194 protein-coding genes (1 of these 194 only partly in view) are annotated in these 230,686 nt (G+C 48.0%); 110 read left to right on the top strand and 84 right to left on the bottom strand.

Translation table 11 applies throughout. The features are described 5' to 3' along the window. From ICL55_RS12335 to ICL55_RS12345, 3 genes are all read left to right on the top strand, one after another. Positions 1 to 169 carry the 3' portion of a hypothetical protein gene (locus ICL55_RS12335; RefSeq protein ID WP_188097447.1) on the top strand. 959 nt of this gene lie to the left of the window's left edge, so the window shows 169 of its 1,128 coding nt (coding positions 960-1,128); its start codon lies beyond the left edge, outside the window; its stop codon occupies positions 167 to 169. 41 nt (positions 170 to 210) lie between these two features. Then, positions 211 to 1,458, top strand: coding sequence for a serine hydrolase (locus tag ICL55_RS12340; RefSeq protein WP_188097449.1), 1,248 nt, complete (start codon positions 211 to 213; stop codon positions 1,456 to 1,458). Between the two features lie 179 nt (positions 1,459 to 1,637). Then, a complete protein-coding gene (locus ICL55_RS12345) occupies positions 1,638 to 2,294 on the top strand; it encodes a sterol desaturase family protein (RefSeq protein WP_188097451.1) in 657 nt (218 codons plus the stop codon). A gap of 178 nt (positions 2,295 to 2,472) precedes the next feature. On the opposite strand, the gene ICL55_RS12350 is transcribed toward ICL55_RS12345, so the two are convergent. The 6 genes from ICL55_RS12350 to ICL55_RS12375 all read right to left on the bottom strand — a co-directional run bounded on the left by ICL55_RS12350 (position 2,473) and on the right by ICL55_RS12375 (position 7,528). Then, on the bottom strand, positions 2,473 to 2,820 hold the full coding sequence (locus ICL55_RS12350; RefSeq protein ID WP_188097453.1) for a hypothetical protein: 348 nt from the start codon (positions 2,818 to 2,820) through the stop codon (positions 2,473 to 2,475). Further along, entirely contained in the window at positions 2,820 to 3,761 is a 942-nt protein-coding gene (locus ICL55_RS12355; RefSeq protein ID WP_188097455.1) for a DUF6263 family protein, read from the bottom strand. Before ICL55_RS12355 ends, ICL55_RS12350 begins: the two co-directional genes overlap by 1 nt. An 18-nt stretch (positions 3,762 to 3,779) precedes the next feature. Further along, positions 3,780 to 4,553, bottom strand: coding sequence for a TIGR02757 family protein (locus tag ICL55_RS12360; protein ID WP_188097457.1), 774 nt, complete (start codon positions 4,551 to 4,553; stop codon positions 3,780 to 3,782). A gap of 194 nt (positions 4,554 to 4,747) precedes the next feature. Continuing rightward, positions 4,748 to 5,887, bottom strand: a complete 1,140-nt coding sequence (locus tag ICL55_RS12365) for a cystathionine gamma-synthase (RefSeq protein WP_188097460.1) — start codon at positions 5,885 to 5,887, stop codon at positions 4,748 to 4,750. Positions 5,888 to 6,244: 357 nt separating this feature from the next. After that, positions 6,245 to 6,835, bottom strand: coding sequence for a DUF2911 domain-containing protein (locus ICL55_RS12370; protein ID WP_188097461.1), 591 nt, complete (start codon positions 6,833 to 6,835; stop codon positions 6,245 to 6,247). Between the two features lie 96 nt (positions 6,836 to 6,931). After that, positions 6,932 to 7,528: an acyl carrier protein phosphodiesterase gene (locus ICL55_RS12375; RefSeq protein ID WP_188097463.1), complete on the bottom strand. Its 597-nt coding sequence runs from the start codon at positions 7,526 to 7,528 to the stop codon at positions 6,932 to 6,934. A 356-nt stretch (positions 7,529 to 7,884) separates the two neighbouring features. On the opposite strand from ICL55_RS12375, the gene ICL55_RS12380 reads away from it, so the two are divergent. Both ICL55_RS12380 and ICL55_RS12385 read left to right on the top strand, forming a co-directional pair. Further along, positions 7,885 to 8,337, top strand: a complete 453-nt coding sequence (locus ICL55_RS12380) for a hypothetical protein (RefSeq protein ID WP_188097466.1) — start codon at positions 7,885 to 7,887, stop codon at positions 8,335 to 8,337. Positions 8,338 to 8,503: 166 nt separating this feature from the next. Further along, complete coding sequence (locus tag ICL55_RS12385) at positions 8,504 to 9,478, top strand: deoxyhypusine synthase family protein (protein ID WP_168870603.1); 975 nt, start codon at positions 8,504 to 8,506, stop codon at positions 9,476 to 9,478. Between the two features lie 154 nt (positions 9,479 to 9,632). On the opposite strand, the gene hemW is transcribed toward ICL55_RS12385, so the two are convergent. Continuing rightward, positions 9,633 to 10,757, bottom strand: a complete 1,125-nt coding sequence (gene hemW, locus ICL55_RS12390) for a radical SAM family heme chaperone HemW (RefSeq protein WP_188097469.1) — start codon at positions 10,755 to 10,757, stop codon at positions 9,633 to 9,635. Positions 10,758 to 11,004: 247 nt separating this feature from the next. Here hemW and ICL55_RS12395 point away from each other — a divergent pair, with 247 nt between their 5' ends. From ICL55_RS12395 to ICL55_RS12435, 9 genes are all read left to right on the top strand, one after another. Next, positions 11,005 to 12,021 carry a DUF4271 domain-containing protein gene (locus tag ICL55_RS12395; protein WP_188097472.1) on the top strand — a complete coding sequence of 339 codons (1,017 nt, stop codon included), beginning with the start codon at positions 11,005 to 11,007 and terminating at the stop codon, positions 12,019 to 12,021. Positions 12,022 to 12,057: 36 nt separating this feature from the next. Continuing rightward, positions 12,058 to 12,849: a uroporphyrinogen-III synthase gene (locus ICL55_RS12400; protein WP_188097475.1), complete on the top strand. Its 792-nt coding sequence runs from the start codon at positions 12,058 to 12,060 to the stop codon at positions 12,847 to 12,849. A 219-nt stretch (positions 12,850 to 13,068) separates the two neighbouring features. Then, positions 13,069 to 15,114 carry a thioredoxin domain-containing protein gene (locus ICL55_RS12405; RefSeq protein WP_188097477.1) on the top strand — a complete coding sequence of 682 codons (2,046 nt, stop codon included), beginning with the start codon at positions 13,069 to 13,071 and terminating at the stop codon, positions 15,112 to 15,114. Between the two features lie 266 nt (positions 15,115 to 15,380). Further along, on the top strand, positions 15,381 to 16,664 hold the full coding sequence (gene porK, locus ICL55_RS12410) for a T9SS ring complex lipoprotein PorK/GldK (RefSeq protein WP_240975088.1): 1,284 nt from the start codon (positions 15,381 to 15,383) through the stop codon (positions 16,662 to 16,664). Between the two features lie 127 nt (positions 16,665 to 16,791). Further along, positions 16,792 to 17,529, top strand: a complete 738-nt coding sequence (gene porL / locus ICL55_RS12415) for a type IX secretion system motor protein PorL/GldL (RefSeq protein WP_246496233.1) — start codon at positions 16,792 to 16,794, stop codon at positions 17,527 to 17,529. A 49-nt stretch (positions 17,530 to 17,578) separates the two neighbouring features. Continuing rightward, a complete protein-coding gene (gene porM / locus ICL55_RS12420) occupies positions 17,579 to 19,120 on the top strand; it encodes a type IX secretion system motor protein PorM/GldM (RefSeq protein ID WP_188097481.1) in 1,542 nt (513 codons plus the stop codon). 21 nt (positions 19,121 to 19,141) lie between these two features. Beyond that, positions 19,142 to 20,173, top strand: a complete 1,032-nt coding sequence (porN, locus tag ICL55_RS12425; RefSeq protein WP_188097483.1) for a type IX secretion system ring subunit PorN/GldN — start codon at positions 19,142 to 19,144, stop codon at positions 20,171 to 20,173. 93 nt (positions 20,174 to 20,266) lie between these two features. After that, positions 20,267 to 20,836 carry a Crp/Fnr family transcriptional regulator gene (locus ICL55_RS12430; RefSeq protein WP_188097486.1) on the top strand — a complete coding sequence of 190 codons (570 nt, stop codon included), beginning with the start codon at positions 20,267 to 20,269 and terminating at the stop codon, positions 20,834 to 20,836. Between the two features lie 65 nt (positions 20,837 to 20,901). Then, positions 20,902 to 21,498 carry a DinB family protein gene (locus tag ICL55_RS12435; RefSeq protein WP_188097489.1) on the top strand — a complete coding sequence of 199 codons (597 nt, stop codon included), beginning with the start codon at positions 20,902 to 20,904 and terminating at the stop codon, positions 21,496 to 21,498. Between the two features lie 2 nt (positions 21,499 to 21,500). On the opposite strand, the gene uvrC is transcribed toward ICL55_RS12435, so the two are convergent. The 3 genes from uvrC to gpmI form a co-directional block, all read right to left on the bottom strand. Further along, on the bottom strand, positions 21,501 to 23,306 hold the full coding sequence (uvrC, locus tag ICL55_RS12440) for an excinuclease ABC subunit UvrC (RefSeq protein WP_188097491.1): 1,806 nt from the start codon (positions 23,304 to 23,306) through the stop codon (positions 21,501 to 21,503). A gap of 3 nt (positions 23,307 to 23,309) precedes the next feature. Further along, positions 23,310 to 23,897, bottom strand: coding sequence for a hypothetical protein (locus ICL55_RS12445; RefSeq protein ID WP_188097494.1), 588 nt, complete (start codon positions 23,895 to 23,897; stop codon positions 23,310 to 23,312). A gap of 322 nt (positions 23,898 to 24,219) precedes the next feature. Then, positions 24,220 to 25,743, bottom strand: a complete 1,524-nt coding sequence (gene gpmI / locus ICL55_RS12450) for a 2,3-bisphosphoglycerate-independent phosphoglycerate mutase (protein WP_188097496.1) — start codon at positions 25,741 to 25,743, stop codon at positions 24,220 to 24,222. Positions 25,744 to 26,050: 307 nt separating this feature from the next. Between gpmI and ICL55_RS12455 the strand changes: the two genes are divergently transcribed. The 4 genes from ICL55_RS12455 (at position 26,051) to ICL55_RS12470 (ending at position 28,782) form a co-directional block, all read left to right on the top strand. Further along, positions 26,051 to 26,461: a DUF4783 domain-containing protein gene (locus tag ICL55_RS12455; RefSeq protein ID WP_188097499.1), complete on the top strand. Its 411-nt coding sequence runs from the start codon at positions 26,051 to 26,053 to the stop codon at positions 26,459 to 26,461. A 220-nt stretch (positions 26,462 to 26,681) separates the two neighbouring features. Then, positions 26,682 to 27,533 carry a carboxylating nicotinate-nucleotide diphosphorylase gene (nadC, locus tag ICL55_RS12460; protein ID WP_188097501.1) on the top strand — a complete coding sequence of 284 codons (852 nt, stop codon included), beginning with the start codon at positions 26,682 to 26,684 and terminating at the stop codon, positions 27,531 to 27,533. Positions 27,534 to 27,543: 10 nt separating this feature from the next. Next, positions 27,544 to 28,425 (top strand): diacylglycerol/lipid kinase family protein, encoded by an 882-nt coding sequence (locus ICL55_RS12465; RefSeq protein WP_188097503.1) that lies wholly within the window; start codon positions 27,544 to 27,546, stop codon positions 28,423 to 28,425. A gap of 18 nt (positions 28,426 to 28,443) precedes the next feature. After that, entirely contained in the window at positions 28,444 to 28,782 is a 339-nt protein-coding gene (locus ICL55_RS12470; protein ID WP_188097504.1) for a translation initiation factor, read from the top strand. A 113-nt stretch (positions 28,783 to 28,895) separates the two neighbouring features. Here the strand turns inward: ICL55_RS12470 and ICL55_RS12475 are convergent, their stop codons facing one another. Then, complete coding sequence (locus tag ICL55_RS12475) at positions 28,896 to 29,876, bottom strand: aldo/keto reductase (RefSeq protein WP_188097507.1); 981 nt, start codon at positions 29,874 to 29,876, stop codon at positions 28,896 to 28,898. Between the two features lie 89 nt (positions 29,877 to 29,965). Next, positions 29,966 to 30,895 (bottom strand): helix-turn-helix transcriptional regulator, encoded by a 930-nt coding sequence (locus ICL55_RS12480; RefSeq protein WP_188097509.1) that lies wholly within the window; start codon positions 30,893 to 30,895, stop codon positions 29,966 to 29,968. A gap of 374 nt (positions 30,896 to 31,269) precedes the next feature. Here ICL55_RS12480 and ICL55_RS12485 point away from each other — a divergent pair, with 374 nt between their 5' ends. Beyond that, on the top strand, positions 31,270 to 32,823 hold the full coding sequence (locus ICL55_RS12485) for a glycosyltransferase family 39 protein (RefSeq protein WP_188097511.1): 1,554 nt from the start codon (positions 31,270 to 31,272) through the stop codon (positions 32,821 to 32,823). Positions 32,824 to 32,960: 137 nt separating this feature from the next. Here ICL55_RS12485 and ICL55_RS12490 read toward each other — a convergent pair whose 3' ends face one another. Next, entirely contained in the window at positions 32,961 to 33,704 is a 744-nt protein-coding gene (locus ICL55_RS12490) for a biotin--[acetyl-CoA-carboxylase] ligase (RefSeq protein ID WP_188097513.1), read from the bottom strand. 158 nt (positions 33,705 to 33,862) lie between these two features. On the opposite strand from ICL55_RS12490, the gene rsfS reads away from it, so the two are divergent. The 4 genes from rsfS (at position 33,863) to ICL55_RS12510 (ending at position 37,945) form a co-directional block, all read left to right on the top strand. Next, positions 33,863 to 34,267, top strand: coding sequence for a ribosome silencing factor (gene rsfS / locus ICL55_RS12495; RefSeq protein WP_168870582.1), 405 nt, complete (start codon positions 33,863 to 33,865; stop codon positions 34,265 to 34,267). A gap of 77 nt (positions 34,268 to 34,344) precedes the next feature. Continuing rightward, positions 34,345 to 36,378 carry an ATP-dependent zinc metalloprotease FtsH gene (ftsH, locus tag ICL55_RS12500; RefSeq protein WP_188097515.1) on the top strand — a complete coding sequence of 678 codons (2,034 nt, stop codon included), beginning with the start codon at positions 34,345 to 34,347 and terminating at the stop codon, positions 36,376 to 36,378. A gap of 8 nt (positions 36,379 to 36,386) precedes the next feature. Further along, a complete protein-coding gene (locus ICL55_RS12505) occupies positions 36,387 to 37,022 on the top strand; it encodes a LutC/YkgG family protein (RefSeq protein WP_188097517.1) in 636 nt (211 codons plus the stop codon). 104 nt (positions 37,023 to 37,126) lie between these two features. Beyond that, positions 37,127 to 37,945 carry a UDP-2,3-diacylglucosamine diphosphatase gene (locus tag ICL55_RS12510; RefSeq protein ID WP_188097518.1) on the top strand — a complete coding sequence of 273 codons (819 nt, stop codon included), beginning with the start codon at positions 37,127 to 37,129 and terminating at the stop codon, positions 37,943 to 37,945. On the opposite strand, the gene recO is transcribed toward ICL55_RS12510, so the two are convergent. Next, on the bottom strand, positions 37,910 to 38,647 hold the full coding sequence (gene recO, locus ICL55_RS12515) for a DNA repair protein RecO (protein WP_188097520.1): 738 nt from the start codon (positions 38,645 to 38,647) through the stop codon (positions 37,910 to 37,912). The two genes, ICL55_RS12510 and recO, sit on opposite strands and share 36 nt — an antisense overlap. A gap of 135 nt (positions 38,648 to 38,782) precedes the next feature. Between recO and ICL55_RS12520 the strand changes: the two genes are divergently transcribed. From ICL55_RS12520 to ICL55_RS12560, 9 genes are all read left to right on the top strand, one after another. Beyond that, a complete protein-coding gene (locus ICL55_RS12520; RefSeq protein ID WP_188097522.1) occupies positions 38,783 to 41,197 on the top strand; it encodes an efflux RND transporter permease subunit in 2,415 nt (804 codons plus the stop codon). Between the two features lie 245 nt (positions 41,198 to 41,442). Further along, the gene (locus tag ICL55_RS12525) at positions 41,443 to 42,147 is read left to right on the top strand and encodes a LuxR C-terminal-related transcriptional regulator (protein WP_188097524.1); all 705 of its coding nucleotides are present in this window, start codon (positions 41,443 to 41,445) and stop codon (positions 42,145 to 42,147) included. A 470-nt stretch (positions 42,148 to 42,617) separates the two neighbouring features. Further along, positions 42,618 to 45,719, top strand: coding sequence for a SusC/RagA family TonB-linked outer membrane protein (locus tag ICL55_RS12530; protein WP_188097526.1), 3,102 nt, complete (start codon positions 42,618 to 42,620; stop codon positions 45,717 to 45,719). Positions 45,720 to 45,755: 36 nt separating this feature from the next. Next, complete coding sequence (locus ICL55_RS12535) at positions 45,756 to 47,201, top strand: RagB/SusD family nutrient uptake outer membrane protein (RefSeq protein WP_188097528.1); 1,446 nt, start codon at positions 45,756 to 45,758, stop codon at positions 47,199 to 47,201. Between the two features lie 358 nt (positions 47,202 to 47,559). Beyond that, on the top strand, positions 47,560 to 50,727 hold the full coding sequence (locus ICL55_RS12540; protein ID WP_188097530.1) for a SusC/RagA family TonB-linked outer membrane protein: 3,168 nt from the start codon (positions 47,560 to 47,562) through the stop codon (positions 50,725 to 50,727). Positions 50,728 to 50,749: 22 nt separating this feature from the next. Continuing rightward, positions 50,750 to 52,468 (top strand): SusD/RagB family nutrient-binding outer membrane lipoprotein, encoded by a 1,719-nt coding sequence (locus tag ICL55_RS12545; RefSeq protein WP_188097532.1) that lies wholly within the window; start codon positions 50,750 to 50,752, stop codon positions 52,466 to 52,468. A gap of 31 nt (positions 52,469 to 52,499) precedes the next feature. Next, entirely contained in the window at positions 52,500 to 53,396 is an 897-nt protein-coding gene (locus ICL55_RS12550) for a hypothetical protein (RefSeq protein WP_188097534.1), read from the top strand. A gap of 473 nt (positions 53,397 to 53,869) precedes the next feature. Then, complete coding sequence (locus ICL55_RS12555) at positions 53,870 to 56,956, top strand: SusC/RagA family TonB-linked outer membrane protein (RefSeq protein ID WP_188097536.1); 3,087 nt, start codon at positions 53,870 to 53,872, stop codon at positions 56,954 to 56,956. A gap of 50 nt (positions 56,957 to 57,006) precedes the next feature. Beyond that, positions 57,007 to 58,386 carry a SusD/RagB family nutrient-binding outer membrane lipoprotein gene (locus ICL55_RS12560; protein WP_188097538.1) on the top strand — a complete coding sequence of 460 codons (1,380 nt, stop codon included), beginning with the start codon at positions 57,007 to 57,009 and terminating at the stop codon, positions 58,384 to 58,386. 174 nt (positions 58,387 to 58,560) lie between these two features. Here ICL55_RS12560 and ICL55_RS12565 read toward each other — a convergent pair whose 3' ends face one another. Beyond that, positions 58,561 to 59,724, bottom strand: coding sequence for a TlpA disulfide reductase family protein (locus tag ICL55_RS12565; protein ID WP_188097540.1), 1,164 nt, complete (start codon positions 59,722 to 59,724; stop codon positions 58,561 to 58,563). A 68-nt stretch (positions 59,725 to 59,792) separates the two neighbouring features. Then, positions 59,793 to 61,244: an Asp-tRNA(Asn)/Glu-tRNA(Gln) amidotransferase subunit GatB gene (gatB, locus tag ICL55_RS12570; protein WP_188097542.1), complete on the bottom strand. Its 1,452-nt coding sequence runs from the start codon at positions 61,242 to 61,244 to the stop codon at positions 59,793 to 59,795. Between the two features lie 107 nt (positions 61,245 to 61,351). On the opposite strand from gatB, the gene ICL55_RS12575 reads away from it, so the two are divergent. Then, positions 61,352 to 62,734, top strand: a complete 1,383-nt coding sequence (locus ICL55_RS12575) for an aldehyde dehydrogenase (protein WP_188097545.1) — start codon at positions 61,352 to 61,354, stop codon at positions 62,732 to 62,734. A gap of 105 nt (positions 62,735 to 62,839) precedes the next feature. Here ICL55_RS12575 and ICL55_RS12580 read toward each other — a convergent pair whose 3' ends face one another. Both ICL55_RS12580 and alaS read right to left on the bottom strand, forming a co-directional pair. After that, positions 62,840 to 63,847, bottom strand: a complete 1,008-nt coding sequence (locus ICL55_RS12580; protein WP_188097547.1) for a PDZ domain-containing protein — start codon at positions 63,845 to 63,847, stop codon at positions 62,840 to 62,842. Between the two features lie 189 nt (positions 63,848 to 64,036). Continuing rightward, complete coding sequence (gene alaS / locus ICL55_RS12585) at positions 64,037 to 66,658, bottom strand: alanine--tRNA ligase (RefSeq protein WP_188097550.1); 2,622 nt, start codon at positions 66,656 to 66,658, stop codon at positions 64,037 to 64,039. A 351-nt stretch (positions 66,659 to 67,009) separates the two neighbouring features. Between alaS and ICL55_RS12590 the strand changes: the two genes are divergently transcribed. The 3 genes from ICL55_RS12590 to ICL55_RS12600 all read left to right on the top strand — a co-directional run bounded on the left by ICL55_RS12590 (position 67,010) and on the right by ICL55_RS12600 (position 69,140). Then, complete coding sequence (locus tag ICL55_RS12590; RefSeq protein ID WP_188097552.1) at positions 67,010 to 67,981, top strand: peptidoglycan DD-metalloendopeptidase family protein; 972 nt, start codon at positions 67,010 to 67,012, stop codon at positions 67,979 to 67,981. 141 nt (positions 67,982 to 68,122) lie between these two features. Then, positions 68,123 to 68,629, top strand: coding sequence for a MerR family transcriptional regulator (locus ICL55_RS12595; protein ID WP_246496235.1), 507 nt, complete (start codon positions 68,123 to 68,125; stop codon positions 68,627 to 68,629). A 16-nt stretch (positions 68,630 to 68,645) separates the two neighbouring features. Continuing rightward, positions 68,646 to 69,140, top strand: a complete 495-nt coding sequence (locus ICL55_RS12600) for a thioredoxin family protein (RefSeq protein WP_188097554.1) — start codon at positions 68,646 to 68,648, stop codon at positions 69,138 to 69,140. A gap of 178 nt (positions 69,141 to 69,318) precedes the next feature. Here ICL55_RS12600 and ICL55_RS12605 read toward each other — a convergent pair whose 3' ends face one another. Together ICL55_RS12605 and ICL55_RS12610 are read right to left on the bottom strand one after the other, a co-directional pair. Continuing rightward, the gene (locus ICL55_RS12605; RefSeq protein WP_188097556.1) at positions 69,319 to 70,422 is read right to left on the bottom strand and encodes a mechanosensitive ion channel family protein; all 1,104 of its coding nucleotides are present in this window, start codon (positions 70,420 to 70,422) and stop codon (positions 69,319 to 69,321) included. A gap of 10 nt (positions 70,423 to 70,432) precedes the next feature. Further along, the gene (locus tag ICL55_RS12610; RefSeq protein WP_188097557.1) at positions 70,433 to 71,569 is read right to left on the bottom strand and encodes an amidohydrolase family protein; all 1,137 of its coding nucleotides are present in this window, start codon (positions 71,567 to 71,569) and stop codon (positions 70,433 to 70,435) included. A 102-nt stretch (positions 71,570 to 71,671) separates the two neighbouring features. Between ICL55_RS12610 and prfA the strand changes: the two genes are divergently transcribed. The 3 genes from prfA (at position 71,672) to ICL55_RS12625 (ending at position 74,602) form a co-directional block, all read left to right on the top strand. Beyond that, positions 71,672 to 72,736 (top strand): peptide chain release factor 1, encoded by a 1,065-nt coding sequence (gene prfA, locus ICL55_RS12615; protein WP_168870559.1) that lies wholly within the window; start codon positions 71,672 to 71,674, stop codon positions 72,734 to 72,736. 359 nt (positions 72,737 to 73,095) lie between these two features. After that, positions 73,096 to 73,689, top strand: a complete 594-nt coding sequence (locus ICL55_RS12620; protein ID WP_188097559.1) for a hypothetical protein — start codon at positions 73,096 to 73,098, stop codon at positions 73,687 to 73,689. A 232-nt stretch (positions 73,690 to 73,921) separates the two neighbouring features. Next, positions 73,922 to 74,602 (top strand): YiaD family glycine zipper/OmpA-like lipoprotein, encoded by a 681-nt coding sequence (locus tag ICL55_RS12625; RefSeq protein ID WP_188097561.1) that lies wholly within the window; start codon positions 73,922 to 73,924, stop codon positions 74,600 to 74,602. Between the two features lie 67 nt (positions 74,603 to 74,669). Here the strand turns inward: ICL55_RS12625 and ICL55_RS12630 are convergent, their stop codons facing one another. From ICL55_RS12630 to ICL55_RS12645, 4 genes are all read right to left on the bottom strand, one after another. After that, positions 74,670 to 75,059, bottom strand: a complete 390-nt coding sequence (locus ICL55_RS12630) for a VanZ family protein (RefSeq protein WP_188097563.1) — start codon at positions 75,057 to 75,059, stop codon at positions 74,670 to 74,672. 98 nt (positions 75,060 to 75,157) lie between these two features. Further along, positions 75,158 to 75,538 carry a glycine cleavage system protein GcvH gene (gene gcvH, locus ICL55_RS12635; RefSeq protein WP_188097565.1) on the bottom strand — a complete coding sequence of 127 codons (381 nt, stop codon included), beginning with the start codon at positions 75,536 to 75,538 and terminating at the stop codon, positions 75,158 to 75,160. Between the two features lie 84 nt (positions 75,539 to 75,622). Continuing rightward, on the bottom strand, positions 75,623 to 76,285 hold the full coding sequence (locus ICL55_RS12640; RefSeq protein ID WP_188097567.1) for a peptidylprolyl isomerase: 663 nt from the start codon (positions 76,283 to 76,285) through the stop codon (positions 75,623 to 75,625). Between the two features lie 9 nt (positions 76,286 to 76,294). Next, a complete protein-coding gene (locus tag ICL55_RS12645; protein ID WP_188097569.1) occupies positions 76,295 to 76,633 on the bottom strand; it encodes a hypothetical protein in 339 nt (112 codons plus the stop codon). A gap of 249 nt (positions 76,634 to 76,882) precedes the next feature. Here ICL55_RS12645 and ICL55_RS12650 point away from each other — a divergent pair, with 249 nt between their 5' ends. The 5 genes from ICL55_RS12650 (at position 76,883) to rsgA (ending at position 81,930) form a co-directional block, all read left to right on the top strand. Continuing rightward, a complete protein-coding gene (locus tag ICL55_RS12650) occupies positions 76,883 to 77,884 on the top strand; it encodes an AAA family ATPase (RefSeq protein WP_188097571.1) in 1,002 nt (333 codons plus the stop codon). A gap of 9 nt (positions 77,885 to 77,893) precedes the next feature. Next, entirely contained in the window at positions 77,894 to 78,763 is an 870-nt protein-coding gene (locus ICL55_RS12655) for a DUF58 domain-containing protein (protein WP_188097573.1), read from the top strand. Between the two features lie 25 nt (positions 78,764 to 78,788). Continuing rightward, the gene (locus ICL55_RS12660) at positions 78,789 to 79,796 is read left to right on the top strand and encodes a hypothetical protein (protein WP_188097575.1); all 1,008 of its coding nucleotides are present in this window, start codon (positions 78,789 to 78,791) and stop codon (positions 79,794 to 79,796) included. A gap of 25 nt (positions 79,797 to 79,821) precedes the next feature. Beyond that, entirely contained in the window at positions 79,822 to 80,832 is a 1,011-nt protein-coding gene (locus tag ICL55_RS12665; protein ID WP_188097577.1) for a vWA domain-containing protein, read from the top strand. A 162-nt stretch (positions 80,833 to 80,994) separates the two neighbouring features. Next, positions 80,995 to 81,930: a ribosome small subunit-dependent GTPase A gene (gene rsgA, locus ICL55_RS12670; RefSeq protein WP_188097579.1), complete on the top strand. Its 936-nt coding sequence runs from the start codon at positions 80,995 to 80,997 to the stop codon at positions 81,928 to 81,930. On the opposite strand, the gene ICL55_RS12675 is transcribed toward rsgA, so the two are convergent. From ICL55_RS12675 to ICL55_RS12680, 3 genes are read right to left on the bottom strand one after another with little or no spacing between them, the layout of a single operon-like run. Next, positions 81,931 to 82,071: a hypothetical protein gene (locus ICL55_RS12675; RefSeq protein ID WP_188097581.1), complete on the bottom strand. Its 141-nt coding sequence runs from the start codon at positions 82,069 to 82,071 to the stop codon at positions 81,931 to 81,933. 12 nt (positions 82,072 to 82,083) lie between these two features. Further along, on the bottom strand, positions 82,084 to 82,233 hold the full coding sequence (locus ICL55_RS35075) for a hypothetical protein (protein ID WP_223151420.1): 150 nt from the start codon (positions 82,231 to 82,233) through the stop codon (positions 82,084 to 82,086). 42 nt (positions 82,234 to 82,275) lie between these two features. Beyond that, positions 82,276 to 82,806, bottom strand: coding sequence for a gamma carbonic anhydrase family protein (locus ICL55_RS12680; RefSeq protein ID WP_188097583.1), 531 nt, complete (start codon positions 82,804 to 82,806; stop codon positions 82,276 to 82,278). Between the two features lie 85 nt (positions 82,807 to 82,891). On the opposite strand from ICL55_RS12680, the gene ICL55_RS12685 reads away from it, so the two are divergent. Further along, on the top strand, positions 82,892 to 84,073 hold the full coding sequence (locus tag ICL55_RS12685; protein WP_188097585.1) for an aspartate aminotransferase family protein: 1,182 nt from the start codon (positions 82,892 to 82,894) through the stop codon (positions 84,071 to 84,073). Positions 84,074 to 84,216: 143 nt separating this feature from the next. Here ICL55_RS12685 and ICL55_RS12690 read toward each other — a convergent pair whose 3' ends face one another. The 8 genes from ICL55_RS12690 to ICL55_RS12725 all read right to left on the bottom strand — a co-directional run bounded on the left by ICL55_RS12690 (position 84,217) and on the right by ICL55_RS12725 (position 90,134). Beyond that, entirely contained in the window at positions 84,217 to 84,501 is a 285-nt protein-coding gene (locus ICL55_RS12690) for a hypothetical protein (RefSeq protein ID WP_188097587.1), read from the bottom strand. A gap of 535 nt (positions 84,502 to 85,036) precedes the next feature. Then, entirely contained in the window at positions 85,037 to 85,330 is a 294-nt protein-coding gene (locus ICL55_RS12695) for a hypothetical protein (protein WP_188097590.1), read from the bottom strand. A gap of 92 nt (positions 85,331 to 85,422) precedes the next feature. Next, positions 85,423 to 85,905, bottom strand: a complete 483-nt coding sequence (locus ICL55_RS12700; RefSeq protein WP_188097591.1) for a hypothetical protein — start codon at positions 85,903 to 85,905, stop codon at positions 85,423 to 85,425. Beyond that, on the bottom strand, positions 85,905 to 86,339 hold the full coding sequence (locus ICL55_RS12705) for a hypothetical protein (RefSeq protein ID WP_188097594.1): 435 nt from the start codon (positions 86,337 to 86,339) through the stop codon (positions 85,905 to 85,907). Before ICL55_RS12705 ends, ICL55_RS12700 begins: the two co-directional genes overlap by 1 nt. 16 nt (positions 86,340 to 86,355) lie before the next feature. Beyond that, a complete protein-coding gene (locus ICL55_RS12710; protein WP_188097596.1) occupies positions 86,356 to 86,877 on the bottom strand; it encodes a hypothetical protein in 522 nt (173 codons plus the stop codon). A 10-nt stretch (positions 86,878 to 86,887) separates the two neighbouring features. After that, positions 86,888 to 87,289 carry a hypothetical protein gene (locus tag ICL55_RS12715; protein ID WP_188097598.1) on the bottom strand — a complete coding sequence of 134 codons (402 nt, stop codon included), beginning with the start codon at positions 87,287 to 87,289 and terminating at the stop codon, positions 86,888 to 86,890. Positions 87,290 to 87,330: 41 nt separating this feature from the next. Next, entirely contained in the window at positions 87,331 to 87,720 is a 390-nt protein-coding gene (locus ICL55_RS12720) for a hypothetical protein (RefSeq protein WP_188097600.1), read from the bottom strand. Beyond that, positions 87,720 to 90,134, bottom strand: a complete 2,415-nt coding sequence (locus tag ICL55_RS12725) for a DUF5686 family protein (RefSeq protein WP_188097602.1) — start codon at positions 90,132 to 90,134, stop codon at positions 87,720 to 87,722. Before ICL55_RS12725 ends, ICL55_RS12720 begins: the two co-directional genes overlap by 1 nt. A 229-nt stretch (positions 90,135 to 90,363) precedes the next feature. Between ICL55_RS12725 and ICL55_RS12730 the strand changes: the two genes are divergently transcribed. Genes ICL55_RS12730 through ICL55_RS12750 form a run of 5 tightly spaced genes read left to right on the top strand, consistent with a single transcriptional unit; the run spans position 90,364 to position 93,764 of the window. Continuing rightward, the gene (locus ICL55_RS12730; RefSeq protein WP_188097604.1) at positions 90,364 to 91,008 is read left to right on the top strand and encodes a hypothetical protein; all 645 of its coding nucleotides are present in this window, start codon (positions 90,364 to 90,366) and stop codon (positions 91,006 to 91,008) included. Positions 91,009 to 91,013: 5 nt separating this feature from the next. Continuing rightward, a complete protein-coding gene (locus tag ICL55_RS12735) occupies positions 91,014 to 91,310 on the top strand; it encodes a winged helix-turn-helix domain-containing protein (RefSeq protein ID WP_188097606.1) in 297 nt (98 codons plus the stop codon). A 53-nt stretch (positions 91,311 to 91,363) separates the two neighbouring features. Beyond that, on the top strand, positions 91,364 to 92,689 hold the full coding sequence (gene creD / locus ICL55_RS12740; RefSeq protein WP_188097608.1) for a cell envelope integrity protein CreD: 1,326 nt from the start codon (positions 91,364 to 91,366) through the stop codon (positions 92,687 to 92,689). A 3-nt stretch (positions 92,690 to 92,692) separates the two neighbouring features. Continuing rightward, a complete protein-coding gene (locus ICL55_RS12745; RefSeq protein WP_188097610.1) occupies positions 92,693 to 93,058 on the top strand; it encodes a diacylglycerol kinase family protein in 366 nt (121 codons plus the stop codon). A 34-nt stretch (positions 93,059 to 93,092) separates the two neighbouring features. Then, entirely contained in the window at positions 93,093 to 93,764 is a 672-nt protein-coding gene (locus ICL55_RS12750) for a DUF1361 domain-containing protein (RefSeq protein ID WP_188097612.1), read from the top strand. 162 nt (positions 93,765 to 93,926) lie between these two features. Here the strand turns inward: ICL55_RS12750 and ICL55_RS12755 are convergent, their stop codons facing one another. Further along, positions 93,927 to 97,352, bottom strand: a complete 3,426-nt coding sequence (locus tag ICL55_RS12755) for a TolB-like translocation protein (protein WP_223151421.1) — start codon at positions 97,350 to 97,352, stop codon at positions 93,927 to 93,929. 58 nt (positions 97,353 to 97,410) lie between these two features. On the opposite strand from ICL55_RS12755, the gene ICL55_RS12760 reads away from it, so the two are divergent. Further along, a complete protein-coding gene (locus tag ICL55_RS12760; protein WP_188097614.1) occupies positions 97,411 to 98,049 on the top strand; it encodes an MBL fold metallo-hydrolase in 639 nt (212 codons plus the stop codon). An 88-nt stretch (positions 98,050 to 98,137) separates the two neighbouring features. Here the strand turns inward: ICL55_RS12760 and ICL55_RS12765 are convergent, their stop codons facing one another. The 3 genes from ICL55_RS12765 to ICL55_RS12775 all read right to left on the bottom strand — a co-directional run bounded on the left by ICL55_RS12765 (position 98,138) and on the right by ICL55_RS12775 (position 100,725). Then, on the bottom strand, positions 98,138 to 99,670 hold the full coding sequence (locus tag ICL55_RS12765; RefSeq protein ID WP_188097616.1) for a lipopolysaccharide biosynthesis protein: 1,533 nt from the start codon (positions 99,668 to 99,670) through the stop codon (positions 98,138 to 98,140). A 33-nt stretch (positions 99,671 to 99,703) separates the two neighbouring features. After that, entirely contained in the window at positions 99,704 to 100,102 is a 399-nt protein-coding gene (gene arfB / locus ICL55_RS12770) for an alternative ribosome rescue aminoacyl-tRNA hydrolase ArfB (RefSeq protein WP_188097618.1), read from the bottom strand. Positions 100,103 to 100,251: 149 nt separating this feature from the next. Continuing rightward, positions 100,252 to 100,725: a hypothetical protein gene (locus ICL55_RS12775; RefSeq protein WP_188097621.1), complete on the bottom strand. Its 474-nt coding sequence runs from the start codon at positions 100,723 to 100,725 to the stop codon at positions 100,252 to 100,254. Between the two features lie 96 nt (positions 100,726 to 100,821). On the opposite strand from ICL55_RS12775, the gene dtd reads away from it, so the two are divergent. The 5 genes from dtd (at position 100,822) to ICL55_RS12800 (ending at position 104,872) form a co-directional block, all read left to right on the top strand. Beyond that, positions 100,822 to 101,274: a D-aminoacyl-tRNA deacylase gene (gene dtd / locus ICL55_RS12780; protein WP_188097623.1), complete on the top strand. Its 453-nt coding sequence runs from the start codon at positions 100,822 to 100,824 to the stop codon at positions 101,272 to 101,274. Between the two features lie 55 nt (positions 101,275 to 101,329). Next, complete coding sequence (locus ICL55_RS12785) at positions 101,330 to 101,656, top strand: nucleotide pyrophosphohydrolase (protein WP_168870531.1); 327 nt, start codon at positions 101,330 to 101,332, stop codon at positions 101,654 to 101,656. An 81-nt stretch (positions 101,657 to 101,737) separates the two neighbouring features. After that, the gene (locus ICL55_RS12790; protein ID WP_246496237.1) at positions 101,738 to 102,694 is read left to right on the top strand and encodes a YihY/virulence factor BrkB family protein; all 957 of its coding nucleotides are present in this window, start codon (positions 101,738 to 101,740) and stop codon (positions 102,692 to 102,694) included. Positions 102,695 to 102,774: 80 nt separating this feature from the next. Beyond that, positions 102,775 to 104,202: a glycine--tRNA ligase gene (locus ICL55_RS12795; protein ID WP_188097625.1), complete on the top strand. Its 1,428-nt coding sequence runs from the start codon at positions 102,775 to 102,777 to the stop codon at positions 104,200 to 104,202. A 46-nt stretch (positions 104,203 to 104,248) separates the two neighbouring features. Further along, positions 104,249 to 104,872 carry a hypothetical protein gene (locus ICL55_RS12800; protein WP_188097627.1) on the top strand — a complete coding sequence of 208 codons (624 nt, stop codon included), beginning with the start codon at positions 104,249 to 104,251 and terminating at the stop codon, positions 104,870 to 104,872. Positions 104,873 to 104,876: 4 nt separating this feature from the next. Here ICL55_RS12800 and ICL55_RS12805 read toward each other — a convergent pair whose 3' ends face one another. After that, entirely contained in the window at positions 104,877 to 105,599 is a 723-nt protein-coding gene (locus tag ICL55_RS12805; RefSeq protein WP_188097630.1) for a ferredoxin--NADP reductase, read from the bottom strand. A gap of 290 nt (positions 105,600 to 105,889) precedes the next feature. Here ICL55_RS12805 and mfd point away from each other — a divergent pair, with 290 nt between their 5' ends. Next, on the top strand, positions 105,890 to 109,132 hold the full coding sequence (gene mfd, locus ICL55_RS12810) for a transcription-repair coupling factor (protein ID WP_343067788.1): 3,243 nt from the start codon (positions 105,890 to 105,892) through the stop codon (positions 109,130 to 109,132). 185 nt (positions 109,133 to 109,317) lie between these two features. Continuing rightward, entirely contained in the window at positions 109,318 to 110,031 is a 714-nt protein-coding gene (locus tag ICL55_RS12815; protein ID WP_188097634.1) for an SIMPL domain-containing protein, read from the top strand. Between the two features lie 172 nt (positions 110,032 to 110,203). Here the strand turns inward: ICL55_RS12815 and ICL55_RS12820 are convergent, their stop codons facing one another. After that, positions 110,204 to 113,428, bottom strand: coding sequence for a TonB-dependent receptor (locus tag ICL55_RS12820; RefSeq protein WP_188097636.1), 3,225 nt, complete (start codon positions 113,426 to 113,428; stop codon positions 110,204 to 110,206). 410 nt (positions 113,429 to 113,838) lie between these two features. Beyond that, a complete protein-coding gene (locus ICL55_RS12825; RefSeq protein WP_188097638.1) occupies positions 113,839 to 114,300 on the bottom strand; it encodes a hypothetical protein in 462 nt (153 codons plus the stop codon). Between the two features lie 299 nt (positions 114,301 to 114,599). Between ICL55_RS12825 and ICL55_RS12830 the strand changes: the two genes are divergently transcribed. Both ICL55_RS12830 and ICL55_RS12835 read left to right on the top strand, forming a co-directional pair. Further along, positions 114,600 to 115,928 (top strand): ATP-binding protein, encoded by a 1,329-nt coding sequence (locus ICL55_RS12830; RefSeq protein ID WP_188097640.1) that lies wholly within the window; start codon positions 114,600 to 114,602, stop codon positions 115,926 to 115,928. Between the two features lie 2 nt (positions 115,929 to 115,930). Then, positions 115,931 to 117,148: a tetratricopeptide repeat protein gene (locus ICL55_RS12835; RefSeq protein WP_188097642.1), complete on the top strand. Its 1,218-nt coding sequence runs from the start codon at positions 115,931 to 115,933 to the stop codon at positions 117,146 to 117,148. Positions 117,149 to 117,249: 101 nt separating this feature from the next. On the opposite strand, the gene gyrB is transcribed toward ICL55_RS12835, so the two are convergent. Together gyrB and ICL55_RS12845 are read right to left on the bottom strand one after the other, a co-directional pair. Beyond that, complete coding sequence (gyrB, locus tag ICL55_RS12840) at positions 117,250 to 119,229, bottom strand: DNA topoisomerase (ATP-hydrolyzing) subunit B (protein ID WP_188097644.1); 1,980 nt, start codon at positions 119,227 to 119,229, stop codon at positions 117,250 to 117,252. A gap of 124 nt (positions 119,230 to 119,353) precedes the next feature. Further along, entirely contained in the window at positions 119,354 to 120,892 is a 1,539-nt protein-coding gene (locus ICL55_RS12845; protein WP_188097645.1) for a hypothetical protein, read from the bottom strand. A gap of 309 nt (positions 120,893 to 121,201) precedes the next feature. Between ICL55_RS12845 and ICL55_RS35570 the strand changes: the two genes are divergently transcribed. Beyond that, positions 121,202 to 122,125: a helix-turn-helix domain-containing protein gene (locus tag ICL55_RS35570; RefSeq protein WP_188097647.1), complete on the top strand. Its 924-nt coding sequence runs from the start codon at positions 121,202 to 121,204 to the stop codon at positions 122,123 to 122,125. A 1,238-nt stretch (positions 122,126 to 123,363) separates the two neighbouring features. Here the strand turns inward: ICL55_RS35570 and ICL55_RS12855 are convergent. Beyond that, entirely contained in the window at positions 123,364 to 123,828 is a 465-nt protein-coding gene (locus ICL55_RS12855) for a PepSY-like domain-containing protein (RefSeq protein ID WP_188097651.1), read from the bottom strand. Positions 123,829 to 124,089: 261 nt separating this feature from the next. Here ICL55_RS12855 and ileS point away from each other — a divergent pair, with 261 nt between their 5' ends. Next, complete coding sequence (gene ileS, locus ICL55_RS12860) at positions 124,090 to 127,416, top strand: isoleucine--tRNA ligase (RefSeq protein ID WP_188097653.1); 3,327 nt, start codon at positions 124,090 to 124,092, stop codon at positions 127,414 to 127,416. Between the two features lie 6 nt (positions 127,417 to 127,422). Continuing rightward, complete coding sequence (locus ICL55_RS12865) at positions 127,423 to 128,484, top strand: TraR/DksA C4-type zinc finger protein (protein ID WP_188097655.1); 1,062 nt, start codon at positions 127,423 to 127,425, stop codon at positions 128,482 to 128,484. Between the two features lie 76 nt (positions 128,485 to 128,560). On the opposite strand, the gene ICL55_RS12870 is transcribed toward ICL55_RS12865, so the two are convergent. Together ICL55_RS12870 and ICL55_RS12875 are read right to left on the bottom strand one after the other, a co-directional pair. Continuing rightward, on the bottom strand, positions 128,561 to 130,069 hold the full coding sequence (locus ICL55_RS12870; RefSeq protein ID WP_188097657.1) for an HAD-IB family phosphatase: 1,509 nt from the start codon (positions 130,067 to 130,069) through the stop codon (positions 128,561 to 128,563). Positions 130,070 to 130,286: 217 nt separating this feature from the next. Beyond that, a complete protein-coding gene (locus ICL55_RS12875; protein ID WP_188097659.1) occupies positions 130,287 to 132,119 on the bottom strand; it encodes an ABC transporter ATP-binding protein in 1,833 nt (610 codons plus the stop codon). 205 nt (positions 132,120 to 132,324) lie between these two features. On the opposite strand from ICL55_RS12875, the gene rbfA reads away from it, so the two are divergent. Both rbfA and ICL55_RS12885 read left to right on the top strand, forming a co-directional pair. Continuing rightward, positions 132,325 to 132,705 carry a 30S ribosome-binding factor RbfA gene (rbfA, locus tag ICL55_RS12880; RefSeq protein ID WP_169223663.1) on the top strand — a complete coding sequence of 127 codons (381 nt, stop codon included), beginning with the start codon at positions 132,325 to 132,327 and terminating at the stop codon, positions 132,703 to 132,705. A 112-nt stretch (positions 132,706 to 132,817) separates the two neighbouring features. After that, complete coding sequence (locus tag ICL55_RS12885; RefSeq protein WP_188097661.1) at positions 132,818 to 134,041, top strand: FtsX-like permease family protein; 1,224 nt, start codon at positions 132,818 to 132,820, stop codon at positions 134,039 to 134,041. Positions 134,042 to 134,174: 133 nt separating this feature from the next. On the opposite strand, the gene ICL55_RS12890 is transcribed toward ICL55_RS12885, so the two are convergent. Then, positions 134,175 to 135,011 (bottom strand): transketolase, encoded by an 837-nt coding sequence (locus ICL55_RS12890; RefSeq protein WP_188088316.1) that lies wholly within the window; start codon positions 135,009 to 135,011, stop codon positions 134,175 to 134,177. Between the two features lie 164 nt (positions 135,012 to 135,175). Between ICL55_RS12890 and ICL55_RS12895 the strand changes: the two genes are divergently transcribed. Together ICL55_RS12895 and frr are read left to right on the top strand one after the other, a co-directional pair. Then, entirely contained in the window at positions 135,176 to 136,315 is a 1,140-nt protein-coding gene (locus tag ICL55_RS12895) for a glycosyltransferase family 4 protein (RefSeq protein ID WP_188097663.1), read from the top strand. 102 nt (positions 136,316 to 136,417) lie between these two features. Further along, the gene (gene frr, locus ICL55_RS12900; RefSeq protein WP_188097665.1) at positions 136,418 to 136,981 is read left to right on the top strand and encodes a ribosome recycling factor; all 564 of its coding nucleotides are present in this window, start codon (positions 136,418 to 136,420) and stop codon (positions 136,979 to 136,981) included. A gap of 116 nt (positions 136,982 to 137,097) precedes the next feature. Here the strand turns inward: frr and ICL55_RS12905 are convergent, their stop codons facing one another. Continuing rightward, a complete protein-coding gene (locus ICL55_RS12905; RefSeq protein ID WP_188097667.1) occupies positions 137,098 to 137,976 on the bottom strand; it encodes a DMT family transporter in 879 nt (292 codons plus the stop codon). Positions 137,977 to 138,095: 119 nt separating this feature from the next. Here ICL55_RS12905 and ICL55_RS12910 point away from each other — a divergent pair, with 119 nt between their 5' ends. The 12 genes from ICL55_RS12910 (at position 138,096) to ICL55_RS12965 (ending at position 147,255) form a co-directional block, all read left to right on the top strand. Beyond that, a complete protein-coding gene (locus tag ICL55_RS12910) occupies positions 138,096 to 138,842 on the top strand; it encodes a PPK2 family polyphosphate kinase (protein ID WP_188097669.1) in 747 nt (248 codons plus the stop codon). 78 nt (positions 138,843 to 138,920) lie between these two features. Further along, positions 138,921 to 139,343 (top strand): large conductance mechanosensitive channel protein MscL, encoded by a 423-nt coding sequence (gene mscL / locus ICL55_RS12915; protein ID WP_188097671.1) that lies wholly within the window; start codon positions 138,921 to 138,923, stop codon positions 139,341 to 139,343. Between the two features lie 95 nt (positions 139,344 to 139,438). Next, positions 139,439 to 140,383 carry a DUF3078 domain-containing protein gene (locus ICL55_RS12920; protein WP_188097673.1) on the top strand — a complete coding sequence of 315 codons (945 nt, stop codon included), beginning with the start codon at positions 139,439 to 139,441 and terminating at the stop codon, positions 140,381 to 140,383. A 103-nt stretch (positions 140,384 to 140,486) separates the two neighbouring features. Further along, positions 140,487 to 141,278, top strand: a complete 792-nt coding sequence (locus ICL55_RS12925; protein ID WP_169223672.1) for a segregation and condensation protein A — start codon at positions 140,487 to 140,489, stop codon at positions 141,276 to 141,278. Between the two features lie 3 nt (positions 141,279 to 141,281). Further along, positions 141,282 to 142,187, top strand: coding sequence for a helix-turn-helix domain-containing protein (locus ICL55_RS12930; RefSeq protein ID WP_188097674.1), 906 nt, complete (start codon positions 141,282 to 141,284; stop codon positions 142,185 to 142,187). A gap of 103 nt (positions 142,188 to 142,290) precedes the next feature. Then, positions 142,291 to 143,163 (top strand): pirin family protein, encoded by an 873-nt coding sequence (locus ICL55_RS12935; RefSeq protein ID WP_188097676.1) that lies wholly within the window; start codon positions 142,291 to 142,293, stop codon positions 143,161 to 143,163. 53 nt (positions 143,164 to 143,216) lie between these two features. Further along, on the top strand, positions 143,217 to 143,744 hold the full coding sequence (locus ICL55_RS12940; RefSeq protein ID WP_188097678.1) for a YceI family protein: 528 nt from the start codon (positions 143,217 to 143,219) through the stop codon (positions 143,742 to 143,744). Positions 143,745 to 143,755: 11 nt separating this feature from the next. After that, the gene (locus ICL55_RS12945; protein WP_188097681.1) at positions 143,756 to 144,385 is read left to right on the top strand and encodes an NAD(P)H-dependent oxidoreductase; all 630 of its coding nucleotides are present in this window, start codon (positions 143,756 to 143,758) and stop codon (positions 144,383 to 144,385) included. A gap of 191 nt (positions 144,386 to 144,576) precedes the next feature. Continuing rightward, on the top strand, positions 144,577 to 144,987 hold the full coding sequence (locus ICL55_RS12950; protein WP_168870494.1) for an OsmC family protein: 411 nt from the start codon (positions 144,577 to 144,579) through the stop codon (positions 144,985 to 144,987). A 143-nt stretch (positions 144,988 to 145,130) separates the two neighbouring features. Then, entirely contained in the window at positions 145,131 to 145,844 is a 714-nt protein-coding gene (locus tag ICL55_RS12955) for a pirin family protein (protein WP_188097683.1), read from the top strand. Positions 145,845 to 145,992: 148 nt separating this feature from the next. Next, positions 145,993 to 146,706 carry an HAD-IIB family hydrolase gene (locus ICL55_RS12960; protein WP_188097684.1) on the top strand — a complete coding sequence of 238 codons (714 nt, stop codon included), beginning with the start codon at positions 145,993 to 145,995 and terminating at the stop codon, positions 146,704 to 146,706. A gap of 168 nt (positions 146,707 to 146,874) precedes the next feature. Further along, positions 146,875 to 147,255 (top strand): hypothetical protein, encoded by a 381-nt coding sequence (locus tag ICL55_RS12965; RefSeq protein ID WP_188097687.1) that lies wholly within the window; start codon positions 146,875 to 146,877, stop codon positions 147,253 to 147,255. Between the two features lie 6 nt (positions 147,256 to 147,261). Here ICL55_RS12965 and ICL55_RS12970 read toward each other — a convergent pair whose 3' ends face one another. The 3 genes from ICL55_RS12970 to dxs all read right to left on the bottom strand — a co-directional run bounded on the left by ICL55_RS12970 (position 147,262) and on the right by dxs (position 151,569). Beyond that, a complete protein-coding gene (locus ICL55_RS12970) occupies positions 147,262 to 148,404 on the bottom strand; it encodes a PAS domain-containing protein (RefSeq protein ID WP_188097689.1) in 1,143 nt (380 codons plus the stop codon). A 94-nt stretch (positions 148,405 to 148,498) separates the two neighbouring features. Further along, complete coding sequence (locus tag ICL55_RS12975; RefSeq protein ID WP_188097692.1) at positions 148,499 to 149,539, bottom strand: ferredoxin--NADP reductase; 1,041 nt, start codon at positions 149,537 to 149,539, stop codon at positions 148,499 to 148,501. A gap of 104 nt (positions 149,540 to 149,643) precedes the next feature. Continuing rightward, positions 149,644 to 151,569, bottom strand: coding sequence for a 1-deoxy-D-xylulose-5-phosphate synthase (gene dxs / locus ICL55_RS12980; RefSeq protein WP_188097694.1), 1,926 nt, complete (start codon positions 151,567 to 151,569; stop codon positions 149,644 to 149,646). A gap of 225 nt (positions 151,570 to 151,794) precedes the next feature. Here dxs and ICL55_RS12985 point away from each other — a divergent pair, with 225 nt between their 5' ends. Together ICL55_RS12985 and ICL55_RS12990 are read left to right on the top strand one after the other, a co-directional pair. Further along, positions 151,795 to 152,844, top strand: a complete 1,050-nt coding sequence (locus ICL55_RS12985) for a sensor histidine kinase (protein ID WP_188097696.1) — start codon at positions 151,795 to 151,797, stop codon at positions 152,842 to 152,844. A gap of 100 nt (positions 152,845 to 152,944) precedes the next feature. Next, a complete protein-coding gene (locus ICL55_RS12990; protein WP_168870486.1) occupies positions 152,945 to 153,673 on the top strand; it encodes a LytR/AlgR family response regulator transcription factor in 729 nt (242 codons plus the stop codon). A gap of 105 nt (positions 153,674 to 153,778) precedes the next feature. Here the strand turns inward: ICL55_RS12990 and ICL55_RS12995 are convergent, their stop codons facing one another. Beyond that, complete coding sequence (locus tag ICL55_RS12995; RefSeq protein ID WP_188097699.1) at positions 153,779 to 154,537, bottom strand: phosphoglycerol geranylgeranyltransferase; 759 nt, start codon at positions 154,535 to 154,537, stop codon at positions 153,779 to 153,781. Positions 154,538 to 154,872: 335 nt separating this feature from the next. On the opposite strand from ICL55_RS12995, the gene ICL55_RS13000 reads away from it, so the two are divergent. The 3 genes from ICL55_RS13000 (at position 154,873) to ICL55_RS13010 (ending at position 159,805) form a co-directional block, all read left to right on the top strand. Further along, complete coding sequence (locus tag ICL55_RS13000) at positions 154,873 to 158,202, top strand: vitamin B12-dependent ribonucleotide reductase (protein WP_188097701.1); 3,330 nt, start codon at positions 154,873 to 154,875, stop codon at positions 158,200 to 158,202. A 558-nt stretch (positions 158,203 to 158,760) separates the two neighbouring features. Further along, positions 158,761 to 159,303: a hypothetical protein gene (locus ICL55_RS13005; RefSeq protein ID WP_188097705.1), complete on the top strand. Its 543-nt coding sequence runs from the start codon at positions 158,761 to 158,763 to the stop codon at positions 159,301 to 159,303. 22 nt (positions 159,304 to 159,325) lie between these two features. Next, a complete protein-coding gene (locus ICL55_RS13010; RefSeq protein ID WP_188097709.1) occupies positions 159,326 to 159,805 on the top strand; it encodes a YcxB family protein in 480 nt (159 codons plus the stop codon). A 141-nt stretch (positions 159,806 to 159,946) separates the two neighbouring features. Here the strand turns inward: ICL55_RS13010 and ICL55_RS13015 are convergent, their stop codons facing one another. The 5 genes from ICL55_RS13015 to prs all read right to left on the bottom strand — a co-directional run bounded on the left by ICL55_RS13015 (position 159,947) and on the right by prs (position 167,535). Continuing rightward, positions 159,947 to 160,657: a DUF2490 domain-containing protein gene (locus ICL55_RS13015; protein ID WP_188097712.1), complete on the bottom strand. Its 711-nt coding sequence runs from the start codon at positions 160,655 to 160,657 to the stop codon at positions 159,947 to 159,949. Positions 160,658 to 160,854: 197 nt separating this feature from the next. Beyond that, positions 160,855 to 162,345: a SusD/RagB family nutrient-binding outer membrane lipoprotein gene (locus ICL55_RS13020; RefSeq protein ID WP_188097714.1), complete on the bottom strand. Its 1,491-nt coding sequence runs from the start codon at positions 162,343 to 162,345 to the stop codon at positions 160,855 to 160,857. 11 nt (positions 162,346 to 162,356) lie between these two features. Beyond that, a complete protein-coding gene (locus ICL55_RS13025; protein ID WP_188097716.1) occupies positions 162,357 to 165,893 on the bottom strand; it encodes a SusC/RagA family TonB-linked outer membrane protein in 3,537 nt (1,178 codons plus the stop codon). A 115-nt stretch (positions 165,894 to 166,008) separates the two neighbouring features. Then, positions 166,009 to 166,464, bottom strand: a complete 456-nt coding sequence (locus ICL55_RS13030; RefSeq protein WP_188097718.1) for a GNAT family N-acetyltransferase — start codon at positions 166,462 to 166,464, stop codon at positions 166,009 to 166,011. Between the two features lie 141 nt (positions 166,465 to 166,605). Further along, on the bottom strand, positions 166,606 to 167,535 hold the full coding sequence (gene prs, locus ICL55_RS13035) for a ribose-phosphate diphosphokinase (protein WP_188097719.1): 930 nt from the start codon (positions 167,533 to 167,535) through the stop codon (positions 166,606 to 166,608). Between the two features lie 230 nt (positions 167,536 to 167,765). Here prs and ICL55_RS13040 point away from each other — a divergent pair, with 230 nt between their 5' ends. From ICL55_RS13040 to ICL55_RS13070, 7 genes are all read left to right on the top strand, one after another. Beyond that, positions 167,766 to 168,401, top strand: a complete 636-nt coding sequence (locus ICL55_RS13040; RefSeq protein WP_246496359.1) for a carboxypeptidase-like regulatory domain-containing protein — start codon at positions 167,766 to 167,768, stop codon at positions 168,399 to 168,401. Positions 168,402 to 168,561: 160 nt separating this feature from the next. Continuing rightward, the gene (locus ICL55_RS13045) at positions 168,562 to 169,476 is read left to right on the top strand and encodes a FecR family protein (RefSeq protein WP_188097723.1); all 915 of its coding nucleotides are present in this window, start codon (positions 168,562 to 168,564) and stop codon (positions 169,474 to 169,476) included. Positions 169,477 to 169,599: 123 nt separating this feature from the next. Next, positions 169,600 to 172,743, top strand: coding sequence for a TonB-dependent receptor domain-containing protein (locus ICL55_RS13050; RefSeq protein ID WP_246496247.1), 3,144 nt, complete (start codon positions 169,600 to 169,602; stop codon positions 172,741 to 172,743). A gap of 76 nt (positions 172,744 to 172,819) precedes the next feature. After that, positions 172,820 to 174,178 carry a hypothetical protein gene (locus ICL55_RS13055; protein WP_188097727.1) on the top strand — a complete coding sequence of 453 codons (1,359 nt, stop codon included), beginning with the start codon at positions 172,820 to 172,822 and terminating at the stop codon, positions 174,176 to 174,178. A gap of 125 nt (positions 174,179 to 174,303) precedes the next feature. Beyond that, positions 174,304 to 175,719, top strand: a complete 1,416-nt coding sequence (locus tag ICL55_RS13060) for a hypothetical protein (protein ID WP_188097729.1) — start codon at positions 174,304 to 174,306, stop codon at positions 175,717 to 175,719. A 78-nt stretch (positions 175,720 to 175,797) separates the two neighbouring features. Beyond that, positions 175,798 to 176,547 carry a hypothetical protein gene (locus tag ICL55_RS13065; protein WP_188097731.1) on the top strand — a complete coding sequence of 250 codons (750 nt, stop codon included), beginning with the start codon at positions 175,798 to 175,800 and terminating at the stop codon, positions 176,545 to 176,547. A 104-nt stretch (positions 176,548 to 176,651) separates the two neighbouring features. Next, entirely contained in the window at positions 176,652 to 177,236 is a 585-nt protein-coding gene (locus ICL55_RS13070) for a hypothetical protein (RefSeq protein WP_188097733.1), read from the top strand. An 86-nt stretch (positions 177,237 to 177,322) separates the two neighbouring features. Here the strand turns inward: ICL55_RS13070 and ICL55_RS13075 are convergent, their stop codons facing one another. The 5 genes from ICL55_RS13075 to ICL55_RS13095 form a co-directional block, all read right to left on the bottom strand. Next, complete coding sequence (locus ICL55_RS13075; RefSeq protein WP_188097735.1) at positions 177,323 to 178,696, bottom strand: S41 family peptidase; 1,374 nt, start codon at positions 178,694 to 178,696, stop codon at positions 177,323 to 177,325. 30 nt (positions 178,697 to 178,726) lie between these two features. Continuing rightward, complete coding sequence (locus ICL55_RS13080; RefSeq protein ID WP_188097737.1) at positions 178,727 to 179,257, bottom strand: RNA polymerase sigma-70 factor; 531 nt, start codon at positions 179,255 to 179,257, stop codon at positions 178,727 to 178,729. A 262-nt stretch (positions 179,258 to 179,519) separates the two neighbouring features. Beyond that, positions 179,520 to 180,854, bottom strand: a complete 1,335-nt coding sequence (locus ICL55_RS13085; RefSeq protein WP_188097739.1) for a TolC family protein — start codon at positions 180,852 to 180,854, stop codon at positions 179,520 to 179,522. Positions 180,855 to 180,873: 19 nt separating this feature from the next. Continuing rightward, on the bottom strand, positions 180,874 to 184,005 hold the full coding sequence (locus ICL55_RS13090) for an efflux RND transporter permease subunit (RefSeq protein ID WP_188097741.1): 3,132 nt from the start codon (positions 184,003 to 184,005) through the stop codon (positions 180,874 to 180,876). 61 nt (positions 184,006 to 184,066) lie between these two features. Next, the gene (locus ICL55_RS13095; RefSeq protein ID WP_188097743.1) at positions 184,067 to 185,152 is read right to left on the bottom strand and encodes an efflux RND transporter periplasmic adaptor subunit; all 1,086 of its coding nucleotides are present in this window, start codon (positions 185,150 to 185,152) and stop codon (positions 184,067 to 184,069) included. 565 nt (positions 185,153 to 185,717) lie between these two features. On the opposite strand from ICL55_RS13095, the gene ICL55_RS13100 reads away from it, so the two are divergent. The 3 genes from ICL55_RS13100 (at position 185,718) to rnc (ending at position 187,961) form a co-directional block, all read left to right on the top strand. Next, entirely contained in the window at positions 185,718 to 185,954 is a 237-nt protein-coding gene (locus tag ICL55_RS13100) for an acyl carrier protein (protein ID WP_012788038.1), read from the top strand. 23 nt (positions 185,955 to 185,977) lie between these two features. After that, positions 185,978 to 187,231, top strand: coding sequence for a beta-ketoacyl-ACP synthase II (gene fabF, locus ICL55_RS13105; protein WP_188097745.1), 1,254 nt, complete (start codon positions 185,978 to 185,980; stop codon positions 187,229 to 187,231). A 61-nt stretch (positions 187,232 to 187,292) separates the two neighbouring features. Next, positions 187,293 to 187,961, top strand: coding sequence for a ribonuclease III (gene rnc, locus ICL55_RS13110; RefSeq protein WP_246496249.1), 669 nt, complete (start codon positions 187,293 to 187,295; stop codon positions 187,959 to 187,961). Between the two features lie 13 nt (positions 187,962 to 187,974). On the opposite strand, the gene ICL55_RS13115 is transcribed toward rnc, so the two are convergent. The 12 genes from ICL55_RS13115 to ICL55_RS13170 all read right to left on the bottom strand — a co-directional run bounded on the left by ICL55_RS13115 (position 187,975) and on the right by ICL55_RS13170 (position 203,236). Continuing rightward, positions 187,975 to 188,658 (bottom strand): GyrI-like domain-containing protein, encoded by a 684-nt coding sequence (locus ICL55_RS13115; RefSeq protein ID WP_246496252.1) that lies wholly within the window; start codon positions 188,656 to 188,658, stop codon positions 187,975 to 187,977. A 4-nt stretch (positions 188,659 to 188,662) separates the two neighbouring features. After that, on the bottom strand, positions 188,663 to 189,703 hold the full coding sequence (locus ICL55_RS13120) for a DJ-1/PfpI family protein (RefSeq protein WP_188097749.1): 1,041 nt from the start codon (positions 189,701 to 189,703) through the stop codon (positions 188,663 to 188,665). 124 nt (positions 189,704 to 189,827) lie between these two features. Next, the gene (locus ICL55_RS13125; RefSeq protein WP_188097750.1) at positions 189,828 to 190,790 is read right to left on the bottom strand and encodes a helix-turn-helix transcriptional regulator; all 963 of its coding nucleotides are present in this window, start codon (positions 190,788 to 190,790) and stop codon (positions 189,828 to 189,830) included. A gap of 371 nt (positions 190,791 to 191,161) precedes the next feature. Further along, positions 191,162 to 192,196, bottom strand: a complete 1,035-nt coding sequence (gene cydB, locus ICL55_RS13130; RefSeq protein WP_188097752.1) for a cytochrome d ubiquinol oxidase subunit II — start codon at positions 192,194 to 192,196, stop codon at positions 191,162 to 191,164. A gap of 11 nt (positions 192,197 to 192,207) precedes the next feature. Next, the gene (locus tag ICL55_RS13135) at positions 192,208 to 193,596 is read right to left on the bottom strand and encodes a cytochrome ubiquinol oxidase subunit I (protein ID WP_188097754.1); all 1,389 of its coding nucleotides are present in this window, start codon (positions 193,594 to 193,596) and stop codon (positions 192,208 to 192,210) included. 265 nt (positions 193,597 to 193,861) lie between these two features. Then, the gene (locus ICL55_RS13140; RefSeq protein WP_188097756.1) at positions 193,862 to 197,245 is read right to left on the bottom strand and encodes an ATP-binding protein; all 3,384 of its coding nucleotides are present in this window, start codon (positions 197,243 to 197,245) and stop codon (positions 193,862 to 193,864) included. Further along, positions 197,223 to 197,819: a DUF4194 domain-containing protein gene (locus tag ICL55_RS13145; RefSeq protein ID WP_188097758.1), complete on the bottom strand. Its 597-nt coding sequence runs from the start codon at positions 197,817 to 197,819 to the stop codon at positions 197,223 to 197,225. The genes ICL55_RS13140 and ICL55_RS13145 overlap by 23 nt, the downstream gene beginning before the upstream one ends. An 8-nt stretch (positions 197,820 to 197,827) precedes the next feature. Further along, entirely contained in the window at positions 197,828 to 199,291 is a 1,464-nt protein-coding gene (locus ICL55_RS13150; RefSeq protein WP_188097761.1) for a DUF3375 domain-containing protein, read from the bottom strand. Between the two features lie 122 nt (positions 199,292 to 199,413). Beyond that, the gene (locus tag ICL55_RS13155) at positions 199,414 to 200,322 is read right to left on the bottom strand and encodes a bestrophin family protein (protein WP_188097763.1); all 909 of its coding nucleotides are present in this window, start codon (positions 200,320 to 200,322) and stop codon (positions 199,414 to 199,416) included. A 61-nt stretch (positions 200,323 to 200,383) separates the two neighbouring features. After that, positions 200,384 to 201,091 carry a LytR/AlgR family response regulator transcription factor gene (locus ICL55_RS13160; RefSeq protein ID WP_188097765.1) on the bottom strand — a complete coding sequence of 236 codons (708 nt, stop codon included), beginning with the start codon at positions 201,089 to 201,091 and terminating at the stop codon, positions 200,384 to 200,386. Then, the gene (locus ICL55_RS13165; protein ID WP_188097767.1) at positions 201,088 to 202,101 is read right to left on the bottom strand and encodes a sensor histidine kinase; all 1,014 of its coding nucleotides are present in this window, start codon (positions 202,099 to 202,101) and stop codon (positions 201,088 to 201,090) included. Before ICL55_RS13165 ends, ICL55_RS13160 begins: the two co-directional genes overlap by 4 nt. A gap of 10 nt (positions 202,102 to 202,111) precedes the next feature. Further along, positions 202,112 to 203,236, bottom strand: a complete 1,125-nt coding sequence (locus ICL55_RS13170; RefSeq protein ID WP_188097769.1) for an acyltransferase family protein — start codon at positions 203,234 to 203,236, stop codon at positions 202,112 to 202,114. Positions 203,237 to 203,667: 431 nt separating this feature from the next. Between ICL55_RS13170 and ICL55_RS13175 the strand changes: the two genes are divergently transcribed. Further along, positions 203,668 to 204,285: a redoxin domain-containing protein gene (locus tag ICL55_RS13175; protein WP_188097771.1), complete on the top strand. Its 618-nt coding sequence runs from the start codon at positions 203,668 to 203,670 to the stop codon at positions 204,283 to 204,285. A 29-nt stretch (positions 204,286 to 204,314) separates the two neighbouring features. Here the strand turns inward: ICL55_RS13175 and ICL55_RS13180 are convergent, their stop codons facing one another. The 3 genes from ICL55_RS13180 to ICL55_RS13190 all read right to left on the bottom strand — a co-directional run bounded on the left by ICL55_RS13180 (position 204,315) and on the right by ICL55_RS13190 (position 206,739). Beyond that, positions 204,315 to 205,199 (bottom strand): helix-turn-helix transcriptional regulator, encoded by an 885-nt coding sequence (locus ICL55_RS13180; protein ID WP_188097772.1) that lies wholly within the window; start codon positions 205,197 to 205,199, stop codon positions 204,315 to 204,317. Positions 205,200 to 205,651: 452 nt separating this feature from the next. After that, positions 205,652 to 206,167: an ester cyclase gene (locus ICL55_RS13185; RefSeq protein WP_188097774.1), complete on the bottom strand. Its 516-nt coding sequence runs from the start codon at positions 206,165 to 206,167 to the stop codon at positions 205,652 to 205,654. Continuing rightward, positions 206,164 to 206,739 carry a Crp/Fnr family transcriptional regulator gene (locus ICL55_RS13190; protein ID WP_188097776.1) on the bottom strand — a complete coding sequence of 192 codons (576 nt, stop codon included), beginning with the start codon at positions 206,737 to 206,739 and terminating at the stop codon, positions 206,164 to 206,166. The genes ICL55_RS13185 and ICL55_RS13190 overlap by 4 nt, the downstream gene beginning before the upstream one ends. A gap of 288 nt (positions 206,740 to 207,027) precedes the next feature. Here ICL55_RS13190 and ICL55_RS13195 point away from each other — a divergent pair, with 288 nt between their 5' ends. The 6 genes from ICL55_RS13195 to ICL55_RS13220 all read left to right on the top strand — a co-directional run bounded on the left by ICL55_RS13195 (position 207,028) and on the right by ICL55_RS13220 (position 212,250). Then, positions 207,028 to 207,717, top strand: coding sequence for a helix-turn-helix transcriptional regulator (locus tag ICL55_RS13195; RefSeq protein ID WP_188097778.1), 690 nt, complete (start codon positions 207,028 to 207,030; stop codon positions 207,715 to 207,717). A gap of 143 nt (positions 207,718 to 207,860) precedes the next feature. Next, positions 207,861 to 208,250, top strand: a complete 390-nt coding sequence (gene tssD / locus ICL55_RS13200; protein ID WP_188097780.1) for a type VI secretion system tube protein TssD — start codon at positions 207,861 to 207,863, stop codon at positions 208,248 to 208,250. Between the two features lie 206 nt (positions 208,251 to 208,456). Then, on the top strand, positions 208,457 to 209,359 hold the full coding sequence (locus ICL55_RS13205) for a helix-turn-helix domain-containing protein (RefSeq protein WP_188097782.1): 903 nt from the start codon (positions 208,457 to 208,459) through the stop codon (positions 209,357 to 209,359). 85 nt (positions 209,360 to 209,444) lie between these two features. Further along, positions 209,445 to 209,897, top strand: coding sequence for an SRPBCC family protein (locus tag ICL55_RS13210; protein ID WP_188097784.1), 453 nt, complete (start codon positions 209,445 to 209,447; stop codon positions 209,895 to 209,897). A 105-nt stretch (positions 209,898 to 210,002) separates the two neighbouring features. Then, on the top strand, positions 210,003 to 211,220 hold the full coding sequence (locus tag ICL55_RS13215; RefSeq protein WP_188097785.1) for an FAD-dependent oxidoreductase: 1,218 nt from the start codon (positions 210,003 to 210,005) through the stop codon (positions 211,218 to 211,220). Positions 211,221 to 211,260: 40 nt separating this feature from the next. Continuing rightward, complete coding sequence (locus ICL55_RS13220) at positions 211,261 to 212,250, top strand: APC family permease (RefSeq protein ID WP_188097788.1); 990 nt, start codon at positions 211,261 to 211,263, stop codon at positions 212,248 to 212,250. On the opposite strand, the gene ICL55_RS13225 is transcribed toward ICL55_RS13220, so the two are convergent. Next, positions 212,230 to 213,861 carry a sodium/sugar symporter gene (locus ICL55_RS13225; RefSeq protein ID WP_188097790.1) on the bottom strand — a complete coding sequence of 544 codons (1,632 nt, stop codon included), beginning with the start codon at positions 213,859 to 213,861 and terminating at the stop codon, positions 212,230 to 212,232. The two genes, ICL55_RS13220 and ICL55_RS13225, sit on opposite strands and share 21 nt — an antisense overlap. A gap of 115 nt (positions 213,862 to 213,976) precedes the next feature. Next, positions 213,977 to 214,867 carry an inositol oxygenase family protein gene (locus ICL55_RS13230; RefSeq protein WP_188097792.1) on the bottom strand — a complete coding sequence of 297 codons (891 nt, stop codon included), beginning with the start codon at positions 214,865 to 214,867 and terminating at the stop codon, positions 213,977 to 213,979. 104 nt (positions 214,868 to 214,971) lie between these two features. On the opposite strand from ICL55_RS13230, the gene ICL55_RS13235 reads away from it, so the two are divergent. After that, the gene (locus ICL55_RS13235) at positions 214,972 to 215,982 is read left to right on the top strand and encodes a LacI family DNA-binding transcriptional regulator (protein ID WP_188097794.1); all 1,011 of its coding nucleotides are present in this window, start codon (positions 214,972 to 214,974) and stop codon (positions 215,980 to 215,982) included. 92 nt (positions 215,983 to 216,074) lie between these two features. On the opposite strand, the gene maoP is transcribed toward ICL55_RS13235, so the two are convergent. Beyond that, on the bottom strand, positions 216,075 to 216,467 hold the full coding sequence (maoP, locus tag ICL55_RS13240; RefSeq protein ID WP_188097796.1) for a DUF413 domain-containing protein: 393 nt from the start codon (positions 216,465 to 216,467) through the stop codon (positions 216,075 to 216,077). Positions 216,468 to 216,817: 350 nt separating this feature from the next. Here maoP and ICL55_RS13245 point away from each other — a divergent pair, with 350 nt between their 5' ends. From ICL55_RS13245 to ICL55_RS13275, 7 genes are all read left to right on the top strand, one after another. Continuing rightward, positions 216,818 to 217,144 (top strand): nuclear transport factor 2 family protein, encoded by a 327-nt coding sequence (locus ICL55_RS13245; protein WP_188097798.1) that lies wholly within the window; start codon positions 216,818 to 216,820, stop codon positions 217,142 to 217,144. A 139-nt stretch (positions 217,145 to 217,283) separates the two neighbouring features. Beyond that, complete coding sequence (locus ICL55_RS13250; protein ID WP_188097800.1) at positions 217,284 to 218,408, top strand: FecR family protein; 1,125 nt, start codon at positions 217,284 to 217,286, stop codon at positions 218,406 to 218,408. A gap of 225 nt (positions 218,409 to 218,633) precedes the next feature. Further along, positions 218,634 to 222,095, top strand: a complete 3,462-nt coding sequence (locus ICL55_RS13255; RefSeq protein WP_188097802.1) for a SusC/RagA family TonB-linked outer membrane protein — start codon at positions 218,634 to 218,636, stop codon at positions 222,093 to 222,095. 11 nt (positions 222,096 to 222,106) lie between these two features. Then, positions 222,107 to 223,555 carry a RagB/SusD family nutrient uptake outer membrane protein gene (locus tag ICL55_RS13260; protein WP_188097805.1) on the top strand — a complete coding sequence of 483 codons (1,449 nt, stop codon included), beginning with the start codon at positions 222,107 to 222,109 and terminating at the stop codon, positions 223,553 to 223,555. 49 nt (positions 223,556 to 223,604) lie between these two features. After that, a complete protein-coding gene (locus tag ICL55_RS13265) occupies positions 223,605 to 224,795 on the top strand; it encodes a thioredoxin family protein (RefSeq protein ID WP_188097807.1) in 1,191 nt (396 codons plus the stop codon). Positions 224,796 to 224,973: 178 nt separating this feature from the next. Beyond that, positions 224,974 to 225,564 (top strand): RNA polymerase sigma-70 factor, encoded by a 591-nt coding sequence (locus ICL55_RS13270; protein WP_188097809.1) that lies wholly within the window; start codon positions 224,974 to 224,976, stop codon positions 225,562 to 225,564. 79 nt (positions 225,565 to 225,643) lie between these two features. Continuing rightward, positions 225,644 to 226,273: a TMEM175 family protein gene (locus ICL55_RS13275; RefSeq protein ID WP_188097811.1), complete on the top strand. Its 630-nt coding sequence runs from the start codon at positions 225,644 to 225,646 to the stop codon at positions 226,271 to 226,273. A 51-nt stretch (positions 226,274 to 226,324) separates the two neighbouring features. Here ICL55_RS13275 and ICL55_RS13280 read toward each other — a convergent pair whose 3' ends face one another. After that, on the bottom strand, positions 226,325 to 227,158 hold the full coding sequence (locus ICL55_RS13280; protein ID WP_188097813.1) for an ester cyclase: 834 nt from the start codon (positions 227,156 to 227,158) through the stop codon (positions 226,325 to 226,327). A 68-nt stretch (positions 227,159 to 227,226) separates the two neighbouring features. Next, positions 227,227 to 227,994 carry a helix-turn-helix transcriptional regulator gene (locus ICL55_RS13285; protein WP_188097815.1) on the bottom strand — a complete coding sequence of 256 codons (768 nt, stop codon included), beginning with the start codon at positions 227,992 to 227,994 and terminating at the stop codon, positions 227,227 to 227,229. A 115-nt stretch (positions 227,995 to 228,109) separates the two neighbouring features. Here ICL55_RS13285 and ICL55_RS13290 point away from each other — a divergent pair, with 115 nt between their 5' ends. After that, positions 228,110 to 228,694, top strand: coding sequence for a pentapeptide repeat-containing protein (locus tag ICL55_RS13290; RefSeq protein ID WP_188097817.1), 585 nt, complete (start codon positions 228,110 to 228,112; stop codon positions 228,692 to 228,694). 50 nt (positions 228,695 to 228,744) lie between these two features. On the opposite strand, the gene ICL55_RS13295 is transcribed toward ICL55_RS13290, so the two are convergent. Next, positions 228,745 to 230,484, bottom strand: coding sequence for a hypothetical protein (locus ICL55_RS13295; RefSeq protein ID WP_188097819.1), 1,740 nt, complete (start codon positions 230,482 to 230,484; stop codon positions 228,745 to 228,747). Positions 230,485 to 230,686 lie beyond the last annotated feature (202 nt).

The raw sequence follows: 230,686 nt of genomic DNA on the forward strand, positions 1-230,686 counted from the left end.
TGCTTTGTTGTTACAGGACGTGATACGCCGGCAGGGATTCCCGAAGGCATTGGAAGTGTTGAAGGCAGAGAATAATGACGCCGGACTGGAGCAGTCGCTTCATACCCATTTCGGGCTTACCCCGACTAATTTTAACGAAAACATCAGGAAGCGCTTAGGCGCCAGCTGATAATTTTATATTTTGGCAACCAGAACCACTATTGCTGCGCTATGATCCGTCACTGCTTGTTGTTGCTGCTTTGCGGCTGCCTGTCCCTCGCGCAGGCACAGCCCCGTACAGATACGCTCCTCAAAAACATGTTCAACCGCGAGGCTACGCCGCTGTTACGGCATATGCTGCAACATCCGGACTCGTTCCGGTATCAGTTGATTTACACACAGATTGACCGGGATGCCAATAACCAGCCACATTTCAGGCATTATTACCTCAACGTGGACGCGGACCAGTATTTTAACCCGGCCAGCACCGTGAAGTTGCCTATTGCCTTGCTGGCATTGGAAAAGATGCGGGAGCTGAAAGTACCCGGACTGGACGGCAACACCACCATGCTCACCGATAGCAGCGGAAGCGGACAGCTAACTGTGCATACCGACAGTACGGCAAAAAGCGGGCTCCCGTCCATCAATCATTATATCAAACGGATATTCCTGATCAGCGACAACGATGCTTATAACCGTTTGTATGAATTTGTGGGTCAGCAGTCTATCCATGAGCGGCTATGGAAAAAGGGGTATAAAGATGTTCGTATTGTACGACGATTTATGCCTTTGTCTGAAGAAGAAAACAGGCACACCAATGCTATCCGGTTTGTAAAAAACGGTAAAACCCTGTATCAGCAGGCGCCTGCGGTGAGCAGACTGCAATATGATTACAGCAGAAACATCCGGATAGGTGCAGGGTATATGGATAAAAATGATCATCTGGTATCTGAGCCGATGGATTTTACCAGGCATAATAATCTGCCGTTGCAGGACCTGCAGCAAATGTTGCAATCGGTGATCTTCCCGCAGTCGGTGCCGGTGTCGCAGCGTTTCCGGATTGCTCCGCAGGATTATCGGTTCTTGTACCGGTATATGTCGGAGTACCCTTCCGAAAGTACGGACCCGGTTTATGATACCACAGCGTACTTCGACAGCTATACGAAGTTTTTCCTTTTTAAGGGGGCAGGGCATCATATCCCATCTACCATGCGGGTGTTCAATAAAACGGGCTGGTCATATGGTTTCCTTACGGATGTGGCTTATATCGTTGATTTTGAGCATCATGTGGAGTTTATGCTCACCGGAACGGTGTATGTGAACCGTGACGGTATTTTAAATGACGATAAATATGAATATGAGGAAGAAGGGTATCCGTTTTTCCGGGATGCGGGGAATATTCTTTATCAATATGAACTACAACGGAAACGGGCCTACCAGCCGGATTTGAAGGAGTTTCGTATCCATTACAAACAGTAGCGAACAGCAATTGTTATAAATATTTGATGGATAAATGAGGATTAAAAATATCCCAATTAAGGTGAAGGTTGTATTTTTGTGCCTGAAAATCGGCAGACGGGGCTTAGCTACCTGCCGGGGTAAAATAAGAGGGGTTTTATTCATTTTCCCGTAACTGTTGCGCGTTAAAATTGGGATTCATGAAATTTGAAAAGATTAAGAACAAAGGACAGGCAAGATTATTTGAAAGCCAGTACCTCGAGATGCTCACCAAAACGCATCCCCTGGTGATCTGGGGAATGTATTTGCCCATCATTGGCTATATGCTTTATTATAGCCATGACACATTAGGTTTTGAAGTAGGGACGGTGGGGCTGATATTCGTTGGCGCGATGTTATTCTGGTCGTTCTTCGAGTATATCATGCACCGCTTTATCTTTCACTTTGCCAGTGAGAGCCCTCGTGTGCAACGTTTTATTTACGTGATGCACGGTAACCACCACGAATATCCGAGAGACAAGCAGCGTTTGTTCATGCCGCCGGTACCGAGCCTGATCCTGGCTTCAGCGATCTTTGGCAGCCAGTACATTTTCCTGCGGCAGTACACCTTTATGTTCTTCCCGGGTTTCCTGCTGGGGTATCTCATTTATGGCAGTATGCACTATGCTATCCATGCCTGGAACCCTCCTTTTAGGTTTATGAAGCCGCTGTGGCGTAATCACCACCTGCATCACTACAAAAGCGAGGAAAGGGGTTTTGGTGTAAGCTCTGCATTCTGGGACCGGGTATTCGGTACTTTCTTCGACCTGGACAAGGAGAAGGAAGACAAAGAGAAAGTAAAAGAGCTGATGTTCTGATTTTGGTATTTTGAAATTTTGATATTTAGACATTTAAGGCTAGTCTGATCTGGTCCAATAAAAAAGCAGCGGTTTTTGCAATGCCGCTGCTTTTTTATTGGACCAGACTGATCTTATTGGACTTAACCAGACTAGCCTTAAATGTCTAAATATCAAAATTTCAAAATCCCAAAATGCTTTACCATCTTTCTTCATCGTCCGGCAGGTTATCCTGCCGGAAAGCTTCCCGGGAAGCTATTTTCTGCAACTGCCTTTCTATGATCAGGGCCGCAATCGGCCGGTAAGGGTCAGTGCCCTGCTGGGCCGCATAGGCGAGTATCTGTTTTACTTTTTTCTCCGCCACGTCTATACGATAGAGAAGAAAGATGAACTGCTGTAAATCGTTGCTGATCAGATATTCCAGTCTCCTGCCCAGTATTTCCTCCAGTTGGTTGTAGCTGATATTGCCCGGAGGCACGCTCACCTCAAAGGTCTGTTGTGCCCAGGTGGCTGTCTCCTGAAGGTATGGTGCAGGAAAGCTGTTCATTATTTCATCTGTTTTATTTTGTAGGAGGCGTTAGTGATCACTTTCACCGGCACTTTCAGGTCGTGCTTAATGCCTTTGGCTTTGTTCACTTTGTAGGTGTAGTTACCATTCATTTCGGTATTCTGCACACAGATGCTGGGCATGCCGCTGTTGCGCATGACCAGGTAGTTGGATGAAGTAGTGCCGCTGATCTCGGCAGTCGCCTTGATATCGTCGTCAAGGGTCAGGGTCTGCACCTTATCCGTATTTATTTTGGAAGTGCCACCGATCTTAGCGGTCTGGGAATCCCATGTCTGAAGGTTCCAGTAAAGATCTATTCTGCCGATAAGGCCACCACGGAGGGGCACACTTTCTTCCCATTGGGTGCCGGTTTTGATGCCGTGTGCCGGATACATGATGAGCAGCTGTTCCAGCCAGGCGCGGAAAGCGTCGGTGCCAAACTGGTCTTTCATCAGTTTTTTATAAGCTTCCTGTTCATCTTTTTTCAGTGAGCTGAAGGCCGCTTCCGCGTTGCTGAGCAGGTTATCGAGGCCGTCAATCTTTGTGATCACACCAGTGCTTTGCAGTTCCACGGTAAACGGTTGGTCGATCAGCTTTTTCAGGCCGGCCTGAAAAGGTTCTTCCGCTTTGTTCACTTTGGCGTCCACAAAGATGTTTTGGTTTTTGGCGTTGAAATTGAATCGCAGCTCTTTATAGCGGAATGTGAGTATCGCTTTGCCGGGTATTACATCGGTGACATCGATGGTGATGATATTGTTGTAGTCGCGGGTCACCCGTTGCTGGGCCTCATTGATAGTGGTGTAGGTTTCCGTACGGCTCTTCTGTTCCAGTTCAAACTGTTCTCCCTTGTTGAAGTTGTAGTTAATAGACATATAGTCCTGAGCCTGAGTGGTAAAGGACAATGTCAGCAAGGTTGCAATGGCGCCCAATAATTTTTTCATTACCGTAATTTATTTTAATCAAACATACTTTTCGATCACACCTAATCCAAACAGGGCGAAGTCGTATTTGGCCGGGTCTTCCGGGTCCAGTTTTTTGAGCTCGTGGGTAAGCGCCACGGCTGTTTTCCAGTCAGACTTCGCGTCTGATATCAGCCCCAGCCTGGTCGCCACGCGGCTTACGTGAACATCCATCGGGCATATCAGTTGTGATGGTGAAATATGTTGCCACAGCCCAAAATCCACGCCATTTTCATCTTTTCGCACCATCCAGCGTAAATACATGTTCAATCGTTTGCATGCAGAATGTTTGGCGGGTGAAGAGATGTGTTTTTCAGTACGGGTGGGATGTTCGAGTGAGAAAAACATTTTATGGAAGCCGACAAGGGCTTTTTCCACGTTTTCATCTTCCGGGTTGAGATGTCCGCTGAAAGCGAATTCAAGGGAAGTGATGTTGGTATAGTAATGCTGCAGGAATTCCACGAAATAGAGGAGGTCTACGCCATTAAAGGTGCGGTGACAGAAGGTCATCAGCTTCATCCGGTCGCGCGGATCATGATTGCGGATGTAGTCATAGGGCGCGTTGTCCATATGCCGCATCAGTTCCGTGCATTTGTTGATAATGCTGGTACGGTTGCCCCAGGCCAGTATCGCGGCAAAGAGGCCGGCAATTTCAATGTCCTGAAGTTCGCTGAAGCGGTGGGGGATGCAAATGGGGTCATTTGCAATAAAATCCGGATGATTATAGGATGCCGCTTTCGCATTCAGGAAGTCCTTCAGTTGTTGGATCTTCATAGTGTGTCACATGTAGCATCTGCAGCCTGGCTATACGCGTCAACCACCTGAACGGCTGCCCTCCGGCAGCAGCGCAGGTGGTTTATTTCGTCAGCACTGATAAAATAGGCTGTGGATATGGTCCAGGTAAAAATGATATACCTAGTAAAGATAATTTTTAACCGGTAAGAATTAAAATCAGATTGATGAGCGTGTTATCCGATGGCCTGGTTCAGATCGGCGATCAGGTCGTCCACGTCTTCGATGCCCACACTCAGGCGAATAAGTGAATCGGCCAGTCCGTTTTTGATTCTCTCTTCACGGGGGATAGATGCGTGCGTCATGCTGGCGGGATGCCCGATCAGCGACTCCACACCGCCCAGGGACTCTGCCAGGGAGAACAGGTGTGTATGGCTCAACACCCGGTTGGCGGCTGCTATATTATCGTCTTTCAGCGTGAAGGACATCATGCCGCCATAGCCCCGCATCTGACGTTTGGCGATATCGTGATTGGGATGGTCGGTAAAGCCTGGCCAGTATACTTTGTCCACCTTATCGTGGTTGCGCAGGAAATGAGCGATTTTTTCTCCGTTTTCGCAGTGTCGCTGCATGCGTACGTGCAGGGTTTTGATGCCACGGAGCACCAGAAAACAATCCTGCGGGCCGGGTACGGCGCCACAGCTGTTTTGTATGAAATACAGTTGTTTGGCCAGTTCTTCGTTTTTAACGATGATGGCGCCATGCACCACGTCACTGTGCCCGCCCAGGTATTTGGTGGCGGAGTGCAGTACGATGTCTGCGCCCAGGTCCAGCGGATTTTGCAGGTACGGAGAGGCGAAGGTATTGTCTACGCACAGCAGTATGCCGTTCTTCTGCGCCACCTGCGCCACGGCTGCAATGTCAATGATGTTCAACAGTGGGTTGGTGGGCGTCTCCAGCCAGATCATTTTGGTTTTGGGCGTGATGTGTGCTGCCACACCGGCGGCATCACGCATGCCCACAAAAGAGAACTTAATACCGTAACGCTCAAATACTTTGGTGAAGATGCGGTAGGTGCCGCCATATAAGTCGTTGGTAGCCACAACTTCATCGCCGGGCGACAGCAATTTCATCACGGCGTCGGTAGCGGCCAGGCCACTGCCGAAATTAATACCATGGGTACCGTTCTCAATGGCAGCCAATGCGTTTTGAAGCGCGTCACGGGTGGGGTTCTGGGTGCGGGCATATTCGTACCCCTTATGCTCTCCCGGAGCAGTCTGTACATAGGTGGAGGTTTGAAAGATAGGCGTCATAATGGCCCCTGTGGAGGGATCGGGCGCTACACCTGCGTGTATGAGTTTAGTTCCCAGCTTCATGTCTTAAATATTTTATAATGAACAATTTCTGGTGGTTTTTCAAATATACTCCCTTTTGTGATGGGAAACATTTTAGCGGACCCGGCAATTATTGTCCAATTTAGCGCTTCAAAAATTGTTGATGGAATGATTTAGCACGCTTACGAACATTTTTATATCGTTCACCAAATGAACCCTAACGGGTACGGATATTCGATATACATTCGTTCAGGTTTTTCATAGGATATGGTTAAAATTCTTAGGGCGGTAGTCTTACCGCCCTTTCCTTTTTAAAACAACGTACCCCGTTATATAAAATACGATGGCCCAACGATTTCAATATCGTTGGGCCATCGTATTTTTATCTTGTAGAGGGTACTATTTTTTCACGCCACCATCTGTCCACCTGATCGGCAGGCTTACGCTTACCTTATCCCAGGCGATAATCAGATTAGCACCGGGATCTCCTTTTTCAAATACCATGGTGAAGGCGTCCAACGGTGTTTCCAGCGGTGTTACCGGGAGGGCTGTCCTCACCACATCTTTACGTGGATCATATTTGAAAGCGCCCCAGATATCTGTTTCCCTGTTGATGATAATAGTCCATGTTTTTTCGGTGGGAATGGCATACATGGTGTACCGTCCTTTAGGAACATTTTTACCAGCGATCACTACAGGTCTGAAAAATTCTATCTCTGTGGCTTCGTTGGCGCCCAGTCGCCATATTTTTCCATACTCTTCCAGGTTACCAAAGATCTCTCTGCCTTTTGTCTGTGGGCGGCTGTAGATAACCCTGGCTACCAGGGTACCGGGTTCTCCCTTCACTTTTACCACATAAGGGTACATGGGTGGGTAGTAGGCCATGTCCATGGGGCTGGCATCGAGTGGTGGTAATTTTTTATCCTGAGCTCCTGCGTTGGCGGTGAATACTCCGAGTGCAAAGGCTAAAATGATGGCTTTTTTAAACATCCTGTGAGCTTTATTTTCTTTTAAAACAATTTGCGGCCCCAAACCTAGAAATTTTTAGTGAATCGGGAAAGTAACCTCCGTGTCTTTAACAGGCCCTTAGTGGTTTTCGTTTTGTAACAAACTTTCCACATATGTCTGGAGTGCCGGGAAAAAGGCCTGATAACAGTCTTTTAATGCCTCGTAATGTTCAAGGAAGATAGCAAAAATAACGGCAGGACTGCTTGCTAATCCTTTGGCCCGTGCGCTGATACCCCGGAACGCCCGCTCCATGCCATCGTTACCGCGGTAATTATACAGCCAGTTGTATTGCCGCATGTATTCAAACATCTCCAGAAATCTTGCCGGCAGGGCTTCTTCCTGATGGGTAATCACATCATATACTTCTTTGGAGAAATCATACAGGCTCTCTTCCGGGAAACGGGTACTGTCTGTCGCCAGAAAATGATCATATACCAGATCGGTAAATACACCACTGTAAAGGCCGCATGCCGGACGGAAAAAGGATTTGGCCTCACCAGTAACGGCATGTTGATCGGTAAAAGTATCAATAGCCCGGTGCAGCCGGATACCCCGTTGCACGTCGGCGCTGTAAAGTGCCAGCTGTTGCCGGCCTTTGACATAATCCGCGATCAGGTTGCCGGTGATGAGTGCCGGCTGGTGAAAGGAAAGGTAAGCGTGTGCCAGATAGTTCATAATAAAGCCTTTCTGATGTTTTAACCAGACAAATGTAACAATCGTTTTGCCATTGATAGTCAGTGCTTACCGGTTTTCACGTTGGACCACATTTCTTATCCACTTTAACACAACCTTAACACACGCCCATGCAACATTGGCAAGGTGGCACCAACAAACAGGCCATGGCTGCGGGAGATGCGCAGTTGTCCGCCACCGGCCAGCCGGACGTCCGATAGCGGATACGCCAAGTTATCAAGTGCCTCCACCAGTAAAGTATGCCTTGACCAACCATCCATTCCCGTCGTAGTTTTGAGTCATCAAAGCAAAAAACCAACACAAAAAAACTTTTAAAAACCTCTTAAATTTTTTCCGCCATGAAAAAATTAATCCTTTTGATGAGTGCAGCATTACTGCTTACTGCAGGCGCCCTCTTTGCAAATCCGTACGAAACTAAAGTCAATAGCAAAATAGAACACTCTTTCAGTGAAACTTTTGCCGGAGCCAGCGAAGTGAAATGGTATACCGATGATAACAAAACCTTCACGGCCAAATTCAACATGCGCAGCAGCAAAGTAACTGCCTTCTTCGACGATGCAGGCACCCTGCTGGCCACTTCCCGCTACCTGGAGCCTGAACAACTCCCATTGGCACTGACTTCCAGGATCAATAAAAGATATGCGAAAGACAGCATCTATTGTATCGTGGAATATGCTGCCAACGGTAATATTGTATACTTTATCACCCTCGAAGGAAAAGATACCTGGACCGTATTAAAAGCAGATGGATCTGGTAGCACCAGCGTTCAGAGCCGTCTCAAAAAAGCCTAGTTTTAGTTGTGCTTTCCGTTTGATTGAAATGAACAGGTCTGTGGGCGCCGCCACGGACCTTTCTCTTTTATAGCCCCCTCTCCTTTTGCCTTGGAAAATTATCTTAACTTTGCCAGCTGTTAAGGCTTTATGAGCCAGGCTGTTAATGTATAAATGATTAAATGACATGAATAAGGGACCCATTTCTCAATTTATCCAGCACCATTACCGCCACTTTAATGCTGCTGCATTGGTGGATGCTGCCAAAGGATACGAAACACATTTACTGGAAGGCGGTAAAATGATGGTAACATTGGCCGGTGCTATGAGTACGGCCGAGCTGGGCATTTCTTTCGCTGAAATGATCCGTCAGGGCAAAGTAGACATCATCTCCTGTACCGGCGCTAACCTGGAAGAGGATATCATGAACCTGGTAGCACACACCCACTACAAAAGAGTGCCTAACTACCGTGACCTGAGCCCGCAGGAAGAATGGGACCTCCTGGAACAAGGCTTTAACCGCGTTACCGATACCTGTATTCCTGAAGAAGAGGCTTTCCGCCGTATCCAGAAACATATCCACAAAATCTGGAAAGACGCAGAAGATGCCGGTGAACGTTATTTCCCGCATGAGTTCATGTACAAACTGCTGCTGAGCGGTGTCATGAAAGAAAACTATGAAATCGATCCTAAAAACAGCTGGATGCTGGCTGCTGCGGAGAAAAATATTCCTATCATCGTTCCGGGATGGGAAGATAGCACCATGGGTAACATCTTCGCTTCTTACTGCATCAAAGGTGAACTGAAAGCTTCTACCATGAAGAGCGGTATTGAATACATGATATTCCTGTCTGACTGGTACCGTAAAAACTCCGGTGGTAAAGGCGTTGGCTTCTTCCAGATCGGTGGTGGTATCGCAGGTGACTTCCCGATCTGTGTGGTGCCGATGATGTACCAGGACCTGGAATGGACAGACGTTCCTTTCTGGAGCTATTTCTGCCAGATCTCCGACTCTACTACTTCTTACGGTTCCTATTCCGGCGCTGTTCCCAACGAGAAAATCACCTGGGGCAAACTGGATATACATACGCCTAAGTTCATCGTGGAATCAGATGCTACTATCGTAGCACCGCTGATCTTCTCTTACGTACTGGGCTGGTAATAAAAGCATTTAGGGATTTTTTGATTTAGGGATTTAGTTATTTGGAGTTCTTCCGGATAATTGAATCCCTAAATTTTTTCTTCCCCAAAAACTATTTGCTGATCAGTTTAGATACCTGAATAACAGTGTAACCCAGGGCTTCAGCCCTGGGGACTTAAATGAACAAATCTGCTGCGATGCCGTCTGCAAACAGCCGCCCGGCCTTAGTGAGCCGCAGTGTTTCGCCCTGATATTCCATCCATCCTTTTGCGATCAATGCCTTGCTTTCCCGCTGTAGCCGAAGGCTTTGATCTGCGCCGAATTTTTCCGCCACCCATTCCAGGTTACAGCCAGCGGAAGTGCGCAGGGAAGTCATAATGTATTCATTGAACTGCATCGCTGTGGTGAGACTTTCTATTTCTGCTGGTACTTCTCCAGCGGTGATACGTTTGATATATGCAGCGTTGTTGGCAACGTTCCACTGGCGCGAGTGGCCATTGAAAGAGTGAGCGGAAGGGCCGATGCCGAGATAGGACCTGCCCTGCCAGTAGCTGCTGTTATGCCGCGAATGCCAGCCGGGCAGCGAGAAATTGGAGATTTCGTAATGCTCGTAGCCGGCAGCCTCCAGCCATTGCATCAGCTGCTCAAAATGACGGGCAGCTTTGTCCGGATCGGTAGCTTCCATTTTCTTCCTACGGATGAAATGGTCCAGCGCGGTGCCGGGTTCCACGGTGAGCGCGTAGCAGGACAGATGCGGGACACCCAGGGCAATGGCCTGCTCCACATTTTGCCGCCATCCTTCGTCGGTGAGCGTGGGGCCGCCATAGATGAGGTCTATCGTGATGTTGCGAAATCCGAGTTGTTGCGCCTGGACGATACAGTCCAGCGCCTGCCGGCTGTTATGCGCACGGTTCATCCATTGGAGGTCGGCCTCATGGAACGACTGTATCCCGATGCTGAGCCGGTTGATACCGGCATCGCGGAGCGATTGTAGTTTGGCCATGTCCAGATCGTCGGGATTGGCTTCCAGCGTGATTTCCGCGTCAGGCGCCACCTCGAAGGTGCTGTGCAGGCGGGAAAGCAGCAGCTGCAGTTCCGCGGTACTAAGTAAACTGGGCGTGCCGCCGCCAAAGTAGATGGTCTCTATCCGTTCGCCACCGAGGTAGTCCTTTTGCAGGTCGATTTCCTGCAGGAGGCATTGCACCATCTCCGCTTTGCGGGCCAGCGAGGTGGAAAAATGGAAATTGCAGTAGTAACAAGCCTGCTTACAAAAGGGAATATGTAAATAAATTCCGGCCATGAACGTTTTTTATAATAGCCTGCTGTTGCCGTTTTGCGGGTCAACTATGGACTATTTTAATATCTTTGCAAACAGCAAAATTACGTTTCAGTTTTGTTATGTGAACAGGACGGTGTTAATTGCCCCCTGGTTAGTGTGGTGAGGGGCACACGTTGAAATTGGAAAACCGATTAAAAAGTCATTGCAAAATATTTTCCTGGTGCGCAACTGGTTATTGTTTCTATTTATTTTCAGCTACTTACCGATCATGGCACAAACAGCGGACAGTACTGCTGTGCCTGCCCCTGTAAAAAAGAAACCTGCGGCTACCCGTGTGGTGCCTGATTCGCTTCGTCCGAAGCCGCGGCCGGCTGCCGTGGCGGTGAAAAAGGACACGGTGCGTACCATCAGGAAAGACACTGTCAGAACAGCTGCGGTACCAGCTACCGCCGCAGTGCCGGTGGACACGAGCGCGCATAAAACCGACAGCGCCGCGCTGGCGGCTGCCTCCAGGCCCAAGCCGATATCCGAATATGACCTGTACATGAAGAAGCTGGCGCAGGAAAATATATTCCTGAAGCCAGGCAGGCCTGTTTTCAGGGATACGAATACCATCCGGCCTTTTCGTGATATGGACTGGCTGGTATATCTGGTAGGCGGTATATTGCTGCTGCTGAGCATTATCCGGCTGTCTTATACCAAGTATTTTGTGGACCTGTTCCGGGCTTTCTTTAATCCCACGCTGAGCCAGCGCCAGCTGAAAGACCAGCTGTCACAGGCGCCTTTCCCGAATATGTTGCTTAATACCTTTTTTGCGGTGTCGCTGGGGGTATATCTTTACCTGGTATTGTACCGGCAGCAGGTGTTTCCTCAGGCGGAGCCATGGTTGCTGATCCCAGGTCTGATTGTTCTGGTGGCGGCTGTTTATGGGATCAAATATGTGATGCTCCGTTTCTGTGGCTGGTTGTTTGGCAACAGCGAGCTGGCCGATGCCTATATCTTTATTCTGTACCTGATCAATAAAATTCTGGGGGTGCTTTTAGTGCCGTTCCTGGTGGTGTTGGCGTTTTGTGACGTGGAAATTGCCCGGACTTTCCTCTATATTTCGATATTTTTTATAGTATTACTGGTTGTCTACCGATATATTAGATCTTATTCTTTGGTTAGGCAGTACCTATCCTTCAGTAAATTGCATTTTTTTCTTTACCTTTGCGCATTCGAAGTAGCGCCGGTGCTAATATTAACAAAGGTGCTGCTGAATATCTGGTTAACTGGTAATCCTTGATTATCGCCTATTGTTAACACAAGAGCATAAAAAAGTATGATTAAAGGCGGGCCAAAAAAAGATTTGCAAGGTAAACAAATTCAGTCAATCCTAATTTCTCAACCTAAGCCTGAAACAGAAAAGTCTCCCTATTTTGATCTGGCAAAGAAGTTCAACGTAAAACTGGACTTTTATCCATTCATCAGGGTGGAAGGCTTACCCGCTAAGGAGTTTCGGAAACAGAAAATTGACATCCTGGCTTTCACGGCAGTAATTTTTACCAGTCGTAATGCGGTGGATCACTTTTTCCGGATCTGTGAAGAAATGAAGGTTAAAGTATCGCAGGACTGCAAGTACTTTTGTATCACGGAAGCAGTTGCACTATACCTGCAGAAATTCATTCTCTATCGTAAGCGGAAGGTGTTTTACGGAGCTGACGGTTCTACCAAAGGTGTACTGGAAGTAATGAACAAACACCGGGACAATGAGAAGTTCCTCTTCCCCAGTTCAGACAGTCAGAAAAAGGACATTGAGGAATGGTTGAAAACAAACAAATGTGAGTATGCCACAGCGACCCTTTATAAAACCGTTTCCAACGATGTAAAGGAGATCCTGGGCAAAACGAACTACGACATGATCGTGTTTTTCAGTCCTTCCGGCGTGAAGTCATTATTTGAAAACATGCCTTCTTTTGAGCAAAACGGAACACGTATCGGAGCTTTCGGGCCTACTACGTCGGCAGCGGTGGAAGAAGCAGGATTAAGACTGGATGTGAAAGCGCCGGCTCCGCAAGCACCGTCTATGGCGGCTGCACTGGACCAGTACCTCGCAGGTCTCAACAAAAAATAAGCGAAAATGTGTGTCGCATAAATAGTTTACCAGGGATGGCAATAGCCATCCCTGATTTTTTACTGCGAAGCGGCCGCAGCAGCTACTCTCCTCCCCTTATGCTGCGCTCCTCAAAAAATATTTTACGGAACTGGTAATTCTGTCAAAATCTTTTTATTCTTGTAGCCTGTATCGTTATCAGTCAACACTATTCCAGTTTCAACCAATTAAGCGGAATCCATGAATAAACTCGCGGGCGAAACCAGTCCTTATTTATTGCAGCACGCGCATAACCCGGTGGAATGGTATCCCTGGGGAGAAGAGGCACTGGAGCGGGCCAGAAGGGAAGATAAACCGATTCTGGTCAGCATAGGATATGCCGCTTGTCACTGGTGTCATGTGATGGAGCGGGAAAGCTTTGAAGATGCTGCTACCGCTGGCATCATGAATGAGCATTTTATCAATATTAAGATAGACCGGGAAGAAAGACCGGACCTGGACCATATTTATATGGACGCGGTGCAGGCGATGACCGGCGCCGGCGGATGGCCGTTGAATGTATTTCTTACCCCCGATAAAAAGCCGTTCTACGGCGGTACCTATTTCCCGCCGGTAAAGGCCTATAACAGGCCCTCGTGGAAAGATGTGCTCCTGTCGCTGGCAGATGCTTTTGCCAACAAGCGGGAGGATATTGAAACACAGGCGGATAATCTGACCCAACATATCGACCAGTCGAGCCAGTTCGGGATGGACCCGGGGGTTAATTTCAATATACCGCGGGAAGAACTGTTTACCCGTCAGCAATGCGACACTATCTGTGAAAACATGCTACGGCAGGGAGATAAGACATGGGGCGGTTTCGGCCGGGCGCCCAAGTTCCCGCAAACCTTTACCATCGCGTATTTGCTGCGGCATCATCATGCTTTTAAACATCCCGAAGCACTGCAACAAGCTTTGTTATCACTCGACAAAATGTTGCAGGGTGGCCTGTATGACCAGCTGGGTGGCGGTTTTGCCCGCTATTCCACTGATGAGAAATGGCTGGCCCCGCACTTTGAGAAGATGTTGTATGACAATGCCTTGCTGATAGATGTGTTGTGTGATGCCTGGCAATTGACCAGGCATAACGTATATGCACAAACTATAAAAGACACCCTGACTTTTATTACCCGGGAGATGACAGCGCCGGAAGGTGGTTTCTATGCCGCACTGGATGCCGACTCTGAAGGGGTGGAAGGGAAGTTTTACACCTGGAGCAAGGCGGAGATACATCATGTGCTGGGAGAACAGGCGGGCCCTTTCTGTGAGTTTTATGATGTGTCCGAGCATGGCAACTGGGAAGAGCAGAACATACTATGGATACAACAGCCGCTGGAGCAATTTGCCGCGGAGAAAGGGTACGATCCGGCGGTGCTGGGCGCTATGCTGAAAGGCTGCCGCGAGAAGCTGCTGGCTGTGCGGGCCAACCGTATCCGTCCGGGGCTGGATGACAAAATACTGTTGGGCTGGAATGCCCTGATGGTGCATGCCTGCTGCCGTGCTTTTGCCGTCCTGGGCGATGATAGCTACCGGCAGATGGCGGTGCGCAACATGGATTTCCTGTTGGCCAATTTCCGGCAAAACGACGGTACACAGGCGTTCTATCATACCTGGAAAAACGGGCAGGCCAAGTACCCTGCTTTCCTGGATGATTATGCCTGTCTGATACGGGCGCTGATAGCCTTGCAGGAAATTACCGGCGATACCCGTTACCTGTACCAGGCGCATGATATTACGGCTTTTGTGAACGATCATTTTGGTGACGGTGGTCATCTTTTCTATTATACCATAGACGGGCAGAATGATGTGATTGTGCGTAAGAAAGAAGTGTACGACGGAGCGGTGCCCAGTGGTAATGCGATCATGGTGCAGAACCTTTGGTATCTTTCCGTTGTTTTCGATAATAAAGATTGGGGAAACAAGGCGGTGGCAGCCTTATCAGGTATTGCCCAGACGGTGACGCGGTACCCAACTTCTTTCGGCGTGTGGGCGAGCCAGTTATTACAGTTTGTAAAAGGGACCCCGGAGATAGCGGTGGTGGGCAAGGATTTCCGCGAGCGGATGCAGGAGGCGGGCAACTGGTTTATCCCTTTCCGGATTTTAATCGGGTCAGAAAAAAATCAGCCAGAAATCCCCCTTTTGTTGGATAGATACCGGGAAAATAACACATTAGTTTATTTGTGTAAGGATTATCATTGTATTAAGCCGGTGTTTTATATACAAGAAATTATTAATTTAATAGAATAATTATGTAACTTGCCCGTTATAAGGGTAGTTTAGGTAAAATAAATGTTGGACCGGTGATATAATAAAATGTTAAAAAATACGTTTAAATTAGTTACCGAACCGACGTGTGTAGAATTGAAAAAGTTGTGTAAAAGTTGACTACAAATTAAATTTTATTATTACATTTGCTATCTTTCATATAAACAAAGCGGGTGATAAATATGAGAAATGTGTTCCCTAGCATTCAGGCAAAAAACACCAGGCTGGTTATAGAAAAACATATTCTGATGAAAGCTACCCTTATGAAGCTTAATTATTTAAGAGGTCTGTTGGCACTTTTGCTGGTTTCCCTGCTGGCCAGCTGTGGCGGTAGTAAAGGCCCCAAAAACGCACAAGGGCAACTGATCGGCGTAAGCCCCAGACCGAAGTACACCCCCCCTGTACCCTATGGGATGGTTTATGTTCCTGCGGGAACATTTCACATGGGCCCCAGCGATGAGGACGTGAACTATGCCTACACTGCGCGTAACAAGTCGATCTCTATCTCCGGCTTCTATATGGATGCCACGGAGATCACGAACAACGAGTACCGCCAGTTTGTGCAATGGGTTCAGGACTCTATTGCCCACATTCTGTTAGGCCATGTTAAACAGGATGATGGCCATGACATCATCGACTGGAAGCAGAAAATCAACTGGAAAGACAAAGCGACAGTGGAAAAGCTGGACGCGATGATATACACAGAAGCAGACCGTCTGTACGGCCGCAAGGACGTTGACGTTGGGAAACTGGTTTATCACCAGGAAACGTTCAACTGGGACAAAGCCAAGCTGAGGGAAAACTTCGGCAAGCCTCGTTCTACGTTCATCGTTAAGAAAGACGTGCCTATCTATCCGGACACACTGTGCTGGATCAGGGACTTCTCCTATGCGTATAACGAGCCGATGACCCGTATGTACTTCTGGCATCCGGCATTCGATAACTACCCGGTAGTAGGCGTTAACTGGCACCAGGCCACTGCTTTCTGCGAATGGAGAAGTAAGTTCTGGGAAGATTACCGCAACTCTAAAAAATTATTCACGGAAGACAAATTCCAGCTGCCTTCTGAGGCGCAGTGGGAATATGCTGCCCGTGGCGGCAGAGAGCAAACACCTTATCCCTGGGGTGGTTACTATATCCGCAACAAAAAAGGCTGTCTGCTGGCAAACTTCAAACCAGGCCGCGGTAACTATCCGGAAGACGGTGGTTTCTACACCGTACGTGCTGACGCTTACTGGCCTAACGACTACGGTCTGTATTGCATGGCCGGTAACGTAGCAGAATGGACTGCTGACATCTTCTATGAAAACGCCTATTCGTTTACTTCCGATATGAACCCTTATCTCAGAATGGACGTTCCGGATGATGCGCCGTTGAAAATGAAACGTAAAGCCATCAGAGGCGGTTCCTGGAAAGATGTGGGTTACTTCCTGCAAACAGGTACCAGAACTTATGAATATCAGGATAGTGCCAAATCGTATGTAGGTTTCAGATGTACGATCGCATTGAGCAGAAGAGCTAAACACAGATAATTGCTGATCCGTTAAACCAGAAAAGCCTTTGTTTATGCACACACTAAGCAAATCAGTGAGAAATAACTATTCCATACAGAGAACTTTAACACTTATCACTTTAACCAGTAAATTTTAACCTATGGCTATGAATCCTAACAAAGCTAAATGGCTGAACTTTTTCGTATGTATTGCCGCTTCTGTTGTAATTATCGGAGCGTTATTTAAACTGCAACACTGGCGGGGAGCGGATATCGCTTTGATTTTAGGTCTGAGCACTGAAGCGCTCATCTTCTTTGTATATGCTTTCGTTCCCGATTCCGGCGCCTCCCATGCTGAAGGCCAGGTAGTAGCCGTTGCCGGCAGCCCTGCTGTTGCTGGTCTCGACAAAATGCTGCAGGAAGCAGACATCACACCTGCTAATCTGCAACGCCTGAGCGAAAACTTCCAGAAACTGGGCACTACCGTTGATAAAATGAGAGATATCAGCGACGTGGTAGCTGCTACCGGTGACTACACCCAGAAAACAAGAGAAGCTGCCGCTGCTATCGGTAATGTAGCTAATGCCTACACTACTGCTGCTTCTGCAGTATCTTCCTTCAATAGCGCCTCTGAGTCTACCAGAAGCTTCCACGAACAGATGCAGGGCATGACCAAAAACCTGGCTTCCCTTAATGCTATCTACGAACTGGAACTGCAAGACACCAACAACCACCTGAAAGCGATGAACAACTTCTACAGCAACCTGAACAAAGCTGCTTCCGCTATGAGTGGTAGTGTTGACGACGCTAAGAAAACACAAGAGCAGATCAGCATGCTGGCCAAAAACCTCAGCAACCTCAATACAGTTTATGGCAACATGTTGACTGCCATGAGCGGAAGATAAAGTATTGCTTATAGTTTAATAAACCATTCATTAAATCTGCTAAAGAACTATGGCACTACCTAAAGATCCCAGGCAGAAGATGATCAACATTATGTACCTGGTCCTAACGGCCATGCTCGCGTTGAACGTCTCTGCCGAAATATTGAACGCATTCAGTATTGTAAATAACTCTATCATTACTTCCAACGGCGCCCTCACGGATAAAAACAATATCATCTATGGGCAGTTCATGGAACAAATGAAAGAAAATGCCGAAAAAGTTGGTCCGCTGAAAGCGAAAGCTGAACAGGTAAAAAAACTCTCCGCCGAAGCATATGACTATGTGGAGAGCTTAAAAAATCTCATCATCACCGAAAGCGGTGGTAAAGACGAAACAGGCGAACTTAAATCCAAGTCTGACCTGGACGCTCCTACCCGCGTGATGGAGAATATGAAAAAAGGCCCTGAACTGGAAGCTAAACTGGTAGCCCTGCGCAAACAGTTGCTTACTTTCGTTGAACCTAAAGACCAGGCTAAATTTGCAAAAACTTTACCCCTGAAAATCGAAGTGGGAAAATCCACCGGCGATGATCATGGTACAGGTCCTAAAACATGGACTACCTACCATTTCAACATGGTTCCTACTATCGCAGCAGTAACCATTCTGGGTAAATTCCAGAACGATATCAAAAACTCCGAGTCTGCCATCATCGACGACCTGTATCGTCAGATCAATGCGAAAGACTTTAAGTTTGATAAAATCAGACCGTTCATCTCCCTGAACTCTAAAAACCTGATGTCAGGTCAAACGCTGACTGCACAAATCGCAGTAGGCGCCTATAGCACTACCGTAAACCCAACTATCACAGTTAACGGGCAAACGATTACTGCTGCTGACGGTCTGGCTACCTACTCCCTGCCAGTGAGCGGCCTCGGTGAAAAAACCATCTCTGGTACTATCACCCTGCCTAACCCTGCGGGCGGCGCACCTATCACAGAATCTTTCACTGAAAGCTATAACGTAGGCGCTTCTACTACTTCTATCTCTGCCGACAAAATGAACGTACTGTACATTGGCCTGCAGAACCCGATCTCCATCTCTGCTGCCGGTGTGCCTGCTGAAGCGGTATCCGCTTCCATCAACGGTGGTACTATTACCAAACGCGGCTCCGGTGAATACACTGTAACTGTAAGCCAGCCTGGTAAAGCGGTGATCAACGTAGTAGCCAACATCGACGGTAAAGTAAAACAACTGGGCCAGAAAGAATTCCGTGTAAAACGTGTTCCGGATCCGGTCCTGAAAGTAGGATTTAACAAAGGTGGCAGCATGAAAGCCGCTGACTTTAAAGTTCAGCTGGGCCTCGCTGCAGCGCTGGAAGATTTCGAATTCGAAGGCGTGAAATATGATGTAGTAGGTTACCGTATCGGTGTATCTGCCAAAGGCAAAGAATACCAGGAAGGTGAAGCTAACTCCGCTTATTTCCCGAACAACGTAGCAGCATCTATCCGTGCACTCCGCCCGGGTGATGAAGTATACTTCGAAAACGTAAAAGTAAAAGGCCCTGATGGTATTGTACGTACAATGCCCAGCACAATATTCAAATTAAATTAACAGGTCATAAATTACTGAAATATGCGAGCAGTAATATTTAACAGAATTGGTTGGTGTACGATGTTGCTGGTGATGCTGGCAACAGCTGCGGAAGCACAAAGACGTGGTGGTACTACCCGCCGCAGAACAGCTACCGAAGCACCGCAGACAGACCCGAACGCGCCGGTGGTAAACCCCGCTACCGGGAATGCTGTAACACCGCCTCCTCCTGCTCCTAATGCCGCGTCCCAACGCCCCGACGGTATCACCGCCCCGGTATCGGACACGCCGCGCAAATCACTGCGCGTAGATGGTGTGGTAGAGAGAAACCTCGCAAGAGAACGCGTTCCCATCGTATACGACTACATCCGTGAGGATGACCGTTTCTGGGAAAAACGTGTCTGGCAGGTAATCGATGTACGGGAGAAAATCAACCTCCCCTTCCAATACAACGTGGAAGACGAAAGTGGCATTAACCAACTGTTTATCAATATTCTGCTGAACGCTATCAAGAATAAGGAAGTTGAAGCTTTCAACCCTATCGATGACCGCTTCACCACGGTAATCCCTTACTCCGAAATCCAAAACAAGATTTCCGGTGAAGAAAGAACCGTACGCAGTATTGACCCGGTAACCGGCGAAGAGAAAATGGTGACCACCCGCGATGACTTCGATCCCCGTACTATCAGACAGTACAAAGTGAAAGAAGTATGGGTGTTCGACAAAGAAGCTTCTGCCCTTAAAGTCCGTATCCTCGGTATCGCGCCCATGGTGTCCCGTATGAACGAAGATGGTAGCGTACGCGCTTCTATCCCCCTGTTCTGGGTGTATTATCCTGACCTGCGTCCTACACTGGCTAAGTACGATGTGTACAACCAGAACAACGACGCATCCACTATCAGCTGGGAAGACCTCTTCGAGATGCGTTTCTTCGGCAGCTATATCGTGAAGGAAAACAATACCTATAACCGCGAAATCAAGGACTACATTAAAGACGGTGTGATGCGCCTCCTCGAAGGCCAGTCTATCAAAGACCGTATCTTTAACAAAGAACAGGACCTCTGGCAATACTAAACAATCTGTATTACGTTCTACGTATAAAAAGCAAAGACCCGGCATCGTCCGGGTCTTTGCTTTTTATACGTAGTTATTTGTATTTTGCTCTCCATGGAACTTCTGCGTAAAACAGCCTTCAGTATCATGCCGCTGCCGGATAAAGAATGGGCGGAACTTTCCGCCTGCTGGACACCGGTGACTTTCAAAAGAAAGGACATGATCACCGCCGCCGGCGAAGTGGAGAAATACATCTACTTCGTGGAAGAAGGCGTGCAACGGCTGTTTAGCCTGGAAGACGACCGGGAAGTGACCATCCTGTTTTCCTATACAGGCTCTTTCTCAGGAGTAATGGACTCCTTTCAGTTACAACGCCCCTCCCCCTGGTACCTGGAAGCACTGACGCCCAGTCGGATGTTGCGCCTGTCATGGACAGATTTTGATGGCCTTACCCGACAATATCCGCTGCTCGACCGGTGGGTGCGTCTGGGCTCTGTGGCCGCGCTGGGCGGTATTCTGGAACGGCACAAGGAAATACTCTCCTATAGCGCGGAACAGAAATTCAGGACATTGCTTACCCGCAGCCCGCATGTGCTGCAGCTGATACCACAGAAATACCTCGCCTCCTACCTCGGTATAGACCCGGCCACATTCAGCAAACTCCTGAAATCTGTAAAGTTGTAAAATCTTGATCTGCGCCAACTTTTTCCGTTGCCGCCTACCGTAGCTTTGTCGTAAATCTTTTAAATATGGCACCCGTTAATACCAGCGTGCTTTTGAAGCAACTTTGCAGACAGGTCCTGGCAGCACAATATAAAGCGGAAGACCGCTTTGGCGGCCAGTCAGCAGAGGTATTGTCCTACACGTCCCAACCCGGCCAATGGAGCGCGCTCCAATGCCTGGAACACCTGAATACCTATGGCCGGTTTTATCTGCCGGCATTAGACAAAGCCATTACAGCTGCCGAACAAAACAACAGCCGCCCGTTGGATACCTTTAAGAGCAGTTGGCTGGGCGCCTGGTTTACCAAACAGATGCAACCTACACCGGAAGGGAAACTCCGCTCCCGCATGAAATCGCCCAAAGGACACCTGCCCTCCGTACAACCCGATGCAGCCATGGTATTGCATGAATTTATCCAACAACAGGAAATGATGGAAGCCCTGATGGACAGAGCGGCAAAAATCAATATACAAAAAGCAAAAGTGGCCACCTCTCTTTCCAGTCTGATCAAACTGTCAGTAGGTGATACTTTTGGCTTCATGACAACGCATATCAACCGGCATGTGCTGCAGGCAGAAAATGTTATCCTCAGTTGTCCCAAAAAGGTGGGAAAGGCGGTATAGTCTTAGCTTTTATGGAAATGGTCCCACACCAGTTTGGCCTTGGCGCTGCCGATTTCCTGCGCCAGGTCTTCTTCGGTGAGCTGTTTGATTTTGGCTACAGAACGGAAGGTTTTCAGTAGCTGTGTGGCGGTTTGTTCACCGATGCCCTTAATCGTTTCCAGCTCATTTTTAAACGTGCCCTTGCTGCGTTTCTGACGGTGGAAAGTGATACCAAAACGGTGTACCTCGTCACGGACACGGCGTATCAGTTTCAGGCTTTCACTGTTGAACGGCAGCTTGATACTTTCCGAATCACCGGGGAAGAAGATCTCCTCTTCATTTTTAGCCAAACCAACAACGGTCATGCTGCCAATGAGGTCCAGCTCACGAATGCTTTCCATGGCCGATCCCAGCTGTCCTTTGCCACCATCAATGATAACGAGTTGGGGCAGCGGTTGCTGCTCTGCCAGCAGGCGGGAATAACGGCGGTATACGACTTCCTTCATGGAGGCAAAGTCATTGATGCCCTGTACCGTTTTGATGTTAAAATGCCGGTAGTCTTTTTTGGATGCCACACCGTCTTTGAACACCACGCAGGCTGACACAGGATAGGCACCCTGGAAGTTGGAGTTATCGAAACATTCAATATGCTCCGGCAGTACGGGTAATTCAAGATCGGCCTGTAACTGATAGAGCACCTGTTTGCGCTCCATATCGCTTTTGCCCTCGAGATGAAGTATTTTTTTACGGTATAATTCCTCTTTGAAGTAATTCACATTTTTCTCCGACAGTTCCAGTAGCTTCTTCTTGTCGCCACCTTTGGGAACGGTGATGGTGACGCTGCTTTCGGGGTACTCTAACGGAAAAGGCACAACGATTTCCGTCGTGATGCTTTTAAATACATCACGCAGGTAGGCGATGGCATAGCTAAGCACTTCCTCGTCTCCTTCTTCCAGTTGTTTCTCCAGTGTAACCGTCTTGGTATCGGAGATGGTGCCATTGAGAATACGGAGGTAATTGACGTAGGCATGATTACCATCGCTGATAATAGAGAATACGTCTACGTTGCCCATGCGTGTATTAACAACAGTGGATTTGGCGGAATAATCTTCCAGGCTGGTGATCTTTTTACGCATAATCTCCGCCTTTTCAAACTCCATTGCTGCGGCGTATTGCTGCATTTGCTCCTTGAAGAGGTTCACCACCGGCGACAGATTACCTTTCAGGACGTTTTTAACCTGCGCTAAACCTTCACGGTAGTCTTCTTCCGTTTGCAAGCCTTCACAGGGGCCTTTGCAGTTGCCCAGGTGATATTCAAGGCATACCTTAAATTTTCCTTTTTTGATGTTTTGATCGCTCAGGTTGAGATTACAGGTACGTAAGGGAATGTTATACCGGATCACTTCCAGTATTTCGCGGACGCGGCCAACGGAAGTAAACGGGCCGAGGTAATCCGAACCGTCTTTGATCACGTTGCGGGTGAAGAACACCCGTGGAAATGGCTCATGTTTGATGACGATGTAAGGATAGGTCTTATCGTCCTTCAGATTGATGTTGTACCGGGGTTGAAACTGTTTGATCAGGGAATTTTCCAGCAGGAAAGCGTCCTGCTCGGAGTCCACGATGGTAAACTCAATGTGGTGGATATGTTCCACCAGTTTACGGGTCTTAAAGTTATCGTGATATTTAACGAAATAGGAGCCTACTCTTTTGCGCAGGCTTTTGGCTTTACCTACATATAGCAGGGCGCCGTCCTTATCGTAATATTTGTAGATACCGGCATTGAGCGGTATGGTATGTGATATTTGCTGGAACTCTGCTGCTGTCATGTGTTACATCCTGTTTTTGGGCGTGACTGCTACATTCACTTCAATTTCCTTCGGTGCCAGAAAAGCTATTTTCTGGTAGGTAGCGATACGGATATTTTTATTCCGCTGGTATAAGAGGTCCTGCCTGAACTCGTATACCATGTTGACGGTATAGCTGTGAACGTTAATCTGTTGTATCGTACCGTTTTTATCCAGTTCCATGGTGATTTCAGAAGGGAAGGTTTGTTTTCCTTTCGACTTGTAGATAACGGATTTCCGGCCGGAGAAAGGATCATACAGGCTGGAAGTATCATATTCGTCCCGCAGGGAAGGTTTATTCAGGTCCATATCGGCGAAAGGTTTGAGCAGGTCCTTTACGGCAGTACTGTCGGCGCCATCGAGCGTGGCGGTATCGCTTACGCCGTTTAGGGTGACTGTTTTATGCAGACTGAAACTGCCGGTGCGGATGTGTTCCCGTTCTCCGTTGAAATAGGCCGGTAATGGCTCAAATTTGGCTGCGGCCGTTGTTTTTCCTGTTGTATTGTTGTCCTGATGGCAGGCTATAAAACCGAATATGGTTAATAGTACCGTCATGTAGCGGTAATGTCTCATAAGGCAAAATTAGTACTTAATGAGGGTCAGAAAAAATGCGCCGTAAAAACGGCGCATCGATGCATGAGCAAATCTGTCGAGAGCACTAAAAATATGAATATCAGTCAGTCTGACTGAGAAGAAATCAGAATGGTGATAGTTAAACGGGAAGGATAAAAGAAAAGTTACACGTCGTGTAAATATTTTTTTCACGCAAAGAAGCAAAGCGAGCAAAGAAAACAAAAGGAGCGAAGATCAAATTTCGATCTTCGCTCCTTTTGTTTTCTTTGCTCGCTTGTGCATAAACTTCGCGCTCTTGGCTCCCTTTGCTCCTCTGCGTGAACTAAACCAGCAGCGTGCCGGTCATTTCCTTTGGAGCGGTCAGGCCCATGAAGTGCAGAATGGTAGGGGCGATATCGCCGAGTTTACCATCTTTCACTTTACCCTGGAAGTCGTTGCTGATGATGAAGAAAGGAACGAGGTTCAGGGTGTGCGCTGTATTGGGAGTACCGTCATCGTTGATCATATAGTCGGCATTGCCATGGTCTGCGGTCAGGAATAGGGTGTAGTTGCTGGCCAGTGCGGCGGCCACTACCCTGCTCACGCAGTGGTCTACGGTTTCCACGGCTTTTACGGCAGCGGAGAATACGCCGGTATGGCCCACCATGTCCGCGTTGGCGAAGTTGAGGGCAATAAAATCGGCGGATTTTTCCTGAAGTACGGGAACGATGGCGTCGGTTACTTCGTTGGCGCTCATTTCCGGTTTCAGGTCGTAGGTGGCCACTTTGGGAGACTGTATCATGATCCTGCGTTCGCCTTCAAATTCTTTCTCACGTCCACCGGAGAAGAAGAAGGAAACGTGTGGATATTTTTCTGTTTCTGCGATACGTACCTGCGTATAGCCGTCTTTCGCCAATACCTCGCCGAGTGTCATGTTGAGGTTATCGTTTTCGAAGATGACATGTACGTTTTTATAGGTTTTATCGTATTCGGTCATGGTGGTGTAGTATACATCCAGTGGTTGCATACCGAAATCAGGGAAGGCTTCCTGTGTCAGCACCTGCGTGATTTCGCGGCAGCGGTCAGTACGGAAGTTGAAGCAGAGCACCGCGTCGCCGTTCTGGATAGTCGCTACCGGCTGGCCGGCTTCGTCCTGTACGATAATCGGTTTGATGAACTCGTCGGTCACGCCTTCCGCGTAGGAAGCTTTAATGGCGGTGAACACGTCGTGGGTGCCGGTGCCGGTACCGTTTACCAGCGCATCATAGGCGAGTTTCACGCGTTCCCAGCGTTTGTCCCTGTCCATAGCGTAATAGCGGCCGGTAACGGAGGCTATTTTACCGGTAGACTTTTGCAGGTGTGCCTGCAGGTCTTCCAGGAAGCCCAAGCCGCTTTTCGGGTCGGTATCACGGCCGTCAGTGAAGGCATGGATATATACTTTTTCCAGTCCATGTTCTTTGGCGATGGAAGTAAGTGCTTTGAGGTGTTCGATATGCGAGTGTACGCCACCGTTACTCACCAGACCGATCAGGTGCAGCGCTTTGTTGTTGTTTTTGGCGTGTGCCAGTGTGTCCAGCAGAACAGCGTTGCCGGCCAGTTCTCCGTCGCGCGCAGCCACATTGATTCTTTGCAGTTCCTGATATACGATTCTGCCGGCGCCGATGTTGAGGTGGCCCACTTCAGAGTTGCCCATCTGGCCGTCTGGTAAGCCTACGGCTTCTCCGCAGGTAACGAGATGGCTGTGGGGATATTTGTTATATAGGCTGCTGACAAAGGGAGTCTGTGCTTGTGCAATGGCGTCGGAAGTCGGTACTTTGCCTTCGCCCCATCCATCCATAATTACGAGAATGGCTCTTTTCTTTTCCATATCCTGTCTGGTTAAGGTTAATAGTTTATTGATTTCAACTCGGGAGGTGAAAGTACTTATAATGCAGTTGAATACTTTCTAAATATTTTACAAAAATAAGGCTAATCCAAAAATATACATGCCAGTGCTGGTCATCTCGCATCCTGATATTCAATTATTCAAATTAATTTGCATATTATTTTTGCCTTATTATTTACGCGTTCATTGCTACCACGATGGTGTGATTTTGTTGAAACACAGCGTGTTTGGCATAGTTTTCGCATTTAATTTGTGTTGATTAAGTTACTTTCTAATAAAAAAACTGACAATGAAGAAGCTATTGATTGTGCTGATGGTGTTGTTGGGAGGAATTATTTCAGCATTTGCGCTATCGGCGAGCTCGGATGAAGGATTGGTGGCCGGACCGTTTGAAGATGTGGTAGGTGCTATTAAGCAAGGCGATGTAAGCAGCTTATCCCGTTACCTGGACAACAATGTCGAAATTAATATCAGCGGTAAAGCGAATTCTTATAGTAAAGCACAGGCAGAAATCATCCTGAAGGATTTTTTCTCCAAAAACCAGGTTAAATCTTTTGAATTGGTACACCAGGGAGGGGAAGTCTCCAGGTTTGGTATCGGTAATCTGAGCACCAGCGGAGGTAATTACCGCCTTTCCTTTTTCCTGCAGAAAAAGGGAGGATCAATGGTCCTCAACGAATTAAGATTTGAGAATAAGTAAAATTGACCACATAAATTCATTGAAAAGGCCTGGTGCTCCGCGATTAATTGCGGAGCACTTTTTATTTTTGTCACGCAAAGAAAACAAAGGGAGCAAAGAAACAAAGAAAGCGAAGAAACAAAGAGCAAAGTAAACAGGCTTTGGGTCTTTATGCTTTGCATACTTTTTCTTTGCGTGCTTTGCTCACTTATGTAGCTTTGCGAGATTAAATTATGCACCTATGTTAGATGAAGCAGCACTGAACGCGTTTATCAGAAGCGCCCTGGCAGAAGATATCGGAAACGGGGACCATTCCACCCTGGCCTGTATTCCGCCTACTGCCAAAGGAAAGGCCGTACTGAAAATAAAGGAAAACGGTATCCTGGCCGGTATGGAAGTGGCTGCCGCTATCTTTAAGTGGCTCGACATGTACGCGGTGTTCACGCCGTTCAAAAAAGACGGCGACGCCATGGTAGCCGGTGAAACAGCCTTTGAAATTGAAGCAGCCGTACATACCCTGCTGATGGGGGAAAGACTGGTGCTCAACTGCATGCAGCGCATGAGTGGTATCGCTACGCTTACCCATCAATATGTGGAACTGCTGAAAGGCTATCATACCCGTATCCTCGATACCCGTAAAACCACGCCCAATTTCCGTATGCTGGAAAAGGACGCCGTTCGTATAGGCGGCGGCGTTAATCATCGCATGGGCCTGTATGATATGGTGATGCTGAAAGACAACCACATCGATTTTGCGGGTGGTATCACAGCAGCCGTTAGTAAAACAGTGGCTTATCTGGCAGAACGCAAACTGCCCCTGAAAATAGAAGTGGAAACCCGCAACCTCGAAGATGTAAAGGAAGTGCTGGCCGTAGGACAGGTAGACAGGATCATGCTGGACAATTTCACGCCCGAACAAATTACCGCCGCCCTGGCGTTAATTAATGGGAAGGTGGAAACAGAAGCCTCCGGCGGTATCAACCTCGATACTATTCAGGCATATGCCGCAACCGGGGTAGACTTTATCTCCGTAGGGGCCATCATCCATCATGCTGTAAGTCTGGACCTGAGTCTGAAAGCGATTATATCTTAAAACAGTTTTTTTGAAGAAGATCCTTTTTATCATTAACCGCAAAGCGGGCACAGATCGTGAAAAACGACTGGAGGGTGCTATCAGCAGACATTTCCCGGCCAGTCAGTTTGAGGTGAGCATCACCCATCTCGCTTATCTGGGACATGGCGCTGACCTGGCCAGGGAAGCTGTGAAAAATGGCGTGGATACGGTAGTGGCTGTTGGCGGCGACGGGTCTATCAACGAAATAGCCCAGGGCCTCGTAGACAGCAATACTGCTATGGCCATCCTGCCACTGGGAAGCGGCAACGGACTGGCACGTGCACTGAAAATACCACTTGATGTAGATAAAGCGTTGCGGTTAATTGTAAACAATAAACAACGTCCCATTGACGTGGGATATGCCAATGAACACCTGTTCCTCAGTAATGCAGGCGTAGGTTTCGATGCACTGATAGCAGAGCAGTTTAAAACAACCAAAAAGCGGGGCCTGATAGGGTACGCTAAACTGGTGCTTAAAAGCTTCAGCAGCTATAACCCTGAAGCTTACCACATCAGCATCGATGGCCGTCAGCTGGATGAAAAGGCGTTTCTGCTTACGGTGGCCAATGGGAACCAGTTTGGCTACGAGTTTAAGCTGGCGCCGGGCGCCAGCGTTTTCGACGGACAGCTGGACCTCTGTATCATGCCGCCTGTACGCTTTTATCACCTGCTTCCGGTAAGTTTTCATTCCCTGATGGGTAACATCGATAAAACGCGGTATCTTAAACATCTCACCGGAAAGGACATCACGATCCGCAGTACTTCCCTGCAATACCTGCAGGTAGATGGGGATGCAGTGCCGATCAACGGTGACGGCACGGTGCGGTTGTCTGTAAAGCCTGCCGCTATCAAAGTGATCGTGAATGAATAACCTCTAAACTTTTGTGCCATGAGCAAGAAAAAAAATACCCCCGGCAACGGGATTGTTTACTCTACCGATCCTAATTTTTCTTTTGAGCCTGAACATACTGAAGAACAGGAAACCCTCTCCCCTGCTGAACAACAGCTGAGAGTGAAGCTGGATACCAAACAACGCGCAGGTAAAGTGGTAACGCTGGTAGATGGTTTTGTGGGTAAAGATGAAGACGTGGAGAAGTTGGGGAAAGACCTGAAAACAAAGTGTGGCACCGGCGGCAGCGTAAAAGATGGCCAGATCCTGATTCAGGGCGATTATAAAGAGAAAGTGATTAAATGGCTGCAGGATTGGGGCTATAAAAAAACCAAATAAAACTATTTAGCTATTTAGATATTTGAATATTGAAAAAAGCCTTGCCCGTAAGTCACCTTCAATAATCAAATATCTAAATAACTAAATAACTAAATAACTAAATGATCAAATGCTTACCGGTTCACCAGTTTCAGTGCACCTTCACTGTATCTGGAACCAGCGATGCCGTCTTTCAGGATGGCATTTATTTTTTCCAGATCAGCGGCGCTCAGTTGAACGTCAGCAGCAGCTGCATTTTCCTGTAAATATTTCCTGCGTTTAGTGCCGGGGATGGGTATGATATCTTCTCCCTGAGCGAGCAGCCACGCGAGTGAGAGCTGTGCAGAGGTAATCCCCTTCTCTTTCGCGAAACTTTCCAACGCAGTAACGGTTTGCAGGTTCTGTTCGAAATTGCCGTCCTGGAACCGTGGCAGCGTTTTGCGGAAGTCGTTGTCACTCAGTGTAGTCGTGTCCGTAATAGCGCCGGTGGTCATGCCCCTTCCCAGCGGGCTGTAGGCGACTAAAGAAATACCCAGTTCGCGGGTGGTTTGCAGGATTTCTCCTTCCACATCTCTGGTAAAGAGCGAATATTCACTTTGTAATGCGGCAATCGGATGTACGGCCTGTGCTTTCCGGATAGAAGCTGCGCTGGCTTCTGAGAGGCCGAGGTAACGTACTTTACCGGCTTTTACCAAATCAGCCATAGCACCTACGGTTTCTTCGATAGGCACATTTTCATCTACACGGTGGGTGTAATACAGATCGATCACATCTACTTTCAGTCTCTTCAGGCTGTCTTCAACGGCTTGTTTCATGTGTTTGGGAGAGCCGTCAAAATAATAGGAGCCATCTTCCCGGAATCTGAAGCCGAATTTAGTGGCGATGAATATTTTGTCTCTTTTGGTAGCCAGTATTTTGGAGAGCAGGATCTCATTGGCGCCCTGCCCGTACATATCTGCGGTGTCCAGGAAGTTGATGCCCAGTTCCAGCGCTAATTCCAGTGTTTTGAGCGATTCTTCTTCGTTAGTGTCGCCGTAAGCAAAGGACATACCCATGCAACCCAGTCCTATCGCGGATAATGATTCACCTGTTTTTCCAAGTTTTCTGTACTGCATATAGTTAAATTTTTATGATGTCAAAATTAACCAGGGGTCAGGGGATAACAATTGTAGCAGGCAAAGTATTAATTGTAAAAATCAAAGTATTACTGTATCCGGTAGATGTGTGGAGACTGCCCGCTGTGGTTTTTGAAGAAATGCGTGAAGTTTCCGGGCTCTTCAAAGCCAAGACACCAGGCTATTTCAGCAATTTGCCAGTCAGTGTGGATCAATAGCAGTCGCGCTTCCAGTAGCAGTCGCATGCGGATATGCTCGCTCACGGTGCGGCCGGTAGCCTGTTTTACGCAGGCGTTCAGATGGTTGGGATGCGTATTCAGGTTTACGGCGAACTCTTTCGCGGATTTCAGTTTCACCTGATGGTGATTGTATTCAATGGGAAACTGTTTTTCCAGCATATCGGTAAAGCGGTGGGCCAGTGCCTGTGCAGCGGTCTGTGGCCGTTGAGGCGCCTGCGCTTCTGTGGCCAGCCGTTTACCTTCCAGCATCAGTAACCGCAGGTAAATGAGAATGGCTTCCTGTTTAAAGGCCGCATTTTCGTGGTACTCCTTTAGTAACTGCCGGAAGATGGATTGCAGGTAATCACTTTGCTGCTGATTAAGTTTAAATACCGCCCTGGCCCCCAATTGTAATAATGGATGATGAAGCAGGTCTTCATGCGGTGCATGTACGGTGTCGAACAGCAGGTCCGTAAAAAGGCAGAAGTAGCCCTCCTGATCGTCTGAGGTAGCTCTCCAGGTTTTTACCTCATGTGGATTAAGAAACAACAGGGTAGGCCCTTCTATATCAAAATGGTCCTCGCCCATGGTGAATATTCCTGTGCCTTTGCTGATGAAGCTGATCTTGTAATAATCGCGTCTGCTGGCCGTTACTTCATCCACACAAGGGTGATCTGCCCGGTCATGCACGGCAAAGCTGCCTTTCAGCGGCGCTTTGGGTGTCATGTGCGGGGAGTACAGTTTTTCGGTGAAGTCCTCCATTCTTTGGAGCAGAATAGCGGGGGTTTTTCGAATTGACATAATCAAATGTAATGGTTTCCCGATAAATTTTTTACTGTAAAATAGAGTCAGTGTGTTAAGTTTTCAAAGGGGCAGATACCTTCAAATCCTTTGCAGTATTGACTATTTATTATAAACGCAACTACGTTGCAAATTCATTTTTGATTTATTTCCGAAAATTTCACAATTTGTTAACGCCTTTATCAACCAAAATCTTGTTATCATCGATGCCCTTGATGATCCCTTGCAGAGAGCGTCCTGCCTTGCATAGCGGATAAGCAAGATACTAAAGTTACCTGCGGAATGACTGTGCTTTCTAAGACAGTTTTCCGCTTTTTTATTTTGCTGACAATTATATTCCTGTCCCTGCATTTGATCAATCAAAATTGTATTCCATGGAGCTGAACCAGCGTCGTACTTCCCTGTTATTGCTCTTACTGTTTCTGGTGTTTAAAATAGTGTTTCAGTTTACGGTGGTGAATCCGGCGTATGACCTGCACCGCGATGAATATCTACATCTGGATATGGGATATCATCTGGCGGCGGGGTATTTATCGGTACCACCTTTTGCTGCATTTAACTCCCTCCTGATCCGTTGGCTGGGTGGCGGTGAATGTTGGGTCCGGTTTTTCCCGGCATTGTACGGTGCGCTGACCATGGTCATTATCTGGAGAATGGTGCGTTTTCTGGGTGGTGGGTTGTATGCACAGGCACTGGCGCTGTCAGTATTTGTTTGTTCTGCTTTTTCCCGGTTAAACGTACTCTATCAGCCCAACTCTTTTGACGTGCTGGTATGGGCGCTGATATGCTGGCTGATGATGCGTTACCTGCAAAGTCTGCAGGGTAAATGGCTCTTGTGGCTTGGTGTGGTGACGGGCATCGGGCTGCTCAATAAATATACGGTGGCCGTATTGGTGGCCGGGTGGCTGGTGGCATTGCTGCTGTCATCGCACCGGCGCATATTCCGGGAGAAGGAACTGTATCTGGGAGGATTGATCGCACTGGTATTGGTAACGCCCAACCTGGTATGGCAGATACAACAGGGTTTTCCGGTGTTGCATCATATGAATGAACTCACTTCCACGCAGCTGGTGCATGTGAACAGGATGGATTTTGCAGCGGACCAGTTTATTTATTTTCTGGGAGGCGCTTTTCTGATTGTAGCCGCATTTGTGGGATTACTGTTTTACTGGCCCTACCGGTTGTACCGGGTCATTTTGTTAATGTATGTGCTGGTAATATTGTTGTTGATTTATATGCGGGCAAAGAGTTACTATGCCCTGGGGTTGTATCCGGTGCTGATCGCCTTCGGTTGTGCTTACTGGGAGCGTGTTTTCCGCAGTGGCTGGAGCCGTTACCTGCGAATAGTATGGTTGGCTGTGGTGGTGTTGCCTTTTGTATATCTGTTGAATGTGATGTTCCCGGTGTTAAGCCCGGAAAAAGCGCAGGAAAAAGGGCACAAGTTTGCAGCCCTGGGGATGCTGCGCTGGGAAGACGGAAAAACACATGCATTGCCGCAGGACTTTGCGGATATGCTTGGTTGGAAGGAAGCGGCTCAACTGGTGATGCAGGCATGGCAGCGTATACCGCAGCATGCACGAAAAAATGCGCTGGTGATCTGTGATAACTATGGGCAGGCCGGAGCCGTCAACTACTATAATCGTGGCCAGATGCCGGCTGCGGTATCCTTCAATGCAGACTATGTGTATTGGTTTCCCATGCCGGATACGCTGCAATACATTGTGCTGCTGGGCGACGCGCCTCCTGCCGCTTATCGCCCGCTGATCGGGCAGATGGATGTGGTGGGTGCGGTGCAGGATACTATGGCGCGGGAATATGGCAGCAGTGTGTATTTGTTGTCTGCGCTGTCGCCGCAGGTACCGGTATTGCTGGAGAAAGGCATCCGGGAAAAACAACAAAGCTATCACTGGAAGCAGGGCGGCCGCTGACTGGCCGGAATTGCTGTCACCGGAAATAACTTGTCAGCGCCACACAATAGCACAGACTGAGCTATGTTGTTATTTGCCCAGTGCAAATACCGGAAATAACTTGTCAGCGCCACAATAGCACAGACTGAGCTATGTTGTTATTTGCCCAGTACAAATTCCACTTCTCCGAAGCCCAGTTGAATGATTTCTCCGTCGAGTTCCAGGCAAAGGTGCCCGTCGGGCAATACGTCCCGGATGATGCCCTGAAAAACGACACCGTCTTTCCGGTACAGGCTGGGTTGTTGCCAACGAAAGAGTTTGGAGGTGTATTCTGCCAGCAGTGTATCGAGAGCGGACACTTGCAGTGTCCGGATGCGGGCGTCCAGGCAGCGGCAGAGTTCCTGCGCCATGGTGGCAGCGTCCCATTCTTTGCCGGTGATTTGTTTGAGTGAAACGGCATGCGGAAGTTCCTCCGGAAATTTTCCCTGGTTCAGATTAATTCCGACGCCGATAATGGCATAATGCCACATATTGCCCCTTAATACGTTCTCTATCAGAATGCCCACTGCCTTTCTGTCACGCCAATAAATATCATTGGGCCATTTGATAATGGTTTCATCGCCGGCATAGGCAGAGAGGAAATCATGTGTGCCCAGCGCTACCGCCATACTCAGCATGAATTGACGGGAAAGCGGTAACATGGCTGGTTGCAGCGCTATGGAGAGGGCGAGGATATCGCCGGGGCGGGCTATCCATTGTTTACCACGGGTCCCTTTTCCGGCTGTCTGGTTGCTGGTAAACCAGGCTGTGCCGGATGTCACCTGGCCCGAATTTACCTGCTCCATGGCATAGTTATTGGTGCTGTCAATTTCGTCTAATATATAAAACGGGTGTCCTACCACATGAACCTTTTTTAGTCTGAAAACAGCCGGAAAAGTAATTCATTTTATTATTTTCTTAACATTTGTGGGCCCCGAAGCATGATATTTCTGCATGTTATATTAGTGCTTGTTTAGTAACTTTGACAATTAAAGTTTATTTTTAACAAAAACGAGATTTATTGGCACCCTTAACCGTTCTGAGCACGAGAAAAAAGGCCCAAACGCGCCTGACCAGAGAAAGTGAAATTTTTACCACCATCATAAAAGCCATACAGGAAAAGAAGGGGGAAAATATCGTATCCCTGGATCTACGCCAGATTCCTGAAGCTGTGGCCGATTTCTTTGTAATATGTGAAGCCAATTCCAATACCCAGGTACGAGCTATCGCCGATTTTGTAGCACATGAAGTAGAACTGAAGCTGGGTGAAGCCCCTTATAAACATGAGGGTTTTACAGCTCAACAGTGGATACTGGTGGACTACGTGAATATTGTCGTGCATATTTTCCAGCCGGAAACAAGGAAGTTCTATAATCTCGAAGAAATGTGGAGTGACGCCGACAGGATGGACCACAACGATGACTGAACAAAACAGTCGTGAAAGTATTAATTATTATATAAATATTCTGATTGTAATAAACATCCGTAAAGGAGCGTAAGATTATGGAAAAAGGAGGCAATAACTTCAACAAGGGTTCAGAGAAATCTCCAAAGAAAGGACCGAAGTTCAATATATACTGGGTATATGCTTTTATTGGCATCGCCCTGCTCGCAATGAACTTCTTCCCCGATTTCAGACCCTCTACCAAAGAGATCAGCTTCCAGGAATTTCAGGTAAGTTATTTGAAACCTGGGGACGTCGATAAATTGGTCGTTGTAAACAAGAAATATGTAGAGGTCTACATAAAACAAGACAGTCTTAAACTGCCTAAATTCACGGAAGTGGCCAGAAGCCGTTTTGGCGGCGGCCTGAATCCGGGCCCTCACTACCGCTTCTCTATTGGTAGTGAAGAGAGTTTCAAAAAGGATATCGACAAAGCCCAGGAAGGGGTACCAATGGAAAGTCAGGTCAAAATCTCCTATGACGAACGTCAAAGCTGGTTTGAACCCATCTTCCAGTTACTGTTGCCTATCATCCTGATCATTGGCCTGTGGGTGTTGCTGATGCGTAAAATGGGCGGCCCTGCCGGCGGTAGCGGTGGCCCGGGCGGTATCTTCAATATCGGCAAGTCTAAAGCTACTTTGTTTGATAAAGGTACCCGCGTCAACATCACGTTCAACGATGTGGCCGGCCTCGATGAAGCGAAAGTGGAAGTGATGGAGATCGTTGATTTCCTCAAGAATCCGAAAAAATACACCTCTCTGGGTGGTAAAATACCGAAAGGAGCCCTGCTGGTAGGTCCTCCGGGTACCGGTAAAACCCTGCTGGCGAAAGCGATGGCAGGCGAAGCGCAGGTACCTTTCTTCTCCATGTCCGGTTCTGATTTTGTGGAACTGTTTGTGGGGGTAGGTGCCAGCCGTGTACGTGACCTGTTCAAACAAGCCCGCGAAAAAGCGCCTTGTATCATCTTCATCGATGAAATTGATGCGATCGGACGCGCCAGAGGTAAAAATGTGATGATGAGCAATGATGAAAGGGAAAACACCCTGAACCAGTTGCTCGTGGAAATGGACGGTTTCGGTACCGACAGCGGTATTATCATCCTCGCGGCCACAAACCGCCCGGACGTACTGGACAGCGCCCTGCTGCGCCCAGGCCGTTTCGACCGTCAGATCTCTATCGACAAACCAGATCTGGCCGGCAGAGAAACCATCTTTGAAGTGCACCTGAAGCCTATCAAAACATCCCCTAACCTGGATGTGAAGAAACTGGCCTCCATGACGCCTGGTTTCGCAGGCGCCGATATCGCCAACGTATGTAACGAAGCGGCCCTGATTGCTGCCCGTAAAGGCAAAACCCAGGTGGAAATGGAAGACTTCAACGACGCCATCGATCGTGTGATCGGCGGTCTCGAGAAGAAAAACAAAATCATCTCCCCGGAAGAAAAAGAAGTAATCGCTTATCACGAAGCAGGACACGCTATCTGCGGATGGTACCTCGAACACGCTAACCCGCTGGTAAAGGTGACCATCGTTCCCCGCGGTGTGGCTGCGCTCGGATATGCTCAATACCTGCCGAAAGAGCAATACCTGTACAATACTGAACAACTGCTGGATGATATCTGCATGACCCTCGGCGGCCGTGCTGTGGAAGAGCTGGTATTCGGTAAAATATCCACCGGCGCACAAAACGACCTGCAGGTAATTACCCGTATGGCCTACGCAATGGTGACCGTGTACGGTATGAACGATAAAATAGGTAATGTGTCTTTCTATGATCCGAACAGCGATCAGTCTTTCACTAAACCTTACTCCGAAGAAACATCCCGGATGATCGACGAAGAGGTGAGAAAACTGATTGATGCGGCTTATGTAAGGACTAAAAACCTGCTGACAGAAAGAATGGAACAGGTGAAAACCCTCGCCAAGGAACTGCTGGAAAAAGAAGTTTTATACCAGTCCGACCTGGAAAGACTGATCGGCAAACGTCCTTATGATGTGCCGAGAGAACATCACCTGGGTAAAGAAGGCATGACCACTGACGGTGTACATCCGACAGACATCATCAACCCTTCTCCTTCACCTGCTAATGCATAATTTTTGATATGAAGATTTCTCCTGCCAAGGAAAATATTCTGAAGAGAGTACGGAATGCGTTAAGCCAGCCGGTACAGTTGCCCTTCCCAAATTCGGAGGGCAACTCCTCTGTTTTTAAAACAGAGAACGAAGGCCTGGAACTGAGGTTTGCAGAAGAATTTGCCAGGCTACAGGGGAAATTTGTTTTCTGTACCAGCAAAGCGGAACTCCTGGAGAATCTGCGCCTGCTGTCAGATAATAAGGACTGGCGGAACGTGTACTGCCAGACGCCTGCCCTGCTGAAAGTGATAGGTAAGAATGACCTGCCTACCTTAAACCAGGGTAACATACACGAAGCGGATGCAGCCATCACAGATTGTGAATATCTGGTGGCCCGCACCGGCACCGTAGTACTCAGCGCCGCTCAACCCAGCGGAAGAGTAGTGCCGGTATATGCACCTGTTCACATTATGGTGGCTTATACCCACCAGCTGGTGTTTGACCTGAAAGATGCTTTCAACCGACTGAAAGATAAATACGGTAACGACCTGCCCTCAGCAGTATCCTTTGCTACCGGGCCAAGCCGTACGGCAGACATCGAAAAAACACTGGTAGTGGGCATCCACGGACCAAAAGAAGTATACGTATTTTTAGTAGACGAATAAATCATCACCAGTAGCCTTCCGCTTACAGGTTTTAATAGAACATCCCGTTCTCTGAAAACCATATGCGGAAGGCTATATGTTTGAGGGGTAACGCAAATTGTCACATGGAAATTCCTTTACCAGCCCATAAGAAAATATACTTTGCTTCCGATTTTCACCTCGGAGCGCCCAACATGACCGTTAGCCGGGAGCGGGAAAAACTCATCGTGCAATGGCTGGAAATGGTGGAAAAAGATGCTGCGCACATCTTTTTGGTAGGAGACCTTTTCGATTTCTGGTTTGAATATAAACATGTGATCCCCAAAGGATATACCCGACTGCTGGGCAAACTGGCAGATCTGACCGACAAAGGCATCGGAATATCCGTATTTATCGGCAACCATGATATGTGGATGGACGGCTACTTTGAAGACGAGCTGAATATCCCTGTTTATTATGAGCCTCAGGTATATACCATAGCAGGTAGGAAATTTTATATCGGTCATGGTGACGGGCTCGGTCCCGGTGACCATGGATACAAATTCCTCAAAAAGATTTTCCGTAATCCGGTATGCCGCTGGTTGTTTTCCTGTATTCATCCGGTAATGGGCATCTCACTGGCCAACTACTTCAGCCGTAAAAGCCGGGCCGCTACCGGTCAGGAACTGGAACACTTTCTGGGAGAAGATCAGGAGTGGCTGGCGATCTACAGCCGGGAAGTATTGCAACGGGAGCATTTCGATTATTTTATTTTCGGTCACCGGCATCTGCCATTGGACCTGAAAGTGGGGGCTGACAGCCGTTACATCAACCTCGGTGAGTGGCTGAACTATACCTCCTATGCCGTTTTTGACGGTACCACCACTACGTTGGAGTTCTTTACCGAAGCGGGTGCGAAGCTGGGACGATCAGGCGTCAAGGATCTCGTGCAGGATAGGCGGTGAGTGTAGCTCCGTAAAGTCCGGCATATGCAGCCGGAGAAAATCCAGGTAAGCGTATAATAACTTTCTTCTCTTTTCTTTTGTCATGCTGATGGCCGCCAGCTGCTGCACTTCGCTGCACTGAATCAGCCGGTCGGTGAGTTCGCTGTATTCCGGGTCGAGGTGGTCTGTATGGTGCGGCGGCAGATAGGTAAATGTACCCTCTTGCAAATCCAGATAGGGCGTGTATTCCGAGAAATGGCCGTTGAGCCGGAAGCCCAGAAATTCCGCCAGTTTCAGGGTATAAAATAGCGGCAGGTTGGCAATGACAGCTGTCGGTGACCCGTCCAGCAGTTGCAGGGTATTTTCCGTGAAATAATATAGCTCCAGGTGTTGCTCCGGTTGTTTCAGGCTTTTCTGCAGCAGCTCGATGAGATACAGCGCAATCGTGTTTTTGACCACATTGTAATGCAGGGCGGTGTAGATGTAGCCCAGTTTAAATTCAGCAATACGATGAAGGTTTTTGACCTCATGGTGATACACCACCATTTCCAGGATGTTGCCGGGTTGGAGCAGGTTGCCTTTAGCTGCTTTCGGTTTGGAAGAGCGGACACCGTTAACGATATACGACTGAAGCCCGAAGAGCTCTGTGAAAATACCCACGATCACGCTCGTGTCGCCATATTTCACCGTACGTAATACTATGCCGCGTGTTTTGTGAAGCAACTGTCTCTGTTTTTATGATGCCGCTGGAATAAAGTTGCAATTTAGGGCAAACAAATGTAATTCATCTGCCGGCGGCGGGTTAGCTAATGGGTATTTTAACTACCTTTACGCCATTTAACAAATTGAAAAATCCTTATGTGGCAACGTTTAGCCAGCTTTGTGCTAAAATTCCGTCTAGCGCTCCTACTCCTCTTACTGGTCGCCACCGGCGTCATGGCATTTTATGCCTCCAAGGTGCAGATGTCTTACGACTATGTGGCCACCATACCGCATGATAACCCCAAATTCCTGGAATACCAGGAGTTTAAGAAGAAGTTTGGCGGAGATGGTAATATGCTGGTACTGGGTGTACAGACCGATAAATTTTTTCAGGCAGACTTTTTCCGCGATTACCTGCAGCTGAATCATGATCTGAAGAAGATCAGCGCCGTGGAAAATATCCTGAGTGTGCCGCTGGCCATCAATCTGGTAAAGAACGACAGTACGCAGAAACTGGAAGCGGGCCTGCTGTTTAAGGACAGTAGTTATACACAGGCGCAGATTGACAGTTTAGCGGGTGTTTTCAGGACGCTGCTCTTCTATAAGGGATTGCTTTATAATCCTGATACAAAGGCCTATATGATGGCCATTTATGTTAACAAAGACGTTTTTAATTCTCCCAGGCGTACGGCTGTTGTTGCAGAGATCACCAAACTGGCGAAAGCCTTTCAGGACAAGCATCATACAGAAGTACATTTAAGCGGTCTGCCACTGATTCGTACAGTCATGGCCGTTAAGGTGGCGGATGAACTGAAACTCTTCCTGAAGATTTCGTTCCTGCTGACCGGGCTGATCCTGTTTTTATTTTTCCGTTCATTTGGCGCGGTGCTGATGTCGATGGTGGTGGTAGCTATTGGGGTGGTATGGTCAGTGGCCACTATCGTGCTGATGGGGTACAAAATCACGTTGTTAACAGGATTGATCCCTTCCCTGATTGTTGTGATCGGCATTCCCAATTGCGTGTATTTCCTTAGTAAGTATCACACTGAATATGCGAAGCATGGTAATAAGACGAAAGCATTGGTGCGCATGATACAGCGGATGGGGATTGTAACGCTGTTTACCAATCTTACTGCTGCTATTGGTTTTGGGGTGTTCTGTTTCACCAACAGCGCCATCCTGAAGGAGTTTGGTGTAGTAGCGGGACTGAACATTATGTTCATCTTCCTGATCTCTTTTATTTTCCTGCCATCGGTATTGAGTTTCCTGCCTCCTCCGAAGACCAAACACACCAATTACCTGGAGAATGGTTTCCTGGGTTCGGTGTTGGACTTTCTCACGACGTTGGTGTTTAAATACCGGAAGTCGGTATATTTTGTCACGGGCGCGCTGGTAATTGCTGCGTTGGTGGGCATGGGCCGTCTGAAGTCTGTGGGATATATGCTGGATGATATCCCGAAGACGGATAAGCTGTATACTGATCTGAAGTTTTTTGAGAATAATTTCAAGGGGGTGATGCCGTTGGAGATTGCAGTAGACACCAAACGTAAAAACGGTGTGGTGAATCTGCAAACGCTCAACAAGCTGGATGAACTGACCCAGTTGATCACCGCGCAGCCTGACTTTGCGCGGCCTTTGTCGGTGGTGGAAGGCATCAAGTTTGCGAAGCAGGCTTATTACAATGGCGACAGTTCCAACTATGCAGTGCCTAATACGTTTGATCTGGGCTTTCTGGCGCCTTATCTGCGGATGAAATCGGCGAACACGGGGGCCAATGGTTCAGCGTCTACTTTTTCAAAGCTGGTGGCGTCTTTTATGGACAGCACCAGGCAGGTGGCGCGGGTGAGTGTGAATATGAAAGACGTAGGGTCGCAACGGTTACCACAGCTGATGGATTCATTGGAGCCGAAAGTGACCGCTATTTTTGATACGGCGCATTACAAGGTCACCTTCACCGGTACCAGTGTAATTTTCCAGGAAGGCACACGGTTCATTATCAATGGGTTGACAGAAAGTATTCTGTTGGCTTTTGTGTTGATCATGGTATGTATGCTTTACCTGTTCCGTTCCTGGCGGATGTTGTTGATTTCATTGATCCCGAATATCATTCCGCTGGTGGTAACTGCTGGTGTGATGGGATGGGTAGGGGTGGCCTTAAAACCTTCCACGGTGTTGGTGTTCAGTGTGGCATTGGGTATAGCCATTGACGTTACCATCCGTTTCCTGGTGAATTTCAAGCAGGAGCTGCCGCATCATGATCTGGATATATCGGCTACGGTGAAGCAGACTATTCATGAAACGGGCATGAGTATTATTTATACTTCGATGATTCTGTTTGCCGGGTTTATGATTTTCAGTTTCTCTGAATTCGGGGGTACGAAGGCGTTAGGATGGCTGACATCCCTGACGTTGGTAGTGGCGATGATCACGAATCTGACGATCCTGCCTGCTTTGTTGCTGTGGATGGAGAAAGCGTTGTTAAAGAAAGCGCGGAAAAAAGAGTTATGGAAGCCGCTTGATGAAGAGGAAGATATCGAGATGTCTAAACTCGGTGTAAACGACACCGAGTAAATTTTAAATAGGAAAGCGTAAAGCAGCAAGGATGCCGAAGTATTTTAAAAGCGGCGCCCTTGCTGCTTTGCGCTTTTTAGGTACTATGCTAAACAAATTTATTTTTTTAGCTAAAATGGACAAAAAAAGGCCTTAAAATAATCTAGTGGGCAGCATTCAAATACCCTTATCGCCGCTTGTATAAAAGCTGCGCGTATACCGGATAAAAAATAAGAGGTTTATAATGCCATTCTAACCACTAGTTCATGAAAAACAAGTACTTAAAAGGTGCTCATTTATCTGAGCGCAAGTTTAAGGAGATCCTGCGGCTGTTCGCCGACGATCTCACTGCGACGCAGATTGCGGATATCAGCGGAGTAAGCAGAGTAACCATCAACAGTTACCTGAAAAAGCTTAGAAACCAGATAGCCCGTTTTTGTGAGGCGCAGCATCCAGCGCCGGTTCCGGTCGTAGCCTACGACAACCGGCTGGTTGAAACCCAGACAGACCACGACGGCGACACGCTGGTGGCTGTTAAAACCGAAGTTGACCGCATTGTAAAGCCGGTCATTTTTGGTATCTGCAGAATTGCTGACCGGTTACACACCGAAATTTTACCTGACGTAAGCAGACCTATGATCCATGCCGCCACCCGCGGCCGTTCCGTGTTGGAAACACTGGATACGACGGAGCGTTTGCGTCGGTTCAACGGGGTGGTGGACCTGGGCCAGTACCGTTTGTACAGGTTGGGTAGTTCAACAACAGACACCGTTAACGGAGGTCCGTTAATGGACGAAGTAGATGCATTCTGGGGGCTTACCAAGCACCGCCTGGCTAAGTTCAAAGGATTGAACCGTAACACGGCTTATCTGCATCTGAAAGAATGTGAATACAGGTTTAATCATCGTAATGAAGACCTGTATAGCGTGCTGCTGGAGTTGTTAAAAAACTTCCCGCTCACCCTTTCCTAATAACTTATTTGTCCCACCAACCGGTGGGACAACATTTATTTCGATTTAGATTTTATTGATAAGTGCGAGTGGTAATCTTGCCGCTTGTTTATTTACATAAATATATACATTGGTTAATAATATAATAAGTTAACATTCTGTTAAAAAGATGTTATCTGAATGTTATAGCCAATTTTTCCAGCTTAATTTTTTGTTAATAAAAACTATATTTACAGCTGGTTGAAAATTTGTTAAGGAAACTGCTTATGGGAAAGAAGTTCACTACTTCTTAGTGCGATTTATTGAATAGATCGCAACGGAAGTGGTCGGTTTTGCGATTTTTGTACTGTTTTGTACCTGCCGGCTTTAGTTCTCCACAATTACAATCAACTTTTATTTACGACAAGGAAACCAAAAGAAATTGGGGCGAGAGGCCTCGATATAGATTAGTATTTATTGAAGGTTAAAAACTAGGAAACAAAATCATGCTTATGAGGAAAGTATTATTTCTCCTCCTGGCCGTGCTCTGCGTGGCCGGACAGGCTTTTGCGCAAAGTCGCAACCTAACGGGGAAAGTTACCGACGGGAAAGACGGATCTCCTATACCTGGCGCAACCATCCAGGTAAAAGGTACCACCAGAGGTACAGCCACCACTCCAGACGGCTCATTCAGCCTGCAGGTAACTGCGAACGATGTATTAGTAGTATCATTTATTGGCTATGAAAGCAAGCAAGTGCCTGTTGGAGCAGCCACCACACTCACAATCGCCCTCTCTACAGACTCCAAGAGCCTGGACGAGGTGGTAGTAACCGGTTATACCCTGGAGAAAAAAGTTAACTCCACGATCGCCGCTTCTACCATTACCGGTGCAAAGGTGAACAACATCTCCCTGCCCGACGTAAACCAGATGCTGCAAGGTAACGCTTCCGGTATTTCCGTATCCACCAACTCCGGCCAGCCTGGCTCTAAAACGGAAGTAAGGGTACGCGGTATCGGTTCTGTGTCTGCCAGCAACAGCCCACTGTACGTATTGGACGGTATCATTATGTCTTCCGGTGATTTCACGCAGAATACACCTTCCCAGGACATTCTCTCCAATCTGAACCCTGCCGACATCGAAAACATTACCATCCTGAAAGACGCGTCTGCTACAGCGCTCTACGGTTCCCGTGGTTCTAACGGTGTAGTCGTTATCACGACCAAAACCGGTAAAAAAGGCCAGAGCAGAATCAACTTCAACGGTAAATTCGGTTTCCAGAACCTGGCGAAAAGCATCCCGATGATGAACGCCACTGAGCTGCTGCAGTATCAGCGCGATGGATTGGCCAATGTTTTAAATGCAGATGGCTCCAGAAAATACTCTGATGCCGACATTAAAAAATTCCGCCCTGATCACCTGGCTGATTATAACACAGACTGGATGGACCTGGCTTTCCGTACTGGTAAAACCCAGTCCTACGGCGTCAATGCCAGCGGTGGTAATGAAAAGACTACTTTCTATGCTTCCGGCGACTATTTCAAACAGGATGGTATCCTGATTGGTAGCAACTTTAGCCGCTATGCCGGTCGTTTGAACGTAGACCACAAATTCAACGACAAATTTGATCTGAGCGTGAAAATGAGCGGTACCTATACCGATCAAAACAGCGCAGGTCCTGGTAACTCCTACTCTTCTCCGCTGATGGGTGCCATCACACAGGTTCCCTGGATCCCTGCGAAAGACGAGAACGGCAACCCTTATATCGGTTATGTTAGCGGTCAGCCTGGTTCTCCTACCTGGGCCGGTGTTGCTGATATCCCTGATGCATGGCGCCCAACCCTGCAGGGTGGTAACTTCCTGCACACCGTTGCCAACAACTACCGCAAGAACAACAATACACAAACGATTTTCAATGCAGCCCTGGGCTACAACATCATTGAAGGTCTGCGCTTCGTGGTAAAAGGTAATGCAGAACTCACCAACATTCGTGAGAAACAATGGACAGCGCCGAACTCCTACGATGGCCGTAACTATAGCGGCTACCTGTATAACGGTAACTCCAGCATCGGTTTGTATACCACTCAGCAGTTGCTGACTTACAATTTCAGCATCAACAAAGATCACAACTTCCGCCTGTTGGCCGGTAACGAATATTCTTACCAGAACTGGACTTACACCCTGTATGCGAAAAACGGTTTCCCCGGTAACCAACTGCAGGTGCCTGATGTGGGAGCTAACCTGTTTGACGGCGCTGGTAGCGAAAGGGCTTATGCCTTCCAGGGCCTGATCGGTAAAGCTGACTACGACTATAAATCCAAATACTTCCTGAGCGCCAGCTATAGAAGAGACGGTTCTTCCCGTTTCCCTAAAGATGCCCGCTATGGTAACTTCTACTCTGTAGGTGCTGCATGGCGTATCACAGAAGAAGAGTTTGCCAAAAACATTTCCTGGCTGAATGATCTGAAACTGCGCTCCAGCTATGGTATCATGGGTAACGCAGAAGGGCTGGGCAAATATCCCGACTTTCCTTTCCGCGGCCTGTACAGCCTTTCCGGTGCTTACCTCGGTGAAACAGCTGCATTCGCCAACCAGCCTGGTAATCCTAACCTGAGCTGGGAAAAACAAAACCTGTTCGACATTGGACTGGATTTCAGCGTGCTGAATCGTCGTGTATACGGTAGCATTGGTTTCTATGACAAACGTTCCTCTGCCCTGCTGATGGAACTGCCGCTGTCTATGACCACTGGTTTTGAAGCGATCAACATGAACGTTGGTAAAATGATGAACCAGGGCTTCGAAGTAACCATCGGTGGTATTCCGGTAGCTACTAAAAACTTTACCTGGACTTCCGACCTGAACTTCGCTACCCTGCGTAACAAAGTATTGGACCTGGGCGGCCAGCAGGCTATTCCTGCCGGTTCCAGACAACGTATTGAAGTGGGCAGACCCTTCGGTTCCTGGTATATGCCGGTATGGTATGGGGTAGATCCGCAAACTGGTAGCCCGCTGTGGGTTGGCAATGACGGTAAACCTACTGCCAGCTACACAGAAGCACAGAACAACAGACAGTTTGTAGGTCAGGCATTGCCTAAGATCACTGGTGGCTGGACGAACAAAATCAACTACAAAGAGTTTGACCTGTCTGTGTTGATCACCTTCAGCGCTGGTAACAAAGCATACAACTCTAACCGCGCTAATCTGGAAAGTGACGGTTCCAACACCCGTAACCAGGCAAAAGACGCATTGGACCACTGGCAGAAGCCTGGTGATATCTCCGACAGACCTAAAGTGGTTTTCGGTAGCATTACTGGTAATCAGATTTCTTCCCGTTATCTGGAAGATGTTTCTTACGCCAGAATCAGAAACCTCACCCTGGGTTACACACTGCCTAAACGTCTGCTGAGTAACATGAAGCTGCAGTCTCTGCGTGTTTATGCACAGGCTGAGAACCTGTACACCCTGACAAGCTACAAAGGATGGGACCCGGACATCAACACCAACCCGCTGCCTCCAACCAGCACTGCTTCCGTTGCTACCACCAACGCTGGTGTTGATTTCTATCGTTATCCTACTTCCCGCGTGTTCACATTTGGTATCAGTGTAGGATTGTAATTGAAGAAGTTGATTAACAAAAACCTTGGTTAAATTATGAAATATCCAAAACTTTCTATACTCGCGCTGACGGCTGCTACTGCGTTTTCCGCATGTAACTCCAAGCTGGACATCGCACCTTCCAATGCGTTGGATAATGAATCAGCTGTCACCGAAGCAAATGCCCGTATTCTGGCCAACGGTCTGTATGAGCGTGCCCAGGAGCTGGAATATTATGGTCGTGATTTCAACGTGGTAACTGACGTTACCGGTAACGACATGAAGATCACCGCTGCTAACTCCAACCGTTTCCTTTACGAGTTTCAGTATATTTTCACACCGCTGACTGCTTCTCAAAGCAAAACATGGCTGAACGCCTATCGCGTAGCCAATCAGGCGAGCGTGATCATTGATAAACTGCCAGAAACAGCTACCACGAAAGAGTACAAAGGTGAAGCATATTTTATGCGTGCACTGGCGCACTTCGACCTGGCGAGAAGATATACCCGTCCTTATTCACAGATGAAGAATGACGCGACGAAACCCAATACAGGAGTGCCGCTGGCGATGAAAGCTGTAGACAATCCTGCTACTTTTAAGCCTACCCGTGCTACGCTGAAAGAAACGTATGATGCCATCATCAGCGACCTGAAAGCAGCAAAAAACCTGGCGCCTGATGGAGCTACCAAAACAGAAAAAGTTTTCCGTGGCTCTAAAGCTGCTGCCAGCGCATTGCTGACACGTGCTTACCTCTACGTCGGTGATACTGCCCTGGCGAATGATCCTAACTGGCAGGCCGTAATTGATGAAGCGACACCGCTCATTAATGCTTTCCCGCTGTGGAGCGACGCTAATTACCTGGCAAACTATACCACCAACAATCCTACCTCAGAAGATATCTTCTCCCTGCGTTTCCTGACACCGGAAAACAGAGGCGCTGATAACTTCGGTAATATCTACCTGCCCAATGATGGTACATCCACCAGCGGTTATGGTGATGTGCGCCTGAATCAGAACTTCATGTCCCTGCTGGAGGCTGCCGATTACCGTAACACAGTGGTAAAAACATTCTCCGGTAATAACTATATGATGAAGTGGGTTGGTAACGGTCTTGGTTTGACTGGTATGTCCAACGTGAAAGTGTTGAGAGTGAGTGAAGTGTTACTGAATCGTGCCGAAGCGTATATGCGCCAGGGCAACCTGCAGCTGGCTGTCAATGACATCAGTAACCTGCGTCAACACCGTGGATTATCAGCGTTTACTGCTGCTGACTTCAATAGCGTAAGAGCAGAGCTGATCAAACAGCGCAGGCTGGAACTGGTTGGTGAAGGCTTTGGTGCTACTGATCTGTTCAGGTTCATGGGTAAGCGCTCTATTACTGATGCAGATGCATTACGTCAGAGTGAGATCCTGCCGACTAGTCAATATGTGGCATTCCCAATTCCTCAGACAGAAATCGACGCTAACCCGAACATCGTACAGAATCCGGGTTACAACAAATAATCTCAGCAATCGCTGTAATAAGAGGGGCGCCATTTGGTGCCCCTTTTTATTTTAGGCCATGTTTGGTATCCTGACAACCCTATTGTTAACACCGATCCCATTTGTAAAAAAATTCTTTTATACAGATTTCTTCTTATTCGCATAAAAAAAATGTATCCCCGGGGCTGTATTTTTCTCAACATTTCCAAATGTCTTCCTGTTATCTAGATGTTATTTAACGAATATTTATATCCACTCATATAGCAAAATATCTGAAATCATCTGATATTATTTTAACCAATCTTGATAATATATCAGCTTTTTTTGTCGTAATTTAACTGAGTTAACTTCTATTTATCAATCAAAACCAAAGTTGCTTATGAAAAGAGAGCTACTACTATGGCTGTTCGTGTGCAGCAGCGTCCTCAACGCAGTAGCCCAGACACGAACGATTAGCGGAAAAGTTACGGATGCGAAAGATGGTTCTGCTCTTCCCGGCGTTACAGTAGTAATAAAAGGCACGACCAAAGGGGTTTTTACATCCGGTGACGGTACCTACAAGGTGAATAACGTAGCCAGTGGTACCACGCTCGTATTTTCCTTTGTCGGATATCTCACCAAAGAAGTCCCGGTAGGTCCAGGCAATGAAGTTGACGTAGCCATGGACGCCGATAAAAAACAATTGGGAGAAGTGGTGGTTACCGCCGTGGGCCTGAAACGGAACGAAACCTCATTAGGCTACTCGGTATCCACGGTGAAGCCGGACCAACTGGTGCAAAAATCTGAACCGGACATGTTGAAAGGATTGCAGGGCAAGGTGGCCGGTGTAGACATCAGAACATCACAAGGTACACCGGGAGCCGCCACCCGTATCAATATCCGCGGTAATACCTCCTTTTTTGGCAGTAACGAGCCTTTGATCGTAGTAGATGGGATTCCTTACAATAATGACCAGGTAACTACCTCCAGCCAAACATCCGGTGGCGGTGCCTACTCCAGCGGTCTTTCATCCCTCGACCCCAATGATATTGCTTCCATGACGGTGCTGAAAGGCGCCGCCGCCGCAGCGCTCTACGGCTCAAGGGCATCCAATGGCGCGATCATCATCACTACTAAATCAGGCAGTGCAAATACCGGTAAACGGAAAACAGAAGTGACCTACTCCTCTTCCCTGTCAATGGAAAGAGTCGCCAATCTGCCCAAATACCAGAATGAATTCGGTCCCGGCGCCAGCGGTAACTATCAGAACGCCAACGGATCATGGGGGCCTAAATTTGGTACCCTGGATTCAATACCGGTATGGCCCGACTATCTGAAGGCTTTCCCGCAACTGTTCCCCGCTTCCGGCAAAATTCCTTACGTCGCTGTCCCCGATAACGTAAAAGACCTGTTCCGCACCGGCTGGATCACAGAAAATTCTGTCGGTGTGAACGGTGGTAACGATAAATCGGCCCTTAGCGCCACTGCTTCCTATCTGAGCCAGGATGGTTATGTTCCCCACTCCTTCTTCAACAGAGGGAATATGTCCATCGGTGGCGTGACCCGGCTCACGAACGGATTAACGGTAAATGCCAATTTCAGCTACAGCACCAGTAATCAGGGTGGTAGTATCTTCGGCGAAAACCAGGTGCCGGGCGCCAGTTCTTCCTTTGCCCGTAACCTGTTCCTGGGAAGGAACTGGAATATCGCGGGACTACCTTTTGAAAATGCTGCAGGAAGACCGGTGTCCACCAATAACTCACAATATGATAACCCGCTCTGGGCTTTCAAACATAACACGATCTCTACTTCGACAGACCGCTATGTGGCGGGGCTCAAACTCAATTATGAAGTATTGCCCTGGTTTAACCTCAGTTACCAGTTTGGTGTGAACCAAAACTCCTTCCTCCGTAAGGAAGTAACGGATATCGGTTCCAGAGGGGCAGAAGGTAACGGACAAATCGTACAACAGAACTATCGTTTTACAGAAATAGAATCCAACCTCATTGGTACGTTTACCCCTAAACTGAAAAATGAGGATTTTGGTCTGAAAGTACTGGTAGGGCATAACGTCAACCAACGTACGACCAAGTCACAGATCAATACCGGTAAAACAATTGTGGTGCCGGGCGTATTTACCCTGCTCAACACCAAAACGGTTATTCCGACGGAAGATATCTTCATGCAACGCAGGTTGTGGGGTATTTTCGCGGAAGTGGACCTCGACTACAAGAAGTGGTTGTTCCTGACCCTGACAGGCAGAAATGACTGGTCGTCTACCCTGCCGTCCAGCAATCGCAGCTACTTCTATCCCAGTGTGGCGGCATCCTTTGTATTCACCGATGCGCTTAAACTGGACAGCAAGGTGCTGACCTTCGGTAAACTGCGTGCCAGCTGGGCGAAAGTGGGCCGCGATGCAGATCCCTATCAGCTGTTCAATATCTTCAGGGTGAACCCTGCGTTCCTCGGGCAGTCAGGCGTGATGCAGGACTTCGCTGCGGGCAACCCCAATTTGAAGCCTGAGTTTACCCAGGATTTTGAAGTGGGAACCAACCTGGAATTTTTCGAAAGAAGGATCACGTTGGACTTTGCCTGGTATACAAGGGTGTCTACCAACCAGATCGCACCATTGTCTCTGCCCCCTTCTTCCGGCTACGGACAAGTGATCGACAACTATGGAAAACTGACCAACAAAGGCATTGAAATAGATCTGAATGTGGTGCCTGTACGTAATCAAAACCTGACCTGGAACATACACGGTATTTTCACCAGAAACAGAAGTGTGGTGAAAGAGCTGAAACCAGGTGTTACGCGCCTGTTGTTGGGTGGCGTGCTGGATGAAATTTCTCCATTCCTGGAAGCGGGCAAACCGTATGGTTACCTGCGCGGAAGCGCTAACGTAAGGGATCAGGACGGATCGCTGCTCATTGATCCCACCAATGGATACCTGATCCGTGATCCTGAGCAACGGATGGTAGGCGATCCTAATCCGGATTTCAAAGCAGGTTTAGGTACTACCTTAAACTATAAAGGATTTTTCCTGAATGCACTCTTCGACCTGACCAGAGGCGGTGATATCTATTCCGTGACGGTCAGCTCCCTGCTTGGTCGTGGTGTGACAAAAGATAACGGTGCCGAACAACGTGAAAATGTATACGTCATTCCGGGATATTATGGAGATGTAAATACAGGGAAACCATTGTTGGATGATAAAGGAAACAGGATTCCTAACCATACTGCGATTAGCCGTTTTGAAATGTTCTTCGGTGAAACCTTCGCTATCAACTCCGCAACAGAATGGAACGTATATGACGCTACCGTCTATACTTTCCGTGAGTTGACACTGGGATATGATTTTCCCAAGAAGTGGTTCAGTAAAACGCCGATCGGTGCGCTTACGCTGACACTGACAGGAAGAAACCTCTGGTACTATGCACCGGATTTCCCCAAGTACACAAGATTCAATCCTGAAGTAGGCAGCTTTGGTTCTACCAACATACAGGGGATAGAATTGTCCGGAGCACCTACTACCAGACGTTATGGTGTAAACGTGAAAGTGACATTCTAGTTTATTACTAAAAATTGAACCGATGAAAAGACTAAGCAGTATAATTTTAGTTACGCTCGTTGTCGTGACGGGATGTACCAAGGGGTTTCTGGATATCAACAAAGATCCCAATAACCCTTCCACGGTATCTTTAAACTTACTACTGACAGGGGCAGAACAGGGATTGGCATATGATATGGGGTTTACCAACGATGCCCGTGGAGCCAGGGGGCTTACGGAGGTGTTGTCAGTATACGTGCATCAGATAGTGGTAAGGGAAAACCAGGACCAGTATGGGGCCAACGGTGCACAGTTTGATATTAACAATGCCTGGTCTGATTTCTATAGCTCACAGACGGTGAGCGGTCTTCCTGACTATATCGGAACGATGGAAAACGTTACGGTATTGATTTCTCAGGCAACTACGAATAATTATCGTCACTACGCGGGCATTGGAAAGCTGCTGAAAGCGTATGGTTTCAGTCAGTTTGTAGATGCTTTTGCAGATGTTCCTTTTTCGGAAGCCAATCAGTTTGGCTCTAACGGTCTGCGCTATCCGAAATATGACAAAGGTGCGGATATTTATAAGCAGTTATTCGCATTGATTGACGAGGCGATCGCGGACCTGCAGGCTCCGAACGGTGCGTTGGAACCAGGGAAAGACGATTTGTTTTATGGCGGGGATGTGAAAAAGTGGATCCGGTTCGCCAATAGCCTCAAATTGAAGCTATACAACCAGGTGCGGTTGGTGCAGGATGTGTCTGGCCCCGTGAGCCAACTGGTAAGTGGTGGTAATCTTTTCAGCCAGACCAGTGATGGATTTATGATGAAGTATGGATCACAGGTAGCTCCGGACGACAGAAATCCCGGGTTCAGTGAGTATTACGCTACCCAGAAATCACATTATATCAGTCCCTGGTTTTATGAAATCATGAAGGGGTATAATCCGCGCCTGTTTACCGGCATCAGAGACCCCCGCATTCCGTATTATTTCTACAATCAGAACTCTAAAGATGGTGGTTCCCAGAACCCTACTGAATATCGTGACTCTGCTTTTATCTCCATCTATTTCGGCTCTACCGGTACGAATAGAAATTCTTCACAGGATAACAGTATGACGGTATTTGGGCTGTATCCTGTTGGTGGCCGCTACGATGCCGGAGATGCGATTGTAGTAACGGCAGGCAGTGGTACCGGCGCCGCGCCTCTCAGGCTGCTCACTTACGCTGACGTGCTTTATATAGAAGCGGAGCTGATGAATGCAGGTGTACTGGCAGGAGATCCCCGCGCTAAATTATCTGCTGCCATCGACGAGTCTTTCAAGCAGGTGGATTTTGTTGCCAACCTGGCTAAAGGCGGACAAAACGTGCCTACCATTGTAGGTACCGGTGCTACCAACTACCGTAACAGCATCCTGGGAGTGTATGATGGCAGAGCTTCTGCCAAAGACAAACTGGAGGTGATCGTTACACAGAAGTGGATACAAGCTTTTGGCTTTAGTGGCGATACTTATTCAGATTACCGCCGTACCGGCTTCCCGATACTGTTTAATCCGAATGATCCGACGATGGCTCCGGGCGGATTTGCACAACCTCCGCTGCTGGGCAATCCTACGCTGCCGCCTCCGCAGGCGAGGGTACCGGTGGCGCTGGGCAGAAACTATCCGTTGTCACTGCCATGGCCCAACGTAGATATACAGGTAAATCCAAATGCCCCGGCACAGAAACAGCCAGACATAACACCCGTATTCTGGGATAAATAACTTCCACATTCACGGTACAAAAAAAGTAAGTATGAAGAATAAGATTATCTATATAACAATGTTGGTGGTTGGCGTGGTGATTTTTTATGCCTGTCGGAAGAATGATAACCCGAAGCTGCCGGACGGTATCAGCACCCGCCAGGTTCCCCAGTTGACACAGGATAAAAGCAAAGCCCTCCTGATCCAGTCAGACAACCTGCCTGATTTTAGTACAGCCTTCAACGTTGCCTTGTATTTCCCGTCTGGTGTGCAGCCTAAAACCACGGACGTGGTGGTGGCGATGAACGGAAAGTACAACAACGTAAAGGTATTGCAGGGTGGCATTGGCTCATTACCCACCACGGTGACCATGACCGGAACACAGCTGATGCAGTTGTTTGGCCTGGGCGCCAATGGGCTTAAAGCCGGCGACTTTTTCGAAGTGACTACTAATTTCACCATGAATGACGGTAGCCAGATACATGGATTTGGAGATACGGTGACGTTATCAGACGGTACCAAACGTTTCCTGCGTCCTTACGGCTCCGATGTGCTGAACGCAGCAGGATTGATCCGGATACTGACCTATACAAAGGTATGTCCACTGACGGTGAAGACTTACCTGGGTAGTATGACAGTGGACGATCCGGGCGTTACAGAAGGCACTTATCCGGTGACTGTGTCTGTTAATGCTGACAGCACGGTATTTACGTTCACCGGTTGGGCAGGTCTTGCAGGAGTGCCCATGACAGCCAAGTTTGACAAGGCGAGTTATCAGTTTACTATCGCTAAACAAAAAATAGCAGATCTCTTTTCGGGATATCACAATCTGACTGTCTCGGGTACCGGACAGATCAACCCCTGCGACACCACTATTGTGCTGAATGTGACAACAGAGGTGGATGAAGGAAGCTTTGGCAATAATGTCACTACTTTATCCAAGCCCTGAGAAAACAGGGTAAAAACTAATGTAATGGGAACGCGTCATCCGCAAGGGTGGCGCGTTTTTCGTTCGTATAGGGGTGGGTTAACTTATCAAGAATTATTTAGAATCAGGCTGATTTGTGAAAAATATTACCTTCGTTTTGTAGAAAATATTTTTTTGTTTTTATATCTTGTGTCCGTTTTTAAACAAAAATTAACATTTGAGTAAATATCAAAATCTGAACAATATCAAAATCTGAATAAACTTAGAATCAAAATCTGAATTTGTGTGATGTTGTTACCCGTTATTTACAGGCTTTGCTTATGATGCGTTAGAATCCTATGCTGTGGAGGAGTGTACCTAATGCGAATGTAGCGCTATTAGACACAATATACACCTGCATTTTCCCGGAATGAAGTTAAGCACCTCGTAATCCAACGACCCAACGACCCAGTGTTTTAGGTTAACTGAAATATTTTATCAAATCTAAATTGCTTATGAAAAGAGGACTACTCTTGTGGCTGCTCGTGGCCATTAGCGTCCTGCATGCCGCTGCGCAGACGCGAACGATTACTGGTACAGTAAAAGATGGCAAGGGCAATTCCCCTATTCCGGGAGTTTCCGTAGCGATCAAAGGTAAAGGTACCGGTACTTCCACCGGCCCCACCGGTACTTACAAACTCGCGGTACCCAATGGTGCAACGTTAGTATTTTCATTTATCGGCTATACTTCCCAGGAAGTGGTAGTAGGTGATCAGAATGTACTGGACATCACCCTGGAAGAGGATAAAAAACAACTGAATGAGGTGGTGGTAACCGCGTTGGGCATCACCAGAGAAAAGAAAAGCCTGGGCTATAACGTACAATCCGTGAAAGGTGAAGACCTGGTACGTGCCGGTGAAAACAACATCATCGAGTCACTGTCTTCCAAAGCTGCGGGTGTTCAGGTAATTGGTTCCGGTGGTACACCAGGTGCTTCCTCCAAAATCCTGATCCGTGGTAACTCCACCTTCACCGGTAACAACCAGCCGCTGATCGTTATCGATGGAGTACCTATCGACAACTCCACTAACTCTACTGTATCACAGACTTATCCGTACAATGCCAACCTGCAGGGTGTAAACAACTCCAACCGTGCATTGGACATCAACCCGGATGATATCGCTTCTGTGACCATCCTGAAAGGCCCTTCTGCAGCAGCACTGTACGGTGCCCGCGCAGGTAACGGTGCCATCATCTACACTACCAAAAGAGGTAAAGCAGGCTCCGTGCACGTGACCTATGACTTTAACGCAGGCTTCGATAAAGTAAGCCAACTGCCTAAAGAACAAAATATTTATGCACAGGGCTCTATCAAAAATGGTGTACCTGTTTATCTGCCTAACTTCACCACTACTGCTCCTGTAGTTGAAAGCTGGGGTCCGAAAATCAGCTCCCTGAGCGGTGTTACAGCTCACAATAACACCAGGGACTTCTTCCAGACTGGTACTAACTTTACCCACAATGTATCCGCTACCGGTGGTAACGAAGTGTCTACTTATCGTATCTCCCTGAGCCGTGCAGACCAGAAAGGTATCGTTCCTAATACCAACTTCTATCGTACATCTGTTCGCGCTAACTTCGATACAAAAGTTACTCAGCGTCTGACCATGAATGCTTCCATGAGCTATGCTGCTACGGAAGGCACCAAAGCACAGAATGGTAGCAATACTTCCGGTATCATGCTGCCGCTGATGAGAACTCCGGCCAGCTTTGATCTGAAAGATTACCTCAATGCAGACGGTTCCAGCAAAAACTTCGTTAACAACTACGATAACCCTTACTGGACTACAGAAAATAACCCATTCAAGGATAAAGTTGACCGTTTCGTAGGTAACATCGGTGCTAACTACGAAATTAACGACTGGTTAAAAGCTATTTACAAACTGGGTGCTGACGTGTATTCTGATGGCAGAAAACAAATATTTGCTATCGGTTCTAACGGTAACCCTACCGGTATGCTGGAAGAAAATACCATCAGAAGCAGACAATACTACTCTGACCTGATCCTGAGCGGTCACAAAGAGTTTAAAGAGAAATACTCTGTGACTGCCAACATTGGTGGTAACGTTACCCAAACAAGCTTACAGTCTCTGTATGGCCGTGGTACTGATCTTTCTATCCCGAATTACAACAACCTGGGTAATGCTTCTACACTGTATTCAGATGAAAGCACTACTTTCCAGCGTTCTTCTGCCTTCTTCTATGATGTGCAGTTCGGCTACAAAAACATCGTTTTTGTGGGTACTACCGGTCGTAACGAGTGGGCTTCTACTTTCGGCAAGCAAAAAAATAACTTCTTCTATCCTTCTGTGAACGCATCATTTGTGTTTACCGATCTGCTGCCTAAAAGCAATGTCCTGACTTACGGCAAACTGAGAGGTGCTATCGCCCGTGGTGGTCTGGCTCCTAATCCGTATTCTTCCCTTACTTATTATGTAAAACCTTTCTTTGCTGACGGCTTTACGGATGGTAACTCCTTCCCCTTCCAGAAGCAGAATGGTTTCCTGTATAACAACGTCTTCGGTAACCCGAACCTGAAAGCTCAGACTGTGGTGGAAAAAGAAATCGGTTTAGACCTGAAATTCTTTGACGCCCGTCTGAACATTGAAGCAACTTATTACAACAAGAAAACTTCTGACCTCCTGGTATTAAGACCACTGGCCGGTTCTTCCGGATTCCAGAAAATGCTGGATAACACCGGTTCTATGGTGAACAAAGGATGGGAAGTTGCCGTGTCTGGTGACGTGATTCGTTCCAAAAACTTCAACTGGAATATCAACATCAACTTTACCAGAAATAAAAACGAAGTATTGGAACTGGGTGAAGGCGTTACTGAAATTGACGTTGAACCAGCCTTCACTTCTATCGGCTCTTTTGCTATCGTTGGTCAGCCTTACGGTGCCCTCTATGCTTCCAAATGGAAACGTTCTGACAAAGGTGAACTGATTATCGGTTCAAACGGTCTGCCTATTGTTGACGACAAACGTGGTAACATTGGTAATCCGTTCCCGGACTGGACAGCAGGTGCAAGATCTACCTTTAACTATAAAGGCATTACACTGGGTGTACTCTTCGATATCCGCCAGGGTGGTAAAGTCTGGAATGGTACTATTGCCAGAATGCACCAACTGGGTAGAACCGAAGAATCTGCTGACAGAGAAAGAACTTATGTTATTCCTGGTGTAACCGATGATGGTACCGGTAAACTGGTGCCTAATACACAGGCTATTACTGCAGAGAAATATTTCAAATCTTATCTGGGTGATGGTGCAGGTTCTGCAACAGAGAACGCTGTATATGATGGTTCCTGGGTACGTCTGAGAGAAGTATCCCTCTCTTACCGTTGGAATCTGAAAGGTCAGAAAATCATTCGTTTTGTTGAACTGACTGGTACTGGCCGCAACCTGTGGCTGTCTACCAAGTATCCTGGTGTAGATCCTGAAACCAGCTTGACTGGTGCCGGTTCTAACCTGACTGGATTTGATTACTTTAATAACCCGGGTACCAAAAGCTACGCCATCGGTGTGAAACTGGGCTTATAATAAAGTAAGACTTGGCGATACTAATATTTGGTAATACTAATAACGAGATAATGAAAAAAATCATAATAGCACTCACATTGCCTTGCATCATGCTTTCTACTTCCTGCAGTAAGTTTGTTGACGGGTATGAAGTTTCTCCGAACAACCCAATTAAAGCTACCGGCCCATTGGTGTTGTCCAGTGCCGAACTGGGGTTGATGTCGGTTTATGCAGGCACACCTGCACGTACAGCGGGAATCCTGACCCAGCAACTGGGTGGTACAGCAGATCAGATGCTGGCCATCGATATGTATGATATCAAGGAAGGCGATGCCACCAATGACTGGAATAACATTTATAACAACGTTATTCAGCCTTGTAATGACATCGTTGCCCAGTATAGTGAAGGTAACCCGCATAACAAGGGGATAGCACTCGTTGTGAAGGCAATGGGTCTTGCCGTTGCCACGGATCTGTGGGGTGATGTGCCTGGCCAGGAAGGTGGTATGGGTAATATTACCGGCAACTTTTCACCGAAGTACGACGCGCAAAAAGATATCTACACTCAAATCCAGTCTCTGCTGGATGAGGCGATCGTTTTGCTGAAAACTACCGGACAAGATGTACGCGAGGTAGGCACCAACGATCTGTTCTTTAAAGGAGATACCAACAAGTGGTTAAATACCGCTTACCTGCTGAAAGCCAGATATGCTATCCACCTGACCAAAAAGAACGCCAATGATGCTGCTACTAAAGCATTGGATGCGTTGAATAACGTAACGAATGCCGGTGACCTGCGCGCAACTTATGGCGAGTCTACCAACGAGTTCAATCAATGGTATCAGTTTAGCCTGGACCGTGCTCCCCTTCTCAGAATGGGTGCAAACCTGATCAATATGATGAAGGCCAGCAACGACCCACGTCTCAGCGTATACGCTGCGGTTGCAGCCGGTGGAGGTTATGTTGGTGCTGCTCCTGGTTCTGAGAACCAGAATGCTTCTGAACTGGGTACTTACATGGCGGGTCAGACAGCTCCTATCACCCTCGCAGGTTATGTAGAAGCATTGTTCATTAAAGCAGAAGCAAACTTCCTCCTGGGTAAAGCTCAGGAAGCTGCTGACGCTTACAATACCGCTGTGCTCACACATGTACAGAATGCAACCGGCAGCCCTGCTCCTGATGCTTTCAAAACAGCTTATGCCAGCGAAACTGCTGCTTCTATCACGAAGGAGAAAATCATGAATCAGAAATATGTTGCGCTGTTCGCTCAGATCGAAACATATACTGACTGGCGCCGTACAGGCTTCCCAACACTCACGCCTAATCCGAGCAACGTGTTGAACAAACCTGCTATTCCGCGTCGCCTCCCTACTGACCAGAACGAACGTCTGTACAACAAAAATGTAGTTGTAACAAGCGATATCCTGAAACCAGTATGGTGGGATGAATAATCAAAAGCATCTCTTTTCATAAAGCAGACAGGCTGACCATTATTGGTCAGCCTGTTTTTTTATATGCATTGCCGGCGGAATAGTTTGTATTCCTGACATACGATGAAAATACAAAGGGCTGGCCCGTTTGAAGGCCAGCCCTTTGCATTGATCAATATAAATAATCGGAAGATATTATTTCAGTACTTCTTTCAGTTTAGCGATCAGCTGATCGCCTCTGAGGTTGCTGGCGATCACTTTACCCTGAGGATCGAGCAGGAAGTTAGTAGGGATAGCGTTGATGCCATATAAAGGCACTACAGAAGAGTCCCAGAATTTCAGATCGCTTACGTGGTTCCAGGTGAGGCCGTCTTTTATGATAGCGGCTACCCATTGATCTTTGGTTTTATCCAATGACACGCCGAAGACGGTGAAGTTTTTACCTTTAAACTGCTGGAAGGCTTTCACTACGTTCGGATTTTCTTCGCGGCAGGGACCACACCAGCTGGCCCAGAAATCGAGCAGTACATATTTGCCACGCATAGATTTCAGGCTGATCATTTTACCGTTAGGGTCCGGAAGGGTGAAGTCGGGAGCTTCCATTCCCACTTTTACAGCGGTTGCTTCTTCGTCATCTCCGCCTGCTGCGTCCGCACTGCCTAACTGGTTGTTTTTCTCCAGTTCAGCGATTTTGTCGGTCATGCTTTTGACCAAAGTATTTTTAGGGAAGCGGGTGGTTAAACCGGTGATGATTTGTTTATGGGAGATGATTTCTTCCGGGTTTCTTACCTGGCTGATCGCAAATACGGCGTTGGCCGGATTTTTTGTTTTTTCAGCCATGTTAAAGAATCCCTGTTCGAAATCTTTTTCTTTTTTCTGGATAGCGGCCAGCTGTGGCTGGAATACGCTGTCCGGCACTTTGGCGCCGTGAAGGCTGTCTACCCTGCGCATTTCTTCTGTGAGGGCGATGGACTGTTTGCTGATGTCTTGCAGGAACTGCTGCAGCTCAGAAGTAGCTTCAGAACCGCTTACCTTCAAACCTTCGAGGTTGTTGGCATCTCCTTCCAGTTTCATATCGCCTGCATCGAGAGAGAGCAGGATGAATTTGCCATTGTCGAAACGGATGCGGTAGAGACCTTGTTCAGGTACCATACCTTTCAGGGTAAATTTACCGCTGGCATCTTTTACGCTGGTGGAGTCTACCACTTTCAGGTTGTCCAGCGTCAGCTCTTCCAGTACTACAGGTCCAAGGGGAAGATTAGTAAAGTGTCCCTCGATTTTAAATTCTCCTTTCTCTGTTTGTCCGGTACATCCCGCCAGGAATGCAGCTACGGACATCCACAATAAGTATTTTTTCATGCTACTGATTTTTTATCGTTTTCTGAGCCTTTCAACTGTCAATATTAGCTAAATATCTTCAAAGCGGCTTATCCTTTCAGTTTTTCGGCCAACAGCTCGTTGGTCAGTCGTGGATCTGCCTTGCCTTTGGATAGTTTCATCACTTCCCCTACAAAGAGCGACATCAGGCCTTTTTTGCCGCCGCGGAAGGCGGCTACCTTATCCGGATATTTGGCCAGCACCTCATCGATGATGGGGCTGATATTGTCGGCGTTGGTGTCCTGGAGGAGATTGAGCCGGGTGGCGATGGCCAGCGGATCTTCCGTAGTGGCGGTAATCATCTCCGGTAATATCCGTGAGGAGGCGATGGAGAAGCTTACTTTCCCGCTGTCGGTGAGGTGGATAAGCGCTGCCAATGCTGCCGGGGTGACCGGAAACCGGGAGATGTCCGCGGAATGCTCGTTGAGCCAAGATTTCACAGGGCCCAGCATCCAGTTGGCGGCAGCCTTATATTGTGTAGTGACTGCAGTGAGGCTTTCAAAATAGTCGGCGGTGCCTTTGTCGTCGCAGATCACGCGGGCATCGTATTCCGACAGTCCGTATGCAGTGGTGTATTTCCGGATCAGTTCTTCCGGCAAAGCGGGCAGGGTGGCTCTGATAGCGGCGATAAACTCGTCGGTGAGATGGAATGGCGCCAGGTCTGGCTCGGGGAAGTAACGATAGTCGTTAGCTTCTTCTTTGGAGCGCAGGGAGAAGGAGCTGCCGGTAGCTGCGTCGAAGCTGCGGGTTTCCTGTATCAGGGTGCCGCTGGCTTCCAGCAGGTCGATTTGCCTTTTTACCTCGTTATCAATGGCCCGCTTTACGTTACGGATGGAGTTCATGTTTTTCACTTCCACCTTGGTGCCCAGCGTGGTAGTGCCTTTGATGCGTACGGAGATATTGGCGTCGCAGCGCATACTACCTTCTTCCATGTTGCCGTCGCATACGCCGAGGTAACGCACGAGGCGCCGCAGTTCGGTCAGGTAGGCGTAGGCTTCATCGCTGGTGTGCATATCCGGTTCACTCACAATTTCCACGAGTGGCACGCCGGCGCGGTTGTAGTCAACATAGCTGTTGGCCGGGTCCTGATCATGGAGGAGCTTACCGGCATCTTCTTCCAGATGGATACGGTTGAGCTGAATCTGCCGGCTGCCGGCATCGGTTACTACCGGCACATAGCCACCTTTGCAGATGGGCGCGGTATGCTGGGATACCTGGTACCCTTTCGGCAGATCGGGATAGAAGTAGTTCTTACGGGCGAAGTAATTATCCTTTTCTATTTCGCAATGGCAGGCGAGGCCTAATTTAATGGCGTATTCGGCTGCTTTACGGTTCATCCGGGGCAGGGTGCCGGGATGTGCCAGGGAAATGGCGCTGATATGGGTGTTGGGCGCCCCGCCAAAGGCAGCACTGTCACTGCAGAACAGTTTGCTGTCGGTGAGCAGCTGGGCATGCACTTCCAGCCCGATCACTGTTTCATATTTGCTGTAGATATCGCTCATAATCCGTACTGATTATCGCAAATATATTCAAATAATGCTGGGTTTCCGACCTATTTCATGCCCGGAAATGCCTAACTTGAGGCAGATAAAGGTTAAATTTTTACCCTATGATCAGCAATGCCCAGATAAGCCAGCTGTACAATGCCCAGCATGACTATTTCGATTCCGGTGTTACCCGCCCCTATGCCTTCAGAAAAGCGATGCTGCAAAAACTGAAGAAAGCGATTCAGCGGTATGAGCCCCGTATTCTCGAAGCGTTGAAACAGGATCTCAACAAACACCCGCTGGAGGCTTATAGCAGCGAAGTAGGGTTTCTCTATGAAGAGATTGCCTATATAGCCGCCAATCTGAAACAGTGGATGGAGCCGGAGGTGGTGACTTCCCCCTTTGTGACCTATCCCAGCAGCAGCCGCGTATACCGTGAGCCGTTGGGACTTACGCTGATCATTGCGCCCTGGAATTATCCTTTTATGCTGCAACTGAGCCCACTGGTAGGCGCTATTGCGGGCGGCAACTGCGCCATCCTGAAGCCTTCCGAGCTGGCGCCGCATACGGCTGCCGTGATCGCGGAACTGATCCGGGAAACATTTGACCCGGCTTATATCAGTGTGGTGGAAGGTGACGGTAGTACCGTTATCCCTGAACTGATGGCTTTCCGTTTCGACCATGTATTTTTTACCGGCAGTATCCCCGTCGGCAAAAAAATCATGGAGATGGCCGTGCCGCATCTCACACCGGTTACGCTGGAACTGGGCGGTAAATCGCCCTGCATCGTAGATGAAAAAGTGAATATAAAGGTGGCGGCTAAACGGATCGTCTGGTCCAAATTCTGGAATGCAGGCCAAACCTGTGTAGCGCCGGATTACCTGCTGGTACACCACAAGGTGAAAGAAGAACTGCTGGCGGCCCTGAAAGCGGCCATCGTGGAGTTTTTTGGCGAGAACCCAGCGGATAGCAGCGACTATGCCCGTATGATCAATACCCGCCGGTTTGATGCGGTGGCTGCCTATCTGAAAGAAGGACGTATCCTCTACGGTGGCCAGACTGATCGTGATCAACGTTATATCGCCCCTACCCTGCTGGAAGAGGTGGAATGGGACGATCCGGTGATGCAGGAGGAAATTTTCGGCCCGGTGTTGCCTATCCTGACTTTTGAAACGCTGCCACAGGCTATCCAGGCGATTAAGAAAAACCCATATCCGTTAGCGTTATATGTCTTCACCAAAAGCAAAAAAACAGAGAACGCATTAATAGAGCAGGTACGCTTCGGCGGCGGCTGTGTGAACAACGCGCTGGTACATCTTACCAATCCGGAGCTTCCTTTTGGCGGCGCAGGTTTCAGTGGCATGGGACAGTACCACGGCCGCTACAGTTTTGAAACGTTCACTCATGCTAAAGGCATGCTGAAAACCGGTACCTGGCTGGATGTGCCGGTAAAATATCCGCCGTTTAAAAATAAACTCGGCCTGTTGAAAAAGATCATGAAATAAAGCGCCAGGATGAAGTCCTGGGCTACAACATAAAAACGAAGAGGCTGACCACGCAGGTCAGCCTCTCGTCTGTATAATTAAACCCAAAAGAAAAAAGTCTCGTTTTTAAAGGTCCGCTGTGTGCAGTTTTTTCGGCACTTTGATGTCGATTGTCTGTGTCTGGCCATTTCGTTTAATCGTAGCCGTTATCGTTCCTTTGTCGCGGTTGGCGCGGTAAATCTCTGCCACATCATGCGCTGATTTTACCGTGCTGCCGGCCATGTCGGTGATCAGGTCATTGACTTTGAAGCCTGCTTTTTCGGCGGGAGAGCCCGGTGCCATATTGATCACCTGTGCGCCGTTTCCGTCGTCGGTGTCCTGTACCTGGATACCGAGTTTCACGCCTTCATCTGCCCTTTCAAAACCAAAGCCTTGTCCGCCGCGAGGCATGGGAAAGGTGAACAACTCGCTTCTTCTGCGCGGTGCGTTGAAGATACCGCCGAAGGAATTTTCCTTCCTTTCGTCCAGCGTAACGGTGGCTTTGTTTTGTTTATTATTGCGTGTATACGATACCGTTATTTTATCGCCTGGTTTGAAACGACCAATGGTTTCAAATAAGGCTTTCGGTTCGTTGATGACTTCATTATTGATTTTTGTGATAGCGTCTCCCACTTTGATACCTGCTTTGTCTGCCGGGCTGCCGGGGGCGACTGATTTCACGGTGGCGCCTACTGCTGTCGTTTTCTCGGTGATAACGCCTAATACGGCTTTGTTGCCGGTAATAGGAAGTTCCTCGCCTTCATCATCTCCTTCACTGCCAAACAGCTGAATTTCATCCCGGGAAGATCCGTTGTCAAAGCTGAAGTTGTTCCCATTCATCGGGGTAATGCGCCGGCGGAAAACGGAGATGTCCGGATTGCTGTACTGGTCCATTTTTTGGCCGTCTAACAGGATATCGCCGTCTTTGATTTCTACGATTACCTTACCGCCTTTGTTGCTTTTGTTTTTGATGACGATTTCATCATACTCGCCCATTTTATCTTTTGCTGAAGCACCTGGACTTTGTGCAGCGGCCACGCTTACAGCGAGGCAACTAAAGCCTGCCAGGGTAAAATTTCTGAGTACGTTTTTCATATGCCAGTTTGATTTTTTTGAGTGCTACAAAATTAACCGGGGCAACATGTAAGAAAAAGTTAAAACTGTCCGCCAGGTGACCGCGGTCATTAGATGAATTGTTAAAATTTGCCCTGAGGGGGCTAAGATACAGCATAAAAAAAGGCTGACCCAAAAAGGTCAGCCTTCCTGTCGATATACGAAATGAAATTATCCGATGATGGCTTTCACGGCAGCTACCACCTGGTCCAGTTTGTCGATCTCCTGTCCACCTGCTGTGGCAAAGGATTTCTGACCGCCGCCGCCGCCTTTGATCAGCGGAGCTACTTTTTCTTTGATGATTTTAGGCGCTTCCCAGCCTTTGGCTGTTACCAGTTCCTCTGCGATGCTGAGGGCTACGCTGGCTTTACCGCCGATGTTGGCGGCAAACAGCAGTACATGGTTGGGGATATCGTTTTTCAGCTGGAGTGCCAGTTGTTTAAGGCCTTCCGCGTTGCTAACGTTCACCACCAGTCCAAGGAAATTGACGCCGTTGATGTCCTGTGCCTGATCACGCAGGGTGGCTGCGAGCTGGCGAACTTTTTCCAGTTCCAGGGCTTCCACTTGTTTTTCCAGGGAAGACTTGTCCTGCACCAGTGTTTCCACTGTTTTTACCAGTTCTTTCGGGTTTTTCAGTACGTTTTTGATCTCTTTGAGTTGTTGCAGCTGTTCGTTCACGAAAGCTTCCGCTTTAGCGCCGGTAACGGCTTCCACGCGGCGTACGCCGGCAGCTACCGCTCCTTCAGACACAAACTTAAACAGGCCCAGTTCTCCGGTAGTGGCTACGTGTGTGCCGCCGCAGAGTTCTACGCTGTAAGCCGGGTCCATGATCACCACGCGTACCACGTCGCCGTATTTCTCACCGAAAAGAGCCATAGCGCCCAGTTGCAGGGCTTCTTCTTTCGGCAGTTCCTTTATCACCACCGGGATGTTCTGGCGGATTTTTTCGTTGACGATCGCTTCAATCTGTGCCAGTTCTTCATCCGTTACTTTGGCGAAGTGGGAGAAGTCAAAGCGCAGGTTCTCGGCATTCACCAGAGAGCCTTTCTGGGCCACGTGCGTACCTAATACCTGGCGCAGCGCGGCGTGCAGCAGGTGGGTAGCGGAGTGGTGACGGGCAGTATTGTGACGGATATCTTTGGTGACCGTTGCTTTCACCCTGGCAGCCGGATTAGCGGGCAGTTTATCGGCGAAGTGGATGATCAGGTTATTTTCTTTTTTGGTGTCGGTGACGTGTATCACCTCATCGTCGAAGTGGAGTACGCCGGTATCGCCTACCTGTCCGCCACTTTCTGCGTAGAAAGGAGTCTGGCCCAGTACCAGCTGGAACTGCTCTTTACCTTTGGCTTTCACGGTACGGTATTTCAGCAGTTTGGTCGTGCTTTCCAGCTGTTCGTAGCCGATGAATACGGATTCCGGTGTTTCGTCGAGGATCACCCAGTCGCCGGCGTCTACGGCTGTAGCGGCGCGGGAGCGGTCTTTCTGTTGTTGCATCGCAGCCTCGAAGCCTGGCTTGTCGGCAGTAAAGCCTTTTTCCGAGGCGATGAGGGTGGTGAGGTCGAACGGAAAACCGTAAGTGTCGTATAATTCAAAGGCAGTCTGGCCGTCGATAGCTTTGGTGGCTGCCTGTTGCTGCATAAAATCTTCAATCCGGCGGATACCGCTTTCGAGGGTACGCAGGAAGTTGTTCTCTTCTTCAAACACTACTTTCTTCACAAAGTCCACCTGTTGTTGCAGCTCAGGGAATACGTGAGAGAACTGGGCTGCCAGTACGGGCACCAGATCGTGCAGCAATGGTTTCTTCACATCGAGGAAGGAGAAGTAGTACCGTACGGCCCTGCGCAGGATGCGACGGATCACATAGCCGGCGCCGGTATTGGATGGCAGCTGACCATCGGCGATGGTGAAGGAGATGGCGCGGATATGGTCGGCGATTACGCGGAAAGCCACGTCTTTGCGGGTATCGGTGCCTTCATATTTCTTGCCGGTGAGCTGTTCGGTGATATGGATAGTGCCCATGAACACGTCGGTGTCGTAATTGGAGGTTTTACCCTGCAGTACGCGTACCAGTCGCTCGAAGCCCATGCCGGTGTCCACGTGTTTGGCAGGCAGCGGTTCGAGGGATTTGTCTTTCAGGCGGTTGAACTGCATGAATACATTGTTCCATATTTCGATCACCTGTGGGTGGTCAGCGTTAACGAGCGTCTTACCGTCGATGGCCTGCCTTTCGTTGTCTGGACGGCAGTCTACGTGTATTTCGGAGCAGGGGCCGCATGGACCGGTGTCTCCCATTTCCCAGAAGTTATCTTTTTTGTTGCCCAGCAGGATGCGGTCTTCAGGAACATGTTCTTTCCAGAAGTTATAGGCTTCCTCGTCTTTAGGCAGGTTTTCGCTCGCATCTCCTTCAAAAACAGTGACATAGAGTTTGTCTTTCGGGATTTTATACACTTCTGTCAGCAGTTCCCAGCTCCAGGCGATGGCTTCTTTCTTAAAATAGTCGCCAAAGCTCCAGTTGCCCAGCATTTCGAACATAGTATGGTGATAGGTGTCGATACCTACTTCTTCCAGGTCGTTATGCTTGCCACTAACACGAAGACATTTTTGCGTGTCCGCCACCCGGGTGTGGGCCGGCGTTTTATTGCCCAGAAAGTAGTCTTTAAACTGGTTCATGCCCGCGTTGGTGAACATCAGGGTGGGATCGTTTTTAATCACGATAGGGGCAGAAGGAACGATCTGGTGTCCTTTTGACGCAAAAAAATCCAGGAATTGCTGTCTTATCTCAGATGCTGTCATAAATATGGATGCGAGTTAATATGTATTTTTGTTGCCATGTAACAACGAAAAACAGGCGTTTCTGTATTGTTTTTCAAGCCATTATAAAGTAGTTAGAAAATTGACATTCAAAAGGTTGATGTTTTAATCTAATTACATTAGGTTTGTGCGCCTTATTTTCCGACGGTTTACAGGGAGTGCAAAAATATCGAAACCTGTATGATTATTCAAAACAGGTTGTGTTACCCGGCAAAAAAGTTAATGTGGACAGAAAATATCGCAAAAACGGCCATCCGCTTGTTTGGACCTCATGAAATAAAACTGCTGAATCAGCGTTCACTGCTGTAAGCCAGCGTAAAGTACACCCGGTGCATGAAGAAGGTTAAATATTTTTACAACACCCAAACATTAAAATATGAGAAGCTCGTAGTATCCCTGCGGGTGAAGATCCTGAGAATACTCGGGTTTGTATCTGCTGCCATCGTTACCGGGGCGATCTTTCTGTCGGTGGCCTACAGGGTGGTGGATTCCCCTAAGGAAAAGTCGCTACGCCGCGACCTGGAGGGAATGAAGGAAAAATATGAAGCTTTACAGGGCCGCATGAAGGAAGTGAAGGGGAAACTGACCGAGCTGGAAGAGCGGGACAATGAAATTTACCGGGTGATCTTTGAAGCCTCTCCTATTCCCGACAGTGCGCGGGAGGGCAAAATTAACCGCGATGAAGAGGCGGCCCAGCTGCAATCCTTCGCCAGTAGCGAAATCATGGCTTCTACAGGTATTTTGCTGAAAGAACTGACCAATCGAATCAAATCACAGGAAAAATCTTACGACGAGATTGATAATCTCGTGAAAAATAAACAGCAGATGCTGGCTTCTATTCCGGCGATACAGCCGGTGGCCAACAAAGACCTGAAGCATATCGCTTCCGGTTTTGGATACCGTATCGATCCGATCTATAAAACCATGAAATACCACGCGGGTCTCGACTTTGCGGCGCCCAGCGGTACGCCTATCTACGCTACCGGCGATGGTACTGTGGAAGAGGCCAGTCTGAGCGACGTAGGATACGGCAACCACGTGATTGTACGACATGGATATGGCTATAAAACGTTGTATGGCCACATGCTCCGCATGAAGGTGAAGTCCGGCCAGGCCGTAAAACGCGGTGATGTACTGGGCTGGGTAGGCAGCACCGGTAAGTCCACCGGCCCGCACTGCCACTATGAAGTCATTAAAAACGGAGAGAAAGTTGACCCGGTGTACTTCTTCTTTAATGACCTCACTCCCGAACAATTTGACCGTATGCTGAAGATGGCCAGGTCCGGTAACCAGTCCTTCGACTAATATCCGGCGCTGTTAGTGGCTAGGTTTTAACGTGTTGTAACAGGTAAATGATATTTTTCCGGAGGATAAAAGGAGTAAGCTTGCTATGAAAAGCTTAACTTCATTCCCGTAAAGAATATTTTTCACCGTTTTTTACCATTTATGCAACAGTTAGACCTCTTTTCCACACCTGGAACTCCCCACCCGGTACCGGAGACTGCGGGAGGCACTGTCAAAGCAAAAGTGAAGAAGACCATAGTTGTACCCAGACTTCCTGGTAAAAAGCGGGGACGTAAATCATTGAAAGAGGTATCGGAAGACCCAGACTTGATTATGGAGTTGGACAAATTAGTGCTGGACAAGCAATATTATTCAATTAGTGAGGTAGCTGCCATGTTCCGGGTAAATACTTCGCTGATACGTTATTGGGAAAATGAATTTGATATTCTTCAACCCAAAAAGAACAGAAAAGGGGACCGGCTGTTCCGTCAGGAAGACATCCAGCACCTCAAACTGATCTACCATTTGCTGCGGGAAAGAAAATATACCATCGAAGGCGCCAAACAAAAATTGAAGGAAGATCTCAAACTGGCTGCCCGGAATTTCGAAATGGTACAAGCTTTGCTGAAGGTACGTGGTTTTTTAACCGAACTGAAAGATCAATTATAAAAACATGATTATGCGCTTGAAAACATTACTCCTGGGAGGCGGCCTGCTTTTTTCAACAATGGCCTGGGCACAGAATGGAAACGATAAAGTGATGAAAGGCAAAATTGAAATGAAGTCCCTGATGCAGGACCAGTCTACCGATTGGTTTTATAAAGGGGTGAACAGCTATCAGCCCAACGACAATATGCTCAACTACATTAAAGCCAATCGTACCAACTATAACCTGGTGGTGGTAATGGGCACCTGGGATGAAACCAGCCGTAAAGTGGTTCCTGAGCTGTATAAAGTAATGATCACCGCCGGCAGCCCGGAAGATCAGGTACTGATGTTTGGCGCTGACCAGAAACTGCAGACAGATGCGCCTACTGACTATAAAGTGAAAAAACTGCCTACCGTGATCGTTTTCCGTGATGGCAGCGAAGTAGGCCGTATCGTAGGCGCTCCGAAAGAATCTATCGAAGGAGACCTGTCCCGCATCCTGCTGAACAGCTCCAAGAAAGAAAAAGAATAACCGACTAATAAGAACTTCTAAGTAAATAAAGGCCTGTTGATGTTTGTCAACAGGCCTTTTTCATTTACGAATTTTTTCATTTTGATATTTTGATATTGAGAGTAGGCAAGATTCATTTGGATAAGACAAGTGAACTTTTGCATACTCTCAATATCAGAATGAAAAAATATCAAAATATCTAAATCTCCAAATTCCCAAATGTTACATTGGTGGAGGTAGTAGGCAGTTTCACATCATTGCCGGCCAGCAGCCGTATGATAGCGAGGTTCACGTTTTCCCGCAGGGAGGCATATTGGGTACCATCGATGATATAGGTATTGAATATGACCTGTACTACGTAGGTGTCTTTTGTGAAATCGTGCAGGTTGACGGTGAAGCCGGGTAATATGTTGGAATTACTTTTCAGCAGGTTACGAATGTCGTCCAGTACCTTCAGCAGCTTGTCGGCAGGCGTTTCCGAGCCTATTTCAATACGCATGGCCACCCGTTGCTGCGTGCGGAGCGACAGGTTATCGAGAATGCTGTCCACCATTTTTTTGTTGGGGACGGTCACGAAAGTTTTCTCCAGGGTACGGATACGGGTGCTGCGCAGCCCGATCTTTTCTACGGTGCCCTGCCAGGAGTCCACCTTTACGCTGTCGCCTACCCGGAATGGTTTGTCGAAGAAGATGATGAAGGAGCCGATCAGGTTCTCGATGCTCTCTTTGGCAGCGAGGGCGAGGGCCGCCGCACCGATACCAAGGCCTGCGATGATCTTCTCTACCAGCGATGGGCCGAAGAGTATCCTGATAAAGGCGATGGCGCCCATGATAAAGACGATGGCCTTAAAGAAATCACGGAAGAAGACGATAAACTGATTATCTGTTTTGTCTTCCGTCAGATCCGCTTTCTTTTCCAGTACCAGCGCGATGAAATCGATCAGGCGCAGCATGATCCAGATGATGCTCATGCTGAAAGCCAGTGACAGCAGGGTATCGGTGATGTCCTTCAGGGTGGCTTTGTTGTATACATGTACATTCAATACCGTAGGAAAGGTAAACCGGTCGATGGTCAGCATAAAAGTGACCAGCAACAGGAAGTATTCCAGCGGACGCAGCAGCAGGTTAATAAAGTCTCTTTCCTCTATCTGGGGCGACCAGTGGCGCACCAGGCGGAACAGGATGGTGGCCATCCCTTTGGATACATAACGTTTGACAAAGGATACGAAGAGCAGTACCCCAATGAGGATGAGGTAGTCCCTTACGGGATTGTCCAGGAAGACCTGGTTCAGGAAATCATTCATATGGTTAAATCTAGATAATACGTTTGATATCATTGGCAATCAGTACCACGCCGGGCTGCATACCGGCTCCGAAGCTGCCGTAGCGGCTTTCAATACCGAGGGCTTTGGCGCCGTTGCTGGTTCCCCAGCGGAGCAGCTCTTCCAGCGGTATGTCCGGGTAGTGGGTTTGTATGGTCTTTATTTCCTCCCAGACAGACAGTTGGTGGTTGGAAGCCAGGCTGTCGGTTCCCAGCGCGATGTTACATCCTGCTTCCCGGAACAGGGGGATGTTGGGCAACCGGTCTTCAATATACAAATTAGCCTGCGGACAGAAGCACCACCAGGTTTCCAATGGTTGTTGCAAGGCAAACCGGATATCGGCCGCGGACGTATAGGTATTGTGCACCAGCAGTATTTTGTTGTGGGCAAACCGGGGCAGGTAGGCTTCCAGGCTGTTGGTGCCCGCTGCCTGGAAACTGCCGGCGTCCATACCAAAATGGGCATAAAACCGGAGGAAATCGCCGGTTTTGGTGTTGTACAGTTCATTTTCCGCCGCACATTCCTGATTGTGGATGCTTACGGGCGAATTATGCGGTGTTTGGGCAAGCAGTCCAAACAGTGCGCTGCTGACAGAATATGGCGCGTGTGGTACAATGGAAGCGCTGTGGCCGGGTATCTCCCGGAAGGCCTGCAGTACTTCCAGGCTGTATTGGTACCGGGCGGGGGCGCTGACTTCCGCCACGCCCATACATTCCACGAAAGTATGGTAATATAGGCGCTGGTGGCGTTTCTGGGCCACCGTGGCCGGGCTGTTGCAGATGTCCCCTACTGCGGCAATGCCTGATTCCCACATGGATTGTTCGGCCTCTGCGATGGCGGTAGCCTGATCATGGCCGCTGTTGCGGTTTTCCATTACCCGGGTCAGGAAGGCCGGCAGCCCCGTTTTTTCCGGGACCGCCCCTTTCATATGTGAAAGTTCCAGGTGACAATGCGTATTAACAAATCCCGGACACAGGATACCGTCCAGCTCCCGGACATCGTTGCCGGCGGTATTTTCCGCTACAATGCCCGTCACCACTCCGTCTTCGTTCAATACCAGCACATGGCCGGGCCCCAAAAAACGCTGGCCGTCGAATATATCTTTCCCTTTTAATTTGATCTGTTTCAACAACCTGATATTTAATTAAATGAATGGTGTTAATTTTGCAACCCGATTAGCAGTATCACCTGTCGTCTTTCAGGAGGGGATACTCAAAAGTCAAAGATAATTATGATAGACAAACTCGAAGCGATAAAAGGCCGTTTTGAACAGGTTGCGCTGGCACTGACCAACCCGGAGGTAGTAAGCGACAACAAAAAATTTGGCCAGCTTAGCAAGGAATACCGACAGCTGGAAAAGATCGTGAAGGCATATGATGCCTACCGGAAGCTGTTGGACAATATTGCCTTCAACAAGGAAGTGCTGGACAGTGGCGACGAAGAGATGCGCGAACTGGCCAAAGCCGAAACGGAAGCGCTACAGGAGCAAAAGGTAGAGCAGGAAGAGCTGATCCGTAACCTGCTGATCCCGAAAGATCCTCAGGACGAGAAAAATGCCATCCTGGAGATACGTGCCGGTACCGGTGGTGATGAGGCCAGCCTCTTCGCCGGTGACCTGATGCGTATGTACCTGCGTTTCTGTGAAACCAAAGGCTGGAGCACCAACCTGCTGAATGAAACCCCTGGTTCTGCCGGCGGTTTTAAAGAGGTAGTGATAGAAGTGAGCGGCGACGACGTATATGGTACCCTGAAGTTTGAATCCGGCGTACACCGTGTACAACGTGTGCCTGCCACAGAAGCTGCCGGTCGTGTACATACTTCCGCTGCTACAGTGGCGGTACTGCCTGAGGCCGAAGAGGTAGACGTGGATGTCCGTGAAGCCGATATCAAAATGGACACGTTCCGTTCTTCCGGCGCTGGTGGCCAGCACGTAAACAAAACCGAGTCGGCGGTAAGGCTTACCCACATTCCTACCGGCGTAGTCGTGGAATGTCAGGAAGGCCGTAGCCAGCACTCCAACCGCGAAATCGCCATGAAGATGTTGCGTACCCGTATCTACGAGGCTGCCGTTCGCAAACATGAAGATGCCATCGCTTCCCAGCGTAAGAGCCTCGTGTCTACCGGCGACCGTTCCGCGAAAATCCGTACCTATAACTATCCGCAGGGCCGCGTTACAGACCATCGTATAGGCATGACCGTTTATAACCTCGATGCTTTCATGAACGGTGAAATCAAGGACATGGTGGATGCCCTCCAGTTTGCCGAGAACGCAGAGAAGCTGAAACAGGGTAGCTAGTCCCTGTCACGCAAAGGAGCATAAGAGAGGAGAGCGCGCAAAGGATCGGAGGTCGGATCGGAGGTTGTTGCCCGCAAAGGCGCTAAGCAGCAAAGGCGCTAAGAAATTAAGCTCAAATAAGATTTAAAAAAGAATTAATAAAGAGCGAAGAGAACACAAAATGTGGTTTTCTTCGCTCTCTTTGTGTCCTTTGCGCCTTTGCTGCTTAGCGCCTTTGCGTGGACCATCCGCTCTTATCTCCGCTCCTTTGCGCGCTCTGCTCTCTTACGCCCCTTTGCGTGACGCTTTGCGGGATGCCGGAATAATCTTACATTTAATTTATACCACAATATTTTTCTTCCACAAAAATCCATATCAAGATGCTAGAGCAATTAATGGAACTTGTTCGGGAACATGCACAGAGCACTGTTGTCAATAATCCCGCTGTTCCCAATGAACAAAATGAAGCAGTGATCGGTGCTGCTACAGAATCTATTGCCAGCGGCCTGCAACAGGAACTGGCCAATGGTAATACCGAAGGCGTATTGTCCTTACTGGGCGGCCAGTCAGCTACCGGCGCTACCCAGGACAATCCGGTGGTCGGTAATATCTCCAATAATTTTGTAGGTACGCTGCTCGAGAAATTTAATCTGGACAAAGGCGCTGCTACGCAATTGGCGGCCTCTCTGATCCCGACGGTACTGGGCTCTCTGGTGAACAAAACCAATGACCCGTCCAACAGTAGTTTCAACCTCAACAACATCTTCAGTTCACTGACTGGCGGCGCAGCCAATGGCATTGACCTGCAGGGCGTGCTGGGCAAACTGTCCGGTGGCCTGGACAAAAACGGCGATGGTAAAGTAGATCTCAGCGATCTGACCAGCCTGTTTTCCAATGGCGCCAGTCAACAACAACAGGGCGGTAATGATGCCGGCGGTGGTATCGGCGGAATGCTGAAGAACCTTTTGGGGTAGTTGATTGTTCTCTCTCCGGATGTATTCATAACGGCAAAAACACAAGCACATCGTATATAATTATTTGATTATAAATTGATTGCTTGTGTTTTTTTTAATGTTTGTTCATATATAGATTTCAATTAGTTGTATACAATTAAATGAAACTGGCAAAGTATTTGTTTCCCACTTTTCGACTTACATTTGTCATCCTGAAATATATATAATAACCTTCATGTTTAAAATTACTAAGATGAAAAGACTCAATGTTCTGGTAGCCCTGGTTTTATCAGTAACCATGTTGTTTAGCTGTAGCACCTGGCAGAGCATGGACAATACTAAAAAAGGCGCTGCGATTGGTGTAGGCGGCGGAGCTGCTGCTGGCGCCATTATCGGTAAAGCAGCCGGCAATACAGCCTTAGGTGCTATTATTGGTGCCGCTCTTGGTGGTGCTGGTGGTGCGCTGATCGGTAAGAAAATGGATAAGCAGGCACAGGAAATCAAAAATGAAGTGCCGAATGCTACGGTTGAACGGGTGGATGAAGGTATTAACGTAACATTTGACGCAGGCGTACTGTTTGGTTTCGATAAATCTGACCTGTCTCCTGCTTCACAGGAAAGCATTCAGCAACTGGCTAAAATCCTGAATAAGTACCCTGATACTTATGTACGTGTGGAAGGTCACACTGACGACAGAGGTACAGATGCTTACAACATGGGCCTGTCTGAAAGAAGGACCAACACTGTGGTAAACTATCTGAAGGGCCAGGGTGTTGCTGCCAACCGTATCCAGGGTTTCTGGTATGGTAAGAGCCAGCCTAAAGTACCAAACGATACAGATGCTAACCGCGCTAAAAACCGTCGTGTGGAGTTCTCCATCTTTGCGAACGACAAGATGAAACAAGACGCTAAGAGAGAAGCTGGTCAGCAATAAAGATATTCAAGAGACATATTTCTCATAAGCAGATATACATTCCCCCCTGGTTCCAGGGGGGATTTTTTTATTTAGACTGTCTCAAAAACAGATAGCGGAAGAGTTTAAAGACAAATACACCGGCAATGGCACCCAGCGTATCAGCGGCTACATCGTACATATCAAAGCTGCGCCCGATGGCCCAGTATTTCTGGATCACCTCAATCAAAAATCCATACACCGCCGCCAGTACCACAAAGAGGAACAACGTGCGGGACGATAACTGTTTGCGTTGCCAGTATACCCCGAGGCTCAGAAAAAAAACAATGCCACCGAAGAGGCAGAAGTGAACGAACTTATCGAAATGTACTTTTTCGAAAAAAGAGTTGGAGGGGATATCCTTACCGGGAAGGGTACAAACTATCAGGATCAGTATGATCCAGGCGGTGGCCGGAATATAATATTTCCAGATTTTCATGATCCGGTAAATCGATTAACGTGATTCAAAAAAAAGACAACAGGGCCGCTGAACGCGCATCCTGTTGTCTTTTCTATCTAAAATATCAGTTGGCGTAATTATTCAGCAACCAGTGCTTTGTATTGATCTGCAGTCAGCAGCGCATTAACGTCAGCAGGGTTCTTAACGGTCATTTTAACCATCCAGCCCTCGCCATATGGATCGGAGTTTACCAGTTCAGGTTCGCTTTCCAGGTCAGCGTTGACGCTGTCGATTTTGCCGGCAACGGGCAGGAACAGGTCAGAAACAGTTTTTACTGCTTCTACGGTACCAAATACTTCTTCGGCCTCTAAAGTCTTACCTACTGTAGGAATATCAACAAACACGATATCGCCCAATTCGCGTTGAGCAAACTCGGTAATGCCGACTGTAGCAATGTTACCTTCTAATAAAACCCATTCGTGATCCTTGGTGTAACGCAGGTTTGACGGAAAATTCATAATTAGTTTGGTTTTGAGCCGTAAAAATACTGAATCCTTCAGAGATTTACGGATTTTTTGATTTTGATATTTAGCTGATTTTTTTTAGAAGAAAAGCCATTTTTTGATGACCCGTATCTTCATGGGAACATTCTCCAGTGGCCTGTTAAGACTGTCGGTCTTCACGGCGGCGATTTTATCGATCACCTCCATGCCTTTAATAACCTGGCCAAATACCGTATAGTTTTGGTCAAGATGTGGTGAGCCTCCTTCTGTTTTGTATATCTCTCTTTGGTCTACCGGGATTTTGCGGCCGCCCAGTCTTGTTTTCTCCAGTTTGTCCAGTTCTTCATCGTTGAACACTTTGCCCTGTACAATATAGAACTGGCATCCGGAAGAGGACTTCGTGGGATTATCGTCACGAGCCGCTGCCAGCGCTCCTTTGCGGTGGAACAGGTCCAGCTGAAACTCTGGCGGGATGGTGTATCCTACATCGCCTTCGCCGAGGGGCGCGCCGGGTTTGGCACGTTTGGAGTCCGGATCACCACCCTGAATCATAAACTTTTTGATGACACGGTGAAACAGCGTGCTATCATAGAAATGTTTTCTGCTCAGCTTCAGGAAATTGTCCCGGTGTTTGGGCGTTTGGTCGCAAAGGCGTATCACCATGGTGCCGTAGGGCGTGATCACTTTTACTTTCCTGTTTTTGGCCATGGTCATAGTGGTGATGGCCATCAATAAGGTACAAAGGAGTATTATTTTTTTCATACCGGTGGATTATGCTTCCTCTTCATCAGAGAAATACTCAATGATATGTTCTTTCAGAAAGGCTTCCTGTTCTTCCAGGTTAAATTTAGGGACGGGCTGCAGTTCTTTGAAATGAGGCCATCCGTCTTTATCATAGCCATCCATTTCATAGTACCCGCTTTTACTGAGCAGGGTACAAACAGCCACGTGCATCAGGTCCTGTTTCTGCTCTTTCGTGTATTTCTTCTTCAGATGATTGATTTCATTGACGCCGATGAGGAACAGAATAGCCTCCATATTGGGCTTTTTTCCGAACCTGGCCGTCAGCATATCTTCTACGGGTTTCCACCGCTTCTCAAGATCTTCCATGATATTGCCTTTTTTTGGGTCAGTGTTTGCTTGTTAAGTGGCTCATAGCCACGGCAAATGTACGTTATACGGAAAAATATTATATAAATATGCGGGAGCTTTCTTAATTTGGGCATCCCCGTTAGGCTGATTGACATGGGAATGAGCCACTGTGGCAAGTTTAACAGCACTTTAACGGCCATTTCACATATTGATAAGTTTTATTTGACAAGAGAATGTTTATTTTAGCACACTTGAAAAACTAACAGCATGGAAAATACATCGTCCGATATCCGGCAACTGAATGAAAAAATTCACCAGGCCAGCGCTTTTGTGGACCTCCTGAACATGGAGCTGGGCAAGGTAATTGTGGGGCAGCGTTATATGGTGGAAAGATTGCTCATCGGCTTGCTGGCACAGGGGCACGTATTACTGGAAGGTGTACCCGGCCTGGCAAAAACCTTGTCTATCAAATCGCTGTCATCAGCCATTAATGCTAAGTTCAGCCGTATCCAGTTTACGCCCGACCTGTTACCGGCGGACGTAGTGGGCACCATGATCTACAACCAGCAAAAGAACGAGTTTGTAGTACGTAAAGGGCCTATTTTCGCCAACTTTATCCTGGCGGACGAGATCAACCGTGCCCCGGCGAAGGTACAGAGCGCCCTGCTGGAAGCCATGCAGGAAAGACAGATCACCATCGGTGACAATACTTTCAAACTGGACGATCCCTTCCTGGTACTGGCCACTCAGAACCCGATAGAACAGGAAGGTACCTATACCCTGCCGGAAGCGCAGGTAGACCGTTTCATGCTGAAAGTGGTGATCGGCTACCCTACCAAGGAAGAAGAAAGACACATCATTCGTCAGAACCTGAACCCGGAAGCTTCGGCTCCTATCCGTGCGGTCATACAGCCGGCGGATATCCTGGAAGCACGTAAGCTGGTACGGGAAGTGTACATGGACGAGAAGATCGAAAAATATATTATCGATATCGTATTCGCTACCCGTAATCCGGAAGAATACAAACTGCAGAAGCTGAAGCCACTCATCTCCTATGGTGGTTCTCCAAGGGCCAGCATCAACCTGGCGCTGGCGGCCAAAGCTTATGCCTTTATGAAACGCAGAGGATATGTGATCCCGGAAGACGTACGCAGCATCTGTTTCGACGTCATGCGCCACCGTGTGGGCCTCACCTATGAAGCAGAAGCTGAAAACGTGACCAGCGAAAACATCCTCAGCGAAATTCTCAATGCCGTAGAAGTGCCATAATCGTTTATCATGTTGGACACTGCCGAAATACTCAAAAAGGTAAGACAGATAGAAATCAAGACCAAAGGTCTTACCAACCACATCTTTGCAGGCGAATACCATAGCGCTTTCAAAGGGCGTGGCATGTCGTTCAGCGAGGTGAGGGATTATCACTTTGGGGACGACGTACGGTCTATCGACTGGAACGTGACAGCACGTTTCAACCACCCGTTTGTGAAGATTTTTGAAGAAGAAAGAGAGCTGACGGTAATGCTGCTGGTAGATATGAGCGAAAGCTCCTCCTTCGGCACCCAGAAGCGCGATAAACGGGACCTGATCACCGAGCTGTGCGCCGTACTGGCTTTTTCGGCTATCAAAAATAATGATAAGGTAGGCGTTATCTTCTTCAGCGATGGGATGGAAAAATATATCCCGCCTAAAAAAGGTAAATCACATATCCTGTTCATTATCCGTGAGCTGTTATCGTTCACGCCTAAACGAAAAGGTACCAATATCAAGGAAACGCTCCGCTTCTTTAACAATGCCGCCAAAAAACGCAGCATTGTATTTATGCTGAGCGACTTCCTGTCCGGTGAATATCAGGATGCCCTCAATATTGCCGCCAAAAGGCATGATATGGTGGGTATTCAGGTATATGACCAGCGCGACCGGGAGCTGCCTCCCGTTGGACTTATTCAGGTGGCCGATGCCGAAACCGGTGCTACCCAGTGGCTGGATACCGCTGACCGCCGGGTAAGGCAATATTATGAACACCAGTTTGCACAACATGCGCAATATTGCAAAAATGCCTTTATGAAAAGCGGCGCAGAGCTGATGACTATCCGTACCGATGAAGACTATGTAAAAGCTTTGCAGACATTTTTCCTGAACAGGGCGTAAGTTATTAAGGAGAGCAAATTCAGACATGTATAAACAGCAAGTGATAAGACGTATACTTTTATCTTTCTTTATTGGGTTGTTGTTCCCACTCGGCCTGCTGGCGCAAAATACCCTCGAAGTGACCGCCAGGGCTGACAGCAGCAGCATCCGGATTGGTGAACAGGTGAAACTGCACCTGAAGGCCACCGTGCCGGCAGCTGTTTTCAACAAGCCCGAATTCAGGCTGCTGTTACCTGTTGTGCCGGACTCTATGGACCATTTTGAAGTGGTAACCCGCTCCAATCCGGACACCCTGACACAGCAGGACATGAAGGTGCTGCAACAAACGCTCACCATCACCAGCTTTGACTCCGGCCACTGGGAGTTTCCTCCCCTGAAATTTGAAGTATACGGCGCTACCGGCGCCAACAGCGTAGACACCTTGTTCAGCCAACCGCTGGCCTTCGATGTCAATACCGTTGCGGTAGATACCACCAAAGCATTTAAACCCATCAAGACAGTACAGGCAGTTCCCTGGAACATCTGGGATTACTGGCCATATATGGCCGGCGGCGGTGCAATAGTGTTGATAGCACTGGGGCTGTGGCTGTATTTCCGCAAACGCCCGGAAAAGAAGCCGGTGGAAAAACTGCCGCTGGTAACACCTTACGACCTGGCCAGACAGCAGCTGAAATCACTCAAAGAAGAACAGCTGTGGCAGCAAGGCGACATCAAACAGTATTATACCCGATTGACAGATATTTTGCGTACCTATTTTGAGCACCAGTTTGGTATTGCAGCGTTGGAACAGACATCAGAAGAGCTGTTGAAGAATATCAAGCCGGTGACCAAATTGAACCAGCAACGGGATAAATTACGCTCCCTGCTGGCCATTGCGGACCTTGCCAAATTTGCCAAATTACAGCCTACAGCAGATGAGCATGTAGACTGTATGGTCAAAGCGGAAGAGATCCTGGAATGGACAAGGCCTAAAGAGGAGCCAGCCGCGCAAACGCCCGGTGCTCCGGATGAGAAGCCACAAACAGGCGCGTAATTAGTCATTTAACTGAATTTAAGTAATGGATTTTTCAGCGTGGAAAAATATTGAATTTGCCCATCCGGTTTTCTTCTGGCTTTTATTGCTGATACCGGTGATGATATACTGGCGCATTGCCCGGCGGAAAAAGTCGCAGGGTGTGATGAAGGTATCGTCCGTGGCTGGTCTCAGAGGACTGCCAGTATCCTGGAAGGTGCGTTTCCGGCCGGTATTGCTGGCCCTGCGCATTTTGGCCTATGCCGCCCTGGTAACAGCGCTGGCCCGGCCGCAGACATCCAATACTTCTGAAAACATCGACAGTGAAGGGATTGACATTGTCATGGCGATCGATATATCCGGGAGTATGCTCGCGGAAGACCTACAGCCCAATAGGATGGAAGCCGCTAAAAAAGTGGCGATGGACTTCGTGGACAGGCGCATCAGCGACCGTATCGGCCTGGTCGTGTTCTCCGGTGAAAGCTTCACCCAATGCCCGATCACAACAGATCACGCTGTGTTGAAAAATCAGATCATGCAGGTGAAAAGCGGCATGTTGCAGGACGGTACCGCCATCGGTATGGGCCTCGCTACCTCCGTGGACCGTCTGCGTAACAGTCATGCTAAAAGCAAGGTGATCATCCTGCTGACAGACGGTGTGAACAACACTGGTCTCGTAGATCCGCTTACCGCGCTGGAAATAGCCAAGGCCTTCAAAATAAGGGTATACACCATTGGTGTGGGAACACAGGGCAAAGCGCCTTTCCCGATGCCGATGGCCGACGGCAGCGTACAGATGGTGATGCAGGACGTGCAGATCGATGAACCGCTGATGAAGAAGATCTCCAAAGAGACCGGCGGGAAGTACTTCCGGGCCACCAATACCACCGATCTGAAAAACATCTATGCAGAAATTGATCAACTGGAAAAAACCAAAGTAGAAATCACCTCCTATAAACGATATGCAGAGCATTTCTTCCCGCTGGCGATGCTGGCGCTGGCATGTATACTGCTGGAGGTAGTACTGCGTTATTCTGTATTCAGAAGCTTACCATAATCACGCAAAGGTGAAGAGTGAGCAAAGAAGCAAAGGGCTTGGGTTTTAGTAATGAAAAGAGATTAAAGAGAGCAAAGGGCAAAGGAATAGCTTTGTTTCTTTGCTCTCTTTTTAGCTTTGCGTGGAAAACAGTTACCTTTGGGGATATAAATTTCCGGACTATTGCAAGCAACAGTATACAAATCAACAGGCAGTTGGTATGTGGTGAAAACCACCACAGGTGAAACATTTCAGGCAAGGATGAAGGGTATCTTCAAAAAGAATGAAGATATCACTTCCACCAATCCTATTGCCGTGGGCGATGTAGTAGAGATGGTGCCTGATGACAGTGATGCTAACGCCAAAAACGCCATGATCACGGAAATCGGCGAACGCCGGAATTACATCGTGCGTAGTTCTCCACACGGGCGTAATAAAAAACACATTATTGCTGCCAATCTGGACCAGGCGATGTTGATCTGTACTATCCGTGAGCCACGGACTTCCCTGGGATTTATTGACCGTTTTCTGGTCACCGCAGCGGCGTATCATATTCCTGCCGTGCTGGTGTTCAACAAAAAGGATATTTATCGGGCGAAAGAAATGGAGTTGTTTGAAGCCATAGAGGCCCTGTATACCGGCATCGGATATCCGGTGAAGCTGATCTCAGCCACAGAGATGGAAGGGGTGGAAGAAATCAGAGCGCTGCTGAAAGATAAGACCACGCTGATGTCTGGCCATTCCGGTGTGGGTAAATCCTCCCTGATCAATGATCTGGTGCCGGGATTAGACCTGCGTACCACCGCGGTGAGCGGTTGGAGCGGCAAGGGGTTGCATACCACCACGTTTGCGGAGATGCATGATCTGCCCGGCGGCGGTTGTCTGATAGACACCCCCGGCGTGCGTGAATTTGGTATCGTGGATATCGACAAAACGGAGTTATCCCACTATTTCCTGGAAATGCAGCCTTATCTTTCCCAATGTCAATTCAATAACTGTTTGCATATCAACGAGCCCGGCTGCGCTGTCAAGGACGCTGTAGAAGCCGGAGAGATTGACCCTGAACGGTATGTGAGTTACGCCACGATCCTCGAATCTATTGAGGAGGAACAGTACTAGTTATTTTTTAGGCTTATTTAATTCATCCAGTACTTTCTCTGCGCCCCAGTTGCGTTTAGGCAGGGGGCATCCTTTCTTTTGTGTACGGCAGGCCATGAGGGTGATGACGGCGAGCAAGGCAAGGGCGATTATTTTGCGCATAGTAAGGTTTTACTAGAATAAACGCATTTGTTTGCCAGCTTTGCGGTTCGACCGCTGTAAATCTTTTTTATCGTAGCCGGTGGCGGGGCACCCATATTTCTGTGAAGAGCAGCCTGGCAGTACAATGACGGCCAAAAGGAGCAGGCAAATAAACGTTTTCATAGAGGGATATTTGCCTGCAATATAACAAAATTTTATAAAGCGTTAGGGTTGTTGCCCTCCTTCCGTGTACCAGGAAGCGTACATGTTGTAGTTTTTGGAGATACGGTTGATCTCCCCTTTGATAAGGGCCATATCGATGTCTTTTACCTTTTTGGCGGGTACGCCGGCCCAGATAGTGCCGGGCTCCACATGGGTGCCTGCCAGTATCACAGCGCCTGCAGCGATGATGCTGTTGCTGCTGATATGTGCATTGTCCATCACGATGGCGCCCATGCCTATCAGCACGTCATTATCTACCGTACAACCGTGGAGGATAGCATTATGACCGATAGACACATTATTGCCCACAATGGTTTTGGATTTCTCATAGGTACAATGGATCACGGCGCCGTCCTGTACATTCACGTTTTCGCCGAGGCGGATACTGTTCACATCGCCGCGAACCACCGCGTTGAACCATACGGTGCAACCTTTTCCCATCTCTACGTCGCCGACAATGGTGGCATTGGGTGCGATAAAGCAACCATCTGCAATCTTCGGAGTAAATCCTCTTAAGGGTATAATGTGAGACATAACTGATAGTTTTAATCTGAATGTTACAAAGATAACAATTACTAATTAGCCGTTGTTTTCTACCTTCGCAGAGAATGTAAGAGATATGAACAACAGGCAACTTTTTTTGCAGCACGTAGCGCAAACATCAGATGCGCCGCTGGCATTGGAGATCGTTAAAGCGGAAGGCATGTACATGTGGGATGTCAACGGCAGGAAGTATCTGGACCTGATTGCCGGCATCAGTGTATGTAACATGGGGCATTGTCACCCTGCCGTGGTGAAAGCCATTCAGGAACAGGCGCAACAGTATATGCACCTGCTTGTATACGGAGAATTCGTACAGTCGCCACAGGTAGCCTATGCGAAGGCGCTGACCCAACATCTTCCCGAAAACCTCGACAGCGTATACTTTACCAACTCCGGCGCCGAAGCCGTAGAAGGGGCCATGAAACTGGCCAAACGTTTCACCGGCAGAACAGAGGTCGCTGCTTTCAACCGCAGCTATCACGGTTCCACACAGGGCGCACTCAGCATCCTGGGTGATGAATACTGGCGTAACGCTTACAGACCGCTACTCCCCGGTATACAACACCTCGAATATAACAATTACGCGTCACTGGAGCTGATCACCCATCATACCGCCGCAGTGTTCGCAGAAAGCGTGCAGGCAGAAGGCGGTGTGAATCTCCCCCAACTGGAATGGATACACGCTTTACGTGCCAAATGCAACGAAACCGGTGCCCTGCTGATACTCGACGAAGTACAATGCGGCCTCGGTAGAAATGGAACGCTCTGGGCTTTTGAACAACTGGGCATCATCCCCGATATCCTGTTGCTCGGCAAAGCGCTGGGGGGCGGTATGCCACTGGGCGCGTTCATCTCTTCCCGCACCATCATGTGGAGCCTGACCAACAATCCGGTGCTGGGCCACATCACTACCTTTGGCGGGCATCCGGTAAACTGCGCCGCAGGTCTCGCCGGTTTCAACGCCCTGCTGGAATCACAAGTGATCAAAGACGTGAACGCGAAAGGAGAACTGTTCCGTAAACATTTGCAACACCCTGCTATTAAGGCGGTCCGCTCACTGGGACTGATGATGGCAGTGGAACTGGAAAGTTTTGAAGTCAATAAAAAAACAATTGACTACTGTATTGCGAATGGCGTACTGACAGACTGGTTCCTCTTTGCGCCGGAATGTATGCGCATTGCGCCACCGCTGATTATTACAGAAGAAGAGATTGTACAAGCTTGTAAGGTGATCTGTGAAGGATTGGATCAGTTATAATAATATCATTGTCTTAAAATACAAAAGCCTGCACTGAATGCGCTTTCAGTGCAGGCTTTTTGGTTTGATATCACTATGTGTTGGCATGCATATGATGTAGCATATGCATGATTTTTCGCTATAAGATCACAGGTTTTTTGATGTTAGAATCTGTCGAGGACTATCAGATAGATGTACAGCGCTATGGTGATGGCTATGTTGATCATCAAAATGTAAACTGATAATGGGAGCTTCTTTTTGATATACAGCCAGATGTTGAATCCAACCTGAAGGCAGACAAAAGGAAGATGTAGCCATGCGTAGTCGCTGTGATGGTCTCCTCCGCTTCCAAAGATACCAAATGCAATAAAGGCACTGGGCACTTGTAACAGGAAGAACAACACAATATTGATGGGTACCAGGAGAATAGATATAATTAGTCGCTTCATTATTTTCACTATAAAGTCATAGATATAGCAATATTTTTATTGCTGCGGGTTTAATCCTTTCTAATGTAACACCCGTTATCCCCGCTTTTCCGCGACCTGATAAAAAGGTATTTGCCAGGACAAAAGGTGACATCAAAAGTATATCTCCCTTGTAGTAAATATTACTGGTCTGCATTGTCTCTGATTGATGAGGAGGTATCCAATCTCCCATATGAGCTCCTGACCGAAATTTCCAGGTGTGCTGTTCAATGTAATCACTGCTGTTTACATAACATAATATACCCACAGTGGCAAGTGTTAGCAGTAGCAGCGTATAGGAGGTAGTTTTCCTGGTGATCATGCAATGGTAGTGTGTTTATTTTTTGTGCTGCCCAGAAAAAGAAGTATGGCAGTATTGAATCCCTGGTGGTGTCAGTTTTTAATACGGATACAATAACGATGAGTAGAATACCCAGTAGCAGTGAGGTGCAAATATTTCTTACTATCGTGTTTAAGTGTAGATGCATGTTTGCTGACAGTATTGTTGATATAATGACTAAAGCATTATTGGAAAAATGTGAATGAACAGGTACCAGTAAAGCGCCAGCACCACAGCAATATTAATCAGCAGCGAATACAATGGCAGACGAAATCTGCCTTTTACATACAGCCATATATTGATGCCGATTTGCAGACAGGTAAACGGCAGAAACAACTGTGCATAGTCGCTTTTGTCAATTGTAACGATGGCTGATTGCAGTATACGCATGAAAGTGCCTAGTGTACATAAAAAAGCGAATAAGAAGATATTTAATGCTATCAGCAGCATAATTCTTGTTATGACTTTCATAAGAGACTGGATTGTTAAATTAGATCACAGAAAAGCATCAAACAACCAGAAAGAAATATACAACGGTGTGGCAATAGCCACCAGCAGGTATATCACCTGGTTGCCGGTATGATGCTCATGATCTGTCTGTCATCATATAATTTGTACCTCAATTCAACGTCTTTATCCCGGAAATAATATCTGATGGTAATTTTTTGTCCTTTCTTCGCCCTTGACTTCCATGCATCTCCCCAGGTATATTTGATGTTGACCGGTATTAGTTTTACGACTTCCGCTACAGCTGTGGATTGCCCGTTTTGCAATACATATTGAGTGATTGTCTGTTGGCCGGCAAGGTGGTCCTTTATATATTCCAACTCTTTCTCACTTTCACGAAGTTTATAACCGTTCAGATGATGGTGACTAATAAATTGTTGGTCAATAGTGTCTCGCCACGGAAAAAATAATGCCTCTTCCGAAGGATAATAGAAGAGAATATATCCTTTTTGATAACGGATAATATTCCCCTGAGGAACAAGCAGTGTTTTGTTACAGGAAGTAAAAATGCACAGCAGAATAAGAACATATTTTCTCATCATCGATATTCTTTCCAGGTACCATATTTATAATAGTCTATCTCAATATCATCAAAGTAAAGGACCAACCCCTCTCCTTTTAGTGCGCCTGTCTTTGGATCATATTCTTTCAGATATGACTGGTATTTCGGTTGGTGAAGCTTTCCTTCGATGTTGATTTTTTTATCTTTGTTAAGTCCCCGCTTTTCTTCAATCATTGAAATTCGGCTGTCAGCATCGAAGTAATACCATGTGCCGGCCGGGGTATCATTCTCATAAAATCCTAATGCTTCCAGTGTACCTGTTTTGCGATAATAGCTTTTGAAAATGCCATTCTTTTTCCCTTTCCGGTAGTAGGTTTCGGTCGATCCGTCTTTACTCCTGATAAATCCGTTGAGTGTTGTGTCTATGGGCGTTGTAAATAAGAGGTACGCCGTTGCAATCGCAGCTAACATTTTTTTATCGCTTTTATCAGTTACAGGTAGTATAAGGATCTGCACATTGTGTTTCCGGTGGTATCCAACCGATATATAGTTTTCCTTTTTGCCAAAGGGAAATCTTTACCCAACTCGACTTGCAGGCTAATACCTGAACCAGTTGATTGGTCCATTCCGGAATGGTTGATTTATTCGATTTCTTACTGGGTTCACTGTAAATAGCGATGTTTCCTGTATAAGATGTAAGATAGGTGCCAATGACAGGGGATTTTTTCACCCAGCCTCTGGATGTTCCGTTGGTAAGTGCATACATGGCGGATACGTTGAACAGGCTATCGTTATCTTCCTTTAGACGAAAGACAATGAAGTCTTCATCTCTGAAATTGTGTTTTACATATTTGATGATATTGCCTTTGTTGTCATATAATTCGGTCTTACCGCGGAAGTCCGGGTCCATGAGCACAAGGCAGTTGCAGGTGTTGGGCCCCTGTGCATTGCTGTGAAGGGATAGGAGCTGTAGGCAGTAAAACAGGCATAAGGTTAAGATCGTTTTCATGTTGAATTGATTACGGGATATAACAAAGTCCTTTCAGGTTATCTGATGTAAAGAGGTCCCGGACAATTTTTCCTCCTTCCAGCTTAATTAATTGGTGGTTATACATTATACCACCGATATGCATTTTGCCGGCGGTTTTCCAGAGTAGCGATGTGATATTCAGATCATAAAACCGACCTGTTAATATCGGATCGCATTTATCAATGTTTTCTTTCTTAGAAACAATTTTTATAGTTGAATCATTTCTGGTGGCATAGATGATGTATACCTCCTGAATGGAATCGATGTTTAGGATATGAAAGGCCGTGTTGCTGTGCGGTCGGTTGGTTGAAACAGGAGACTGGCTATATACCTTTGTTACCACAAAGCATATGACTACAGTAATCAGGCATTTAATTTTCAATGGAATCATTTCATACAGTTTAACCGGGATAACATTGTAGGTTGCTGTTGTTAACTATTCAGCCGGGTCATTTCCATCACTACTTGTCGGGCGAACACTTCCAGTTTCGTATCTTCTAAAAATTCCAGGTAGTAATAATACTCTGCTTTGGATGTCATTTCATGCAGGTTATTATTCATCTCAAAATGGCCGCGGTAGAAGAGATCGATGGTGCTCCCGGGTTGGGTGGGATTAAAGCTACAGGCGCCTAACCGGGCATCATGAAACGTAATCACGATTCTGTCGTCGTCATTGGTAAATCTCAATTCCAGCTTCCGCTCCATCAGGCTATAGGTGAGGCGGATGCATTCGAAGTCGTTGTGGAGGTCGTAATACATATCTCCTATCTCGCCGGACAACAGCGTATCGAATAAGGCGGTATGTGTTACGTCTTTTTTCATCAGAACTGCAATTTAAAGCTGCCGAATACGCCGAATTTCTTGTTGGCCGGTTCATCAGGCAATACATCCGGGGCCACACGCCAGATGAAGTCTACCCGCAGAAATTTGAAGATATTTTCGATACCGGTGCCTACTTCCAGATAAGGGTTGCCCTGGAGTGTCCGGAAGGGATAACCGTTATACAGGTTCAGCTTTTTATTCGGTTCAGACAGGGAGCCTACCACCCCTTTAGCGGTCCAGAACTGGCGCCATTTCAATTTCTTGATGAGCGGGATGTATCCGAAGATACCGTTACCGATGGTATGTTCTACGTTGAAGCCAACATATTGATCGCTGAGGAATTCGAAGCGGTTCATCATGTTGAAGGCGTATTTGTTGTAGTAGTAGATTTCGTTGCCGGGGTGTACTTCGAGAGAAGTATAGGGCACGGTACCGAAGATCTTGCCACCAAAAACATTGTAGTAGAGAGAGCCGAAAGGCGGTAGTTTAATGTAGTCAGATACGCTGAGGGATACACGCTGATATTGCTGGCCGCTGTTGGCGATACCCGGGATACCCACGGCGTATTTCAGTTCCGTGATAGGGTATTTACTGCCGAGGCTGATCCGGTAGTAGTTGCCTTCGAGGAATTGTTCATGGAAAGCCCAGCGGAGTTTCAGTTCCACTTCCGTTGTTGTAAGGGGATCGCGGTTGCTGATCGTTTTGGGATAGAAATCTGCGGTTGGCAGCGGCTCGTATGGTCTGGCCTGTTTATGCAGCAGTGTTATCTGGTGTGAAAAACCACTATAATATTCCTTGAAGAATTCCAGCCGTTGTTCCTGTATCATGAGGAACTTCTGCGGGATACCATTTTTACGGATGGCGAGGGTAAAGATGTTGTCGGTACCTACTTCGTCGTAGTAGTGGGAACCGTTGTCAAGGTCTTTCGTATAGGCGCCGTAGAGGTACATGCGCGGATGCCGCTTCAGCAGCCAGAGGGCAGACATTTTTCCTTTATAGACGTTATCCTTGAAGCCATAGGCCAGATATCCGTAGAGGTATATGTCTTTGTTGAATTTGGGAGTGGTGCCAAGGTCGAGGCGCAGGCGGAACCCTTCCAGCCGGTTCTGGGAAAAGAGGTAGTAGTAAGGTCCCCATTCTATGGGCCCGAACGGTTTATAGCCCGTTGCCAGGAAGCGGATGGTGTTGGAATATTTCTGGAAAAGCGGCATCCGTTGGAGGGTATCCACCATTTTGTAGATACTGATCTCATTTTTACTCAGATCTTCCGGCCGGTTGTCGTTCCAGAAAGATTCTTTGCGCACCCGGGCGCTGTCGAGTACTACGACTGCTTCCGGATATTTTTTGTTACTGAAGATGTTGGTCGCGGCGGTGTCATTCGTGATCACATTATCGTAGGTGGTGCTTTTACGGCCGATAAAGTCGAATGTTTTACCGGGTTTGGGGCTGGGCGCCCAGAAATCGGCCACGAACTTGTCTTTGTAAAGGAACCAGGTACTGTCGTGTAGTTGTCTGAATTCCTGTACCATGCTTACGCGGCGGACGAAGTTGATGTTAGCGTCTTTGGGGACAGACAGCGTGACTTTCATGACGGCGTAGGTGGTGTCATGCACCCAGATGTCGCCGATAAACGTGTTTTCCCCTTTTCGTTTAGGCGTGAAATTGAGTTTGATAAACCGCTGGCTGCTGATATACTGGGTATCGGCTATCTTATAGTCGTAGTAGAACGCGCCGTTGTGGTGTATCGGACTAACGAACTGTTTGTCGAATACCGGTATGAAATTATTGTAGACGTTGATATTCTGGTACATACCGCCGAGGAATTTCGTCACGCTTTCATTGTCGATACCGGAGGTACGGGCGGCTTTGATGATTTCTTTTGTTTTGCGGGGGGATGACTGAAAATAGTAATCCGACAGCGATTCTGTCAGGAAGATGGGGAGGAATGGTTTATCTTCTGATGTGCTGTCAATGTTGTCAAGGATAAAGGCAAATGGTTTGGTAAACCTGTTTTTGGACAGTTTTTCCTTATTCAGGTTTTTCATGTCCAGTTCCAGTTTGTTATATACCTCGTATTTATAGTTATCTAGCCGGTTGTAGTTGTTTTCCGGTTTATGTTTAACGATCTGTTTAAGGAGAATGAGGGCGAAGTTAACGTTGGCTTTTATCTCGTATGTTTTCAGGGAAAGATCGGAGCGGGTCACTTCAAAGTTGATGGTTTGTTCCTTTAATGTCCGGTTGACCGGCATTTTAAGAATAGTATACCCCATTACCCTGACCAGCAACGAATCTGACGGGATAACATTTAGCTCAAATAAAAATTTTCCTTCAGCATTGCTCACCATACCAGTTTGTGTATGATCAAACTGAAGGGTCGCGAAGGGAATGATTTCCTGTGAGTGCGCATCTCTCACTGTTCCACTGACCTTATATTGCTGCGCCTTCAATTCTGTACACCAAACGCTTACGCCTATTAGGACTGCTATAATTCTTTTCCAACCAAACATATCTGACAACAAACTTAGAGTATTTAACGCTAACCTGTATAGTTGCTTTCCTGAAGGTAACGCAGTTATGACGAAAAAAATATATTTTGAAATACAGGAAATTATTTTAGCTTTGTATTGCAAAGTGCTTTTTAGTATGACAGACGACCAACAACATCTGCAGACATTAACAGACATCAAGCGTATCATGGAACGCAGCAGCCGGTTTATTTCACTGAGCGGGCTGAGTGGCGTGTCTGCGGGGCTGTGCGCCCTGGTGGGTGCCTGGCTGGCGCGTGTTTGGCTGGTGGCATATTATGAGCGTTGGGACAGCACAGGCGTGTATAATGATGCCGACTTTGCGGACCTGAAGTTTAAGCTGATTACGACGGCGTTGGTGGTGATGGTGGCTGCGATCAGCGGAGGGCTTTTCTTCACCTGGCGGAGGGCGAGGAAAAACAATCTTCCGATATGGGATGTGACGAGCCGTAAGGTGCTGATCAATGTATGTATTCCGCTGGCGGCAGGTGGTGCTTTTGCCGCCGGACTATTGTATAATCACATAGAAACGCTGGTGGCGCCTACCTGTCTGGTTTTCTATGGCCTCGCGCTGGTAAATGCCAGCAAGTACACCCTGCCCGAGTTGCGTTATCTGGGTATCCTGGAAACGCTGCTGGGTATCGTTAATCTTTTTCTTTTGCGCAAAGGGCTTTATTTTTGGGCAGCAGGATTTGGTGTATTACACATCGTTTATGGTATCGCCATGTGGTGGAAATATGAGAGAAGGGGAAGCTTTCAATAATTAGCATGAATCCGATTGGTAACTTAAACAAGATATTTGAGAGCCGTATCCGGCTGGGCGTCATGAGTGTGTTGATGGTGAATAACGAGGTCAATTTTAATGACCTTAAACAGATGCTGGAGGTAACCGACGGCAATCTGGCCTCGCATCTCAATACGCTGGAGGAAAACGGCTACATCAAGGTATACAAGGGGTTTATTGGTCGTAAAACCAATACGACCTACGCTATTACCGCTGCCGGCGAAAAAGCTTTCAAAGGCCATCTGGCGGCCCTTGAACATATGATCAAATTCACGAAATAATTTTTTTTGTCTTTTTACTTTGAAACACAAAGTGCTTTTTAAAAAATCAAACCATGGAAGTTCCAGAAAACACCCCCAATCAGTCATTCTTTAGTCGCTATGCTTACGCCTTCAAAGCGATGGTCATCGTCATCATGGTGATGGTATTATTAATCCCGGCCAGCATGATCATGGACGTTATCCGCGAACGTCAGGACAGGCAAGCCTCCGCAGTGGAAGAAGTGAGCAGCCGCTGGGGATACGAACAACATATTACCGGCCCCATATTGGCCATTCCCTATACCGTTGCTGGTTCTGCCAACACTACCTACGTGTACCTGTTGCCCGAACAACTAAAAATCAATGGAGAATTGTTGCCCCAAAAACTTAAAAGAGGCATCTTCAGCGTGGCGGTTTATGACGCCAAAATGCAGCTGAGTGGTACCTTCAGCCCTGCCGCCCTCTACAAAACAGGCGTACCGCCATCCGCACTGAAATGGGACCAGGCGTCTATTATTATGGGCATCACCGACCTGCGTGGCATAGACAACCAGGTTAAAATGGTCTGGAATGGAAAAACATTCCCTTTCAGCCCTGGCGTGGTCAATACTGACCTGTTCAAAAGTGGGATTCAGTCCCCGGTATCGCTGGCCTCCGGCGATACCGCGGCCCTCGCCGGCACCTTCTCTGTGGAAGTAGGCGTTAAAGGCTCCGGCAGGATCAGCTTCTCGCCTGTGGGTAAAACCACCACGGTGCATACCAGCTCCAGCTGGCCCGATCCCAGCTTCGATGGCGCCTTCCCGCCTAAAGACCGTCGTGTGGACGCTAAAGGCTTCAGTGCCTCCTGGGAAATACAAGACCTCAACCGGGAATATCCCCAGAGCTGGGCGGGCAACAAATACGATATCCACAGTGCCGACTTCGGCATCAAATTCTTTATGCCTGCTGAAAGCTACCAACAGTCGATCAGGGCGGTGAAATACGCTATCCTCGTCATCGGGCTCACCTTTATCATCTTCTATTTTATCGAACTCTCCCAACGCCGCGCCATTCATCCATTGCAGTATGCCCTCGTAGGCCTCGCCCTTTGTATTTTCTATACCCTGCTGATATCCATATCAGAACAGCTTAACTTTACACTGGCCTACCTGATTGCCAGTGGGCTTACCATAGGCCTGATTACGCTGTATGTGGCCAGCGCCTACAAAAGCAGCCGTATCGCTGCAGGAATCGGTGGTACCTTGCTGTTGTTGTACGGTTTTATCTACGTGATTATCAGCGCGGAAGACCAGGCCCTCCTGATGGGCAGCATTGGCCTCTTCCTGACATTGGCGGCGATCATGTATTTCAGCAGGACCATCAAATGGGACAAATTATCTGAGAAATCAACAGTACAATAAAATATGAGGAAAGATTCTTATTTCAGCAGACGGTTGGCCAGTTTCGGGTATGCTTTCAGTGGAATTGCGGCTTTTCTTCGCAGTGAACCCCATGCGCGCATCCATCTGGTGGCTACTATCGTGGTAACGGCAGCCGGCTGCTGGTATAAGCTTTCCAGGATGGAATGGATCTTGCTAATCATCACCATCGCGGTGGTCTGGGTCTCAGAAATGCTGAACACCGTCATCGAAAAAATCATGGACCACCTGTCGCCCGACTACCATCCCCGTGTAAAGTGGATCAAAGACGTGGCGGCAGGTGCCGTGCTCATCGCCGCTATAGCCGCCGCCGGCATCGGCGCATTGATATTTATCCCCCATATCCTGTAAACGGTTATTCATTATTCTAAAAAACATTCGAACCATGCGACTGAAAGGCATTTTCCGTTTGATCCGGCAGCGGGTTGCGAAAAACCAGCAGCGATATACGCTGTACTTTTCCATTCTGTTTAGCCTCGCACTACTGTGCTATCGTATATACCATTCCGGTACCTATCTGCGTGTATCCCTGGTATGGAACCTGTTTCTGGCCTATGTGCCCTTTGCCATTACCCGCTGGATGGAAAAACATCCTGCTGAAATCAAAAGCCGCCTTACCTGGTACGGCTGCTTCGTCGCCTGGCTTCTGTTCATTCCCAACGCACCATATATCCTCACCGATCTGTTCCATCTCTTCGATGGCGGCGTGCCATTATGGTTCGACCTGTTTGTGATCTTCTCCTTTGCCTGGAACGGCATGATGCTCGGCTACATGTCCATCCGGAGCATGGAGCATCTCTGGCGGACACGTTATACCCGCTGGCCGGCATGGCTGTTTACTTTCCCGGTCATGTTCCTTTGTGGCATGGGCGTATATATTGGCCGCTACCTCCGCTATAACAGCTGGGATGTGGTAAAAGATCCCCTGACACTGCTGGGGGATATGAGAGACATCGTTTTACACCCCGTGGAAAACCGCAGCGCCTGGGCTTTTACGGTTTGTATGGGCATCTTCCTCAGTCTCATGTATCCGCTGGTGAAAAAACAATCCGCGTAAGCATTTTGGGATTTTTTGATTTTCGAATTTTGGAATTTAGGGGATCATTACAGCGAAATGAATAAAAGAAAAGACCGAAGCGGGCATCGCTTCGGTCTTTTCTTTTATTCGCGCTGGGTAAGTCCCCGAAATCTCAAAATTCGAAAATCAAAAAATCCCAAATTAAAAATCTACGCCCATACCGAAATACCAGATAGGGCTGCCGCGGAAGAACGCCACCATCGGCCAACCGGCATCTACGCGAAGGAAGTAGCCGGCGATGGTAGTACGGGCGCCGAAGCCATAACCACCAATAAACGGCCCGAGGAAACCTTCTTTGATACGGGTGGTCACCACACCGTTATCGTCGTTGTAGTTGGTATAATTGGCGTCTTTAAAGCTCAGTTTTTCATTCCAGGCGGTACCAATGTCCATGAAGGTGGTTACCTGGAAGTTACGCAGGAAAGCAGAGTTGATCGGTTTCTCAATAAATGTGGCGAATACCGGCAAACGTAACTCTGTATTGAGCAACATCACGTTGTTACCATTTTTCGCATTCTGTTTGTAACCACGCAGGTTTTCTGCCAGGGTCTGGAAGGCGTAGTTAGCGCTCATATTTACCGGTGTATTGGCATTGATCTGCGGGTTCAGCCAGTTGTCGATGCCACCGAGGTAGTACAGCAGTTTGCGGGTACCCCAGGACATATCCAGTGAAAAGCGGGTAGCCCAGATAAAGTTGCGGTATATTTTTTCGTAGTGTCTAACGTCTACGCCCATATTATAGGTGAACCGTCCGCCGGTAGCCGGTGCATTCGGGTTGAAGATCTCATTCAGGCCACCGTTGGTCAGCTGGGAGTTAAGTTCTCCATACACTTTGTAACGGGTACCGTTCCAGATGTTGATAGCCGGGTTGATGGTATTGTCGTACACATACTCCAGCCGTCCGAGTGCATAACTTTCGCTGTAGTTTTTGCTCAGCAGCGATGGTTTTTCCACGGCTTGTGTTACCAGTTTATCAGTACGGTAGCCAACAGAGAGGCGGATGCTGCGCACCTGATCAAACGGATAACGTGCTTCTACCTGATACAGGTTGGTGATGAATTTCGCCGGTGCGCGGAACTGACCGAGCTGCGGGTCACTTACGATCACATCGCTGTTCTTGTCTACTTTACGGTAGTAGGTGAATTTATAGTCGAAGCGTTTCTTCAGGTAATTGGTCGTGAAGAAATACTCGGAGCCCTGCAGCGAGGATGGGATACGGAAACCACCGTTAAACTTCAGGTCTTCGAACAGATCGCTGACGCCTATACGAATTAAACCATTCACCGGGTCGGTCAGACGGATAGGGCCGGACGGAGGACCGGTAAACGGCTGGTATTTGTTGATCAGGATGGAGTTGTCCAGCTGCAGCACCAGGTAGTCTGACGCGAATTTGAATTTATAGGGGAATAATTTAGCTTTTTTGAGTACCGGTTCTTCCCTTTTCTTTTCAAACAGGCCAGGCACAGAAGAAGATGGTGCGTTGCCGATGCTGCTATTATTATGACTGGTGGTAGTGTCCACCGGCTCGTTGCCAAATTCGTTCTGGAAGAAATTGGTATGGGTGGAGGTGTCCTTCGGTACAGCCGGCTGAGAATAAGTAGGCAGGCCTAAACGAAGGCTGTCGGCATGCATTTCAGCCCTGCGGAAGTTGGTAGGACGGGCATTCACGTTCCTTTTCTTCAGCACATTGGTGTCCACTTTCAGTTTCATGAGGCGTTTGATGCCGGCATAACCAACCACTTCTGATACTTCGCCCTGTTCGCCGGTGATACGGGATTCCTGTATACCATACGGATAGTTGGATATCGGGAAAGTGTAGGTAGAGTCCATGGTGATGGCCACGGCCTGAACAGAATCCGGGGCGGTGGTGCCGTAAGCTGCCAGTGTTGAGTCCAGTTCTTCCTTGTCCGGATTGTGCAGGATTTCTGAGCCTACGAAGAACAGGGAGTCCACCCCGGCGCTTTTGGATTTGAAGAAGCCGGCATAACGGTTACGGATACCGTTTGCATCGGATACAAAGGTAAAGTGCGTGGTGTTATACTGCATAGGCAGTCTGGCATCGCCGTACTTCAGGTCTGTGAGCTGGGTGATCTGTTTTTCGCTGCTTTTGTTCCAGTTGTCCACCATGAAGATGTTGAACGGTCTGTTAGGCAGGGTGGTATCGCTGCCCCTTCCTTTGGGAACGGGCCGGTTGGAAGAGTAGATGATACCGCTTTTGCCCGGGAAGGCTGCGAAAGACGGGTCCAGATCATCATATATGTCGTTGGTGATCTGATCTGTTTTAGAATTGCTGATGCTGTAGGTGAAGATGTCGGTATGTCCGTTTTTGATGGCAGACAGCAGGAGCGTATTTTCCTGTACCGGCATGTATTTGAAGTCCACTACGCGGTCAAACTGCGGGAGGTCCTGACGTAGGGTCGTTTTCGTGATGAGGTCGTAGACCATCAGTTTGGTCTTGCCTTCGTGCTCATACACGACGGCGAGGCGGTTGCCTTTCGTGTTCCAGGCCATCAGCGGATAGTTGGGGTCCACCTGGTTGGCCAGCACCCAAACGCCGCTGCGCAGGAGCACCTTGGGTTTGTTCCACCCCAGCTGAATCTGTACGCGGTAGACGCCTTTTTTGAATTCTACCACCGCATAAGAGTTGTTTTTAGGATTCGGGTTGAAGCGGTAGTAGTCGGATTTACCGATTTCCTGTGCAACAATAGTGCGGCCTTTGGCAGATGTTTTACGTCTGCGGTTATCTTCAGCAAAACGTTTCTGGTAAAAAACGAAGAAGTCCTGGGTCGCCTTTTTAGGGGTTTGGTTGAGTACCTGCTCAAAGCCTTTTTTCAGGCCCCTGTTGATACGGGTGATGTACATCAGGTAAGGCACGGCATCTTTTCCATATTTGCTTTCCACATAGTACCAGAAGGCTTGTCCGGCCAGAAGTGGTTTATCGTATGCCAGTGAGTTAAAGCTGCTGTATTTACCGGAGAGCAGCACGGATTTCAGTTCTTCGTCGAGTTTGGCGTTCCAGGGTTCGGCGGCATAAGCGATAAAACCGTCGGTAAACCATTTAGGGAAGTCTATCAGGGCGGCGTTACCGGCAAATTCGCCGATGTCTTCACCAAAGAGGAGGGTTTCCAGCAGAATGCGGGCTATCCCCTGGCGGATCTGACGATGCAGGTTTTCGTGGTTACCATCAAAGTAAACGATCATTTTATTACCTACCAGCTTAGTAACACCTCCGGTGTTCTGCCAGTCAATACCGATACCGATATTGGACTGTTTCATCTCCCCGAAGCTGTTATAGACCACAATATTGATGCGCTGGCGGGGATTGGACTCCATGAACTGTTCTATCGAAGGCAATTCCTTTTCGGCTACCTGGACAACATACTTGCCCAGCTCCAGCCCGTTCTGGCTGAAATAAGTGTTGAAATGCCGGCTTTGGTAATATCTCCACTTAAAATTCTTGAACTGAACACGATTTTGGCCGAATTCAACGGTATTGGTCTGGGCTTGCGTAACGAATGTTCCAAGTAATAGGGCACCGAATAATAACCTGGTAATAAATCTGTTCATACAGAAAGTATTGATAATATTGTGATCTGTTTTAAAATTAGCTAAAAATCAGGTAACAATGATCGAAATCCAACAATTCACTTTTGGTCCTCTCCAGGAAAACACCTACCTGCTTATTAACGGAAAAAGGGAATGTATAATTATAGACCCGGGTTGTTATTTTCAGGACGAAAGAAAAGAATTATTGCAATATATACAAACGGAACAGTTAAATGTTACGAGATTACTGAATACCCACTGCCACTTTGATCACATCTTCGGGAACAAACTGGTATCGGAGACCTATCGCCTGAAACCCGAGTTTCATGAGAAAGAACAGGTGGTAATGGACAACTCCCAGGCTGTAGGAGCTATGTACAACCTGCCATTCGACCCCTCTCCTATGCCGGGCCGTTATATTGTAGAAGGGGAAAAGATAGCCTTTGGCAGCCATGAGCTGGATGTGCTCTTCACGCCAGGCCATTCACCCGGAAGCATTTCGTTTTACTGCGCTGACCAGCAGTTTGTGATTGGAGGAGATGTACTGTTTTACCAGAGCATCGGCCGCACAGACCTGCCCGGTGGCAATCATGCCACCCTGTTGAACAGCATTCGGGAGAAACTGTTTGTATTACCGGACGAGACGAGGGTGTTCCCTGGCCATGGTCCTGCAACGACCATTGGTTTTGAGAAGAAGTATAACCCGTTCCTCATTTAGTCATTTGGTTATTTAGATATTTAGTCATTAATAAGGGGGCAAAGCCTTTTACAACAGCTAAATAGCTAAATACCGCAATGGCTAAATGTTATCTGATGTATTTCCCGATAAACGGCATCCGTGCGAACTCCTTTTTCTCCATGCGGAAGATAAACCACGCATAGGCGCCAAAGAGCAGGGTGGCCACTGCGAGAGACAGCGGTTTCAGTGCATAGATGTCGCCGGGAGAAAGCACCTTCGCATTCAGCCAGCTGAATACATAGTAGGTGAGCACGGCCAGCCCGATGTAGGTGATCAGTTTAGGGAGATGATAAGGTATCGGGTAATAACGTTGTCCCCATACGTAACAAACCACCATCTGCACAAAATAGCAGACCATGGTGGCGAGTGCTGCGCCATAGTAGCCCATCACAGGTATCCACCAGTAATTGAGCAGGAAAGCCAGTACAGCCGTGATCAGGGTGATCACAGCGCCGGTTTTGGTACGATCTGTCAACTTAAACCAGATGGTGAGGTTGTAATAGATGCCGAGGAACATATTGGCCAGCAGCAGCACCGGCACTATCCGCATACCCTGATAGTAGAAGGGTACCCGGAGGAATATCTTCCAGACATTGAGATACAGGCTTACAAAGAGGAACATGAAGCACAACATCACCACAAACAGCTTCATGATACGGGCATATACCTTTTGGGGGTTCTCACTTTCCGCTTGTTTGAAGAAGAAAGGCTCGGCCCCTAACCGGAACGCCTGTATGAACATGGTGATGAGGATGGCGAGTTTATAATTGGCGCTGTACAGGGCGATGATCTCCTTTTTGGCCTCCATATCGTTGCCCGGAAGGAACCGGGGCAGGAACCAGGCCCTGTCGAAGGTCTCGTTGACCATCCCGGCCATGCCCACAATGATCAGGGGCAGGGCATAATGGATCATTTTTTTCCAGAGCGCAGGGTCAAATTTCCATTCTATCCGCCATATCTGTGGCAGAAACAACACCAGCATGAGTGCGCTGCCCAGCAGGTTGCTCAGATAAATATAGCCGGTCTGCTCACTGCCGCTATGCAGGCTGGGTGCCCACTGATGACCGGCAGCAGCCAACTTGGGGCAAATAACCAGAAAAAAGATGTTGAAAAAGATGGTGGTCAGGATACCGGCTACCCGGATGGCGGCATACCGTACGGGTCGGCCCTCCAGCCGTAGTTGGGCGAAAGGGATGGCGGTCAGTGCATCAAAAGCCATCAGCAATACAACGTACGTGTAAAATGCCGGGTGTCCGGTAAGCCCCGCCAGCTCCCCGGTATACGAGTTGATCACCGGCCCCCGCAACAATAACAGCAGGATGGTGATGGATATCGTGGATATTAGCAGGGATATGGTGGACGTCCCCAGCACGTGGGACTTGTTTTCCTGCTTGGCAAACCGGAAAAAGGCCGTCTCCATCCCGTAGGTGAGCACAATATTGGCAAAGGGGATATAGGCATATACGTTAGACATCTCCCCGAAGGAGGCCCTGCTTAAAATGCCAAGGTAAAAAGGCGTCAGGAAATAATTGAGCAGCTTGCTCACAATATTACTCAACCCGTAATAAACCGTCTGTCCTGCCAGTTTCTTGATGCTCAAACCCTAAAAATTTTATGCAAAATACAATTGCCGTTACTCAAAATTACCCCTCCGCAGCTGTTTTTTCTCAGACAGCCGCTTCTTGAACTGTATCCTTTTTTCAACCACCGCCTTCGGAATTTTGGTGGCTATTCTTTTCTTGCGCGGGATCAGTGCTTTGTTGATCAGGTCATTTATCTTGAAAATAACCTCCTGTTTGTTGCCCAGCTGGGTGCGGGCAGTCTGTGACCTTACCTGTAATATTCCTTCTGAATTGATACGGTTGGCCAGCTTCTCATGGAGCAGTTGTTTTTGCTCCGGGGTTAACAAGGCGGAGGCTTCTATGTTAAAAGCACCTTCCACCATGGTTTCCACCTTGTTCACATGCTGTCCGCCGGAACCGCCGCTGCGGGCCGTACGGAAGGTGAGCTCAGGTGTAACATCGATATTCATTGTATGGTTCTTTTTTGTAATGCAAATTTACGTTAATTGGCCGGCAATATCAACAGCGATGGGCATGTTTGCCTATCGGCCACCGGGCAAAGGTACCGGAAACCAATATGCAAAACATGCCCATCGTGGCCTCGAACGTAACGGTAAGATTATTGTGCGTACGGAATCAGAAAAGCGCCGGTACTGTCTTTTTTAAGCGGTACGGGATTATCTTCCTGGGTGATGCTGGTAATTTCGAAAGAACAACCAGCCCTCTTGAACGTCATGTTGATTTTACGCTGTATGACGCGGCCCGGTTGGCCAATCTCCAGCAACAAGCCTGGTGATCCCGGACCAGTCAGGTAGGTAGCTCCGGCAACACGGTAGGCTTTACCAACCCAGTAACCGGATTTGCCGTCTGGCCGGAGGAACCAGATGCTGTCGAACGGAATAGTGGCCCGGGGGCCGGATACGAGGTCTTCACCGGTTTGAGGGTCGGTCAACCGGAACGGAAAGGTAGTGGCCAGTACGGAATATTGGGACATGTCTGTACAAGGCCCTACCACCTCATTTTTCCCCTTGTTGCCATGGCAGCCGCCCGCCAGCAACGAAAACAAGAGGACATTGAGTAGCATACGTTGCATAAACAATAGATTTTGGTATCCGTTAAGCGTATAAAAGCAGGAAATGTTACCGCGGTTTGTGTTAATTTCCCGCTTGATTAAAATAGGTACATTGATATGAGAGCAGTTATACAGCGCGTATCCGAAGCCTCCGTTACGGTGGATGGTGTGGTGACCGGCCAGATCGGACAAGGCCTGTTGGTGTTGTTGGGCATTGAGGATGCAGATGGCACGGAAGATATCCAATGGCTGAGCAGTAAGATCGTCAACCTCCGCATTTTCAACGACGATGCGGGCGTCATGAACGTTTCTGTGAAAGACATGCATGCAGATGTCCTGCTGGTGAGCCAGTTTACCCTGCACGCCTCTACGAAAAAAGGCAACAGACCTTCGTATATCCGTGCCAGTAAACCAGACGTGGCCATCCCGCTGTATGAAAAAGTGATCGCGCAACTGGAACAGGACCTGGGTACCACTATTCAGCGCGGTATCTTTGGCGCTGATATGAAAGTGGCGTTGCTCAACGACGGGCCTGTTACCATTGTCATCGACACGCATCAGCGGGAATAAGATAAAACCATTATGCCCGCAATCCGTTATCTTTAAGAACTACAATTTATTATCCATGACTATACAGGAAGCACAGGAAAAGATCGACAACTGGATCAATACTACCGGGGTACGTTATTTCAGTGAGCTGACCAATATGGCCATCCTTACGGAAGAAGTGGGCGAAGTGGCCCGTGTAATGGCCAGGCAGTTCGGTGATCAGTCTGCTAAAGACAGTGACAAAAAGAGAGAGCTGGCCGATGAACTGGCCGATGTCATGTGGGTGGTGCTGTGTATCGCCAACCAAACGGGCATAGACATGACCGTGGCGCTGGAGAAAAATTTTGATAAGAAAAATATCCGGGACGCTACCCGCCATACCAACAATCCTAAACTGAAATAATTCACCCTCCACTACGCCTATGCCACGGGAAGCAAATGCCCACGCATACTTTTTGCTTCCTGTGGGTAAAAAACCTGCAGCATGAATAAAACAATGGGAAAAATACAATTGTACTGGACGGTGCTGAAAGCGTCCGGCAGTGCTTTTATAGATGATAAAGTGCTGAAGCTCAGCGCAGCGCTGGCTTACTACACCATCTTCTCTGTAGCTCCCATGCTCATTATCATCATCTTCTTCTGCGACCTGTTTCTGGGCAAGGAAGCGGTGGAAGGCAGCATCTATGGCCAGATACAGGGCCTTGTAGGTAGTGAGGCTGCCATTCAGATACAGTCCATGATCCGCAACGCCACACTGTCAAACGATATGAGCTGGGCCACCATGGTCGGTTTTGTAACGCTGATCATCGGTGCTACCGGCGTGTTCGCAGAAATACAGGATTCCATCAATTTTATCTGGGGACTGAAATCGAAGCCTAAGAAAAACGGCCTGCTGCGCATGCTGATCAACCGGCTACTGTCGTTTTCGCTGGTAGTCAGTATGGGCTTCATTTTGCTGGTGTCTCTGGCGGTGAACGGTCTGGTGGAGCTGTTCCAAAATGTACTGGCACAACTCATCCCTACCAAACTCACTACCACGCTGATTGTATATATTGCCAATCTGGTGGTGCCTTTTCTGGTGATCACCACCTTGTTTACCATCATCTTCAAAGTGTTGCCTGATGCCCGGATCAGATGGAAAGATGTGCGGGTAGGGGCTATTGCCACAGCAGTGCTGTTTATGATCGGTAAATTCGCCATCGGTTACTATCTCGGCGCCAGCAAGGTCAGCTCTACTTACGGAGCGGCAGGCTCCGTGGTCATTATCCTGTTGTGGGTATACTATTCCGCAGCGATCCTCTATTTCGGCGCCGTTTTTACCCGTGAATACATCCGCCACTTCGGAAGGGAGATCTATCCCAATGATTATGCGGTTTGGGTAAAACAGGTGGAAGTGCCACACGTGCCACCGACGCCTGTTGATACGGTGGAGGAAGGGTAATATTTTTTATTTTAGCAAGATATATATTATAAAATAATTACAATCATATTTTCAAATTAGGCCTTTATCTTTGCGCCACTATGTCTACAGATCAGAATAAATTCCAGGCGATTATATCGCATTGTAAAGAATACGGTTTTGTTTTTCCGTCCAGCGAAATATACGATGGACTCAGCGCGGTGTATGACTATGGTCAGTACGGTTCCGAGCTGAAAAAAAATATTAAGGACTACTGGTGGAAGAGCATGACCCAGCTGCACGAAAATATCGTGGGGATCGATGCTGCCATCTTTATGCATCCTACCACCTGGAAAGCATCCGGTCACGTGGATAACTTCAGTGATCCCATGATCGATAACAAGGACAGCAAAAAACGCTACCGGGTAGACCACCTGATCGAAGCGTATGCGGAAACACTGCCTGAAGCAGAAGGGAACGCTGTGCTGGCCCGGATGGACGAGCTCCTGAAAGAAAACGACTTCGCAGGCCTGAAAACCCTGATCGAAGAGAAAAAAATAAGCTGCACCGTTAGCGGCACTTCCAACTGGACAGACGTGCGTCAGTTCAACCTGATGTTCTCCACCCAGCTGGGCAGCGTTACAGACGAAGCCAGCGAAATATACCTGCGCCCGGAAACGGCTCAGGGTATCTTCGTGAACTTCCTCAATGTGCAGAAAACCGGCAGGATGAAAGTACCTTTCGGCATCGCACAGATTGGTAAAGCCTTCCGTAATGAAATCGTTGCCCGTCAGTTCATCTTCCGTATGCGTGAATTTGAACAGATGGAAATGCAGTTCTTCGTACGCCCTGGCACGCAGAAAGAATGGTATGAGAAATGGAAAGAAGAAAGGATGCAATGGCACCTGAGCCTGGGCACCGATCCTTCCAAATATCGCTTCAAAGACCACGTGAAACTGGCGCACTATGCTGATGCGGCAGTAGATATCGAATTCGATTTCCCGATTGGCTTTAAGGAAGTGGAAGGCATCCACTCCCGTACCGACTTCGACCTGAAACAACACCAGGAATACAGCAAGAAAAAACTCCAGTACTTCGATACCGAAATTAACCAGAACTACGTGCCTTACGTGATAGAAACCTCTATCGGTCTGGATCGTATGTTCCTGCTGACTATCTGCAACGCTTACGAAGAGCAGGACCTCAGCACACCGGAAAAAGAAGACAGCCGCGTGGTGATGAAATTCCCGGCGAAGCTGGCGCCTATCAAACTGGCCGTTTTCCCGCTCACTAAAAAAGATGGTCTGCCGGAAGTGGCCCGCCTGTTGGTAGACAGCTGCAAACCTTATTTCCATTGCTTCTACGAGGAAAAAGATGCCATCGGCAGACGTTATCGCCGTCAGGATGCGATCGGTACGCCTTTCTGCGTAACCGTTGACCATCAGACCAAAGAAGATGGTACCGTTACCATCCGTTACCGTGACACCATGGAGCAGGAACGCGTTCCGCTCACAGAGGTGAAAAACATCGTTCTGAGCAAGATCATGTAACATATTCGGGGCCACAGCCGTTTAACGTCGTATATCCCTTACCCCTATGCATATACGAATTGTAACAGCTGTGGCCCTTTTGTTTTGCTGCATTTCCCTTTATGCCCAAAAGGCTCCCCGGGATTCCGCCAAACATTCCCGTCCCCGTAAAGAACAACCGGTTTATTTACCCAAAAAATGGCCGCATGTCGTGTATGGCACGCTGCTGGGGCCTTCCTGTGGTATTGGCGTTAACTATGATACCCGTTTTAACGGAAAACGCACCGGTCTGGGCATGCGTATAGGGGCCGGTATTGTGCCTCGCTACGAGGAGACGTGGTACTCTTATAAACGTGTTACCGCTGGCAGAACAATCCGGGACAGCACAATTACACACCACTTTTCCGTTCCCGACCGCCCTACCCTCTTCGGAGGCATTAACTACGTGTTCGCCTTACCCAATCCGGATAGAAATTGCCTGGAAGTAGGCGGGGGCATGACTTACATGTTTGGTGACTCGCTTTGGTTTGAGGAGGGCGCTTCAGACCGCACCACCCTGGGATGGTTGTCCATCGCCGGCCGGCGGCATTTTATCAATAAACACTTTATGTTCAGGATGGGTGCCATGCTGATGTTCTCTTCCAAAAATATAACACCTAATCTGGACACAGGTTTCGGCTACTGTTTCTAAGTGATTATCCGTACAGTTCCAGGTGAATATCGTGGCGGTCGTATCCCATGGCGGTGATGCGCTGCCGTGCTTCGTCTATCATGGCCTTCCAGCCGCATAGGTAGAAGTTGGCCGGGCGTTTGTCGCCGGCAAGGATCTCCTCGTAGATGCCGTGCACATAGCCTTTTTTGCCGGTCCAGTCTTCCTGGCGGCTTAAGGTAGGGATATAATGAAAACGGGGCATGTCTTTGTCCAGCTGCCGCATTTCTTCAGCATACAGCAGGTCCTGTTCATAACGGCAGCCAAAGATCAGATGGATGTTGGGATGCGGTAGCTGATGCAGCTGTATATGATGTACCATAGACCGGAACGGCGCTATGCCGGTACCGGTGCAGATAAGGAACAGGTCTTTTTCCATGTCTGCCGGCAGGGTGAACATCCCCAGCGGCCCCCTTACTTGTAGCGTGCTCCCCTCTTTGATTTCATTGAAGAGATAGGTGCTGCCGGCGCCACCCTCCAGCAGTACGATCACCAACTCAAACTCATTGGTGCCGTCCGGATGGGAAGCGATGGAATAACTGCGCCAGCGCTTGTTCTTCTTTTCGTGAATGGGAAGGTCCAGGGTGACAAACTGCCCGGGCTTGAAATCAAATCGTTCCAGCTCTGGTATACGGATCCAGAAACGCCGTGTATTGGGGGTTTCATCTAACAGCCGGGTGACGATGCCTGTATACCAGATCTCCTGCATGAAAAAAGGATTTTGGTGTCACTGAATATAGCAAAACATTTTGGATTTTATTATTTGAATATTTGCCCATTTTGATATTCAGGGAATCCTAAAGTTGGAAGACCAAATAATTAAATCTCTAAATACCCAAATAAACAAATGTTCGTATCTTTGCAGCCTTCATGAATTTACAGGCTGTATTACAATTATTTCAACGTGATGCTCGCCTGCAGACGCTGGTGAAGGGGATTCAAACACCCACCCCACAATACTTTCAGCTTTCTTCCCTGAGCGGGAGTGCAATAAATTTTGTGGCAGTATCAGTCTGGGCCAATGCAGAAGCGAACCATCTCTTTATTCTGAATGATAAAGAGGAGGCAGCCTATTTCCAGAACGATCTGGAAGAACTGAGCCAGGCCCTTGATATTTTCTACTTCCCCGATTCTTTCAAAAAAACCGGACAGTTCCAGGAGTTCAACAGCAGCCACAGTATGCTGCGTACGGAAGCGCTGATGAAATTCTCCGGAGACGGGGTGCGGAAAAAAGTACTGGTCACCTACCCCGAAGCACTCTGGGAAAAAGTGGCTGGCAGCAAGGCTTTCAGCTCCAATATGGTGCAGCTGAAAGTCGGTGACGTCCTGAAAGTAGATCCGCTGCTGGAAAAACTGATTGGCTGGGGATTTGAACATACCGACTTTGTATATGAGCCAGGACAGTACGCCCTGAGAGGAGGTATCCTCGATATCTATTCTTTTGGTAACGAAAAACCTTACCGTATTGAACTGTTTGGGGAAGATATCGACTCTATCCGCCTGTTTGATCCGGAGACCCAGCTTAGCGAGCGCAAGCTTACACAGGTGACGCTCATCGCCAATATGGACACCCATACGGTAGACCATATGAAGACGTCACTGGTAGAATTTCTCCCCGCCAATACGGTGGTATGGATGAAAGACCCTGCCTATATTCAGGGTGTGGTGGAGCAGATGGAACAGCGGCTCGATGACTGGCTGCTGACCGGTCAGAAAGTGAAGGTGAACGATGACGAAGACATGGTGCTGAGCAGCGATGATTTCGTGAAAGCCGCTCCCCTGATGGAACAGCTGTTACAGAAAACAACCGTGGTTTTCGGTAATAAAGAATACCTCACGGAAAAAGGCGTACAGCCGGTAACTGTAGCCTTCGATACACAGGAACAACCAGTCTTCAACAGACAGTTTGATCTCCTGATCAAAGACCTGGCCCAGCATAACAACAACAAATACTCCCTTTTTATATTCGCAGATAACCCGCGCCAGCTCGAACGTTTGCGCAGTATCTTCGAAGACCTGAAAGCAGATTTTGTCTTCTTCCCCATACCAGTGGCTATCAGCCACGGATTCATCGATCATTCGCTGAAACTTGCCTGCTACACGGATCACCAGATCTTCCAGCGTTTTCACAAATCAAGGGTAAAACAAGCCTACAACAAAAACAAGGCGATTACCATGAAAACGTTGCGGGAGCTGCAACCTGGTGACTATGTAACACACATCGATCATGGTGTAGGCGTGTACAGCGGTCTGCAAAAGATTGAGTCCGGCGGTAAAATGCAGGAAGCCATCCGCATCATTTACAAGAACAACGACCTGTTGTATGTAAATATCAACTCCCTGCACAAAATCAGCAAATACACCGGCAAAGAAGGTGTGGAGCCCCGGGTGAACAAACTCGGCAGCGACGCGTGGGACAAGCTGAAAGAAAAAGCAAAAACACAGGTTAAGGATATCGCCAAAGACCTGATCAAATTATACGCCGTGCGTAAAGCCCAGCAGGGTTTTGCACACGCACCGGACACCTATCTGCAAACAGAGCTGGAAGCTTCCTTCCTGTATGAAGATACCCCGGACCAGAGCAAAGCTACCGCCGACGTGAAAAGAGACATGGAGGGCCCCGCCCCCATGGACCGCCTCGTGTGCGGCGACGTAGGCTTCGGTAAAACAGAAGTCGCTATCCGTGCTGCTTTCAAATCCATCGTAGATGGTAAACAGGCTGCGGTATTGGTACCAACGACCATCCTCGCTTTCCAGCACTATAAAACGTTCTCTGAGCGGCTGAAAGATTTCCCCTGTACAGTGGATTACCTCAACCGGTTCAAATCTTCCAAAGAGAAAAAAGAAACGCTTAAAAAGCTGGAAGAAGGCAAGATCGATATCATCATCGGTACCCATGCCCTGCTCAGCAAAGATGTGAAGTTTAAAGACCTGGGCGTGCTGGTGGTGGACGAAGAACAGAAATTCGGTGTGTCTGCCAAAGAAAAGCTGAAACAGCTGAAACATAACGTGGACACCCTTACCCTAACGGCAACGCCTATACCAAGAACGCTGCAGTTTTCGTTGATGGGTGCCCGTGACCTTTCCATCATTAATACGCCACCGCCCAACCGGCAGCCGATTGAAACAGAAGTACAGGTCTTCAATCAGGACGCTATCCGCGATGCGATCTATTACGAAACGGAAAGAGGTGGTCAGGTGTACTTTGTGCACAACCGCGTAAAAGGCCTGGCGGAAATGTCCTCGCTGATACAGGGTCTCTGTCCCGATCTGTCTATCGCTACGGCTCATGGACAGCTCGAAGGTCACCAGCTGGAAGAAGTCATTCTCGACTTCATCGACCGCAAATACGATGTACTGGTATGTACCAATATCGTGGAAAGCGGTGTGGATATTCCCAACGCCAATACCATCATCATCAATAATGCGCACCACTTCGGGCTGAGCGACCTGCACCAGCTGCGTGGCCGCGTAGGCCGCAGTAATAAGAAGGCATTCTGTTACCTGCTGGCACCGCCGATGAGCACCCTCACGGCCGATAGCCGTAAACGCCTGCAAACACTCGAACAGCACAGTGAGCTGGGCAGCGGTTTCCAGATCGCTATGCGCGACCTCGATATCCGCGGCGCAGGTAACCTGCTCGGCGGCGAACAAAGCGGATTTATGGCGGAAATAGGCTTCGATATGTACCAGAAGATCCTCGATGAAGCCATCCGCGAACTGAAACAAAACGAATTCCGCGACCTCTTTAAAGAACAACTGGAAGAGAAAAAAGACTTCGTCAACGACTGTACGATCGATACCGACCTCGAAATACTGATCCCGGACACTTATATAGAAAGTATCCAAGAACGTCTGAACCTGTACCAGGAACTGGACAATACCACCGACGATGGCAGATTACAACAGTTTGAGCATGAGCTGGTAGACCGCTTCGGCCCATTGCCGGATCCGGTGAGAGACCTCCTGACCATGATACGCTGCCGCTGGATGGCTATTCAACTGGGCTTCGAGAAAATGATGCTCAAAGAAGAAAACCTCCGCTGCTACTTTATCAATAACCCCGACTCTCCTTATTTTGAATCACCTACGTTCAATCATATATTAACGTATATACAAACCCGTACCAACAACGCCAAACTCAAACAGGTAGGCAAAAACTTCATGTTGGTGGTGAACCGTATCCGTAATATGGACGATCTCCATGCTTTCCTCAAAGGCATAACGGATAGCCGTAAATAATTTTCTGTAACTTTTTTATGATGTAATCGTTTCATTTGTAATGCGAAACGAATGTTTTAATATTGACATATATTGATGTTGGAAAAATTTTTTCCCTGCTTTTGTGGAAACAGGGTTTTACCTGGCATCATGAGGGTGTAATAAACATCGAAAACAATTTTTTTAAATAAGAAAAACAAAGACACATGAAAAAGGTAATGTTATTAGCCGCCGGATTATTCTTCGCTCTGAGCACTTTTGCACAACAGGCTGACAATAATAAACAGGTAAAGAAAATTGAAGTAAACGGTTCTGCTGAAATAGAAATCACACCTGATGAATTGAACCTGGACATCTCCCTGAAAGAGTATTTAAAGGGTAAAACAAAAGTGGACATCACCACACTGGAAAAACAACTGGTAAAAGCTATCGCTGATGCAGGATTGCCAAAAGAAACCCTGACCATCGAAAATGTGAATGGCTTTAACAATGAGTTCTTCCTCCGCAAGAAAAAAGATCCGGTAGAATTTATGACCCGCAAGCAATATCGCCTGAAATTAACCAGACTGGATAAAATCAATGATATCCTGGGCGCCGTAGACGCGGAAGGTGTTGAAAGCACCCGCATCGCTTCTTATACTTCCAGCAAAATGGACCAGTATCGCAAAGAGGCAAAAATCAAAGCCATAAAAGCTGCTAAAGAGAAAGCAGAATATATGCTGGCAGCTATTGGTAACAGCATCGATGGTATCATCGAAGTACAGGAAATCAACACCGATAACTATCCTGATTACCGCCCGCAGATCATGGCCAACGCAATGTATAAATCTGCTGACGCTGTTGGTGGTGGTGCTCCTGAAATTGATTTCAAATCTATCAAAGTGCGCGCTGAAGTAAGAACAGTATTTAGCATCAAATAACGCTCGCCAGCTCGTGGAGTTCACGCAAAGGCGCAAAGCAGCAAAGGCGCAAAGAAATTTAGATAAGATAAATAAGAAAGCAAAGGGGCGAAGATCAAATGTGATCTTCGCCCCTTTGCTTTCTTATATCAAAAAATCTTTGCGCCTTTGCTGCTTTGCGCCTTTGCGTGAACTAGAAGCTGTATCTCAGACCCAGCTGCATCTGATGACGGGAACCAAAGAAGTCTTTGGAGTAAGGAGATCCCGGATTTTCCAGTTTCAGGATAGGGTAGTTGTTCACTACTTTTCCTGTTGGTGTAGCACCTACGCTGGCAGAAGAGTTGAAGGTGTTGGGTGAGAAGTACTGAATACCCCAGTCTTTGTTGATCAGGTTGGTCACGTTCACGATATCGTAAGTGAGGGTGAGGGTATGCATGGATTTACCGGCTTTGAAGTTGAAATCCTGGCTAAAGCGGAAGTCAGCCTGTGTGTTCCATGGTGTACGACCACCGTTACGTTCAGTGAACTGGCCTTTACGACCGCTCAGGTATTTGTCTGCGTTGATGTAGTTCATGAACTCTGTTGCTTGTTGAACAGCAGTTTTACCACCGGCATCAGCAAAGAAGTTGGTTGCATCTGCTACATCTTTCGGGATGTAAGCGAGGCTCACCTGCTGAGGAGTACCCTGTACGGTGGCGTTTACGAAACCATATGTATAAGGTAAACCGGAAGAGGTGTTAAAGAACACGGAGAAGTTGGAAACCCATTTGTTTTTAGCGTCCCAGCCGTGTTTGTAACCTACAGTAGCTACGATACGGTTGCGGATGTCGAAGTTGGAGTAAGCCAGTGCCGGGTTGTTCGGGTTCAGCGCCTGGTTCAGCTGCCAGTTAGACTCCATAGAGTTGCGGATACCGTTGGTGATGTCTTTAGCTTGACCGTAAGTGTAGGCTGCCATAAAGTTCAGACCAAACGGGAAGGATTTGGACACCTGAGCAGTGATGCTGTAGCGGTAGCCTTTGTCAGTGTTGGACAACAGGTAAGCATTCGTATATAACGGATTGATTTTGGCACCAGACCAGATAGGCTGTTGTTTGTTCACGTCATATGCGTAGTAGGTAGGATTGTCGACCAGATTGATCTGTTGGAACATCAGGTCTTTGATCACTTTCGTGTAGATACCTTCGATGCTGAATTTCCACTGGTCGCGGGTGTTGTATTCCAGGGCGAGGCTGCTTCTCCACACCTGAGGCATTTTGAAGTTGTTGTCGATCAGGTCTACCTGCGTAGCGCCGGAAGCGTCATTTACTTTAGCGCCGTTCTGGGCGGCGAAGTCAGCGATACCGTTAGCAGAAGGTTTAGCCGCAGGGATCGGACCGTTTACGAAAGGTTTGGTAGAACGTTGGTCGTAAGCACCATAAGTTACACCGTTGTTGTAGTAGGCATAACCTAACCATGCGAAAGGAATACGACCGGTGAAGAGACCAGTACCACCGCGCAGTACGAGGCTGTTGTCACCTTTGATGTCATAGTTGAAACCTAAGCGCGGAGAGATCTGCACATTGTTCAGGAAGTTGTTTTTGATATCCTGAGGTTTAGTATACGTATAGGTATTACCGTAGTTGCCGTCAACAGGTGCTTTGGTGGTTTTGTCGCTCAAAGGCTGTTTGTTCGGAATACCGGCATAGTCTAAACGGATACCCGGAGTGATTTTGAAGCGATCAGTCAGCTGGATCTCATCCTGACCGTACAGGCTCAGCAGGTTCACTTTGAACTGTGCAGGAGGATTAGCCATGATGTTATCGCGGGAGTTGTTAGCGTAGTTATAGTTACCACGTACACGGCTAGGCATGTTAGCGAGGAAAGAGTCAACGCTGTTGTAGTCGATACGACCGTTCCAGGAGTTTACGAAACCATAAGTGATGTTGTAGAACTCGTTGTGGGTACCTACTGTGATGGTATGGTTGCCTTTGAAGATAGTCACGTTATCAGTGATCTCAAAGGTTTTCTGTTTCATATTGAAGATACTGGCTTCACGGTCAGTACCGAGGAAGATGGTAGAACCTGCGGTGCGGCCTTTGATCTGGATCTGGGGAGTAGCAGGATCAGACAGCGGATCTCTGTAGTCATGAACGCTGGAGTAACCCAGGATCAGGCTGTTGGAGATGGTGCTGTTGAAGGTGCTTTTCAGCTCAGCAACAGTAGAAGACTGGTTGTTCACCTGTTTGAAGTCGATGCCTTTGAAACGGAAGTTCTGTTGGTCACGTTCCAGGTTGGTAGCTTCGGAGGTGATAGTATTATTACGGAGAGACAGGTGGTGTTTGTCGTTGATATGCCAATCCAGTCTGTTGAAGAATTTGTTGGAGTTGGAATAGATGCTGGTGTTACCGGCAGTTCCGATATCCACACCATAAGTTTTCATCACAGCGGTGATGTCAGCAGCATCTTTTTCGGTGAGGATACCACCACCATCAGCAGAACCTGCGGCGAGGATCACCGGGTCTACACGGCGGGTAATTTCTTCGTTGGTGAAGAAGAATAATTTGTTTTTGATGATAGGGAAACCAACACGGGCGCCTGCCTGATATTCGTGGAAATCGCTGGGCAGTTTGGAACCGTCGCCGGCGTTGTTTTTACCAATCATAGAGGCGTTACGGCCATAACCGTAGATAGAGCCATGTACTTCGTTGGTACCGCTGCGTGTTACTGCGTTTACGCTACCACCGAGGAAGTTACCTACTTTCACGTCGAAGGGAGCCAGTAATACCTGTACGTCCTGGATCGCGTCGAGAGACACGGGGTTGGTACGGGTGCTGCTGCCGGGCTGACCGCTGGTAGAGCTCTGGCCACCGAGAGAAGGGCTGAAGCCGATCGCGTCGTTGTTGATCGCACCATCCACAGTAACGTTATTATAACGATAGTTGGTACCGAGGAAAGAGTTATTGTTGCTCTGCGGAGTTACTTTGGTGAGGTCCTGCAGGCTGCGGCTCAGGCTGGGAATGCTTTTGATCTGCTCCTGTCCTATTTTGGTACCGCCGGTTTTGCTGCCGGTATTGCCGGTAACGACGATTTCACTCAGTGCAGTGGATTCTTCCTGTAATTTAAAGTTGAAGTTGATAGTGCCTAATGCCAGGTTCACATTTTCTTTTACTTCTTTTTTATAACCGATGAAAGAAACGGTTATCGTATAAGGACCGCCCGGATTAAGGTTGGGTACAATATAACGACCATCGCTGTTGGTCTGTGTACCATTTTTGGTGCCGGTGGCAGTGTTTAATACAACCACTGTTACACCGGGAATAGCCTGACCAGCAGGGTCTGCTACTTTACCTGAGATAATGGAGGTGGTGATCTGCGCTTGTGTGTTGTTAAAACATAGAACGACCAGAATGCTCGCTAAAAGCGTGACAAATGATTTCATAAAGCCTGTTAAGTATTTACAGGTGCAAAACAACTACTCCAAAGCAACCAGAATGTTAACTCATCATTACCAAATTGTTAAGGACTACTTAAAATGATCTTAAAATAACCTGATTACCTGACGATTGGGCTAATATAATATCAGGTTTAATCATTCGTATGAAAACAATGTTAACAATCAACGAAGTAGGTGTCTGGGCAAAATTGTTTAACAGTTCTTAAACAATAATTTTATTAAGACAACCCTGATGACTATACGAAGTTTTCACGCAAAGCGAGCAGAGGAAGCAAAGGCACAAAGATTTTTAAGTTCCGCTCTTTGTGTCTTTGCTTCCTCTGCTCGCTTTGCGTGAACAAAAAACCCCGTCTCAAAAGACAGGGTTTCTCTCGTTTTTTTTAAACGGTTTTTGCTTAAAAATAGACTTTGAAAGTCCCGTCCGTTAAAGGTTTTTCTATTTCACCACTAATTAAAGTGCCGGAGAATGTACCCTCCGCTTGTTTACTATTAATGCTTTCAAGTTTGATGGAGATGGCCTTAGTAATATAGCCGTCTTCTTTTTGCTGAATATCCATCAGCGTCATTTCACCGGCGCTCTGATCATACTGTCCGGCCTGAAGGCCGTTCGGAAAAGTGATCATGAGCTCCATATGTTTAGTGAAATTGTTAGTGACACCATCTATGATCAGCGTTTTTTTGCCGGCAATAACGGTATCAGAGATATAACCCTGCGTAGAGTTGGAATGGTAGGTAACGTCCCCTACCCGGAAAGAGAAAGTGCCCTGAGGCGTTGTTTCATTCTTTTTAGAACAACCAGCAAGTCCTGCTCCTGTAATGATTGCAACAACGGCCCATACGAAGATTTTTAAACGCATATGTTTTAGTATTTAATGCTGTCCTGTATTTGTGCCGCTGCATAAAAGAAACCGGGGTTGGTCGGCAGAAATGCTGCCGCCAGCCATGCTTAGTTGGAATAGGTGTACCGGTTAATATACGGGCATAGGGATAAATTCAGGTGCAATATATGTAATAAAAATTAAATTAAATAAAATGTTAATAAATAAACATGCCGTGAGCAGCGGAAAGGAAAGCGGCGGCGTCAATATTAACAATATTTTTGTGGGGTAATTCCGTATTATTACTGTTCGGGTTTTTAAATTAATAAAAGCACATTATGTCATCGGAAGTAGTCAAACAATTACAGGAAGCAGTGCAGTTTTCACCGGAGAATGTGCCGTTGCGCTTACATCTGGCCCAGGTGCTGTTACAGGATTATGAATATGTGCAGGCAGAAGAACAGTACCGTAAAGTACTGGAACTGTCGCCGGACCATACCATTGCTCAGCTGGGTCTGGCTCGTACCTTTTATCATCAGCAAAAATATTCTGCCGCTATAGTTGTACTGGAACAACTGGAACATCATGAGCCGGACCATTTCGATGCGCTCCTGCTCCACTGCCGTATACTGGTAAAGGAAAACTCCCTGCAGTCGGCCCGGGATATTTATCAGCATCTGTTGCAGCTCAATCCGGGCTTCCGTGACGAAGCCCTCGATGCGCAGTTCCGACTGCCACAACAACAACCCACTACCTCCTACGAGGAAGACGAACCAACGGAAGATCCGGATAAAGTCTTCACCCTGGAAAAACCGGATATGAACTTCTCCGACGTAGGCGGCATGGAAAGAGAAAAGCAGGAAATAGACCTGAAAATCATTAAACCACTGCAATTTCCCGACCTCTATAAAGCCTATGGCAAAAAGGCCGGTGGCGGTATCTTACTGTACGGCCCTCCGGGCTGTGGTAAAACCTATCTGGCCAAGGCTACTGCAGGACAAATACAGGCGGAGTTCATCAACGTAGGTATCCATGATGTATTGGATATGTGGATTGGCAACAGCGAAAAGAACCTGCATGCGCTCTTTGAACTGGCCCGCCAACGCAAACCCTGCGTACTCTTCTTTGATGAAGTGGATGCACTGGGAGCGAACCGTACGTCTATGCGTAACAGTGGTGCAAGTCACCTGATCAACCAGTTCCTGGCGGAGATGGATGGTATCGCAGCCAACAACGAAAATGTGCTGATCATCGGCGCTACGAACGCACCCTGGAGCCTCGATCCGGCGTTCCGTCGCCCGGGCCGTTTTGATCGTATCATCTTCGTCGCCCCTCCGGATACAGATGGCCGCGAATCCATACTGAAACTGCAACTCCGCAATAAACCCGTATCCGACGTGGATTATAAAGCCCTCGCGAAAGCAACCACCGGCTATTCCGGCGCCGACCTGAAGGCTATCGTGGACCTTGCCGTGGAAGATAAACTCCTGGAAGCATTACAGAAAGGAATACCACAACCTATATCGCAAAAAGAACTGGTGAAAGCCATCAAATCTCATAAGCCTACTACGCGGGAATGGTTCAATACTGCCCGCAACTATGCCTTGTATTCCAATGAGGCCGGCCTGTACGACGATGTGCTGAAATACCTGGATATAAAGAAATAATTATGGCTGTACTCATTCAGCGTGCCCAGTTACTGCTGCAACAAGGGCGTTACCAGGATGCGCTGACCACCCTGAAACAACATCTCAGCACCAGCGCAAATGATATTGATGCGCTCTTCCTGCTGGCTATCTGTTATCTCGAAATGGGCAAGACAGAAGAAGGAGAACAGGTGGTTAACAACGCCCTGAGCTTTGCTCCGGATGATGACCGGTTCCTCTACCTGAAGGCACGGATGGCACTCAATAAAAACCAGTACAACGAGGCCTTGCAGGCTATCAGCGAGGCGGTCGCTATCCATCCCTATCAGGCTGATTACTTCGGTATGTGGAGCCAGATACTGCTGTTTAAAAAAGATTATCCCGGCGCGCTGCAAAAAGCACAGGAAGGACTGGCCATTGACCCGGAAAACCTGGTATGCCTCAACCTCCGGTCCAATGCGCTCTTTAACCTCGGCAAAAAGGAAGAGGCATTTTCCAATTTGCACGAAGCGCTGGAGCATAATCCGGAAAATGCCTATACACACGCCAATTTGGGCTGGAAATGGCTGGAAGCCGGTGATCACCGTAAAGCACTGGAGCATTTCAGGGAATCGCTGAAACTGGACCCTAACCAGCAATGGGCAAAGAGTGGTATGGTACAGGCGATGAAAGCCCGCTACTGGCTGTACCGCCAGTTCCTGAACTATGCCTTTTTTATGGGGCGACAGAAAGCAGGTATGCAGTGGCTGATCATCGTGGGGATCTTCATTTTTACACAAATTGCCAGCAAAGTGTTTTTCCCTTTATATGTGTTGCTGGCGCTGGTGGCATTGTCTACCTGGCTGATAGCGCCGGTGAGCAACCTGTTTTTACGCCTCAATCCTTACGGCCGCTATGCTTTAACACCGCAGCAGATTAAAGTTTCCACGATGGTAGGTTACCTGCTGTTAACCGCGCTGTTGAGCGCAGCCGCCTACTGGATTACGGCCATCCCGGGACTCCTGGCTACCGCTATCTGCTCGGGTGTATTACTGTTGCCTGTTTCAAGTATGTATACGCCCGAATCTAAAAAGAACAAAAATATCTTCCGTATCTACACAGTCTCCTTGGCGGTTGTAGGACTGATAGGTATTGTCTTCGCTTTTATCACCAACGACTATGCTAATATATTCGTGGCCGTTATGCTGATCGGCGTGTTCCTGTATCAGTTGCTGGCAAACTACATTATCTCCAGAGAGTAATATCAACAACATATAAAAGCGAATCGCCCATTGATCCAATCAATGGGCGATTTCGCTTTTAACTTTTAATGTATTAGCTCAGGGCTTCAGCCCTGGGTTTGTTATGCGTCGATCTTAGCGTACTTCGCGTGTGATTCAATAAACGCTCTGCGCGGCGGAACTTCGTCGCCCATGAGCATGCTGAATACGCGGTCTGCTTCGGCAGCGCTTTCGATGGTTACCTGTTTCAGCGTACGTCTTTCAGGGTCCATGGTCGTGTCCCACAGCTGTTCTGCGTTCATCTCACCAAGACCTTTATAACGTTGTATGTTTACGCTGTCTTCTTTACCACCGGCGGCCAGTTGTGTGGTAGCGGCCTTACGCTGTTCCTCTGTCCAGGCGTAGATCTGTTCCTTGCCTTTTTTAACGAGGTACAGCGGCGGTTGTGCGATGTAAACATAACCCTGTTCTACCATGGCTTTCATGTAACGGAATACGAAAGTGAGGATCAGCGTAGCAATGTGGCTACCGTCCACGTCCGCATCCGTCATGATGATCAGCTTGTGATAGCGGAGTTTGGAAAGGTTCAGGGCTTTATCGTCTTCTTCGGTGCCGATGGTTACGCCAAGGGCGGTGAAGATATTTTTGATCTCGTTGTCTTCGTAGATCTTATGTTCCATGGCTTTCTCCACGTTGAGGATTTTACCACGGAGCGGCAGGATAGCCTGGAAGTTACGGTTACGGCCTTGTTTGGCAGTACCGCCCGCGGAGTCACCTTCGACGAGGAACAGTTCACATTTCATAGGATCATTGTCGGAGCAGTCTGCCAGTTTACCAGGAAGGCCGCTGCCGGTCATCACGCTTTTACGCTGTACCAGCTGCCGGGCTTTACGGGCCGCTTCACGGGCCTGTGCTGCCAGCACCACCTTGTTGATCACCAGTTTGGCTTCACGGGGATGTTCTTCCAGGAAGGCATCCAGTACAGAAGCTACAGAACTGTCCACCACACCCATTACATCGGAGTTACCGAGTTTGGTTTTGGTTTGGCCTTCAAACTGTGGCTCCGGCACTTTTACGCTGATGATAGCGCTGAGGCCCTCACGGAAGTCGTCACCGGTTACTTCCACTTTGGATTTCTCAAACAGTTTGTTTTTATCGCCGTAGGCTTTAAACACACGGGTAATAGCACGGCGGAAACCGGCCACGTGTGTACCACCTTCGATGGTGTTGATATTATTAACGTAGGAGAAAATGTTCTCGCTGAACGCTTCATTATAAACCAGGGCTACTTCCACCGCAACGTTGGATTCCGGATCGTGGGCTTCTACATAGATAGGTTCAGGCAGCAGCGGTGCACGGCGACCGTTTTTATCCAGCATCTGGATAAATTCGAGGATACCGCCTTCGCTGTAGAAAGTTTCAGTGAAGATTTTACCTTCTTCGTCTTTTTCACGTTCGTCAGACAGGGTGATGCGGATTTTACGGTTCAGGTAAGCCAGCTCCCTTAAACGGCCGGCCAGGATTTCCCGGTTGTAGGTCGTTTCCTTGAATATTTCATCATCCGGCTGGAAGTGAACGGTAGTACCGGTGGTTTCGCTCACGCCGATTTCCCGTACAGCATACTGAGGGATACCGCGGTGGTATTCCTGTTCAAACAGCTTGCCTTCCGTTTGTACGGTCACATGAAGCCGGGAGCTCAGTGCGTTTACGCAGCTCACACCCACCCCGTGCAGACCGCCGGATACTTTATAAGTGTTTTTATCAAATTTACCGCCGGCATGGAGCACGGTCATTACCACTTCCAGGGCGGAACGTCCTTCTTTCGGATGGATGCCGGTGGGGATACCACGACCATCATCCTTTACCCGGATAGAGTTATCTTCGCAGATCGTTACTTCGATATTTTTGCAGTAGCCAGCCAGGGCCTCGTCGATGGAGTTATCAACTACCTCATATACCAGGTGGTGAAGTCCCTTGATGCCAATGTCGCCAATATACATGGCCGGACGCTTACGCACCGCTTCCAGTCCTTCCAATACCTGAATACTCCCCGCATCATATCCGTTGCTGGGGCTGGTTGCTTGCACTAATTCTTCGCTCATATGTTGGTGTAAAATCGTTTAGAAACAAAATCGGTAGACAATCACGCAAAAATACGAAAAATAAGCCTGATTTCCATAAAAGAATAGCTGTTTTTGGGTGGGATGGATGCCACATTTTTTACCCTTATAATTTCCCCGCCCCTGCTGTCTCTTTCACCCCGGCGAACAATGTTTTCCACACCAGGTTGAAAAAGGACTTCTGGACGTCCCGTACCTGAGTGGGATTGGCAACCCGCACTTTTTCCCCGGGCAGGGGATTACTATCTTTAATGACCATTACATTGGCTACAAAACTTATCAGCCCCTTACGGCTGTAACTTTTATGCTCTTTGTCCTGCTTCAGGATGGCTATTTTCAGGTTGTCGTACAACAAGGTAACACTGCCGGCTGCCTTCCGCTCGTCTCCCCTGATATTGAAACTCAGGTCCCGGATGTTGCAGGACCGTATTTCTATCATGCCCAACGGCCGGGTCACGCTGTTGAGGTCTTTCCCGTTCATGCTTTTCAGCTGCCCCGATACGGCAAACTGGCCGGCCGGATGACGGAGCGTGAAATCAAAACGGGCCCTCAGTTTGCCGCTCTGCATAAAAATAGCGTCAAAATCGGCAATGCAGTGATTGTTCCGGGCCACCATGGAATCAATATTGGTAACGTTGGTAAACCGGCCATGTACATGATTGAAGTTAATCTGGCCCGTCTGCCGGGAAACAGGGCTTAGTTCAGTATACTGCAAGTCTACATTGTTGCCGGTCACGGTATCTATTTTTAATGGCAGATGCAGCTTTTGCAATACCTGATTGGGAAACTGTCCCAGTTTGTCACCAGGAGGCATGGGCAGGGTCCGGTCACGATAAATATGTACCCGGCCATTGCCGATATCGATACGCCTGGCCCATACCTGCTGCTCCTGCAGCAGTAGCCGCGGGTCCAGTTCTTCTACCTTTATATCGTTCAGGAGCAGTTCGTAACGGTCCTGCTGCAGGCCTCCGGTCTGCCGCTGGAACTCCGCCTTATCGTAACGGGGCTGTATCTCAAACTGGCCGATATTCAGCGTCCTTTCTGCCGCATCGTAGCGGATGCCACGTACATACATCCAGTAAAGGCTGTCGCGGGTACGGTTCATATAATCCCGCATCCCGATTTCATAGTTGCGGGCATACAGGTACCGGGTAGGGTCATTCAGGGCCACAGAATCAATCAGAAAATCGTTTACCCCTACCCGTAGGTTCCGAAACTGGTGTATCACGCGGGAAGAGTCACGCCGGGTAAATACATATTTAAAATTAGTACTGTCCAGCTGCAGGCGCCCGATGAAGATGGATTTCATTTTGGGGGATATGTCCTCATACGCGGTACGGGGCCGCGTGGTGTCCCTGACAGTGCTGTTCTGGTCCATCACGATGCTGGGCCCGGTCACAATCAGTGCGCCGGCATTCAGTTCCTTTTTGATGAAATACCGCCACGGTTTAAAGTACCGCAGTTGTAGTTTCTCCACACTGATGAGATAGGTGTTTTCAGGCGCCCGGTGGGCTGCCAGCATACGCCGGTACACCGCCGAGTCCAGCGTCATGGTAGCCTTTTCTACCGTCAGGCTCCCGGAAAGCACGTTGAGATGCAGGTCTTTGAACTGTACAGTGTAGAGGCTATCGGACAAATCCGTCACATAAACAGATAATTCCTTACGTAAAAGCTTAGTCCAGTGTTGATTAAGATACCAGGCCGTACACAATACGCCTACCAATAGTAGGAAGAATACGGTCAAAATAATCCTGAAAATCCGGGGTAATTTCCTTTTCCTGTGTTCCATCTGTTATGAATAAACGAAATTTATACCAATTGATTGCTGCCACAGTACACCAAATATGTAGAAATATTTCTTTATGTTAGGAATGCTTTGTAAGTGTATTGTCAAAATGTATTTCGATAAAATTGGAAGTGTTAAATTTGTCCCGGTTTTAAAACATCAGGTAAAGTGAAAGAAATTCAGGAAATACTGGCATTAGCCATCCCGCAGCCCGCCATGAGCGACCAGCTACAGCTGGCGGAGCAGGATAGCGTGTCTGTCCCGGATTGCCTGGACTTTACATTGCAACGCTTTGTTTATGACAAACCGTTGCCGGTGGAAGACATAGCCATGGTCGTATACCAGCCGGCTAAAAGAGGGCAATCCGCCGCAATAGAATTACGCTATTGTGTGGCGGGCAGCAAATATTGTAAAAATCCCGCCTGCACCGACCAGTTATGTGCAGAAGGCAACAAGGAAGCCTGCAAAGACAAGGTTCCTTCTGTAGACCTTATCACCGTCAGGTTCCAGCCAGCGTTTATTCAGTCGCTTCAGAAAAATACTACCTCGTTCTCCCTTTTTGAGAACCAGACCCGCAAACCTTTCGTGAAAACCATCCAGCCCTGCACCAAATCCAAATCAGTGCTGGAAACCATGGTGCATCACAACTATGAAGGAATGCTGAAGAACATCTTCCTGCAAAGCCGTGCCCTGGACTTACTACTGTACAGTTCAGACCAGTTCATGCAGAACGATCCTGACGAACGTTATGGCTGCCGCTTCCTGACTCATCTGGAAGACCGGGAGAAAATTGAAAAAGCAAGAAGTATCTTACTGGAACAACTGGATTCCCCTATCACCATCCGTGATCTGGCCCGTAAAGTAGCCATGAATGAATGTTACCTGAAAAAAGGCTTTAAAGCCATGTACGGTACCACCATCTACGACTATTTCCAGAAAGAAAGGATGGAGAAGGCCAAAGGCCTGTTGTACGAAAAAGGCATGTCTGTGTCTGAAGTGGCTATGCTAATGGGTTACTCCTGCATTTCCCATTTCTCTACTGCCTTTAAAAAGCACACAGGGTTAAAACCTTGCGAGTTGTTACTTCGTTGATTATCAATTAGAAAGAAGTTAGATAGATGCTGATGGCTATGTGCCATCAGCATTTTTTTTTGCAATTTCCCGCTTTGATCATTTCTTTTCCCGAATTGAAAACCGCAGTAGGAAATATCGCCGTTACTTTGTAACTGTTAAAACGACGGACAGATTTCTATCTGTGAACCTTCAAAGCTTCCTTATTAGATTTGACCATGGGAAGAGACTTTTCTGGTGATTAAAATCAAGTAAAGCCATAAATTTTAAGCTTGCGTTTTTTTATCAAACACCAAGGGAACACAAGTTCAATTACCAGAGAAGTTTTTTACCAGATTTTATAAAGTCGCCTCACTTCTGTGGGGCGACTTTTAAATTTTCAGCAACAGTTACAACGGCTTTCACGCATCTCCTCTCTCAGATGGCTGATGATGTGTCGACGAAAGGAAAAAAGCGCTGCCTGATCGGCAAAAAAGACGGTTAAGCGGCTATAACGGTACCGGCTACACGGTGAATGGGAATTTGTGTATTCCATCATCCGCGCAATAATATTTGATTCCCCGTCATGCCGCCTGCATGGCCTGTTTGCCATGATATGCAGAAGAATTCGTATACCCGTCAGGGAGAGATAACAACGCTGGCTTCCTACTGTCGCTGTGTTATTTATCGTGAGAAATTTTCTTGTCAGTGACAACAGCTTTTCAGAAAATGCTTTTACTGCCAGGACAATTTTTCATGCAGTAGGTTTAGGGTACGTATATGGCAGATGTAGCACAGCCATAACGGCAGACCTCGTGTCAGACATTTTTCCTGTGTCTTGTTTCCAGCGCGAAACATCAACGGTGCTATTTTACAACAGGTAATTTTCTTTGTCAATATCAAACAGGCAAACAAATATTTTCAAATAAAAACAGCCGTAATGAACAATGATGTTGATGGGGAGGAAGCGACGTTGTACTATTTGCGCGCTCATAGAAAGGCGGTAAAATGTTACAACAGATGGAACCATGTCTGTGACTGGAATGAATCGTCAATGTACCTGGTAAATATCACGCTGCATATTAATCAGGCGATCGCATAATTACTGGTCCGGAGCATTGTGTGTATGTCAGGGTGAAAAAAGAGATGCTTGTAGATCTCAATGGCTATGGATTACTTATCCATGGTGATAAGAGGCGCGATGATATAAAATGAAAAACCCCGCCCAAAAGAGCAGGGTCTGTCCTATTTATCCCTATACCTATGAAATACGTGTTTAATTATTCAGTGACGGTGCCTGCTTCGTTCAACAACACTGCTTTATCTGCACCATTGTCCTGAATGTTTACTTTGTAATAAGCAGCTACATCTGCTCTTTCAATTTTCCAGCCATCTTTTATGGTGGCAGCCGGATATTTCGCTTTCAGTGTACCAGCCACTGATTCCGGCAGTGTCTGTGCGTCGTATGAACTCCGGGTAGCAATCCATTTGCCATCGGCGTCATACTCTGCAAGCGTTTGTATGTTGTCTTTGTGGAAACTTACACTCCAGTGGCCAGCACTTGTCTTAGTCCACTTGGCGTCTGTAGTTCCGGCAAAGGTCTGATCAAAAGAACTTTTAACTGCTGCAGGTGCCTCCACCTTTTTCGCAACTGTTTTTGCTTTCTTAACTGATTTTTTTTGCTGTGCAAAAGTTATGCCGGAAGTGATCAATACTGCACAAAAAATTAACGTCAACTTTTTCATAAATCAAGATATGGTTTATCCGCGTTGGGTTAAAATTAACTGACTTAGGTTTTTCTAATTCTTCCTGGCAAAGAGCTAAAACAATGCCAAAAACGTAAAATAAATACTCTTTATTGTAAATTACTAAAAAATTTACGAAAAAAACTTCAAAACCGTCGTTTTTGGGAAAGTTGCCCCTTTAGGTGCCGGCGTATTTTCTTAACTTCGCACAATTTTAATCAATTATTGTCTAAATAACATCAAAGGGCGGGGAATTGTTTTATGTCCAGCAAATATCAGGAATATAACCAGCTGAATTTACCTCAGATCGAGAAAGATATATTACAGCAATGGGAGCTTCACCAGGCTTTTGAAAAAAGCGTGGAAGTAAGGGACGGCGCTGTACCATTCGTATTTTATGAAGGCCCTCCCAGCGCTAATGGTTTGCCCGGTATTCACCACGTGATTTCACGTACCCTGAAAGATCTGGTGTGCCGCTATAAAACCATGAAAGGCTTTCAGGTAAAGCGCAAGGGCGGATGGGATACCCATGGCCTGCCAGTGGAACTGGGTGTGGAAAAGAGCCTGGGGATCACCAAAAAAGATATCGGGACCAAAATTTCCATCGCTGAATATAACGAGACCTGCCGTAAGGAAGTGTTGAAGTATAAGGACAAATGGGACGACCTCACCCGTAAAATGGGCTATTGGGTAGACCTGAAAGATCCTTACATCACTTTCGATAACAATTACATTGAAACACTCTGGTGGTGCCTGCAGACCCTGTATAAAAAAGGATACTTATACAAGAGTGTCAGCATTCAGCCCTACTCTCCCGCTGCGGGAACTGGCCTCAGCTCTGCTGAGCTCAATCAGCCAGGTACGTATAAAAACGTCAAAGACACTACTATCGTGGCCATGTTTAAGGCTAAACAGGCGGAAAACTCCCGGTTCCTGTTCGATGCTGCAGGGTCTGATGAGGTTTATTTCCTGGCCTGGACCACCACGCCGTGGACGTTGCCTTCCAACCTGGGCCTGACCGTAGGGGCTAATATAGAATACGTGCTGGTAAGCACTTTGAACCAATACACGCACCTTCCGGTGAATGTAGTGATGGCGAAAGTGCTGCTGGGCAAATACTTCAAAGCAGAAGGAGAGAACGCCGATTTTGCTGCTTATAAAGAAGGCGATAAGATCATTCCATGGAAGATACTGACCAGCTTTAAAGGCAGCCAGCTGGAGAACATCCGCTATGAGCAACTGTTGCCTTATGCGCAGCCGGAAGAGGGCGATCCGTTCCGCGTGATCGTGGGTGACTTTGTGACCACTGAAGATGGTACCGGTATCGTTCACACCGCTCCCGCTTTTGGTGCAGATGACAACCGCGTAGGTAAAAAATATGGCATCGGCATCCTGACCCTGGTTGACCGTGAAGGTAAATTCACCGACAACGTGGGCGAGTTCTCCGGCAGATATGTAAAGAACTATAAAGACGACCCGGATTACAAAGATGTGGATGTGGACATCGCCGTGAAGCTGAAGAAAGAGAACCGGGCCTTTAAAGTAGAGAAATACGAACACACTTATCCTCACTGCTGGCGTACAGACAAGCCGGTATTATATTACCCGCTGGATGCCTGGTTCATTAAAACCACTGCGCTGAAGGACCGGATGGTGGAACTGAATAAAACCATCAACTGGAAACCTGCCTTCACCGGTACCGGCCGTTTTGGTAACTGGCTGGAGAATATGGTGGACTGGAACCTGAGCCGCAGCCGCTATTGGGGTACGCCCTTGCCTATCTGGCGTACAGAAGATGGCAGCGAAGAAAAATGTATCGGCAGCATAGAAGAGCTGAACGCTGAAATCAGGAAAGCCAATGAAGTGCTGGGGGGAGATATCAACAAATCCTACCTGCATGAAGGCATCCTCGATTTGCACAAGCCTTATGTAGATGATATCATTCTGGTAAGTGATTCCGGCAAACAAATGAAACGCGAACCAGATCTGGTGGACGTTTGGTTTGACAGCGGTGCGATGCCGTATGCCCAATGGCATTATCCGTTTGAAAACAGAGACCTGGTAGAGGCCGGTAAGGCTTTCCCGGCTGATTTCATTGCTGAAGGCGTGGACCAGACCAGAGGCTGGTTCTATACCCTGCATGTGCTGGGTGTGATGCTGTTCGATAACGTTGCTTATAAGACAGTGGTTTCCAATGGATTGGTGCTCGATAGCCAGGGTAATAAGATGAGTAAACGTCTGGGTAATGTGGTGAATCCGTTTGAAACGATAGAACAATACGGTGCAGACCCGACCCGTTGGTACCTGATCACCAACGCTTCCCCGTGGGACAGCCTCAAATTTGACGTAAAAGGTATCGGTGAAGCGCAACGCAAGCTCTTCGGCACCTTGTATAATACATACAACTTCTTCGCTATGTATGCTAATCTTGATAAGTTTACCTTCAGTGAAGCATACATACCTTTACAGGAGCGTCCGGAAATTGACCGCTGGATTATCTCCGTGCTGAATTCCCTTATCCGGGACGTGACCAGCTACTTTGATGATTATGAGCCTACCCAGGCTGGCAGGGCAATTGAGGCTTTTGTGGATGAGCACCTGAGCAACTGGTACGTGCGTCTTTGCCGTCGCCGGTTCTGGAAAGGCGATTATGGCCACGACAAAATCAGTGCTTACCAGACATTATACGAATGTTTGGAAAAAATTACACAATTGATGGCCCCGGTTTCCCCATTCTTCACAGACTGGATGTTTAACAACCTGAACCGTGTAAGCGGACGTTTTAGTGCGCAATCTATCCACCACACTGATTTCCCGGTGTCTGACGCTGTGGCTATTGATGGAGATCTGGAAGAAAGAATGCAGTTGGCCCAGGATATTTCCTCACTGGTATTATCCTTGCGTAAGAAGGTGAATATCAAAGTAAGGCAACCTCTTCAGAAAATACTGATTCCGGTTTCCGGCAATCATATGAAAGAGCAGTTGGAAAAAGTTGAGGATCTGATAAAAAGTGAGGTAAATGTCAAAGGGATTGATTATCTTACCGAAACGGGAGGTTTTATCAAGAAAAAGATCAAACCGAACTTCAAATCGCTCGGTAGCAAAATGGGTGCGAAGATGAAAACCGTAGCTGCAGCCATTGGTGCGTTCACGGATACAGATATTGCTACTATTGAGCGCGACGGCCATTTCAACCTGGCCGTTGAAGGCGAGCAATTGCAGATACAACTCTCTGATGTTGAAATAATTTCCGAAGATATTCCTGGATGGACAGTCGCAAATAAAGGTGCTTTAACGGTAGCGCTGGATATTACTATTACTGACCAGTTACAGGACGAAGGAAATGCACGCGAGCTGGTAAATCGTATACAGAAAATCCGCAAAGACAGTGGTTTTGAACTGACTGACAGAATTGACGTAACGGTAGAGAGCGTAGACTCGCTCAAATCGGCGATTATAAACTATAATAACTATATTTGCACGGAAATTTTGGCAGATAGCTTGGATTTAGTGGAGCAATTACAGGGCGGAACAGAAATAGAGGTGAATGACCTTAAATTTAATGTATTAGTTAACAAAAAAAGCTAATCCCCCATGGCAACAAAAAAGAAGGTTGCTAGTAAATCGACCCAAAAGGTAGTTCAGGTGAAGAAGGCTGCAGCAAAGGCGACGACTGCAAAGAAGGCCGCCAAACCTGCTCCGGCAAAGAAAGCTGCGTCTGCCGCTCCTAAAAAAGTGGCAGCCGCCGGAAAACCTGCCGCCAAGCCCGCCAAACCCGCAGCAAAAAAAGCCGAGGTAGCTAAAGCTGCAGCAAAGAAAACCGCAGCTACCCCAAAATCCGTAATTAAAAAGGCTCCAGCCGCAAAAAACAGTAAAACATCGTCCGTCCCGAAAGTTGCTGTACCTGCAAAAAAGACCGTTAAAAAAGAGCCTGCTGTAAAGCAGCAAGTGGTCACCAAAAGTGTTGCCGCTGAAAAAGAGAAACCATTAATTTCTAAGTCAGAAGAAAAAGAACTTAAAACAATGGCAGTAAAGAAAGCAGATACAAAGGAACAAGTTGCTAAGGTGAAAGAATCCACTAAAAAAGCAGCCGAAAAACCTGCAGTAAAGGCAGAGAAATCAGTAAAATCCGAGAAAACCGAGAAACCCGAGAAAACAGAAAAACCGGAAAAAGCTGAAAAAGCCGAAAAAGCAGAGAAAAAAGGTGGAAAGCCTTCCCTGGTTGCTTATCAGCCTGAATTTACCAAATCAGTGCTGGACCAGCCGGAAGCAGCTTCAGGTCCCCTTTTCAGATATAGTGATGCAGATCTGCAGGAGTTCAGAGAGCTGATCCAGAAAAAGCTGGAGTTCGCTAAAAAAGAACTGGTGTATCTGCAAGGCCTCATTACCCGTAAAGATGAAGCAGGTACTGATGATACTGAAAACAAATACATGAGCATGGAAGATGGCAGCGGCTCCCAGGAAAGGGAACAGCTCAACCAGATGGCCAGCCGCCAAATCCAGTTCATCGATCACCTGGAGAAAGCAATGATGCGTATCGAAAATAAAACCTACGGCATCTGCCGCGTAACCGGCAAGCTGATAGATAAAGCACGTCTCCGTGCAGTTCCGCACGCTACGCTGAGCATCGAAGCCAAACTGGCCAAAAGCAAATAAAAACATATTCGCATAAACGAAAAACGGGATTTGAATACTCAAATCCCGTTTTTCGTTTATGGATCACTGTCATGGTTTAACAGTCCGCTTTCTGCCTGTTACGCAGCTGCCGCATCGCGAAATATACCAGCCCCGCGCCCGCCAGTCCAACGAGACCGCCTATACCAATATTGCGCGCCTGCTTTTTGCTGATGGCAGGCAACCGAAATTTTTTGGAAGGACTCGCCGGGGCAATGTCCAGCAATGGCGCCAGCGACAAACCCGTAATAATTTTGTCGGCAACCTTTTCTACATATGCCCGTTGATACTGTGGACAAAACGCAACACCGATACCTGCGTCTGTCAATAGCTGTGTATCCTGTTTGCCATCGCCTACATAAATGATATTCTGCGTATGGATATTATATTGCTCCGCTACATAAGGCAACACTGCACTTTTGTTATACGCTCCGTTTTTCTGAAAATAATCCGGCACCGTTAATTCTCCGGTAGCAACGCTGTTGACTAAATGCAGTTTATTGGCCAATACGAAGTCCATTCCCAGCTGATTTTTGATATGCCGTGCTACCATGCCAAAGCCGTCTGTAATGAGGCCACAGGCATATCCTCTTTTCTTGAGTTCCTGTATCACTTCACGGATACCTGGTACCAACGGAATAGCATCGGCCACTTCCAGTAATTCTGCAATATTGCGGCCTTCAAAAAGTGCAGCTGTTTCCTGCAGGCGGGTAAGCGGGTCTGCTTCCGTAGCCATGATCTGCTGCAGCTCTTCCTCCCGGTCAAAGGCGATAGCTGCCCATTGCAGATAGTTTTGTGTGAAAACAGCGTGGTCCAGATTAAAGATGACCATCTTCTGTAACTTGTCGATAGACTCTAGAATGGAATACTCCATCTGTTCCCTGATCAGGTTGATGTTACCCAGTGTTTCCAGGTTCTCCTGCGGAATATTTTCTGCTTTACGTAAGATAGTCCGGGATACTTCGCGCGACATTTTACTCAGCTGCTCCCATGTCTGCATCGCATTTTCCACCTTGCCGATATTGGCTTCCACAATGCGGGCACCCAACTGATGCATATCTATCAGTAAGCCGATGTCCACACCATAATCATTTTCAAACTGTACCTGCGACAGCATGGATTTGCGTCCGGCGATCATGCCACTGAGCGGCTGCTGGAAATGAGCGAGGTCAGGATACAGAATACTCAGCAGCGGCTTGGCCACTAATTGTGTGACCCTGCCTGCCTGCCTTTCAAAGTAGGATTTGACGAAGTCAGCTTCGTCGCGCTCGATAGGATCAGTTAATAAGTCTACAATGTTATCAGGATAAGTAAGAATATCTCCGTCAACATAGGCAATAATTTCGTGCTTGGCGGCCATCATACCTTCCCGCATGGAGATACCTTTCCCCCGCTGGCTGCTGGTAATTACCCGTACCTGTTCTTTCATGGCCTCTTCCACCGTATTGTCAGTGGAATTATCATCTACCACAATAATCTCAATTTTGCGGGTAGTCTTCTTTACGGTCTTTATTACCTGGCGTATGGTAGCCCCTTCGTTTAATACAGGAATTACGATAGAAATCATAGGAGTTCGCTATGTTAAAAGGTTAAAGAAAATAAACATGCTGCAAAGAGCTGGTTGGCATTATCAAAGCGGGTATAACAAAAACAGTACCAAAAGAAACGGGGAGATGCAGGCCAGATAATGATTTGGGGATTTTCGGGGTTACGATTTTTTGATTTGAAGGAGACGGAAGAATGCTTCAAATCAAAAAATCGTAGATCGGTGTTTAGTCATCTTTTTATTTAAACTCCTGCATTTCTACCAGTTTATGGTAGATGCCTTCGCGGGAGAGCAGGTCGTCGTGTGTACCACGTTCTTTTATCTCACCCTGGTCCATCACCACAATTTCATTGGCATGCTGAATGGTGCTCAGTCGGTGTGCAATGACAATAGTGGTGCGGTTTTGCATCAGTTTGTCGAGTGCGGACTGTACCAGTTTTTCTGACTCTGTATCGAGTGCAGAAGTGGCTTCATCCAAAATCAAAATAGGTGGATTCTTAAAAATTGCTCTTGCGATGGTGAGTCGCTGACGCTGGCCCCCGCTGAGTTTGAGGCCGCGGTCGCCAATTGATGTGTCGTATCCGTTTTCCAGTTGTTCAATGAACTCATGCGCATTGGCAATTTTAGCAGCACGGATAACGGCGTCACGGTCTGCTTCCGGATGACCGAAAGCAATGTTGTTGAACACGGTGTCATTAAACAATACCGCTTCCTGCGATACTACGCCAATGAGTGCACGAAGATCATTCACCCGAAGATCGCGTACATCGGTACCGTCTATACGAATAGCGCCTTCGTTGACATCATAAAAACGAGGCAGTACATCCGCCATGGTGGATTTACCGGCGCCGCTGCGACCTACCAGTGCAGTTACCTGCCCTTTGCGGATAGTCAGGTTGATATCTTTTAAAACATATTGCTGTTCGTATTTGAAAGAAACGTTGTTGTATTCGATCTTGTCATTGAAGGTGCTGACAGGCAGGGCATTGTTTTTCTCCTGAACAGCGATCGGTGCGTCCAGTATGCCGAAAATACGCTCGCTGGCTACTATGCCACGTTGCATGGTGGTGATGGCGGTGGAAATATTTTTTGCAGGCTGCAGGATCTGCGAATAAAAAACCAGGTAAGTCATGAAAGTGGCGCCTGTCAAAAGATCGCTGCCATGCAGTACCATTGTGCCACCATAAATCAGCAACACTACCACTACCATTACGCCCAATATTTCTGATACCGGTGAAGCCAGCTCACGCTGATTAAACATGGCTTTGCTCACCGTAATGAAACGATGATTAACGTCCCCGAATTTTTTCTGCATGAAAGTCGCCGCCGTGAATGATTGTATGATGCGGATACCACCGAGTGTTTCCTCTGTCACATTCAGGATTTTGCCCAGCAGCTCCTGGCTGAACCAGCCCTTTTGTTTCAGCTTTTTAGAGATGTAGGAAATCAGCAGGCCGGATATCGGGAAAAACACAATGGTAAAAAGCGTCAGTTTCACCGACAGGTAGAAAAGAACAGCGAAATAACCGATGATAATAAATGGATCGCGTAGCAGGATCTGAACAGAACTTATTACGGACACTTCCACTTCCTGCACGTCGTTGGTCATCACAGACAAGAGGTCGCCTTTCTGCTTTTCACTGTAATAGCCTAAAGACTGCTCAGTGAATTTTTTATACAGGTTGGTCCGTAACCGGGAAAGCATGGTCATCTTCATCCGGGTGACCACGCGGGTACTCATGTAACGGCCCATGTTAGCGATGGTAACGCAAATGCCAATCACAGCACAAACAAAGTACAGTGCGCTTTCTTTAGACCCGCTGGTGTTGATAAAATAATAAAAGTAATAGTTGAACAGGTCAATGAAATATTTGATAGTAAAGGAAAACACGGGATGGGTAACAGCCTGTGGTTCACTTGTCACCTGGTCGAAGATCACGTTCAATAGCGGAATCAGCATGGCGAAGTTGACCATGCCGAAAACGATACCTATGATAGTATAAATAACATATTCCGGAACATAATGATGCAAGGGAGTCGCATATCCCAATAATCGCTTGAAAGTCTTCATGCCTGATGCTTGCGTTTTTATTAGCATGCAAAAATAGCATAATTAAGTGACCACCTGCCTGTAAATAGGCCCAATCTTTCCCGGAATTGGTTAATTTCGCGTATAATGGGGCTGTTCGCGGTGGTCCCCTGTTGACGGCATTATATCATAAATATATTATTATTGTGCATATGTGCTGTTTTGTTAACGATTAAAATTGAATGCAATGCAGGAAACTAAAAGGCAAAAGCAAATAGGACAATTAATACAGGAGCAGCTGAGTGACGTGTTTCAGCGGATGGGGTTCAACGTAGTGGAAGGGGGCATGATTTCCATTGCTGCTGTGAAAATGACGCCTGACCTGCTGGAAGCGAAGGTATATCTGAGCATGTTCCAGATAAAATCTCCCAACGAGATGCTGGAGCGTATCAAAGACAGGATGGGAGAAATCAAAAAAGCATTGGGATTACGGGTGGGCAAGCAATTGCGTCGGATGCCGGAGTTGACTTTTTTCCTTGACGATACCCTTGACTATGTTTTCAAAATGGAAGAACTTTTCAAGAAAATCAAAGAAGACGATTCTCATATTAAAGGTGATAACCAATAATTAATTACGAATTACGAGTTACGAATTGCGAATAGTGCCCATTAGTAAGCACTGTTCTGTTATAGACTTCTTCATTCGTAATTCGTCATTTGTAATTCGTAATTCAAAAAGTATGGTTTGGCAGTTTGCTTCCCGTTACTTCAGGGCTAAAAAATCCACTAACGCCATCAACATCATTGCCTGGGTAAGTGTAGCTGCCATTGCGATCGGTACCGGAGCGCTGATCGTTATCCTGAGCGTGTTCAATGGGTTTGAAGGTCTGGTGAAGTCCCTGTATTCCTCTTTTTATCCGGCTATTAAAGTTGTGCCAGCGAGTGGTAAAACGTTGTTGCTCACCCCGGCGCAACTGCAGGCTATCGGGCATACGCCCGGTGTGGCTGCTTATTCTGAGGTAGTGGAAGAAAAAGCGGTGCTTCGCTACGGGGACGAGCCTACGATTGCCGTACTGAAGGGCGTGGACAGTAGCTACAACCGGGTAACGGACGTGAAAGGTAATATCGTCCGCGGACGTTTTGATATCGGGGATGAAACGGCTTACCGCGCCGTACTGGGGCTGGAGCTGGAAGGTGCGCTGGGCGTGGATGTAGAGCATAGTATGGTACCGGTGACAGTATACGTGCCCCGCCGGAACGTCAATGCATTTGTAACACCGGAAGACGCGCTGAACAACGGTGTGCTTTATCCTGCGGGCACCTTCGCCATTCAGCAGGAGTTCAACAGTAAATACGTCATTACTCATATCAACTTCCTGCGTGGTTTGCTGGAGCTGAAGCCTGGTGAGATGTCGGCCCTGGAAGTAGCGGCTGCGCCGGGTGTGAACCAGAATGAGCTAAAAGGCAGGCTGCAGCGCCTGTTGGGGGCATCTTACAAAGTGCAGACCCGCTACGAACAGAATCAATCGCTGTATGCCATTATGCAGACAGAAAAGTGGGCGGTGTATGTGATTCTCAGTTTCATTATGATCATCGCCGCCTTCAACATGATAGGATCGTTATATATGCTGGTGATTGAGAAAGAGAAAGATATCACGATCCTGAAAGCTATGGGAGCTCGTAAGTCGCTGATAATGAGAATATTCCTGACCGAAGGGCTGATTATTGCCGGCATTGGCACCCTGCTGGGGTTTGTACTGGGAGGTGGATTTTGTCTGATACAGCAACATTTCGGCATTATTCGGCTGGAAGGCACCTCGTTTTTGGTGGATGCCTACCCGGTAAGCATGCATCTGGCGGATTTTGGGCTGGTGCTGATCACCATCCTGGTTATTGGGCTGGCTGCCAGTTGGTATCCTGCACGCAGGGCCGCTGTGGAGGCCATCTCTCTCAAGGCTACCTAGTCAGCTAAATATTTAGATATCTTTTAATCATAAAAGGAAGGGGGACTTTGATATCAAAGTCCCCCTTCCTTTTATGATTTTTTTTAATACTTAAATAAATATCTAAATATCAAATGTGTAAATTCCAAAACAATTAATAGTCGCCCAGTGTTTCAGGTAACTGAGCCAGTGCTTTGGCCAGTTGCTCATCGCTGGGGGCGATACCATGCCATTCGTGGTGACCTTCCATAAAGTCTACACCCTGTCCCATCACGGTTTTCATGATGATGGCGATGGGTTTGCCCTGGCCGGTGAGGCTTTTAGCTTTTTCGAGTGTGGCTACGGTTTCGTCCATATCGTTGCCGTTCATATGGAGGACTGTCCATCCGAAGGTTTCGAATTTGGCGCCTACATCGCCGAGGCCTGCTACGTCATCGGTAGTGCCGTCTATCTGTTGGCCGTTGAGGTCAACGGTGATGATCAGGTTATCCACTTTGTGGTGGGGAGCAAACAGTACGGATTCCCAGATTTGTCCTTCTTCCAGTTCACCATCGCCATGGAGGCAGAAAACGATGCCTTTATCATTGTTCAGCTTTTTGCTTAAAGCTGCGCCGATGGCTACGCTCATGCCTTGACCGAGGGACCCGGAGGCCATGCGTATACCCGGAAGGTGTTCATGGGTGGTAGGATGTCCCTGCAAGCGGGAATTCAGTTTCCGGAAGGTGGCGAGCTCCTGTACGGGGAAATAACCCGAACGGGCCAACGCGCTATAGAAAACAGGGGAAATGTGTCCATTGGAGAGGAAAAACAGGTCCTGGTCACGGCCGTCCATGTCGAAAGGTTGGGGCGTGTGCTTTAAAACCTTGAAGTATAAGGCAGTAAAGAAATCTGCGCAACCTAAAGAACCACCTGGGTGGCCGCTTTGAACGCCATGTACCATTCGTACTATATCTCTTCTGATCTGGCTGGCAATATCCTGAAGCTGTGGCATGATAGTTGAGTGATTTTGTGCCGCAAAACTAATTGATTTCTTAGATTTTGTGACGTTGAATGTTTGTTTTTGCGGTCTCAAAGTATTAAAAATCCCGATTTTTTTAGTGTTTCTTTTACATATTTGATTGAAATAAATATCTTTGCAAAACTTAAGCCCCACTAATGGAGAATGTTTTAATTGCTACCGTCCTGAGTTTTGTGGTAACCTATTTTTCTATTCCGATACTTATCCGAGTAGCGGAATTAAAACACTTGTACGACGAACCAGACGAGAGAAAAACGCATAAACAACGTATACCGACGCTCGGAGGGATTGGCTTTTTCTCCGGGTTCATCATTGCTGCGACTGTATGTGTTCCTACATTACAGAATTCGCCGTTTCAGTACATGATGGCGGCCTTCTTCATTATTTTCATGGTGGGAATGAAAGATGATATCGTTGGGCTGTCTCCGTTGAAGAAGCTCATAGGCCAGCTGGTTGCTTCTTTTGCCATTATTTACCTGGGTAATCTGCAGATCACCGGTATGTATGGCTTCCTGGGAATTACTACTCTTCCTTCCAATATCAGCCTGATGCTGACATATTTCTATTTTGTTGTGGTGATCAACGCTTTCAATCTGATTGACGGGGTTGACGGTCATGCCGGCAGTATAGGTTTGTTGGTGAGTGCGGTATTAGGTGCATATTTCCTGCATGTGGGTGAAATCACTTATGCTGTGCTGGGCTTTGCGCTGGCAGGCGGGCTGGCAAGCTTCCTGATTTACAACATCTCTCCTGCCCGCATTTTTATGGGCGATACTGGTTCTCTGCTGATAGGTTTAGTGAATGCGGTATTGGTGCTTAAATTCATTGAAGTGGCAGGTAACCCGGCCAGCAAAATGCCTATTGGCGCTACTCCGGCGGTAGCTATTGCTATCCTGATCGTGCCGCTATTTGACACCTTACGGGTGTTTTCCGTACGTATGTTACAGGGCCGCTCTCCTTTTTCTGCGGACCGCAACCATATTCACCACTATTTGCTGGACCTGCGACTGGATCACAGACAAACTACCCTGGTATCTGTGAGTGTTAATGCAATCTTCATAGCAGGGGCCTATTTTCTTCAGGACCTCGGCACCACCGTGCTGTCGATCGTTGTGGTGGGAGCAGCTACTACCTTTACCGGCATGCTGTATCTGGCCCGTAAAAAGAAACTGGCTGTAAAAACAGCTGTTACCACTATTACACAGCCAGCCGCCCAGAGTGCTTCTACACCTAAAGTACTGCGGGTCACCACAGGAGGCGTATTACAGGATAAGTAGCCTGAAAAACGGCTATAACCATTCTGTGAGCCGTTCTTGTATCCGTTACTTTGACGATTAAAAGAAAACCTGTAGGTTTGCAGGCACTTAACTATTTATGTTATGCAAGATGATCTAACGCTTATCCTGGATGATGCAGGGGACTCGATGAAAAAAGCAATCGGGCACCTGGAACAGGAACTCACTAAAGTAAGGGCTGGTAAAGCCAATCCTCAGATACTGGACGGTATTACCGTGGATTACTATGGTGCTCCTACTCCGCTTAGCCAGGTAGCCAATGTCAGCATCGCTGACGCTCGTACCCTGACCATTCAGCCCTGGGAAAAAAATATGCTGCAGCCTATCGAAAGGGCCATCATTGCAGCTAACATCGGCATCAACCCTCAGAATGATGGTATCATCATCCGGCTGTTCCTGCCACCACTGACAGAGGAGAGGAGAAAAGAATTCGTGAAAAGAGTAAACTCTGAAGGAGAACAGGCGAAGGTGGCCATCCGGAACATCCGCCGTGACGCTATTGAAGGCATCAAAAAACTGCAGAAAGATGGATTGAGCGAAGATACCGCCAAAGATGCGGAAGCTGATATTCAGGTGATGACCGACAAACACATTGTGCTGATCGATAAACACTGCGAAGCAAAAGAAAAAGAAATTATGGCCATTTAATCTGGCTATTTTATCATTTGGCCATCATTTTAATGACTAAATAACCAAATGACTAAATGACTAAATGAACAGCGGAGAGACTTACACGCAGGTGTGTCTCTCCGCTGCTCTTTTTATCAGGAGGCTGTTTTAGCCCGGTTCACCAGATACACGCCCAGCAAGATGATACCCATACACAGCACCTGTATCCAGGTAACTGTTTCATGCGCCAGTATTCCCCATCCTATCGCTACTACCGGTAACGCATAAGTGACCATCGACGCAAACATGGAGCCTGCACGGCGAATCAGCAGATAAAATAATACCGCCGCCACCCCGGTGCCCATCACTCCCAGCACCAGCCCGGCAGACAGCGAACGCCAGGGCGCATGGTCTGTCGCAAACTGAGGGAAAAAATCGCTGAACCATAACACCGGAAAAGTAACCAACCCGCAGAAAAACATGGCAATAGACCCCAGCTGCAGCGAACCAAACCCTTTCAGATAATGATGCACCAGGCTGATATTGGTACCATAGCTAATAGTAGCCGCCACCACCAGCAAGCTGTAATACCAGTGGCCGTTGGTGCTGATCCCCCTGGAACTGAAAAGCAGGACAACGCCCAGCAAGCCTACACATACTCCCAGTAGCTGCGCTTTTTTAATAGGACTTTTGAAAATAATCAACCCGGTGAGTAGCGCCATCAGCGGTGTCAGGGAATTTAGAATGCCCGCCAGTGAGCTGTCTATCTCGGTTTCGGCCAGGCAGAAAAGAAAGGCCGGAAGCCCGTTGCCCAGAATGCCGGAGAGAATAATGACCGGCAGCTTGTTGACCGGCGTTTGTCGGATCGCTTTAGGCAGAAAAGGCAATAATGCCAACCCTGCCGCCACCAGGCGTAAACTGGCTACCTGCCAGGGTGTAAAAGCTTCCAGTCCGATTTTCATTAAAATGAAAGAGCTGCCCCAGGTTAGTGACAGCAACAGAAATACGCCCCAGTGGGCAAATTTATGGTTCAAGTGGCATTTTTTAAGAATACAAAATTGAGAATATAACTCTATTGCACAAAATATAAATCGTTTGCAATGCAACACTTCTTCGCTGATTTTGTTAAATTCATTGGTAAGAATGTAAATCCATGAGTAAAATCAAGTTGTCTGCCATTAGTACCACCGCTCCCAAAAAACTGGACAAAGAAAAAACCAAAGCCGCCACAAGGGAAATTTTACAGGAACTCGATGAGTTGCAAAACCTGTTGTATGCCCAGCACAAACACTGTGTTTTAATGGTCGTCCAGGGAATGGACGCCAGCGGTAAAGACGGCGTTATTAAAAATGTCACCGGCACCCTGAACCCGCAAGGCTGTACGGTACATTCGTTTAAAGCACCTACACCCGAAGAAACGGACCACGATTTCCTCTGGCGCGTCCATAAACAGGCCCCCGGAAAAGGAATGATACAGGTGTTTAACCGTTCTCATTATGAAGATATTCTCATACAACGGGTGCATAAATGGATCGACGAGAAGACTGCCCGCAAACGAATGACGGCCATCAATGATTTCGAGAAGTTGCTGACAGAACATAACAACACGCACATCCTGAAATTCTATTTGCACGTGTCGCGGGAAGCGCAACAACAGCGGCTGACTGAACGTACGGAAGACCCCCGGAAGATGTGGAAATATAACGAGAATGACCTGGAAGAAGCTAAATTGTGGGACCAGTACATGGATGCATATGAAGACGCATTTAAATATTGTAATGATATTCCCTGGATCATTGTACCAGCTGATCATAACTGGTATAAGGAATATATCATTGCACTAACGCTGAGGGATACACTGAAATCACTCCACATGAAATATCCCCGGTTGAAGAAATAATAGATTAATAATTAAGCAGTTCTGCGATTATACATTATTTTCGTCGTCATATTTTAACCAAATTAAAACCTTGCATTTATGTCATTCATCAAAGAGTTTAAGGAATTTGCCATGAAAGGCAATGTAATGGATCTGGCCGTAGGTGTGATCATTGGTGGCGCCTTCGGAAAGATCGTTACATCACTGGTTGACAACATTATTATGCCTTTAATAGGCGTAGTAACCGGTGGTGCAGATTTTACGGACAAATTTACCTACCTGGATAGCAGCAAGGGGACTAATTTTCCATCACTGGCTGCTGCAAAGGCAGCTGGGGCTAACGTATTCGCTTATGGCGCGTTTATACAAAGCGTGATCGACTTCCTGATCATTGCATTCTGTATTTTCCTGTTGGTGAAGTTTATGAACAAACTGACCAACAAACAACCCGCCGCTCCGGCAGAACCCACTGCTCAGGAAAAACTGCTCATGGAAATCCGTGATGAACTGAAAAAAAGATAAGCGCTGTTTATATTACCGTACGGTACTCAACTGTCCTCCCCTTCCGGGGAACGGTGGGTACTGTGCTTATATGTTAATCTAAAAAAGTCTAATTGATGAGAAAATTTGCTTTGTCCATGGCCTGTTGTTTACTGGGTTTTATTGCAGTACAGGCACAAAATGACTGGATAAAGAGTCAACGGGATGAAACCGCAAAAAAAATTAAGAAGGATGATAAAGACACGGCGGTTAAGATCTGGAAAAAAGGTGTTAATCTGAACGTGAACATCAACCAGGGCTCACTGAGCAACTGGGCCGCCGGTGGTGATAATTTCACGTTCTCACTGGGATCTACCGTATATGCGTATGCGTTCTACAAGAATGGCCGTCGTGCATGGGATAACGTTGCAGACCTGGCGTATGGTTTTATCAACACTACCAGTCTTGGTGCACGTAAAGCAGATGACCGTATAGACCTTACCTCCAAATACGGATATGATATCGGCAGGCATTGGTATGTAAGCATGTTGGGCAACCTCAGGACACAGTTTACCAATGGTTACCTCTACCCTGCGGACACCACCCCACAATTGTCTTCCCGGTTTTTTGCTCCGGCCTATGTGCTGTTGTCTCCGGGTTTTGATTATAAACCTGTACCGGAGTTCTCTCTCTTCCTGTCTCCAGCCACTTCCCGCTTCGTATTTGTGATGGATGATTACCTGGCAAGTCAGGCGGCATATGGCGTAGACACCGGCAGACATTTTAAGTATGAAATTGGTGCTTATTTGTCAGCCAACTACATGAAAACAATCGCTAAGAATATTACCTACAAAGGGCGGTTGGACTTGTTCTCCAATTATCTCGACAATCCGCAGAATATAGTGGTATTCTTTACCAATGCTTTGGAACTGAAGGTGAACAAATACATTGCAGCCACGCTCAATGTAGATATGATATATGATGATAAAGTAAAAGTATTTGAAAATAAACAGACTGGTGTGTTGGGCCCTCGCTTACAGGTCAAGCAGATACTCGGAATAGGGTTTGCGGCCAAGTTCTGATTAGCCGGAATTTTGTTATTTTTGATATTACGCAAAGGCGCGAAGGCGCAAGGCAACAAAAGTCTTTGCTGCTTTGCGCCTTTGTGCATAAAACATCATCAACGTGAGTGAACAGGTTTCCTATAAAATAAAACTCCCCCAGTTTGAGGGTCCTTTCGACCTCCTGTTGTTCTTTATAGAACGCGATGAGTTGGATATTTATAATATTCCGATCAATACCATCACGCAGGAATTTCTCGACTATATTCACCATATAGAGTCGCTGAACATTGAGCTGGCAAGCGAGTTCATTCTCTTTGTGTCCACACTGATGCGGATCAAGGCGAAAATGCTGTTGCCACGCAAAGAGCTGGATGAGCAGGGTAACGAAATTGACCCGCGGATGGAGCTGATAGACAAGATCCTGGAATATAAGCGATATAAGCAGGCAGCAGCGGAATTGGCCGAAATGGAGGCTGAACGGATGCTGCATATCAAGCGGGGCAATATTGCGAAGGAACTGGCCGAAATCGGCGAGGTGACCAGCGAAGGTACTGAGATTCAGACGCTTACCCTCTTTAAGCTGGCCCAGACCTTTGAAAAGGTGATGCAGCGCATGAAAGCGCGCGACCATAAGCCTCAGCACGTGGTGTACAAATATGACTACACCATGGAAGGGTCGAGAATGTACATGGAAGAGCTGGCCAGATCGGAGCGTACTTTGTCGTTTGAGAAAATATTCGATCACTGTAAAGACAGGGTGCACGCCATTTTCCTTTTCCTGAGCATGCTGGAACTGGTACAGATGAAGCACCTGGGCATTATGGTAGGAGAAGGCAGAAACAACTTTATTATTGATTACATTGATCCGGAGAACAGGGAGGAAGAACCTGCCGGAACACTTATAGACGGTTAACAGATGGGTGAGAAACGTGACAATATCGGTATCATTTCTTTGCCGGCCTATGCGCAGGCAGATCCAAGCTTTGTAGTGTCCAGTATTTGCGAGCTGGGCGAGAACTTTTTTGATCAGGCCGGCGTTCCGCACCGGCATGACTTCTACACTGTCTACTGGATTAAAAGAGGTTCTTTACTACATACTATTGATACTGTTACGCACGAAGTAAAAAAGAACACCCTCTTTTTCCTGGCGCCCGGCCAGGTCCATAAGCTTCAGATGAGCGAGAGAATTGATGGCTATATGATTGCCTTTCAGGAGGCTTTTATGTGTCTGAAAGACCAGTCCCAGGTGTCTGGTATCAATTCCGGCCTCTTCTTCAATGATCAGTTCAGCAGCGTTGTAACGCTGGACCCGGAGCAATCCGCTGATATTGAGTCTATTGTTCGCCTGATGCTGAAAGAGCTCAATACCCGTGAACCCGAGTATGAAACAGCCCTGCATGGCCTGCTGCGCTATTTTCTCGTGCTGGTGTCCCGTATTAAAGGCCAAAGTGTGGCCATCCCGGCAGAGCAGCATGCGGTACATAACAGCTCTATCTTCCTGAAATTCAAAAACCTGATCGAAGAAAAATACCGGGAACTGAAAACAGTCTCCGATTATGCCGGTCTGCTTCATATAAAACCCGTACTGCTCAATGAAATCAGCAAGCAATTGTCCGGTATTACAGCAGGAGAGCATATCCGTAACAGAGTCATCCTTGAAGCCCAGCGCTATCTCTATAATACAGATCTGACGGCTAAAGAAATTGCCTATAAATTAGGATTTGACGATCCCCACTATTTCAGCCGCTTTTTTAAGAAATACACCTCCCAGAGCCCTTCCGAGTTTAAGGAAGCCTCCCGCTCCGTGAGCCACCAGCCTTAATTTTACCGGACCAGGTAAAAAAGTCCATCAAGGAAGACGTTTTATCCATTCCGCATAGGTGTTGTAACATGTATTTTTGTGTTGTCTTTTAAAGGAGGCAATTATGAAAAATGCAAAACATGTAAAACAGATTTTAATAGCACCTGCTCCCCACATGGTGGGCGACGGATTCAGGGTCCATAGTGTACTGCCCGGTGGCACCCGTTCTCAGAACAACCCGGTAAGCCCGTTTATCCTGATGGACTATGGTGCACCCAGTTACTTCCCACCCACCAACAGACCGCGTGGCGTGGACCAGCACCCGCACAAAGGGTTTGAAACCGTAACGGTGGTATATCAGGGCGAACTGGAACACCGCGACTCTACAGGCAGCCATGGTAAACTGGCTCCCGGCGACGTACAGTGGATGACTGCAGCAGCCGGTATCGTGCACGAAGAGAAGCATGAAACTGAATTCAGCAAAAGAGGTGGTAAAGTGGAGATGGCCCAGCTCTGGGTAAATCTTCCCAAAGCATATAAAAACAGTAAGCCTGGTTATCAAAACCTCACCAAAGCTGAAATACCAGTGGTGAAAGTAAGTGAAGAAGGATATGTAAGAGTGATTGCAGGAGAATATAATGACGTTAAAGGCGCGGCCAAAACCTTCTCACCCGTAAACGTACTGGATGTACAGCTTAAAAAAGGTGATACCATAGAAGCGGCCTTCCCGGCGCACTTCAATACGATAGCGATCGTGATGCAGGGAGAAGCAGACATCAACGGCAGCACCGCCAAAGGCGTGGAAACCGTGCTCTTTGAGCATGATGGCACCGATATCACCATTACTGCGCTTGCAGACACCAGCATGTTATTGTTGAGCGGTGAACCTATCAATGAACCGATTGTGGCTTATGGTCCTTTTGTGATGAATACACCGGAGGAAATCAATGAAGCCATCAACGATTACAACGCCGGTAAAATGGGTTTTCTGAATTAACACAACACAATAAACACATCTATTTATAAAAACTAAAACAAAAACATATTTGTATGACTACCTGGAAAATTGATCCCACTCATAGTGATGTACAGTTTAAAGTAAAACACCTGATGATCACTACTGTTACCGGCCAGTTTGGTACATTCGATGCTACCATGCAAACAAACGGTAACGATTTCAGCACTGCCAATATTTCTTTCAGCGCAGATATCAACAGCGTTACCACACAGAACGCGCAACGTGACCAGCACCTGCTGGCAGGCGATTTCTTTGATGCAGCGCAGTATCCTAAACTGCAGTTCGTTTCTAAAGAAGTGAAAAAGATCGATGATGAAACCTATAAACTGATCGGTGATCTGACCATCCGTGATAACACCCGTCCGGTAGAGCTGAACGTAGAATTTGGCGGTGAGGTAGTGGACCCCTGGGGACAAACAAAAGCCGGTTTTGAGCTGAGCGGTAAAATCAACCGTAAGGATTTTGGTCTTACTTTCCACGCTACTACAGAAACAGGCGGTGTGTTGCTGAGTGATGAAGTGAAACTGCTGGCCAGCGTACAAATGATCAAACAAGCATAAAAGGAACAACGATGGATATTATACAGAAACTGGAATGGCGTTATGCCGTGAAGAAATTTGATCCGGTGAAGAAGCTGACTGCCGCCCAGTTGGACAGGATTACAACAGCTACCCGGTTATCAGCCTCCTCTTATGGTCTCCAGCCTTATAAAATGCTGGTGGTAGAAAATCCCGCCATCAGGGAAAGGCTGAAAACGGCCTCGTGGAACCAGTCGCAGATCACGGATGCATCGCATCTGGTAGTGTTTGCCCGGGTACGCGACCTGAATGAATCCCACGTAGACGATTATACGAATAATATAGCCGCTACGCGTAATATCAATCCGGAAGATCTTGCCGGCTTTGCCGGGGTCATGAAAAATACCGTGAACCATCTGGATGCAGCAGGAGCTGCGGTGTGGACCTCCAAGCAGGCTTACCTGGCACTGGGTACATTACTGACAGCCGCAGCGGCCGAAGGTATCGATGCCTGTCCGATGGAAGGCTTTGACGCAGCGCAATACGACGAAATTTTAGGTTTAAAGGATAAAGGACTGGCTACTGTAGTGATTGCAGCTATTGGTTTCAGAGCAGAAGATGATGCTATGCAGTACGCAAAGAAAGTGAGAAAACCGATTGCTGAATTAGTGGAGGTTATTTAATAGTGCCGGAAAGGATACAACAGATTCAACAGAAGCGTAAAGACTAACAGGAAGAATTAAAAGATGATTGTGATAACCTGGCAGGGAAACCCGCCAGGTTATCTTTTTTAGATCATGATAATCCTGTTTATTTTTGTAATTTGAGGCCTCTACGCAGATTAATCACCTCAAATTATTTAAAGCACAATAACATGAAAAGATTTGCAACTGCCAATTGGCAAGGCACAGGTAAAGAAGGTAAAGGTACCGTTAGTTCCCAGTCAACCGTGTTGAACAACACCCAATACTCCTACAGCAGCCGCTTTGAAGAAGGTGTGGGCACCAATCCGGAAGAACTGATCGCAGCAGCGCATGCTGGTTGTTTCACAATGAAACTGAGCTTCGTGATCTCCGGCGCTGGTTTAACGCCTGGTAACATCGATACCAAATGCACCATCACCCTGGAAAATGGCGCTATTACCTCCAGCCACCTGGAAGTGAAAGCCAGCGTTCCCGGCCTGGATGCCGCCAAGTTTGCTGAAATGGCCGCGGATGCAAAAGCAAACTGCCCTATCAGCAAACTGCTGAACACCAATATTACCATGGATGCCGTACTGGTATAACCATCGTTCAATAAATTTTATGGGAAAATGCAGCGGGATGTCCGCTGCATTTTTTTTGTCCACGTTTTTCAACAGATCATCCATTTCATTCCCCTTCCTTTATACCGACCTTTGTAGTGTAAAAAATAAGGAGAACAATAGCTATGAAAAAGATTATACAACGTGCAGATGACAGAGGTTATGCCAATCATGGCTGGTTGAAAAGCCATCATTCTTTCAGCTTTGCCAATTATTATAATCCTGATAAGATCCACTTCGGCGCCTTGCGTGTGTTGAACGATGATCAGGTAAAAGGCGGTATGGGCTTCGGCGCGCACCCGCACGATAATATGGAGATCGTTTCCATTGTGCTGGATGGTAGCCTGGAACACCGCGATAATACAGGTACAAGAGGCGTGATCCGGAAAAACGATGTACAGGTGATGAGCGCCGGTAGCGGTATCGTACACTCGGAGTTTAATGCATCTAAAACAGACGACGTGAGTTTCCTGCAGATATGGGTATTCCCCAAAGAAAGGAATATCACGCCGCGTTATGACCAACGTGCTTTTGATCCTGCTGCACGCCACAATGCTCTGCAGCTGGTGGTTGCCCCGGATGGCGCGCAAAATGCGCTGAGCCTTCATCAGGATGCCTGGTTTTCACTGGGTGAATTTGAAGCGGGACAAAAGGTGGACCTGACACCGAAGCAGCCGGGTATCGGTAGTTACCTGTTCCTCCTCAGTGGAGAAGTGAAAGTGGCCGATGAAGTGTTGCAGACACGTGACGCGATCGGTTTATCTGATTACGAAAAGGTAACAGTGGAAGTTGTGAAGCCGGCAACGTTTTTGCTGATAGATGTACCCATGCTGAATTGATCTTTCGCTTCTTTATATATTGACTTATTATATACACAAGAGACCGCCGAAAGGCTGGTCTCTTGTTATTTATTTTTGTTAAACATGCGATCGGGGTTGTATTCCCGGTACAAAGCCTTTATATTACCGATCAACAGACGACTATCAAATGTTATTAGCAACAGATTTAGACGGAACATTTCTGGCCGGCTCCGCGGCAGACAAAGCGCAGTTATACGAGCTGGTCCGCAGCAGAAGTGATATTCAATTGGTGTTTGTAACGGGAAGGGGTATACGTAGCGTGCTTACCCTGCTGGAAGATACCAGTCTTCCCCGGCCGGAGTATATTATTTGTGATGTAGGTGCTACCGTTACGCATCTGGCTTCGCTAGTATCGGTAGAGCCGGTGCAGTCGGACATTGCCCGGTTGTGGCCCGGTGATCAGGTGCGTGAGCAACTGAAAGCGGTGAAGGGGTTATTGCATCAGGAGGCACAGCAGCAGTACCGTTGTTCCTACTACTATGATGATGCCACAGATATCGACACCGCAAGGGAGATAGCCGAATCGTTACATTGTGATCTTGTGTTGTCTGCCGGAAAATATCTTGATATTTTACCTCGCGGTGTGAATAAGGGAAATACCCTGCAACAATTGTTAGGAGTGCTGGCATTGCCGCATCATGAGGTGTTGGTGGCCGGCGATTCCATGAATGATTTTTCCATGTATGAAATGGGATTTAAAGGTGTGGTAGTGGGTGATGCTGAGCCGGAATTGCTGACCCGTACAGTGGGTATGCACAATGTGCTGCAAGCGAGCCGCAGCGGTACAGGTGGCATTCTGGAGGCGATGGCATGGTTTCCGGAGTTCGGCAGATTTTTATAAACAATACCGGAAAGAAGGTCAAAAGTTGTGAGGGCCGCATTGAAAAAGGTCGTACCTTAGAAGTGGATCTTTGTCAATAGTAGTGGGATGTAAACAGTTAAAGTGGATATTGAAAAACTTGCTTGGGTAATGATGAATCATTATTGTTAATGGCTAAATCAATACACCATGGAAATTACAACACAGCCAACTGATCTGACTGAGCAGATCAATTCCTGGAAGGAAGAAGTAAATGAAGTAAGAGAAGATGCAAAGATGATGCGGGAGCGTTTGGAACAAATAGCCCTCAGTTCCGCGCCCCGGGAAGTAATGTCAAGGGTAGAACATTTTGAGAACCGTTTGTTAAGGCAGCGCGAAGTTGCCGATGAAATGTTCCACGATCTGAAACAATGTGCCAAAAAACTCTCGGCCGAGCAGCCACCAACGGTTATCCACGACGACCGACCCATATGCGACTATGATACCATGTCCAACCGTATGGAGATTTTTCAGAAATTATTTATTGAGCTGAAAGAAGATTTCAACCAATTTATGGACAGTGAACTGTAGCCGGCATTATTCGATGCTTTTCACCTTGTGTTCTATTTTGTGAATGATTTCATCCAACTGCCGGGTGGATTGGTGCAGCCATTCCATCAGCCTGGAATTGAGATGCACGTCCTGATTGCTTTTGTCAAACAGGTTGGTGATGCTAAGGATAGACACCACTGGCCTGCGTATTTCATGTGAATTGATCCAGGCTATTTCCCGCAGGGTTTTATTTTGTTTTTCGAGGCGTACCGCCTGTTTTACGTATTGGTCGATGTCCTGTACGATGCCTATCATGCGGGTGGGCCGGTCGTTTTCATAGATGATGAACGCCCGGTCCACCACGTATTTGAACGTGCCATCGGAACAGCGGAAGCGGTATTGCTGTGACCAGGAGCTGCTCCTGTTTTGCAGGCAGGTATCCAGCGATGCCATGACTGCGGGGCCGTCGGCCGGATGGATATTGGATTTCCACCAGATAAACAGATCGGTGTCCGGCTGGGTAGGATGTTGGAACATGCTTTCAAGCCCGTGTTTCCACAGCACTTCATTGGTGATGAGGTTGCGGTCATAGAGGGCATCATTGGTAGCCTGTGCCAGCAGTTCATACCGGATGCCCAGCTGATGGGCTTCCTTGGCCGCGCGTACCTGTTCATCCACGTCCTTGGCCATGATAAAGCGGGCTTCCCTGCCCTGGTAGAAAGCAGAATGCGCGTAGATTTCTACAAAGAAGTTCTGGCCATCTTTACGACGATGTTTCCAAATGCCGCGGTATTCTGCTCCATTGCAGCGGTCGCGGACATTTTCCATCAACGCATCAAGTTCTTCATTTTCCCGTATATCCTTGATCGTGAGTGCCAGGAATTCCTGACGCGTATAGCCATATTTTTTACAAGCGGCTTCATTGACGAACAGGAAGCGGAGCGAGTCCTTTTCGTAGATCCACATAGGGATAGGATGATTGATGTACAGATTTTCAAACTGGGAAACCGGTTGTTTACGTATAAGCGTGGCGGTTAACAGCAGAAAGGCGCTGCAGAGTACAGTTTCATTGAGTATAAGCCAGGTTTTTTGAGTAGATGATTCGCTTCCGGTGAGGAGATAAGCATTGATAACAATGATTACAAAAAGCAAACACAAACCTGCCGTCTTAATTGGGGAGCGTTGCATTTCTCGAATTTGCTAAAAATTAACGAAAATCTTCGCATGTAAAAAATAATAATCAGAGTAATATGATTAATAAAACTATTTACATTTTGAATATTTATAATTCGATTTCAATTTGCTCACTGGCGGGATAACCCACACAGGTAAGGATAAGTCCCTCCGCCAGTTCTTTGTCGGTGAGTACTTCATTGACAGACATCCAGACTTTCCCCCGGGTACATTGGGCGGTACACGAGCCGCATACACCACCTTTACAGCTGTAAGGGAGCGGAACATCATGCTCCAGCGCATAGCTGAGGATGGTTTGATTGGCAGGGACAGACAATGTATAGGTTTCGTTGCGCAGCAGTATGTTGACCTCGCGAGGCGTGTCATCAGTGGGCAGCGAAGTATGCGCCAGTTTGGCTTCTGTGGTAATGACGAAGTTCTCTTTATGCAGCTGTGCTTCCCGGAAGCCCATAAAATGCAGGGTCAGCATGATCATGCGCATATATTCCGGAGGGCCGCAGAGGAAGAATTGTGCGGCATCCTTATGATACAGCAGGTGTTCGTTGACCAGTAGTTCCAGCAGTATGTTATTGAGCCTGCGGTAAGCATGATGGCTTTCGGGATCATTGCTGAAGAGGAAAAGGATCTTAAGCTGCGGATGTTGTTGTTCGAGGGCTTGCAGCTGTTTATAGAAGATGGTCCTTTCCGGGGTGCTGTTGCTGTAGATGAAGGTGATTTTAGAGGCCGGTTCATCCCTGAGCATTTGTTTGAGCAGGGAGAACACGGGGGTAATGCCGCTGCCGGCGGCTAAGAGAAAAATATCGCGTTCTTCGGAAGAAGGCTCAAAGGTGAACCTGCCGGAAGGCTCGAGGGCCGTCAGGACGTCGCCGATTTTCCACGTCCGCAGCAGATAGCGGGATATCTCGCCGTTTTCTTTTTCACGGACCGTGACAGCCATTACCGGGTCTATTCCGGGTGTAGAGCTAAGGGAATAAGAGCGGCGATGTTCTTTATGATTGAGTTGAATGACAAACGTGAGAAATTGTCCAGCCTGATATACCACAGGTTCCGGTGACGTGTTTTCGAGATAGTAGGTCTTGGTACCGGGTGTTTCGTTTTTGATGTCAACAATCCTTAGTTGCAAATACATCTGGCAAAATTACGAATTACAAATTACGAATGGAGGGCTTCCTTTTAGAAAGGTTACTTAATAACCGCTCTACAAGGAAGCCCTCCATTTGTAATTCGTAATTGTTATACGGTAACGGTGATTTTTTCCCGCAACATTTCTCTGGTAGCACGGGCGATGCCGGATGGATCATAGCCGCATTCGCGGTACAGTTCTTCCGGTTTGCCATGCTCAACGATTTTGTCGGGGATACCGAGCATTTTAACCTGTGCGTTGTAGTGGTGCTGTGCCATGAACTCCAGTACAGCGCTGCCAACGCCGCCGGTGGTGGCGCCGTCTTCTACGGTGATCACTTTGTTGAAGTTGCGGAACACCTCGTGCAGCATGGCTTCATCCAGTGGTTTTACGAAGCGGAGGTCGTAATGTGCTGGTTGCAGCCCATCGCTGATCAGCTCTTTGCAGGCTTCGGTAACGAAGTTGCCCACATGTCCGAAAGACAGGATGGCGATTTCTTTACCGTCACGGATTTTACGGCCGGTGCCGGCTTTGATGGCTTTGAACGGCGTACGCCATTCAGGCATCACACCTTGTCCGCGTGGGTAGCGGATCACATATGGATGGGTATTTTCTTCCAGTTGGGCGCTGTACATCAGGTTACGCAGCTCTTCTTCATTCATGGGAGCGCTGATGATCACGTTGGGGATACTGCGCATATAGGCAATATCGTAGGCGCCGTGGTGGGTGGGACCGTCTTCTCCTACCAGGCCTGCCCTGTCGAGGCAGAAGATGACCGGCAGGTTTTGGATGGCCACATCATGTACGGCCTGATCAAAGGCACGTTGGAAGAAGGAGGAATAGATGGTACAGAACACGCGCATGCCCTGGGTGGCCATACCGGCAGAGAGGGTAACAGCGTGTTGTTCGCAGATACCTACGTCGAATGCGCGGTCGGGCATTTTCTCCATCATGAATTTGAGGGAGGAGCCGGAAGGCATGGCGGGCGTGATACCGATGATTTTTTCGTTCTTTTCAGCCAGTTCAATGATGGTATGACCGAAAACGTCCTGGTATTTAGGCGGTTGTGGCCTGTCGACCGGTTTCTTAAAGATTTCACCGGTGATTTTGTCGAAGAGGCCGGGCGCGTGCCAGGTGGTTTGGTCCTTTTCTGCGAGGGCATAGCCTTTACCTTTGGTGGTAACGATATGCAGTAGTTTAGGGCCGGGAATATCTTTCAGGTCCTGCAGGGTATCGGCCAGTTTAGTGATATTATGACCGTCTATCGGACCGAAGTACCGCAGTTGAAGGGATTCAAAGAGGTTGGAGGATTTGGACACGACACCTTTGAGGGAGGCTTCCAGTTTGGAGGCCATTTCACGGGTGAAGCGTTTGCCTACCGGCAGTTTACCGAGCAGATGCCATACATCGTCCCTTAGTTTGTTGTAGGTGGGCGAAGTGGTGATGTCTGTCAGGTATTCTTTGAGTGCGCCCACGTTGGGGTCAATGGACATGCAGTTATCGTTGAGGATAATGAGCACGTTGGCATTGGCCACCCCGGCGTGGTTGAGGGCTTCAAAAGCCATACCGGCCGTCATGGCGCCATCGCCGATAACGGCAATATGCTGACGGTCGAATTCTCCTTTGTAGTGGGAGGCCATGGCCATACCCAATGCAGCAGAGATGGAGGTAGAGGAGTGCCCTACTCCGAAAGTATCGTATTCGCTTTCGTCTCTTTTAGGAAATCCGCTAAGGCCTTTGTATTTCCGGTTGGTCGGGAAGGCCTCGCGCCGGCCGGTAAGGATTTTATGTCCATAAGCCTGGTGTCCTACGTCCCATACCAGTTGGTCATAAGGCGTATTAAAGACATAATGCAGGGCTACAGAGAGCTCTACAACACCCAGGCTGGCGGCAAAGTGGCCACCATGCACACTGACTACGTCAATAATGTATTGACGTAGTTCCTCACACACCTGATGCAGCTGATCTTTACTCAGCTTTCTCAAATCCGCTGGGGAATTTATCTGGCTTAAAAGTGAACCGGCCGTGATATTCATATTGTTTTGATGGTTCAGGGTTTAATTAAAAACAAAACTACTAAAAAATATGTGTTATCCGGCGACATTTGGCGGGAAAAACCCCCTATTTCCTGTTAATCCGCCATTCGGTACAGGGGATTCGCCATTTACCGGTTCTGATTCGCCATTTATAACATTTAGGTTTCGGTGGGCAGGGGCATAAGGTATTTTTGGAATACTGGGGAAGTTTACTAATTTGATTTAATGCTTAAACAAGTATCCAAATATTGGTGGGGGCAGTTGTTGGGGTGGTCTGTATATTTTCTGGTCAACGTATTTTTCAACTTCACCCTGAATAAACCAAATCTGCATGCGGCGGTGATCTATATGATCATTTTCACGATGTGCGGTATTGCTACCACTCACTTGTTCAGAACACTTTTGAACAAGTTCAAAGGTTGGGGTAGCTATAACTTTGAAAAGCAACTGGTTATCTTTCTGGTGCTGGTGATGAGTACGAGCCTGGTATGGTACTTTGTGTACAACCTGGTGCTGGATTATATGGTGGGCAATCGCCCGAAGGGCAAAAACTTCCTGTTGAACCTTGTTGACAGGGGCTATCTGGCCTCTTTTGCCATTTCTTTTATCTGGTGGGTGATTTATTTCATCTGGCACTATGTAGACCGTAACCGGACTGCGCAGGTAGACCGGCTGAAGCTGGAGACTACGGTAAAGGAACTGGAGCTGAAAACCATTAAAGCCCAGCTGAACCCTCACTTTATTTTTAATGCGCTGAACAGTATCCGGGCGCTGGTGGACGAGAATCCGCAGCGGGCCAGGACGGCGATCACAGAACTGTCCAATATTCTCCGCAGTTCCATGGCTATTGAAAAGGTAGAGACTGTTAGCCTGGAAAATGAATTAAATATTGTAAAAGATTACCTTGCACTGGAACATATCCGGTTTGAGGAACGGTTGCAGGTGCGGTATGAGATAGATCCGGACACACTGGAACTACAGGTGCCTCCCATGATGTTGCAAACACTGGTAGAAAATGCCATCAAACATGGTATTTCCAGAATAGTGAGCGGTGGGACGGTGTTTATTGCTTCGCGCCTGAAAGGGATGGAGCATGAAATTATGATTGAAAATACCGGGCAACTGGTAGAAAAGAATGTGGTAAACGGCCATGGTTTTGGATTGGAGAGCACACGGCAACGATTAAGCCTTTTGTTCGGAAACAGGGCTACCTTTGAGATCAGGAATAAAGATGAGGCAACGGTGGAAGCACGCGTGGTGATGCCGTTACTCTGATTCACTTGTTATTCGGAAACCGCTATAGCAGGGCGCTGAGCCTGGCTATGGCTTTAAATGTTGATAAAAAAATTGTCATCAACCAAACTTCATATTGCCAATGAAAAAAGCATTGATAATAGATGATGAACGCCTGGCCAGAAGTGAACTGAAAAAACTGCTGGCAGATCACCCGGAGATAGTGGTGGTGGGAGAAGCAGTGAACGCGAAGGATGGTATCGAGAAGATAGAGAATCTGCATCCTGACCTGCTGTTTCTGGATATTCAGATGCCCGACAAAACGGGTTTTGATTTGCTGGCCGAGCTGGAGAAGTCACCTCAGGTGATTTTCACGACTGCCTATGACGAATATGCCCTGAAAGCATTTGAATACAATGCGCTGGATTATTTGTTGAAGCCGGTAGAGCCTAAGCGGCTGGCGGACGCCATCCACAAGTTGCACCAGCAGGACGAGAAAGACCGGTTGGCAGCTTCCGGAGGGATACGTACGCTTTTGTCGGAGAACGACCAGGTATTTGTGAAAGACGGCGATCGTTGCTGGTTTGTAAAACTGCAGGAGATCCGGCTGTTTGAGAGCGTGGGTAACTATGCGCGGGTATATTTCGAGGGCAACAAGCCGTTGATCCTGAAATCGCTGAACGCCCTTGAAGAGCGGCTGGACGAGCGGGTATTTTTCCGTGCCAACCGCAAACATATCGTGAACCTGCGGATGATTGAAAAAATCGACACTTACTTTAATGGCGGGTTATTGCTGGAGATGAAGGGTGGTGAAAAAATTGAGGTCAGCCGTCGGCAGGCCGTTAAATTTAAGGAGATGATGAGCCTGTAATATTTTGATATTTAGTTATTTTGATATTTAGATATTACAAAAATGCAGCGGAGGTTATCTCCGCTGCATTTTTTTTAATATCTAAATTCTTAAATGACCAGGTGACTAAATGGTGATGGGGGCTGTAGCGTGTACAGCATCGGCCAGTTCCTTGATCAGGGAGATGTCATTTTCGATGGCGTTGCCTACCACGATGATATCGGCGCCGGCTTTGCAGTTCCGGTAAGCTTTTTCAGCGTCGCGGATACCGCCGCCCACGATGATGGGTACTTCCACCTGGCTGGCTACTCTGCTGATCATGGTTTCAGTGATGGGGTTACGGGCACCGCTGCCGGCGTCCATATAGATCACTTTCATGCCCAGCATCTCCCCTGCCATGGCTGTGCACATCGCAATATCCGCCTTGTCGGCAGGGATAGGCGTTGCATTGCTGATGTAGGAAACGGTGGTAGGAGCACCTCCGTCAATGACCATATAGCCGGTGGAAATCACTTCCAGCTGGCTTTTTTTAACAGCCGCAGCGGATACTACGTGCTGACCGATCAATAACTCAGGGTTCCTGCCTGAAATCATGGAAAGATAAAGGAGTGCGTCTGCATATCTCGAAACCTGCGAAGGGCTTCCTGGAAACAAAATAACAGGAATATCGCAACTGGCTTTCAATTGTTGCACGCATTCATCCAGATGATTGGTGATAACCAGGCTACCGCCAAGGAAGATATAATCAACTTTGGCAGCGGTGCATTTGGTCGCAAGTTCAATGATGCCAGCAGGAGTTACCTTATCCGGATCAATTAAAACCGCGAATGCCTTTTCTTTCCTAGCCTTTCTTTCGATGAACGAAGTGTATATTTTATTGTACATCAATAGCGCATTGTTCCGGTTGTCGCAAATGTATAATATTTTTATTAATAACCCACAATGCTAAATAAATATGCATGCAATTCATTTTCTATTCATGAACCGCATGATACCTATGGCATTTCAAGACGCATCCACTCAGGCAAATCTCTGTTAGCGACAAATTTTAAGCCGGATTTTATGGTGTCAGTCTGGTGTATAACAATCCTGCCCCGAAAGTGTTGATACAATTATCCACAAGTTGTGCAAAATAATCCAGCTGCCCGAGACTTTTTAAAACTAATTTTAGCGTACCCCCCTTTCACATATTCTTTTTAATCCTGGAAAAAATTTTGGGTATGAAAAATCCAGCAAGCAGCAAGCGTGGCATGGCCTTCTCCCGGTACTTTACCAAAGAAGGGATGCGTCCGTATGAACAGTTTGAGTATGACCTGCGCTCTTCGGTGATCCGTAATCCCGGTGGGGATGTGGTGTTTGAGATGAACAATGTAGAGGTGCCTCAGGGGTGGTCGCAGATCGCGACGGATATCCTGGCGCAGAAGTATTTCCGTAAGGCCGGCGTACCCCAGGAAGATGGTAGCCTGGGCCGCGAAACGTCGGTCAGACAGGTAGTGCATCGTATGGCCAATTGCTGGCGTGCCTGGGGCGAGCGGTATGGTTATTTTGCCACCCCGGAAGATGCACAGATATTCTATGATGAACTGGTGTATAGCATGCTGAACCAGGCCTGTGTGCCTAATTCGCCCCAGTGGTTCAATACCGGTCTGTATGAAAGTTATGGTATCAAAGGCAAGCCACAGGGCCATTATTATGTAGAGCAAAATACCGGTCACCTCGAGAAGTCGACTTCCGCCTATGAGCGACCTCAGCCCCATGCCTGTTTTATCCTCAGCGTAGACGATGATCTGGTGGGTGATGGGGGTATTATGGACCTCTGGATGCGGGAAGCGCGGATTTTCAAGTATGGTTCCGGCGTAGGTACCAACTTCTCCCACATCCGGGGGGAAGGTGAGAAATTAAGTGGTGGCGGTACTTCCAGTGGCCTGATGAGCTTCCTGAAAATCGGAGACCGGGCGGCCGGGGCTATCAAGTCGGGCGGTACTACCCGTCGGGCAGCCAAAATGGTGTGTCTGGACCTGGACCATCCGGAGGTGCTGGATTTCATCAACTGGAAAGTGGAAGAAGAGAAAAAGGTGGGAGCGCTGATTGCTGCCGGTTATTCATCCGATTATGAAGGAGAGGCTTACCGGACGGTATCCGGGCAGAACTCCAACAATTCCGTTCGTATCCCCAACAGCTTTTTCCGGCAGCTGGCTGCCGAGGGTGACTGGGACCTGATAGCGCGTACCACCGGTAAGGCGGTAAAGACAGTGAAGGCCAGCGACCTGTGGGACCAGATTGCTTATGCGGCCTGGCGCTGTGCCGATCCGGGTACCCAGTATGATACGACCATCAACGAATGGCATACCTGTCCGAAAGGGGGCCGCATCAATGCCTCCAACCCCTGTTCCGAGTACATGTTCCTGGACAATACGGCCTGTAACCTGGCGTCTGTGAACCTGCGGCGGTTCTTCGATGAAGAAAAGAACCTTTTTGATGTGCCGGGCTTTGAATATACTGTCAGACTGTGGACCACGGTACTGGAGATTTCTGTGCTGATGGCGCAGTTCCCTTCCAAAGAGGTAGCGCAGCTCAGCTATGATTATCGTACGCTGGGGTTGGGATATGCCAATCTGGGTTCTATGCTGATGGTGAGCGGTATCTCTTACGACAGCGAAGAGGCGCGTGGTATTGCCGGGGCTATCACGGCTATTATGACCGGAGTGGCTTATCAGACTTCTGCTGAGCTGGCGGCACACCTTGGGGCGTTTCCACGGTTTGAAGAAAACCGCGAAGATATGTTGCGGGTAATGCGCAACCACCGGGCCGCCGCTTATGATGCCGCAGAGGCTTACGAAGGGCTTGAAATTTCGCCGCGTGGCATCAATGCGCGGTATTGTCCCGACTATATGCTGAAAGCCGCTACAAGGGCCTGGGATGAAGCCGTACAGGCCGGTGAAAAATATGGTTACCGTAATGCGCAGACCACAGTGATTGCTCCTACCGGTACCATTGGGCTGGTGATGGATTGTGACACGACGGGCGTGGAGCCGGATTTTGCGTTGGTGAAATTTAAGAAGTTGTCCGGCGGCGGCTATTTTAAAATCATTAATCAGTCGATCCCTACCGCATTGCATAACCTGGGTTATCAGCCGCATGAGATCAAAGCGATCGTTGACTATGCGAAGGGCACCGGTTCCTTTGCCGGCGCGCCTTACATCAATCATCAGTCGCTGAGCGAAAAAGGGTTTATCGCCGAAGAGTTGAAAAAGCTGGATGTGGCGGTAGCTTCATCCTTTGACATCTCGTTTGTATTTAACGTATATACGCTCGGTGAAGCTTGTCTGCAAAGACTGGGTTTTGTGCCCGAGCAATATTTTAATCTTGATTTCAGTTTGCTGCATGCGCTCGGGTTCCAGGATGCAGAGATAGAAGCGGCCAATGACTATGTATGTGGCACTATGACGGTAGAGGGGGCTCCTTACCTTCAGGAGTCACATTTACCGGTGTTTGACTGCGCTAATAAATGTGGCAAACATGGACAGCGGTATATTCATCCACATGGCCATATCCGGATGATGGCGGCTGCACAGCCTTTTATCTCCGGTGCTATTTCCAAAACCATCAATCTGCCGCATGAAGCGGAAGTGCATGAAATTGCAGATGCCTATATGCTGAGCTGGGAGCTGGGACTCAAGGCCTGTGCGCTTTATCGTGATGGCAGCAAACTCAGTCAGCCGTTGAGCAACAAGACCGATAAAAAGAAAAAGGCAGATGCGACAGCTACCGTAACAGCTACCGCTGTGCAGCTGCCCGATCTTGAACAGGCGACGATTGATGAGTTGCTGGAAGAAGTAAACAGGCGGATGATGGCCAGCAAGGACACCACGCTGAAGCGGCAGTTATCACGCATTGTAGAGCGGAAAACACTTCCATCCAAGCGGGGAGGATTTACGCAGAAAGCAAAAGTCGGAGGTCAGGCTATTTTCCTCCGTACGGGTGAATACAATGATGGTACGCTGGGAGAAATATTCATTGACCTGGCGAAAGAAGGATCTACTTTGCGGAGCATGATGAATTGCTTTGCCATAGCGGTTTCTGTGGGATTACAATATGGTGTTCCGCTGGAAGAGTTTGTGGACAAGTTTGTATTTACACGGTTTGAGCCTGCCGGGATGGTGGACCATCCTAATATTAAATCCGCCACATCGTTGGTGGACTATGTTTTCCGGGTATTAGGGTATGAATATCTGGGGCGCACAGACCTGGTGCATGTGTTGGATGCACCGGGGAATACAGGAGAAGATGAGGAAGACGAAGACAAGCCGATGGAGTCTCCATCTTTATCCGGTATGCGTGTAACCGTTAGTAACAGTCAACCAACGAACACGCCTAAAACGCCCAAGCAGCAAGCAGTTGCGGCGCATCAGGGAGAGAGCAGCACGCAGGATTATTTGCGTAGTATGCAGCGTGATGCCCCTGCCTGTAACGTTTGCGGACATATCACAGTAAGATCAGGCACATGTTACAAGTGCCTGAATTGCGGTAACAGCATGGGTTGTAGCTGAATCGGTGTTGCAACTCTTGTTAACGAGATGTTATTGTGCCTTTAAAATTTCAAAGAAAAATAACATGCACTTATCTTTGTATTCAAATAGGGTTTTCATAGGATAGTAACAAATTGAGGGCGCTTTTCTAGGCGCCCTTACTTTTTTAAAAAGACCCTGATTTAAGCACCGTTTTCTGGTTGCTTTCTCTCCACCTCTCCCGATGCAGGGACAATCTCATATTTCATTTTGTCTAATTTCAAGGCTTTTAATTTTTATTTCTGAGATTTTTCGATCTCATATTAGAAAATATTTAATTTTTAGACTTCTCCTTCTGTCACCATATAATTTTATTATATTTGTTATTGTATTAATTTTTATTATGGTTACTGTCCTATGAAAAACCAAATATTCCTACACCGCATGATTCATCATGCACTGTAAATGACTCTCGAAAGCAATGGTTCGTCCATTGCTTTTGTTTTTTCAGGAGGTATACGTGGTTATACGTATTTTTTTTCAGGGTTAGAAATCTCGGAATATTAGTGTATTTTTAAGACTCGAAAAATTGGATGCCTTATGACAAAGCTGTTGTTCATGCTGTTGGTAGTTTTGGCCGCAGCCACTTCAGCAAATGCCAACACTGTTAAAGGCAACGGTAATGGTAACGGAGACAATACCACTGCCAGTTGCAAGAACGGGGACAACAATGGAGATAAAAACGGTGATAACAACGATAACCGTAATAATGCCAAGAATAATGATAAGTCCAAACCTGTAAGGGTAGAAGAATTTGTATTATTATTTCCCCGCGTAGAGACAGGTGAGAAAGTAGATGAAGCAGAGTTGGAAAAAGCTATTGTGGACCTATACAAATGGTATTTACAAAACGAAACCAAAATAAACACCAACGACTTCCTGAAAGGAAGTGGTAAGGAGCCGGCATTCCCTTTTAAAGTGGATCCGAAGACCTTACAGCAATATTTCCTTTTCATCAAGAAAAACTTTCCGGGCTTCAATGAGGAATATCTTTCCACCATGAAGCGCAACCGTAAGAAAGAAGCACCTGTTACTGTACGTGATGAAATGGATAATCCTATGTCGATTTCCGTAAACAGATAAAATTCGTTTTGCCAGGAGCCTAATGCAGTTAGAGTTTAGTTATAACAAGGGAGATGTATTGCACGCATTACGCTATCATTTTATGCATCGGGGAGAAATAAAGGTGTTCCGTAACACCCTTATTATTCTGTTGCTGGCCACTATTGCCGGCTATGGCTATAACCTGGTCACGCCTGGCGCCCTCTCTGGCATTACCATCATGGTACTCTTGCTCGGGCTCGTTTTCTGGTACCTCCTCCCTATCTCCATCTATAACAAAGCAGCCACCTTCAAAGATGATATCCACCTTCGCTACTCCGAAGAAGGTATCCAGATATCTACCCGCTCCAGCGACCACCTGCGTTCCATCAGCTGGAACAACTTCTCCAAAGTGGTGGAAACCAAAAAATTCTTCTTTCTCTATCGTGACAAAAAGACCTTTTTCCTGATTCCCATCAGCGCGTTTAAAACAGAAGATGCCTATCAGGGATTTAAGGAAATGGTAGAGCCACTTAATAAATAATTGATTATCATTCATTTCTAAAGAAATCGGGTAAGATTTTACCTGTAGATAATTGATTATCAATAAGTAAAATCTTACCCGACCTTTTTTTGAATATGATGGCTATATATTTATCTTCCTGTTAATCATCTCATTAGACAATTATAGTTGCTGGAAAACTGCGAAATGCAGGATATGGTTCATATTTCGCGCTCCGTTGCCTCCCTGAAGGAACTGGTTCATATAGCCGATATCGGCTTTAAGGGAGCCGCTCAGCTTATATCCAAAAGCCGCCAGAAAACGGTTCTGATCAAAGAAGAGGTTGCTGATATCATTACCCCACAGGTTCAGGAATATTTCGTCCTGCAAAGCCACATAAAAGCGGGTAGCCTGCTGCTGGTGTTTGAGGTTCAGCTGGGTACGGTTGAAATAACGGAAACGGTTGCCATATTTCCAGTCACCAATGGCGGAATGGGCATCCGGACTGTTTGGCTGAGCTACCCAGCGCTGTTCCAGCCGGAAACGATGCGCCATATCAATTTTCGGAGCTTTATAGATGTATTGCTCAAAAATCCGATGCTCCGGCAACCAGGTATTGCTGACATTGTTATAGGTAGGCACAAAGGCGTAACCCAATAATACCTGATGTTGCGGCGTAATGGCATATTGCAGTCCCCCTCTCATCAACAGTTGTCCTTTATTGCTGATGCCATCCCGGATGCGCCCCTGTACGTCAAAAGGAACAGACCAGCGCTGATTGATTTTGACATTCCCGAAATAAGTGTACCAATGTTGATAGGCATGCGTGGTTTCTTGGGCCGTAGCATAGCGTGACAGGGCTATTACGACCAGTAATAACAGTACATTCTTCATAAAATCGCTTAAAACTTATTATAGGGGGGCTTAAAGATAAGGCAGAATCGTTTACGAATTTTTTGATTTTGATATTTAGAGACAGGAGAAAGGCATGAAAGGCAGGACGATTAACAGGGTTTACAGGGTGATGGGTATAAAAAAGGCGCCTGCAGAAGCAGGCGCCGGCTGATTGTTTTAGTTGAGTGAGTATTATCTTAAAATTTGTTAAACCATAGTTTAGTGCCTTTCTGATCACCACCGATCGCCTTGGCGGCTTCTGTGTAGGCGGCCTGGTTTTGTGCCTGTTCCGTAACCAGGTAAGTAAGGCGATACGGCACAAAAGGCGCTGACTGGTCCATGCTGCCGGAAACGGGCGCGATGAAAAATGCCTGGCCACCCGGCTTTTTGAAATTGAGCCTTGTCCTTTCATACCAGCCCTGGAACCCTTGCGGATACAACGCCAGCCATTTCTGCGTACCGATAACGTTGCGCCAGTCGGCCGCATCGTAAGGCACTCCCCCTACAAACTTGTCAACCACTGCGTCCGTTATGCCGGTGTTGTTGGTCAGTTTTTTCCAGTATTCAACAGAGGCTTTGATACCATTGATATAATGAGTGGAGGCTTCTCCCACGCTCATGCCGCGGGCAGCTGCTTCTGCCAGGATAAATTCCACTTCGGCATAGTTCATCAGGATGCCTGGCATGGTGGCGCTATAGATTTGAGTACCGGGGTAAGAATAGTGGCCCGGAGAGGGTCTGCTCGCGTCTGCGCTGGCCCAGCCATAAGGCATGCCGGTCAGTGATTTGTCGTCTTTGGAAGGACGGGCGTAAATGGGCAGCCTGGGATCGCCGGTAGTTTGCATGTAATCCACCAGTGTGGCGCTGACGAAGAAATCAGGGATTTCCCTTTCAGAATCGTTGAAGGGAAATTTATTAGGTGCTGCGTTCAGGTAAATGAACTGTGCGTTATCGTCATTGCTGGTGAAAGCCTGTTGATAGTGGGCTTCGATGATCTGTTTGGCTTTGGCGCCGTCTGCGTCGGCCATGCGCATGGCTATACGGAGCATCAGAGAATGTGCCAGTTTGGCCCATTTGTCGGCGCTGCCGTTGTAGATCACATCGCCGGTGGCGGCTACCCCTTTATTTGCATCGAATATGGCGATCTGTGCCTGCAGGGTATCGAGGAGGTGGCCATACACGGTTTTAGCGTCATCGTAACCGGGTTTGAGATTGCCTTCGTCCAGTTTGAAAGTGGAAGAGTAAGGCACGTTACCATAGGCATCTGCCAGTATCTGGTATATCCAGCAGGCGGAAACGCGGGCAATGGCTGTCTGAACGGCCAGCTGCGGTGTTGCCGGCTGGGTGGCGTTTTGCCGTACAATTGTTTCCAGATTATTCAGCGAGATACGGTAAAGGTTGTTCCACATCGTGGAGTTGTTGCCTTCATCCAGTTTGTAGCGGCTGTCGTCTGTACGGGAGTTGGCTGACCAGTACTGGGCATAGTGCATGGCGATATACCCGTTCTGCAAACCGCTGTACAGTACGTCCATAGCGGCCTTTTGCGCGCCGGCCAGTAAGTACTGCGGTTCCGCAGTGGTGGGTTTGGTTGGGTCGTGATTGATATCATCGAGCTTTTTACAGCCGGTAAACGCCATGGCGGCCAGCAGCAGTAAAGCGGAGCTATATTTTAGAATCTTGTTGGTCATCGTCACAAATTTTAGAATGATACATTCAGGTTTAAACCATAGGAGCGCAGCGAAGGCAGTGCTCCTCCTTCAATCCCCTGTATATTGGAAGAGGAGTTGATGATGTTGGCCGGATCGACGTTAGGCGCGTTGGACTTGATCAGCCACAGGTTACGGCCATAGAGGGAAAGGCGGGCGCTTTGCGCTCCTATCTTTTTGTACCATGATTCCGGCAGGTTATAACCGATTTTTGCTTCTCTCAGGTAAATGTAGCTGGCGTCGTACATATTGGCCCGGCTGATAACGTTGCCACCGTTGGCCGCGAAATGGTCCTGAGCGGTGATTTTAACATTGTTGGGATGACCATCCGCTGTTACGCCCGGCACGATGATGCCGTTTTCGCGGATACCATTTTCCACCGTGGTTTCCAGCAGACCAGATTTTTCACCGTACAGATTGGTGTAGGAGAAGAAGCTGCCGCCATGCTGGAAGTCGACCAGTGCTGACAGGTAGATACCTTTATATGTAAAAGTATTGGTAACACCGCCTACATAATCCGGATAGGCGTTACCGAGAGGAACGCTGGTGGTGGTGGGTACATAGTGGCCTTTGTCATCCACTACCCTTTGTCCGTTCAGGTACGTATAGTCGGTACCGATAAGTGTGCCCAGCGGTTGGCCTACCATCGCTACTACAGATACTTTCTGTGTACGGCGGTCGGTGCCGATGAGATACACAGGAAGGTTGGTATTGTACTGGTCGATGTTCATGCTGAGCAGCTTGTTACGGTTGCGGGCCAGATTGGCGTTGATGTCCCAGCGGAAGCCATTTTTCAGGCGGATAGGATTCAGGTTAAGGCCAATTTCAATACCCTTGTTTTCCACTTCCCCACCGTTGGCATATGCCGTTGTATAGCCGGTAGCTGCGGGCAGTGACAGGTAGATCAGCTGATCTCTGGTCCGGCGGCGATAGTAGGTAAAGTCGACGCCTATACGATTATCGAGGAATTTCAGTTCAACCCCTGTTTCTATTTCAGTCGTACGTTCTGGTTTCAGGTCTCTGGTGTATTTGGTAGCAGAAGCCTGTGTTACCGGATAGTTGCCAAAAGGCGGCTGGAATTCGTAGGTGTCGTAGATGCGGTATGGATCTGCGTCGTTGCCTACGGCAGCGAGGCTTCCTCTTACTTTACCGAAGGTGAGCCATTTCCATTCTTTCAGCAGATCAGAGAAGACAAAAGAAAGGGATGCTGACGGATAGAAGTACTGGTTGTTGCCACTTAACAGGGTGGAGCTCCAGTCGCTACGGCCGGTGAGGTCGAGGAACAGCATGTTCTTGTAACCAAGGTTGGCAGTGGCGAAAGCGGAGTTGATCTGTTTTTCGAAGAACTCATCGATAATTTTAGCCGGCTGCACAGAGTTGTTCAGGTTGTACACGTTCTTTACCAGCAGGCCCTGTTGGGTGCTACCGCCGGTGGTGGTCCATTTGCGGTGCATGATGTTGCCACCTATGCTTGCATTCAACTGGAAATCTTTGCTAAAATCTTTTTTGATGTCGGCAGTGACCTGATAGTTCATTTCACGGGAAGTACGTACCCTTTTGATATAACCACCGATGAGGTAGTCTTTGGCGGTCCTTTCTTCTTCGAGGGTGTTGTAATCGTCCATGAATACACGACCGGTGAAGGACAGCCATTTGGTAGCATCGATGTCTACGCCGGCATAACCGAAGAGGCGGTTACGGCTGTCGGTTTCATAGTCCATGTAGCGGTTCCAGTAGGGGCCGTTGCTGAACTGCACTGCCGGATCGTTCCACGACTTACGGTTCCAGGTGATCTGAGAGCCATCGCTGTATTTGAAGTTTTTCTCTTTCTCGATGTCGAGCTGGCGTTGTCCGAACATCGTGAACTGCAGGGCCGGGTTGGGGCCGGTAAAGCCGGTACCGGGGCGGCCTTTGGCTTTCAGTCCTACGTAGTTGACGGAGGCCACTGCCCTAACGCCTTTGGTCACTTCGTAGTTACCGTTGAACGACAGGTTGTTACGGCTGGTAGTAGCATTTGGCAGCACAAAGGTTTGGTTCATGTTGCCATAAGACAGGCGGAAGCCGCCTTTGTCGTTACTACCGGCCATGGATATATTATTAGTGAGGGTAAAGCCGGTGCGGTAGAAATCCTTCACGTTGTCGGGATGTGCCTCCCAAGGGGCTGTCTGACCAAAGAGCGGATTGCCTTTGTTTTTATCCCATGACCAGTAGTGGCGCACGAGGCGGCCATCCAGGCGCGGCCCCCAGGAAGCGTCTTCGTAATACTGCGGCATCAGATCATAACGGCCTTTGCCATTATTATCATCATATGCAGCGCTTTGTTCGTTGAGGAACGCTTCGGGGTGTTGGTTATAATAGAGTGTATCGAAGCGGGGGCTTGCGCCACCGCCGTACATGTTCTGGTAGCTGGGCAGTTTGTATACCTGATCGATCTGGGCGTTGAGGCTGTAGGTGACACCGATGCCTTTTTCAACGTCCGGGCGTTTTTTAGTCGTGATGAGCATTACGCCGTTGGCGCCGCGGCTACCGTAGAGGGCTGTGGCGGCTGCGCCTTTCAGCACGGAGATGTTTTCGATATCTTCCGGGTTGATGTCCTGAAGAGGGCTGCCGAAGTCGTAACCACCGCCGCCATTGAGCTGACCGGCATCGTTGGTGCTGTTGTTCTGCATGGGTACCCCGTCTATCACGAAGAAGGCGTTGTTATCCCCGAGGATGGATTTCACCCCGCGGATGGTGATTTTAGAGGAGCCGCCCATGGAGCCGGTGTTGGTATTGATTTGTACGCCGGGCACTTTACCGGTGAGGGCGTTGACGAAGTTTACTTCTTTCGCTTCCTGTACAGCATTACCGCTTACTTCCTGCATGGCATAACCTACGGAGCGTGGGTTTTTCTTGATACCGAGGGCGGTAACTACCACTTCTCCCAATACTTTTTTGTTGGCATTTACAGGTGTGAGCGTAATGGTTAAAGGTTCTTTTTTCTCAACAATGATCGTTTGGTCCCCGAACGTTGGCGAAGTTATCGTGATGGTATCATTTTGCCTGGCCTTGATGGTAAACTTACCATCCGGATTAGACTGGGCATTGGTGCCGGCAGTCTTGTTACGGATGAGCGCACCGGGAACGGGTGTGGCTTTATCGTCCTTTACGAGGCCATTAAGCGTAAACTGTCCGATTTCCTTTTTGATGGTGGCGTCATCTGGCGGGAGGATCAGTCCTGTGTCTTGTTTCGGTTTCGCAGAATCCTGTTTGGGCGCCGAAGTATCCTGTTGGGGCTTTGCAGTGCCCTGTGCAGGTTTACTGGTATCCTGTGTGGGTTTTACGGAATCCTGTGTGGGTTTCTTGGCGGTATCCTGCCGGGGTTTAGCGGCAGTGTCAGCAGCAGCTGGCTTGATAACAACCGGAACGGTAGTATCCGCAGGCTGCTGCTGGACGGTGAGATACCTTTCGGGTTTCGTGTATGCGCTGCTGGGGGTATAGCAGAAAAAGGCATAGCACAGCCCCGACCAGGCTAGTACATGGCTTCTCATTGTATAGTGCTTGATTTGGTTACAAATTTTTTGTGCAGCTCTTGCAGACTGCTTATTGTTATCTGGACAATACATATCAAATAACAATACAATCGAAAGCCCTTTTACAATGGGCTTAAATTGATTTTATCAGGTTTTTCCTCATTTCGTAGTGTGGAATTCCCACTTCTGTAAACTCTTCTCCACAGATTTCGTAGCCCAGTTTCTGATAGAAGCCTGTGGCTTCCTTGCGTGCGTGCATCGTTAGTATTCCGAACCCGTTGTTCACTGCTGTTGTTTCTGAGAACAGGATAATTTCCCTGCCGATGCCTTTTCCCTGCAGCGTAGGAGAAACCGCCATTTGCCGCAGCTGTACTGTGTTTTCATTGACAGGTGTGAGAATGCAGCAACCTGCGAGCAGTTGTTTTTCGCCCTCCTGCTGAAACCCTCCGACGAGGATATCATTGATTTCCTGCTGCAGGTATTCAGTTGAAAATGTTAGCCCCAGCGGCTTCCGGAGTACTTCATCCCGAAGCGCTACCATGTCGTGGTAGTCGCAACTACCGTACTCGATTATACGAAAATCCAGCATTGATTATTTTTTGATGAGGTGTGCCACAAAGGTACAACGCGTGCCGGAAGCACATACTACAGTCGGTCACCTGCCGGCAGTAAAACAAATAGCCTGCCAAGGGGCAGGCTGAAAATAAGGATGCGGGCTGATTTGCAGTAGTTAGCTTTTAGCGTTGACAGCGTTCACGATAAGTTGAGCAACGGATTTGACCTGGAGGAACTCGTCGTGGATAAGGAGTGCGTTAGGGTGTGTGTCTGTGCAGACGATGCCTTTGATGATACCGCTGTCTTTGATTTTCTGAAATCCGTTACCGGCGAAGATGCCATGGGTGGTGATGACATAGATGTCGCGTGCGCCGGCATCGCGGTAGGCTTCTGCGGCATGTAGCAGGGAGCCGCCGGTGCGGATCATATCATCATAGATGATCACAATTTTATCTTTCACATCAGCGCTGATAGCAGTGATAGCTGTTTCTTCGCCGGAGATGCGGCGTTTGAAGACAAATGCGGCCTGTACGTGAAAGTCGTTGGCCAGCGATTCTACCCACTTGGCCCTGCCGGCGTCGGTGCTGGCCAGTACAAACGGTTGGCCACCCGCCAGTTCCAGTGCCGCTTCCTTTACAAAGTCTTTCGCATAGAGATGTACCGGGCGGATATCATTTTCGAAATACCAGGTGATGCCGTCCACGTGGAGGTCTATGAGCATGACGCGGTTGCCCCGTGAGGTGTTGGGGAGTGAAGAAAAAAGTACTGCCCTTGTTTTGGCTTTAACGATTTCCCCATATTTGACCGCTCTTTCCATGGTGGAATAGCCGAAGAAGGGTATCACGATGGTGAGGGAATGGGCGCCCAGCTGTATGCAGCCGCTGGCCAGGTCATATAATTCGAGTGTTGCTTTATCGTCGATGGTGCCGCCTATCAGGATCACCTCCTTGTTGCTGATTTCGCTGACAATGCGGTGATAGTGTTCTCCGTCCGGAAAATCGCGGATTTCCAGCTCTCCGTTTTCCCAGGGGGCGTCTGGCAGTGAGCGTATACGGTCTTTCAGATATTGATAGTGCTGTGTCGCAAAAATGATCTTCTGTGGCATGATAATGGTGAATTGAGGTAAAAATAAGCTATTTATAAGGCTGATAATTAATATTTTTGCGCCCGAGCACTGTCGCATACCCGCTTTTTTAACTTTTCATTTGCGGGTGGAACGTTAAATTTGATAGATTAGTACGTCCAATGATTCGTTTTTTAGCATATATCGGAGCACTGTTTTTCTTCTTTTTCATATGCCAACAGCATACATCTGCACAGGTAAGATTGTCAGGTATGGTGGCTGACCAGGAGACCAAAACGGGATTGCCATTTGTTTCCATCGTTAACAAGAGAACGATGACGGGTACTCTCAGTAGTGAGAGTGGACGTTATTATATAGAGGCCCTGCCGGGCGACACGCTTGAGTTTTCCATGCTCAGCTATGCCCAGCGCCAGATCATTGCGCCGGGGATGTCCACCACGCAGGACGTTTATTTGCAGAGACGGCTGTTTGAGTTGCAGGGAGTCAATGTAAAGGGGATCAACCACACCAAGGACTCACTGGCCATGCGGCAGGAGTATGGCCGTTATTTCAATTACAAGAAGCCCGGGGCCATGGACGTGTTAAAAACACTGCCAGCCAATCCCATTACGGCTTTAACTTACCTTGTGCCCAGCAAAACGCGTAAGCGGAAGGAGCAGTTTCGTGAGCAGCTCGTATACTGGGAGAAAGAAAAGTATATTGATTACCGTTATTCTCCCGAACTCGTGGCCAAGATGACCAAGCTGCAGTCGCCGGAACTGGATTCCTTTATGCACCGGTACCGTCCCGGGTATCAGTTTCTGAACGACGCTTCAGAGTATGATCTGCTGTTATTCATCAAGCAGTCGTTTGAAGATTATCAGAAAAACAAAGGGAACAAACAATAAACAATCATCTTCCTGTATAAAAACGGCAGCCCGGAACAAAGATGTTCCGGGCTTTTTTGTGTGGCTATATTACCAAATTGTTAACCTGCAAAACGGACTAGGAACATTTTATTTCCCGGACGTACTCTCTGTGTAAATACCCTGAGCAGGGACCGGGATTATGGATAAACAGTTACTGGAAAAGTATTTTAAAGGGCAATGTACAACACAGGAAGTGGCCACCGTTGAAGATTGGCTTTCTTCGGCAGACACGATGCTGCTGGATGAGTTTATGATGGGAAAATGGGATGAGGCCAATGCGCCTGTGGTGATGAAGCCCCGTGTACATAGATTCTGGTATGGTGCCGCCGCAGCCGCCGTAATAGGTATCATTGTTTCCATCGCCTTTTTCTGGCAACATCGTACAGGCGCCCGTCCTGTTGCCGTGAAATGGGATACCCTGCACAACACCAGCGACAACATTCAATTGTTCACCATGGAGGATGGCAGTGAAGTCTGGCTCAATACGCATTCGTCTGTTATTTATCAGAACAGGTATAATAAAGAAACGAGGGAGTTATGGCTGCATGGTGAAGCTTATTTCAAAGTAACCAAAGACGAAAAGCGGCCTTTTCTGGTGCATACCGGTGGCCTGACCACCACCGTCCTGGGAACTGTATTCAACATTGCCACTTCCAATATGGCTGATGGCAGCATTCAGATCAGTCTGTTGGAAGGGAAAGTAGCGGTGAGCAAACCCGATTCATTTAACGAAGTATTGCTGCCCGGTCAGATGTTGAACTATGCAGATGGTAAACAACCACAGCTGACAAGCTTCGAGAAGAATGATGTGCTGGACTGGAAAAAAGGAAAAATTCATTTTAACCACACCCAACTGGCAGATGCGTTAGCCCGGTTACAGCAGCGTTATGGTTGCCGGATTGTACTGGACAACCCGTCTTTGGGCAAAAAGAAAATTTCAGGTGAATTCAGCCGGGATATGTCTTTAGAAAAAATTCTATCCACATTGGGCTATGTACATGATATCTCATTCGTACGGATTAACGACACCACATACGAAACACACAGTAAGTAGCTAACTACATCCATTTAAAATAAAGAATACATTATGCAAAAATCTACCTACAGATTTTGTACAGGGGAAAGTATGTCATGTCGTGTGATGATCCTTTTGTTTTTTTTCGTTCCACTATCGCCTATGCTGATATTAGCACAGGCTTACAAGTCCCTTACCGACAAGGTACAACTGCAGCTGGGCAAAACCAATGCTGCCGCTGTTGTGAAAGCGTTACAACAACAAACACCTTATACCTTTATTTATGATCCGGAGTATCTGCAACAGTGCACCGTTAACGAGGCGCGTTTTCCGGGTACGCCGTTAGGAGAAGTATTGAGTTATATCGATCAACATACGCCGCTGGACGTGGAGTTGACCGGCAATCATGTAATAGCGTTGCGCAAAGGCAGCGTGGTTACGCCGGCAGCACAGACCAATGGCCGCATCCGCGGGAGAGTAGTAGATGCCAAAAATGAACCGCTGCCGGGTGTTACGATAGCAGCACAGGGCGGGCAAGGCACCATCACCGCTGTAGATGGCAGTTATGAGCTGGTATTGAATCCTGGTGTGTACAGCCTTAGCTTCAGCTTTGTGTCTTATGAAACGAGGAAAGTAACGGATATTTCCGTTAAAGAAAAAGATATTATTCCACTGAACGTAGTGCTGAAAAACAGCGGCTCCCGCCTGAAAGAGGTGACCGTGACGGGCAACTACCGCAAAGCGTCTATCGAAGGTTTATATGCGCTGCAAAAGAATAACGCGGCCATTACAGATGGTATCAGTGCAGAACAGATTGCCCGTACGCCCGATAAAAACATTGGTGAAGTATTAAAGAGAGTGAGCGGTTTGGCGACGATGGATAATAAGTACGTGGTCGTACGCGGACTGAGTGAACGTTACAATCAGGCTGTCTTGAACGGGCAGATCATGCCCAGCACAGAGCTGAACAGAAAGAATTTCAGCTTCGATATCATTCCTTCCAACATTGTGGAGAATGTAACTGTGATAAAAACAATTACGCCGGACCGCAGCGCAGAATTTGGTGGTGGTTTGGTAGAGGTGAATACACTGGACATCCCTTCCGAAAATTTTCTGAACCTGTCTGTTGGCGGCAGTTATAATGACAAAACAACGGGCAAGGATTTTTTGTCCTTACCGTTGAGTGGTAGCGAATACTGGGGTAACTCCGCGAAACATCGCCAGCTGTTTGGTACGCTGGACTGGAAAGATAGGTTTGATATCGTGGACCATTACAATAAAGAAGGCAAGAACGCTACGTTGTTTAATAACAACTGGGCTGTAACAAAATTTAAAGCGCCGGTATCTCCCAATTTTCAGGCATCCTTTGGCCGTGTACTACGTGGTAATGCTGGTCAGCAATGGGGACTGGTTGCCGCCGCCAGCTATCGCAATACCTTATCTACGCAGGACATCATATTGGGAAGAGAGGGTTTTGCGGAATATGCCACGGGACCAGATCAGGACAATCAGCTGTTCAAAGGACAACGATATGGATTTGTGACTAATCTGGGTGGTATGCTGGGTGTTGGCTACCGCAATGAAAAGAGCAGGATCGGTTTTCAGTCACTCTATCTGCGTACGCTGGACCAGCAGCTGGTATTTGGTACCGGGCCGAACGGAAAATTCGGATCGGTCCATACAATGGGTCTGTTTGATTTGGGAATGCAGACAACGCTGTGGCAAAATCAGTTGAGAGGAGAGCATGCCATTGGCCGGCAGGGAGTTCGTCTGAAATGGAGCGGCAGTTATCTGAAACTGGACCGGCAGAAGCCGGACAATCACATTATGCTGGCCGATTACATGCCTATGGAGGGTGTAGGGAAGAACGAAATGAGCATCAGTGCCTTCGGAAGCAATTTTGCAGAAGGTGCGCTAAGATCGTGGAGCCGTGCACTGGAGAATAACTACAATTGGGAAGCCGCTGTATCGGTGCCGTTTAAGTTCAATGCCGGCAAGGTGAATTTTGATAATACTTTTAAAGGTGGCTATGCCGGCTGGAGTAAAGACAGGTTATTCTTTGTATTGAACACATTCTCAAAAATTGATAATAAAGATGCCAACTATTTCCCGCTGGGAAAAGCCCTGACACCGGAAAATGGGTTGAAGATAGGGATGAGTGATTTCGGTGATAATTTCAAACGCCGGTCTGCCTCCCTGCATGCTTTGTTTGCTATGTTGGATAACAGGATTGGTGATAAATGGAGGCTGGTATGGGGTGTAAGGGCTGAGTATTATAACCTGAATAAGGTGAATAATAATCTTGATTCCACCTTCGCTAACCTAAAACCGGAGCCAGGTAAAGAGTATGATTATTCGGATTTGTTGAACCGGGAGCCTAACTGGCATTTTTTTCCTTCAGTGAACCTCACTTATTCTCTGACACCATCTATGAATCTGCGTCTGGCTTATTCAGAAAGTATTATCCGTCCGGACCTGCGGGAGTTATCTGTTTTCAAGGAATATGATTTTGAGTTAGGTGGTGAATATACCTCTTCTTTGTTGAGGTCTACTACGATAAAGCACCTGGATTTTCGTTACGAATGGTATCCGGGACCGGGAGAGATTCTTTCCGCGTCTTTCTTCTACAAGGACCTTTCTTATCCGATGGAGATTTACCGCAGGGAGCTGCTTAACAGTTTTGAATTGTTAAACAGTAAGTCGGCGAAGAACTATGGGATAGAACTGGAGATGAGAAAGTCTTTTGCTTTCACTAAACTGCCGGTGTTGCGCAACTTTACGTTGTATGGCAACTTTACTTACCTGGATGCTGTAGTGAAGCCGATGATGATTAACATTGGTCTGGACCCGGCTAACGCCCGGAAGGTGGTGGTGACAGAGACGGTAGGGGAAGAAGAAAAACGGCCACAGATGGGAGCCAGCAATTTTATGTTTAATGCCGGTGTTTATTATGATATGAATCCTGTATCCGTAAGCCTTACCTATAATTCTGTTTCCAACCGTGTTTTCCTGCCAAGTTCTGTTTACAGAATGTCTTTAATGGAGCGGCCTTTGCAGGCACTGGACGCTCAGGTAGGATTCAGATTCCTGAAGCAGCATGCTGAATTGAAGCTCAATGTAGGTAACCTGCTAAATAGCTATGCCGTTACCTATATTAATCAGTTTACAGCCGAGCAAAATCAGGAGTATACCAATGGAGGAAAGCCGGGAAAAAAAGAAATGAAATATGATTCCGGGCAGGATCTGGTGAATTACAAATCTATGCCAGGCCGTACTTACAGTGCAACTTTCACGTATAAGTTTTAATGTTTAAAAGTAAACTCTCATGAATAAGAAGCTTTTAACGGTAACGATTACGTCTGCTGTGATGACGTTGAATCTGATGGTGTGGACGTCTTGTAAAAAGGAGAGCAGGAATGCGACTTTGGACCGTGCCGTGGTAGCCGGAGGCCCTTCGGGAGCAGCGGGTACTTGCGGGGACAGTACTATCAGTGGGGTGATTACCTCCCATATAGCGCTGAAAAGCTGCAAAGTTTACAAATTGGATGGTTTGGTGTATGTGGCTAACAATGCTGTGATGACAATTGAGCCAGGAACAGTAATTAAAGGTATTAAAGGGGTTCCTGGTGGCCCTTTTGATCCTGGTACGCCAGGTGGTGGTTTGATCATCACGCGTGGCGCCAGGTTGCTCGCGCAAGGCACTGCTGCGGATCCTATCATTTTTACTTCCGGCGATATGGTGCCTAAATCCGGGGACTGGGCAGGTGTAGCTATAATAGGCCGGGCTCCCACCAATCACCTTTCGGCGGTATCTTTACCGGGTATAGGGGGCGTTCCTATGGCAGATATTAGCTATGGCGGCCCTTCCAACAATGTTCCGAATGACAGTAGTGGTATACTACGTTTCGTAAGAATAGAATATGCCGGTTACGAGTTATCTCCCGATAATTCTCTGAGTGGTCTGACATTAGCGGGCGTTGGCAACGGTACAACGCTGGACTTTATCGAAGTATACAAATCAAGGACGGATGGTTTTGGGATTTCCGGAGGTACCTTCAATGCCTCTCATCTGTTGGCCATCGATCCCCAGGACGATATGTTCGATATTTCTGATGGTTATACTGGTACCATTACCTATACACTAGGTATCGCTGATCTCAGTCGTGCTGACAGAAGCCAGTCGAATGGCTTTGAGTGTGATAACAACGCTAACGGTTATGCCGCGGCGCCTAACACGCATCCGGTTATCAACTATGCTACCATTGTGGGTTTGCCTACCGCAGCAGCTGCCTCCATTACTAACGGTATGCCGTCTGGTACGGGTAAGTATGGCCGGGCTGCCCATATGAGAAGAAATGCAGAATTTAGTGTCAGTAATTCGATCTTCCTGGGTTTCAACTATGGTGTCTCTTTGGATTATCAGCGACCCACCAGTGGAGATAATACCAAAACTAAGTATGATAACGGCGTTTCTACCCTGACGAATAATTACGTTCATGCGTATATATATCCGTACCTCACCGAGCTCAACTTTACTTCCTTTGTGCCCTTTACGCCGTTGGGCACAACCAACAAAAGTTATGTTAATGCTGATCCAAACTTGAATGTAAAGCTAGGTGCTCCATTCGCTACAACGCGTGTAATCAGGAATTACATTCCAAGTGCATTGTCTCCTACCAGATCTGTTGGTGCTTTCCCTACGGGAAATACTACCTGGGCTGATAACTGGACAATATTGTAATTGCGTTTACTCGTTTCAGTTATAGATTTAAAGTTTTTGCGCGCATACCCGAAAAATATATCCTGATCAGGTATTCATCATTCATTCCTTATTCATTTGTTTAAACTTTAAAAAGTAAAAATCCCATGAACAAAAAACCCTTAGCGGTAACCCTCGTGTCTGCAGCAGCTGTGCTGGGCATGATGTTAGGAACTTCCTGCAAAAAAGAGAACAACGTAGTAAACAATGACCGTGCCGTGGTAGCCGGTGGTCCTTCTGGTGCTTCCGGTACTTGTGGTGACAGCACCATCACTGGTGTGATCACTGCCAACATCACCCTGAAAAGCTGCAAAATCTACAAACTGGATGGTCTGGTATATGTGGCCAACAACGCTGTAGTAACTGTTGAACCCGGAACAGTGATCAAAGGTATCAAAGGTCTTCCTGCTGGTAGCGGCACTCCCGGCACTCCAGGTGGTGGTCTGATCGTAACCCGTGGTGCTAAACTGATTGCTGACGGTACTGTTACCGACCCGATCATCTTTACTTCCAACGAAGCCGTTCCTCAGTCTGGTGATTGGGGTGGTGTGGTTTTGCTGGGTAAAGCGCCTACCAACCACGCTGCTGCTGTAGTAGTAGAAGGTATCACTGGTACTCCTCCTGCTGATGCTACCTATGGTGGTCCGGCTAACAATGTTCCTGGTGACAACTCCGGTATCCTGCGTTATGTAAGAATTGAGTACGCTGGTTATGAACTGGCTACAGACAATGAGCTGAACGGTCTGACACTGGCTGGTGTTGGTAACGGTACTATCCTCGATTACGTTGAAGTGTACAAATCCAAAGATGATGCTTTCGAATTCTTCGGTGGTACTGTAAACGCTTCTCACCTGCTGGCTATCGACGCCCTGGATGATATGTTCGATACTGATAACGGTTATTCCGGTACTATCTCTTACGCACTGGGCGTATCTGATCCTAACCGTGCTGACAAAAGCCAGTCTAACGGCTTTGAAAGCGATAACAACGCTAACGGTGATGCATTGACTCCTTACACTCATCCTACTTACAACAACATCACCATCATTGGTCAGCCTAACCAAACTGCAGCTTCCATCACTACAGGTCTGCCTTCCGGTACCGGTAAATATGGCCGCGCTGCTCACCTGAGAAGAAATGCTGAGTTTGTAGTTAACAACTCTATCTTCCTGGGCTTCAACTATGGTATCTCTCTGGATACGCAGAAACCTGCTACCGGCGACAATACCAAAACTAAGTATGATAACGGTACTTCTACCCTGACTAACAACTACGTACATGCGTATCTGTTACCGTTCTCTACTGAGATCAACTTTGCTTCTTTCACTGCCTTTACTCCTTTGGGTACTACCAACAAAGGTTACACTACCGCTGATCCGAACTTCAACATCAAGTTGAATGGTCCGTTCAACGCTACACGTGCAATCAACAACTATATTCCTGGTACCCTGTCTCCTGCTAAAGCTGCTGGTGCGTTCCCTACCGGAGCCACTACATGGGCTAATGGCTGGACTGTTCTGTAATCATTTTTATTCATCATCACGTATAGAGGATGCTCCTCTATACGTGATGATCATCTTTTTTCTGTTAATTATTTGAATATGTATCTGTTTTTAAAGCGCCTGCCTTTTCTTTTAGTTGTTGTGACATTCCTGGCTTCCTGTCGTAAAGGAGAACTGCCGGAAGAACATTATTTTGGCAAAGTCAATGTTGCCTTGCTGAACCTGCCGAATACACCTAAAATCATGATGTATTTTGATGGGAAGCAACTGGATACCATCGATGTAAGGGGTGGCAGCCAGTTTATACTTCCGGCCGGAAAGCAGGGGAAATTGAGTGCTTATGATGCCAATAAACAGCAATTGCTTGCAGATACACTCATTACAATTGCAGCCAATGGCCTGCAACGTTTCAAGTTTGCCTACAGTGCGGAATTGGGACTGAAAGGTTTTGTGGGTGATGGCGGTGGCGGATCAGTACCTGTTGATTCATTTGATGTCCAGATATTCAATAATTTAAGTGCCTCCTTCTATCCCCTCGAAAAGTATGACCTGGCCTTTATTTATGCTGATCCGGATTCCGGAGAACTGCTTGACTATCCCCTTGTTGTAAAAGGATGGGCAAGAAAAACCCTGTCAAAGGTACTCCGGATGAGGGCGGTGAATGCTAACGGAAACGTTTATACGTTTGCAGCTAAATTGCTGGACCCTGCTACAGGACAGGTTGTTTTACAGCCTGATGGGTCAGAATTCTTTATTCTCACCGGTGCAGAGCTGGCTGGTAAATCAAAAGTCACTACAGTATATGACGATGGTAATGGCTCTATTCTGGCTAACGAAATAGACCTTTGATTTTTATGCATCCCGCGAGCAAATATGTAACCCGTCTTATTCCCTACTTCTGGTATGGTTTGAGTAGCTTATCTGTTATTACTGCGGGTTGCAAAAAAAATGATGTGATAAATCCTGCTGCTACGCAGGACGTTAAAATGGAAATCATCCCTGTGTCCGATACGATACGGCAGGTGATTGCTTCCCATACCTTGCTGACAGCCAACCATCCCTGGTATATCGATGGCTGGGTATATGTGGCAAACGAAGCAACCCTGCGCATGGAAGCCGGCACAGTGGTCAACATACTGCCTACCGCGGTAGGTAAACAGGATGGCCGTCATAGCGGCGGACTGATTATTACCCGCGGGGCACATATTGTGGCTGAAGGTACAACAACACTGCCCATCCGGATAACGGTGGAAAAAGCAGCAGATCAGGGTCCGAGTGGCCTGCTGATATTAGGGCGGGCGCCCGTCAAAAAAGGATACACGCCTTTTCATGACCTGACTTTTGGCGGTAACCAGCCGGAGGACAGTTCCGGTGTGATCAGACATTTACACCTGCATTACTCCCCTGCTGCTGGCAAAGGTTTCCGCGGCGGACTGCTACTGCTGGGAGCCGGCAGCAAAACGGTTACAGAAGCAATTGTAACGCACATGGTATCCATAGCGGGGCCGTCTGACCTGAAAGCTGGAAAACTGCGTTGAGATACTTTTAAAATAATACGGAAAACCCTGTTTTACTCATCATTCTCCATTAAATTTCATTTTTGTTAACCCCTTCTTTCTCTTTCTTATCTTGGGATGATCACCATGCTGGCGGCAGCCGCTTGCTGACCGGCATCAAAGAAATGACGAAGGGTGTTGTTGCCTTCCGGCACAGCCCTTACATTACCATCTATTACAGACAGGGCTTTGGCAACTAAAGGATCATTGGCATCACCCAATGGCAACAGTGGTTGCCTGGACATTTCATCGATCGCATATTGGGGTGTGATGCCCTGGGTGTAATTACCGTTTCCATTGGCATTGGACAATCGGTAGGTAATGGGCTGAATAACCCAGGAAATGCGGCGGGGGCTGCGCATATCTTTCACGAGCACGGCTCCTTTATCTTTACCCACTGTGGTCTCTCCTATCTGGACCACTTTCGTATAGGGCTTTAGGTTATTAACCAGTAGTTCAGCAGCGGATACCGTCTGGCTGCCGGTCAACAGGAAAACGCGCGGGAGATGAAGCCGGGCCGATGAAAGTGCGGAGAAGCTGACAGGATCTGCATTTTCCGGTACAGAGAGTGCTGCGCTGAAGTTGAGCGTCCGGGAACCGAGGCGGTTGTTGCCGCTGTACTGCACAAAAACGCTTTTATCTGTTACATCCGGCGCTATCAGCGCCGTGAGCATGGCGGCGGCGGCGAGGCTACCGCCTGTATTGTAGCGGATATCAATGATCAGCTCTTCTATACCCTGACTTTTGAAGCTTCTGAACACATCCAGCAGACTGGTATTGTATGCGTCGATGAAGGCATTGTAAAATATATAGCCTGTCTTACGGGAAGCGCCGGTTATCAGGGTAGACGCATACACGGGATTTACGGTTACGGGTCTGCCCTGCAGCAACACGGAAGTATTTTCGGTAATGGTGGTACCGCTGACAGTGGCGGGTGTGAGGCTGCCGGTGGCAGCCGTCCTGAGCTGCTCACTGAGGGTAGCTGCATTAGCCGCTGTGACGCTGGTTTCATTGATGCGGGTGAAATAGCTGCCTCTTTTTAGTCCCGCTGCCGCTGCATAGGATCCGGGGACCACCAGTTTGATAACGCCGATAACGCCCTCCGGCCGCTGTGGCCAGCTGATGATGCTATAGTCGATACCGTATTTACTGCGGATATCAGTGGCATAGGTGGCGGGATCTTCCGGGTTATACAGCAGCGAGAATCTGTCATCCGTATACTTAATGCCTGTAAAAAAAGCTGTTGTTTCCAGGGTGGTATTGGGATTGGCGGGCAGCTGATCATTCCACAGGTAGAAATAGCGCATACTGTCCAGTACCCAGTTGTTGATTTCCTGCTGAGTGACGGGACCCGTTGGCGCAGGTGGTACATCATCTTTTTTGCTACAGGCTGTTATCAACGTGATACTGCCAAGGAGAAACGGATGGAAAGAGCGTCGCATGGCGGTGTTGTTTTCAGGGTGAAGAGTGTGTCAGCGATGGTTGTTACCGAAATGACTGGTCAGTTCTTTCCGGATATATTGAAGAGCGGCTGTCAGGTGATTTTTTACGGTGGCAGGAGAAATGGATAATTGCTGGCCTATCTCGCGATGGCTATAGCCCAGGCTTCTGCTAAGCATATATACGTTTCGCCGTTGTTCCGGCATATTTTCTATGAGCTGATGTATATGGGTGGTGAGTTCTTTTTGCAGGAGCAGCTTTTCGCCACTATGGGCAGTTTCAACGGATTGGTTATCCGCTACTTTCGCCATCGCTTTTTTTTCGCGGTATAGCTTGCGGGTTTCGTCGATCACCAGATTTTTAACGTACACGAACAATAAAGGAAATACGTCCTGCCCTTCCTTTAGCTGGTGCATGTTTTCCCAGAGGCGAACAAAGCATAACTGGGTGATTTCCTGCGCTCTGTTGGCATCACCTGTCAACTTGAACGCAAACCGGTATACTTTTAAATTGTTCTCCTCAAATATCTTCTCAAATTGTTCTTTAGGCGGGCTATCAGACATAGTTCGAGGTTGTTGCATTATCCGGATATAAATATAAGCCGGCTATGTTACAGGAATGTTAAGGCTGCAAATTTTTCTCACGCAAAGGACGCAAAGGTTTTTGCCCACAGTTTAAGATAAAATTAAGAGCGCAAAGCATGGAGAACAGAGCGAAGATCTATTTGGTTCTAAGTAATTGATCTTCTTTTATATTCTCCGCGCTTTGCGCTCTTAATTTTATCTTAAACTGTGGGCAAAAACCTTTGCGCCTCTGCGTGAAATATTATTGCAGCAGTGATCCGTTTAATCGCTGCAGTTCTGTTTCAGCGAGTTTGGTATTGTAACGGGCCTGTATCAGCCGGTAGTTGGAGTCTTCCAGACTTTGCTGCGCCTGTTTTACTTCGATGGTAGTGGAGACGCCTTGTTTGAAACGTTCCAGTGCCACCATCATATTTTCTTCGGCCAACTGGTTGTTTTCCTCTTCCAGTTCCAGCGCCTTCTTATAATATTCATAATCTTTAAAGGCGTTGTTCAGTGAAAGGTCTACCTGTGATTTGACATTGTCGAGCGTAATGTTCTGGAAGTCGAAGTCGATCCTGGCATTTTTTACCTGGCGTTTTACATTGAAGCCATTGAAGATTGGAATGGCAGCAGTGAGGCCATAGCTAAACACGCCGTTGCGGTTGAACCGGGGACTGAAGGCGTTGGAGGCGGCGTTGGAGGTGTTGCGGTTATAGTTGTAACCGGAATTGAAGGTGACTACCGGGAAATAGTCTGCACGGCGCTCTTTGATGGTGAGTGCGGAGATGTTGATATTCTGTTGCTGTACTTTGATAGCAGTGTTGTTATTAGCGACATTCTGTTGCAGGGTCACGAAAGAGAGGCCGGCATTGATGGGAATAGAATCCGGGACATCATACCCTGTGGCGCCGGCAGGTACGGCCATCAGCTGGTTCAGCAATGCTTTGCTTTGTTCTATGAGCGTTATTTGCCGCAGCAGCAATGCTTTCTGTGCGTTGTAGTCTACTTTGGACTGCAACAGGTCTGTTTTAGGACCGAGGCCGGTAGAAAACTTGGCATCGGACAGTTTGACTCTTTCTTCTGAGATAGAGAGCTGTTCGCGGATGGCGATCAGTTGTTGTTTTTGTTGTACTATATTATAGTAACCACCGATCACGGTCGCGACGGAGTTCTGGACCTGATCTTTGATGGCGAGTTCGCCGAGGTCTTTAATGGCTGCCAGTTTATCGCGGGTAGCGAACATTTTGAGACCGTCGAAAAGTGTCCAGCTCAGCGTAGCATTGGCGCTGACGTTATTGCCTTTGATGCCGCTGGTATCTCTTTTGGTACCATTAACAAACTCCTGCTTGGTAGCGGTATTGTTCCAGGTGGTGCCGGCCGTGGCGTTGAGTCGGGGCACGAACGCGAAATTCGCATAGGCGTAATCGTTAGCCGACATTTCGGCGGTATTTCTGGCCAGCCGGATGGAGAAGTTGTTTTTTAGCGCCAGGTCTATGGCCTGCTCCAGGGTAAGTATCTTCTGTTGCGCGGAGGCAGCCAGTGTACTTCCCACGAGGAGGATAAAGAGCAGGCCGATGCTGGTGATATATTTCTTCATAATAAATTTAATAACGGTTTTATGCATGAGCGGCGGCTACATCTTCTTCTTTGCCTTCCATTCTTTCTTCTTCATCGCTGTCTTCCGACTTGTTGCCGTGACGGGAGAAGAAGGTATACATGGCCGGAATGACATACAAGGTGAGCACGAGGGAGAAGATGATGCCACCTACGATCACGATACCCAGGGGGATACGGCTGGTGGCGGCAGCGCCGAGTGACATCGCAATGGGCAATGCACCGAGGGCCATCGCGAGGCTGGTCATCAGGATGGGGCGTAAGCGCATGGCTGATGCGTGTATGGCTGCATCGGATTTGGAAAGACCGGCATCACGCTGATGGTTGGCAAATTCCACGATGAGGATACCGTTTTTGGTTACCAGGCCAATGAGCATGATTACACCAATCTGTGAGAAGATGTTCCATGTTTGGTCGAACACCCAGAGCGACAGCAGCGCGCCGGCGAAGGCGAGTGGTACGGTGAGCATGATGATCAGCGGATCTATCCAGCTTTCAAACTGTGCTGCGAGTACGAGGTAGATCAGTACGAGCGCCAGTCCCAGCGCAAACATGGTATTGGAGCCACTTTCTGCGTAGTCGCGGGAAGCGCCTGACAGTGCGGTGGTGTAGGAATCGTCGATTACTTTTTCGTTTTCGAGCTTATTATAGATGCGGTACATCTCTTTCAGACCATCGCCGATGGTTTTACCGGGTGCGAGGCCGGCAGAGATGGTGGCGGATTTATAACGGTTGAAGTGGTAGATGATCGGTGGACTGGTTTCTTCTTCGATGCTCACCACGTTGTCGAGCTGGATGGCTTCGCCGCGGGAGTTGCGCACGTAGAGGTTCTGGAGGTCCATCGGATCATCACGGTCGGCGCGGAACACCTGTCCCATTACCTGGTACTGTTTGCCGTTGCGGATGAAGTAGCCGTAGCGCAGGTTACTCAGTGCCAGCTGCAGGGTCTGAGAGATATCCTGTACAGAAACGCCGAGCTGTGTGGCTTTGTCGCGGTTGATGTGAATACGCAGTTCCGGTTTGTTGAATTTCAGGTCTACGTCTGTACCCTGGAATACCGGACTGCTGCCTACTTCGTCCATGAACCGGGGCAATACGCGGGTCAGTGAGTCGAAGTTGATATGTTCCAGTACGAAGGAAACCGGCAGACCGCTGCGGCGACCTACCTGTATGGTTTGTGTTTCGATGGCGAATACTTTTCCCTGTGGGTACCTGGACATATTACGGTTTACCATGTTCACTATTTCTTTTTGTGAACGATGGCGTTCGGTAGGTTCTGTCAGTACTACGTTGGCAAAGGCGGAGTTCACGGCGCCGGCGCCGCTGAAGCCGGGGGAGGTGACGCTGAGAATGATTTTTTTCTCCGGGATAGAATCAGCCAGGAATTTCGTGAGCTGGTCCACGTAGTTGTCCATGTAGTCGAAGGAAGTACCTTCCGGTGTGGTAATGGAAAGGCGGAACTGGCTACGGTCTTCCAGTGGGGCCAGTTCTGCGGGCAGTGTCCTGAAGAGGAAGTATATCATCACCAGACAACCGGCGATCACCAGTCCGGCTACCCAACGGAAACGCATAAACGATTCCAGTGAGTTTTTATAGCCATCTTCCATCCAGCGGAAGAAAGGTTCTGATTTGGTATAAAACCAGGAATGGGTATGTGTTTTCCGTCCCAGTTTAACGTTGAGCACGGGCGTGAGCGTCAGTGATACGAAAGCGGAGATCAGTACCGCGCCGGCCACCACGATACCGAATTCACGGAACAGCTGTCCTACGAAGCCCTGCAGGAAGATGATCGGCAGGAATACGAAGGCCAGTGTGATGGACGTGGCGATAACGGCGAAGAAGATTTCTTCGGACCCTTCGCGTGCGGCACGCATACGGGGCATGCCTGCTTCTATCTTCTTATAGATGTTTTCCGTTACCACGATACCGTCATCCACCACAAGGCCGGTAGCGAGTACGATGGCCAGCAGGGTGAGGATATTAATGGTAAAGCCGCAGATATACATGATGAAGAAAGCGCCGATCAGGGACACCGGGATGTCTACCAGTGGACGGAGGGCCATCAGCCAGTCGCGGAAGAACAGGTACACGATGAGGATCACGAGTGTGAGGGCGATGATCAGCGTCTCTTCCACTTCCTCGATTGATTTTTTGATAAACTTCGTGTTGTCCATCGCGATGTTCACGGTGAAGTCTTCCGGAATATCTTTTTTCAGTTGTTCATATCTCTTATAGAACTCATCGGCGATGGCGACATAGTTGGAGCCGGGCTGCGGAATGAGGGCGAGGGCGATCATAGGGCTGCCGGATTCTTTGAGGATAGTTTCCTCGTTTTCCGGTCCCAGCACGGCCTGACCGATATCGCGGATGCGTATTTCGCTGCCGTTTACATTTTTGATGATGAGGTTATTGAAATCGTCTTCCGTAAAGAGGCGGCCGAAGGTGCGCACGGTGAAGTCGGTGGCGTTACCGGCAATTTTACCGGAGGGCAGTTCCACGTTTTCCCGTTGCAGGGCGGCTTGTATGTCGGATGGTGTGAGGCTGTAGGACGATAGTTTGGCGGGGTCCATCCAGATACGCATGGCATATCTTTTTTCGCCCCATATCTGAATGGCGCTCACGCCGGGGATGGTTTGCAGTTTCTCGAGCAGTACGTTGGTACCGTATTCGGTTACTTCCAGCTGGTTGCGGGTATTGCTCTGTACCGTCATGGAGATGATGGCGTCTGAGTTGGCGTCCTGCTTGGATACTACCGGTGGCGCGTCGATATCCGGGGGGAGGCTGCGGAGGGCCTGGGATACTTTGTCGCGCACATCGTTGGTAGCGCCTTCGAGGTCCTGCCCCAGTTCAAATTCCACGGTGATATTGCTGCTACCCTGGCTGCTGCTGGAAGATATGTTTTTGATACCGGCTACCCCGTTGATAGATTTCTCCAGTGGTTCGGTGATCTGTGTTTCGATGATATCGGAGTTAGCGCCGGCGTATGACGTACGTACGTTCACGATAGGCGGATCGATAGCCGGGAAGTCCCGTACTCCGAGGAAGGTAAAGCCCACGAGCCCGAATATCACGATAATGATATTCATCACAATTGCCAGAACGGGGCGTTTGAGTGATAATGAAGGTAAACTCATTTTCAATTACGTATTACGAATGACGAATTACGAATTGAGAATTCGCAATCTGTAATTTCAATTATTGTATTTTATTGAACTTAAGAGGCATGCCTGGCTTCAATTGCAGGATACCGGTGGTGATCACGGTATCTCCGGCTTTGAGGCCGCTGGTGATCTGTACGTTGCTTTCGGTGCGGATGCCTGTTTCTACGACTACAAATTTGGCTTTGCCACTATCGGCGACAATTACTTTTTTATCACGGGTACCTGGGATGACCGCCTGGGAAGGTATCATGAGGGCTTCCGGGAGGTTGCCGAGGGTGATTTTCACTTTCGCGAAAGAGCCCGGGAAGAGGGTGGCGTGGCTGTTAGGAACGATGGCCCGGAGTTTAACCGTACGGGTAGTCAGGTCAATTTTCGGGTCGATGGCGTATATGCTGCCTTTGTATTCGTTGTTGTCACCGGCTACGAGGAAGGTGACCTGGTCGCCGTTTTTGATGACGTTACGATATTTTTCGGCCACGGCGAAGTCCATTTTGAGGGGGTCTATCTGTTGCAGGGTAGTGATAACGGTGGCGGAGGAAACGATAGCTCCTTCGCTGACGTTACGGAGGCCCAGTTTGCCACTGAAGGGAGCGCGGAGTTCGGTTTTCTGCAGCTGGGTCTGGGTATATTCCATGTCTGCCCCGTAGGCGCTTACCTGGTTGCGGGTCACGTCTACATCCTGGCGGCTGATGCCGTTTATTTTGAGCAGGTTTTCCTGGCGTTCGAGGGTCGTTTTGGCCAGTTCCTGTTGCAATTTCAGTTTTTGCAGTTGAGCGCGGAGGTCTTCATCGTAGAGTTTTACGAGGAGGTCTCCTTTTTTGACGTTGGTGCCTTCTTTAAAATAGAGGTGTGTGATACGGCCGTTGATTTCCGGTTTCACTTCCACTTCTTCATTGCTTTGGAGCGTTCCGCTTGCTTCAATGGCCTGGTCGAGGGTCGAAGTCTTCACAATCCAGGCATCGGTCAGGAGCTGTCTGGTGTTAGCGCCTTTAGCGGCGGCTCCATTGGAGGCGGCGGCCGCTTCTTTTTTACCGACTATTTTTTTATAAGCCAGGAAGAGCACGATACCGACAGCTACCAATATAATAATGGAGCGGACTGTTTTTTTGGTGTTGGGCATGTTAATGAGCCTTTTTGCGATTCGCTTTTAAGTGATAAATTCCGGAGGAAACCCTGGGAGACTATTTTGTTATTTTGAAATTTGGTTATTTAAGAACCCAATAAATAATCAAATGTTTAAATAACCCAATAACCCAATAATGACGGCTTCTCATAAGCCGGACAAATTTAATAAATGGCGATTGTGAATGCATCCGGGGACTGTTAATTAGCGTTAAGGCGTTAGATAAGTGGTGAAAAAGCAGGTTAAATGGAGATTAAAATGGGTTGACTGCGGACCTACCCGGGTGATTTGGCTACTTTATGACGGGGTCATATATATTTTTCCGGAGAGATGAGCATATACCCGAATGGGTATATAAAGGGGTAGAAAAGGGCAATATATGGCTCAGCGAAGGGGTGTATGCGAGAAAATCTTTTATTAACAAAGTACAAAATATGTTTACTGTATTGGGTTTGGTGGGATTGGTGATAGTACCAAGGGGTTAAAATTCGGGCTATCTGTTGGCAATTCAATAAAAATTATATTTTTGCAGTCAAGTTTTAAACCAAAAACACTTAAAATTATGTCAGACATTGCATCAAGAGTTAAAAAGATCATCATTGACAAATTGGGCGTTGACGAAGCCGAGGTAACTCCTGAAGCCTCCTTCACCAACGACTTAGGCGCTGACTCTTTGGATACGGTAGAACTGATTATGGAATTCGAAAAAGAATTCAACATCTCCATTCCTGACGAACAAGCTGAAACTATTACTACTGTTGGCCAGGCAGTTGCTTACCTGGAAGAACATGTAAAATAATCCTACTAATCAGAATTGTTTTAATGCAACCAAGACGAGTTGTCGTTACAGGTTTAGGCGCTCTTACACCGCTCGGCAATTCCGTAGCTGATTTCTGGCACGGATTGACGAACGGTGTATCCGGCGCGGATTACATCCGTCAATTTGACGCTTCCAAGTTCAAAACCCGTTTTGCTTGTGAACTGAAGAATTTCGACCCTACCAACTACCTGGATAAAAAGGAGGCCCGTAAGATGGACCCCTTTACACAGACAGCGGTGATATCCGCAGATCAGGCTATACAGGACGCCAATATCAACAAAGACAAGATCAATCTGGATCGTGCGGGTGTGATATGGGGTACCGGCGTTGGTGGGATGATCAACTTCAGCCATGAGCTGAAAGAATTCCACACCGGAGACGGGACTCCCCGCTTCAGCCCATTCCTGATCACCAGGCTTATCCTTGACATTGCTGCTGGTTCTATTTCTATCCGCCACGGCTTCAGGGGGCCTAATTTCTCTGTTGTATCTGCCTGCGCATCTGCCACCAATGCTATCATTGAGGCGATGTACAGTATCCGTTACGGTAAAACCGACCTCGTGGTTACCGGCGGTTCAGAGAATGTGATCAACGAGCCTTGTGTTGGCGGTTTTAACGCCATGAAGGCTTTATCTGAAAGAAACGATGATCCTAAAACGGCTTCCCGGCCTTTCGACCTTGACCGTGACGGTTTTGTAATGGGAGAAGGTGCGGGTGCGCTGGTACTGGAATCATTGGACCATGCGTTGGAAAGAGGTGCAAAAATTTATGCAGAGCTGGCCGGCGGAGGTGCTACTGCTGATGCCCATCATATTACCGCTCCTCATCCGGAAGGACTGGGCGCTATGAACGTGATGCGGCAGGCATTGGCTGATTCCGGTTTACAGGCAAATGATATTGATTATATCAATGTACACGGTACTTCTACCCCACTGGGTGATATCGCAGAAGTGAAGGCTATTCAAAAAGTATTTGGTGAACATGCTTATGACCTCAACATCAGCTCTACCAAATCCATGACTGGTCACCTGCTCGGTGCTGCCGGCGCTATTGAATCCATCGCCAGCATCATGTCTATCATCAATGGTATTGTACCACCCACAATTAACCATTTTACTGACGACCCTCAGCTAGACCCGAAATTAAATTTTACCTTTAACACCGCACAACATAGAGAAGTAAGAGCTGCATTATCCAATACCTTTGGGTTTGGAGGACATAATGCCTCTGTTATTTTCAAAAAATTTGTTCCTTGATCTTGATTGTGTGAAATTACTGCCAGGATTTTTATATCGACTCGTATCCAAGAAGCGGCACTTGTACAAAGAGCTCACGGCCCTGTTGGGTTTCCCGCCAGGTAACTTTGCCCTGTATGAGATAGCCCTTAGCCACCGCTCGAGCAAAGAGAAGTTCCTCGAAAGCAACGAACGGCTGGAATACCTCGGTGATGCCATCCTGGGAGCGATTGTGGGTGACTATCTCTTTAAAAAATATCCCTACAAAACAGAAGGATATCTGACGGAGATGCGCTCTAAAATCGTTAACCGCCAGCAACTGAATGATATCGCTATCAAGATGGGGCTGCGTAAACTCACGATCTACGACAAATACAACAGCTTCCTGAAGATCAGCCAGATCTTCGGTAATACCCTCGAAGCACTGGTAGGCGCGGTATATCTGGACCGTGGCTATAATAAAACCCAGCAGTTTGTTCACAAACGCATCCTTATGCCGTACATCGATATGGACCTGCTGGAGAGCGTAGAAATGAACCACAAAAACAAATTATACGGTTGGGCCAATAAAAACGGTAAAGTGCTCGAGTTTGAACTACTCGATGAACAAATGGACAATGGCCGGCGCATTTTTACCGTAGGCGCTGTCGTAGACGGTGAACTGATTTGCACCGGTAAAGCCTTCAATAAAAAAGACGCCAGCCAGATTGCTGCCCAGCAAGCCATTCAGCAACTGGGACTGTCAGACTAATTTTCCTCTTCTCTTATTTTACCGGATGCCGCAGTATGGTCTTCAGCTTCTCCGGCGCCGTTTTTCTGTAATCAGACAGGTATATTTCATGATGTCTGCCATTCATCTGAAACCCCTGCTGGTGCATGAATTCCTCCATTTTTGCCAATGATGCCGGTTCTTCACTGAATGGACCCAGGTGCATCAGCTGAATACATTTCCCTTCTTCTTTCGTTTTAAGGTCTACATTTCTGAACAAGAGGGACTGCTTCTTTTTCTCCGCAGAAAGTACGGAAGCCGATAGTTGTTGCCGGGTAACGTAGTCGGGCATACGAATAGCCAGCTCATAGTACCATTCGCTGCGGGGCACCAGTAATGGCTCAACGGAGGTGTCTTCTACCCACCAAAAGCCTTCCAGTTTGCTGACAGTGAAATCTTTGTCGGCCTTTTTGCACATGAATTTGATACCATAGGCCACCGCATAAAGGGCGCCGAGATTTTCGGCGTAAACGTCTCCGTTGGGATCACCTTTGCCATTGATGGTCAGGAACAGTCCTTTTTCAATAACAGCCACCTGCGGTGTGGTAGTGGCTGTATAGTAGCTCTTAAAAGCTTTAGTAAGATCCAGTTTATTCATTTCTGTTGGGTTGAGGGTAGCATCAATTTTAAATCCTATAAGTAATAACAGTGCCCACCAAAGGGCATCCCTGCATTTCATGATATCAAGGTTTTATAATGCCGATCTGAACATTGGTGATATTTTGATCCGGCTGATTGAAATCGTATTGGAAATACTGCTCCCGGTTGTAACCGCTCATGGGGATACCCAATACCTGCAGCACGCTTATCAGTTGACCGTAAGTATCTCCCAGTTTGTCCCATCCACCTTCATGGGTGGTGCTGATGCAGTCGAAGGCCGGCAGTGTCTCACATTGGTAGGGTGCCGGTACGGGAGCGATGGCTGTCACCGGAAGACCGATATCGAGGCGGAAGACGGTTTCGGGGTTACCATCAAACTGATGGTAATGCCACTGCACGGGGCCGGAGACTTCCAGGTCAGCAGCGATTGCTTGCTGGTACATCTCCCGTGTGGCAGTCCGCACCAATGGCAGCATGCCTTCCATATTCACTTCGTAGCTGCGGTAGAAGAAAGGCAGCGGCTGTACATGGCTGAATTTGGGGGTAGAGCCGGCAGCGTCGAAGAAGCCGAACCAGAATGCCAGTTCCTGCTTGTCGAGCAGGCCGAGCGCGGCATAGATTTCTTTGGTGAAAGGTACCATGGCGGTACCTGCAGCAGTGATCAGGTTGCCGCTTGTTACCGCTGGCCGGTTGATATAGTGGGCAACGCCTTTATACGCAGGGGCCATCATTTGCAGTACCTGGGCGTCATTGCCGGTATGTGCCACATGGTCCAGCAGGCCTTGATTACCGAGGAAGGCCGTGGCATCGCAGATAGCGGCGAGCAGGCGGCCGCTCTCCAGTTGTTTCAGGAGCAGGGGCAGCAGGGCGCGATGTTCGCTGCCGCTGGCGATGGTGGTGCCGCCGGGGATGATCAGCAGGTCGATGTCAGTTGCCATAGCCTGTTCCAGGCTTTGCTGCGGTTGTACGCTTACATTACCGCCGGAAGTGACTGGCTGGCCATCCAGTGAAAATGGCACCACCTGTATGTCGGTGAAGTTGTTCAGTCCAAAAATGGCCAGCGCCGGTTCCCAGTCAGAATAGCCATTGTATACATACACGTAGCAGTTGCGTTGCGTTTTCATATTGTTTCTTTTAATTACAATACAAAGCAACGAACGGGGTGTGACAACCCTATGTCAGGAGAGTTTTATTTATTTATTTAATCATTTGGTTATTTAATGATTAAATGGCAAAATAACCAAATGCCTAAATGAGATAATGGTCTTTCAGTTCGGTTATCAGCTCACGCATCGTGACTTTGAGCGCTTCCGGCTCCACTATGACCACGCTATTACCGAACATGACCAGGTAACGGGCCAGGTAAAGCAGGCCGGATGTGAGAAAAGTCAGTTCTATTTTGTCTCCTTTCGTGATTTCATCCATCAGGCCGAAGTAATAGAGCTGATTACGCATATATCGCCGGAACTCTTTGTCTACCGCTATTTTTACCAGCAGCGTTTTCTCAGGGGTGGCGCTGCGGCGCTGTTCCAGGTATTCCTGCAGGGATATACGTTTGTCTTTTTTATAATAGGAAGAAGTGAGACTGAGCTTACGGATACGGTCTACCCGGAAATCGCGGTAGCCCTGCCGGAGCCGGCACCAGGCAATCAGGTGCCAGTTGCTGCCATCGTGAAAAATACCAATGGGCTCCGCTTCCCGCCGGGTGGCTACTTCCTCCTGAAAGGAAAAGTACTCCATATTGACCACCTGCTGGTGCCCCAGTGCATGTTGCAGTTCTGAGAGAAACCGGTTGGGGAAGTTATCTTCTTCCACCGGTCCATAGTTCCGCTGTACCACGATATTTTCATCGAGGGATTCCAGGAAGTCCTTTTCTGACCCGCGTAGTACCGAACGGATTTTTTCCATGGCGAAGCCAAACTGTTTCCGGCTGGAATGGTCGCCAAACTGCTCCATGAGCTTCTCCCCTGTCAGCAGGGCGCCTGCCTCTTCTTTGGAAAACATCACAGGGGGCAGGTGATAGCCGTCCACAATATAATAGCCGGTGCCGGCTTCGGCACCAATGGGCACGCCGGCCTCCTGTAAAGCTTTCACATCGCGGTATACGGTACGCAGACTGATATTGAACCGCTCGGATATTTCGGCGGCCTTTACTATTTTTTTGCCTTGTAATTGAATCAGAATGGCAGTTAGCCTGTCGATACGGTTCATGAAATTGCCAGGTTGAGACCTCTAATTTCGGGTGCCTGAAATTATTTTTTATTTTTTTTTGTCCCGGCATTAAACTTTGGGGAGAATAAACTGTCTTTAATACGTAACAAATCTCTGAGAAATAATTAAGTGGTTGATTTCGAGAGTTATAGGAATTTTCAGAGATACACAAACACGATGCTACAGTACAGAATATAGGTTAAATGGTAAGCCCCTGCAATTTCTTGCGGGGGCCTGTTTTTTTCCCCAGGGCTGAAGCCCGGGGTAAGATGTTCTTCAGTTTCTCTCTCGTTGTTGGTACCTGCTTGCAGGCAAAGTCATTTCCGTTGTCTTTATGGCGTATGAATGTTTCTTGTGATGGTCGGTGATAGTTAATAACTCATATCGGTAAGTTTCACCTTGCCCCGGAAAGTCCAGAAAACGAAGGTACTGTAAGCGATCACCAGCGGTGTGCCAACAGCAGCGATCAGCAGCATGATCTTCAGGGACTTGTTGGAAGACGCCGCCTGATAAATACTGATACTGTACGCCGGGTCTGTGGTAGACAACACAATATTGGGATACAACCCTACGGCAAACAGGATCAGCAGGCAGGAAGTGATGATACAGGAATAGAAAAAGGCGGTAAAATATTTTCTGGCGTCAATGTTCCGTTTAATATTCAGAAGGATAAACACTGCCACCATCGGCAGGATAAACAATTCCGGATGGTTTTTAAACTGATGTGTCATGTGCGGAATGTATATCAGTGTAGCCATCGACGTTAGAATGAAGCACAGAATGAAAAACTTACTGCAATTGTTCACCATGATCGTCAGTTTGGCATAGAGGCGGTTTTCAGTCTTCATCACCAGATAAATAGCGCCATGCAGCATAAACAGCGACAAGGTGGTGAAAGCGATCAGGATGGCATAAGGGTTAAAGAAGGTCCACAGGTTGCCGGTAAATTCATGCGCTTTGTTAATTGGTAATCCGTGGATAAGATTGCCCAGCACCAGTCCCAGCAGTAGCGTAATAGCCGTGCTGGAAACGGTATAGGAGACGTCCCACATCTTCCGCCACCATGGCCACGGCTCCTTGCTGCGGAACTCAATGGAGATAGCCCTGAAAATGAGGGCCACCAAAAACAGCATGAACGGGATATAGAAAGTGGAGAAAATGACACCGTATACCAGCGGGAAACCAGCAAACAGCGCACCACCGGCTATCACCAGCCACACTTCATTACCATCCCATACAGGTCCGATAGCGTTGAGTACGAGCCGCCGGCTTTCTTCCTTATTAAAAAACAGGTGTAGTGAGCCCGCTCCGAGGTCAAAGCCATCGAGCACGCCGTAACCGGTGATCAGTCCGCCGATCACTAAAAACCACCAGGTGGGGAGGTCCAGTCCGAGAATTGTTTCCATGCAACTGTATTTTAAGAAGGAAGATTAGTCAGGTTATTTGGATAGTACTGGTCGTGATCATCATCATGCTTGCTGCCTGCAATGTCCGGTCCATGCTGTATTTTACGGTTGAGCAGATACAGGAAAAGCATAAACAGCAACATATATACCAGTGTAAATAACACCAACGAAAACATCACCTGATCAGCGGTCACTTTTTTGGAGAGCGCATCGGAGGTGCGTAACAGTTTGTACACCACCCAGGGCTGCCTGCCCACTTCTGCTGCATACCAGCCTACCTGATTGGCGATCTGTGGCAGCAATACAGCCCAGGCAAATATGATCATCAGCCAGCGTTGCTGAAATAGTTTTTTTCTCCACAGTAATATCAAAGCCAGCAGGGTAAGGCCAATCAGCGTCATGCCGATGGAGATCATCATATGATAGGTCTGGAACACGAAGTTGACTGCCCGGGGCCTGTCTTCCGGCGGCGTGGCGTGCAGACCTTCCACCGGAGCGCTGAAGCTGCCGTGTGTCAGGAAGGACAAGCCTCCGGGGATTTTAATACCGGTAGTTTTTTCTTCTTTATTGTTGACCCAGCCGATGATATACATGTCTGCTACCGCAAGGCTATCGTAATGCCCCTCCATGGCGGCCAGTTTGGCCGGTTGATATTTGCTGACGTAGTGCGCGGAGCGATGCCCGGTGAAAAGCTGTGCCAGTGCGGCAATTACTGCTACCGACAACCCTACTTTAAACATGGCCTGCGCATGTTCCACGAAACGTTTTTTCAGGATATACCAGGCGCTAACGCTCATCACGAGAAAAGCGCCTGCCAGGAATGAACCAATGATCACATGTGCATAGCGGTCCACGCTGGAAGGGTTGTTGACCATCTCCCAGAAATCGGTCACTACGGCTCTTGCGCCCAGGTCATGCCCTTCGATGCGGTAACCGGCCGGTGTTTGCTGCCAGGAGTTGGCGATCACAATCCACAAGGCAGACAGGGCGGAACCTACCGCCACCATGATGGTAGAGAAATAATGGACGGCTTTATGGACACGGTCCCATCCAAACAGCAATACACCCAGAAAAGCAGATTCCATAGCAAACGCGAAGATGCCTTCCGCGGCCAGCGCGCTTCCGAAGATATCCCCCACGTAATGTGAATAGGTGGCCCAGTTGGTGCCAAACTCAAATTCCATGACGATACCGGTAGCTACGCCAATACCAAATATGAGGGCGAAGATCTTGATCCAGAACTTCGTAATCTCCTTGTACAGCAGTTTACCTGTTTTCAGGTATAACCCTTCCATAATCACCAAACATAAGCCCAGTCCGATACTCAGCGGAGGATAGATGTAATGGAAGGCAATGGTGAAGGCAAACTGTATCCTGGATAGTATTTCAACAGAAGGCATAATCTCGAATTATGTTCACAAAGTTAGTAGCTGCTCCAATCTGTCAAACTGATGTTTATCATGTATGTATAAATATATAATATTTTATCACACAAAGGTCTCGCAAAGTCGCAAAGCAGCAAAGTCGCAAAGATTTTTTAAGATTAAATAAAAAAGCAAAGGAGCGGAGATCAAATTTGATCTCCGCTCCTTTGCTTTCTCTGCTCGCTTATGTAATCTTTGCGACTTTGCTGCTTTGCGACTTTGCGAGACGCCTTTGTGTGAACTAAGCTTCCATGGTTTCAAACTCTTTCTTCCTTTCCCGGTATTCTTCCATGGTGAAGTTATAAACCACAGAGTCGCGTTTGTTTTTGTTAGACACAAAGTGACAGGCATGAATATACGGTTCTGCGATATTTAGTTTGTCCAGTGGCGTTACCACCAGCAACTGAAGGTTGAGCTGACCACAATATTCCATCAGGTAGTGGCTCTTCTCCGGGTCCAGTTTGCTGAAGGCCTCATCCACCGTGATAAAGCGCAGGCTGCGGTGCTGGCGGTTGGCCTCGTTGATACCAAACTGGTAGGCGATGGCGGCGCCCAGAATGGTGTAGGTGAACTGTGCTTTTTCACCACCGGAAAGGCTGGCGGTGTCCTCGTAGTATTTGAAGGCTTTATTATCGGAGATATAGTATTCTTTAGCCCCGAAGTCGAGCCAGTTACGGACATCCGTTACTTTACGGCGCCATGCTTCATTTTGCTGTAGTTCGGTGATCAGTACTTTGATATTTTCAAAGAGTTGTTCACCATAGGCTTCGTCTTTTTCCAGGTGGTACTTCATGGAGTCTGGTACGGCGCCGCTCAGTTTCTCTTTGAAGTTGCGGATCTCCACGTCTTTTACGTGGCGGCATTCCAGCTGGAGGTAGGTATCCGGGTTTTTGTTGAAGGTGATGTTACGGAGTGGTTCGTTGAGATCGTCCATGACTTCCCGGATCAGGTCTTCCTGTCCGTATATCCATGCCCGGTAGTTGGTGATGGCGTTGAGCATACTGGTGTCCATGTACTTACGGAAACGTTCCTTATGCTCGATGAGGCGCTGGTATTTGATATTCTCGTATAATGACGTGAATTCGTCGAGGTACCGGACATGGGGCTGCAGATCGCTGACGTCGCCGAGCCATTCAGGATAGGCATCGTGGATGGCTTTGGAAGGCATCACGAAGGCAGACAGCTGTCGGGTGATTTCGCTTTCTTTTTCGGCCGACTGGCGCATGGCGTCGTGCAGGGTGGCTTTCAGGTTGTCGTCTGCCCGTTTGCGGTACGAGGCCAGTTCTGCGGTGGTTTCGGCCGGTTCGGTGAGCGACAGGTCGGAGAGGTATTCCAGCACGTATTGCAGTGAGATATCGTCCAGCGGATTTACTTTCAGCTGATTGAAATGACGCAGCTTATCGGCCGCTTTATCATCGATACGGCCTTTTTCCTGCAAGGCTCTTTCTTTCTCTTTCTCTTTGTCCTGTATCTGTGCGATGGCTTCGTCGAGCTGATCGCAGATCACCTGGTATTTGTCGCTTGTTTTCAGCAGCTGTGCTTTCTCCCGGGCAAACGATTCGATGACGCCGGCGTGTGTCTGCCAGTTGATTTCGCTGTAGTTGCGGAGCGAGAGGAAGGCGTTCAGCAGGGTATTGACGGTGGTAATGGCCTTGCGGGTATTTTCCAGCTGTGAAATGCTGTGCTGCAATGTTTCAATATTGCTGCTGCATTCGTCTTGTTCTGCTTTAAGCAGCCGCAGTTTGTTTTTATTGTTCCAGCCGAGCACATAGTTGTTCTGTTGTGAGCGGTTGGGGCGGTCATCTTTCTCGTGACGTGTAGCCTGCCGCGTTAGTCCGTTAGAAGTAACAGCTTTGCGCGATTTGTTGAACACGGCCATGTCATCGGTGCAGGTATAATCAAACTGGTCCAGCAGCTGGTTTTGCAGCCATTCTTTGAAAATGGTGCCGGGTTTGATTTCTATTTTCTGCAGGAGGCTTTCCTTTTCGGTAGGCATCCTGAGCATGGTATAGTTTTCGTCTTCCACTTTATGGTAAACGAGGCGTGTCTGCAGGTTGTTGGAGTTGATGTATTTGTTGATGTCCATGATGTACTCTTCCGGTACCAGCAGGCGCAGGCCGAAGTTGTGGAGTACTTTTTCGATGGCGCTTTCCCAGCGGCTTTCGCTGTCTTTTACACGTATCAGCTCACCTACAAACGGGAGGTCATCTTCCTGTACATCGAGCATGTCTGCCAGCTGTTGCCGGATACGTACCAGCTCGTAGGGGATGTTGTTTTTACGGTTGAGGAAGGATTCTATTTCTTCTTCCAGCCGTGTTACCTGCGCCCTTTCAGCGGTGAGGCTGCTCTTGTAGTGGAACATCTCTTCCTGCAGTGTTTCCAGCTGTTTGTCGTGTGCGCCTTTCAGCTGTTCAGCGCCATTGATATTTTCGTGGAACTGCTGTTCGTCCGGATTGGGGGCCAGTTCCAGCCGGTCGGCGAGCATGTTGTACTCTTCCATCTTATTACGTTTCCCTTCGAGGGCTTTCTGTTCGTAGTGGATGGATTTTTCGATGGAGCGCAGCTGTTCGTCAACACTGTTGTTGGCTTTCTGGGCAATCAGCTCGTCCTTGCGGAGATTCATCGTTTGCAGATGTTCATTGATACCGCTGAGGATGGTGGCTGTTTTCTGTTGTTCTTTTTGCAGCGCTTCCAGTTCCTTTTCGAGGATGTCTTTTTCCTGTTTGTTGAACCAGGCGGGCAGTATATCCTGCAGCATCTGCAGTTCGCGGTTGCGGTCCTGTAGTTCCTGCCAGGCTGTTTTGTTGGCGATGATAGGTTCCAGCATTTTAAGCTGGGTTTCATCTTTCTGGATGGCGCGGTGGCTGGACAGGAGGCTGTCGTAGTTTTCGCGCAGTTTCAGGAATTCGCCTTCAGCGTCGGTTTCTTCGAGCATCTGGCTGCGGATGAAGGTATTGAGGTCGCCCAATACTTTAATGCCGACTGTCTGGTTAAAGAGCGACAGGGCTTTCTCGCTGCGCAGGCCGAAGATATTGCTGAAGAGGGCGGCGTATTCTTTAAAGCTGTCGGTGATTTCTGTTTTAGGATATTCGAGGCGGAGTTTCTTTTTCCAGTCGCCTTTCATATCGAATTTACCTGCACCGAAGTGGTCGTTGATATTGAGTTTGTGGGGAGAAACGATGAATTGTCTTTTCAGTTCTCCGGAATACCAGCGTACCTGCGCCAGGGTGATCTGGTGCATGGTGGCGGCATTGTAGAAATAGGCCAGCAGTACGGAGTACGGGTTGTTCTCCTTGTGGCGGAGCTGTTCGGTTTTGGATTGCAGCGAGTCTTCGGAGAAGGTTTTGCCGTAGTATCCCCAGAAGTAGGATTCTTCGCCGCGGTCTTTTCGTTGGTCCGTACCGGACGACTGGTTATAGAAGCGTTTGCCTGAGGGCACGAGCAGTGTCAGCAGGGCATCGATCAGTGTGGTTTTGCCGCTGCCATTGGCGCCGGTGAGCAGAGAGGTCTGGCCACTGGTATTAACGCGGTATATTTTATTATGGAACGTGCCCCAGTTGTATATTTCAAGATATTGTAACCGGAACCCGCTTTCTTTAGAATCACTGTTGAACAGGGTTGACATGCAATTTCAGTTTTGATTTGATTTCTTCCAGTTTCTCGTTGTTGACCAGTGCTTTGATCACCCTTTTTATTTCGTACTGATGCAGTTCCTTATTGGCTGCGTCTTCGCGTGTCGCTTTCAGGATACCGATGTTGAGCAGGCTGTTGATAGGCTTGTTCAGGTCTTTGAGCAGTTTGGATTTGTTGTTCCGCTCTTTGAAGAAGAGGGCGAGCCTTTCTTTGATTTCCTTTTGTGTCATGAACAGCCGGGTACCGTTGCCTTTGATGTCAAATTCATCGAGGGCTTCGCGGAGCACGATGCAGAGCAGGGTGGCTTCGTAGGTGAGCCTGGTTTTACGCATCAGGCGCGGCAGGGGTTTGTCGCCGGAGGTATCGTCTGCGTCGGGTTGCAGGATACGGGCGAATCCGTCGCTTTCGTTAATGATCAGTTGCAGTCCTACCTGATTCAGGTATTTGCTGAGTTCTGTTTGCCAGCCCAGCAGGTCTTTCCAGTAAGCTTTGTCTTCTTCGTACACGGGTCCCTGCATCAGTTTGAGGAACACGTGCGCAAAGGGAGAAATATTGTTATCAGCCATGTTTCATATTAGTTTTGAGAGTTTGTGAACAGCACCATCGGCATGTTGATGACGCGGTTGCCCAGGGATACCGGATCAGGCGTTTCCAGTATGATGTGGCTGGATGACTGGCTGGCGATGGAGAAATAGGTGATGAGTTCTGTCAGCCCTTTTTCTGTGCCATAGATATCTACCAGTTCCTTCAAACTGATTTGTTTTTTGTTTTGCAATTGGGTGTTGATACGGTCCTCGAGGAGGGTGCGATCAATGTTAAAGTGATTGAACAGCGCATCCATATCGGAATCGGAGAAGTCGTTGCCACCAATACCTTCGGGGAATTCCACATCGGGATGTGTTTTTTTGTCTTCAGCCATCTCCCAGCGGTCCAGCATGTCGATTTCCGGATCGCTTTCTATATCGATATAAAATTCTTCGCCGGGTACATTGTCCAGTGTCTGGAAGGCCAGCTGGCGGATGTCGTTGATCAGCTCCATGGCTTTGCGGTGATCGGTGAGATTTTTTTCACTGAGTACGCGGCTGAGTTTATCGCTCAGCTTTTTGTTGGCGTCGATCACTTTTTTACCGGAGGCATGGAGAAACTGTTTCAGTTTTTTGAGGAAGCGGTCGTTTTTGTAGTCGATGTTCCGTTCTTCGAGCAGGCTATAGAGTTTTTCTATCAGCTGCTGCATTTCCGTTTGTTTGGTTTCATCCATGAGGAACTGCCAGAAGGAATAGAAGCTTTTGCCCTGGTCTTTCTGGCGGAGTGCTTCGAACGAGTCGAGGGTATAGGCCAGGAGGGCGCCTTTGGCGATATCGCGTTCACTTTGTTTGCGGTATATCTCCTGGGTGATCTGTTCAAAGTTATGTTCTACTTCCTTGAAATCGCTGAGGAGTTCTCTTGACATGCGGTTTACGTCATAGCACCGTTCTTTGATCTGGGTGTCGTCAAACACCTGTACCCGTCCGGTGATGGTGATGCTTTTGATCTCCTGTTCTATCTCGAATTTCTTTTTTTCCAGCTCCTGTATACGTTGTTTGGGGTCTTTGTTGCTCTGGTCTACCAGTTCCTTCAGTTTGGAAAAGATGTCTTTAAAGCGGCTTTCTGTGCCCACAAATTCCCTTTTCTGGAGGGTAGATACCCAGTGCATCACCTTTTCCATATCGCTGCTCAGCTCATGGATGTCGTTCCCGTCATCGTCGGGATACTTCCGAAGGAAGCCTTTATTGCTCCATTGTTCCACATATTTCCTGGCTCTTTCGTCTTCGTTGTCGAGCAGGGCGGAGGCGTCTATTTCGTCGTCTGTGGCGCGGTAGCCGGTGGCCACCAGATAATCGGACAGACGGGTCACCAGTTCCACATTGGGAACGGTGGTATGGTTTTTCTCCTTGAATGTTTGGTGAAAAAATGACAACATCATTGGCGCGCTACGTGCCCGGAGTATCTTTAGCGTGATCGACTGGGCATATAGATTACATAATTGATCATAAGTCATACGTAAAATTACGAATTACGAACTACGAATTACGAATTGAGGGCTGATTATTAGCCATTTTTTAGAATTTAAGCCCCGTAAGGACCCCCAATTCGTCATTCCTAATTCCTGATTTGAAATTTTTACATAATATATAGCCCGTCAGCCTTGGGTTTTACGGGTTGGGGCACCGGTTCTTCGCCCATCAGTTCTATCAGGTTGATTTCGATGGTGCGGGAGATGCTATCCAGCGGAATGCCCAGGGGGTGGTATTCGAACGGGTTCATGAGGGTGATGCCATTGAGATGGGTGACATGGAAAACGAAGCCAAACACCCATCCGAAGAGGATGGACCAGGCGCCGATGGACTCTGTCATCATCAGGGTGTTCATGATCACGTAGAACCAGATGAACAGCCGGGTGAAGTAAACGTAGCTGGGTGGGAAGACGGTATTTTTGATGCGTTCCGACTTGCCCATCTGATCGCAATGGTTGACCAGCATCTGGTTGAGCTCCAGGAAGGCGAAGCCGTCTACCACGCCGGATTGCCGGAGCTGCTGCAGGTCGGCCGACTGGAGATTGAGCAGGGCGTTGGGAATATTCTGGTGTTGCTGAACGTAGTCGATTTCTTCTTTGGTGAGGTAGCGGGTGTAGTAATCGTCGGGGAGTTTTCGGAGGTTCGTTTTCAGGGCGTATACAAAGGAAAGGTGGCGGTAGATCATGTGGCGGACGAAGGTCTGTTTTTCCTGGTCACCGTCTGTCTGCGTGTAGTGGAGCAGGTTTCTGGCCCAGGAGCGGGAGTCGTTGACGAGCGCCCCCCAGATCATGCGGGCCTCCCACCAGCGGTCATAAGCCTGATTGTTATTAAAGCCGATAAAAAAGGCGATGGCGGTACCCAGTACGGCCGATACCGCCACGGGGATGGCTATATGGGCAGAGAGCCAGTATTTATCTACAAAAAATACAACGGTACAACAGAGCAGCAGCATCAGGTCTACCTTCCAGGTGAAGGTAAAGATCTGGGCGAAGGAGAGGCGGTGTTTCAGCAGCATATATCATTTGGGTATTTTGTTATTTGGATATTTTGATATTTGAAATAACCTCGATACTGATTTATTTCTTCAGCAATTTATCCTTTAGAATGGTATTCATCACACTGTCTTTCAGTCCCCGGGAAACCGGTACGGAAGCCTGTCCCATGATGATCCGGTTGCCCTCGATACTGGTGATTTTCCGGGTGTTGATGATATACGATTTGTGCGTCTGAACAAATTCCGGACCGGTTACGTTTTCCACTATTGCTTTCAGGGTAGAATGGGTAAGGTACCGTCCGTGCGTGGTATGGATATACACGTAGTTTTCCATGGCCTCTATAAAGATAATGTCTTCCAGCAGTACACGCACCAATTTTTCCCCGGTTTTGATATAGATGTCCCTTTCTGCCACGGGGGCGGGCATTGCCGGCGTAAATACCTCCCGGGCGCGGTTAGCGGCCTTCAGGAAACGCTCAAAGGAGATCGGTTTCATGAGGTAGTCGATAGCATCGAGTTCAAAGCCTTTGAGCGCGTATTGTTCGTAGGCGGTCGTAAAGATCACTTTGGGCGGATGGGGAAGGCTTTCCAGCAGTTCCACCCCGTTGATGTAGGGCATTTCGATATCGAGGAAGAGCAGATCTGCCGGCTGTTGCCGGAGGAGATTATTGAGCGACAACGCATCTTCGCAGACGCCTGCCAGGGAGAGGAAGTCTATTTTTTCCACATATCCGGCCAGTCCTTTACGGGCTACAGGTTCATCGTCGGTGATAATGCAGCTGATCTTCATAATGCGATTTTTAGGTCTGCCGAATAGTGCTCGCGGCTATTGCAGATGGCCAGTTCATGTTTGCCCGGATAAAGCAGGGCAAGGCGGCGGCGCAGGTTTTCCAGTCCTATGCCGCCTTTTTTCTGTTTCATTTCGATGAGGGGGATGGCATTGCTGACATGGAACACCAGCCATCCGCTTTGCAGGTTGGCGGAGATATTGATCCAGTATTCGCCGCCGGCATATTTAAATGCGTTTTCCACCAGTGGTAATAACAATAACGGGTATACGCTTTGTTTGTTCAGCTGGTGGTCAATTTCCAATGTCAGCCGGAGATGTTCGTTCATGCGGCTCCGTTGCAGATCGATATAGGATTGCAGGTATTGCAGTTCTTTCCCCACGGCCACGGTCTGCTGATGGTCGTACAGCTGGTAGCGCAGCAGCTCCGACAGTTTTTCCACGGTATGTTTGGCGGTGCCCACGCTTTCGTCCATCTGGAAGTAGACGGTATTGAGGGCGTTGAACAGGAAATGCGGATGGAACTGGGCTTTCAGGAAGCGCAGCTCTGTCTGTAGCTGGTCGTTGCTGATTTTCTCCAGTAGCAGTTGCTGCTCATAACTTTTCCGCAGGGAGGCGTTGGCGCGTTTGATCACATAATACAGCAGATAAAACAAAGTAGGTATCAGGGTAAGATTGATCACATCATATAGCTGACATCCCCGCTCTCCGGTGAAATGCTGGATGGGCAGGATGATCCCGTCGGTAAAGACGATGATCACGGCGGATACTACCAGGTATTCCCTGATTACGGGGCCGGGCTTAGGCTGTTGCTGGTAATACTGTAACAGATAGTTTAGCATCCAGGCATAAATGTATCCTGTTGACAGCAGCAGGCATTCGATCGTTGTTTCCAGCAACGGCCGTTCCCAGAAGCGGAAACCGGTCAGTACCGCATTGATCAGGCGCATGCTGACATAAATAACGAAGGCATATAAAACCGGGAAAATGTATTTGCGCCAGAACTGTTCCATCGGAATCAAGTTAGTAAAAAAACTCGGACTGGGGCATTTGCACTTTCACCACTTTGCCGGTGGTAACTGGCGGTGTAGCGGGTTTTACGCCAAAGAAAAAGCGGGTGATCACGAAGGGTTTGATCAGCAGGTTAAAAAGGAGGATGCCAAAAAGCCAGGTACTGAGCATCACGAAAATGTATTCCAGTAGCGGAGGGTATTGCCAGTTTGCGACAAAGCCCGCGATGATGATGACGAGGGGCTGTTGCAGGAGGTAAAAAGGCCAGATAAAGAGATTGGCATAGTTCCGCAGGCGATGTTCCTGGTGAAGATATTTTTTGCCATAGCCTGTGAGGCAGAACACCCAGAGGCCGGCATGAACGGGTTCTGTCAACATCGCCACCAGTGGGCTGACGTGATAGTTTTGTCCGGCAACGACGAAGGAAACGGTCATCAGCAGCAATATCAGGGAGTAGCGGCGGTTATGTTCGAGGCTGTCCATTAGTTCGGGTTGCAGCATACAAAAGAAGCCGAGGACCAGCAGCATCCACCAGTACAGGAATACGAGGAGGGGCCCTGGGAAGCCCAGCAGCAAGCCGATGATGAATACTGCCGCCACGGGCAGCAGCAGCAGGAATATCCGCCGGCCGGGAACGAACCACAGCAGCGATTGTTGAAACCTGCGGGCCGAAGCGGTACGGAGCCAGCGGAAAAGAGGAATCATCATTACCATGTAAATGGTGAGGCATACGATGACCCAGAGATGATACCAGTTGCCCGGGTGGAGCGCCAGCCCGACCGCCGTGCGGTAGTAAGACCAGTATGTTCCGGGGTTACCGCTTTCCCATTGGCTCAGCCAGATCAGCAGCGGGAGCAGTCCGAACAGGCTGGTCAGCAATGGGGCCAGTAGCCGGCGTATCCAGAGCAATGTCATTTTAGCGTTGTTGCGTTTCAGTGCCATGTGCAGGGAGGTAGCCCCGGAGAGGAAGAACAGCAGCGGAATGCAGCTGCTGTTGAGCATATAGTTTATCTGGTCCGGCGCCGCGCTGGTAGCGGGGCGGGTAAACGGCCGTGCCGCGGTGAACAGGAAAATGCCCAGAATGGCCACCACCCTGAGCCAATCGAGGTAAGCCAGTCGGCAGGTTTTAATTTGCATCTGAATCGTGTTTTGCGCAAACCTAAGCCCTGCGGGCGTTTTGGAGGGGTGCGTTTTGACCATCTGCAGGAAACCTTTGACGAACTGTCATCGCATTCGTGGCCGGTACGGTGCCGTTATTTTTTTTCGTTGATCGATGTTTGTCTGGTTATCTCCTGCCGATTGCTCCCCGGCGTCCTTTGGTAAGTTTCGCGTTGGTCGTCTCCATGGTCAGTCCTTTTCTGCTTTATCATCTCCCTTCTGATCATCTCCCGAAAAAAATATTACCTTACAATTTATTAAAAACCAATCTGTTGTGTTTTTAAATACATATAGTCTATAGAATTAGTAGGATAATATATTTTTTCCCCTATCTTTGTATCATTATAAACCAAAGCGTGATAAAACCCCCTGCAACGGACATTTTATCAGCCATTAAAAAAACAGCGAACATGTCTACCTTACACCGTTACGCAGATTACCTGCCAGCCCCGATAGCCGATCAGTTTCCCAGTCCGGTGAAGAACCGGGAGCGTATCCGTCCGTTAACAGCGGGACAGTTTTTCCAGGACTTTTATCTGGAAGAAGAAAATGTGATCAACAAGGGGGCTTTGCTGAAAGATGCCGTGGGCGTTACTTCTTTGCATTTACTGACAGCGCAGCCGTTGATCGTGGCTTTTTATTCCGTTAACTGGAATGGTTACGGGGATGCACTGATTGCTGAACTAATTGAGAAACATGCTGCCATAGAAGCTGCCGGAGCGCGTTTGCTGGTATTGTCCAGCGAGGGCAAAAAGCACTTCACTGAATTCAACCGCGAGCCGTTACCTTTTGATGTAGCCAGGGATGCACAGCATCGTATAGCCCGGAAGGCCGGTATTTACAAGGAATCCGATCCTATCTGGGGCCGTGTTGCCGGTGTAAATGCGGACGTGCCTGTTCCGGCAGTTTATCTGATCACGCCTTCCCTGGAAATTACCTATAGCTTTGCGGATGTTTATCTGGAACAAAAGTTCTCCGTGGACGAGCTGTTGTCTGTTGTAGACAAACAACTGGCCATCAGTGCGTAATATGATTACGTATATCCGTTGCAGTTATATTATACAAAAGTCCTTGTTCCGGAGGCGGTGTATGCCATCCGGAACTCTTTGGGCGTACAGTCTTTTTTCTTTTTGAAGATGCGGTTGAAATTGGAAATGTTATTAAACCCGCATTTATAAGCGATTTCATTAACGGTATGCGTGGTTTCTATCAGCATCCGGGAGGCATGCCCCAGCCTTATTTCTATCAGTGTGTCCACAAACGTTTTACCGATCCTTGCTTTAAAGAAACGGCTAAAAGCCACGTCTGTCATTGCTGCCAGCTTAGCGGCTTCGTGCAGGGAGATATTCTTGTCGAAGTTGTGGTTGAGGTAGTGCATGACTTTTTGCACACGGCGACTGTTATACGAAAATGTTTCCAGGTTGCTGAAGCTGGCATCTGAGAGGATGCGCATGTTCCGGCTGGTAGACAGGTCGTGGAGGACAGACATTAGTTCCAAAACAGAATCGAAGCCTTGTTTTTGTGGCAGGTGTACCAGCCGGGGCATGATCTGCCGCGTGGTATCAGCGGAAAACAGGATGCCTCTGACCGATCGTTCAAACATGTTTTTGATGAAACTCATCTGGTTGCGTTGCAGGAATTTTTCATCGAACAGATCGCGGTGGAACTGAATGGTGATTTCCTTAATGACGCCGCCCTGGTGTTTGTGGGTAAACCAGCCATGTTGCAGATTGGGCCCTACCAGTACCAGTTCGAGGTCTTCAATGTCTTCGATGTGATCGCCAATGATGCGCCGGGCGCCGGGTGCGTGCTGGATAAAGTTGAGCTCAAATTCTTCATGGTAGTGTAGTGGAAAATCGAAAGCTGTCTTCTCCCGGGAGAAGAGGGTAAAACAATCGCTTTGCGTTAGAGGGGTGATCTCGCGTAGTAGTTTGCTTTTCATGTACCATATTTTGGTGAACGTGGAATGTGTTGATTTTCTGCCTGTAACATCAACAGGGATAAAAAAGCATCATTTTTTTATTGTTCCTGTAATAAAAAGTAACGCGGAACCTGGTATGTAATATTAACGATAATAGCTGATTTTAACTACGGCTGTCGTGGGAATTTGTCCGGATATATTAATGAAAAAGATTATCAAAGTATAACGAATAGATAATAAAGTATTATATACTTATTGAAATAAAAATGATTTTTAGGGAAGATAGTAGCCACGTTATGTTTGCCAGCGGCGGAGGACCGGTTGCATTTTATATTCCACGTATTTCCGTGATGACTGTTTGCCAACAACATAGCCTGTTTGCGCGGCAGGAAAACTATTGCGCACAAACAGGCTATCGACAAATGTCGGGTGATCTGACTAAAGCTTACTAACGGTGTCGCCTATGGGAGATGTTATCTGTTGACCGCTGTTTTAGGCTGGCAGCCGATAATATCACCGGCAGCGCGCAGCTGTTGTTCCAGGGTGTTACCATCTATCTGTGCCCGGTGTTCGATAATCCGGTCGTCTTTGATGGCAAAGGAGCGGAAGCCGCTGGTGACAGCGGTGAGGCCTGTTGCGGGGATGCCTCGCCATAAACCGATATGTTTCATATGCATGGAGATGCGGACCATGCAGTGACCGGGTTCGGCGAGGTGTTCCTCAATGACGGTTTGTGGTTGAAACGACTCATGGACCATGGTCACCCACTGCTGCAATCCGCTGGCGTCAGCGGGCAGGCCGGCCGGCAGCGAGTGATCTTTATAGGCAGGATGGAGGAAAGTATTGAGGCTGCTGGTGTTGCCGTTGTTCCATACCTCTTCGATGAAGCGGATGATCAGGTCTTTTTGTGCGGAGAGATGCATATGATGGCTATTGATGAGCCACAAAGTTACCGGCAGGCCGGCGATGCCCATTGTGTCAAACGTCACAAAACGCGGCGGCGGATGCGGCTGAGCGTTTCGCGGGAGATGCCGATATAGGAACTGAGTTGTGTAAGAGATACACGTTGTACCAGTTCAGGATGATGCGTCAGGATGTACTGGTAGCGCTCTTCAGGGGAGTGCGTCTTCAGCCAGTCGGCATGTGTTTCGCCGGCAATCGCCAGTAATTCCAGGCGTTCGCGGCCAAAGGCGGTGATGGCGGGTGACTGATAGAGTGACGCGAAGGTGTCCTTATGCCAGCGAAGCAACACGGAACGCTCTGTGGTAGCGATATGATAAGCGGACGGTTCATTGTTACGCAGACTTTTCATGTTAGTGATAAAGTCGTTTTCAAAGAAAAAAGCGGTGTTGACTTCCCGGGTATGATGGTCATAGAACGCGCGGCAGGCGCCTTTTTCCATGAGCCAGATATGCTGACAGGTATGTCCTGCCTGTAGTAGATGGTCACCCTGTTTGACCAAGAGAATTTGTGCCGTGTTCCACATGAGTTCTTTGGAAACGCTATCCAGTTTTGACTTGTGGAGGACAGACTCCTCGAAACAAACGATTGTTTTTTTCATGTGTGATATCAGTGAAATAAGTTATCAGTTGTTAAAAATACTCACTACTAGGTATTTCTGCAATCCTTTCCTTCACTTACCTTTGTATTCACAGATGTTTCACTGCCATCTGTTTAACTGTCACACAAAGCTAATACTGTTCCAACGGTCATCATATTTTTACCCCCAAAAAAGGGTCATCTTCTACAGGAAGGGGACCCTTATCCGTTTTTTATATACATTTGTTATCAGAGAGCATTAAAAACCTACGACATTTTACGGTTTATCCTATACACTATATAGCAGGACATGAGTACGTATACCGTATTATCTGAGGCTGCCAGTCTTGAAGAAAAGCTACAGGCCCTTCAGGCCATTGAGCGAGAACTGCCGGCAGTATTTATTGTGATGAATGTGGAGGAGGACTATGTGGAATATATGTCTGAAAACGGGCGGCAACAGCTGGACGTTTCCATGGAGGACCTTCGGGCCATGGGCCACAGTTATTATGACACTTATTTTAATCCGCATGATGTGGCTGATTATCTGCCCAAGGTTACCGCTATGCTTACCGCATCAGCTGAAAAGGACATGGCCATTACCTTCTTTCAGCAGGTGAGGCTGGCCCGTCATCTGGACTGGTCCTGGCATCTGGGCACTACCCGGGTATTTATGCGGAACGCCCTTGGGGTGCCTACGCACGTGATTACCTGCGCCATCCCGATTGATCCGCTGCATCATGTGACCAGTAAGGTGAACAGGCTGTTGGAGGAAAACAATTTCCTGCGCCGCAACCAGCATATTTTTGCCGCGCTGACCAAACGGGAGAAGGAAATACTCCGGTTGATGGCCCTTGGCTTCAGTGCCAGCGAAATAGCCGAAAAGGTACATATTTCCGAGAAAACGGCCGTCACCCACCGACGGAACATCAAAAGCAAAATCGGCGCCCAGTCGGGCTACGATCTAACCAGTTTTGCCCAGGCTTTCGATCTGATCTGACGGGGAAGCCATTTCCCGGAAAATCCCGAAAAATTAAAGCCGGGAATGTGCGCCATATACGGATAAATCTGTATTTTCAGTGCTGTATACCATATTTTTTCCCTGTCTGCCTGTTTTGCAGCAGACTTGTTAACCGATTATTTATGTCTTTTAAAGCAGTTCTCAACATCGACGGAGAAGAGTTAAACGTACTGGAGTGCGATTTTACCTTCAGTCAACACACCGACCACAATGGAAAGCCTGCAGCGCGCCCCAAAGGAGGCAGTATTAATCTGAAAGTGGAATCTGCCGGCGAAACCCATCTTTTTGACTGGATGATCTCCAATACACAAACCAAAAACGGCAGTATCATTTTCTTCCGCCGCGACTCTATGTCCAGGCTGAAGGAACTGCGGTTTACCGACGCCTATTGCGTAGGTTATACCGAACAGTTCAATGCTGCCAACGATCAGCCCCTGCAGATACAACTGTCGCTTTCTGCCCGGGAGCTGAAGCTCAATAACTCCGTGTACCAGAACCCCTGGCCCATGTAGTCACGCAAAGGCGCAAAGCAGCAAAGCAGCAAAGAGCGCAAAGTGTGATATAAGCGAATAGAAAAAGCAAAGTCACGGAGATCAAATGTGATCTTCGCGCCTTTGTTTTCTTATTAATCTTAAAAATCTTTGCGCTCTTTGCTGCTTTGCGCCTTTGCGTGAACTACCTACCTTTATACCACTGCAGTGAGCCTGCAACGTGGACTATGGAAGATAAACAAGTAATCACCTACCCTAACGGCACCATGACCATGACACGCTGGATGTGCGATGATATCCTCATCGGGCACGGACTGTCATCATTCCGGGAACTATTCGCCTCTCCGGCACATAGTGACAACGACGTGGTGCGGCTGCATTTCGGCCTGCGGGGAGATTACCTTTTCAGTTACCAGCAGCTGGGCAAAACCTACGACCTGATAGGCGGTCATCATAACTTCATGTACTCCCACCCCTTTGATATGGTGGTGGAAAACAAAACGCTGGAACTGGAGATCTTTGGCGTGCAGTTCCCGCGGGAGAAATTCCTGAGCTTTACCCAACATGCCAGCGATCAGCTCAAACGTTTCGCGGATAAGGTAGCTGCCGGCCAGCCCGTGATTTTTACCGAGACCTGGGGCGCCCTCGATGCGCAGATGGAGCAGGTCATATCCCAAATCCGGTTCAGCAAATACGCCGGTGATTTCCAGCGGCTTTTCCTGCTGTCCAAAAGCCTGGAATTGCTGGTATTGTCGGCCGAATCCTGCACTGCTGCCGATCAACGGCAGGCTATCTACCTGAAAAGCAAACAGGACACCGAAAAAATCATTGCGGTACGCGACCTGCTCAATACAAGACTGGACTCCCCGCCCAGCCTCACAGAAATTGCCCGGACGGTAGGGCTCAACGAATACAAACTGAAGCGTGGTTTCAAAGAGAAATTCAACAATACCGTTTTCGGTTACCTCACCGATCAGCGGCTGCAACTGGCCCACCAATACCTGCGCGACACCGGTAAATCGGCTGCCGAAATAGCCGCTGAACTGGGCTATGCCACCCCGCAGCATTTCAATAACGCCTTTAAAAAGAAATTCGGCTTCACTCCTTTTTCGGTTAGAAATAATCCGTAATACGCAATCCGCCGAATCGCCTTTATTTTACTTTTGTGACGTATCACAAGAGCAAAATATTTATCTACCTGTAAAAAACTATCGTATGGGACAAGCATTAATCGTGAGAAACGACATCACCATCAACGCACCGGCCGCTGTGGTATGGGATACCCTGATCAATCCTGCCAAAACCAGACAGTACATGTTTAACTGCGAAACGGTGTCAGACTGGAAACAGGGCAGCGAGCTCCTCTGGAAAATGGAACATGAAGGCAAAGAGCTGATCGCTGTAAAAGGGACCATCGAAGAGATCATCCCCAACGAAAGGCTGGTTTATACCACTATCGATCCTAATTCCAATATCGACGATACTTCCGAAAACTACCTGAAAGTGACTTACCAGCTGACGCCCCGCGATGGACAAACGTTGCTGGTAGTTACGCAGGGCGATTATTCCACCGTAGCGGAAGGCGACCGGAGATACAAAGAGGCCATGGATGCCGGTGGCTGGGCTGCTATCCTCACCGAAATCAAAAAGGTGGCAGAAGCCAATTAATAACCGGCAAAAAAAGGGCTTTCACCGGAACCAGCCCTCCGTTTACCTAGTGATGGTTGATTCCCCGGGCGCTGTGTTACAATTTTGTGGTATTAAACCCTTTTTATGACACAGCTCCCAACATCTTTTCATGTATTGATAGCCGGTGGCGGAATCAGTGGTCTGTCATTGGCGCTGTTCCTCCATAAGGCCGGCATATCCTGCAGCATCTATGAGGCATACGGTTATAAAGCCACTATCGGCGCAGGTTTTAATATTGCGCCCAATGGCATGAACGTACTGGATGCCCTGGGGCTGGCGGAACGGGTAACAGCTGCCGGAGCGGTGTCGGAAGAGTTTTGCATGCGCAATGGCAAAGGCAAGGTGATCGCCAATTTGCCGAACGGCTCTGTGGAAAAGTACGGTCAGCGGGGTGTGAGCCTCTCCCGCGCTGCCTTGTACGATATCTTATTACAGGAACTGAAGGAACAGGGACTTACCGTACAATATCAAAAAAGACTTTGCGATATCCGTCAACATGAAGACGGTGTCACCGCTGTATTTACAGATGGCACACGGGCCACAGGCGACGTGCTGATTGGCGCCGATGGTGTTCATTCCGCTACCCGCCAGCTGCTATTCCCGGAAGCGCCCGCACCGGCTTTCACCGGTATGAAAAACTATGGCGGATTTGCTCCTTTGTCTGCCTTACCGGAAATGACTACACGCGAAATCAACAGCCTCAATTTTACTTTCGGCAATGATGGATTCTTTGGCTACTGCGCTGCCGGCAACGGGATGGCCATGTGGTGGTCCAACCTGCCGTCGGACGTGCCTTTTACCAGAGAAGAGCTGGATTCTACCACCGTAGAGGAGGTAAAAACGTTGATGGAAAACCGTTATAAAAGTTATCATGCTCCCATACCTGCCCTGATAGCTCAAACGGAAAAGGTGTTGAAGGTGAACGTGTCTGATATCGCTTCGCTGGCTTCCTGGCATAAAGACCGGGTGTTGCTGATCGGTGATGCGGCCCATGCGGTGAACCCCAGTGCCGGTCAGGGCGCCTCCATGGCCCTGGAAGACGCGATGTACCTGGGAATGCTGCTGCGGGACGCCGGCGTAGGCTCTTATGCCGCCGCTTTCCGGAAATTTGAAACGGACCGTAAGCCAAGAGTAGAGAAGATTGTGGCCGAAGGAAGAAGAAGAGGTAAATCCAAAAATATACTCCGCCCCTGGCAGGCTAAGGTCAGGGACTGGATGATGGCGATTTTCGTTCCGCTGTTTGCTCCTAAGAACTTCGACTGGCTATACCGCTATAAACTCGACTGGCAGATGAAATACTAACAGGAAGGGGTATATTTGAGGGATCAAAATCCTACATGCTATGCCATCCCGTACCACTTTCCGGAAGTTGTTGCCCGCTATCATTATCATTCCCCTGGCTTTTGCCTTCGTCATGTACGCGGTATTCCACGATGACGGCGCTACATTGTTTAGCATAATGGGGCTGTCTTTTCTCATTGGAATCCCTTTTGCCATGGGCGCGCTGGTGATTCATCTTTCTCCGCGCGAGAAAGTGGAGAACAGAGCATACCGCATTATGATGCCGTGGGTGCCGATCGGTATTTTCCTGGTATTTACATTGATATTTGCCCTGGAAGGGTGGGCATGCTGGCTGATGATTTTACCGATTTTCCTGGTGGCTGCTTCTGCGGGCGGTGCTGCCGCCGGCCGTATTAAATTAAGAGATAAGCGTAAACAGGAACGGATATACGTTTCTCTGATCGCGCTTCTTCCGCTGGTCGTTTCTCCTATAGAAAGGATGATAGGCAGCATACCCGGACAATACAAAGCGTATACTTATATCGATATCCATAGCAGCAAAGAAAATATCTGGAAGAACGTTACCCGTGTGGGTGAAATCGCTGCCACGCAGGACAAAGGCTGGTTTACCCGCTTGCTGGGCTTCCCCCGCCCTATCAAAGCAGAGCTGAATTACGAAGGAGTAGGCGCTTTTCGCAAAGCGATCTTTGATAAAGGCCTGGTGTTCGATGAAAAGGTAACAGCGTATAGCCATCAGCGTAGTATGAGCTTTACCATTCATGCAGACCCTTACAATATCCCCTCCACTACCATGGATGAACATGTGGTGATTGGCGGACAGTATTTTGATGTGCTGGACGGGACCTATGAGCTGGAACCATTGTCCAACGGGAATTACCGGTTACATCTTTACAGCCATTTTAAGTTAAATACCACCTTTAATTTTTATGCCAGCTGGTGGGCATCCTGGATCATGAAAGATATCCAGCACAATATTCTGCAGGTGATCCGGCAGCGGGCAGAATCAGGGTTACCAGAAAACCGTATATAACGCTGTCAGAATACCGATGATGATAATGGAGCCTGCGATGAAGCCGGGCGTGGTGCGGAACATGGACTTATCTATTTCCAGTGCATGCTGTGTGGCTTCTTTCGTGGGGCGGCTGATACTGATGATGATCATCAGGATAACGATCAGCACAAAAGTGATGGACATCCTGTCGAGGAACGGGTAATCCGGGAAGGCTCCGTTTGTCCATACCGGCAGGAATTTCAGCACCGTGGAGATGGGAATGGTGAGCAGCGCGCCGGTGAGCGCAGCGCCGGCAGTAGTCCGCTTCCAGAAGAAGCCGAGCAGGAAAATAGCCAACACACCGGGAGAGATAAAGCCGACGTATTCCTGAATGAACTGATATGCCTGGTCCAGCGACCGCAGCGATGGCGTAACGATGGCCGCCAGCAACATCGCGATGATCACTGCCCAGCGCCCTACGCTCACCAGCTTTTTTTCACTGGCTTCGCGGTTAAAATATTTCTGGTAGATATCCAGCGAGAAGATCGTGGAGATACTGTTGGCTTTACCGGCAAGAGACGCTACGATGGCGGCTGTCAGCGCCGCGAAGGCAACGCCTTTCAGGCCGGGAGGCAACAGGTTCATGAGCGTGGGATAGGCATGGTCCGGTTTAATGACGCCGGCCGCATCGGTCATCTCCTGTTGGAACATCCCGTTTTTATGCAGCACAAACATCACGATGCCGGGCAGCACCGCGATGACCGGCACCAGCAGTTTAAGGAAGGCGGCAAATAAAATGCCTTTGCGCGCGGTCTGTAAATTAGCGCCCAGCGCCCGTTGTGTGATGTATTGGTTACATCCCCAGTACGCGAGGTTGTTGATCCACATACCGCCTATCAATACCGACAGCCCGGGAAGATCTTTGTAATAGGGATGGTCGCTATGGAAGATCATATGGAAATGTGACGGGGCCTCCTTACGCAATACCGACAAGCCTTTCAGGATATGGCTGCCATAACCGAACTTCTCGGATAATAAAGTAAGTGCCAGATAAGTGGTTACCAGTCCGCCAATGATCAGCACGGCCACCTGTACCACATCGGTATAACCGATCACTTTCATGCCGCCGAGCGTTACAATCACTGAGAAGACACAAAGCCCTGCAATGCACCATTCAAAAGGAATGGTGGAGATAGAGGCGATGGCCAGCGCACCGAGGTAAATAATGGAAGTGAGGTTAACGAACACATACACCAGCAGCCAGAAAACAGCCATAACGGTACTCACTTTGTCGTTGTACCGCTTGGCCAGAAATTGAGGCATGGTATATATCTTATTTTTCAGGTACAGCGGAATGAAGAACACTGCCACGATGATAAGGGTGGCAGCAGCCATCCATTCATAGGTGGAGATGGCCAGTCCGAGGGCGAAGCCGGAGCCGGACATACCGATGAAGTGTTCTGCTGATATATTGGACGCGATCAGGGAGGCGCCGATGGCCCACCAGGTGAGAGAGCCTTCCGCCAGGAAAAAGTCTTTGGAGTTGGCGGCCGTTGATTTTTTACGGTGATAGACGTAGTACCCGTAAGTGGCGATAGCAATGAAGTAGATGAAAAAAACGATGTAATCCGCTTGTTGCAGCTTATTCATGTGGTGGATGTGTGGAATTTATAAAGTTGGTTGATAAGTTACATTAATTGCTGCGATCCCCCAAAAAGGGGGATCCTGTTGATATGCAGCAACAAACGGAGGTTTTTCAGAATAGTCAGAATTTGAGGGTGGCAGGGAGATACTTCGCCACGAGATCTTCGTAATAGGGACGAAGTTGATTCCAGTCCGGCGGTACCGGATTTTTGGAATACAGGTCATATGGGTTGAAGAGTTTCACCCATTTGAGCATTTCGCGGTCGTGATCATCGAGCAGATAATCGTAGGCGCCTTCTCGGTGCCAGGCATAGAAAGAGTGGTAGCGCAGCATGTACAGGCCGGATTCCGGCAGATGGTTTTTCATCATCTGGTACACGTATTCATCGTGGCCCCAGGACATGTGCACATTGCGCAGGCCGCAGCCCCGCGTATAAACGCCGGTACCTTCCTGGTACGTGGTGTTTTGATAGTCCGGATTATTACGGAAATATTCCGGATAAACGACTTTATCAGAATAGGGAGCGCCTACAGGGAAGGTGTCGCCAACAACGGCCCATTGCGGTTCTCCGAAGAGGCAGAGCACTTTGCCCATATCGTGCATGAGGCCCGTGAGCACCATCCAGTCGGGGTGGCCATCATTACGGATGGCTTCCGATGTCTGCAGCAGGTGCTGGAACTGGTCCAGATCGGTATCCGGATCGGAATCATCTACCAGTTCGTTCAGGAAGTTGAAAGCATCCCAAACCGGCATTTCCCTTTTGTTGAATTGCAGGAAATCGGCTCTTTTCTGTTGCACAAAATCATAAGTCTGATAGGTATGATTGAGACGATAGAATTCGCGGACGGTATCTCTTTCCGGGGTGTCGTAGTTCCGGTATTCATCCACGGATTTGGAGGTGGCGATGCTTTCGGGAGTGGGATACCTTTCTAATACGGCATCTTCCCACTGGTCGAGGCTTGTTAAAGGATTCACTTCTTGTTCGGTGAAGGAAGGCTTTTTATTATCCATGGCAAGCTGTTTTATGGCTGACTTAAATTTCGGCTATTTTGACAGGATTATTGGTATGGGCGGGGAGTTTTATTTACGAAACCGGTTTCGTAGATTTATTGACCATGAAAAACGTAAACATCAGGGCGCTGGCCCGGGAGTTGAATCTTTCGTTATCGACGGTTTCCAAGGCGTTGCGGGACAGTTATGAGATCAGTGCCGCCACCAAAGAAAGGGTGCGCGCGTTGGCTGCCGAGTGGAACTATATTCCCAATGCGTACGCCAGCAGCCTGCGTGGCCGGAGGAGCAGGAATATTGCAGTGGTGCTGCCGGAGGTGGCCGACAGCTTTTTTTCAATCGCTATCAACGGAATAGAGGCAGCGGTGAAGGCCAAAGGGTACCATGTCATCATCTATCTGACGCATGAGAGTTATGCCGGAGAAGCGGCCATATTAAAAGATTTTCAGAGTGGCCGGGTCGACGGGGTGCTGTTGTCGGTATCACGGGAAACTACCGATACCGCACATGTGCAGGCGCTGATCGATAAGGATGTGCCGGTCGTATTTTTTGACCGGGTACTGGAAACGCTGTCGGCGCCTAAGATCGTGACAGATGACGCCGAAAGTGCCTATAAAGCCACCGCCCACCTGGTAGCGCAGGGATGCCGGGAAATAGCTTATCTCGGGATCTCCGACAGTCTGTCTATCTGCCGCCAGCGGATGGCCGGCTACGTGCAGGCGTTAGGTGATCATCAGATAACGGTACATCAGCGGAATATACTTACCTGCACCACAGACGGCGCCCGTAATTTTCAACTGGTGAAAAAGCTGTTGCAGCGCACCCACCGGCCGGATGGCATAGTCGCTTCCGTGGAGAAACTGACCACCACCGTATATCAGGTATGCCGGCAACTGCAACTGCGTATGCCCGCAGACGTTAAGCTGGCCTGCTTTTCCAATCTGGAGATCGCTACCATTCTGGAACCGTCGCTGACGACGATCACGCAGCCGGCTTTTGACATGGGCAAAGCCGCCGCGGAGGTGCTGGTGAAAATGCTGGAAAAGAAGCCGCTAACGGCAAAGGATATACGAATCGTAATTCCTTCGGAGTTGGTGGTGAGGGGATCGAGTAAATGAAAAGGGACTGATTGTTATATTTATATAATTCAGATTGATTATGCAGTGTAAACAAATTTGCTTATACCTGAAAATGTGCAGCAAGACCATAGCTATTGCCTGTGGCTTTCCTTCATTGTTATAAACATAGTGTTTCTCAGCGTGCTTACCATGTTGCGGTTATAAAAAGTGTCCTCCTTCAGCAGTGGAGAGGTATATAACACTGCTCCTTTTTTTAATTCAATTTCCTTCCTCTTGAGATACTTAAACCATAATTTTTCATAACGAGTTTCAGGTTTTTTCCTCATTTGAGCCATTTCAACAAATTGTTCTTGCTCAACACTAAATGGTAGAAGCACTCCCTCTGTCAACGCCTCGAACCAATACCCATATTTTTCTAACAAATCTATTTCTTCATTTGAGAAAATCACAGGATTACACGCAAGGGTAAATTTGCCCTTTACTCTTATGTATTCATGGTGTTTCTTTGCTTCGTTGTTCATCATAACCCTAATTTGTTTAAGAACTACAGAAGGTAAAATAAAGCGATTGTCTTCGGCTAGACACCTGGTCGTATATTAAGATAGTAAATTTTGAGGTGTTTACCCATTTTTGGGTTAAAAATAGAGGCCATCAGCCTGGTTCCCGACATGGTAAATGAATGATGCCGGGCTAAAATTGAGCGATACAGGCATGGCGGCCCGCTGAAGTGCTGCGGTTTAACTGCAGCGGATAATCGTTGGGAAACGTTGAGCCGTATCCGTGGCAGGCGGTAGCGTTGCGCTTTGTGACGATCGTCACAGGACAGATTCCTGCTGTGGCCCGACCTTTGTGTGGAGATAAAAAAATTAAGACGATGACACAAGCAGGAAAAACCGTGCAGCAGTTCCTGACTGCGCTGAACGAAGAAGACATGGCCACAGCCGGTACATTGCTGACGCCCGATTTCAAATTTGTGGGCGTATTAGGCTCCCGTGATGGCGCCGACGTATACATGGAAGATATGGGCCGCATGAAAATGAAATACACGATTCATAAGATATTTGAAGACGGAGACGATGTATGCGTGTTATGTGATTATATCATGGGCGATAAAACCGTATTTGGATGCAGCTGGTATCAGTTGAAAAACGAAAAAATCAGTTCCCTCCGGGTGGTGTTCGATCCCCGGCCATTGTTGTAAAAAATATTAAGCGCAAATCGCGCTTAATATTTTAAAATCAGTCGGTTAGACTTGATGATTACATTTATGTTAAAATTTCCCCAAAAAAAGATCGTTTACCCGTAGGGTAAGGTTTCCATTCTGGTACTACCTATCAGGCATGGATAAAAACACCTTTCACGAATTAGCCAACCGTTATCTGGACGGTACCGCCACAGCTGCCGAGCAGGCGCTGGTAGACCGTTATTGCGAGCAGCTGGAAACCTCCGGTGAAACCGGCATGGAACCGGAAACGGAGGCTTTGCTGCAACAGGTCATGTACGACCGTATCATGCAGAAAATCCGGGCGCCGCGGAAACGCTCCCACAGATGGACCTATGCCGCTGCCGCCGCGGTGCTGGCGCTGGTAGCCGTGGGAGGCATATCCCTCTTTCCCCGTAAGCAAATGCCCTCTGTGGCCGTCAGGGAGAAATCCGTTTTTCATAATGATATAAAACCGGGTGGTAATAAAGCCATCCTGACACTGGCCAACGGATCCACCGTGGTGCTGGATGATGTGTCGACCGATTCACTCGCGCCACAGGGCAACAGCAAAATTACCCGTACCGGCAGCGGCCAGCTGAGTTATCAGCCATCCGGCGCGCCGCAGGAGGTTGTATATAACACCCTCTCCACACCGGCAGGCGGCCAGTTCCGGCTCACCTTACCCGATGGTAGCCGTGTTTGGCTGAATGCGGCCTCCTCTATTACGTTCCCTACCGCGTTTACCGGCAAAGACCGCATCGTGGCGCTCAAAGGAGAGGCTTATCTCGAAGTCAGCCACAATCCGCAACAACCATTTAAAGTAAAAGTCCGTGATATGGAAGTGTCTGTGCTGGGCACACATTTCAATATCAATGCCTACCCCGACGAAACAGGGGTGCGTACCACCCTGCTGGAAGGATCTGTGCGCGTGAACAATGACGGACAGTCGTATATGCTGAAGCCTGGTCAGCAGGCACAGCTGCAGCCCAACGGGCAATTTTCCCTTCAAACTGTAGAAACAGAAGATATCACCGCCTGGAAAGACGGACAGTTCAATTTCAACGATGCAGACATCCACACCGTGATGCGCCAGGTAACGCGCTGGTATGGTGCGGAGGTGGTATATCAGGGCAACGTTACCCACCACTTTATGGGTACCATCCCCCGTGATGTACCGGTGTCGCGGTTGTTGAAAATGCTGGAGCTGACAGGCCGCGTATCGTTTGTGGTGGAGGGAAACAAGATTATCGTCAAACCTTAAAGCAAAAACCAATCAATACATCCGCCCAAAAAAATGGCCAGAGATATTCGCAGTATCCCTGGCCGGTGGGCAACATTAAAAAGTCCTGTTTAGAAATTTTATTCATCACCCAAAATCAAATGTATGATTTTAAGAGCTTGGTTCCAAGCCCAGCGTGGTACCCTGTACCCGCCAGCTAATGAGCACTCCGGCAGTCATCCTGCCCGGAGAAAAATCTGGAAGATTATGAAACTGACTGTCATGTTACTGCTGGCTGCTTTTATGCATGTGAGTGCGGGCACTTTTGCCCAGACAGTAACGCTTTCTTTAAAGAAAGCTCCGTTAACCAGGGTCTTTAGGGAGATGCAACAACAAACAGGATATTCTTTCCTGTATTCCAAAGAGGACCTGCAACAGACGGACAAGGTAAACCTTGACCTGAAAAATGTGCAGCTATCGGCCGCGCTGAAGCAGTGTTTTGAAGATCAGCCACTCACCTTCACGATCGTGGACAAAGTGGTGATCATCAAACGCGCCCAGCATGCTGTCGCAGCGCCATTGACCGTTGAAAAAGTAGCAGCGATACCCGTTACCGGTACCATCACCGATAGCTCCGGTACCGCATTGCCGGGCGCCTCTGTGGTGATCAAAGGAACGACCCGCTCCGCTATTTCCGATGTGGATGGCCGTTTTAATATCGACGCCCAGCCCGGTGATGTATTGGTAATCCGCTATGTAGGCTTCAATACCAAAGAAGTGACCGTCGGTAAAAATGCCAGCATACACATTAAACTGGAACAGCTCTCCAGCCGCCTGGCAGGTATTTCCGTGGTGAGCACCGGTTACCAGACCATCTCCAAAGAACGCGCTACGGGCTCTTATTCCACCATTACCGCCGATGATATGGCCGGTAAAATGCAGACAGGCATACTGGACCGCCTCGAAGGGATGGCCGCAGGCATGACGTCCTATAAAGGCAAAATGCAGATCCGCGGGGTGACCACCTTAGGCACGCAGACTGCTCCCCTGTACGTAATTGACGGGATGCCCTTTGAAGGGGACAGTGCGGTGATCAATCCGGCTGATATCGCCACTGTGACAGTGCTGAAAGATGCAACAGCGGCTTCTATCTACGGTGCCCGCGCCGCCAACGGTGTGATCGTAATGACCACCAAACAAGGCAAACCCGGTGCGATGAGAGTTACTTATAACAACGCCATCAAGTTTACCCCACTGCCCAGCAGAAGCTATAATAACCTGATGTCCAGCACTGAACTGGTAGATTTTCAGCGCGACATGTTTAACTATCGCTCCGGCGACTATAGCGCCATCGACCCCCGTAAAGCCATGAATGACGTATACCGGTTGCTATACGAACGAAAGGGGAATAAAATTACAGATGAGCAGTTACAGCGCGCGCTGGACGTATATCGTAACAGTGACCGCTATGATCAGATGACGGACGAATTACTGCGCAAAACGATGGTGACCAACCAGCATACGCTGGGTATTTCCGGTGGCAGCGAAAAATATCGCTATAACCTCTCCGTGAACTATCTCGGTACCAATCCGTACGAGAAAGCACAGCAGTCGCAGCGTGTGGGATATAACCTCCGCAATAGCTTCTATTTCACCAAATGGATGCGGATAGACGTAGGCGTTCTGGGAAGCAGCATCAAAGAAGATTTTGACAACGGCTTCCTGGGCATGAAAAATTACAATACCGGGAAAGCATCCTACTATATGCTCCGTGATCCGAACGGGCAGCCCACACAATGGTATCTGAGCAAGTCCCAATATGAAATAGACCGTCTGAAAGGACTGGGGCTGCAGGACGAAACCTATCGTCCGTTGGAAGAACTTGGCCGTCAACGTTATACCAGAAAAGGCAACTACCTGAACCTGAATATTGGCGCTAATTTCAAAATCATCAACGGATTGACGCTGGATGTACGTTATCAGGCAGAACGCATGGATACCACCATTCAGCAGTTATACCGCAAGAATGCCAATTGGGTAACGACTCAGCTCAATGATGCTACGCCTATCACCTCCCCAACATCCCTGCTGCCGCTGGGTGGTCAGTTTAATGAAACAAGGACCAGCGTGGCAACGAATATGCTGCGGTTGCAACTGAACTACGATAAGCTGATGGGTGATGATCATGAAATCCAGGCATTGGTGGGCGCTGAGCGGCGTCAGGTAAGAAATACTTCCACCAACGTTTATAAATACGGATATGATGAATACAGCCTCAATTATAAACCGATAGATGAACTGGCCCTGAGTCAGAACCTGAAAAATATGCAGTCGCTTTTCGGTCAGTTCCGACTGGATAACAGAAGCAAAGACAGAGAAAGAGGCTTCCGTGACCTGGAAGACAGGTTCGTGTCCTTCTACGGTAACGCTTCCTATACTTATAAGCGCAGGCTGACAGCCTCCGGTAGCATCAGAATAGATCAATCCAACCTGTTCGGAACAGATCCTAAGTACCAATACAAACCCATGTGGTCTGCGGGTTTAATGTATGTAGTGACGGATGGCGAAGATATCAGCTGGCTCGACCGCCTGGCGGTACGCGCTACCTACGGCATTAATGGCAACATTCCCAAAGACGCAGGCCCTTACATGATCACAAGGGATGATATCCCTAACTACCTGACCAATGAATCACAAGCCTATGTGTACAGTCCGCCTAATGCCGGATTGCGCTGGGAAAAAACCAAGGTGGCCAATATCGGCGTCGACTTCACTACGCTCGGTGGCAGACTGACCGGCTCTGTTGAATTCTACAATAAAAATACGTCTGATCTGTTGGGCAACATGACCGCAGATCCTACCCTGGGCTGGAGTTCTTACATTGTCAACTATGGCAACATGTATAACCGTGGTATAGATATCACCCTGACCAGCATGAATGTTAAAACCCGTGATTTCAGCTGGAATACCACCTTTAACTTCAACTATAACAAAAATGAGTTGACCAAGCTGGATGTCTCTGAAAACTCAGTATACGGATATGTATACGCAGCACAGCGCAGGAAAGGAATTCCGCTGGACGGATTATACAGCATCCGTTATGCTGGGCTGGACGCCACCGGAAGACCACAGGCTTATACCAAAGACGGAAAGATCGTGAAGTCCACGCAGAACTTAACCGTTGAGGACCTGGTGTACAGCGGAACAACCATACCACCTTATTCCGCTTCTTTGCAGAATACCCTGCACTATAAGAATTTTGATCTCTTCTTTATGTTCATCTACTACGGTGGTAGTGTAATGCGTGACGCGGTAGCGCCATACCTGACGAAGTTTCCTGAGCTGAACTACACCACCAATATAGATCGTCTGGCACTGAACTACTGGAAAAAACCAGGTGATGAACAGAATCCGGACCTCGCACCTGCTTATTTCAGCGGAGCTTCCACTACTACCACGGTACTGTGGGAAGGCGCTGACAAACATATCAGCAAAGCATCCTATATCAAACTGCGTGACGTAACTCTGAGTTATAACCTCCCGTCAGCGCTGCTGAAAAAAGCTTACATACAAAGTGCGCGCGTGAGCTTCCAGGTACAGAATGCATGGCGCTGGTCTGCCAACAAACAAAACCTGGACCCGGAAGTGTGGAACGGAACGATTATCAATGCCACCAGAGGATTGTTGGTGCCTCCAAGCTATACAATTGGTGTAAATGTTAATTTCTAAACGGAACAAACATGAAGAAAATATTCATTCTGTTACTGGCAGGCGCCTCTTTTGCGACATTGCCTGCCTGTAACAAATACCTGGACATAAAACCGAAAGGATATACCATTCCTGAGTATTTTGACGATTATCAAAAACTGATAAATAATACCAGCCTTACTGCTGCAGTAGGAGCTTATCCCGCTTATATCACAGATGATGTGGAAGGTGGGGAAGATAATGATGTGAACCAGTCTGCGGCTTATTCCTTCTACGCAGTGTATAAACGTAACCTGTATAATTTTTCACCCGGACAGATCTTTGAACAGAATAGTGAAGACCCACAGTGGAACCCTTCCTATGCCAATATCTATGTTTGCAATACCGTCATCAATAATGTGATGAAGGTGACAGATGCTACCGAACAGGAGAAAAAGCGACTGCGCGCCCAGGCGCAGGTAGCCCGTGCATTTGAATACCTGACACTGGTAAATATCTATGCCGAACAATACGATCCTGCTAATGCTGCCGCCGCATTGGGCGTTCCTCTGGTATTGACAGAAGACATCACCCAGCCTTATGAAAGGAAAAGCGTGGCCGCTGTATATGCACAAATCAAACAGGACCTGGAAGAAGCACTGCCTAACCTGCAGGATAATGTGCCCAACACCCTGAAACCCGGGAAGAGCGCTGCCTATGGCTTGTTGAGCCGCGTGAACCTGTATATGGGAGACTATAAAGCGGCCCTCGAAAATGCGAACAAAGCCCTTGCGGTGAATAATGTGCTGATGACCTATGCGTCCTATGATGTCCAGAAAGGCACCTGGGGCCGTGTATACAACCCCGCAGATAAATCCGCTTTCCCGGACGGCCATCTCAATAAGGAAACGGTTTGGTTCCGCAGGGGAACGCCCAGCTCTTCCAGCATTTTCACAGAAGTATATGCCAATCCGGACCTGATCAATGTATTTAAGAAAGATCTGCCGGCGGGCGCTACAGACAAACGTTTTAGCCTGTTCTATTGCAATGGGGAAGCCCTTTTCGGCCCGAATAAAATTTTATTCCCGGGCCGCGTACTGTGGGCCGCTTACGTTGACTTTAATTTAGGCGTGAGCACTCCTGAGTTGTACCTGAATGCCGCCGAAGCGGAAGCCCGCACAGGCAGCAAAGACAGGGCGCTGCAACTGATCAACACCCTGCGCGACAACCGTATCAGCAACAATCAACCATTGGTGGCTGCCGACAATGAAGCCGCGCTCCGCCTGGTACTGGAAGAACGCAGAAGAGAACTGGCCCTCATGGGATACAGCCGTCTGGCCGACCTGAAACGGTTAAACAAAGATGCCCGTTTCGCTAAAACCATTACCCATACGCATAACGGACAGACCTTTACGCTGCCCGCCAACGACAAACGTTATGTGTTCCCGGTACCGCCCAAGGTGGTGGCTATGAACCCCAACATCCCACAATACGAACGTTAACTTTCATATGGCCCGGAGGTAACCACTCCTCCGGGCAAACACCATTTTTATGAAAAAGATTTTATCAATGCTCTGCCTCCTGGTAGCGCTGAAAGGCATGGCCCAGGAAGAAATCGCGTTTAATAACGCTGCCTGGCAGGCCTCCCTCGACCAGGCTGCGAAAGAGAACAAGCTGGTATTCCTCGATTGTTACACTTCCTGGTGCAGTCCCTGCAAATGGATGGAGAAAAATGTGTTCAACGTACCGGTAGTATATAACTACTACAATCAGCATTTCATCAATACCAAGCTGGATATGGAAAAAGGTGAAGGAATAGCGCTGCGGCAGAAGTACAACGTGCAGTCCTTTCCTACCTACCTGTTCATCAACAGCAAAGGAGAAGTAGTGCACCGTACCGGTTCCCGCATGTCTGTGGAAGAGTTTCTGGAAGAAGCCCACATGGCCACCGACCCGGACCGCAGCATGTCGTCTCTCTCCGCCCGCTATAATGCCGGCGAAAGAAGTGTACCGTTCCTGTTGAACTATTATCTCGCCGTGAACAGGTCTGACCGCCGCACCGCGGAGAAAATCGCCGAAGAAATCAGCGCCAAAATCACTGATGCCGACCTGAATTCACCACTGGGATGGAAGGTGATAAAAAATATCTCCCGTTCCGGAGATGACCGCCTGGGTAAATACTACCTGGCCAATCAGGCGCAGTTTACCTCCTATGCCGGTCAGGAAGAGCGCGATGCGCTGACCGACCGCCTTATCTCCAGCACGCTGTATCCTAAAATCTACGCCGGCGATGAAAAAGGCTTCTTTGAAGGATTACAGCACTTCAAACTGTCCAAATCACCAATAAGACAGAAGCAGGCGGTGATGCTGGCTGCCGAATGGTACCAGCACCAGGGTAACGCCAAAGAATATGTGAAATTGACGGACGGGGCCATGAAAGGCATCCTGAAAACAGATGCTGAGAAACTGAGCTTCCTGGCACGCCGCCTCAACGGCAAACGCGAGGCGGACCCTAAAACCGCCGCATTCCTGCCACAGGCTTATAAAATGGCTAAGAAGGCCGCTGTGCTGGAACCAGAGGAATACAGTATCCAGAGCACTTTTGGATGGGTATGCCTTACCATGAAGAAAAAAGAGGAAGGCCTGGTAGCCGCCCGCAAAGCCAGAAAGCTGGCCGACGCAGAAACATCCAAAATCCAGAAACTGGCCCAGGAGCTGGTAGACGAGCTGGAAAAACTGTAATAAAACTGACCATATCCCGTGAAAAAAAAGGGTGTAGCCAGGTGGCTGCACCCTTTCCTTTTTAAAAAGGACTTGCATTATTTCGCTGCTAAAGTTATCTTCGCCCTTACCAACCATCTAGAATGGATACACCTTGTTACTTCCTGTTTGTAGGCCCGCAAACAACAGGTAGCGATTCATGTCGGATTACAGCACATATACGGATGATCAGCTTTGGAGCCAGATAACACTGGATGATCAGGACGCTTTTACAGCGGTGTACAACCGTTATTGGAAAGTACTGTATGTCCGTGCCCGTAATATGTTGTCCGACAGCGATCTGGCACAGGACATCGTGCAGGAAGTGTTCATCTCCCTTTGGCATCGCCGGCAGGAAGTAGAGATACTGCATCTGAAAGCCTACCTCTTTCAGGCAGTCCGCTTTCAGGAGCTGAAAGCGCTGCGCAACCTCAAATCAGACACTAACTTTTACGAAAGACTGGCCCATATTTCCAAAGACCTGCTGCAACATGAACCCCTGGCCTTTAAGGAACTGGATAACGTTCTGCAGCGGGTGTTGGCCACTTTCCCGGAAGACCAGCGCGCCATTTTCAGCATGAGCCGCGATGAAGGCCTTACCTACCGGGAAATTGCAGACAGAATGGAAATCTCCGTCAAAACAGTGGAGAAGAAAATCTCTCAGGCGTTGCGCGCCATCCGCAAAGGCATGGACAGCGCTTTCCCTTTACTCCTGAGTGTGATGGCCGTGTTAGAGCAAAGCAACAACTAACTGAGCATACATCTTTCCCGGCTTGCTCCTTCCCCCAAAAGTAGCCGGTGTTTTTTGTTAACTTTAAAAAAGATCATTCATGAAATTATCCTATAACAAGATCGCAGGAAAAAGTACCCAACGTATCGAGGCTGTCAGTGACGGGATATTCGCCGTTGCCATGACTTTACTGGTACTGGAAATCAAAGTGCCGGGTGTAGAGGGAAAGCTTACTGAAAACGAACTTGCCAAAGTTTTCTTCGCACAGCTGCCAAGGTTTTTAGTGTATTTCCTCAGTTTTATGACAGCTGGTATTTTCTGGGTGGGGCAGTCAGCTCAATTCGCCTATATTGAAAAAAGTGACAGAAACCTGAACTGGATCTCCCTGTTGTTTCTGTTGTTTGTGTCGTTGTTGCCTTTCTCCACAGCATTCCTGAGTGATTACACCGATTATAAATTCGCGATACTCGTTTACTGGGTTAATATATTAATGTTAGGTGTTTGCCTTTATATTAACTGGAGTTATGCTATGAAGCACGGATTTGTTCAAACGGAGGGAGATAAAGAAGTGATCAGCAGCGCCATCAAACGCCGTATTGTTACCGCCCAGATGTTGTACTTCGCCGGGGCCCTACTGTGCTTTATCAGTACTTATCTGAGCATTGGCTTTATCATTCTTATGCAGCTCAATTATGCGTTTGGGATCGTATCAGGACGCAATAAAAAATAATCTGACATAAAAAGGTTGCCGCCCGGGTAACCTTTTTATGTCAATATGGTCTTAATTACCTGCCTGATACACTCCTCTGTCCATCTTAATGCCCAGCCGCTGATAAAATGCTGCCGGCTCAAACCCAATACGCTTATACTCTTCCATTACCTGAGCTTTGGCATTGTCGAGGCTACCCTGGTTTTTCCAGGTGGCAACGGTGACGATGGCGATCTGCCCATTTTCTTCCTGGTGCTGATAAACTTTGTCGGTGATAAATCCTTCCAGCTGCCGGATGAAGCTCCTGTTGTAGTTCACCCGTTCTGTGAATTCGGCTACCGCCTGCGCCGGCACCGTGAATTTATCAATGAAATACACCTCCTCCTGTTTGGCAGGCGCTCCTATATCTGACGGTAGCAGTCCCACCTGTTGCAGGAATCCCAGCCTGTCTGTCAATACCTCATGGGAGATGATTTGCCCGTTTTTAAAGGTATAGATCCCTGTTCCTTCGTTGGTCAGGGTTTTATGGGTAGGTGCTGCTCCCAGGTAGGGCTGTTGGTGGGTGCATTTCATCTGTTGTTTCACAAAGACTTTATCACCGTCGGCGGCTATACTGAGGATCGTCCACCGGGCATCGGGGAAAGTCTGTAGCAGCGAGGTAAGTTGTGCCATAAAGCCAGGTACGCCTTTGCCTCCCTGGTTGTTGGTATATGCGGGGGATACCAGCTGGTCTATTTTATCCAGTTGACGGTTGTTCAGCATCTGTTCGTAGAATGCAATGATAGCGGCTCTGTTTTGTTGTACGGTGTCCATGGTCAATTCCTTTTTAGTGTGAATATTTTTGATCTGCGGGTAGGCGGCGGTGCTTGCCAGTAACAGGGCGCACAGCGATAATCGTGTGATCATGTGATAGTTGTTTAGTACCACAAAATTGAGGAATACGGTCACCGTATCATTGTAAAAAATCATTGATTTTACCAGAAGGAGGGCGCCTGAAAGAAGGCGGAGGGCGTAAGGCCGGTAAATCGCCTGAAGCTGCGGTTGAAATGCGCCTGATCGAAGTAACCCGCATCCAGCGCGAGATGCGTTAAGTTTTTGCCTGTCGGCTGCTGTAGAATAGCTCTCATCCGTATAATGGACGCCATTTGTTTCGGCGTGGTGCCCATCACTTTCCGGAAACGTTTTTCGAAAGCATCCTGACTGAGGTAGTGCGCTGTGGCCAGCGCTTTCATATTGAGGTCCCCGTTAACAGCATGGACCTGCTGTAACGCATGCAGTACCAGGGCGTCCTGTTTAGGGAAGCGTAACTGCGACAGCAGGAAATTATCTAACAGCGCTACCCGTTGCGCATCATCCGGGGCGGCCGACAACTGCTCTTCCAGGTCGGTTATCTGCTGCCTGCCCATGAAATGGTCCAATGAGAGGCTGTGTTCAAACAGTTCATGCAACGGCGTTTTGAGGAAAGCCGCCGCACCGGCGGCCCTGAACTGCACAATCATGGTGGCAGTATCAGGCTGGTAGTTAATCAGCCTGACACTGCTTCTGAGGCCGGAGATAACGGAAGCCGGCAGTATAACAGCCGATTGTTCACCATCGAGGTAACGGACCTGCCCTTTGAACCGGAACGCAATAGCGGGCGTGGTATCCGGCAGCACACGGTTCACCTTTTCATCCTGGCTTTCGATGATCCTGTAAGCCTGAATAAAGGGCTGAAGCGATGGTGATGGCAGATACGTCTTCATAACTGTATAAAGGTACTTATTTAATTGTTGACCGCACAGTAGGTATATCGATATGGTTGAAAGATAAATCGTATTTTAATAGTTCTTTTGTGACGCTGAAAATCATCCATCATTTATGAATAAATCAAACGGTCCGGTCATCCATCAACAGAAGACATTCTCTGATGTTAATTATGCTGAAAGGAGACTGATGAACAGGGAATTTGTGCAGTGTGAATTCATAGACTGCGATTTTTCAAACAGTGATTTACGCGATAATAGTTTTGAAGATTGTCACTTCAAACAGTGTAATTTTTCCATGGTAACACTGAACGGTGCAGGTTTCAGAGATGCCCGGTTCACCGGTTGTAAAATGTTAGGGGTTGATTTCACCCAATGTAACCGGTTTATGTTTTCTTTTTCGTTTTACGCCTGCATACTGGACTATTCTACTTTTCTCGGGACCAGGCTGAGAAAGACCATCTTTCACGATTGTTCCTTAAAAGAGGTAGACTTTTCGGAAGCAGATCTGACAGCGGCTGATTTTAAGAATTCAGACCTGACAATGGCCCGGTTTTCAAAAACTATTTTGGAAAAGGCGGATTTTAGAATGGCACAGCACTTCGGGATAGATCCGGAGTTTAATAAAATGAAGAAAGCCCGGTTCTCTGCATTTAATCTCTCGGGGTTGCTCTACAAATACAATTTGGATATTGAATAAAATTAAAGCGCTGACAACCGGGGTTGCCAGCGCTTTAAAGGCGATATAATTTATTTTACACTGATTTTCGCGATAGCAACTTTTGATTTGCCAAAGGTTTTGTCAGATTTTCCCACCAGATACATGTCATTACCAATGATTGATCCCAACCGTGGCATGGCAGTAGGCACATCGGAATTGGAGAAAAATACTTTCCTGCTAAGTTTACCGGATGTTTCGTCGATACTCAAAATGTAACAATCAGATTTGCCAAAGCCTCTGACGGTTTTAGCTTTCTGACCAGCCTGGGTTACCCCGGCATTTTTGGGATGGTCATTAAACAGCAGTTGAATCGTTCCAGCTGTTTGCAGTGCGCCAAATCCGGAGTAAAAAGGTCTGTTTCCTTCCATGAAATAATGCATGCCGAATGAAAAGCTGTTGACGTAGCTTGTGCTGGTGGCCCCTTGTATCTCTTCGTACTGATCTTTGGGCAATATCTGCAGCCATCCAATGTTGCCGGCATTGTCAATCTTACACATCATCAGGTCGCCGGAGAGATAGGTGGAATAGGTGGTTGAGCTCCGCTGGCTTGACAGTCCATTCACCCCCGTGCTGTAGCTGGTGTAAGTACGTACATAGTGACGGTATCGTTCTGCGAGAATAACAAGTCCGTTATCTACGGTATAAAAAATTTTCCGGAACTGCATGTTTCTGGAAAATCCTTCTCCTTCCTCTTTCATTTTGTTTAATTCCTCTCGCATTTTTCTGTCTTCCCTGCTTTCTTCTTTATCATCGGCCTCATCTTTATCTGCTTTGTCTGTGTCACCGGATAACAGCGAGTTATTAATTTGTTTCTCACTGGTGGATATTACTTTTCCATCGTTTACATGGATCCTTTGTACCAGCAGTCCATCAATGGTTTTTCCTTTTTTGGTATTGCTGTAGAAGGCAGCCAGGACGAGATCTTTGTTCCTTTCCTGTACCAGTTTGGTACTAAAGAGCCATCTCCCGTTGAAACTGGTATTGAGTTCTGATTGCTGTTTTCCTTTTTCGTCGTAGATGCGGATATTGTAGTTGGTAAAGTCAAGGAACTTCTCTTTTTTCTTTTTGCCTTCTTCATATTCATACACGCGCCCTACCAGTACTACTTTACGATCACTGGTATACAATACATCTTCCAGTTGATATTTTTTGCGTTCAAATTCATTCCTGATGGAGATGGGTTTGGCGGTAGCCCTGAGGTTTTTGTCGAGCTCCTGGATTTTGTACTCATTGTTTTCCGTTCCTTTCACGCTGCTTACAATCAGGATTTTGCTGCTATCCGTATTGTAGTCAATCTTGAAGTCAATATCATCACCTTTCTCATCTTTCTGGAAGGTGGCTACTTCTCTGAATTCTCCGGTGAGCTCTCCGGTATTCTTATTTACTGCAGAAGCATAGAGGGCAAGTGTTCTGTCCCGGCGGCTATAGTCGGAGGAAAACAGGAACAGCTTGTCTTCACAAGGAAAGAACTGTACAAATTCTTTGCCTCTCAGTTCCTTGTTAAAATCGTTGCGGTATACTTCTGTTAAATTTTTATCCACTTTTACAAGCGCCGCAGATTCTCTAAAGGAAGCGCCTATTACGAAGTAAGCTTTGATGGCCATATGACTTTCCTGAAGATATACACCGCTGTTATCTGCATGTATTACTTCCAGGTCTGTACTGCCTTTGCGGAGTTTGAATTCTTCTCCCCATTTAATAGATGTTTTCTGGGCGTGGGTTACAATGCCGGAAATGGCCAGGCATAGGGTTAGGTAAGCGCGTTTCATGAAGTACTTTTTGGTATAGGATGATAATTATTTTGTAAAGGTATTCTTTTTAAAAATACGGGATGTCCCATATTCTCTTTATAGGGCATATTAGATGTTGCATCAGGTGGGCGTATGATTATGTTGCGCTGCCTGCCAACAAAACCGGCCAGCTTACGGAGGTAAGCCGGCCGGGTATTTTATGATCACAAGGGAACGCGTG

It is taken from the genome of Chitinophaga varians, from assembly GCF_014529945.1.
Taxonomy (GTDB): Bacteria; Bacteroidota; Bacteroidia; order Chitinophagales; family Chitinophagaceae; genus Chitinophaga; species Chitinophaga varians.

Coding starts and splice junctions, on each gene's coding strand:
- nadC (WP_188097501.1), top strand. CDS start 26,682: ATGTTAGATGAAGCAGCACTGAACGCGTTTATCAGAAGCGCCCTGGCA.
- ICL55_RS12985 (WP_188097696.1), top strand. CDS start 151,795: ATGCTTAAACAAGTATCCAAATATTGGTGGGGGCAGTTGTTGGGGTGG.
- arfB (WP_188097618.1), bottom strand. CDS start 100,102: ATGAATATCGATGTTACACCTGAGCTCACCTTCCGTACGGCCCGCAGC.
- ICL55_RS13025 (WP_188097716.1), bottom strand. CDS start 165,893: ATGAGAAGCCATGTACTAGCCTGGTCGGGGCTGTGCTATGCCTTTTTC.
- ICL55_RS12750 (WP_188097612.1), top strand. CDS start 93,093: ATGCGACTGAAAGGCATTTTCCGTTTGATCCGGCAGCGGGTTGCGAAA.
- ICL55_RS12430 (WP_188097486.1), top strand. CDS start 20,267: ATGGAACTTCTGCGTAAAACAGCCTTCAGTATCATGCCGCTGCCGGAT.
- ICL55_RS13205 (WP_188097782.1), top strand. CDS start 208,457: ATGGAAGATAAACAAGTAATCACCTACCCTAACGGCACCATGACCATG.
- alaS (WP_188097550.1), bottom strand. CDS start 66,658: ATGACAGCATCTGAGATAAGACAGCAATTCCTGGATTTTTTTGCGTCA.
- ICL55_RS12385 (WP_168870603.1), top strand. CDS start 8,504: ATGAATAAGGGACCCATTTCTCAATTTATCCAGCACCATTACCGCCAC.
- ICL55_RS12940 (WP_188097678.1), top strand. CDS start 143,217: ATGACTACCTGGAAAATTGATCCCACTCATAGTGATGTACAGTTTAAA.
- ICL55_RS13165 (WP_188097767.1), bottom strand. CDS start 202,101: ATGGAACAGTTCTGGCGCAAATACATTTTCCCGGTTTTATATGCCTTC.
- cydB (WP_188097752.1), bottom strand. CDS start 192,196: ATGGAAACAATTCTCGGACTGGACCTCCCCACCTGGTGGTTTTTAGTG.
- ICL55_RS13040 (WP_246496359.1), top strand. CDS start 167,766: ATGGTGGCTGACCAGGAGACCAAAACGGGATTGCCATTTGTTTCCATC.
- ICL55_RS12790 (WP_246496237.1), top strand. CDS start 101,738: ATGAATAAAACAATGGGAAAAATACAATTGTACTGGACGGTGCTGAAA.
- ICL55_RS13080 (WP_188097737.1), bottom strand. CDS start 179,257: ATGTCTGATAGCCCGCCTAAAGAACAATTTGAGAAGATATTTGAGGAG.
- ICL55_RS13260 (WP_188097805.1), top strand. CDS start 222,107: ATGAAGAAAATATTCATTCTGTTACTGGCAGGCGCCTCTTTTGCGACA.
- fabF (WP_188097745.1), top strand. CDS start 185,978: ATGCAACCAAGACGAGTTGTCGTTACAGGTTTAGGCGCTCTTACACCG.
- porM (WP_188097481.1), top strand. CDS start 17,579: ATGGCACTACCTAAAGATCCCAGGCAGAAGATGATCAACATTATGTAC.
- ICL55_RS13175 (WP_188097771.1), top strand. CDS start 203,668: ATGTCTACCTTACACCGTTACGCAGATTACCTGCCAGCCCCGATAGCC.
- tssD (WP_188097780.1), top strand. CDS start 207,861: ATGTCTTTTAAAGCAGTTCTCAACATCGACGGAGAAGAGTTAAACGTA.
- ICL55_RS12990 (WP_168870486.1), top strand. CDS start 152,945: ATGAAAAAAGCATTGATAATAGATGATGAACGCCTGGCCAGAAGTGAA.
- ICL55_RS13150 (WP_188097761.1), bottom strand. CDS start 199,291: ATGACTTATGATCAATTATGTAATCTATATGCCCAGTCGATCACGCTA.
- ICL55_RS12640 (WP_188097567.1), bottom strand. CDS start 76,285: ATGAAAAAAATAATACTCCTTTGTACCTTATTGATGGCCATCACCACT.
- ICL55_RS12665 (WP_188097577.1), top strand. CDS start 79,822: ATGGATTTTTCAGCGTGGAAAAATATTGAATTTGCCCATCCGGTTTTC.
- ICL55_RS13220 (WP_188097788.1), top strand. CDS start 211,261: ATGCCATCCCGTACCACTTTCCGGAAGTTGTTGCCCGCTATCATTATC.
- ICL55_RS13180 (WP_188097772.1), bottom strand. CDS start 205,199: ATGAAAAGCAAACTACTACGCGAGATCACCCCTCTAACGCAAAGCGAT.
- ICL55_RS12970 (WP_188097689.1), bottom strand. CDS start 148,404: ATGCAACGCTCCCCAATTAAGACGGCAGGTTTGTGTTTGCTTTTTGTA.
- ICL55_RS13255 (WP_188097802.1), top strand. CDS start 218,634: ATGAAACTGACTGTCATGTTACTGCTGGCTGCTTTTATGCATGTGAGT.
- ICL55_RS12560 (WP_188097538.1), top strand. CDS start 57,007: ATGAAAAAAATCATAATAGCACTCACATTGCCTTGCATCATGCTTTCT.
- ICL55_RS12545 (WP_188097532.1), top strand. CDS start 50,750: ATGAAAAGACTAAGCAGTATAATTTTAGTTACGCTCGTTGTCGTGACG.
- ICL55_RS12480 (WP_188097509.1), bottom strand. CDS start 30,895: ATGTCAATTCGAAAAACCCCCGCTATTCTGCTCCAAAGAATGGAGGAC.
- ICL55_RS12975 (WP_188097692.1), bottom strand. CDS start 149,539: ATGTATTTGCAACTAAGGATTGTTGACATCAAAAACGAAACACCCGGT.
- ICL55_RS12680 (WP_188097583.1), bottom strand. CDS start 82,806: ATGTCTCACATTATACCCTTAAGAGGATTTACTCCGAAGATTGCAGAT.
- ICL55_RS12890 (WP_188088316.1), bottom strand. CDS start 135,011: ATGCCACAGCTTCAGGATATTGCCAGCCAGATCAGAAGAGATATAGTA.
- ICL55_RS13045 (WP_188097723.1), top strand. CDS start 168,562: ATGGATAAACAGTTACTGGAAAAGTATTTTAAAGGGCAATGTACAACA.
- ICL55_RS12895 (WP_188097663.1), top strand. CDS start 135,176: ATGGAGAATGTTTTAATTGCTACCGTCCTGAGTTTTGTGGTAACCTAT.
- ICL55_RS12550 (WP_188097534.1), top strand. CDS start 52,500: ATGAAGAATAAGATTATCTATATAACAATGTTGGTGGTTGGCGTGGTG.
- ICL55_RS13120 (WP_188097749.1), bottom strand. CDS start 189,703: ATGAAAACGCAACGCAACTGCTACGTGTATGTATACAATGGCTATTCT.
- ICL55_RS13065 (WP_188097731.1), top strand. CDS start 175,798: ATGTATCTGTTTTTAAAGCGCCTGCCTTTTCTTTTAGTTGTTGTGACA.
- frr (WP_188097665.1), top strand. CDS start 136,418: ATGCAAGATGATCTAACGCTTATCCTGGATGATGCAGGGGACTCGATG.
- creD (WP_188097608.1), top strand. CDS start 91,364: ATGGAAGTTCCAGAAAACACCCCCAATCAGTCATTCTTTAGTCGCTAT.
- ICL55_RS13075 (WP_188097735.1), bottom strand. CDS start 178,696: ATGCGACGCTCTTTCCATCCGTTTCTCCTTGGCAGTATCACGTTGATA.
- ICL55_RS12955 (WP_188097683.1), top strand. CDS start 145,131: ATGAAAAAGATTATACAACGTGCAGATGACAGAGGTTATGCCAATCAT.
- ICL55_RS13195 (WP_188097778.1), top strand. CDS start 207,028: ATGAGTACGTATACCGTATTATCTGAGGCTGCCAGTCTTGAAGAAAAG.
- ICL55_RS12695 (WP_188097590.1), bottom strand. CDS start 85,330: ATGAAAGTCATAACAAGAATTATGCTGCTGATAGCATTAAATATCTTC.
- ICL55_RS13030 (WP_188097718.1), bottom strand. CDS start 166,464: ATGCTGGATTTTCGTATAATCGAGTACGGTAGTTGCGACTACCACGAC.
- ICL55_RS12950 (WP_168870494.1), top strand. CDS start 144,577: ATGAAAAGATTTGCAACTGCCAATTGGCAAGGCACAGGTAAAGAAGGT.
- ICL55_RS12510 (WP_188097518.1), top strand. CDS start 37,127: ATGGAAATTCCTTTACCAGCCCATAAGAAAATATACTTTGCTTCCGAT.
- ICL55_RS12660 (WP_188097575.1), top strand. CDS start 78,789: ATGTATAAACAGCAAGTGATAAGACGTATACTTTTATCTTTCTTTATT.
- ICL55_RS12525 (WP_188097524.1), top strand. CDS start 41,443: ATGAAAAACAAGTACTTAAAAGGTGCTCATTTATCTGAGCGCAAGTTT.
- ICL55_RS13225 (WP_188097790.1), bottom strand. CDS start 213,861: ATGAATAAGCTGCAACAAGCGGATTACATCGTTTTTTTCATCTACTTC.
- ICL55_RS12675 (WP_188097581.1), bottom strand. CDS start 82,071: ATGCGCAAAATAATCGCCCTTGCCTTGCTCGCCGTCATCACCCTCATG.
- ICL55_RS12705 (WP_188097594.1), bottom strand. CDS start 86,339: ATGTTAGCTGCGATTGCAACGGCGTACCTCTTATTTACAACGCCCATA.
- ICL55_RS12630 (WP_188097563.1), bottom strand. CDS start 75,059: ATGAAAATCTGGAAATATTATATTCCGGCCACCGCCTGGATCATACTG.
- ICL55_RS13280 (WP_188097813.1), bottom strand. CDS start 227,158: ATGATCACACGATTATCGCTGTGCGCCCTGTTACTGGCAAGCACCGCC.
- gatB (WP_188097542.1), bottom strand. CDS start 61,244: ATGAGCGATATCTACAGCAAATATGAAACAGTGATCGGGCTGGAAGTG.
- ICL55_RS12345 (WP_188097451.1), top strand. CDS start 1,638: ATGAAATTTGAAAAGATTAAGAACAAAGGACAGGCAAGATTATTTGAA.
- ICL55_RS12590 (WP_188097552.1), top strand. CDS start 67,010: ATGAAGAAGGTTAAATATTTTTACAACACCCAAACATTAAAATATGAG.
- ICL55_RS12935 (WP_188097676.1), top strand. CDS start 142,291: ATGAAAAATGCAAAACATGTAAAACAGATTTTAATAGCACCTGCTCCC.
- mscL (WP_188097671.1), top strand. CDS start 138,921: ATGTCATTCATCAAAGAGTTTAAGGAATTTGCCATGAAAGGCAATGTA.
- ICL55_RS12715 (WP_188097598.1), bottom strand. CDS start 87,289: ATGATTCCATTGAAAATTAAATGCCTGATTACTGTAGTCATATGCTTT.
- ICL55_RS13125 (WP_188097750.1), bottom strand. CDS start 190,790: ATGAACCGTATCGACAGGCTAACTGCCATTCTGATTCAATTACAAGGC.
- ICL55_RS13245 (WP_188097798.1), top strand. CDS start 216,818: ATGACACAAGCAGGAAAAACCGTGCAGCAGTTCCTGACTGCGCTGAAC.
- ICL55_RS12650 (WP_188097571.1), top strand. CDS start 76,883: ATGGAAAATACATCGTCCGATATCCGGCAACTGAATGAAAAAATTCAC.
- ICL55_RS35075 (WP_223151420.1), bottom strand. CDS start 82,233: ATGAAAACGTTTATTTGCCTGCTCCTTTTGGCCGTCATTGTACTGCCA.
- ICL55_RS13155 (WP_188097763.1), bottom strand. CDS start 200,322: ATGCTGCTGAAACACCGCCTCTCCTTCGCCCAGATCTTTACCTTCACC.
- ICL55_RS12475 (WP_188097507.1), bottom strand. CDS start 29,876: ATGCAGTACAGAAAACTTGGAAAAACAGGTGAATCATTATCCGCGATA.
- ICL55_RS13170 (WP_188097769.1), bottom strand. CDS start 203,236: ATGCAAATTAAAACCTGCCGACTGGCTTACCTCGATTGGCTCAGGGTG.
- ICL55_RS12380 (WP_188097466.1), top strand. CDS start 7,885: ATGAAAAAATTAATCCTTTTGATGAGTGCAGCATTACTGCTTACTGCA.
- ICL55_RS12580 (WP_188097547.1), bottom strand. CDS start 63,847: ATGAAAAACGTACTCAGAAATTTTACCCTGGCAGGCTTTAGTTGCCTC.
- gpmI (WP_188097496.1), bottom strand. CDS start 25,743: ATGGAAAAGAAAAGAGCCATTCTCGTAATTATGGATGGATGGGGCGAA.
- ICL55_RS13140 (WP_188097756.1), bottom strand. CDS start 197,245: ATGTCAACCCTGTTCAACAGTGATTCTAAAGAAAGCGGGTTCCGGTTA.
- prs (WP_188097719.1), bottom strand. CDS start 167,535: ATGCCACAGAAGATCATTTTTGCGACACAGCACTATCAATATCTGAAA.
- ICL55_RS12865 (WP_188097655.1), top strand. CDS start 127,423: ATGGCAACAAAAAAGAAGGTTGCTAGTAAATCGACCCAAAAGGTAGTT.
- ICL55_RS13055 (WP_188097727.1), top strand. CDS start 172,820: ATGGTGTGGACGTCTTGTAAAAAGGAGAGCAGGAATGCGACTTTGGAC.
- ICL55_RS13090 (WP_188097741.1), bottom strand. CDS start 184,005: ATGAGTTTACCTTCATTATCACTCAAACGCCCCGTTCTGGCAATTGTG.
- ICL55_RS12735 (WP_188097606.1), top strand. CDS start 91,014: ATGAATCCGATTGGTAACTTAAACAAGATATTTGAGAGCCGTATCCGG.
- ICL55_RS13115 (WP_246496252.1), bottom strand. CDS start 188,658: ATGAAATGCAGGGATGCCCTTTGGTGGGCACTGTTATTACTTATAGGA.
- ileS (WP_188097653.1), top strand. CDS start 124,090: ATGTCCAGCAAATATCAGGAATATAACCAGCTGAATTTACCTCAGATC.
- ICL55_RS13135 (WP_188097754.1), bottom strand. CDS start 193,596: ATGCCTTCTGTTGAAATACTATCCAGGATACAGTTTGCCTTCACCATT.
- ICL55_RS13215 (WP_188097785.1), top strand. CDS start 210,003: ATGACACAGCTCCCAACATCTTTTCATGTATTGATAGCCGGTGGCGGA.
- ICL55_RS12910 (WP_188097669.1), top strand. CDS start 138,096: ATGAGTAAAATCAAGTTGTCTGCCATTAGTACCACCGCTCCCAAAAAA.
- ICL55_RS13265 (WP_188097807.1), top strand. CDS start 223,605: ATGAAAAAGATTTTATCAATGCTCTGCCTCCTGGTAGCGCTGAAAGGC.
- ICL55_RS12555 (WP_188097536.1), top strand. CDS start 53,870: ATGAAAAGAGGACTACTCTTGTGGCTGCTCGTGGCCATTAGCGTCCTG.
- gcvH (WP_188097565.1), bottom strand. CDS start 75,538: ATGAATTTTCCGTCAAACCTGCGTTACACCAAGGATCACGAATGGGTT.
- ICL55_RS12755 (WP_223151421.1), bottom strand. CDS start 97,352: ATGAACAGATTTATTACCAGGTTATTATTCGGTGCCCTATTACTTGGA.
- ICL55_RS13060 (WP_188097729.1), top strand. CDS start 174,304: ATGAACAAAAAACCCTTAGCGGTAACCCTCGTGTCTGCAGCAGCTGTG.
- porN (WP_188097483.1), top strand. CDS start 19,142: ATGCGAGCAGTAATATTTAACAGAATTGGTTGGTGTACGATGTTGCTG.
- ICL55_RS12875 (WP_188097659.1), bottom strand. CDS start 132,119: ATGAAGACTTTCAAGCGATTATTGGGATATGCGACTCCCTTGCATCAT.
- ICL55_RS13020 (WP_188097714.1), bottom strand. CDS start 162,345: ATGACCAACAAGATTCTAAAATATAGCTCCGCTTTACTGCTGCTGGCC.
- ICL55_RS12825 (WP_188097638.1), bottom strand. CDS start 114,300: ATGCGTTTAAAAATCTTCGTATGGGCCGTTGTTGCAATCATTACAGGA.
- ICL55_RS13100 (WP_012788038.1), top strand. CDS start 185,718: ATGTCAGACATTGCATCAAGAGTTAAAAAGATCATCATTGACAAATTG.
- ICL55_RS12830 (WP_188097640.1), top strand. CDS start 114,600: ATGTCATCGGAAGTAGTCAAACAATTACAGGAAGCAGTGCAGTTTTCA.
- ICL55_RS12565 (WP_188097540.1), bottom strand. CDS start 59,724: ATGAAAAAATACTTATTGTGGATGTCCGTAGCTGCATTCCTGGCGGGA.
- ICL55_RS12505 (WP_188097517.1), top strand. CDS start 36,387: ATGAAGATTTCTCCTGCCAAGGAAAATATTCTGAAGAGAGTACGGAAT.
- ICL55_RS13290 (WP_188097817.1), top strand. CDS start 228,110: ATGAATAAATCAAACGGTCCGGTCATCCATCAACAGAAGACATTCTCT.
- ICL55_RS12530 (WP_188097526.1), top strand. CDS start 42,618: ATGAGGAAAGTATTATTTCTCCTCCTGGCCGTGCTCTGCGTGGCCGGA.
- ICL55_RS12455 (WP_188097499.1), top strand. CDS start 26,051: ATGAAGAAGCTATTGATTGTGCTGATGGTGTTGTTGGGAGGAATTATT.
- ICL55_RS12965 (WP_188097687.1), top strand. CDS start 146,875: ATGGAAATTACAACACAGCCAACTGATCTGACTGAGCAGATCAATTCC.
- ICL55_RS12365 (WP_188097460.1), bottom strand. CDS start 5,887: ATGAAGCTGGGAACTAAACTCATACACGCAGGTGTAGCGCCCGATCCC.
- ICL55_RS12435 (WP_188097489.1), top strand. CDS start 20,902: ATGGCACCCGTTAATACCAGCGTGCTTTTGAAGCAACTTTGCAGACAG.
- ICL55_RS12720 (WP_188097600.1), bottom strand. CDS start 87,720: ATGAAAAAAGACGTAACACATACCGCCTTATTCGATACGCTGTTGTCC.
- ICL55_RS13295 (WP_188097819.1), bottom strand. CDS start 230,484: ATGAAACGCGCTTACCTAACCCTATGCCTGGCCATTTCCGGCATTGTA.
- maoP (WP_188097796.1), bottom strand. CDS start 216,467: ATGATGAACAACGAAGCAAAGAAACACCATGAATACATAAGAGTAAAG.
- ICL55_RS13235 (WP_188097794.1), top strand. CDS start 214,972: ATGAAAAACGTAAACATCAGGGCGCTGGCCCGGGAGTTGAATCTTTCG.
- ftsH (WP_188097515.1), top strand. CDS start 34,345: ATGGAAAAAGGAGGCAATAACTTCAACAAGGGTTCAGAGAAATCTCCA.
- ICL55_RS12855 (WP_188097651.1), bottom strand. CDS start 123,828: ATGAAAAAGTTGACGTTAATTTTTTGTGCAGTATTGATCACTTCCGGC.
- ICL55_RS13000 (WP_188097701.1), top strand. CDS start 154,873: ATGAAAAATCCAGCAAGCAGCAAGCGTGGCATGGCCTTCTCCCGGTAC.
- ICL55_RS12375 (WP_188097463.1), bottom strand. CDS start 7,528: ATGAACTATCTGGCACACGCTTACCTTTCCTTTCACCAGCCGGCACTC.
- ICL55_RS12700 (WP_188097591.1), bottom strand. CDS start 85,905: ATGAGAAAATATGTTCTTATTCTGCTGTGCATTTTTACTTCCTGTAAC.
- ICL55_RS12625 (WP_188097561.1), top strand. CDS start 73,922: ATGAAAAGACTCAATGTTCTGGTAGCCCTGGTTTTATCAGTAACCATG.
- ICL55_RS12760 (WP_188097614.1), top strand. CDS start 97,411: ATGATCGAAATCCAACAATTCACTTTTGGTCCTCTCCAGGAAAACACC.
- porK (WP_240975088.1), top strand. CDS start 15,381: ATGAAAGCTACCCTTATGAAGCTTAATTATTTAAGAGGTCTGTTGGCA.
- ICL55_RS12815 (WP_188097634.1), top strand. CDS start 109,318: ATGAAAAAGGTAATGTTATTAGCCGCCGGATTATTCTTCGCTCTGAGC.
- ICL55_RS12945 (WP_188097681.1), top strand. CDS start 143,756: ATGGATATTATACAGAAACTGGAATGGCGTTATGCCGTGAAGAAATTT.
- ICL55_RS12355 (WP_188097455.1), bottom strand. CDS start 3,761: ATGAAAAAATTATTGGGCGCCATTGCAACCTTGCTGACATTGTCCTTT.
- ICL55_RS12730 (WP_188097604.1), top strand. CDS start 90,364: ATGACAGACGACCAACAACATCTGCAGACATTAACAGACATCAAGCGT.
- ICL55_RS13050 (WP_246496247.1), top strand. CDS start 169,600: ATGCTGATATTAGCACAGGCTTACAAGTCCCTTACCGACAAGGTACAA.
- ICL55_RS13250 (WP_188097800.1), top strand. CDS start 217,284: ATGGATAAAAACACCTTTCACGAATTAGCCAACCGTTATCTGGACGGT.
- ICL55_RS12885 (WP_188097661.1), top strand. CDS start 132,818: ATGGTTTGGCAGTTTGCTTCCCGTTACTTCAGGGCTAAAAAATCCACT.
- gyrB (WP_188097644.1), bottom strand. CDS start 119,229: ATGAGCGAAGAATTAGTGCAAGCAACCAGCCCCAGCAACGGATATGAT.
- ICL55_RS12370 (WP_188097461.1), bottom strand. CDS start 6,835: ATGTTTAAAAAAGCCATCATTTTAGCCTTTGCACTCGGAGTATTCACC.
- ICL55_RS12930 (WP_188097674.1), top strand. CDS start 141,282: ATGGGTGAGAAACGTGACAATATCGGTATCATTTCTTTGCCGGCCTAT.
- ICL55_RS12710 (WP_188097596.1), bottom strand. CDS start 86,877: ATGAAAACGATCTTAACCTTATGCCTGTTTTACTGCCTACAGCTCCTA.
- ICL55_RS12920 (WP_188097673.1), top strand. CDS start 139,439: ATGAGAAAATTTGCTTTGTCCATGGCCTGTTGTTTACTGGGTTTTATT.
- ICL55_RS12800 (WP_188097627.1), top strand. CDS start 104,249: ATGCATATACGAATTGTAACAGCTGTGGCCCTTTTGTTTTGCTGCATT.
- ICL55_RS12405 (WP_188097477.1), top strand. CDS start 13,069: ATGAATAAACTCGCGGGCGAAACCAGTCCTTATTTATTGCAGCACGCG.
- ICL55_RS13285 (WP_188097815.1), bottom strand. CDS start 227,994: ATGAAGACGTATCTGCCATCACCATCGCTTCAGCCCTTTATTCAGGCT.
- ICL55_RS12540 (WP_188097530.1), top strand. CDS start 47,560: ATGAAAAGAGAGCTACTACTATGGCTGTTCGTGTGCAGCAGCGTCCTC.
- ICL55_RS13275 (WP_188097811.1), top strand. CDS start 225,644: ATGAAATTATCCTATAACAAGATCGCAGGAAAAAGTACCCAACGTATC.
- dxs (WP_188097694.1), bottom strand. CDS start 151,569: ATGAATATCACGGCCGGTTCACTTTTAAGCCAGATAAATTCCCCAGCG.
- ICL55_RS12360 (WP_188097457.1), bottom strand. CDS start 4,553: ATGAAGATCCAACAACTGAAGGACTTCCTGAATGCGAAAGCGGCATCC.
- ICL55_RS13145 (WP_188097758.1), bottom strand. CDS start 197,819: ATGGCTGATAACAATATTTCTCCCTTTGCGCACGTGTTCCTCAAACTG.
- ICL55_RS12870 (WP_188097657.1), bottom strand. CDS start 130,069: ATGATTTCTATCGTAATTCCTGTATTAAACGAAGGGGCTACCATACGC.
- ICL55_RS13085 (WP_188097739.1), bottom strand. CDS start 180,854: ATGAAGAAATATATCACCAGCATCGGCCTGCTCTTTATCCTCCTCGTG.
- ICL55_RS13190 (WP_188097776.1), bottom strand. CDS start 206,739: ATGAAAAAAACAATCGTTTGTTTCGAGGAGTCTGTCCTCCACAAGTCA.
- ICL55_RS12340 (WP_188097449.1), top strand. CDS start 211: ATGATCCGTCACTGCTTGTTGTTGCTGCTTTGCGGCTGCCTGTCCCTC.
- ICL55_RS12655 (WP_188097573.1), top strand. CDS start 77,894: ATGTTGGACACTGCCGAAATACTCAAAAAGGTAAGACAGATAGAAATC.
- ICL55_RS12605 (WP_188097556.1), bottom strand. CDS start 70,422: ATGAATGATTTCCTGAACCAGGTCTTCCTGGACAATCCCGTAAGGGAC.
- ICL55_RS12350 (WP_188097453.1), bottom strand. CDS start 2,820: ATGAACAGCTTTCCTGCACCATACCTTCAGGAGACAGCCACCTGGGCA.
- ICL55_RS12520 (WP_188097522.1), top strand. CDS start 38,783: ATGTGGCAACGTTTAGCCAGCTTTGTGCTAAAATTCCGTCTAGCGCTC.
- ICL55_RS12685 (WP_188097585.1), top strand. CDS start 82,892: ATGAACAACAGGCAACTTTTTTTGCAGCACGTAGCGCAAACATCAGAT.
- ICL55_RS12645 (WP_188097569.1), bottom strand. CDS start 76,633: ATGGAAGATCTTGAGAAGCGGTGGAAACCCGTAGAAGATATGCTGACG.
- ICL55_RS12805 (WP_188097630.1), bottom strand. CDS start 105,599: ATGCAGGAGATCTGGTATACAGGCATCGTCACCCGGCTGTTAGATGAA.
- ICL55_RS13230 (WP_188097792.1), bottom strand. CDS start 214,867: ATGGATAATAAAAAGCCTTCCTTCACCGAACAAGAAGTGAATCCTTTA.
- rbfA (WP_169223663.1), top strand. CDS start 132,325: ATGCAGGAAACTAAAAGGCAAAAGCAAATAGGACAATTAATACAGGAG.
- ICL55_RS12775 (WP_188097621.1), bottom strand. CDS start 100,725: ATGCAACGTATGCTACTCAATGTCCTCTTGTTTTCGTTGCTGGCGGGC.
- ICL55_RS13160 (WP_188097765.1), bottom strand. CDS start 201,091: ATGAAGATCAGCTGCATTATCACCGACGATGAACCTGTAGCCCGTAAA.
- ICL55_RS12470 (WP_188097504.1), top strand. CDS start 28,444: ATGAGCAAGAAAAAAAATACCCCCGGCAACGGGATTGTTTACTCTACC.
- ICL55_RS13010 (WP_188097709.1), top strand. CDS start 159,326: ATGCAGTTAGAGTTTAGTTATAACAAGGGAGATGTATTGCACGCATTA.
- ICL55_RS12960 (WP_188097684.1), top strand. CDS start 145,993: ATGTTATTAGCAACAGATTTAGACGGAACATTTCTGGCCGGCTCCGCG.
- ICL55_RS12835 (WP_188097642.1), top strand. CDS start 115,931: ATGGCTGTACTCATTCAGCGTGCCCAGTTACTGCTGCAACAAGGGCGT.
- prfA (WP_168870559.1), top strand. CDS start 71,672: ATGATAGACAAACTCGAAGCGATAAAAGGCCGTTTTGAACAGGTTGCG.
- ICL55_RS12485 (WP_188097511.1), top strand. CDS start 31,270: ATGGAGCTGAACCAGCGTCGTACTTCCCTGTTATTGCTCTTACTGTTT.
- ICL55_RS12785 (WP_168870531.1), top strand. CDS start 101,330: ATGACTATACAGGAAGCACAGGAAAAGATCGACAACTGGATCAATACT.
- ICL55_RS12400 (WP_188097475.1), top strand. CDS start 12,058: ATGATTAAAGGCGGGCCAAAAAAAGATTTGCAAGGTAAACAAATTCAG.
- ICL55_RS13015 (WP_188097712.1), bottom strand. CDS start 160,657: ATGAAGAATGTACTGTTATTACTGGTCGTAATAGCCCTGTCACGCTAT.
- ICL55_RS13270 (WP_188097809.1), top strand. CDS start 224,974: ATGTCGGATTACAGCACATATACGGATGATCAGCTTTGGAGCCAGATA.
- ICL55_RS12620 (WP_188097559.1), top strand. CDS start 73,096: ATGCTAGAGCAATTAATGGAACTTGTTCGGGAACATGCACAGAGCACT.
- porL (WP_246496233.1), top strand. CDS start 16,792: ATGAATCCTAACAAAGCTAAATGGCTGAACTTTTTCGTATGTATTGCC.
- ICL55_RS12745 (WP_188097610.1), top strand. CDS start 92,693: ATGAGGAAAGATTCTTATTTCAGCAGACGGTTGGCCAGTTTCGGGTAT.
- uvrC (WP_188097491.1), bottom strand. CDS start 23,306: ATGACAGCAGCAGAGTTCCAGCAAATATCACATACCATACCGCTCAAT.
- ICL55_RS12395 (WP_188097472.1), top strand. CDS start 11,005: ATGGCACAAACAGCGGACAGTACTGCTGTGCCTGCCCCTGTAAAAAAG.
- dtd (WP_188097623.1), top strand. CDS start 100,822: ATGAGAGCAGTTATACAGCGCGTATCCGAAGCCTCCGTTACGGTGGAT.
- hemW (WP_188097469.1), bottom strand. CDS start 10,757: ATGGCCGGAATTTATTTACATATTCCCTTTTGTAAGCAGGCTTGTTAC.
- ICL55_RS12595 (WP_246496235.1), top strand. CDS start 68,123: ATGCAACAGTTAGACCTCTTTTCCACACCTGGAACTCCCCACCCGGTA.
- ICL55_RS12535 (WP_188097528.1), top strand. CDS start 45,756: ATGAAATATCCAAAACTTTCTATACTCGCGCTGACGGCTGCTACTGCG.
- ICL55_RS12995 (WP_188097699.1), bottom strand. CDS start 154,537: ATGTACAATAAAATATACACTTCGTTCATCGAAAGAAAGGCTAGGAAA.
- ICL55_RS13210 (WP_188097784.1), top strand. CDS start 209,445: ATGGGACAAGCATTAATCGTGAGAAACGACATCACCATCAACGCACCG.
- ICL55_RS13095 (WP_188097743.1), bottom strand. CDS start 185,152: ATGCCCAACACCAAAAAAACAGTCCGCTCCATTATTATATTGGTAGCT.
- ICL55_RS12820 (WP_188097636.1), bottom strand. CDS start 113,428: ATGAAATCATTTGTCACGCTTTTAGCGAGCATTCTGGTCGTTCTATGT.
- ICL55_RS12445 (WP_188097494.1), bottom strand. CDS start 23,897: ATGAGACATTACCGCTACATGACGGTACTATTAACCATATTCGGTTTT.
- ICL55_RS12690 (WP_188097587.1), bottom strand. CDS start 84,501: ATGAAGCGACTAATTATATCTATTCTCCTGGTACCCATCAATATTGTG.
- ICL55_RS13005 (WP_188097705.1), top strand. CDS start 158,761: ATGACAAAGCTGTTGTTCATGCTGTTGGTAGTTTTGGCCGCAGCCACT.
- ICL55_RS12575 (WP_188097545.1), top strand. CDS start 61,352: ATGATCAGCAATGCCCAGATAAGCCAGCTGTACAATGCCCAGCATGAC.
- ICL55_RS12795 (WP_188097625.1), top strand. CDS start 102,775: ATGTCTACAGATCAGAATAAATTCCAGGCGATTATATCGCATTGTAAA.